At 65.9% G+C, this 230,686-nt stretch carries 200 protein-coding genes, 9 pseudogenes and 2 riboswitches; of the genes and pseudogenes, 80 read left to right on the top strand and 129 right to left on the bottom strand.

Going from position 1 to position 230,686, the window contains the following annotated elements:
* Positions 1-125: 125 nt before the first annotated feature.
* Entirely contained in the window at positions 126-509 is a 384-nt protein-coding gene (locus WT97_RS20565; RefSeq protein ID WP_060354257.1) for a hypothetical protein, read from the bottom strand.
* A gap of 309 nt (positions 510-818) precedes the next feature.
* Here WT97_RS20565 and WT97_RS20560 point away from each other — a divergent pair, with 309 nt between their 5' ends.
* From WT97_RS20560 to WT97_RS20550, 3 genes are all read left to right on the top strand, one after another.
* Entirely contained in the window at positions 819-1,562 is a 744-nt protein-coding gene (locus WT97_RS20560; RefSeq protein ID WP_060354256.1) for an SDR family oxidoreductase, read from the top strand.
* Positions 1,563-1,631: 69 nt separating this feature from the next.
* Positions 1,632-2,153: a GNAT family N-acetyltransferase gene (locus WT97_RS20555; RefSeq protein ID WP_059504235.1), complete on the top strand. Its 522-nt coding sequence runs from the start codon at positions 1,632-1,634 to the stop codon at positions 2,151-2,153.
* 160 nt (positions 2,154-2,313) lie between these two features.
* Positions 2,314-3,261, top strand: coding sequence for a GlxA family transcriptional regulator (locus WT97_RS20550; protein WP_060354255.1), 948 nt, complete (start codon positions 2,314-2,316; stop codon positions 3,259-3,261).
* Between the two features lie 101 nt (positions 3,262-3,362).
* On the opposite strand, the gene WT97_RS20545 is transcribed toward WT97_RS20550, so the two are convergent.
* From WT97_RS20545 to WT97_RS20525, 5 genes are all read right to left on the bottom strand, one after another.
* Positions 3,363-3,836, bottom strand: a complete 474-nt coding sequence (locus tag WT97_RS20545) for an SgcJ/EcaC family oxidoreductase (RefSeq protein WP_060354254.1) — start codon at positions 3,834-3,836, stop codon at positions 3,363-3,365.
* 65 nt (positions 3,837-3,901) lie between these two features.
* On the bottom strand, positions 3,902-4,756 hold the full coding sequence (locus tag WT97_RS20540) for a DJ-1/PfpI family protein (protein ID WP_060354253.1): 855 nt from the start codon (positions 4,754-4,756) through the stop codon (positions 3,902-3,904).
* Between the two features lie 152 nt (positions 4,757-4,908).
* Entirely contained in the window at positions 4,909-5,655 is a 747-nt protein-coding gene (locus tag WT97_RS20535; RefSeq protein WP_059794657.1) for an SDR family oxidoreductase, read from the bottom strand.
* A gap of 236 nt (positions 5,656-5,891) precedes the next feature.
* Positions 5,892-7,142 carry a YbfB/YjiJ family MFS transporter gene (locus tag WT97_RS20530; protein WP_060354252.1) on the bottom strand — a complete coding sequence of 417 codons (1,251 nt, stop codon included), beginning with the start codon at positions 7,140-7,142 and terminating at the stop codon, positions 5,892-5,894.
* A 122-nt stretch (positions 7,143-7,264) separates the two neighbouring features.
* Complete coding sequence (locus WT97_RS20525) at positions 7,265-7,810, bottom strand: alpha/beta hydrolase (RefSeq protein ID WP_059504246.1); 546 nt, start codon at positions 7,808-7,810, stop codon at positions 7,265-7,267.
* Positions 7,811-7,925: 115 nt separating this feature from the next.
* Here WT97_RS20525 and WT97_RS20520 point away from each other — a divergent pair, with 115 nt between their 5' ends.
* The 3 genes from WT97_RS20520 (at position 7,926) to WT97_RS20510 (ending at position 9,915) form a co-directional block, all read left to right on the top strand.
* Positions 7,926-8,381, top strand: coding sequence for an Lrp/AsnC family transcriptional regulator (locus tag WT97_RS20520; RefSeq protein WP_059504248.1), 456 nt, complete (start codon positions 7,926-7,928; stop codon positions 8,379-8,381).
* A gap of 399 nt (positions 8,382-8,780) precedes the next feature.
* Positions 8,781-8,903 carry a hypothetical protein gene (locus WT97_RS34980; RefSeq protein ID WP_006479692.1) on the top strand — a complete coding sequence of 41 codons (123 nt, stop codon included), beginning with the start codon at positions 8,781-8,783 and terminating at the stop codon, positions 8,901-8,903.
* 58 nt (positions 8,904-8,961) lie between these two features.
* Positions 8,962-9,915, top strand: a complete 954-nt coding sequence (locus WT97_RS20510) for a hypothetical protein (protein ID WP_060354251.1) — start codon at positions 8,962-8,964, stop codon at positions 9,913-9,915.
* A gap of 16 nt (positions 9,916-9,931) precedes the next feature.
* Here WT97_RS20510 and WT97_RS20505 read toward each other — a convergent pair whose 3' ends face one another.
* A complete protein-coding gene (locus WT97_RS20505) occupies positions 9,932-10,441 on the bottom strand; it encodes a GNAT family N-acetyltransferase (RefSeq protein WP_060354250.1) in 510 nt (169 codons plus the stop codon).
* Between the two features lie 393 nt (positions 10,442-10,834).
* On the opposite strand from WT97_RS20505, the gene WT97_RS20500 reads away from it, so the two are divergent.
* Both WT97_RS20500 and WT97_RS20495 read left to right on the top strand, forming a co-directional pair.
* Entirely contained in the window at positions 10,835-11,167 is a 333-nt protein-coding gene (locus WT97_RS20500; protein ID WP_060354249.1) for a type II toxin-antitoxin system RelE/ParE family toxin, read from the top strand.
* Positions 11,164-11,493: a DNA-binding protein gene (locus tag WT97_RS20495; RefSeq protein WP_034205450.1), complete on the top strand. Its 330-nt coding sequence runs from the start codon at positions 11,164-11,166 to the stop codon at positions 11,491-11,493. The genes WT97_RS20500 and WT97_RS20495 overlap by 4 nt, the downstream gene beginning before the upstream one ends.
* A gap of 25 nt (positions 11,494-11,518) precedes the next feature.
* Here the strand turns inward: WT97_RS20495 and WT97_RS20490 are convergent, their stop codons facing one another.
* Entirely contained in the window at positions 11,519-13,537 is a 2,019-nt protein-coding gene (locus WT97_RS20490; protein ID WP_060354248.1) for a VTT domain-containing protein, read from the bottom strand.
* Between the two features lie 108 nt (positions 13,538-13,645).
* On the bottom strand, positions 13,646-14,098 hold the full coding sequence (locus tag WT97_RS20485) for a hypothetical protein (protein ID WP_059794718.1): 453 nt from the start codon (positions 14,096-14,098) through the stop codon (positions 13,646-13,648).
* A gap of 335 nt (positions 14,099-14,433) precedes the next feature.
* On the opposite strand from WT97_RS20485, the pseudogene WT97_RS20480 reads away from it, so the two are divergent.
* Positions 14,434-14,738 (top strand): annotated as a pseudogene (locus tag WT97_RS20480) (histidine kinase); the annotation flags it as partial.
* Here WT97_RS20480 and WT97_RS20475 read toward each other — a convergent pair.
* Positions 14,728-16,038, bottom strand: a complete 1,311-nt coding sequence (locus WT97_RS20475) for an MFS transporter (protein WP_059504257.1) — start codon at positions 16,036-16,038, stop codon at positions 14,728-14,730. The pseudogene WT97_RS20480 and the gene WT97_RS20475 sit on opposite strands and share 11 nt — an antisense overlap.
* A 123-nt stretch (positions 16,039-16,161) precedes the next feature.
* Complete coding sequence (locus WT97_RS20470; protein WP_059504368.1) at positions 16,162-17,178, bottom strand: ABC transporter substrate-binding protein; 1,017 nt, start codon at positions 17,176-17,178, stop codon at positions 16,162-16,164.
* A gap of 237 nt (positions 17,179-17,415) precedes the next feature.
* Between WT97_RS20470 and WT97_RS20465 the strand changes: the two genes are divergently transcribed.
* Both WT97_RS20465 and WT97_RS20460 read left to right on the top strand, forming a co-directional pair.
* Positions 17,416-18,081, top strand: coding sequence for a response regulator transcription factor (locus WT97_RS20465; protein ID WP_027782307.1), 666 nt, complete (start codon positions 17,416-17,418; stop codon positions 18,079-18,081).
* On the top strand, positions 18,068-19,519 hold the full coding sequence (locus WT97_RS20460; RefSeq protein ID WP_060354246.1) for a sensor histidine kinase: 1,452 nt from the start codon (positions 18,068-18,070) through the stop codon (positions 19,517-19,519). Before WT97_RS20465 ends, WT97_RS20460 begins: the two co-directional genes overlap by 14 nt.
* A gap of 18 nt (positions 19,520-19,537) precedes the next feature.
* Here the strand turns inward: WT97_RS20460 and WT97_RS20455 are convergent, their stop codons facing one another.
* The 5 genes from WT97_RS20455 to WT97_RS20435 form a co-directional block, all read right to left on the bottom strand.
* Positions 19,538-19,909 (bottom strand): Lrp/AsnC family transcriptional regulator, encoded by a 372-nt coding sequence (locus WT97_RS20455; RefSeq protein ID WP_257128538.1) that lies wholly within the window; start codon positions 19,907-19,909, stop codon positions 19,538-19,540.
* Between the two features lie 102 nt (positions 19,910-20,011).
* Entirely contained in the window at positions 20,012-22,792 is a 2,781-nt protein-coding gene (locus WT97_RS20450; protein ID WP_060354245.1) for an Hsp70 family protein, read from the bottom strand.
* Positions 22,793-22,797: 5 nt separating this feature from the next.
* Positions 22,798-24,639, bottom strand: coding sequence for an Hsp70 family protein (locus WT97_RS20445; RefSeq protein ID WP_060354244.1), 1,842 nt, complete (start codon positions 24,637-24,639; stop codon positions 22,798-22,800).
* Complete coding sequence (locus WT97_RS20440; protein ID WP_060354243.1) at positions 24,636-25,235, bottom strand: DUF2760 domain-containing protein; 600 nt, start codon at positions 25,233-25,235, stop codon at positions 24,636-24,638. Before WT97_RS20440 ends, WT97_RS20445 begins: the two co-directional genes overlap by 4 nt.
* Before the next feature lie 250 nt (positions 25,236-25,485).
* The gene (locus tag WT97_RS20435) at positions 25,486-25,926 is read right to left on the bottom strand and encodes an Rrf2 family transcriptional regulator (protein WP_059504286.1); all 441 of its coding nucleotides are present in this window, start codon (positions 25,924-25,926) and stop codon (positions 25,486-25,488) included.
* Between the two features lie 139 nt (positions 25,927-26,065).
* Here WT97_RS20435 and WT97_RS20430 point away from each other — a divergent pair, with 139 nt between their 5' ends.
* From WT97_RS20430 to WT97_RS20410, 5 genes are all read left to right on the top strand, one after another.
* Positions 26,066-26,980 (top strand): NAD(P)/FAD-dependent oxidoreductase, encoded by a 915-nt coding sequence (locus WT97_RS20430; RefSeq protein WP_060354242.1) that lies wholly within the window; start codon positions 26,066-26,068, stop codon positions 26,978-26,980.
* Between the two features lie 197 nt (positions 26,981-27,177).
* Positions 27,178-28,137 carry a LysR substrate-binding domain-containing protein gene (locus WT97_RS20425; RefSeq protein WP_060036480.1) on the top strand — a complete coding sequence of 320 codons (960 nt, stop codon included), beginning with the start codon at positions 27,178-27,180 and terminating at the stop codon, positions 28,135-28,137.
* A 129-nt stretch (positions 28,138-28,266) separates the two neighbouring features.
* Entirely contained in the window at positions 28,267-29,397 is a 1,131-nt protein-coding gene (locus WT97_RS20420; RefSeq protein WP_060354241.1) for a DSD1 family PLP-dependent enzyme, read from the top strand.
* Positions 29,398-29,504: 107 nt separating this feature from the next.
* Positions 29,505-30,476, top strand: coding sequence for an ornithine cyclodeaminase family protein (locus tag WT97_RS20415; protein ID WP_060276966.1), 972 nt, complete (start codon positions 29,505-29,507; stop codon positions 30,474-30,476).
* A 24-nt stretch (positions 30,477-30,500) separates the two neighbouring features.
* Entirely contained in the window at positions 30,501-31,229 is a 729-nt protein-coding gene (locus WT97_RS20410) for an HAD family hydrolase (RefSeq protein ID WP_060354240.1), read from the top strand.
* 48 nt (positions 31,230-31,277) lie between these two features.
* Here WT97_RS20410 and WT97_RS20405 read toward each other — a convergent pair whose 3' ends face one another.
* Positions 31,278-31,895, bottom strand: coding sequence for a glutathione S-transferase family protein (locus WT97_RS20405; RefSeq protein ID WP_059504298.1), 618 nt, complete (start codon positions 31,893-31,895; stop codon positions 31,278-31,280).
* 93 nt (positions 31,896-31,988) lie between these two features.
* Positions 31,989-32,357: a YciI family protein gene (locus WT97_RS20400; protein ID WP_060354239.1), complete on the bottom strand. Its 369-nt coding sequence runs from the start codon at positions 32,355-32,357 to the stop codon at positions 31,989-31,991.
* 81 nt (positions 32,358-32,438) lie between these two features.
* Here WT97_RS20400 and WT97_RS20395 point away from each other — a divergent pair, with 81 nt between their 5' ends.
* From WT97_RS20395 to WT97_RS33205, 3 genes and pseudogenes are all read left to right on the top strand, one after another.
* Entirely contained in the window at positions 32,439-32,906 is a 468-nt protein-coding gene (locus WT97_RS20395; RefSeq protein WP_059504302.1) for a MarR family winged helix-turn-helix transcriptional regulator, read from the top strand.
* Between the two features lie 144 nt (positions 32,907-33,050).
* Positions 33,051-33,812: an isocitrate lyase/phosphoenolpyruvate mutase family protein gene (locus tag WT97_RS20390; RefSeq protein ID WP_059504303.1), complete on the top strand. Its 762-nt coding sequence runs from the start codon at positions 33,051-33,053 to the stop codon at positions 33,810-33,812.
* 126 nt (positions 33,813-33,938) lie between these two features.
* A pseudogene (locus WT97_RS33205) lies at positions 33,939-34,198 on the top strand (transcriptional regulator); the annotation flags it as partial.
* Between the two features lie 6 nt (positions 34,199-34,204).
* Here the strand turns inward: WT97_RS33205 and WT97_RS20385 are convergent.
* Positions 34,205-35,104, bottom strand: coding sequence for a LysR family transcriptional regulator (locus WT97_RS20385; protein WP_059794768.1), 900 nt, complete (start codon positions 35,102-35,104; stop codon positions 34,205-34,207).
* Positions 35,105-35,205: 101 nt separating this feature from the next.
* Between WT97_RS20385 and WT97_RS20380 the strand changes: the two genes are divergently transcribed.
* Entirely contained in the window at positions 35,206-36,084 is an 879-nt protein-coding gene (locus WT97_RS20380) for an aldo/keto reductase family oxidoreductase (RefSeq protein ID WP_059794771.1), read from the top strand.
* A gap of 87 nt (positions 36,085-36,171) precedes the next feature.
* Here WT97_RS20380 and WT97_RS20375 read toward each other — a convergent pair whose 3' ends face one another.
* The gene (locus WT97_RS20375) at positions 36,172-37,374 is read right to left on the bottom strand and encodes an MFS transporter (RefSeq protein ID WP_059504308.1); all 1,203 of its coding nucleotides are present in this window, start codon (positions 37,372-37,374) and stop codon (positions 36,172-36,174) included.
* A 70-nt stretch (positions 37,375-37,444) separates the two neighbouring features.
* Between WT97_RS20375 and WT97_RS20370 the strand changes: the two genes are divergently transcribed.
* Positions 37,445-38,494 carry an AraC family transcriptional regulator gene (locus WT97_RS20370; protein WP_059504310.1) on the top strand — a complete coding sequence of 350 codons (1,050 nt, stop codon included), beginning with the start codon at positions 37,445-37,447 and terminating at the stop codon, positions 38,492-38,494.
* Between the two features lie 43 nt (positions 38,495-38,537).
* Here the strand turns inward: WT97_RS20370 and WT97_RS34630 are convergent, their stop codons facing one another.
* The 4 genes from WT97_RS34630 to WT97_RS20355 all read right to left on the bottom strand — a co-directional run bounded on the left by WT97_RS34630 (position 38,538) and on the right by WT97_RS20355 (position 42,357).
* Positions 38,538-38,702, bottom strand: coding sequence for a hypothetical protein (locus WT97_RS34630; protein WP_179949402.1), 165 nt, complete (start codon positions 38,700-38,702; stop codon positions 38,538-38,540).
* A 68-nt stretch (positions 38,703-38,770) separates the two neighbouring features.
* The gene (locus WT97_RS20365) at positions 38,771-40,678 is read right to left on the bottom strand and encodes a DUF3857 and transglutaminase domain-containing protein (RefSeq protein WP_059794775.1); all 1,908 of its coding nucleotides are present in this window, start codon (positions 40,676-40,678) and stop codon (positions 38,771-38,773) included.
* A 182-nt stretch (positions 40,679-40,860) separates the two neighbouring features.
* Positions 40,861-41,292, bottom strand: coding sequence for a DUF3617 family protein (locus WT97_RS20360; protein WP_059504313.1), 432 nt, complete (start codon positions 41,290-41,292; stop codon positions 40,861-40,863).
* A 63-nt stretch (positions 41,293-41,355) separates the two neighbouring features.
* Positions 41,356-42,357, bottom strand: coding sequence for an OmpA family protein (locus WT97_RS20355; RefSeq protein ID WP_059504315.1), 1,002 nt, complete (start codon positions 42,355-42,357; stop codon positions 41,356-41,358).
* Between the two features lie 422 nt (positions 42,358-42,779).
* Between WT97_RS20355 and WT97_RS20350 the strand changes: the two genes are divergently transcribed.
* Complete coding sequence (locus WT97_RS20350; RefSeq protein ID WP_059504317.1) at positions 42,780-43,643, top strand: crotonase/enoyl-CoA hydratase family protein; 864 nt, start codon at positions 42,780-42,782, stop codon at positions 43,641-43,643.
* 49 nt (positions 43,644-43,692) lie between these two features.
* Here the strand turns inward: WT97_RS20350 and pdeR are convergent, their stop codons facing one another.
* The 4 genes from pdeR to WT97_RS20330 all read right to left on the bottom strand — a co-directional run bounded on the left by pdeR (position 43,693) and on the right by WT97_RS20330 (position 52,184).
* Positions 43,693-45,696 (bottom strand): cyclic di-GMP phosphodiesterase, encoded by a 2,004-nt coding sequence (gene pdeR, locus WT97_RS20345; protein ID WP_059504319.1) that lies wholly within the window; start codon positions 45,694-45,696, stop codon positions 43,693-43,695.
* Between the two features lie 572 nt (positions 45,697-46,268).
* Positions 46,269-49,907 carry a hydantoinase B/oxoprolinase family protein gene (locus WT97_RS20340; RefSeq protein WP_060354238.1) on the bottom strand — a complete coding sequence of 1,213 codons (3,639 nt, stop codon included), beginning with the start codon at positions 49,905-49,907 and terminating at the stop codon, positions 46,269-46,271.
* A gap of 125 nt (positions 49,908-50,032) precedes the next feature.
* Positions 50,033-51,331, bottom strand: coding sequence for an MFS transporter (locus WT97_RS20335; RefSeq protein ID WP_059504322.1), 1,299 nt, complete (start codon positions 51,329-51,331; stop codon positions 50,033-50,035).
* 79 nt (positions 51,332-51,410) lie between these two features.
* Positions 51,411-52,184, bottom strand: coding sequence for a putative hydro-lyase (locus WT97_RS20330; RefSeq protein WP_059794782.1), 774 nt, complete (start codon positions 52,182-52,184; stop codon positions 51,411-51,413).
* Positions 52,185-52,390: 206 nt separating this feature from the next.
* Between WT97_RS20330 and WT97_RS20325 the strand changes: the two genes are divergently transcribed.
* The gene (locus tag WT97_RS20325) at positions 52,391-53,323 is read left to right on the top strand and encodes a LysR family transcriptional regulator (protein WP_034205491.1); all 933 of its coding nucleotides are present in this window, start codon (positions 52,391-52,393) and stop codon (positions 53,321-53,323) included.
* A gap of 155 nt (positions 53,324-53,478) precedes the next feature.
* A complete protein-coding gene (locus tag WT97_RS20320; RefSeq protein ID WP_059794785.1) occupies positions 53,479-54,387 on the top strand; it encodes a hypothetical protein in 909 nt (302 codons plus the stop codon).
* Positions 54,388-54,398: 11 nt separating this feature from the next.
* Here WT97_RS20320 and WT97_RS20315 read toward each other — a convergent pair whose 3' ends face one another.
* From WT97_RS20315 to WT97_RS20285, 8 genes and pseudogenes are all read right to left on the bottom strand, one after another.
* A complete protein-coding gene (locus tag WT97_RS20315; protein WP_059504328.1) occupies positions 54,399-54,725 on the bottom strand; it encodes an antibiotic biosynthesis monooxygenase in 327 nt (108 codons plus the stop codon).
* Positions 54,726-54,790: 65 nt separating this feature from the next.
* Entirely contained in the window at positions 54,791-55,774 is a 984-nt protein-coding gene (locus WT97_RS20310) for a YkgJ family cysteine cluster protein (RefSeq protein ID WP_059794787.1), read from the bottom strand.
* Complete coding sequence (locus WT97_RS20305) at positions 55,768-56,580, bottom strand: MetQ/NlpA family lipoprotein (protein ID WP_059794790.1); 813 nt, start codon at positions 56,578-56,580, stop codon at positions 55,768-55,770. Before WT97_RS20305 ends, WT97_RS20310 begins: the two co-directional genes overlap by 7 nt.
* Entirely contained in the window at positions 56,577-57,626 is a 1,050-nt protein-coding gene (locus WT97_RS20300; protein ID WP_059794793.1) for a formylglycine-generating enzyme family protein, read from the bottom strand. Before WT97_RS20300 ends, WT97_RS20305 begins: the two co-directional genes overlap by 4 nt.
* 17 nt (positions 57,627-57,643) lie before the next feature.
* The gene (locus WT97_RS20295; RefSeq protein ID WP_060354237.1) at positions 57,644-59,590 is read right to left on the bottom strand and encodes an arylsulfatase; all 1,947 of its coding nucleotides are present in this window, start codon (positions 59,588-59,590) and stop codon (positions 57,644-57,646) included.
* Positions 59,591-59,937: 347 nt separating this feature from the next.
* Complete coding sequence (locus tag WT97_RS20290) at positions 59,938-61,245, bottom strand: MFS transporter (protein WP_059794797.1); 1,308 nt, start codon at positions 61,243-61,245, stop codon at positions 59,938-59,940.
* A 235-nt stretch (positions 61,246-61,480) separates the two neighbouring features.
* Positions 61,481-61,663, bottom strand: a pseudogene (locus tag WT97_RS33200) (EamA family transporter); the annotation flags it as partial.
* Entirely contained in the window at positions 61,639-62,592 is a 954-nt protein-coding gene (locus WT97_RS20285; RefSeq protein ID WP_059794800.1) for a LysR substrate-binding domain-containing protein, read from the bottom strand. The gene WT97_RS20285 and the pseudogene WT97_RS33200, both read right to left, overlap by 25 nt.
* Positions 62,593-62,720: 128 nt before the next feature.
* On the opposite strand from WT97_RS20285, the gene WT97_RS20280 reads away from it, so the two are divergent.
* Positions 62,721-63,740 (top strand): NAD(P)-dependent alcohol dehydrogenase, encoded by a 1,020-nt coding sequence (locus tag WT97_RS20280; RefSeq protein WP_059794803.1) that lies wholly within the window; start codon positions 62,721-62,723, stop codon positions 63,738-63,740.
* Positions 63,741-63,837: 97 nt separating this feature from the next.
* Here WT97_RS20280 and WT97_RS20275 read toward each other — a convergent pair whose 3' ends face one another.
* The 3 genes from WT97_RS20275 to WT97_RS20265 all read right to left on the bottom strand — a co-directional run bounded on the left by WT97_RS20275 (position 63,838) and on the right by WT97_RS20265 (position 67,181).
* Complete coding sequence (locus tag WT97_RS20275) at positions 63,838-65,022, bottom strand: porin (protein WP_059794806.1); 1,185 nt, start codon at positions 65,020-65,022, stop codon at positions 63,838-63,840.
* A 148-nt stretch (positions 65,023-65,170) separates the two neighbouring features.
* Positions 65,171-65,953: an ABC transporter substrate-binding protein gene (locus WT97_RS20270; protein ID WP_059794808.1), complete on the bottom strand. Its 783-nt coding sequence runs from the start codon at positions 65,951-65,953 to the stop codon at positions 65,171-65,173.
* A gap of 73 nt (positions 65,954-66,026) precedes the next feature.
* Positions 66,027-67,181, bottom strand: coding sequence for a M20 aminoacylase family protein (locus tag WT97_RS20265; RefSeq protein ID WP_373558397.1), 1,155 nt, complete (start codon positions 67,179-67,181; stop codon positions 66,027-66,029).
* Positions 67,182-67,344: 163 nt separating this feature from the next.
* Between WT97_RS20265 and WT97_RS20260 the strand changes: the two genes are divergently transcribed.
* The 3 genes from WT97_RS20260 to groL all read left to right on the top strand — a co-directional run bounded on the left by WT97_RS20260 (position 67,345) and on the right by groL (position 70,432).
* Positions 67,345-68,295 carry a LysR substrate-binding domain-containing protein gene (locus WT97_RS20260; RefSeq protein ID WP_060354236.1) on the top strand — a complete coding sequence of 317 codons (951 nt, stop codon included), beginning with the start codon at positions 67,345-67,347 and terminating at the stop codon, positions 68,293-68,295.
* 193 nt (positions 68,296-68,488) lie between these two features.
* Positions 68,489-68,779, top strand: a complete 291-nt coding sequence (locus WT97_RS20255) for a co-chaperone GroES (protein ID WP_011694564.1) — start codon at positions 68,489-68,491, stop codon at positions 68,777-68,779.
* A 12-nt stretch (positions 68,780-68,791) separates the two neighbouring features.
* Positions 68,792-70,432 (top strand): chaperonin GroEL, encoded by a 1,641-nt coding sequence (gene groL, locus WT97_RS20250; RefSeq protein WP_059794813.1) that lies wholly within the window; start codon positions 68,792-68,794, stop codon positions 70,430-70,432.
* A 622-nt stretch (positions 70,433-71,054) separates the two neighbouring features.
* Here groL and WT97_RS20245 read toward each other — a convergent pair.
* The 4 genes from WT97_RS20245 to WT97_RS20230 all read right to left on the bottom strand — a co-directional run bounded on the left by WT97_RS20245 (position 71,055) and on the right by WT97_RS20230 (position 83,127).
* Positions 71,055-71,357 carry a hypothetical protein gene (locus tag WT97_RS20245; RefSeq protein ID WP_082741981.1) on the bottom strand — a complete coding sequence of 101 codons (303 nt, stop codon included), beginning with the start codon at positions 71,355-71,357 and terminating at the stop codon, positions 71,055-71,057.
* A gap of 138 nt (positions 71,358-71,495) precedes the next feature.
* Complete coding sequence (locus WT97_RS20240) at positions 71,496-73,256, bottom strand: ShlB/FhaC/HecB family hemolysin secretion/activation protein (RefSeq protein ID WP_059794817.1); 1,761 nt, start codon at positions 73,254-73,256, stop codon at positions 71,496-71,498.
* 105 nt (positions 73,257-73,361) lie between these two features.
* A complete protein-coding gene (cdiI, locus tag WT97_RS35120; protein ID WP_269434743.1) occupies positions 73,362-73,691 on the bottom strand; it encodes a toxin-immunity protein system imunity protein CdiI in 330 nt (109 codons plus the stop codon).
* A 7-nt stretch (positions 73,692-73,698) separates the two neighbouring features.
* The gene (locus WT97_RS20230) at positions 73,699-83,127 is read right to left on the bottom strand and encodes a hemagglutinin repeat-containing protein (protein ID WP_060354235.1); all 9,429 of its coding nucleotides are present in this window, start codon (positions 83,125-83,127) and stop codon (positions 73,699-73,701) included.
* A gap of 709 nt (positions 83,128-83,836) precedes the next feature.
* Between WT97_RS20230 and WT97_RS20225 the strand changes: the two genes are divergently transcribed.
* Positions 83,837-84,169: a hypothetical protein gene (locus tag WT97_RS20225; RefSeq protein ID WP_156440293.1), complete on the top strand. Its 333-nt coding sequence runs from the start codon at positions 83,837-83,839 to the stop codon at positions 84,167-84,169.
* 92 nt (positions 84,170-84,261) lie between these two features.
* Here the strand turns inward: WT97_RS20225 and WT97_RS20220 are convergent, their stop codons facing one another.
* From WT97_RS20220 to WT97_RS20190, 7 genes are all read right to left on the bottom strand, one after another.
* Positions 84,262-85,662: an amidase family protein gene (locus WT97_RS20220; RefSeq protein ID WP_059794825.1), complete on the bottom strand. Its 1,401-nt coding sequence runs from the start codon at positions 85,660-85,662 to the stop codon at positions 84,262-84,264.
* A 76-nt stretch (positions 85,663-85,738) separates the two neighbouring features.
* Positions 85,739-86,530, bottom strand: coding sequence for an alpha/beta fold hydrolase (locus tag WT97_RS20215; RefSeq protein WP_059795091.1), 792 nt, complete (start codon positions 86,528-86,530; stop codon positions 85,739-85,741).
* Between the two features lie 84 nt (positions 86,531-86,614).
* Entirely contained in the window at positions 86,615-86,962 is a 348-nt protein-coding gene (locus tag WT97_RS20210; protein WP_059794828.1) for a DUF4148 domain-containing protein, read from the bottom strand.
* A 278-nt stretch (positions 86,963-87,240) separates the two neighbouring features.
* Positions 87,241-87,783 carry a cytochrome P460 family protein gene (locus tag WT97_RS20205; RefSeq protein WP_059794829.1) on the bottom strand — a complete coding sequence of 181 codons (543 nt, stop codon included), beginning with the start codon at positions 87,781-87,783 and terminating at the stop codon, positions 87,241-87,243.
* The gene (locus tag WT97_RS20200) at positions 87,783-88,826 is read right to left on the bottom strand and encodes an alpha/beta fold hydrolase (RefSeq protein ID WP_059794832.1); all 1,044 of its coding nucleotides are present in this window, start codon (positions 88,824-88,826) and stop codon (positions 87,783-87,785) included. The genes WT97_RS20205 and WT97_RS20200 overlap by 1 nt, the downstream gene beginning before the upstream one ends.
* 280 nt (positions 88,827-89,106) lie before the next feature.
* Complete coding sequence (locus WT97_RS20195) at positions 89,107-90,384, bottom strand: epoxide hydrolase family protein (protein WP_059794835.1); 1,278 nt, start codon at positions 90,382-90,384, stop codon at positions 89,107-89,109.
* A 203-nt stretch (positions 90,385-90,587) separates the two neighbouring features.
* Positions 90,588-91,292, bottom strand: coding sequence for an SDR family oxidoreductase (locus WT97_RS20190; protein ID WP_059795095.1), 705 nt, complete (start codon positions 91,290-91,292; stop codon positions 90,588-90,590).
* A gap of 134 nt (positions 91,293-91,426) precedes the next feature.
* On the opposite strand from WT97_RS20190, the gene gcvA reads away from it, so the two are divergent.
* Positions 91,427-92,317: a transcriptional regulator GcvA gene (gcvA, locus tag WT97_RS20185; RefSeq protein ID WP_060354234.1), complete on the top strand. Its 891-nt coding sequence runs from the start codon at positions 91,427-91,429 to the stop codon at positions 92,315-92,317.
* Positions 92,318-92,342: 25 nt separating this feature from the next.
* Here the strand turns inward: gcvA and WT97_RS20180 are convergent, their stop codons facing one another.
* The 7 genes from WT97_RS20180 to WT97_RS20150 form a co-directional block, all read right to left on the bottom strand.
* Entirely contained in the window at positions 92,343-92,930 is a 588-nt protein-coding gene (locus WT97_RS20180) for a pyridoxamine 5'-phosphate oxidase family protein (protein ID WP_059795097.1), read from the bottom strand.
* Between the two features lie 94 nt (positions 92,931-93,024).
* Positions 93,025-93,216: a hypothetical protein gene (locus tag WT97_RS20175; protein ID WP_059794840.1), complete on the bottom strand. Its 192-nt coding sequence runs from the start codon at positions 93,214-93,216 to the stop codon at positions 93,025-93,027.
* Positions 93,217-93,228: 12 nt separating this feature from the next.
* A complete protein-coding gene (locus tag WT97_RS20170) occupies positions 93,229-94,428 on the bottom strand; it encodes a PLP-dependent aminotransferase family protein (RefSeq protein ID WP_060354233.1) in 1,200 nt (399 codons plus the stop codon).
* A 228-nt stretch (positions 94,429-94,656) separates the two neighbouring features.
* Complete coding sequence (locus tag WT97_RS20165; RefSeq protein WP_059794846.1) at positions 94,657-96,132, bottom strand: NAD(P)/FAD-dependent oxidoreductase; 1,476 nt, start codon at positions 96,130-96,132, stop codon at positions 94,657-94,659.
* Complete coding sequence (locus tag WT97_RS20160; RefSeq protein ID WP_059794849.1) at positions 96,119-96,646, bottom strand: pyridoxamine 5'-phosphate oxidase family protein; 528 nt, start codon at positions 96,644-96,646, stop codon at positions 96,119-96,121. Before WT97_RS20160 ends, WT97_RS20165 begins: the two co-directional genes overlap by 14 nt.
* 84 nt (positions 96,647-96,730) lie before the next feature.
* A complete protein-coding gene (locus WT97_RS20155) occupies positions 96,731-97,138 on the bottom strand; it encodes a hypothetical protein (RefSeq protein ID WP_059794851.1) in 408 nt (135 codons plus the stop codon).
* 500 nt (positions 97,139-97,638) lie between these two features.
* On the bottom strand, positions 97,639-99,939 hold the full coding sequence (locus WT97_RS20150) for an NADP-dependent malic enzyme (RefSeq protein ID WP_060354232.1): 2,301 nt from the start codon (positions 99,937-99,939) through the stop codon (positions 97,639-97,641).
* A gap of 134 nt (positions 99,940-100,073) precedes the next feature.
* Between WT97_RS20150 and WT97_RS20145 the strand changes: the two genes are divergently transcribed.
* Complete coding sequence (locus WT97_RS20145; RefSeq protein WP_060354231.1) at positions 100,074-101,045, top strand: LysR substrate-binding domain-containing protein; 972 nt, start codon at positions 100,074-100,076, stop codon at positions 101,043-101,045.
* A gap of 5 nt (positions 101,046-101,050) precedes the next feature.
* Here WT97_RS20145 and WT97_RS20140 read toward each other — a convergent pair whose 3' ends face one another.
* From WT97_RS20140 to WT97_RS20130, 3 genes and pseudogenes are all read right to left on the bottom strand, one after another.
* Positions 101,051-101,728 (bottom strand): hypothetical protein, encoded by a 678-nt coding sequence (locus tag WT97_RS20140; RefSeq protein ID WP_059794860.1) that lies wholly within the window; start codon positions 101,726-101,728, stop codon positions 101,051-101,053.
* The gene (locus WT97_RS20135) at positions 101,728-102,102 is read right to left on the bottom strand and encodes a VOC family protein (RefSeq protein WP_060354230.1); all 375 of its coding nucleotides are present in this window, start codon (positions 102,100-102,102) and stop codon (positions 101,728-101,730) included. Before WT97_RS20135 ends, WT97_RS20140 begins: the two co-directional genes overlap by 1 nt.
* Positions 102,103-102,262: 160 nt before the next feature.
* A pseudogene (locus WT97_RS20130) lies at positions 102,263-102,605 on the bottom strand (DHCW motif cupin fold protein).
* A 189-nt stretch (positions 102,606-102,794) separates the two neighbouring features.
* Here WT97_RS20130 and WT97_RS34975 point away from each other — a divergent pair.
* Positions 102,795-102,965 (top strand): annotated as a pseudogene (locus WT97_RS34975) (TetR/AcrR family transcriptional regulator); the annotation flags it as partial.
* A 102-nt stretch (positions 102,966-103,067) separates the two neighbouring features.
* Here WT97_RS34975 and WT97_RS20125 read toward each other — a convergent pair.
* From WT97_RS20125 to WT97_RS20105, 5 genes are all read right to left on the bottom strand, one after another.
* Entirely contained in the window at positions 103,068-103,574 is a 507-nt protein-coding gene (locus tag WT97_RS20125; RefSeq protein ID WP_060354229.1) for a GNAT family N-acetyltransferase, read from the bottom strand.
* Positions 103,575-103,670: 96 nt separating this feature from the next.
* Positions 103,671-105,695 (bottom strand): SMI1/KNR4 family protein, encoded by a 2,025-nt coding sequence (locus tag WT97_RS20120; RefSeq protein ID WP_059794868.1) that lies wholly within the window; start codon positions 105,693-105,695, stop codon positions 103,671-103,673.
* Positions 105,696-105,774: 79 nt separating this feature from the next.
* Positions 105,775-106,872: a NucA/NucB deoxyribonuclease domain-containing protein gene (locus WT97_RS20115; RefSeq protein ID WP_257128536.1), complete on the bottom strand. Its 1,098-nt coding sequence runs from the start codon at positions 106,870-106,872 to the stop codon at positions 105,775-105,777.
* Between the two features lie 372 nt (positions 106,873-107,244).
* Complete coding sequence (locus WT97_RS20110; protein ID WP_059794871.1) at positions 107,245-107,814, bottom strand: YdeI family protein; 570 nt, start codon at positions 107,812-107,814, stop codon at positions 107,245-107,247.
* Between the two features lie 96 nt (positions 107,815-107,910).
* The gene (locus tag WT97_RS20105) at positions 107,911-109,038 is read right to left on the bottom strand and encodes an aminotransferase class V-fold PLP-dependent enzyme (protein ID WP_060354227.1); all 1,128 of its coding nucleotides are present in this window, start codon (positions 109,036-109,038) and stop codon (positions 107,911-107,913) included.
* Between the two features lie 277 nt (positions 109,039-109,315).
* On the opposite strand from WT97_RS20105, the gene WT97_RS20100 reads away from it, so the two are divergent.
* Positions 109,316-110,497 carry a serine hydrolase gene (locus tag WT97_RS20100; protein WP_060354265.1) on the top strand — a complete coding sequence of 394 codons (1,182 nt, stop codon included), beginning with the start codon at positions 109,316-109,318 and terminating at the stop codon, positions 110,495-110,497.
* Positions 110,498-110,594: 97 nt separating this feature from the next.
* On the opposite strand, the gene WT97_RS20095 is transcribed toward WT97_RS20100, so the two are convergent.
* The 4 genes from WT97_RS20095 to WT97_RS20080 all read right to left on the bottom strand — a co-directional run bounded on the left by WT97_RS20095 (position 110,595) and on the right by WT97_RS20080 (position 115,405).
* Complete coding sequence (locus tag WT97_RS20095; protein WP_059503912.1) at positions 110,595-111,767, bottom strand: FAD-binding oxidoreductase; 1,173 nt, start codon at positions 111,765-111,767, stop codon at positions 110,595-110,597.
* A gap of 203 nt (positions 111,768-111,970) precedes the next feature.
* Entirely contained in the window at positions 111,971-113,122 is a 1,152-nt protein-coding gene (locus WT97_RS20090; RefSeq protein WP_060354226.1) for a branched-chain amino acid ABC transporter substrate-binding protein, read from the bottom strand.
* Between the two features lie 417 nt (positions 113,123-113,539).
* Entirely contained in the window at positions 113,540-113,731 is a 192-nt protein-coding gene (locus tag WT97_RS20085) for a CsbD family protein (protein WP_027782241.1), read from the bottom strand.
* Between the two features lie 141 nt (positions 113,732-113,872).
* Positions 113,873-115,405, bottom strand: coding sequence for a helix-turn-helix transcriptional regulator (locus tag WT97_RS20080; protein WP_034205537.1), 1,533 nt, complete (start codon positions 115,403-115,405; stop codon positions 113,873-113,875).
* A gap of 383 nt (positions 115,406-115,788) precedes the next feature.
* Between WT97_RS20080 and WT97_RS34625 the strand changes: the two genes are divergently transcribed.
* The 3 genes from WT97_RS34625 to WT97_RS20070 all read left to right on the top strand — a co-directional run bounded on the left by WT97_RS34625 (position 115,789) and on the right by WT97_RS20070 (position 116,624).
* Positions 115,789-115,953, top strand: a complete 165-nt coding sequence (locus tag WT97_RS34625; protein ID WP_179949403.1) for a hypothetical protein — start codon at positions 115,789-115,791, stop codon at positions 115,951-115,953.
* A 69-nt stretch (positions 115,954-116,022) separates the two neighbouring features.
* Positions 116,023-116,373: a BON domain-containing protein gene (locus WT97_RS20075; RefSeq protein ID WP_059794883.1), complete on the top strand. Its 351-nt coding sequence runs from the start codon at positions 116,023-116,025 to the stop codon at positions 116,371-116,373.
* A gap of 53 nt (positions 116,374-116,426) precedes the next feature.
* Positions 116,427-116,624 (top strand): CsbD family protein, encoded by a 198-nt coding sequence (locus tag WT97_RS20070; protein ID WP_034205539.1) that lies wholly within the window; start codon positions 116,427-116,429, stop codon positions 116,622-116,624.
* A gap of 244 nt (positions 116,625-116,868) precedes the next feature.
* Here WT97_RS20070 and WT97_RS20065 read toward each other — a convergent pair whose 3' ends face one another.
* Positions 116,869-117,897 carry a DUF1338 domain-containing protein gene (locus tag WT97_RS20065; protein WP_060354225.1) on the bottom strand — a complete coding sequence of 343 codons (1,029 nt, stop codon included), beginning with the start codon at positions 117,895-117,897 and terminating at the stop codon, positions 116,869-116,871.
* Between the two features lie 289 nt (positions 117,898-118,186).
* On the opposite strand from WT97_RS20065, the gene WT97_RS20060 reads away from it, so the two are divergent.
* Complete coding sequence (locus WT97_RS20060) at positions 118,187-119,134, top strand: LysR family transcriptional regulator (protein WP_059503920.1); 948 nt, start codon at positions 118,187-118,189, stop codon at positions 119,132-119,134.
* 85 nt (positions 119,135-119,219) lie between these two features.
* Here WT97_RS20060 and WT97_RS20055 read toward each other — a convergent pair whose 3' ends face one another.
* Positions 119,220-121,349, bottom strand: coding sequence for a TonB-dependent siderophore receptor (locus WT97_RS20055; RefSeq protein WP_060354224.1), 2,130 nt, complete (start codon positions 121,347-121,349; stop codon positions 119,220-119,222).
* 933 nt (positions 121,350-122,282) lie between these two features.
* Between WT97_RS20055 and WT97_RS20050 the strand changes: the two genes are divergently transcribed.
* Positions 122,283-123,911, top strand: coding sequence for an NADP-dependent glyceraldehyde-3-phosphate dehydrogenase (locus tag WT97_RS20050; protein WP_059794895.1), 1,629 nt, complete (start codon positions 122,283-122,285; stop codon positions 123,909-123,911).
* A 72-nt stretch (positions 123,912-123,983) separates the two neighbouring features.
* Here the strand turns inward: WT97_RS20050 and WT97_RS20045 are convergent, their stop codons facing one another.
* Both WT97_RS20045 and WT97_RS34620 read right to left on the bottom strand, forming a co-directional pair.
* Positions 123,984-124,616 (bottom strand): LysE family translocator, encoded by a 633-nt coding sequence (locus WT97_RS20045; protein WP_060354223.1) that lies wholly within the window; start codon positions 124,614-124,616, stop codon positions 123,984-123,986.
* A gap of 295 nt (positions 124,617-124,911) precedes the next feature.
* Positions 124,912-125,061, bottom strand: a complete 150-nt coding sequence (locus WT97_RS34620; protein WP_179949798.1) for a hypothetical protein — start codon at positions 125,059-125,061, stop codon at positions 124,912-124,914.
* Positions 125,062-125,204: 143 nt separating this feature from the next.
* On the opposite strand from WT97_RS34620, the gene WT97_RS20040 reads away from it, so the two are divergent.
* The 4 genes from WT97_RS20040 to WT97_RS20025 all read left to right on the top strand — a co-directional run bounded on the left by WT97_RS20040 (position 125,205) and on the right by WT97_RS20025 (position 130,000).
* Positions 125,205-125,528, top strand: coding sequence for a hypothetical protein (locus WT97_RS20040; protein ID WP_060354222.1), 324 nt, complete (start codon positions 125,205-125,207; stop codon positions 125,526-125,528).
* Between the two features lie 110 nt (positions 125,529-125,638).
* A complete protein-coding gene (locus WT97_RS20035; protein WP_060354221.1) occupies positions 125,639-126,124 on the top strand; it encodes a hypothetical protein in 486 nt (161 codons plus the stop codon).
* Between the two features lie 242 nt (positions 126,125-126,366).
* The gene (locus tag WT97_RS20030; RefSeq protein ID WP_060354220.1) at positions 126,367-127,836 is read left to right on the top strand and encodes a PepSY domain-containing protein; all 1,470 of its coding nucleotides are present in this window, start codon (positions 126,367-126,369) and stop codon (positions 127,834-127,836) included.
* Between the two features lie 40 nt (positions 127,837-127,876).
* Positions 127,877-130,000, top strand: coding sequence for a TonB-dependent siderophore receptor (locus tag WT97_RS20025; RefSeq protein WP_060354219.1), 2,124 nt, complete (start codon positions 127,877-127,879; stop codon positions 129,998-130,000).
* Between the two features lie 75 nt (positions 130,001-130,075).
* On the opposite strand, the gene WT97_RS20020 is transcribed toward WT97_RS20025, so the two are convergent.
* Complete coding sequence (locus tag WT97_RS20020; RefSeq protein WP_059503933.1) at positions 130,076-131,308, bottom strand: NADH:flavin oxidoreductase/NADH oxidase family protein; 1,233 nt, start codon at positions 131,306-131,308, stop codon at positions 130,076-130,078.
* Positions 131,309-131,386: 78 nt separating this feature from the next.
* Here WT97_RS20020 and WT97_RS20015 point away from each other — a divergent pair, with 78 nt between their 5' ends.
* Positions 131,387-131,845 carry a MerR family transcriptional regulator gene (locus WT97_RS20015; RefSeq protein ID WP_059794914.1) on the top strand — a complete coding sequence of 153 codons (459 nt, stop codon included), beginning with the start codon at positions 131,387-131,389 and terminating at the stop codon, positions 131,843-131,845.
* 177 nt (positions 131,846-132,022) lie between these two features.
* A complete protein-coding gene (locus WT97_RS20010; RefSeq protein ID WP_059503937.1) occupies positions 132,023-132,343 on the top strand; it encodes a DUF1330 domain-containing protein in 321 nt (106 codons plus the stop codon).
* 19 nt (positions 132,344-132,362) lie between these two features.
* On the opposite strand, the gene WT97_RS20005 is transcribed toward WT97_RS20010, so the two are convergent.
* Positions 132,363-133,199, bottom strand: coding sequence for an NAD(P)-dependent oxidoreductase (locus tag WT97_RS20005; RefSeq protein ID WP_059503938.1), 837 nt, complete (start codon positions 133,197-133,199; stop codon positions 132,363-132,365).
* A gap of 108 nt (positions 133,200-133,307) precedes the next feature.
* Here WT97_RS20005 and WT97_RS20000 point away from each other — a divergent pair, with 108 nt between their 5' ends.
* Positions 133,308-134,372, top strand: coding sequence for a LacI family DNA-binding transcriptional regulator (locus tag WT97_RS20000; RefSeq protein ID WP_082751454.1), 1,065 nt, complete (start codon positions 133,308-133,310; stop codon positions 134,370-134,372).
* Positions 134,373-134,450: 78 nt separating this feature from the next.
* On the opposite strand, the gene WT97_RS19995 is transcribed toward WT97_RS20000, so the two are convergent.
* Entirely contained in the window at positions 134,451-135,743 is a 1,293-nt protein-coding gene (locus tag WT97_RS19995) for an MFS transporter (protein ID WP_060354264.1), read from the bottom strand.
* A 361-nt stretch (positions 135,744-136,104) separates the two neighbouring features.
* Here WT97_RS19995 and WT97_RS19990 point away from each other — a divergent pair, with 361 nt between their 5' ends.
* Both WT97_RS19990 and WT97_RS19985 read left to right on the top strand, forming a co-directional pair.
* Positions 136,105-137,574: a DNA-3-methyladenine glycosylase 2 family protein gene (locus tag WT97_RS19990; protein ID WP_060354218.1), complete on the top strand. Its 1,470-nt coding sequence runs from the start codon at positions 136,105-136,107 to the stop codon at positions 137,572-137,574.
* Positions 137,571-138,104, top strand: a complete 534-nt coding sequence (locus WT97_RS19985; protein WP_060354217.1) for a methylated-DNA--[protein]-cysteine S-methyltransferase — start codon at positions 137,571-137,573, stop codon at positions 138,102-138,104. Before WT97_RS19990 ends, WT97_RS19985 begins: the two co-directional genes overlap by 4 nt.
* Positions 138,105-138,117: 13 nt before the next feature.
* On the opposite strand, the pseudogene WT97_RS19980 reads toward WT97_RS19985, so the two are convergent.
* A pseudogene (locus WT97_RS19980) lies at positions 138,118-139,842 on the bottom strand (ShlB/FhaC/HecB family hemolysin secretion/activation protein).
* Positions 139,843-140,023: 181 nt separating this feature from the next.
* On the opposite strand from WT97_RS19980, the pseudogene WT97_RS19975 reads away from it, so the two are divergent.
* Positions 140,024-140,251, top strand: a pseudogene (locus tag WT97_RS19975) (SDR family oxidoreductase); the annotation flags it as partial.
* Positions 140,252-140,310: 59 nt separating this feature from the next.
* Here the strand turns inward: WT97_RS19975 and WT97_RS33185 are convergent.
* The 3 genes from WT97_RS33185 to WT97_RS19965 all read right to left on the bottom strand — a co-directional run bounded on the left by WT97_RS33185 (position 140,311) and on the right by WT97_RS19965 (position 142,283).
* Positions 140,311-140,658 (bottom strand): immunity 8 family protein, encoded by a 348-nt coding sequence (locus WT97_RS33185; protein ID WP_082751453.1) that lies wholly within the window; start codon positions 140,656-140,658, stop codon positions 140,311-140,313.
* 370 nt (positions 140,659-141,028) lie between these two features.
* A complete protein-coding gene (locus WT97_RS19970) occupies positions 141,029-141,316 on the bottom strand; it encodes a hypothetical protein (RefSeq protein WP_257128535.1) in 288 nt (95 codons plus the stop codon).
* 472 nt (positions 141,317-141,788) lie between these two features.
* On the bottom strand, positions 141,789-142,283 hold the full coding sequence (locus WT97_RS19965) for an Lrp/AsnC family transcriptional regulator (protein WP_060354215.1): 495 nt from the start codon (positions 142,281-142,283) through the stop codon (positions 141,789-141,791).
* A 156-nt stretch (positions 142,284-142,439) separates the two neighbouring features.
* Here WT97_RS19965 and glmS point away from each other — a divergent pair, with 156 nt between their 5' ends.
* The 7 genes and pseudogenes from glmS (at position 142,440) to WT97_RS33170 (ending at position 152,461) form a co-directional block, all read left to right on the top strand.
* Positions 142,440-144,269, top strand: a complete 1,830-nt coding sequence (gene glmS / locus WT97_RS19960) for a glutamine--fructose-6-phosphate transaminase (isomerizing) (RefSeq protein WP_060354214.1) — start codon at positions 142,440-142,442, stop codon at positions 144,267-144,269.
* A gap of 1,419 nt (positions 144,270-145,688) precedes the next feature.
* On the top strand, positions 145,689-147,089 hold the full coding sequence (locus tag WT97_RS19955; RefSeq protein ID WP_082751452.1) for a 3'-5' exonuclease: 1,401 nt from the start codon (positions 145,689-145,691) through the stop codon (positions 147,087-147,089).
* On the top strand, positions 147,086-147,778 hold the full coding sequence (locus tag WT97_RS35215) for a DarT ssDNA thymidine ADP-ribosyltransferase family protein (protein WP_082751451.1): 693 nt from the start codon (positions 147,086-147,088) through the stop codon (positions 147,776-147,778). The genes WT97_RS19955 and WT97_RS35215 overlap by 4 nt, the downstream gene beginning before the upstream one ends.
* Positions 147,775-149,571: an ADP-ribosylglycohydrolase family protein gene (locus tag WT97_RS33175; protein ID WP_179949797.1), complete on the top strand. Its 1,797-nt coding sequence runs from the start codon at positions 147,775-147,777 to the stop codon at positions 149,569-149,571. Before WT97_RS35215 ends, WT97_RS33175 begins: the two co-directional genes overlap by 4 nt.
* Before the next feature lie 823 nt (positions 149,572-150,394).
* Positions 150,395-150,784: pseudogene (locus WT97_RS19950) on the top strand (transposase); the annotation flags it as partial.
* Positions 150,785-150,798: 14 nt separating this feature from the next.
* A pseudogene (locus WT97_RS19945) lies at positions 150,799-151,838 on the top strand (lytic transglycosylase domain-containing protein); the annotation flags it as partial.
* 119 nt (positions 151,839-151,957) lie between these two features.
* On the top strand, positions 151,958-152,461 hold the full coding sequence (locus tag WT97_RS33170; protein ID WP_257128534.1) for a hypothetical protein: 504 nt from the start codon (positions 151,958-151,960) through the stop codon (positions 152,459-152,461).
* A gap of 13 nt (positions 152,462-152,474) precedes the next feature.
* Here the strand turns inward: WT97_RS33170 and WT97_RS19935 are convergent.
* Positions 152,475-153,601, bottom strand: a protein-coding gene (locus WT97_RS19935; RefSeq protein ID WP_156440291.1) for an IS3 family transposase whose coding sequence is annotated in 2 segments (ribosomal slippage) — positions 152,475-153,343 and positions 153,343-153,601 — 1,128 coding nt in all. Because the reading frame shifts where the segments join, the coding sequence is not laid out codon by codon here.
* 264 nt (positions 153,602-153,865) lie between these two features.
* Between WT97_RS19935 and WT97_RS33165 the strand changes: the two genes are divergently transcribed.
* Entirely contained in the window at positions 153,866-154,117 is a 252-nt protein-coding gene (locus WT97_RS33165) for a PAAR domain-containing protein (RefSeq protein WP_082742310.1), read from the top strand.
* A 267-nt stretch (positions 154,118-154,384) separates the two neighbouring features.
* Here WT97_RS33165 and WT97_RS19925 read toward each other — a convergent pair whose 3' ends face one another.
* The 5 genes from WT97_RS19925 to WT97_RS19905 form a co-directional block, all read right to left on the bottom strand.
* Positions 154,385-154,612: an H-NS family nucleoid-associated regulatory protein gene (locus tag WT97_RS19925; protein ID WP_060354210.1), complete on the bottom strand. Its 228-nt coding sequence runs from the start codon at positions 154,610-154,612 to the stop codon at positions 154,385-154,387.
* Positions 154,613-154,838: 226 nt separating this feature from the next.
* Entirely contained in the window at positions 154,839-155,171 is a 333-nt protein-coding gene (locus WT97_RS34190; protein ID WP_156440290.1) for a hypothetical protein, read from the bottom strand.
* Positions 155,172-155,213: 42 nt separating this feature from the next.
* Positions 155,214-155,317, bottom strand: a riboswitch (SAM-I-IV-variant riboswitch).
* 173 nt (positions 155,318-155,490) lie between these two features.
* Entirely contained in the window at positions 155,491-156,843 is a 1,353-nt protein-coding gene (locus tag WT97_RS19915) for a cell wall metabolism sensor histidine kinase WalK (RefSeq protein ID WP_060354263.1), read from the bottom strand.
* 50 nt (positions 156,844-156,893) lie between these two features.
* Positions 156,894-157,568: a response regulator transcription factor gene (locus tag WT97_RS19910; RefSeq protein WP_059505539.1), complete on the bottom strand. Its 675-nt coding sequence runs from the start codon at positions 157,566-157,568 to the stop codon at positions 156,894-156,896.
* An 8-nt stretch (positions 157,569-157,576) separates the two neighbouring features.
* Entirely contained in the window at positions 157,577-158,392 is an 816-nt protein-coding gene (locus WT97_RS19905) for a MipA/OmpV family protein (protein WP_060354208.1), read from the bottom strand.
* Positions 158,393-158,721: 329 nt separating this feature from the next.
* On the opposite strand from WT97_RS19905, the gene WT97_RS19900 reads away from it, so the two are divergent.
* A complete protein-coding gene (locus WT97_RS19900; protein ID WP_060354207.1) occupies positions 158,722-160,200 on the top strand; it encodes an aminotransferase class V-fold PLP-dependent enzyme in 1,479 nt (492 codons plus the stop codon).
* Positions 160,201-160,291: 91 nt separating this feature from the next.
* On the opposite strand, the gene WT97_RS19895 is transcribed toward WT97_RS19900, so the two are convergent.
* Complete coding sequence (locus WT97_RS19895; protein WP_060354206.1) at positions 160,292-161,083, bottom strand: helix-turn-helix transcriptional regulator; 792 nt, start codon at positions 161,081-161,083, stop codon at positions 160,292-160,294.
* A gap of 109 nt (positions 161,084-161,192) precedes the next feature.
* Here WT97_RS19895 and WT97_RS19890 point away from each other — a divergent pair, with 109 nt between their 5' ends.
* The gene (locus WT97_RS19890) at positions 161,193-162,272 is read left to right on the top strand and encodes a zinc-binding alcohol dehydrogenase family protein (RefSeq protein ID WP_060354205.1); all 1,080 of its coding nucleotides are present in this window, start codon (positions 161,193-161,195) and stop codon (positions 162,270-162,272) included.
* A 71-nt stretch (positions 162,273-162,343) separates the two neighbouring features.
* Here the strand turns inward: WT97_RS19890 and WT97_RS19885 are convergent, their stop codons facing one another.
* From WT97_RS19885 to WT97_RS19840, 10 genes are all read right to left on the bottom strand, one after another.
* Positions 162,344-162,736 (bottom strand): 2-oxoglutarate dehydrogenase, encoded by a 393-nt coding sequence (locus WT97_RS19885; protein WP_227789689.1) that lies wholly within the window; start codon positions 162,734-162,736, stop codon positions 162,344-162,346.
* 82 nt (positions 162,737-162,818) lie between these two features.
* Positions 162,819-164,666 (bottom strand): peptidase S10, encoded by a 1,848-nt coding sequence (locus WT97_RS19880; RefSeq protein ID WP_060354204.1) that lies wholly within the window; start codon positions 164,664-164,666, stop codon positions 162,819-162,821.
* Between the two features lie 697 nt (positions 164,667-165,363).
* Positions 165,364-167,169 (bottom strand): ExeM/NucH family extracellular endonuclease, encoded by a 1,806-nt coding sequence (locus WT97_RS19875; RefSeq protein ID WP_060354203.1) that lies wholly within the window; start codon positions 167,167-167,169, stop codon positions 165,364-165,366.
* A 168-nt stretch (positions 167,170-167,337) separates the two neighbouring features.
* Positions 167,338-168,279, bottom strand: coding sequence for a CopD family protein (locus WT97_RS19870; RefSeq protein WP_060354202.1), 942 nt, complete (start codon positions 168,277-168,279; stop codon positions 167,338-167,340).
* Positions 168,276-168,656, bottom strand: a complete 381-nt coding sequence (gene copC, locus WT97_RS19865; protein WP_060354262.1) for a copper homeostasis periplasmic binding protein CopC — start codon at positions 168,654-168,656, stop codon at positions 168,276-168,278. The genes WT97_RS19870 and copC overlap by 4 nt, the downstream gene beginning before the upstream one ends.
* A 14-nt stretch (positions 168,657-168,670) precedes the next feature.
* The gene (locus WT97_RS19860; protein ID WP_059794957.1) at positions 168,671-169,018 is read right to left on the bottom strand and encodes a copper-binding protein; all 348 of its coding nucleotides are present in this window, start codon (positions 169,016-169,018) and stop codon (positions 168,671-168,673) included.
* Between the two features lie 66 nt (positions 169,019-169,084).
* Positions 169,085-170,380, bottom strand: coding sequence for a copper oxidase (locus WT97_RS19855; protein ID WP_060036598.1), 1,296 nt, complete (start codon positions 170,378-170,380; stop codon positions 169,085-169,087).
* Position 170,381: 1 nt separating this feature from the next.
* On the bottom strand, positions 170,382-171,872 hold the full coding sequence (locus WT97_RS19850) for a TolC family protein (protein WP_060354201.1): 1,491 nt from the start codon (positions 171,870-171,872) through the stop codon (positions 170,382-170,384).
* Positions 171,869-172,150, bottom strand: coding sequence for a hypothetical protein (locus tag WT97_RS19845; protein ID WP_059505586.1), 282 nt, complete (start codon positions 172,148-172,150; stop codon positions 171,869-171,871). The genes WT97_RS19850 and WT97_RS19845 overlap by 4 nt, the downstream gene beginning before the upstream one ends.
* Positions 172,151-172,238: 88 nt before the next feature.
* Positions 172,239-172,595, bottom strand: coding sequence for a hypothetical protein (locus WT97_RS19840; protein ID WP_059794968.1), 357 nt, complete (start codon positions 172,593-172,595; stop codon positions 172,239-172,241).
* Positions 172,596-172,827: 232 nt separating this feature from the next.
* On the opposite strand from WT97_RS19840, the gene WT97_RS19835 reads away from it, so the two are divergent.
* Both WT97_RS19835 and WT97_RS19830 read left to right on the top strand, forming a co-directional pair.
* Positions 172,828-173,499, top strand: a complete 672-nt coding sequence (locus WT97_RS19835) for a heavy metal response regulator transcription factor (RefSeq protein ID WP_059505561.1) — start codon at positions 172,828-172,830, stop codon at positions 173,497-173,499.
* On the top strand, positions 173,496-174,905 hold the full coding sequence (locus WT97_RS19830; protein ID WP_060354200.1) for a heavy metal sensor histidine kinase: 1,410 nt from the start codon (positions 173,496-173,498) through the stop codon (positions 174,903-174,905). The genes WT97_RS19835 and WT97_RS19830 overlap by 4 nt, the downstream gene beginning before the upstream one ends.
* A 23-nt stretch (positions 174,906-174,928) precedes the next feature.
* Here WT97_RS19830 and WT97_RS19825 read toward each other — a convergent pair whose 3' ends face one another.
* The 4 genes from WT97_RS19825 to WT97_RS19810 form a co-directional block, all read right to left on the bottom strand.
* Positions 174,929-176,137, bottom strand: coding sequence for an MFS transporter (locus WT97_RS19825; protein WP_060354199.1), 1,209 nt, complete (start codon positions 176,135-176,137; stop codon positions 174,929-174,931).
* Positions 176,138-176,235: 98 nt separating this feature from the next.
* On the bottom strand, positions 176,236-176,421 hold the full coding sequence (locus WT97_RS19820; protein WP_027782197.1) for a DUF1289 domain-containing protein: 186 nt from the start codon (positions 176,419-176,421) through the stop codon (positions 176,236-176,238).
* Positions 176,422-176,423: 2 nt separating this feature from the next.
* The gene (gene dmeF, locus WT97_RS19815) at positions 176,424-177,443 is read right to left on the bottom strand and encodes a CDF family Co(II)/Ni(II) efflux transporter DmeF (protein WP_060354198.1); all 1,020 of its coding nucleotides are present in this window, start codon (positions 177,441-177,443) and stop codon (positions 176,424-176,426) included.
* 12 nt (positions 177,444-177,455) lie between these two features.
* Positions 177,456-177,731 (bottom strand): metal/formaldehyde-sensitive transcriptional repressor, encoded by a 276-nt coding sequence (locus tag WT97_RS19810; RefSeq protein WP_012338822.1) that lies wholly within the window; start codon positions 177,729-177,731, stop codon positions 177,456-177,458.
* A 115-nt stretch (positions 177,732-177,846) separates the two neighbouring features.
* Positions 177,847-177,983: riboswitch (yybP-ykoY riboswitch) on the top strand.
* Between the two features lie 100 nt (positions 177,984-178,083).
* Between WT97_RS19810 and WT97_RS19805 the strand changes: the two genes are divergently transcribed.
* Positions 178,084-179,094 carry a sodium:calcium antiporter gene (locus tag WT97_RS19805; protein WP_059794982.1) on the top strand — a complete coding sequence of 337 codons (1,011 nt, stop codon included), beginning with the start codon at positions 178,084-178,086 and terminating at the stop codon, positions 179,092-179,094.
* 5 nt (positions 179,095-179,099) lie between these two features.
* On the opposite strand, the gene gstA is transcribed toward WT97_RS19805, so the two are convergent.
* Positions 179,100-179,738, bottom strand: coding sequence for a glutathione transferase GstA (gene gstA, locus WT97_RS19800; protein ID WP_059794985.1), 639 nt, complete (start codon positions 179,736-179,738; stop codon positions 179,100-179,102).
* A 136-nt stretch (positions 179,739-179,874) separates the two neighbouring features.
* Between gstA and WT97_RS19795 the strand changes: the two genes are divergently transcribed.
* The 4 genes from WT97_RS19795 to WT97_RS19780 all read left to right on the top strand — a co-directional run bounded on the left by WT97_RS19795 (position 179,875) and on the right by WT97_RS19780 (position 183,714).
* On the top strand, positions 179,875-180,261 hold the full coding sequence (locus WT97_RS19795) for a helix-turn-helix domain-containing protein (protein ID WP_060354197.1): 387 nt from the start codon (positions 179,875-179,877) through the stop codon (positions 180,259-180,261).
* A 22-nt stretch (positions 180,262-180,283) separates the two neighbouring features.
* A complete protein-coding gene (locus tag WT97_RS19790) occupies positions 180,284-180,652 on the top strand; it encodes a hypothetical protein (RefSeq protein ID WP_059505583.1) in 369 nt (122 codons plus the stop codon).
* Between the two features lie 213 nt (positions 180,653-180,865).
* The gene (locus WT97_RS19785; protein ID WP_060354196.1) at positions 180,866-182,257 is read left to right on the top strand and encodes an MFS transporter; all 1,392 of its coding nucleotides are present in this window, start codon (positions 180,866-180,868) and stop codon (positions 182,255-182,257) included.
* A gap of 551 nt (positions 182,258-182,808) precedes the next feature.
* On the top strand, positions 182,809-183,714 hold the full coding sequence (locus tag WT97_RS19780; protein ID WP_059794990.1) for a helix-turn-helix transcriptional regulator: 906 nt from the start codon (positions 182,809-182,811) through the stop codon (positions 183,712-183,714).
* On the opposite strand, the gene WT97_RS19775 is transcribed toward WT97_RS19780, so the two are convergent.
* The 3 genes from WT97_RS19775 to WT97_RS19765 form a co-directional block, all read right to left on the bottom strand.
* Positions 183,701-184,135, bottom strand: a complete 435-nt coding sequence (locus tag WT97_RS19775; RefSeq protein WP_060354195.1) for a GNAT family N-acetyltransferase — start codon at positions 184,133-184,135, stop codon at positions 183,701-183,703. The two genes, WT97_RS19780 and WT97_RS19775, sit on opposite strands and share 14 nt — an antisense overlap.
* A gap of 195 nt (positions 184,136-184,330) precedes the next feature.
* The gene (locus WT97_RS19770; RefSeq protein ID WP_059501798.1) at positions 184,331-184,531 is read right to left on the bottom strand and encodes a hypothetical protein; all 201 of its coding nucleotides are present in this window, start codon (positions 184,529-184,531) and stop codon (positions 184,331-184,333) included.
* A 32-nt stretch (positions 184,532-184,563) separates the two neighbouring features.
* Positions 184,564-185,883, bottom strand: coding sequence for a DUF3422 family protein (locus WT97_RS19765; protein ID WP_059501797.1), 1,320 nt, complete (start codon positions 185,881-185,883; stop codon positions 184,564-184,566).
* 161 nt (positions 185,884-186,044) lie between these two features.
* Here WT97_RS19765 and WT97_RS19760 point away from each other — a divergent pair, with 161 nt between their 5' ends.
* Positions 186,045-186,920 carry a LysR family transcriptional regulator gene (locus WT97_RS19760; RefSeq protein ID WP_034205597.1) on the top strand — a complete coding sequence of 292 codons (876 nt, stop codon included), beginning with the start codon at positions 186,045-186,047 and terminating at the stop codon, positions 186,918-186,920.
* A 27-nt stretch (positions 186,921-186,947) separates the two neighbouring features.
* Here WT97_RS19760 and WT97_RS19755 read toward each other — a convergent pair whose 3' ends face one another.
* The gene (locus tag WT97_RS19755; protein ID WP_034205598.1) at positions 186,948-187,514 is read right to left on the bottom strand and encodes a hypothetical protein; all 567 of its coding nucleotides are present in this window, start codon (positions 187,512-187,514) and stop codon (positions 186,948-186,950) included.
* Between the two features lie 378 nt (positions 187,515-187,892).
* Positions 187,893-188,906, bottom strand: a complete 1,014-nt coding sequence (locus tag WT97_RS19750) for a LysR family transcriptional regulator (protein WP_257127283.1) — start codon at positions 188,904-188,906, stop codon at positions 187,893-187,895.
* Positions 188,907-189,232: 326 nt separating this feature from the next.
* Here WT97_RS19750 and fae point away from each other — a divergent pair, with 326 nt between their 5' ends.
* From fae to WT97_RS19730, 4 genes are all read left to right on the top strand, one after another.
* Positions 189,233-189,757 (top strand): formaldehyde-activating enzyme, encoded by a 525-nt coding sequence (gene fae / locus WT97_RS19745; protein ID WP_059501795.1) that lies wholly within the window; start codon positions 189,233-189,235, stop codon positions 189,755-189,757.
* A gap of 51 nt (positions 189,758-189,808) precedes the next feature.
* Positions 189,809-190,831 carry an aldo/keto reductase gene (locus tag WT97_RS19740; protein ID WP_059828187.1) on the top strand — a complete coding sequence of 341 codons (1,023 nt, stop codon included), beginning with the start codon at positions 189,809-189,811 and terminating at the stop codon, positions 190,829-190,831.
* Positions 190,832-190,853: 22 nt separating this feature from the next.
* A complete protein-coding gene (locus WT97_RS19735) occupies positions 190,854-192,305 on the top strand; it encodes an NAD-dependent succinate-semialdehyde dehydrogenase (RefSeq protein WP_060354194.1) in 1,452 nt (483 codons plus the stop codon).
* 109 nt (positions 192,306-192,414) lie between these two features.
* Entirely contained in the window at positions 192,415-193,788 is a 1,374-nt protein-coding gene (locus tag WT97_RS19730; protein ID WP_060354193.1) for an MFS transporter, read from the top strand.
* A 128-nt stretch (positions 193,789-193,916) separates the two neighbouring features.
* Here WT97_RS19730 and WT97_RS34965 read toward each other — a convergent pair whose 3' ends face one another.
* Positions 193,917-194,123, bottom strand: a complete 207-nt coding sequence (locus WT97_RS34965; protein ID WP_257128532.1) for a hypothetical protein — start codon at positions 194,121-194,123, stop codon at positions 193,917-193,919.
* Positions 194,124-194,179: 56 nt separating this feature from the next.
* The gene (locus WT97_RS19720; RefSeq protein ID WP_060354192.1) at positions 194,180-195,085 is read right to left on the bottom strand and encodes a LysR substrate-binding domain-containing protein; all 906 of its coding nucleotides are present in this window, start codon (positions 195,083-195,085) and stop codon (positions 194,180-194,182) included.
* Between the two features lie 229 nt (positions 195,086-195,314).
* On the opposite strand from WT97_RS19720, the gene WT97_RS19715 reads away from it, so the two are divergent.
* The 6 genes from WT97_RS19715 (at position 195,315) to WT97_RS19690 (ending at position 203,022) form a co-directional block, all read left to right on the top strand.
* Positions 195,315-196,253 (top strand): LysR substrate-binding domain-containing protein, encoded by a 939-nt coding sequence (locus WT97_RS19715; RefSeq protein ID WP_059501785.1) that lies wholly within the window; start codon positions 195,315-195,317, stop codon positions 196,251-196,253.
* A 317-nt stretch (positions 196,254-196,570) separates the two neighbouring features.
* Positions 196,571-197,995, top strand: a complete 1,425-nt coding sequence (gene aldA, locus WT97_RS19710) for an aldehyde dehydrogenase (protein WP_060354191.1) — start codon at positions 196,571-196,573, stop codon at positions 197,993-197,995.
* A 111-nt stretch (positions 197,996-198,106) separates the two neighbouring features.
* Positions 198,107-199,432, top strand: coding sequence for an MFS transporter (locus WT97_RS19705; protein WP_179949796.1), 1,326 nt, complete (start codon positions 198,107-198,109; stop codon positions 199,430-199,432).
* Positions 199,429-200,646, top strand: coding sequence for a mandelate racemase/muconate lactonizing enzyme family protein (locus WT97_RS19700; RefSeq protein ID WP_059501781.1), 1,218 nt, complete (start codon positions 199,429-199,431; stop codon positions 200,644-200,646). Before WT97_RS19705 ends, WT97_RS19700 begins: the two co-directional genes overlap by 4 nt.
* A gap of 16 nt (positions 200,647-200,662) precedes the next feature.
* Entirely contained in the window at positions 200,663-202,330 is a 1,668-nt protein-coding gene (locus WT97_RS19695) for a GMC family oxidoreductase (protein ID WP_060354190.1), read from the top strand.
* 104 nt (positions 202,331-202,434) lie between these two features.
* Complete coding sequence (locus WT97_RS19690) at positions 202,435-203,022, top strand: class I SAM-dependent methyltransferase (protein ID WP_060354189.1); 588 nt, start codon at positions 202,435-202,437, stop codon at positions 203,020-203,022.
* 159 nt (positions 203,023-203,181) lie between these two features.
* Here the strand turns inward: WT97_RS19690 and WT97_RS19685 are convergent, their stop codons facing one another.
* From WT97_RS19685 to WT97_RS19675, 3 genes are all read right to left on the bottom strand, one after another.
* Entirely contained in the window at positions 203,182-204,003 is an 822-nt protein-coding gene (locus WT97_RS19685; RefSeq protein WP_060354188.1) for a glycine betaine/L-proline ABC transporter ATP-binding protein, read from the bottom strand.
* Between the two features lie 14 nt (positions 204,004-204,017).
* On the bottom strand, positions 204,018-204,983 hold the full coding sequence (locus WT97_RS19680) for a proline/glycine betaine ABC transporter permease (protein ID WP_059795012.1): 966 nt from the start codon (positions 204,981-204,983) through the stop codon (positions 204,018-204,020).
* A 70-nt stretch (positions 204,984-205,053) separates the two neighbouring features.
* Positions 205,054-206,091 (bottom strand): ABC transporter substrate-binding protein, encoded by a 1,038-nt coding sequence (locus WT97_RS19675; RefSeq protein ID WP_060354187.1) that lies wholly within the window; start codon positions 206,089-206,091, stop codon positions 205,054-205,056.
* Between the two features lie 571 nt (positions 206,092-206,662).
* Here WT97_RS19675 and WT97_RS19670 point away from each other — a divergent pair.
* From WT97_RS19670 to WT97_RS19660, 3 genes are all read left to right on the top strand, one after another.
* Positions 206,663-207,814 carry a porin gene (locus tag WT97_RS19670; RefSeq protein ID WP_059501768.1) on the top strand — a complete coding sequence of 384 codons (1,152 nt, stop codon included), beginning with the start codon at positions 206,663-206,665 and terminating at the stop codon, positions 207,812-207,814.
* A 333-nt stretch (positions 207,815-208,147) separates the two neighbouring features.
* Positions 208,148-208,954 carry an OXA-1043 family class D beta-lactamase gene (gene blaOXA, locus WT97_RS19665; RefSeq protein ID WP_179949795.1) on the top strand — a complete coding sequence of 269 codons (807 nt, stop codon included), beginning with the start codon at positions 208,148-208,150 and terminating at the stop codon, positions 208,952-208,954.
* Positions 208,951-210,090 (top strand): acyltransferase, encoded by a 1,140-nt coding sequence (locus WT97_RS19660; RefSeq protein ID WP_060354186.1) that lies wholly within the window; start codon positions 208,951-208,953, stop codon positions 210,088-210,090. The genes blaOXA and WT97_RS19660 overlap by 4 nt, the downstream gene beginning before the upstream one ends.
* A gap of 302 nt (positions 210,091-210,392) precedes the next feature.
* On the opposite strand, the gene WT97_RS35210 is transcribed toward WT97_RS19660, so the two are convergent.
* The 16 genes from WT97_RS35210 to WT97_RS19575 all read right to left on the bottom strand — a co-directional run bounded on the left by WT97_RS35210 (position 210,393) and on the right by WT97_RS19575 (position 228,231).
* The gene (locus WT97_RS35210) at positions 210,393-212,246 is read right to left on the bottom strand and encodes a hypothetical protein (protein ID WP_082751449.1); all 1,854 of its coding nucleotides are present in this window, start codon (positions 212,244-212,246) and stop codon (positions 210,393-210,395) included.
* Positions 212,247-212,422: 176 nt separating this feature from the next.
* Positions 212,423-212,833: a hypothetical protein gene (locus tag WT97_RS19650; RefSeq protein WP_156440288.1), complete on the bottom strand. Its 411-nt coding sequence runs from the start codon at positions 212,831-212,833 to the stop codon at positions 212,423-212,425.
* Between the two features lie 60 nt (positions 212,834-212,893).
* Positions 212,894-213,523 (bottom strand): hypothetical protein, encoded by a 630-nt coding sequence (locus tag WT97_RS19645; protein WP_059501762.1) that lies wholly within the window; start codon positions 213,521-213,523, stop codon positions 212,894-212,896.
* Between the two features lie 150 nt (positions 213,524-213,673).
* Positions 213,674-214,348 (bottom strand): hypothetical protein, encoded by a 675-nt coding sequence (locus tag WT97_RS19640; RefSeq protein ID WP_060354184.1) that lies wholly within the window; start codon positions 214,346-214,348, stop codon positions 213,674-213,676.
* A gap of 60 nt (positions 214,349-214,408) precedes the next feature.
* The gene (locus WT97_RS19635; protein ID WP_060354183.1) at positions 214,409-216,808 is read right to left on the bottom strand and encodes a fimbria/pilus outer membrane usher protein; all 2,400 of its coding nucleotides are present in this window, start codon (positions 216,806-216,808) and stop codon (positions 214,409-214,411) included.
* Positions 216,809-216,831: 23 nt separating this feature from the next.
* Complete coding sequence (locus WT97_RS19630) at positions 216,832-217,593, bottom strand: fimbria/pilus chaperone family protein (RefSeq protein ID WP_082751448.1); 762 nt, start codon at positions 217,591-217,593, stop codon at positions 216,832-216,834.
* Positions 217,594-217,654: 61 nt separating this feature from the next.
* Positions 217,655-218,374 carry a DUF1120 domain-containing protein gene (locus WT97_RS19625; RefSeq protein WP_060354181.1) on the bottom strand — a complete coding sequence of 240 codons (720 nt, stop codon included), beginning with the start codon at positions 218,372-218,374 and terminating at the stop codon, positions 217,655-217,657.
* 33 nt (positions 218,375-218,407) lie between these two features.
* Complete coding sequence (locus WT97_RS19620; protein ID WP_059501752.1) at positions 218,408-219,178, bottom strand: DUF1120 domain-containing protein; 771 nt, start codon at positions 219,176-219,178, stop codon at positions 218,408-218,410.
* A gap of 89 nt (positions 219,179-219,267) precedes the next feature.
* Entirely contained in the window at positions 219,268-219,498 is a 231-nt protein-coding gene (locus WT97_RS19615; protein WP_060354180.1) for a hypothetical protein, read from the bottom strand.
* Between the two features lie 196 nt (positions 219,499-219,694).
* A complete protein-coding gene (locus WT97_RS19610; RefSeq protein WP_060354179.1) occupies positions 219,695-219,976 on the bottom strand; it encodes an H-NS histone family protein in 282 nt (93 codons plus the stop codon).
* Positions 219,977-220,479: 503 nt separating this feature from the next.
* A complete protein-coding gene (locus tag WT97_RS19605; protein ID WP_082751447.1) occupies positions 220,480-222,774 on the bottom strand; it encodes a TonB-dependent receptor in 2,295 nt (764 codons plus the stop codon).
* Positions 222,775-222,964: 190 nt separating this feature from the next.
* Positions 222,965-223,975: a FecR family protein gene (locus WT97_RS19600; RefSeq protein ID WP_082751446.1), complete on the bottom strand. Its 1,011-nt coding sequence runs from the start codon at positions 223,973-223,975 to the stop codon at positions 222,965-222,967.
* A gap of 45 nt (positions 223,976-224,020) precedes the next feature.
* On the bottom strand, positions 224,021-224,515 hold the full coding sequence (locus WT97_RS19590; RefSeq protein ID WP_059501742.1) for an RNA polymerase sigma factor: 495 nt from the start codon (positions 224,513-224,515) through the stop codon (positions 224,021-224,023).
* A gap of 500 nt (positions 224,516-225,015) precedes the next feature.
* The gene (locus WT97_RS19585; RefSeq protein WP_060354176.1) at positions 225,016-225,618 is read right to left on the bottom strand and encodes a class I SAM-dependent methyltransferase; all 603 of its coding nucleotides are present in this window, start codon (positions 225,616-225,618) and stop codon (positions 225,016-225,018) included.
* Positions 225,619-225,861: 243 nt separating this feature from the next.
* On the bottom strand, positions 225,862-227,583 hold the full coding sequence (poxB, locus tag WT97_RS19580) for a ubiquinone-dependent pyruvate dehydrogenase (RefSeq protein ID WP_059795058.1): 1,722 nt from the start codon (positions 227,581-227,583) through the stop codon (positions 225,862-225,864).
* A 147-nt stretch (positions 227,584-227,730) separates the two neighbouring features.
* Positions 227,731-228,231, bottom strand: coding sequence for an Lrp/AsnC family transcriptional regulator (locus tag WT97_RS19575; protein WP_059501736.1), 501 nt, complete (start codon positions 228,229-228,231; stop codon positions 227,731-227,733).
* A gap of 197 nt (positions 228,232-228,428) precedes the next feature.
* Here WT97_RS19575 and WT97_RS19570 point away from each other — a divergent pair, with 197 nt between their 5' ends.
* A complete protein-coding gene (locus tag WT97_RS19570) occupies positions 228,429-229,445 on the top strand; it encodes a 1-aminocyclopropane-1-carboxylate deaminase (protein ID WP_060354175.1) in 1,017 nt (338 codons plus the stop codon).
* A 197-nt stretch (positions 229,446-229,642) separates the two neighbouring features.
* On the opposite strand, the gene WT97_RS19565 is transcribed toward WT97_RS19570, so the two are convergent.
* Entirely contained in the window at positions 229,643-230,659 is a 1,017-nt protein-coding gene (locus tag WT97_RS19565; protein ID WP_060354174.1) for a hypothetical protein, read from the bottom strand.
* Between the last annotated feature and the right edge of the window lie 27 nt (positions 230,660-230,686).

Here is a 230,686-nt window from a genome sequence, read left to right as displayed (position 1 = left end):
ATCGACGGATCGCGAAGCAGTATGTGCCGTTCGATATCGACCACTGACGAACGCGCGCGGAAAACGCAAAGGGGCGTCGCGCGCGGATGCGCGACGCCCCTGGTTCATTCACGGAAAAGTACCGACTATGCCGCGCGCTGCAGCAGGTCCGTGGCGAAAGACTTCGCATGCGCGACGGCTTCCTGCGCGTCGCCGAATACGCCGAGCTGATCCCAGTGCTCTTCGGCCGCGTAGGTGCCTTTCACGGCGAGCGCCCGCTGGACGCTCAATTGCGCCGCGTACCGGCCATCATCCAGCGGCCGGGCCTTCGCGACGACCTTGTGCGGCGGGCTGGCCCGCTCCGGCTGAACCAGCTCGACAGGGCCGCTGGCCGTGCCGATATTCATCAACTCGTTCCTGGCGTTGCAGTCGGGGCAGTAGAAGCACCAGCCCGTGTCCTCCTGATGGTGCCTGACCTGCCCGCGAGCCAGCACGGCACGACATTCGACGTTTTCGCAGATGAACGGCATCGCAGTCTCCGGAGTTGTTTGTCGGAAATCCTAGCATGTCCGCGGGCGGTCAACCATCGGCATCCGCATGATTGCCGCGCCGGGGTTTCGGCGGGTTACGGAGGCCCGGCCGCGGGAGCGTCGCCGCCTTCCGCTGCACTGCAAAATCGGCGCATTTCCCGGATCGGGAAGTAGCAGGCGCGACCGCGCGCCGGATCGTGCCCCACGCATTCTCGGAGAATCGTGCAAGAAATGCGGACTTGCGGAATAACGGTCACGCATGCTTCCGCGCGATGCTGTCGGTTCTTCATCTCCCACCGAGGAACGGACATGACCCGCCACGACATCGAACAGAAAGTAATCCTGATCACCGGCGCGAGCAGCGGCATCGGCGAGGCCACCGCCCGCTATCTGGGCGCGCGCGGCGCGCGCCTGATGCTCGGTGCGCGCCGCACCGAACGCCTGGCCGCGCTCGCCGACGACATTCGCGCCGACGGCGGCACCGCGGCCTGGCGCGCGCTCGACGTCACGCAGCGCGACGACAGCGTCGCCTTCGTCGACGCCGCGCTCGCCGAGTACGGGCAGATCGACGTCATCGTCAACAACGCGGGCGTCATGCCGCTGTCTCCGATGGCGTCGCTGAAGGTCGACGAGTGGGACCGCATGGTCGACGTGAACATCAAGGGTGTGCTGTACGGCATCGCGGCCGCCCTGCCGGTGATGAATCGGCAGGGCTTCGGCCAGATCGTCAACGTGTCGTCGATCGGCGGATTGCGGGTATCGCCGACGGCCGCCGTCTATTGCGCGACGAAATACGCGGTACGCGCGATCTCCGAAGGCTTGCGGCAGGAGAACGACAAGCTGCGCGTCACGTGCATCTGCCCGGGTGTCGTCACGTCCGAGCTGGCCGACACGATTACCGACCCGGTCGCCGCCGAAGCGATGACACGATACCGCAGCATCGCGCTCGAACCCGAAGCGATCGCGGCGGCCATCGCGTATGCGATCGCGCAGCCAGCCGATGTCGACGTGAACGAGATCGTCGTGCGTCCGACCGCGACGGTCGCGGGCTAGCGGACGACGCGTCTGCCCGAGGTCGCCCGGGATAAACTGTCGGCCCGACACCGAACCTGGAGATGCTCGATGTTGATCCGCGTTGCGACACTGGCCGATGCCGTCCCGCTCGCCGAACTGAAGCGCGATACGTTTCGCGAGACCTTTCTGCAGGACGGGTTCGGCATCGACTATCCGCCGGACGATCTGGCCGAGTACGAAGCCCGGACGTACTCGGTTGCGGCGATCGCCGAGCAGCTCGGCGACCCGCAGTGCCGGACGTGGGTCGCGGAAGGCGACGACGGCTCGCTGGTCGGATACGCGCATGCCGGGCCGTGCAAGCTTCCCCACCCGGACGTGGCGGACGGTGCGGGCGAGATCCATCAAATCTATCTGCGCCGCAGCACGCAGGGAACCGGCGCCGGACGGGCGTTGTTCGACGCGGCGCTCCAGTATCTCGCCGCGACGCGCCCCGGCCCGGTATGGCTGGGCGTGTGGTCGGGCAACGCGAAGGCCATCGCGTTCTACGAAAAGGCAGGCTTCAAGCGTGTCGGCACGTACGATTTCAAGGTCGGCGAATCGACCGATCTCGAGTTCATCTATCGTCGCTGACCGGCGCTTCCTGTCGGCATCGCGTGAACGCGGCGCAAACCGATACAGTCGATCGACGACGGCGTAAGCGACGCCCTGTCGTCGTTTCGAGCCAAATGGCACGATTCGAGGGTTCCCGGTAAAATCCGCCACTCCGGCGCTATCGACTCATTGCTTCGTCATGCATCGAATTGGATTCTTCGTTTGCCGCGGCTACGACGCGCTCGATCTCGGCGGGCCGCTGTCGGCCTTCAATCAGGTGGCCACGGCCGCCGGCCACACGCCCTACGATCTTCACGTCGTCTCGCCCTCCGGCGGCCCGATTCCCGGCAATACCGGCCTTTCGATCGACACGAAACCGATCGGCAGGCGCGCGTTCGACACCGTCGTGTTCGTCGGCGGCGATATCGCCCCGATGCAAACACCGGAAAATATCGCCGCCGCCAGCAAGCTGGCCGCCAACGCGTCGCGGGTGGCCAGCGTGTGCACGGGCGCATTTCTGCTGGCGGAAACCGGTTCGCTGGACGGCCTGAGAGCGGCGACGCACTGGCGCTACGCCGCGCAATTGCAGGCACGCTTCCCGCGCACGCGGGTGGACGGCGACAGTATCTACGTCGTCGATGGTCATGTCTGGACGTCGGCGGGCATCGCGTCCGGCATCGACCTCGCGCTCGGCATGATCGAACGGGATATGAGCGCGGAAATCGCGCGCGAGGTCTCGCGGCTGCTGGTCGTTCCGTATCGGCGGCCCGGCGGGCAGTCGCAATTCTCCGCGATGTCGCGGATGGAGCCGGAATCGGATCGCATCCGCATCGCGCTGAATTTCGCCCGGGAACATCTGGCCGAAGCGTTGCCGGTCGAGCGGCTCGCCGATGCCGCCAGCTTGAGTGTGCGACAGTTCGGGCGTGCGTTTCGCCGGGAAACCGGCGAAACGCCGGCGAGGGCCGTCGAGCGTTTGCGCGTCGAAGCAGCGAGGCTGCGCCTTCAGGGCGGCAGCGAACCGATCGAACAGATTGCGCTGGCGGTGGGATTCACCGATCCGGAACGGATGCGCCGAGCGTTCGTCAAGCTGCTTGGACACCCGCCGCAAGCGGTTCGTCGCGAGAGCAGGTCGAACGCAGCGCGCTGATCGGTCGCCTGCCGATCGGCGCGCTGCATGGCCCACTTCCCGCTAACCGGCTATGGGCGCGTGAGCACGTAGCGCGCCAATTCGCCGGCCGTCAGCGATAGTCAGTCCTTGACCGGCGGGTAAGCGTTCCACATGTCGCGATGCAGCTTCCACGTGCCGCCCTGCTTCAGGAAGACGAGCGTCTGCTTGGCGCGGATCTTGAGCTTTCCCTCACCGTCTCGAACCTCCACGTCCGATACCTCCGTCACGACCCGGTCGTCACCGTAGAACTCGACGTTGCTGAACGATACGGTGCCGGGTTTCGATCCGGCATACCCGTTGGTGAAGTACTCGGCGATCGCGCGGCGGCCCGCGACTTTGTCGCCTCCCGGCGGCAAGAGCGTACCGTCGTCGGTATAGAGGCGGCTTATCGCGTCGTAGTCCCCACGTGCAAAGGCATCCGCCCAGCGCGTGTTCTCGGCCTTGATGGCCGCTTCGGGCGGGCGTTGCGCGCCACCGGCGATAGCCGGCGCCGTGAATGCAAAGAAGGACATGCACGCTGCAAACGCAGCAGTACGAAGATGAATCTGTCGCATCGAGTGAGTTCCGAATCGGTTTGAATTGAAGAGGCGGTGATCCGCACGCGTGGCCCGCAAGCGCGTCAACGAACGCCGGGAACGCGTGCGAGTCCCTTCGATGCGCCGGGCAGCTTCTTGTCGACCATCGCGACGAGTTCGGGCCGCGCATCTCTCGGATGACCGGAGTGGAACGGCGGATCGGGATCGTATTCGACGACGAGTTGCGTGTATTCGGCCGCCTGCCGGCCGCGCAGCTTCGCCGCCACGCGCAGCGCGAAATCGATGCCCGCCGTCACGCCGCCGCCGCTCATGAAGCGGCCGTCGTCGTCCTCGACGAAGCGATCGGGCACGGGAATCGCGCCATACTCGGACAGCTTGTTGAGAAAGGCCCAGTGGCAGGCGCTGCGCTTGCCGTCGAGCACGCCCGTCGCGGCGAGCACGAGCGAGCCGTTGCACACCGACGTCACGTGTCTGGCACTTTCCGCCAGGCGCCGGATCTGCGCCTGATACGCCGGCCGCATCGGCGCCGACAAATTGGACCCGCCGGGCACGAGAATCATGTCGGTCTTGTCGATGTCGGCCAGCCGTTCGGTCTTGCCGTACACGACGCCGAATTCGAGCGTCACGTCGCCGCCATCGAGGCTCGCATAGCGCACGTTCGTATTCGGTAACCGGTGGAAAATCTCGCTGGGGCCCGCGAAGTCGAGCAGCGTGCCGCCGTCATAATTGACGATCAGGATATCGAACGGCTCGTTCGGCGCGAGCAGCCCTGCGCTGCCCGTCCGTGCCAGCGCAGGCGTGGCGTGCCCGAGCAACGCGCCGCCGCCCAGCACGGCGCCAAGCGTGGCGGCGCTGCCGAACTTCAGGACATCGCGGCGCGAGCGGCCTGCCCGCGTAAGTTGCCTGGCAGAGGCCTGGTTATCGCTACTGTCGGTCAAGATGATTGCTCCTTGCACTTCGGCCCATCGGCGAGCGCAACCTCGCCGGGCCGGATGAAATAACCGCCACGGCGAACGGCGCGGCGAACGTGAAATCGGGATGGGGATGAGCCGGGATGGCGTGCCGGGCCCGGGAAGCGCGAAGCGCAAACTCAAAGCTGCGACGCGCCGCCATCGACGACCAGCTCCGTGCCGACGACGTACGACGATTCGTCGCTGGCGAGATAGAGCGCCGCGTATGCGATATCGTCGGCCTTGCCCATTCGGCCCGCCGGATTCGCTTCCGCGAATTCGGTCTTGCGGTCGCGCACCCATTCGTCAGGCTTGCCCCACTTCGAGAGCAGCGGCGTATCGATCGGGCCGGGCGCGATTGCGTTGAAACGGATTTTCCGGTCGAGAAATTCGTACGACCAACTGCGAGCCAACGATCGCACGGCGGCCTTCGCCGCCGCGGTCAGCGAGATGCCATGCTTGCCGGTCTGCGCGACGAACGAGGTATTGAGGATGACTGACGACCCTTCGCGCAGGTACGGCAGCGCTGCTCGAAGCGTGTACACCACGCCCTTGACGTTGACGTCCATGATGTCGTCATAGAGCGTGTCGTCGATGTCGTCGACTGCGGACGGGAAGGCCCAGCCGGCATTGGCGAACACGACATCGAGACCGCCGAACGTCTCGTTGGCCTCGGCAGCAATCGCGCGCATGTCGTCGAGCGACCGCACGTCGCCCTTGAGCACGACCGCATGCTTGCCGAGCTCCGCCTTCACGCGTTCGAATACGGTCTCGTCGCGCCCCGTCACCGCGACGCGCGCACCTTCCGCAATGAACAGCTTCGCGGTGGCGAGACCGATGCCGCTGGTGCCACCGGTGATCAACGCCGACTTGTTCTCGAGCCTCATCTTCCGTTCCTTTTCATGTCCGTGATCGATCGGGCCGAATACGCGACGCGCGATGGCGTTTGCAGGTTGGTTCCGGCTTGATCGTCCACGTGAAGTATGGAACGGGAGGTCGATGGCACAAAGGTCGTATAACCCTCAAAAAACGCCATTCGGTGCGAACGGGCACGACACACCGGACGACATCGTTCGCGGTACGTCGATGGCGGCACGCGGCACGGCATGCGCGTTCGAGCGGACTACGCGGACGCCCGCAGCGCGCGCTGCCCTGCCGCGAATGCAGCGCCCGCGAATAGCGTCAGCGCGGAATACACGAGCCCGCGTGCGAGCCCCGCACTGTCCGACACCCAACCGATCGCGACCGGCCCCGCGATCTGCCCGAACGCGAAGACCGTCGTGAATGCGCTGATGCCCTTCGCCCAGCCGTCGGGCGGCAGGTTGTGCCGCACGAAGGCCGTCGTGGAGGCAACCGCCGACAGGAACGTCGCGCCGAACAGCAAGCCCGACGCGAATGCGGCCGCCGGATGCACGAACAGCGCGGGCATCAGCGTCGCGACGCCGAGCAGCGCGTTGAGCACGGCGAGCGCCTGGCCGCCGCGCATCCGGTCGAGCAGCCCCGACCACAGCCGCGCCGACACGACGGTCGCGACGCCGAGCATCACGTAGAACGCGGCGACGACCGTGCCGCTCATCCCCGCACCACGCAGCAGCGCGACGATGAACGTCATGTAGCCGATATAGCCGACGCCGAACAGGCCGTAGCCGGCCAGCGCGAGTGAGAAGCGGGCGGGGCTCGCGGTCGCTGCCGGTTTCGCGCCGTCGCCCTGCCCGCCCGGCGCCGCATGTCCATGCTCGATGCGGCGCGCGGCCGACACGGCCACCGCCGAGAACAGCACGCACGCGACCGCGAGTGCGAACCACGCCGGCTGCCAGCCGTGTACACGGTGCACGAGCGTCGCCGGCACGAGCAGCGACGACGCGACGATGCCCCATCCGGTGCCGCCGTAATAGAGGCCGAGCAGCAGCCCTGCGTCGCGCGGCGCTGCGGATGCGAGCCGCGCGGCCAGCACGCCGCCGCTGATGAAGATCGACGCGCTGCCGATACCCGTCGCCAGCCGCTGCGCGAGCAGCGCGTACATGTCCGACGTGAGCCCGCCCGCGGCCATCAGCACGGCGGTCAACACACAGCCGGCCGCGAGCAGCGTGCCCGCGCGCCAGCGGCGCGACAGCAGCGGAAAGGCAAGCGCACCGATCAGGTAGCCGGCCGCGTTCGCCGTGTTCAGCGCGCCGGCCTGCGCGAACGTCCAGCCGAGATCGGCCTTCATCGGCGGCAGCAGCAGCGCATACGAAAAGCGCGCGAGGCCGAGCGCGATCGCGCTGCCGAGCGACAGACGGATTGCGAGCCGCCACGCGGCCATGCGGCCGGGATCGGTTGCGCCGGCGTCCGGCCGCGAGCGGCCGGCACGCTCCGGTTGCGGCACTGCGCGCATCGGGAGTGTCTCCATCGTTGTTCGATTCCGGGGCTTTCGCCGCCGTCGGTCGATCATACTTGAGCCGCCGTGAAACCGGCATGCGCTGCCGGCAAAAACCCGCCAGCCGACGCTGGCACGCACTACCGCCCGAGTCCGGCCACGAATGCCTCGAACAGCGCGCGCCCTTCGGGCCATCCGCCCAACCCCGACGCCGCGTTCAGATGGCCGCGTGCGCCAAGCAGAAGCGGCGTCGCGCCCCGTTCCGCGACCCATTCCAGCGCGCGCCCCGACGGATCGTACGGATCGTCCGTGCTCGCGATCGCCAGCACCGGCATGCGCCCGAACCGACCGCTCGGCAGGTTCGCGAACGCGGCGGCGGCAACCGGAAAGCGCGGCCCTGCCGGATCGGGCACGGCCACGAGAAACGCGCCGCGCACCGGGCGCGCCGAAACCGCATGCCAATACGCGAACAACAAGCAGCCCAGCGAATGACCAATCACGAGCGGGGGCGCCGCCGCGCTCGCCACGGCCGCGTCCAGCGCCGCTGTCCAGTCGGCCAGGTCGGGCGCATCCCACGAAGCCGGCGCGATACGCGCGGCGCCGGGAAACATCGTCTCCCAATGACTCTGCCAATGATCCGCTCCCGAATTGCCGATACCCGGCACGATCACGATCGCCTGATCCATCACACCCTCCGTCAACGAAAAGCCAGAGTGTGACCACGCGCCGGCCGGCACGGAATGGCAAGTCATCGGTTATTGAGACAAAATGCCGATGAATCAACGGTACCGGAGGACCGTCATGCCGGATGAAGTACTGGATCGCCTGGATCTTGCGATCCTCGAAGCGCTGCAGGAGAACGCGCGAACGCCGCTATCGGAGGTGGGCAGGCGCATCGGGCTGTCGCAGCCCGCGACCTCGGAGCGCGTCAAGCGGCTGGAAGAACGCGGCATCATCGCCGGCTACGGCGCACGGATCGATCCGGCGGCGCTGGGGTTGGGCATGATGGCCATCATCCGGCTCAAAACGACTCACGAGCACATCAAACCGGCGCTGCGCACGTTCGCCGAGATGCCGCATGTCATCGAAGTCCACCGCATGACCGGCGACGACTGCTTTCTGCTGAAGGTGCTGGTGCCGACACCGGGCCAGCTCGAAACCCTCATCGACGCGATTGCCCGCTTCGGCGCGGTCACGACTTCGCTGGTGCTGCGCTCCGAACCGACCAAAGCGATCGGAAAGGCGTTGCTGGGATGACGTGCGGATCGGCTGCGTGACACATGAATCGGCGGACCGGTTCGAGCGTCAGGCGATCGCGCACGCGATTTTCGCGAATGACATAAAGCGCAGCAATCCGGGCAATTGAATTCAAATTAAAAATAACCGAATTGATTTCGTCGATCCGAATTTCTTCAAATAAAAAAATGATGCGCGATCTGTCGCTCGTTTTATCCGGTTTTTCCAATATTTGAACCGCAAATGACTCATGTTTAGCACGTCACGGCTAAAAACATTGCAACGCATTGCATTCGAAAAATCATCAGACTAATATCGACGCCACTCGTCCGGCATTCACGAAATCCCGAACGAGGAGCGGCAATATTTTTTGCCGCGCTTTCATGTTGAATCACTCATGTTCACCACAGGAGAATTGACATGCAGGAAACTCAGCAGATCGAATTGCTTGACTGGATGCAGGAAGACACGCACCCCGAGGCCGTCGACATGATGGTCGAGGACGCCGTGGTGCCGTTCGGCACCGCGCTCTGGCCGGTCTGAGCGGGCCACCCGTTCTCGCGGAAGGGCCGCGGCCCTTCCGCCGCTTCCGGAGATACGCATGCTGAACCTGCACCGCGCGCTCGGCTTTCACCCGGCGCTGCGCGACAAGCTGGCACGCGGCGAATCGGGAAAACTGCTGGTCGGCTACGACACCCGCAATCGCGACGTCGCGTTGCGCGCCTTTTCCGCCCTGCCCGACTCACTCGCCGCGACCACCCTCTGCCTCGAAAGCACCCCGCCCGCCGACATCGCCGCCGCGCTCGTCGACGCCGACCTGTTCGTGCTGCTGTACGACTCGTCGTGCCTGCCGACGCCGTCGCCGAGCGGGCCGCCGTTCCTCGCCGCGATCCGCCCCGCGATCGTCGAGCACTGGAGCAAGTCGGTTTTGTTCAAGGATTACGGCCCGCATCTCGACGAGGCGTTCGCCGAATCGCTCGACGACATCGCCGCACGCAACGGCCGGCTGATCGAGGCCGCCGCGCGCGCATCGCGGATCCGCTTCGTCGACGAAGCCGGCAACGCGCTGACGGGCTCGCTCGCGCCCGACCAGAAATGGACGAGCGTGGACGGCATGGGCAACCTCGACGTCGTGCCCGGCGAGATCGCGACGCACGTGACCGACCTCAACGGCTCGGTCGTATTCAGCGGCACGTTTCTCGGCACCGTGCCGTTCGCGATCAAGTACAAGGTGGCCGAGCGGCTCGCCACGCTGCATGTCGAACACAGCATGATCGTCGATTTCGACACCGACGATGCGGGCTTCCGGCGTGATTTCTCGACCTATCTCGATCGGCACGCGAATCACCGGCGGATCGAGGAATTCGGCATCGGCACGAACCTCGGCATACGCGGCCTGTACGGCCGCAACGCGGGGTTCGAGGAACGCCACCCGGGGCTGCATCTGGGGCTTGGCGGCGGCGAAAACGGCAGCCACCATCTCGACCTGATCTTCGCACGCGGCACGCTCGCGTTCGACGAACGGATCGTGTTCGACGGCACGTTCGCCGTCTGACGCAGCGGCGGATTGCTCAGGCTTCGGCGGCCGCCGCGTCGCCGAGCCACTTGAACATCACGAAGCAGTCGACGAAGCCGAGCCGCGCGTGACGATATGCGCGCGGCAACCGGCCGACGATCTCGAATCCCAGCTTCTGCCACAGCGCGACCGCGACCTCGTTCGTCGCAACCACCGAATTGAACTGCATCGCGAGAAAACCACGCTCGCGCGCCACCTGCTGCGAGTGCTCGCACATCAGGCGCGCGACGCCGCGTCCGCGCGCGGCCTCGCTCACCATGTAGCCGCAGTTGCTCACGTGCTTGCCGGGGCCGGCCGCGTTCGCCTTCAGGTAATACGAGCCGAGCACCACGCCGTCCTCCTCGGCGATCCACGTGCAGAGCGGCGCTTCGAGCCACAATGCGCGTGCCGCTTCCGGTGTCGGGTCGGGATCGAATGCGTAGGTTTCCTGAGCAGCGACGATGGCGCGGTAGGTCGGCCAGAAACGCGCGAAATCGTCGTCGGTCATCGGGCGGATCGTGATCATGCGGGGGCTCTCTTGAAGGTGATGTCGACAGGCAAGTCAGGCAAACGAGCGATCGTACCGCGATTCATCGCGGGTCGCGTGCTCTCAGCGCCGCACCGCGATACGCGCCCGGCGGCACGCCGTGTCAGCGCGTGGACGCCTGCGAAAAGCTGGACGGATCGCCGAAGCCAAGCCGCTCGGCCGCGGCGCGCGCCCCTTCATCGCACCATCGATACCGGCCGTTTGGCCGAATCGTCACGCGCCACACCGGATGAAAAAAATGATCGTCGGCCGGGAAGCGAGCGCCATGCCCTGACATCCCGAGCCATGGAGACGCCGCATGCGCGTCGGCCACCCAGCCATTGCGATGCGAACGTCTCGCTCCATTTACTTATTTGTAGTTTATAAGTTACAATGCCTTCCAGGTTCGAACTGCTTCGCTATCAGCGCGACGACGGTCGCGAGCCTTTCACCGAATGGCTGAACGCCGTGCGTGACAAGCTCGCGCAGGCACGAATCCGCGAACGCCTGCTCCGTGTGCAGGCCGGCAATTTCGGCGACTGCGAGCCGGTCGGCGAAGGCGTGATCGAACTGCGCGTCCATGTCGGCGCCGGCTACCGCGTGTATTTCGGTCGGCACGGCAGCGCCTTGGTGTTGCTGCTGTCCGGCGGCGACAAGGCCTGTCAGTCCGACGACATCAGGCGCGCCAAGGAACACTGGTCGAACTGGAAACGGAGGCAAACATGAACAAGCTCAAAGGCGCGGTATCGCACCACGACGCGGAAGTCGCCGAACTCGGCGCCGATCGCGAGCTCGCGGTCGCCTATCTGCGCGTCGCGATGGAATCGCTCGACGATCCGGAGAACCGCGCGGCCGGGTTGCTCGCGCTGCGCACGGTCGCGGAAGCGTATGGCGGGCTCGGCGCCGTCGCGGCCGAGGCCGGCATCAGCCGCGAATCGCTGTATCGCACGCTGTCCCCGAGCGGCAACCCGACGCTGAAAACCCTGCTCGCGGTGCTCAAGACCGTCGGCCTGCGCCTGTCCGTCGTTCCCGCGCAGCCGTCGCACGCTTGAGGGCCGCACGTCACGCCCTGCCCATTCACGGCTTCACCATCCAGACCAGCAACATCTCCTCCGGCCCGGCCGTCGTCCCCGCCGGCGGATGCTCGATCCTCGGCTCGACCGCCAACGCGTGCGCAATCGCCGCCGCATCGTCGATCGTCGTCGTGTGCACGAGCGTCATCAGCCGCGCCGGCCGGCGCAGCGTTTCGCGATACAGCGCGCCGTACCACAGCGGCCGCATGCCGAGCGCATCCTGCAACACGTACGGATAACGCCACAACCGCAGCACGAAGCGGCTTTCCGGGTGGGCCGGATCGACGCGGACGAAGACGCGCCGCGTGCTTTCGCCATGGGTATAGCGCGGCAGTACGGGCAGCGTGTCGACGGGCGCCTGCGGCGCCAGCCAGCGCAGTGCGGTGGCCGGCGACCACGGCGTCGCGCGCTGCCAGCCGGCCTGCGCGAGATGACGGACGAGCGTGTCCGACGTCGCGCTCCATTGCAGCGGCAGATATTCCTCGCGGTCGCCGCCGATCTCGGTGCGCCGCGTCGGCACGCGCTGCCACCCGCCGCGCAGCCACTGGTCGACGGTCATCGCGACCACATCGCCGACATGCGGACGCGCCGCGCGATCGCGCTGCCATTGCGCGGGCACCGTCCATACGCCGGCCGTCGCGAGCACGACGACGACTGCGACGAGCGCGCCTCGCGGCTGCACGTGCTCGCGCACGCGCCAGTACGCATGGGCGCCGGCGAGCAACGCGAACCACGCGAGCCCGAGGCTCCATCCACCCAGCAGGCCCGACAGCCAGGTATCGCCGACATACAGCCGCGCGAAGCCGCCGAGCACGATCCACAACACGACCGCCGTCACGACCGGAATGCGCCACAGCGCGGGCCGGTCGCGCGTGATCAGCCAGCCGAGGCCGCTGCTCGAGAGGATCGCGAAGGCGGCGTCGGCATCGGGCAGCGGCACGTGCAGCGCACCGGGCGGCAGGCTCGCGGGCGTCGCGCCGGGCACGCCCGCGCCGAACACCGGCACGAGCGCGACGGCGACGCCGACCGTCGCGAGCCACCATGCGGCCGTCAGCCAGCAGCGATGGATCATCAGCCAGACGAGCAACGCGGCCGCGACGATCAGCCCCGTGTCGTGCCCATGCAGGATGGCGAGCGCACTCATCGCGGCGTCCGCGGGCGGCGTGCGCAGGTTCTGCAGGAATGCATACAGCGCGATGTCCGCATGCATCAGCGGATCGTTCGCGACGACGTCCTGCACGATCCCCGCGAACAGCCACACGCAGCCGATGAACAACAGCGCAAGCACGGGCACCGCGCCCGGCAACCCGCGCAGGTACGCGATGCCGTCGTGCAGCCGCGCGCCGAACCGCGGCCAGCGGCGCGCGCATGCATGCACGGCGTCGGCGAGCGCGCGGCACAACAACGGCCATCCGCGCCGCAGCGCGACGCGCACGCCGATCCACACGAGCGCGACCAGCGCGGCCACGACCAGCAGGATCGCGGCGACCCGCACGCTGATCGCCGCGGCGAGCGCGGCCGACGCGCCGAACAGGATGCCGGGTGCGATGTGGACAGGCGCCCACACGAGCGCCGAGATCACGTTGACCGGATAGAACGACCGACGCGGCAGCGTCGCGCAGCCGACGACGACCGGCACGACCGCACGCACCGGCGCGAGAAAGCGCGCGAGCACGATGCTCTTCGTCCCGTGACGCAGCACGAACTCCTCGCCGCGCGCGTAGGCGCTCGCGTAGCCGAAGCGCGCCCACGCGTTGCGGATCATCCCGCGGTAACGTCGCCCGAGTTCGTAGCTGATCCCGTCGCCGATCACCGCGCCGACGGCCGCGACGCCGATCGTCGCCCATGCGTCGAGCGCGCCCGCGCCGATCAACGCACCGGCCGCGAACATCACGGCGCCGGCCGGCACGATCGTGCCGATCAGCGCGATCGCCTCGGCACAGGCAGCCACGAACACGATCGCCAGCACGAGCAGCGGATGCGCGCCGATCGCGCCGATCCACGCGTGGATCGTGTCGCTCATCGCACACTCCCGGACGGGGCGGCCCGGTGCGCGAACGGCGGGCCGGCAGGGGGATTGGAGACGTTCATCGCGACATGCGCACGCTCGCGCCGGTGGCGGGGTCAGGGATCAATCGAACTCGTGTTGCCGCGCGTCGGCCTCGAGCGGTGCGTCGTGGTAGCCGACCGTCGCGATCTCGTGCAGATAGCGCGCAAGAAACGCGCCGATCGAGCCGGCGGCCTCGTATTGATGCACGTGCCGGAATTCGTGCGTCAGCAGGCGGCGCGTGTCGTGCCCGCGCAGCACGTACACCGCGTGACCGAGCGTGAGGCCGATCGTCCCGGGCGACAGCAGCCCCGTGTCGCGGGCGATCGCAGCGAGCGTCGGCGTGTCGGGAAACGGCATGCGATCGACCGCCACCACGCGGATCCGGTCCGGTTGCACGACGCCCACCGTGCGCGCGTCGTCAGCTTGGGCCGGCGTCAGCGGCGCACCCAGCGCGAGCCCGCGCGCCGCCTCCGCTTCGGCCCATGCGACGGCGGCGGGCAGTGCGGACGGCAGGATATCGGCAAGGTCGATCATTGCAGGGGCTCCTCGGTTCGCGCGGGTGGCATCGGGCACCAGTTTAGTCCCGAATCGGAACGGGTCGGGGGACGGCTCCCGTGATGCCGCGCCGGCCGCGATCTGGTACAGCGATCACCACGGAATACCCTGTTCGGATGCGCGTCGCACCGTACCCTTTCCCGGGGATTTCGCGAACGCGTACCGTTTTCGGGTTCGGAGGCACATATTGGTCAGAAGAACGGCCGCGGCGACAACCGGACGGCAACGCGCGTCATCCCGAAGAGGGTCGCTGGAAGATGATCAAGGTAATTCTGGCTGACGATCACGTGGTCATGCGGGACGGACTGCGTCACATCCAGAAAAGCGCGCAGTTGAACGATGCGTACGAACGGCTCGAACAGCGCGTCGCCGCGTGCACTGCGCAACTGGGCGCGTCGAACCGCGACCTGCGGCGTGAAGTCGAGGAGCGCGTGCGCGCGGAGCGGGCGCTGCAGGTGTCGCGCGACGAGCTGCTCGGGATCGCCGCGATCAGCGCCAGCGCGCGCGAAGCCGAGCAGCGCCCATCGCGCGCGAACTGCACGACGAACTGGCGCAGACGCTCGCGACGCTGAAGAACGATCTCGAATGGCTGATCGACCCGGCCCCCATCAAGCCTGCGCCGCCACCATCCCGCGCTCCGACCGCGTCCACGCGACCAGCGCGCCGATGCCGAGCAGTGCGAGGCACACGATCGGCACGATCATCGGCCCGAACGCGGTGCCCGTCATCTTGCCCGCGAACGGCATCAGGTTCTGGCTGAAGAAGCCGCCGAGGTTGCCGATCGAGTTGATCGCCGCGACGCTCGCAGCCGCCCGCGCGCCGGTGAAATAGCGCGGCGGCATCGACCAGAAGCACGGGTACAACAGCGGAATGCACGCGCCGCCGAGCACGAGCGCGATGAAGCGCAGCGGCGTCGACGGCAGCACGAGGCTCAACAGGAAGCCGAGCGCGCCCAGCGCCGCGACGATCGCGATCGTACGCAGGATGCTCTTCGCGCGACGCAGCTTCGCCGGCAGCCACAGCAGCAGCAACACCGCGAGCGCCCACGGCAGCATGCTCAGGAATCCGTTCGTCGTGCTCGACACGCCGAACGATTTCACGAGCGTCGGCAGCCAGTACGTGACGCCGTACAGCGACGTCGACATCAGCATGTAGGTCGCCGCGAACAGCATCACGCGCGGATCGAGCAGCGCCTTCCACGGCTGACCGTGCTCGGCCTGTGCCGGCTTCTCGCGCTCCAGCGCGGCCGCGACGATCTGCTTCTCGCGCTCGTCGAGGAACGGCGCTTCGCGGAACGACGCGGGCAGCACGCGAAACACGACGATCGCGACGATCACCGCCGGAATGCCCGTCGCGACGAACACCCACTGCCAGCCCGCCAGCCCCCACACGCCGTTCAGGCTCAGCAGCGCGCCGCCGACCAGCGAGCCGAGCATGTTCGCGAGCGCGCTGCCGAGCGTGAAGATGCCGAGCACCTTCGCGCGGTAGCTCTGCGGGAACCACAGCGTCAGGTAATAGATCACGCCCGGATAGAAGCCGGCCTCGGCGATGCCGAGCAGGAAGCGCAGCGAGCAGAACACGGGCATCGACGTCGTGAAGCCCATCAGCACCGTGATGAGCCCCCACGTCAGCATGATCCGCGCGAGCCACACGCGTGCGCCGTAGCGATGCAGCGCGAGCGTGCTCGGTACCTCGAACAGCAGGTAGCCGATGAAGAACAGCGACGACGCGAGCCCGAACGCGGCTTCCGTCATGCCGAGGCTGTGCACCATCTGCAGTTTCGCGAACCCGACGTTCTGCCGGTCGATGAACGCGATCAGGAACATCACGACGAGGATAGGCATCAGGCGCCGCGCCATCTTCGACATGATGCGCCGTTCTTCGGCGGACGCGGGGTCCAGGGTATCGGTAGCGTTCACTTCAGGCTCCTTGCGTGAATCGGTTGCGTATCGGTTGTATATCGGTTGAAACGGCGTCGCGCGCGACGAACGCGCTGGCGTCGGGTGGTTCGATGCATGGCATCGGATCGCGGCAAACGCGGCTCAACCCGACCGGTAGTCGTCGAGCATCGGCGCGAACATCTCGTGCCACGCGCGCGGCTTCGCCTTGATCGTACCGGCCAGGTACAGGAATTCGACGTAGTCCATCAGCTGGTTCGGCAGCACCGAGAAACGCGTGTCGGGCGCGGCGAGCATTCGCATCACGTCGTCGTGCGACACGCCGACGCCCGACGACGCCGCGTAGAGCGCGGCCGCCGCGCGCGGGTCCTGCGCGATCAGGCGGTTCGCTTCGTCGAGCGCGCCGAGAAACGCGACGGCCAGCGCAGGCTGCGCATCGACGAGCCGCTTCGGCGCGAACACGACGTCGAGCGTCAGCGGGCCGAGCACGTCGACCGAACTCACGACGCGATGGATGCCCGGCTGCCGCAATTCGAGCGTCGAGAACGGCGGCGACGTGAAATGCGCGGTCACGCCGTTCTCGCGGCGGATCAGCGCCTGCATCGCCTGCGGATGCGGCAGGTTCACGGTGATCGAATCGAGCTGCGCGAAATGCCTGGCGCCGAGCTGCCGGCTCGCGACCATCTGCAGCACGACCGCCGACAGCGACGTGCGGATGCCCGGCACCGCGATCCGGTCGGACGGCGTGAAGTCGCGAAGCGACACGAGGCCCGGCCGGTTCGCGTTCAGCGACAGCGACGTGGTCGACAGCCCGCTGATGCCGATCACCTCGACGTTCGGAATGCCGCGCGCCCGCGCCCACAGTTCGATGAACCCCGGCGCGCCGGCGCCCGCGAAATCGAGCGTGCCGGCCATCATTGCGTCGTTGACGGAATTGCCGCCGTCGAGCAGCACCCATTCGACCGCGACGTCGCGCACGCCGTGGCGCGCCGCATGCCGCTCGAACAGCCGCTGCTTTTCCATCACGAGCAGCGGCAGGTACAGCACGCCATAGCCTTTCGAGATCCGCACCGTGCGCGGCTTCGCGCGCACCAGCGCCGGCGCGGCGAGCACGCCGAACCCGGCGGCGATCAGTGCGCGGCGGCGCGGCGACGCCGTCATGCGTGCGCCGCCGTGCGGCGGGCGGCCAGCGGCCACGCGCAGGCCGGCGTGGCGCCGCGGCGCGCGTTCGTCGTGCCCGTGACATGCTGCATGTTGCCGTCTCCTTGAATATTTCTGGTATTAATGCCGTCCTTGCATCCTGCTTCCGGCTCGACACAGGTTATCGACCGAGTCTGAGAAAATGCTGACATCCCGGCCCCGGGAAAACCCCTAATCCACCTACCTGCAAACGGCACCATGCGCATTCTCGTCGTGGAGGACGATGCCGAAATCGGCGCGGCGATCCGCAGCCGCCTGGCCCGGCTCGGCCACGCCGTCGATCTCGAAACCGACGGCGCGACCGCGAACGGGCTGTTGCGCGTCGAGCGCTTCGATCTCGTCGTGCTCGATGCGAACCTGCCCGGCATGGATGGCTTCACCGTGCTGCGCAACCTGCGCGCGTCGGGCAGCACGACGCCCGTGCTGCTCGTCACCGCCCGCTCGGCGATCGACGACCGCGTGAGCGGCCTCGGCCTCGGCGCCGACGACTACCTCGTGAAGCCGTTCGACTATCGCGAACTCGACGCGCGCGTGCAAGCGCTCCTGCGCCGCAACAGCGGTCACGCGAACGACGTGCTGACGCTCGGCGGCCTCGTGATCGACCGCAGCAGCCGCCTCGCGGAACTCGACGGCCAGCCGCTGTCGCTGTCGCGCCAGGAATTCGCGCTGCTCGAAATCCTCGCGAGCCGACCGCAACGCATCTTCTCGAAGGAAGAACTGCTGAATCAGTTGTTCAGCTTCGGCAACGAACCGACCGCGAACGCGGTCGAGCAATACGTGACGCGCGTGCGCCGGAAGCTGCAGGGCAGCTCCGTCGAGATCCGCACCGCGCGCGGGATGGGGTATCAGATTGCCGCGCATTGACTGGTTCCCGAAGACGCTGTTCGGGCGCACGCTGCTGTTCATCGCGCTCGTCGTCGCGACCGGCGCGCTCGCGCTCGCGGCGATCGCGCGCTACTACGCGGGCGTCGCGGCCGAACGCGCGTACGACCAGTTGCTGGCGGGCGCGTCGATCCAGGTCGCGGAAAACCTCTATGTACAAGGCGGCGTGCTCGCGCTGAATCCGCCGGTCGCCGCGCTGTCGACGCTGTCGCGCTACGACCTCGTCTACTACAAGGTCGTCGATTCGCGCGGCGTGGTCGTGGCCGGCTACAACGATCTCGCGAGCGCCGCGACGCTCGCCGCCGCGAAGCAGGGCCCCGCGTTCGCGAATGCCGTCTACCAGGGGCACCCGATCCGCACCGCGACGATCGCCCGCTACATGCCCGAGGAAAGCACGCCGGGCTGGGCGCTCGTGACGGTTGCGCAGACAACCAACGCACGCCAGCAGTTGACGAACGACATGAGCATCAAGGTGTGGACGCTGATCCTGCTGATGAGCGTGCTCGCGATCGGCGCGAGCGGCCTCGCGATCCGGCGCGGCCTGCGCCCGCTCGCGCGGATCGGCACGATCATCGCCGCGCGCGACCCGGCCGACCTGCGGCCCGTGGCCGTCGATACGCCGAGCGAGATCGACGCGATCATCGGGTCGATCAACGGGCTGATGCGACGGCTCGCGGAGCGGATCAACGCGATGCAGCGCTTCATCGCCGACGCCGCCCACCAGATGCGCACGCCGCTCGCGCGGCTCGACGCGCAGATCGAACTGCTCGACGGCGAAACCGATCCCGCGCGCCGTGCGGCGCGCCTCGATGCGCTGCGCGCGACTTGTTCGGACGTCGGCCGGCTCACCGGTCAGTTGCTCAATCATGCGATGGTGATTCATCGCACCGAGGCCGTGCCGCTGCAACCCGTCGAACTCGTCGCGCTCGCGAAAGAGGTGCTGGGCCGTACGATTCCGCTCGCCGGTGAGCGCGACGTGGCCGTTGCGTTCGCGAGCGATGCGCCGCATGCATGGATCGACGGCGATGCGATCAGTCTTCAGGAAGCGCTGTCGAACGTGCTGCACAACGCGCTGCTGCACGGCCATGCGGACGACATCGTCGTGTCGGTCGCGACCATCGGCAACGCGGATCGGGCGGTGACGCTGACCGTCACCGACAACGGGCGCGGGATGCCGCGCGAGCACTGGGACGCGGCCCTGCAACCGTTCGTGCGGATCGCGCCGGACGGCAGCGAGCGTCGCACGGGGTCGGGACTCGGGCTCGCGATCGTGCAGGAAGTGATGAAGGCGCACGGCGGGCGCGTGGGGTTCGCGTTTCCCGATACGGGCGGGTTCGCGGTGGTGTTGACGTTTCCGTGCGCGGCAGGAACCGCCGCAGAAACGCGCCATGGACCGTCAGCACCTGAGCGCGCGGCGTGACGCAGCCCCCTGCCCGCGTCACGCCTTGTGCGTCGACAACAAAATGCTCGTCTCGGTATTCGCGATCCCGTCGATCAACCGGATCGCGCCGAGCACGCGATCGAAGTGCTCGAGCGAATCGGCATGCAGCTCGGCGACGAGATCCCAGCGGCCGTTGGTGCTGTGGTTCGACGCGACGTTCGGATGCCCGCGCAGCACCTTCACCACTTCCGCGCCGCGATTGCCCTGCACCGCGATCGACATCAGCGCGCGGATCCGGTGCCGTTCGGCCGCCGGCTTGAGCCGCACCGTGTAGCCGACGATCACGCCGTTCTTCTCCAGCCGCGTCAGCCGGTTCTGCACGGTCGCACGCGCCACGCGCAATGCCTTCGCCAACGCGACGACGGGCAGTCACGCGTTGTCGCGCAGCAGCGCGATGAGCTCGCGGTCGACGCTCGACGCTCGGCAGGATACTTCGATCTCCAAACGAGATCGAAGCATCCTGTCCTGTTTTCAATCGGCCAGCAGCTTCAACCCCGCCGGCAGCGTCTCGCCGAACACGCGCACCGTATCGGCTTCGTCGAACGCGATCGCTTCACGAACCATGTCGATCCACGCCGCCGACGCATTCGCGGCCGACAGGCGCTTGATGACGGCTTCGCGCGTGTCGTCCGGCAGGTCGCGCGAGCGGTCGCCCGTCATCCGCGCAATCTGTGCCGCTGCGAACGCCGCGGGCTCGACCTGCTTCCAGTCGAGCGCGAACAGCGCATCGAGCCAGCCGATGACGGTTTCCGGCGGCACGACGCCGTGCGCGCTGCCGTAGAACGGCCGACGCGCACCGATCCGCCCGAGCGCCCACGCACACAACGCCCGTTCGGCCGGCTTCTGCAATTGCGCGATCAGGCGCTCGGCGAGCTCGACCTTGCGCTCGACGGGCAGCCGTTCGAGCGACGCGGACAGCCGCGTCATGTCGGCCGGCCCGACCTTGGCCGGATCGAACGGCAGCTTGCGCCGCTTGTCGTCGGACGGTTCGAGGAACGCGATCGCGTCGCGCACCTGCGCTTGCGCATCGTCGTCGAGGCCGCCAGCCACGCGCCGCCACAGCGTCCACCACTCGGACCACACCTGGGCGTCGGTCACGTATTGAATGCCGTCGTCGAACAACGGCCACAGCTGCTCGATGCGCCACGCATCGAGCGGATGGCCGAAACCCGGACGCAGGCAATACCCGGCAAGATTCAGCCAGGCGCGCTCGTGATCGGCCGAGCGACGACGCCGCCGCGCCCGCGCAAGCAAAGCGTCGAACAGTTCGCGTGCGAGCGCGACGTCCCAGTCTTCGCGCGCGCCGAGCACCTGTTCGAGTTGCGTGCGCAACCGGCGCGTGTCCTTCGGCGTCACGCCCGCGGCCTTGCTGCCGAACGAGCGCTCGATCAGCGCGATCGCCTGGTCGAGACGCGGATGCCGCGTGGCCGCGGCATCGTCGCCGTGAACCGGCGCATCGCCGCGCAACTGGAATTCGAGCCGCCAGCGGCGCGCCGCGTCGTCAGTCGCGATGCAATGCATTTCGAGCGTGCCGACCTCGGTCAGCGACGCGGTGAGCTTCACCGGCGTCTCGCGCGCGTCGCTGCCCGCCTTCGCATCGACGACCGTCGCGATCGGCGGCAGCCGCACGAAATCGCCGCCGTCGAGATCGACGAGATCGCCGGGTCGATATTGCGTGTCGGCCACCGTCGACACGAGGTGAAAACGCACCGGCTGCCCGAGTTGCAGCGCGAACGTGCGATCGTCGAGCCGGATCTCGCGGCCCTCCTCCGCGCCGCGCGGCAACAGGCAGACGCCGCGTGCGGCCGAATCGTCCGCACCATCGTCGAGCACGAGGAAATAGCTGCGCGCGGAGCCGCCGCCGATACGCGGCGCATGGCCGGCACGCGCGAGTCCGTAGGCCACCGCGCCGCGCGCGACGGCCACATCGGGATGCGCGTTGTGCAGTACGTCGAGCGGCGCGCCGCGCCACGCGCCGAGTGTCTGCGCGAGACGGCCGGCGAGCGCGCGCGCACGGAACACACCGCCATTGAGCAGCAGCGTGTCCGGCAGCGGGCCTTGCGCATGACGCTTCAGGAACGCGGCGACGTGGCGCGTGACGGCCGCGTCGCTCGCATACGGCAAGCCGAATTCGACGATCGCCGCGCGCGCACGGCGCGGCAATTCGCCGGCATCGACCTGCGGAAAGAACCCGTCGACGACGATCTGCTCGACTTCCTGCCGTGTCAGCTCGGCCGAGCGCGCGCCGCCGACGAGCTTGCTGCCCGCGCCGAGCAGCGTGACGGTGACGGACGCAGGCGCGTCGTCGCCGAGTAGCCGCTCCTTGGCCGCGCGGCAGCGCTCGACGAGTTGCGACAGGCTCGCGGCCGACAGCCGCGTACCGGGCTCGGTCAGCCGCGTCTCGACCAGGCGCGCGAGCGCGAGGTCCATGTTGTCGCCGCCGAGCATCAGATGGTTGCCGACGCCGACGCGCGTGAAGGTCGGCTCTCCGTCGTCGCCCGGCGCGACGTCGACGAGCGTGAGGTCGGTCGTGCCGCCGCCGACGTCACAGATCAGCACGCGCCGCGCGGCGGCGAACGTCTCGCGCAACGTGCCGCGCTGACCGTACAGCCAGTCGTAGAACGCGGCCTGCGGCTCTTCCAGCAATCGCAGCGCCGGCAGCTTCGCGCGTCGCGCGGCCTCGACGGTCAACGCGCGCGCGCCGTCGTCGAACGACGCGGGCACCGTCAGGATCACGTCCTGCTCCGCGAGCGGCGCATCGGGAAAGTGCGCGTCCCACGCGTCGCGCACATGCGCGAGATAGCTCGCGCCCGCATCGACCGGCGATACCTTGTCGACGCCGTCGGCCGCGCCCCACGGCAGGATCGTCGCGAGCCGGTCGACCGCCGCGTGCGACAGCCAGCTCTTCGCGCTCGACACGAGCCGGCCCGGCACCTGCGCGCCGAGCGTGCGCGCGTAGCGGCCGATCACGGCCGGCGGCGCGTCGTCCGCCCCGCCGTCACGGCCGCCGCCCGAATGGGCGAGCGCGCCGCGCACGCCAGCCGCCTGCCACGGCAAGCGCAGCGCGTCCGGCGGCAACTCGCCCGCCGCCGGGTGATAGCGCACCGACGGCAACAGCGGCTGCGCGGCCACCGCGCCCGGCCCGACCAGTTGCTCGACGTCGAACACGCGGATCGCGTCGGAACCGGCCTCGACGTATGCGACGACGGTGTTGCTCGTGCCGAGGTCGATGCCGACCGTATAACGCTTCATCGCGCTCAGGCGGCGCCGCGCACGTCGAACTCGACCTTCCAGCGCTCGTTCGTGCCGCTCGGGATCGCCTCGAGTTCGAGCGTGCCGGCTTCGGTCACGCGCGCATGCAGCTTCACCGGCACGACTTCGCCGACCGTACGCCCTTCGGCGGGCAGCGTCGCCTGGATTTCTTCCAGTTCCTGCAGCTCTTCCGGCGACCAGTAGTCGAGCAGCGTGCCGACCTGATCCTGGCGGCGCACCGACGAACCGAAGAAGCGGAACTGCACCGGTTCGCCGACGACGAGGCCGAACTCCTGCGGCGGCAGCGCCGCGTCCGAGCCTTCCTCCATCCCGAACGGCGCGACGCACAGCGCCTGCACCGGCGGTTCGAGCCCCGGCACCGCGGGCATCGCCGATTCGATCGCGACGTAGTATGCGCGCGCCGTGCCGCCGCGAATGCGCACGCCACGGCCGCGCTTCACGTAGCCGTAATACGCCGCGCCGCGCGCAACCGCGAGATCGAGATCGGCGCCTTCGAGCAGGCGCGCGGGCGGCGCGCCTTCGGCGGCGAGCCAGCCGTTGAGCGTGTCGAGCACGCGCTGCGTGAGCAGCGTCGACTTGAACACGCCGCCGTTGAACAGCACGGCGGTCGGATGCAGGAACGTCGCGCCGGGCGGCAGCGTGCGCTGCACGCCTTCGAGCGTGTCGAGCGCCGCAACCTGGCGGCCGAGGAACGCCGCGAGATGGCGCGTGATGCCGGCGTCCTGCGCATACGGCAGGCCGAGCTGCGTCAGGCCGACGCGCGCGCGGCTCACCGGGCGCGCGGCGGCATCGACTTGCGGAAAGAAGCCTTCGAGGACCGTCTGCGTGAGTTCCGCGCGCGTCAGCTCGGTGCGGATCGAGCCGCCGATCAGCTTCGAGCCGCGGCTCGGCACGACGAGCGGCACCGCATCGGTGGTCGGGTCGGACAGCAGCGTTTCCTTGGCCGAGCGGCACGCGTAGGTCAGCGCGCGCAGTTGCCACGGATCGGCCTGCGTGCCCTGCTGCGCGAGCTTGCGCGCGACCACGTGCGCGAGCGCGAGGTCCATGTTGTCGCCGCCGAGCAGGATGTGCTCGCCGACGGCCACGCGATGCAGTTCGAGATTGCCGTCGCGCTCGACCACCGCGATCAGCGACAGGTCGGTCGTGCCGCCGCCGACGTCGACGCACAGGATCAGGTCGCCGACCTGCACCTGCTTGCGCCAGCCGCCCTCGCTCTTCTGGATCCAGCTGTAGAGCGCCGCTTGCGGCTCTTCCAGCAGCGTCATCCGCGAATAGCCGGCGGCCCGCGCGGCTTCCGCCGTCAGTTCGCGCGCGGCCGGATCGAACGATGCGGGAATCGTGACCGTCACGTCCTGGTCGGCGAACGGCGCGTCGGGGTGTGCATGGTCCCACGCTTCGCGCAGGTGCGTCAGGTAGCGGATCGAGCTTTCCAGCGGCGATACGCGCGCCACTTCCGGCGGCGCATCGCTCGGCAGGATCGCCGCGCGGCGGTCGACGCCCGGGTGGCACAGCCAGCTCTTCGCGCTCGACACGAGGCGGATCGGCGTGCCGGCGCCGCGCGTGCGCGCCATTTCGCCGACCGCGAAGCCGCGCGAGGCCGTCCACGGCAGCGTCAGGTCGCCCTGCGTCAGTTCGCTTTCATGCGGCAGGTAGAGGAACGACGGCAGCAGGTCGCGCGATTCCAGCGCGCCGGGCGCGGTGAGCTGCGCGATCGGCAGCACCTGCTGCACGATCTTTTCGCCGTCGCTCGTGCTGCTGTCGACGTACGACAGCGCGCAATGGGTCGTCCCGAGGTCGATACCGATCGAATAGCGCGGATCGCTCACAGTTCCACCTCCGCCGGTGCGATCACCGATGCGTCGTGGCTGCCCGTCAGCTTCGGCAGGCGCACGTCAGACACGCGCCAGCCGCGATGGCTGACGGTGCCGGTGAACGGCGCGGAGCCGACCACGTTGCCGGTCACGCGTACGGCCGTCGCGTCGAAGCCGGCCGGCAGCGTCACACGGCTGCCTTCGGCTTCGTCGCGCACCGGCACGATCGTGAAGTGTTCGCGCAGTGCGGCGCGGCAGCCGTCGTGCACGAGGCGCGCGGCGGCGCCGATGTCGGCGTCCGCGTAGCCGGCGATGTCTTCCTCGACGAAATCGATGAAGCGTGCATCGCGTTGCAGCAGGCCGAGCAGTTGCAGGGCAGCCTGCGGGCTCGATTCGCGCAGCTCGGGGGCCGGCGCCTTCACGGGCGCCGCGGCCGGTGCCGGCGCAGCAGCGGGTGCCGGTGCTGCCGGGGCCTGGGCAACCGGCGCCGCCGGGACGCCGTCGCGCACGCGCAGCACTTCGGCCGCGAACTCGCGGTTGCCGAGCACGGAGAAGAACGTGCCGACGGCCAGCGACAGCCGGCCGAAGAAGGACAGGTTGGATTCGGGCATGGGGTCTGGACTCCTGTGGGCTCGCAGCACGGCGAGCGATCTTGCCTGGGCGCCCGGCCGCAGCGTGCGGAATGCGCACTGCCGCCGCCCGGCGCGTGATTCGAACGCGCCCTCGCGGGTGCGGAAAACCCGTATTTTGCCCTGTGGCGGGCGAACCGGGCAGAAGTCGGGGGACAGAACACCGCAGCGCGGCGGTTTCGGCCGCGCCGGATCGCAAGTCGGGTGCGCCCGAGCGCGATGCTGCGACGCGTCAGCGCGGCTTGCGCCGCCGGGCCGCCTTCGCTTCGAAATCGCGCGACAGCATGCCGAGCGTGACTTCGCCGAAGCGCGCGAGCAGCGAGGCTTCGGCCTCCTTCAGCGTCGCCGACAGATGCGCGTTGACGGCCTGCTCGACCAGGCACTCGGGCGCATCCTCGGACACCAGGTCGGAAAACAGCGGCGGTTCGCCCACCGCGCGATAGACGTCGAGCAGCGTGATGTCGTCGAGCGCGACGCTCAGCGCCCAGCCGCCGCCGTGCCCCTTCTCCGACTGCACGTACCCGCAATCGCGCAGCCCGCCGAGCAGCCGCCGCACGACGACCGGGTTCGTGCACAGCATCGTCGCGATCGTCTCCGACGTCAGCGGACCGTCGGCCTGGTCCATGTGGATCAGCGCATGCAGCATGCGCGACAAACGACTGTCGGTTCTCACGGGCGGGACTCCCTTTTCTCGAAACTTCTGAAGTTGCATGAATGATACCATCGCCCTATCATGCAACTTCTCGTGTTTCATGAGTTGTCCGCCAGCGAAGCACGTGGTCATTCAAGCAGGTTCAGAAAGGAGTCGATGCATGCATTCCCATCATGAAGTGATCGTGATCGGCGGCAGCTTTGCCGGGTTGTCGGCCGCGATGCAACTGGCGCGGGCACGCCGCCGCGTGCTCGTGATCGACGCCGGCCGGCCGCGCAACCGCTTTGCCGAACACGCGCATGGCTTCTTCGGGCAGGACGGCAAGCCGCCCGCGCAGATCGTCGCCGAAGCGAGCGCGCAACTCGCCGCGTATCCAACCGTGCAGCGTATCGACGGCGAGGTCCGCACCGCCGAACGCAACACGGATGGGCGCTTCGACGTGACGCTGGCCGATGGCCGCCACGCGAGCGCCGACCGGCTGATTCTCGCGACCGGCATCCGCGACGAACTGCCGGCGCTGCCCGGGCTCGCCGAACGCTGGGGCATCAGCGTGCTGCACTGTCCGTACTGCCACGGGTACGAGGTCGGCGGCCAGCGGCTCGGCGTGCTCGCCTCGCATCCGCTGTCGGTCCATCAGGCGATCCTGATTCCGGACTGGGGCCCGACGACATGGTTCACGCAGGGCGTGGTCGAAGCGAATGAAGCAGAAGCCGCGTTGCTCGCCGCGCGCGGCGTGCGCATCGAGCGCTCGCCGGTCGTCGAGATCCTCGGCGATGCGCCGCGTATCGACGCGCTGCGGCTCGCCGACGGGCAGGTCGTGCCGATCGACGCGCTGTTCATCGGCGCGCGCACAACCATGGCGAGCGACCTCGCACAGCAGCTCGGCTGCGCGTTCGACGAAGGGCCGCTCGGCCTCGCGATCCGCGTCGATACGTGGAAGCAGACGAGCGTCGCCGGTGTGTATGCGGCCGGCGACGCGTCGAGCCTGATGACCAACGCGACCTTCGCATCGGCATCCGGCGTGGCGGCCGGCGTGGGCGCACACCGGTCGCTGATTTTCGGGCTGGACGCATAGGCGGGGGCAGCAGGCGTCACGACGCGCGCGGCGCGGCGTCCACCGCCGGCTGCGCGTCCGCTCCACACTCCTCCAGCGAGATCAGACGCGTTTCGTGCCCGTTGAGCCACCACGGGCCGGCCGTGACGCGTTCCCGCCATCCCCGTCGGCGCCGCCCGGCGCCACGTCGATGGCTTCGCCGCGCGATGTGCGGTTTAATGCTCGCCATCATCCGCATTAAGAGCCATGAAATGCTCGACCTCGACGACCTTCGACTCGTCCGCGCGATCGGCATGTCGCGCTCCCTCGCCGCCGCCGCCCGGTTGCTCGATCTCACGCCGCCCGCGGTCACGATTCGCCTGCAGCGGATGGAGGCACGCCTGTCCGCCAGGCTCGCCGTGCGGCAGCCGAAAGGCATCGCACTGACCGACGAAGGGCAGCGGCTGTATCAGGAAGCCGTCGGCATTCTCGAGCGCGTGGAGGCGCTGCCGGTCAGTATCGCGGGCGACCACGGCGACGTGCAGGGCACGCTGCGCGTCGTCGCCCCGCTCGGCTTCGGCCGCAAGTACGTCGCCCGGATCGTGCGCGACCTGCACCGTGCGCATCCGAAACTCGACATCTCGCTCCACCTGTCGGAAAGCCCGTTGACCAGCGCGGCGGGGGCCGACGTGGTCGTTCATGTCGGCAGCCTCAAGTCGTCGTCGTGGATCGGCTATCCGCTCGCGCCCAACGAGCGCTTTCTGTGTGCGAGCCCCGCGTACGCGCGCCGCATCGAGGATCTGAACCATCCGTCCGACCTGGCACGATACGACTGCCTGTGCCTGCGCGAGAACGACGAAGACATCCCGCGCTGGCGCTTCTCGCCCGGCAGCAGCGTCAAGGGCGAATCGCGACGCTCCGCCGTCATCCGCGTCACCGGCGCGCTGTCGTCGAACGACGGCACCGTCATCACCGAATGGGCGCTCGCCGGGCTCGGCATCGTCGAACGCTCCGAGTGGGACGTCGCGCCGCTGCTCGCGAACGGCAAGCTCGTCCGGTTGCTGCCCGGCTGGCGCTTGCCGCCCGCGCCGGTGACGGCGCTGTTGCCGTCGCGCACCGGCCGTTCCGCGCGGCAGCGGGTGTTTCTCGACGCCGCGCGACGGTTTCTCGATCCGCCGCCGTGGCGCGGCAAGGCGTGAGCCGGGGGCGCGATCCGCGAGATTCGATCCATTAAATCCGGCTTAATGACGGATTAGTCCTGCATTAAGCACGATGCGAGCCAACTGCCCTACAGTGTCCGCTTCGGCAACCTCGCAATCGGACCCACCGTGGACCTTCACACGCTCAATACCCCGGCCGCATTGATCGATGTCGGCCGCATGCGTCGCAACATCGCGCGCATGCAGGCGCATCTGGACGCACTCGGCGTCCGGTTCCGGCCGCACGTCAAAACCACCAAATGCCGGCACGTCGTCGACGCGCAGATCGCGGCGGGCGCGCAAGGCATCACGGTGTCGACGCTCAAGGAAGCCGAGCAGTTCTTCGCCGACGGCATCCGCGACATCGTCTATGCGGTCGGCATGGTGCCCGCCAGGCTCGGCCAGGCGCTTGCGCTGCGCCGGCAGGGCTGCGACCTGAAGATCGTCGCCGACAGCCTGCCGGCCGCGCATGCGATCGCCGCCTTCGGGCGCGAGCACGGCGAACGTTTCGACGTGTGGATCGAGGTCGACGTCGACGGCCACCGCTCGGGCATCCCGCCCGAAGCCGACCTGCTGATCGACGTCGGCCGCGCGCTGACCGACGGCGGCATGCTGCTCGGCGGCGTGCTCGCGCACGCCGGCTCCAGCTACGAATACGACACGCACGATGCGCTGGTCGCGATCGCCGAGCAGGAGCGCAGCCGCACCGTGCGGGCCGCGGAGCGCCTGAGGGCGGCCGGCTTGCCGTGCCCGGTCGTGAGTATCGGATCGACGCCCACCGCGCTGGCGGCGCAACGGCTCGACGGCGTGACCGAAATGCGCGCCGGCGTGTACGTGATGTTCGACCTCGTGATGCACAACATCGGCGTGTGCGAACTGTCGGACATCGCGCTGTCGGTGCTGACCACCGTCATCGGCCACCAGGAAGAGAAAGGCTGGGCGATCGTCGACGCGGGCTGGATGGCGATGAGCCGCGACCGAGGCACGCAACGCCAGGCGCGCGATTTCGGCTACGGGCAGATCTGCACCGAAGCCGGCGAAGTGCTCGGCGACTACCTGATGAGCGCCGCCAACCAGGAACACGGGATCGTGTCGCGCGCGGGCACGCCGGATACCGGTATCGCGCAGCGGTTTCCGATCGGCACGCGCCTGCGCATCCTGCCGAATCACGCGTGCGCCACCGGCGCGCAACATCCCGAATACCAGGCCATCGGCGACGACGGCGACGCGCAGACGTGGCCGCGCTTCTACGGCTGGTGAGCGAAGTCCGGCGTCCATGCCGCGTCATCCACGCATTGACTATTCGTCCAACTCTGGACAGAATTTAAACATTCTCGATTCGTCTCGTGCCGAACAGCTCCGCGACCATGCCGACCGACGCCCGCCTCCTCCTCCTCGACCGCGACGCCGTCGAGCCCGCCCTGCAGGCCGGGCAAGTGCTGGCGGCCGTCCGCGAAGCCTTCGTGCTGCACAGTCAAAGGGCCGGACGCGTATTCCCGGTGGTGCGCGAGAAGCTGCATACCGGCGGCGTGTTCGGCATCAAGTCGGGCGACGTCGCCGGTCAGGATCTGCTCGGCTTCAAGGCCGCCGGGTTCTGGCCGGGCAACCGGGCACGGGGGGGGGAGCCGCATCAGGCCACCGTCGCGCTGTTCGATCCCGCGACGGGCAGGCCGCTGTGCATCATGGACGGCAACGCGATCACCACCGCGCGGACCGGCGCCGCGGGCGGCCTCGGGCTGCAGTTGCTCGCGCGCCGCGACAGCACGCGGATCTGCGTGTTCGGCACCGGCGTGCAGGCGCGCGTGCAGCTCGACTACGCGCTCAGGCTGCTGCCGCAGCGGTGCACGGTGCAGTACGTGAACGTCAGTGGCGAGCCGGACCCGGCGTTCGAATCGCACTTCGTCGAACGGTGCGAGATCGGCGTCGCTGGCGACCGGAACGAGGCGGTCGCCAATAGCGACGTGGTAATCACGGCCACGCCCGGCGGCGGCGCGTTGTTCGACGCGGATGCGCTTCAGCCGGGCACCCACCTGACCTGCGTGGGCGCCGATACCGCGGGCAAGCGCGAACTTCCCGCAGGCGTGCTGGAACGCGCGCGCATCGTCGTGGACGATCACGACCAGGCGCGCAGCATCGGCGAGTGCCAGTGGGCGCCCGATTTGCCGCGTACGGAGATCGGTGACATCCTCGCGGGTGCGACATCGGTCGACCGTGCCGCGCACGAGATCACCGTCTTCGACATGACCGGGCTCGCGCTTCAGGACCTGACCGTCGCGCGCCTCCTGTACCGGTACGCCCTCGACAACGGCACCGGAACCTCCGTTCCGTGGCCCTGGTAAAACGACTTCCCGCTTTCCGCCGCCATGCGTCTCGCCAAAGTTTCCGCCCTCTCGTTCGACCTCGACGACACCCTGTGGCCGTTCGGGCCGTCCGTCGTCCGGGCCGAGGCGACGCTTCGCGCATGGCTGATCGAGCACGCGCCCAATACCGCGAGCGTGCTGCCGACGCAACAGGCACTCAGTGCGCTACGTGAGGAATACGAACGTTCATGTCCGGAGCTCGCCAGCGACTATCGTGCGATGAGAATCGGGTCGATCCGGCTCGCGCTGGAACGCGCGAACGAAGACGTCTCGCTGACCGACCGTGCTTACGACGTCTTCTACGCGGCGCGCAACCGCGTCGAATTCTACGAAGACGCGCTGCCGGCGTTGGCATGGTTGAGCGCCCGCTTTCCGTTGATCGCGGTCACCAACGGCAACGCGGATCTCCGGCTGACCGGCGGCGGCGAGTTCTTCCGCACGACGCTCAGCGCGCGTGCCTTCGGCTTCGCCAAGCCGGCACCCGAGATCTTCCATGCGGCGGCGGACGCACTCGACGTACGTCCGGCCGAATTGCTGCATGTCGGCGACGACTTCCACCTCGATATCGTCGGCGCGTTGAATGCGGGGCTTCAAGCCGCATGGATCGTGCGCGAGCCTCGGGCCGAAGGAGAACGGGCGCCTCGGCATCGGGCGACGCCGCATCTCACGCTGCGCGACCTTGCGATGCTGTGCCGTGCGCTTGGCGGGCCAGATACGGTGTCGCGATCGTAGGCGAACGCGGCAGGTCATGCCGATACGGCGCATGACCCGCCACCCGTTTCACGCCGCCTTCCTCGCCTCCGCGATCCGCTGCGGCGCCTTCGGCCGCGCATACAGCCGTTCGAGATACGCGCGCAATTGCGGGAACGGTTCGATCAGGTGGCATTCGTTCGCCCAGTCGATCAGGTAGGCCGTCACGCAATCGGCCACCGTCAGCGCATCGCCGACGATGAACTCGCGCCCTTCGAGATGCTTGTCGAGAATGACGGCCATCGTGGCGAAATCCTCGCGCGCCAGTTCGATATCGGCCGGCGAGCGCTTCTCCGGCGGATAGAGGAACGTGTGCCGCGTGATCCGCCACAGCGGCTGCTCGAGCTCCGTCACCGCGAACATGATCCACCGATAGGCCTGCGCCCGCAGCACCGGATCGACGGGCAGCAGCGCCTTCTCCGGGTATTTGTCCGCGAGATACAGCACGATCGCGGCCGATTCGGGAATCACGAGGTCGCCGTCCACCAGCACGGGCACCTTGCCGGCCGGATTGAGGCGCAGGAATTCGGGCCGCTTGTGCTCGCCCTCGAGCAGGTTGACCGACACGAATTCGAAATCCGCATCCAGTTCCTTCAGCCCCCACAGCGCCCGTTGCGAGCGGGTGCCGGCAAATCCGTAAAGCTTCATCGCCAATCTCCATCCAGAACGTCGGAAAAAAGCCCGTATCCGGGCCACGCGCATCGAACCGGGCGACACGCAGCGCCCGGCATCACGCGTCGCTCACGCGCCGGGAATCGCCAGCACCGGCATCACGTCGACCGACACGCCCGGGAACAGCGTGAAATGCGGATGACCTTCGAACAGCGCGGCGGCCGCGTCGTGCGACGACGCCCGCACGACGGTAAAGCCGGTCAGCGCATTGGCCGTGTCGCGGATGCCGCCTGCGTCGATGGTCTTGGTCTTGCCGAGCGGCCCGCCCAGCTCGACGATCGCGTCGCGATGGCGCTCGACCCACGCATGCCATGCGGCGATGCCGTCGCGCTCGCGCGTGCGCCGCTCTTCCTCGGGCAGCGCGAGCCATGCCTTCATCGCCGGGCTATCCTGGCTCCCGAGAAATACGGCGAGATACACCTGCTGTTGCGCACTCATGCCTTCTCCTCCGATGACGGACGCAGCGGGTTGCCGCGCCTCGACCTTGACAAGATAGGTTGATATCAACACAATTGCAACATGGCACGAAAAGAAAAGCTTCCCTTCGAAACGACGCTGATGGTGCGCGATTGCTGCCTGTGCCTGCACATGCAGCGCGCGGCGCGCAATCTGGCGCGCATCTTCGACGATGTGCTGCGCCCGCTGGATCTCACCAACGGCCAGTTTTCGCTGCTGATGTCGTTGAATCGGCCGCAACCGGCCCCGATGAAATCGGTCGCGTCGCTGCTCGCGATGGATCGCACCACGCTCACCGCGGCGCTCAAGCCGCTCGAGCGGCGCGGCCTCGTCGCGATCGCGCAGGATCCGGACGACCGGCGCAGCCGCCTGCTCGAACTGACGCCGGCCGGGCACGGCCTGCTGGCCGAAGCGTTTCCGCTGTGGCAGCGCACGCATGCCGAGATCGAGCGGGCGTTCGCGCCGGGCGAAGTCGACCAGTTGCGCGGCCAGTTGCGCACGCTGTCGATCGATCCGGGTTCGCGCGACTGAGCCGGCACACGGAGCGGGCCGCGGCGGTCGCGCGCACTTCCTGCCACGCGCTGTCAGCAGACATTGCCGGCCCCCGTCGCACCGCCCGATTCGGTGGCAATATCGCTCGGCACGACAACCGATCCGTTATCCAAGGAGACGAGCATGAGCAACAACGAGAAAGGCGCGACTTTCCGGTCGCTTCACCGTGCGGGCCAACCGCTGGCGCTGTTCAACGTATGGGACGCCGGCAGTGCGCGCGCGGTGGCCGACGCCGGCGCCGCCGCGCTGGCCACCGGTAGCTGGTCCGTCGCAGCCGCCAACGGTTTCGGCGACGGCGAACAGATGCCGCGCGCACTGATGATGGAGGTGCTGGAGCGGATCGTGCGCGCGACGGACCTGCCCGTCACCGTCGATCTCGAAAGCGGCTACGGCGAGCGGCCGGAGGAAGTCGGCGAGACGATCGCGCTGAGCATCCGGGCCGGCGCAATCGGCTGCAATCTCGAAGACAGCGTGCCGTCGACGGGCGAACTGCGCGACGTCGACGCCGCGGCGGCCCGTCTCGCGGCAGCGCGGCAGGCGGCCGATCGCGCGGGCGCCGACTACTTCATCAACGCGCGCACCGACGTGTTCTTCCTGGCGGCGGCCGATACGCACGACGAACGGTTGCTCGAGGCGACGCTGGCGCGCGCCCGCGCTTATGCGGCGGCCGGCGCCGACGGCCTGTTCGTGCCGGGCCTGCGCGCGCCGGCGCTCATTCGTGCGCTGACGGCCGCGTCGCCGCTGCCGGTGAACGTGATGCGCGTCGCGGAAACGCCGACGCTCGCCGAACTCGCCGAGTACGGCGTGGCGCGCATCAGCCACGGGCCGTATCCGTATCTGCAGGCGATGAAGGCGCTGGCGGCGCTGGTCAGGCAGGGCGGCTGACGGATTCGCGAAACGGCGGGCGCCACCGCGCGTCGAACGATGACATCGCATGTCATTGGCGCACGACACGCCCGCTTCTACGCTTCGGGGAGCGCGCCGCCATTCCGGCGGCGCCCGTCGCCCGCAGACATCATGTGCGCCCATCCGCTTCCGCGCGACTGGAACACGCCGCCGGCGCCGGCCGCTGCGCCGCCGCTGCCGGTCATCCCGATCGGCTTCATCCACGAAGGCGTCGTGCTGCGTTACTTCTCGCCGATCACGACGGTCGGCACGCCGCAAAGCGCGGCCGCGCAGGAATTACGCATGGAATGCATGTTTCCCGCCGACGATGCGACCGACACGCGCGGCACCGGCAGTTGCTCGACGCGCACGCGCCGGCGCGCTGACGACGCTCAGGAGGCCTTGATGAAATCGATGAACGCACGTAGCGCCGGCGGCACGAGACGCCGCCCGGGATAATACAAGAAGGGGCCGGAGAACGGCCGCCACCACGGTTCGAGCACGGGTTCGAGCGCGCCGCTGTCGAAATGCGGGCGCACCCAGTCTTCGAACAGATACAGGATGCCGGTACCGGCGATCGCCGCATCGACCAGCAGGTCCGTCGCGCCGCCGATCTGCACCAGCAGCGGGCCGACGGCCGGCTCGACCCGCACGACCTCGCCGTCGCGCTCGTACTCCCACGGCGGCATCGCGCCGCTGGCGAAGCGCCCGCGCAGGCACCGATGGTCGAGCAGATCGCGCGGATGCCGCGGCCGGCCGTGCCGGGCGAGATAGCCGGGCGCCGCCGCGGTCGCGAAGCGCTGGATGCGCGGGCCGATCGGCACCGCGATCATGTCCTGTTCGAGCCGTTCGTCGTAGCGGATACCCGCGTCGCATCCGGCCGCCAGCACGTCGACGAAATTTTCTTCGGCGATCACTTCCAGCCGGATATCCGGATACGCATCGAGAAAGCGCGGCACGATCGCAGGCAGCACGAGCCGCGATGCGCTGACCGGCACGTTGAGCTTCAGCGTGCCGGCCGGCCGGTTCCGGAATTCGTCGATATCGTCGAGCGCCGCCGCCACTTCGGTCAGTGCGGGCCCGAGGCGCGCAAGCAGGCGCTCGCCGGCTTCGGTAGGCACGACGCTGCGCGTCGTGCGGTGCAGCAGCCGCACGCCGAGCTGCGCTTCCAGCCGGCGCACGGCTTCGCTCAGCCCCGACGCGCTGAGGCCCGTCATGCGTGCGGCGTCGCGGAATCCGCTGGCGCGTGCCACGGCCATGAACGCGTTCAGATCGCCCAGATCGGTTTGCATTGTTCGCCTTTTCGTACAACCCGTGCGAATTATGACGTCTTATCGCGCAGACGACTCGTCCCTATGCTGAACGCATTCATCCCATCGACAGGAGCACGGTCATGCCCGACATTCGTCCCACCGCCACCTTCAAGCTCGGCGATCGCCACGTCAAACGAATCGGCTACGGCGCGATGCAGCTTGCAGGCCCCGGCGTATTCGGCCCGCCGAAAGATCGCGATGCTGCATTGCGCGTCTTGCGCGAAGCCGTCGAGTCCGGCGTCGACCATCTCGACACCAGCGACTTCTACGGCCCGCACGTCACGAACCAACTGATTCGCGACGCGTTGCATCCGTATCGCGACGATCTCGTGATCGTCACCAAGATCGGCGCGCGACGCGGCGACGATGCGTCGTGGCTGCCCGCGTTCGCGCCCGACGAACTCGAACGGGCCGTGCACGACAACCTGCGCAACCTGCGGCTCGACGTGCTCGAGATCGTCAACCTGCGCATCATGTTCGACACGCACGGGCCGGCAGAAGGATCGATCGAAGCGCCGCTGGCCACGCTCGCCGAACTGCAGCGGCGCGGGCTCGTCCGGCATATCGGCCTGAGCAACGTCACGCCCGCGCAGGTCGCGGAAGGCCGGCGGATCTGCGACATCGTCTGCGTGCAGAACCACTACAACATCGCGCATCGCGGCGACGATGCGCTGATCGACGCGCTTGCTCGCGACGGCATCGCATACGTGCCGTACTTTCCGCTCGGCGGCTTCTCGCCGCTGCAGTCGTCGACGCTGTCCGGCGTCGCCGCCCGTACCGGCGCGACGCCGATGCAGGTCGCCCTTGCGTGGCTGCTGCACCGCGCGCCGAATGTCCTGCTGATTCCCGGCACGTCGTCGGTCGCGCATCTGCACGAGAATCTCGCGTCAGCCGACGTCGATCTGCCGGCAGACGCGCTCGCGGAACTCGATCGCATCGCGGGCGCCGACGCCGCCTGACGCGCGGACGATCGCCCGGCAGCCCGTGCAACGCGGGCCGCCGGGCCACCGGGCCACCGGGCCGCCGGCCGCCGGATCGCCGGCCGGTCAGGACGCGGCCACGCCAACCCGCTTCGGCACGCCGGTCACGATCGTCGCGACCGCCACCGCCAGCACGATGGCCGCGCCGACGAACACGCCCGCCGCGCCGTTCGCGTCGAATACGACGCCGCCGGCGGCTGCACCCGTCGCGATCGCGAGCTGGATCGCCGCGACGATCAGCCCGCCCGCGCTCTCGGCCTCGTCGGGCACGGTGCGGGTGACCCACGTCGACCACGCGACCGGCACGCCGCCGAATGCCATCCCCCACAACGCGACGAGCACCGCGTCGATCATCGGCGCGCGGCCGAGCACGACGAGCGCGATGCCGAGCACGACCATCAGCGCGGGCATGCCGATCAGCATCGGCCGCAGCCGGTGTTCGAGCACGCGGCCCGCGAGCGACGTGCCGACGAAGTTCGCGATGCCGTAGCCGAGCAGGATCGCCGACAGCCCGTTCACGCCGACGCCCGCCACCTGTTCGAGGAACGGCCGCAGATACGTGAAGAACGCGAAATGCCCGGTGAACACGAGGATCGTCGCGAACATCCCGAGGCCGACGGTCGGCCGGCGCAGCACGTCGATCAGCGTGCGCAGCCGCGTGGTGCCGCTCGGCGGCATCGATGGCAGCGTGACCATCTGCGACACGAACGCGATGCCGCCCAGCACGGCCGCGATCAGGAACACGTTGCGCCAGCCGATCAGGTGACCGAAATAGCTGCCCATCGGTGCGGACGCGATGGTCGCGACCGCCACGCCGCTGAAGATGATCGACAGCGCGCGCGGCACCATCGCCGTCGGGACGAGCCGCATCGCGGTGGCCGTCGCCATCGTCCAGAAACCGCCGAGCGCGACGCCGAGCACGACGCGGCCGAACAGCAGCATCGCAAGGTTCGGCGCGAACGCCACGGCGAGGTTCGATGCGACGAGCAGCACCGAGAACACGAGCAGCACGCGGCGCCGGTCGATCGTGCGCGTGAGCGCCGAGATCAGCAGGCTCGTGACGAGCGCGACCGTGGCAGTGGCCGTGACGGCCTGCCCGGCCACGCCTTCGGTCACACCGAGGCTCTCGGCCATCGGCGTGAGCAGGCTCGCCGGCAGGAATTCGGCCGTGACGAGCCCGAACACGCCGAGCGCCATCGCGAATACCGCGCCCCAGGCCGGTTCGCGGGGAGCCGCCGTCGAGGCGGCCGAGGAGATTCCGGGATTCATGCGTGGTTCCGTGTCGGTTAGGGAAAGTACTGATGAGGGCGTATCGTAAGGAACAGCGGCAGGACGGTCTATGACATACAATCCGTTCTTGTTGATCGAACGTCCGTATCTCGATATGCCCGAACCCCTTCTGCCCCCGATTCCCGATGTGCACGACCTCGTCAGCGAGCTGCTGCTGGGGATGCGCCTGAGCGGCGTCCAGTACCGCCGCATCCAGGTCGCGCGACCGTTCGGGCTGAACTTCGGCCATGCGCCGGGCCGCGCGCAGTTCCATTTCGTCGTGCGCGGGCCCGTGCTGCTGCGCGACGCGTCGGGCGACACGATGCGGCTCGAGGCCGGCGACGCGATCCTGTTGCCGCACGGCGGCATGCACGCGCTGGTGTCCGATCCGGATGTGCCGTGCCGCGAGATCAACGGCTTCGAGATCGCGAAGATCTGCGATACGGTCGCGTCGGTGGCGTCGGCCGGCGTCTCGCCGGCGACCTGCGCGACGACGGAACCCGGCGCCGGCGACGCGCTGATCTTCAGCGCGTGCATGGAGCTCGACCTCGGCGGCATGCAGCCGCTCGTCGGCACGATGCCGAAGTTCATGCACGTGGGCACGCTGCTCGCGCGCTACCCGGAGATCCGCCCGATGCTCGATGCGATGGAGCGCGAAGCGTGCACCGCGCGCGCGGGCTTCGCGGGCATCCTCGCGCGGCTCGCGGACGTGGTCGCGGCGTTCATCGTGCGCGGCTGGGTCGAGTGCGGATGCGGCGACGCGACGGGCTGGGTGCAGGCGCTGCGCGAGCCGAAGCTCGGCCGCGCGATCGTCGCGCTGCATCGCGACCCGGGCCGCAACTGGAGCGTCGCGGAACTCGCGACCGAAGCGGGCGTGTCGCGCTCGGTGTTCGCCGAGCGCTTCCTCGCGGCCACCGGGATGACGCCCGTGCGTTACCTGACCGAGCTGCGGATGCGGCTCGCCGCGCAGTGGATCGCGCGCGACCGCGAGACGATCGAAGCCGTCGCGTACCGGCTCGGCTACGGTTCGCTCGCCGCGTTCAGCCGTGCGTTCAAACGCGTGGTCGGCAAGCCGCCGGGCGCCGTGCGCGCGGACAGCGACGTGCACGCCGAAGCGTAACGCCCGCCGCGCGGCGCCGGCGCGGGCGGCGGCCCGCCGGGCGTCACTTCAGCGCGTCGAGCCGGTCGATCAGTGCCGTCGCGCATTGCACGGCGAGCGCCGCGCACTGCTGCGCATCGACTGCCGCACCGGTCGCGACCGTACCCTGCACGATCCGCCCCAGTAATTCCTTCGCGAGTTCGGCGATCTCGCGGTCCCGCTCCGTCATGATGTCCCTCCTGCGCGTCGGCGATTGCGTCATTCGCCCGTCCGGAGCGAACGCCGTGCCCGCGCCGCTCAACGCTGCTGCGCCCGCACGACGATCTGCGCCTGCGTGTCGCGCTCGATGCGCTCGAGCGACGCGCGCAGCGCGGCAAACTCGTCCGGCGAGCACACCTGCCGGCCGAAATCCGCCTTCATCCGCCGCGTGACCTGCACGACCCGCGCGACCGCATCGAACACGTAATGCGACGTGAAGTCGACGAAACGGTCGTGCACGGCCGCATCGGCCGGCAGGTCGGTCACGGCGACGCCCGCCGGCAACGCGATCTGGCCCGTCTCGTCGAACGTGCCGCCGAGGCAGCCCCACGGCTGCGTGCGCACGGGCTCGGCCAGCCAGGTCTCGACCTGCGTCGCGATGCCGCCCGTCAGACTCGACAGCGCGGGCAACGCGGTCGTGCCGTCCGGCCATACGAAATGATCGAGCGTGCCGGTAACGGTCACGTCGAACGGCCCGTCGGTCGCGCGCCGGTCGCCGGTCGACAGTTGCACGCGGCCGCGCAGGCCGCTTTGCCGCAGGCGCTCGTTCGCGAGTTGCGCGATGCGGTCGCGCGACGCGCGGCGAAACAGGTTGCGTTCGAGTTCGGCCGTCCAGCCGTCGTCCTCGACATACGCCTGAAAACGCGCGGCGCCGGGCCGCGCGGCATCGATCGCGATGCGCGCGGTGCGGGCGCGCGGCTGCGTGGCCGGCGTGCGCGACAGCACGCCCGTATCGACCAGCAGCGCGGGGCGATCCATCACGATCGGCGGCAGGTAGCCGAACGCGATGCCGGCCGTCGTCGTATCCGCGTAGCGCCCGAGATCGGGCAGCCACGTGATCGCATGATTGATCGCGCCGCCGCCGTAGCCGGGCACCGACGGCAGCGTGTACACGGCGCCGAGATTGATCAACACCGGTTCGCTGCGAATGCCGACCGCCGCCAGCAACGCGCCGAACAGCGCGACATGATCCTTGCAATCGCCGTAGCGGTTGCGCAGGATGTCGGTCACGCGATGCGGCGCGGCGGCCGTTTCGCCGAGAAACAACCCGACGTAGCGCACGTTCGCCTGCACCCAGTCGTACAGCAGGCGCGCCTTGTCGCGCGGATCGGCGGCATCCGCCGTGAGCGCTCGCGCCAGTTGCACGACGGCCGGATCGTTCGCGCTCGGGTCGACGGCTGCGTCGCGGTATCGCGCGGCGAACGCCGCGTAGTCGGGCAGCGTCGACACGACGAGCCGGTCGCCGTAGGTCGGGTACCCGACCGCGCCGCGCTCGATGCGATCGTACGTGCCGTGCCGGTAGTCGAATTCGTAACGCGTGCGGCCGTTCGCCGTGACGGGCGGCAGCGCGACGTAGCCGCGCGCATCCGCATAGAGCGGCATGTCGGCCGGCACGTCGAAGATCAGCCGCTGGCGGTCGACCGGCTCGCGCGACGGCTCGACGTAGTAGCCGAAGTAGCCGCGATTGACCGGCTTCGTGCGGGTCTTGCGGAACGCGACGCGCGTGCTCGACCCGGCTTCGACGCCGGGGAACACGACGGTGCGCAGCAGCCCGTCCTGAAACGTCGGCGCGCCGGCCGAGCGCGGCTCCTGCACGTCGCGGATGCCGTCCGCGCCGACCGGATGCGCGACGCCGTCGCGGTCGATCGTCTCGGCCGCGAGCAGCTCGACCTTCTCGAGATTCTTGTCGAACCAGACGTAGCGCTGCGCGACCGCGTCGATGCCGTTCGCGTCGTTCGCGCGCAGCGTCGAATCGTCGTGCTCGTCGAGCGAACCGTCGTGCTGGATCACGAATTCGTGGACGTCGCTGACGAGCGTGACGGGCGCCGTATCGCCCGCATCGGGCGAATCGCCGGTGCCGCGCGTCTCGGCGGCGGTCGTACCCGCGCCGAGCGCCACCGCGCATGCGAACAGGCAGCCGGTCCATCGGGAAGGAAAACGCACCACGTCGAAGCTCTCCGCGCGTTCGTTGCCGGGCGTCGGCGTCGCGCGCGAGGGCGGAAGTCGTACCGCATGGCGCGCGGATGACAAGCCACCCGCGTACCCGCCGCGGCGCCGTCGTGCGGCCCAGTGTGGGTGACGTACCGGCGAGCGTCAAGCCGCGGCGCGCAAGGCCGGCGCGCGGCGCGTTACTTGCAGTCGCCGACGCGCTTGCCGCGCCACGTCCACGCGAGCGTGTACGCACCGGCCTGCACGTGCTGCCCGCGCAATTGCCCCTTCAGGTCGTAGCTCGTCGGCGTGACGACCCCCGTCACGGTGCCGTTGCCACGCCCCTGCTCGTTCGCACAGGAAAGCGCAACCTTCAGTGTCGTGCCCGCGTAATCCCAGTTCGTGATCGTGCAGCGGATGTCGTCGCGCTGCAGGCGCGCCGTCATCGTCTTGCGCAGGTTCTTCGCATCCGCGTCGGTCAGGCACTGGTCCGGCATCGGATCCGTGCCCTGCGGCAGCGGCTTGCCGTTCAGCGTGTAGGCCGTGTCGTCATGCCAGAGCCCGGGCGATACGGTCTGCGCGAAAGAAGAGACGGCGAAGCCGGCGAGCACGGCGGCAGTCAGCAGTTTCATGATGTCTGTGTTCGATTGAGCGATGCCCGCGCGGCCGCACGGGCATCCGGCGGGCGTCGGGAATTACTGCTGCACGAGTTCGACGCGACGGTTCTGCGCGCGGCCCGCGTCGTCGGCGTTGGAGGCAACCGGCGACAGCGATGCGACACCCTTCGCGGCCAGCCGTGCCGGCGCGATCCGGTACGTCGTCGCGAGCGCCTGCGCAACGGCCTCCGCGCGCTTCTGCGACAAGTCGACGTTGTGCGCGAGCTGCCCCTGGTTGTCGGTATGCCCGACGATGTAGACCTTCAGCGCCGGATTCGCCGACAAAAGCTTCGCCATCTCGTCGAGCTGCGCCTTCGACTCGGGCTTGACCTGCGCCTTGTCGGTATCGAAGTAGATGCCGTACAGCGCGACCTTGCCGGTCGCGGCCAGCCCCTTTTGCAGCGCGCCGGAATCGATCACCTTCACTTGCCCCGTCTGCATCGGCTTCACCTCGACCACTTCCTCGTAGACGACCGTGCGCTTGTTCGACGCCGAATCGTCCATCACGTGCACGAACACGTATGCATCGCCGGCTGCGCGCGGCAGCTTCGCGAGGATCGTCCGGTGCTTGCCGCCGAAGTTCGCTTCGCCGCCGCCCGCCTTGCGCATCCGCCCGGAATTGATCACGACGCTCTGGAACTCGCCGCCGCCGCTCTTGCCGCACTGCTCCGCCGTGCAACGGAACAGGATCTGGAAGCCGCCCTTTTGCAGCGCATCGAGGTAGTTGCGCTCGACTTCGAGCGTCGACTTGTCCGCGCCGATCGTATAGCTGATACGCGTGACCTTGCCTTCCAGGTTCAACCCCTTCGCGGTCCTCTCGTCGTCGATCGGCTGGTTCGGCAGGAATGCCTCGTCGAACGCGGTCTGCGAATACGCGTTGATCGTCGCGCCGGCAAAGCGCGAAATCAGCGGATGGTCCTTCGAGCCGGGCACGTCGCCGGCGGCGCCGGCGAGCGTGGAAAGCGACAGCAGCGCGGCGGCCGGCAATGCGTAGCGGCCGGCTCGCGTGAACCGGGTGAACAGCGTGACTGCATTCGTCATGGGAGTCTCTCGGAAAAGATTTTTAGTTCGATTGATTGCGGCAATGCGCCGCGCATCTTAGCAAAACTTTTCCGGCCGTCCGGACGGCCGGATACGACCCGGTAGCCGGCCGCCGAACTGTCCGGCCTGCAGCCCCGGCGGCCGGGGCGACGCTTTCGACATGCAAGCGAACGGCGCCGGCAACCGCGCGCCGGACCGGCTGCCGGCCCACGCCGGCAGCGCCTCGCCCCCGCCCGGCCCGCCGGCCGCCGCCTTCCGATCGACCTCACCCCGTCCGTCACCCGCCCCGCCCGAACGCGATTCGCATCGGCGTCCCGGTCGTGCGTTTTTCCCCGCAATTCGACATTTGTGCGCGCGCAACAATGGCGATGCCTCGCGCCTGGCGCGGCGGTCTTTAAAACCACATCTCACGAGGACATACCATGCAACTCCAATCCCATCCGGCATGCCGCCCGTTTTACGAAGCCGGTGAACTCTCGCAACTGACCGCCTTCTACGAAGAAGGCCGTAACGTCATGTGGATGATGCTCCGATCGGAGCCGCGGCCGTGCTTCAACCAACAACTCGTCACCGACATCATTCATCTCGCGCGCGTCGCCCGCGACTCGGGCCTCAAGTTCGACTTCTGGGTGACGGGCTCGCTCGTCCCCGAGCTGTTCAACGTCGGCGGCGACCTGAGCTTCTTCGTCGACGCGATCCGCAGCGGCCGGCGCGACCAGCTGATGGCCTACGCGCGCTCGTGCATCGACGGCGTGTACGAGATCTACACGGGCTTCGGCACCGGCGCGATCTCGATCGCGATGGTCGAGGGCAGCGCGCTCGGCGGCGGCTTCGAGGCCGCGCTCGCGCATCACTACGTGCTCGCGCAGAAGGGCGTGAAACTCGGGTTCCCGGAGATCGCGTTCAACCTGTTCCCGGGCATGGGCGGCTATTCGCTGGTCGCGCGCAAGGCGAACCGCGGTCTCGCGGAATCGTTGATCGCGACCGGCGAAGCGCACGCGGCCGAGTGGTACGAAGATCGCGGCCTGATCGACGAGACGTTCGACGCCGGTGACGCGTACCTCGCGACGCGCACCTTCATCGACGTGACGAAGCCCAAGCTGAACGGCATCCGTGCGATGCTGCGCGCCCGCGAACGCGTGTTCCAGTTGTCGCGCTCGGAGCTGATGGATATCACGGAAGCGTGGGTGCATGCGGCGTTCACGATCGAGCCGAAGGACCTCGCGTACATGGAACGCCTGGTGATGCTGCAGAACCGGCGCGTGTCGAAACTGCGCACGGTGTAATGCGACGGGCGCCGCCGACGGCCGGCGGCGCCCGTTTCCGGAACGACGCTCAGGCGATCAGCCTGAGCTTTCTCGTCTCCGCGAGCCACCCCTCGAACGCCTGCGCCGGCATCGGCCGCGCGTAGTAGTAGCCCTGCGCGTGATCGACGTCGAGCTGCTTCAGGAATTCGGCTTCCGCATGCGTTTCGACGCCTTCGGCGACCACCGCGAAATTCAGCGCCTTCGCGAGCGACACGACCGAGCGCACCAGCGCCTGCGAGCGCGGATTGCGGTCGATGGCCGTGATGAAGGTGCGGTCGAGCTTGATCACGTCGAGCGGCAGGCGCGACAACTGCGACAGCGACGAATAGCCGGTGCCGAAATCGTCGAGATGGATCTCCGCGCCCAGTTGGCGGAACTGCCGCATCAGCCCGATGGCCGCCTCCTCGTCCTCGATGAAGCAGCTTTCGGTCAGCTCGATGTCGAGCAGGCCCGGTTTCAGCCCCGCGGCGTCGAGAATCGACGCGAACTGGTGGACGATGTTCATGTCCTGCAACTGCCGCGCGGACACGTTCACCGCGATCCGGACGCCGAGCCCCTTCGCCTTCCATGCGGCGGCCTGCGCGGCCGCGGTACGCATCACCCAGCGTCCGAGCGGCGCGATCAGCCCCGACTCTTCCGCGAAACGGATGAACTCGACCGGCGCGACGAGCCCGCGATCGGGCGACTGCCAGCGGATCAGCGCCTCGACGCCGTGCACGTCGCCCGTCGCGATATCGACGACCGGCTGGTAGTGGAGCACGAACTGCTCTTCCTCGAGCGCCTTGCGCAGGTTCGTGTCGAGCCACATGTACTTCGCGACCTTCTGGTTCATCTCCAGCGAGAACACGCGATACGTATGCTTGCCCGCTTCCTTCGCGACGTACATCGCGGTGTCGGCGCTGCGGATCAGCGTCTCGAGCGAATCGCCGTGCTGCGGATACATCGCGATACCGATCGAGCAGCTCGTGTAGACCTCCATCAGCCCGAGATGGATCGGCGTGCGCAGCCGCTCGAGAATGATCTGCGCGGTCGCTTCGAGCAGCGGGCGCGTGCCGTGTTCGAACAGTACGAGGAATTCGTCGCCGCCGAGCCGCGCGAGCGTCGCACCGGACGGCAGGCAGCCGCTGATGATCGCCGATACGTCCTGCAACAGGCGGTCGCCGGTGATGTGGCCGTAGTGATCGTTGACGCGCTTGAAGTTGTCGAGATCGAGAAACAGGATGCCGACCTGGCCGCGCGTCAGCTCGCTCTCCTCGGCGATTGCCGTCCGGATGCGCTCGCTGATCGCATGGCGGTTCGGCAGCCCGGTGAGCACGTCGGTGTTCGCGAGCTCGGAGAGCCGCTGCTGCGCGTTGCGCTCCTCGGTGATGTCGATGCCCGAGCAGATCAGGAACTGTTCGTCCACGCCGCTGCCGCTCCGCACGAACTTGTTGCGGAACTGGAACAGGCGCGGCCCGTTGACCGTGTTGATGTAGCGCTCGACCGCGAACGACTGGTTGCTCGCGAAGAAGCCCGTGATGTTGCTGCGCGACTGCGCGCCCTGTTCGGGGCTCATGAACAGCTCGAACGCGCTGCGGCCGATCACGTCGACCTCGCGCTTGCCCGTCACTTCCTCGCACAAACGGTTGAAGCGCTGCACCATCCCGTTGCGGTCGAGGATCACGACGAGCGAATTCACTTCGGACACGACCTGCTCGGCGAACGCGAGCCCGTGCGACAGGTCGCCGGCGACGGATTCGGTATCGGAATAGGCGGACGCCGTGCCGGCCCAGTCGACCGTATTGACCTTCCTGCCGACGAGATGGAGGCTGACCGGGTTGCCGAACAGCACGATGTCCAGCACGAGGTGCGACGTGACGCCGGTCAGCGCGCGGATGCGCGCGGCCTGTTCGGCCGTCAGCGCGATCGCGACGTTGGTCAGGCCGCGGACCGCGGCCAGCTCGAGCGCGTTGCTGTCGCTGCCGAGACGCCAGCAGGGGCTGCGCGTACCGACATGCGCCTCGAGCACCGCGCTATCGTTTTCGTCATCCATGGACACGCCCCGATCCAAAAAAAACGCACAGTGTAGACGGAGGCGAGCGGGCCGACCGCCTTCCCGGGCACGCGCAGCGCGCATGCCCGGCAGGGCAGCCGTGATCGCCGTGACAGCGGGCCTCGTCCCGTACTTGTTTGCAGCTGATGCGGCCGGCGTTCGCGCGTGATGCGCGCAGGTTCTGCCTTACGAATGATGAGAGCCATCTTATCAAATGACGATGAAGATTGGCACTCACATTTAGAGAAAAGTGTCAAGGAACCGGGACTCGATTGGCAAGCCGGATTTTTCATGATCGGCCGCTTGAGAACGGGTGGGCGACGCGCCGCGCGTCGAGGGTGGATTGCCGGGCCGGAACCCGCGCCGGACGGGCGTTTGAGGTCGATCCGCGGTGACGGGGCCAGATCTTTGGGGAGACCGTGGCGGCAGGGGTCGAATCGCATGCCGCGATCCGTGTTTCCGCCATTTTGATTCCGCTCGCGCGTGAATGCGCCGCTTTATTCCACAGTTCTTTGCAATATTCTTCACCCGCCCGCGCACCCGGCGCGGAGTGCCCGCGCCGGGTGCGCCGCTCATTCCGGCGCGCCGTAGCCGCCGCCGCCCGGCGTTTCGACGACGAACACGTCGCCCGGCGCCATCTGCGCGCGGCCGATGTGGTCGAGCGCCTCGACCGTGCCGTCCGCCCGCTCGATCGTGTTGCGGCCGAGCGCACCGGCTTCGCCGCCCGCCGCGCCGAACGGCGCGTGGATCCGGTTGTTCGACAGGATCGACGCGGTCATCGGCTCGAGGAAGCGGATCCGCCGCACCGCGCCGTCGCCGCCGCGCCAGCGCCCGGCGCCGCCCGAGCCGGCGCGGATCCGGTGCGAATCGAGCCGCACCGGATAGCGCCATTCGAGCACCTCCGGATCGGTGAGCCGCGAGTTCGTCATGTGCGTCTGCACCGCGGCGACGCCCGCGAAGCCGTCGCCCGCGCCGCTGCCGCCCGCGATCGTCTCGTAGTACTGGTACCGATCGTTGCCGAATGTGAAGTTGTTCATCGTTCCCTGGCTCGACGCGACGCAGCCGAGCGCGCCGTACAGCGCGTTGGTGATCGCCGACGACGTCTCGACGTTGCCCGACACGACGGCCGCCGGGTATTCGGGGTTCAGCATCGAGCAGGCCGGCACGATCACGGTCAGCGGCTTCAGGCAGCCGGCGTTCAGCGGGATGTCGTCGCCGACCAGCGTGCGGAACACGTACAGCACCGCGGCCATGCAGACGGCCTTCGGCGCGTTGAAGTTGTTGTCGAGCTGCGCGGACGTGCCGGTGAAGTCGATCTCCGCGCACCGCGCCGCGCGGTCGACGCGAATCGCGACGCGAATCTCCGCACCGTTGTCGAGCGGGTACCGGTATGCGCCGTCCTGCAGCGCGCCGATCACGCGCCGCACCGCTTCTTCCGCGTTGTCCTGCACGTGCCCCATGAACGCGAGCACGACGTCGCGGCCGAACTGCGCGACCATCCGGCGCAATTCGTCGACGCCCTTCCGGTTCGCGGCGACCTGGGCCCGCAGGTCGGCCATGTTCTGCTCGACGTTGCGCGCCGGGTAGCGGCCCGACGCCAGCAACGCGCGCGTCTCGGTGTCGCGCAGCACGCCGGCCGACACGAGCTGCCAGTTGTCGATCAGCACGCCTTCCTCGTCGATATGGGTCGAATCGGGCGGCATCGAGCCCGGCGTCGTGCCGCCGATGTCCGCGTGGTGGCCGCGCGAGCCGACGTAGAACAGCGGCGCGTCCGAGCCGTCCGCGAACACCGGCGTGATGACCGTCACGTCCGGCAGGTGCGTGCCGCCGTGGTACGGGTCGTTCAGCATGAACACGTCGCCGTCGCGCATGCGGCCGCGGTTGCGCTCGATCACCGTGCGGATGCTTTCACCCATCGAGCCGAGGTGCACGGGCATGTGCGGCGCGTTCGCGATCAGGTTGCCGTCGCCGTCGAAGATCGCGCACGAGAAGTCGAGCCGCTCCTTGATGTTCACCGAGTACGCGGTGTTCTGCAGCCGCAGCCCCATCTGCTCGGCGATCGACATGAACAGGTTGTTGAAGATCTCGAGCCGCACCGGATCGGCGTCGGTGCCGAGCGAGCGGCGCGTCGGCAGCGGCGTCGTGCGCGTCAGCACGAGGTTGCCCTGGGCGGTCATCGCGGCGCGCCAGCCGGGCTCGACGACGGTCGTGCCGTTCTGTTCCGCGACGATCGCCGGGCCGTCGATCACATCGCCGGCGCGCAGCGTGTCGCGCACGACCAGCGCCGCGTCGTGCCACCGGCCGCCGGAATAAAAGCGCACGGCCGTGTGCGCTCGAGGCGCCGCGTCTTCCGCGCGCGGCGCGAGCGGCGCGAGGTCGACCGGCGCGTCCGAGCGGCCGATCGCCTCGACCGACGCGAGCTCGGCGACGAGCGGCGTGCCCGGCATCAGGAACGCGTAGCGCTGCCGGTACGCGGCCTCGAACGCCTGCTGCATCGCGGCGACGCTGCCGGCCGGTACGTCGAGCGCCGAATCGGTGCCCTGGTAGCGCAGATGCACGCGCCGCTCGGTCGCGATCCGCTGCGGCGGCACGCCCTGTTCGAGCAGCGCGCCGATGGCCTCGTCGGCCAGCCGGTCGAGCGCCGCGTTCAGCGCCGGCAGCGACGCGTCGGTCAGCACGGCCTCGACCGCGCGCTCGCGCATCGCGGTCTGGTCGGCCAGCCCCATCCCGTACGCGGACAGCACGCCCGCGAGCGGATGCGCGAACACCTGCGTCATCCCGAGCGCATCGGCCACGCCGCACGCGTGCTGGCCGCCCGCGCCGCCGAACGTCGTCAGCACGTAGCGCGACACGTCGTGGCCGCGCTGCACGGAAATCTTCTTGATCGCGTTCGCCATGCTGCCGATCGCGATCTCCAGGAAACCTTCGGCAAGCGCCTCGGGCGTCTCGCGCCGCCCGGTCGCCGCGTGAATCTCGTCGGCGAGCGCCGCGAACTTCGCGACCACGCCGTCGCGGTCGAGCGGCTGGTCCGCATGCGGGCCGAACACCCGCGGAAAATGGTCGGGCTGGATCTTGCCGAGCATCACGTTGCAGTCGGTCACCGTCAGCGGGCCGCCGCGCCGGTACGCGGCCGGCCCCGGATTCGCGCCGGCCGATTCGGGCCCCACGCGCAGCCGCGCACCGTCGAAGCCGAGCACCGAGCCGCCGCCCGCGGCGACCGTATGGATGCTCATCATCGGTGCGCGCATCCGCACGCCGGCCACCTGCGTCTCGAACACGCGCTCGAATTCGCCGTTGTAGTGCGACACGTCGGTCGACGTGCCGCCCATGTCGAAGCCGATCACGCGCTCGAAGCCGGCCGCGCGCGCCGCGCGCACCATCCCGACGATGCCGCCGGCCGGGCCGGACAGGATCGCGTCCTTGCCCTGGAACGCATCGGCGCGTGTCAGCCCGCCGCTGCTCTGCATGAACTGCAGGTTCACGCCCGGCATCTCGTGCGCGACCTGTTCGACGTAGCGACGCAGGATCGGCGACAGGTACGCGTCGACCACGGTCGTGTCGCCGCGCGACACCATCTTCATCAGCGGCGACACCTCGTGCGACACCGACACCTGCGTGAAGCCGATGCGGCGCGCGAGTTCGGCCAGCATCCGTTCGTGCGCGGTGTAGCGGTAGCCGTGGATCAGCACGATCGCGAGGGCGCGCACGCCGCCGTCGAACACGCGGCGCAACGACGCTTCGGCACCCTGAACATCGAGCGGCACGACCACGTCGCCATGCGCGCCGACGCGCTCGTCGATCTCGACGACCGTCTCGTACAGCGCGTCGGGCAGCACGATGTCGAGATCGAACAGGCGCGGCCGGTTCTGGTATGCGATGCGCAGCACGTCGCGAAAGCCGCGCGTCGTCGCGAGCGCGGTGCGTTCGCCCTTGCGTTCGAGCAACGCGTTGGTCGCGACCGTCGTCCCCATCTTCACCATGTCGACCCGCTCGGGCGTGATCGGCTCGCCAGCCGCGAGGCCGAGCAGGTGACGGATGCCGGCCACGGCCGCGTCGCGGTACTGCTCGGGGTTCTCCGACAGCAGCTTGTGCGTGACGAGCGAGCCGTCGGGCCGCCGCGCGACGATGTCGGTGAACGTGCCGCCGCGGTCGATCCAGAATTGCCAGCGCGCGGCGTCGGAGGAAACGGGAGAAAGGTGTCGGTCGGTCATGATGTCGGGGCGATGCGTCGTTGAATCGAGGGGCGAGCGCCGCCGCACGGCGCGCGTCGCGCGCCGCGTGGCGGTACCGGTAAAAAAGGGGAAAAGGGAGAAAGCGGCGCGCGGGCCGCTGCCGCTTACGCGGCGTCGAGTTCGCGGCCGCGGGTCTCGGGCAGCGTCAGCGCGGCGACGATCACCACGCCGTACGCGGCGACCGCGAAGATGCCGATGCTCGTGCCGAGCCCGTATTGCTTCGACAGCGCGCCGATCAGGAACGGAAACAGTGCACCGATCGCACGGCCCACGTTGTAGCAGAAGCCCTGGCCGGACCCGCGCACGCGGGTCGGGAACAGCTCGGTGAGGAACGCACCCATCCCCGAGAAAATGCCCGACGCGAAGAAGCCGAGCGGGAAGCCGAGCCACAGCATCGAAGCATTGGTCAGGTTCAGCGACGTGTACGAGAACGCGATCACCATCGAGCCGACCGCGAACAGGATGAAGTTCGGCTTGCGGCCGAGGCGGTCGGTCAGGTACGCGCTCGTCAGGTAGCCAACCCACGAGCCGAGGATGATCATCGCGAGATAGCCGCCAGTGCCCATCACCGTGAGGTGCCGCTCGGTCTTCAGGAAGGTCGGCAGCCACGTCGTGATCGCGTAGTAACCGCCCTGCGCGCCGGTCGTCAGGAGCGCCGCGCGCAGCGTCGTCGTGATCAGCTTCGGCGCGAAGATCTCGGTGAGGCGCGGTGCGTCGGCCACTTTCGCCTGCGCGGCCTTCTCCTTCTCGTAGACGTCCGGCTCCTTCACGTAACGGCGGATCGCGACGACCAGCAGCGCGGGCGCGAGCCCGACGAGGAACAGCGCGCGCCACGCCTGCTCGGCCGGCAGCACCGAAAACAGCAGCGCATACAGCAGCGCGCACAGCCCCCAGCCGATCGCCCAGCCCGACTGCACGAGGCCGACCGCCCTGCCGCGGTCGCGCGCGCGAATCACCTCGCCGATCAGCACCGCGCCGGCCGTCCATTCGCCGCCGAAGCCGAAGCCCATCAGCGCGCGCGCCGCGACCAGTTGCGGGTAGTTCTGCGCGAGCCCGCACAGCGCGGTGAACACCGCGAACCACAGCACCGTGAGCTGCAGCGTGCGCACACGGCCGATCCGGTCGGACAGGATGCCGGCGATCCAGCCGCCGAGCGCCGACGCGAGCAGCGTGATGGTGCCGATGAAGCCTGCGTCGGCAAGCGAGATGCCCCAGGTCGCGACGAGTGTCGGGATCACGAACGACAGCATCTGCGTGTCCATTCCGTCGAGCATGTAGCCGACCTTGCAGCTCCAGAACGCGCGGCGTTCGCGCGGCTGCGCATCCGCGTACCACGAGAACAGGCCGCTGCGCGCGCGGCTCGCGGGCTCGGCGGCGGGCGCCGCGAGGGTCTTGCTTTCCATGGTGGTGCTCCTGTCGTGATGCGCCGTCGAATGGCGTGTGGTGTGTCGCGGGTACGTGGCGTAAGGGGTGTGCGGCCGGTCAAAACACGGCCAGCGACGCGTTCGTGATGTCGGTCATCAGCATGTGGCCGGGCGTATGCGCGATCGCGATCGGCAGCTTCGCGTCCATCAGCGCGGTTTGCGGCGTCACGCCGCACGCCCAGAACACCGGCAGTTCGCCGTCGCGGATCGTCACCGCGTCGCCGAATTCGGGCGCGTTCAAATCCTCGATGCCCAGTTCCCGCGGATGACCGATATGGATCGGTGCGCCATGCACGCCCGGGAACCGGCTCGTGATCTGCACCGCGCGGATCGCGTCGGCGCCGCGCAGCGGCCGCATCGACACGACCAGTTGGCCGCCGAAGATTCCCGCGCGGCGGTTCGCGATCGACGTGCGGTACATCGGCACGTTGCGCCCTTCCTCGACGTGGCGCAGCCCGATCCCTTCGCGGGCGAGCATGTCCTCGAACGAAAACGAGCAGCCGATCGCAAATACGACGAAATCGTCGCGCCACAGCGCTTCCAGCGATTCGACCTGCTCGGTCAGGCGGCCGTCGCGGTAGACGTTGTAGCTCGGTACGTCGGTGCGGATGTCGAGATCCTCGCCGAGCGCGTCGAGCCGGAACGCGCCCGATTCGCCAACGCCCAGCAGCGGGCAAGCCTTCGGGTTGGCCTGGCAGAAGCGCAGGAAATCGTGCGCGTACGCGTCGGGCAGGATCGCCAGGTTCGCCTGGGCAAACGGGCCGCAATGGCCGGCGGTCGGGCCGCGGAACGCGCCGCGGCGCACGGACTGGCGGAATTCGGAAGGCGTCATGATGGTCGGTCGCAGAATCGGGATGGCATGGCGATGACGGTGGCGTGTCATCGGATACGGCGAAGAATAGAAAAGAAAAAAATTTGTCGCCAACGAGTTTTTTTGCGTCCGTTGTATAGAATTTCTTAACGGATCCGCGGGTTTTCCCCGGTCCCGTTCATTTTTCGTCGCCGGCAAGCTGCGCATCCACTGCTCGCCCGACCGCCATGAACACGCGTTTTCTCGAAACCTTCGTCACGCTCGCGAAGCTGCGCAACTTCCGCACGACCGCGGCCGCGCTGCATGCGACGCCGGCCGCGATCTCGCAGCGCCTGAAAGCGCTCGAGGACGAACTGCATACGGTACTCGTCGATCGCGACAGCCGCGCGTTCCGGCTCACGCCGAACGGCGAATACCTGCTCGGCTATGCGAAAGCCGTGGTCGAGGCGACGCAGGAACTGCAGGCCGCCGCGTCCGGCGAGCGCGCGCTGCGCGGCAAGCTGCGGCTCGGCGTGATCGAGACGGTCGTGCACAGCTGGCTGCCGCACTATATGCGGCGGCTCGCGGCCGACTATCCGCAGCTCGAGATCGATCTGACCGTCGACGTCAGCGTCGTGCTGCAACGCCGGCTGATGGCCGGCGAGCTCGACCTGATCATCCGCGTGGAAGGCAGCGACGAGGCGTCGGTCGTATGCGACGCGCTCGCGAACTACCCGGTGCGCTGGATCGCGCGCGCGGGGCTGCTGCCGAACCTGCGCACAGGCCTCGCGCGGCAGGTGCTGCGCCAGCCGATCCTCACCTACGGGCGCGGCACCGCGCCCCATCGTGCGCTGGAAGACATCGTCCGCACGCTCGCGCATGCGCACGGCGTGCCGCTGTCGGAGACGCGCATCACCGGGTCGCCGTCGATCTCGGTGATCGTGCAACTGGTGCGCGACGGCTTCGGCGTTGCCGCGATTCCGGTGCTGTTCGTCGATGCGCTGATCGCGAGCGGCGAAGTCGTCGAGCTGCCGCTGCAGCCGTCGCCGCCGTCGATCGTCGTGTCGATGTCGCGGCGGGCGGACGCGCCGCGGTTCGTGCACGGCGCGTCGATCGCCGCGCGCGCGGCGTGTCACGAGTATTGCGAGAAGAGCACGCGGTTGCTGGTCGAAGCGCTTTGACCTGGCAGCGGCAGACGACGCGCGTTCGACATCGCCGCGCGAATCGCCCACAATCGCGTTCGGCGCGCCGCCACGTCGGCGCCGCGCGTCGCGAATGAGGGCCGGGCCGTCCGGCATTCGTCGCCTCGCATGACCGTGCACGACAGGAAGGCAACATGCAGATTCGCTCCGCTTCGCCCCGCCTGAACCTCGCGCGCGTCGTGATCGTCGCGCTGTATGTCGCGTCGCTGCTGCTGCCCGTCGCGGCCGAACCGCCGAATGCGGCCGGCGCGGTGAGCTGGTTGCACGGCTACACGGTGCTCGCGCTCGGCGGGCTCGCGATCCTCGACCTGCAATTCGCCTGGCTCGGCAACCCGCTGCTCGTCGTCGCGCTGCTCAGGCCGAGCCGTACCGTGTCGGCGCTGCTGGCCGTGGTCGTGGTTTTTGCGCTCGGGTGGCATACGATCCCGACCGACGCGAACTACGAAACGATCCGCACGTTCGGGGCCGGGTACTACTTATGGATCGCGGCGATGGCGGGCGCCGCCGCGCTGCCGTGGATCGACGGGCGCGCGCGGCAGGATGGCGGTGCGCCGAGCCGTGCGGTCGGTGCCGCGGGCGGGATCGTGCCGACCGGCGCAGGCCCAGGCGCAGGGACAAACGCAGCCGCCGGCAGCCCGGCCCGACCGAATGCCGCGCCGTCGTCGACCCGCCCGTCTACCCGGCAAAGCGGCTGGACCGTGACCGCAACCGATACGCGCATCGCGTCGACCGACCAGACCGGGACGACGCGCGGCATCGCGCTGTCCGACCTCGGCGCGATCCTGATCGAAACCAACGATCACGGGCCGTTCGTGTCGGACATCTGGTGGGTCCTGTTCGATACGAACAAGCAGTTCGCGTGCGGCTTTCCGCAGGACGCCCAGGGCGCGAAGGCGGCCGTCGACCGGCTGCTCGACCTGCCCGGCATCGACCACCGCAAGGTCATCGACGCGCAGACGTCGATCCAGAACGCGACCTTCCCGATCTGGGAGCGCGCGGCGGGCAAGCCGGGCGGCCCGGGAAAAGCCGGGGCGGCCGCCTGACCCGGCACCCCTTACGCGGATGGCGCCGCATGCGGCGGCGTCAGCTTGCCGTCGCCATACTCGCGAAGCACCTGCGAAATCACGACACGATACCCGTCCAGCCAGCGCGCCTGCTTCGCCTTGGCTTCGAGATGCGCGGGATGCTGGATCAACTGCCGCAGCGCCGCCTCGGATTCCCAGTAATAGACGTTCTGGATCAAGCCGGCTTGCGCGTTCTCCCACGTTTCCTCGCCGAGATAGCCGGGCGTCGCGCGCGCCATGTCGGCGATCTGCCGGTCGAGCCGGTGGAATTCGTCGTCGTACTGGCCGGCGCGAAAAATGAAAGTCGACGCGTACATGCCCGCTCGCTCTGCAACGATTGAAAGAGCGCCAAGTGTAAGGCACGCGCGGCGTGCCGCGATCGTCAGGCGGCGAGCGAAGCGGCGTCGACGCGATCGTCGAGCCACGCTTCGATGCGTGACGCATCGTCGCGCGTGGCGGCGGCGGATGCCGGCGTCGCCGCGAGCGCTCGTCGCGCCCGCTCCAGCGCCTGCGCGAAGCCACGCAATTCGCGCGTCGCGGGCCGGTCGTCGGCATGTCGGCGCGCGAGCGCCGCTTCGATGTTCGCGCCGATCAAGGTCAGTTGGGCGTCGACGAAGTCGATGCACAGCGCGCGGCAATGCGCGGAAACCTGAGCGACGGCCAGCAGGGCCGGCACGATCGACACGGTCAGGTAGCCGCCGGGCGCCAGCCGCGACAGCGCATCGCTCACGCCCGGCCCGCCGTCGGCCAGCGACGCGAACACGGCGTCGCGCCACACCGCGCGCTCGAACACGAGCGCATCGCGATGCGCGTCGAGCATCGCACGATCCTCGACCTGCCCGGCCGTCACCAGCGGAATCGGGAACGCCGATACCTCGGCAGACTGCACGCTCGCGGCATCGACGATGCAATTCGCGCCGAGCCACGCCGCATCGCCGCGCCGCGTCGCGAGCACGCGTGCCTGCAACCGGTCGGGCAGCATCGGATCGAGCGGCACCGCGCGGCAGATCGACGGCTTGTTCGCGTGCACGCCGCAGCGGCCGTCGTCGGCCAGCGCCGCGCAACGGCCCAGCGACGGATAGTCGTAGCCTTGCAGCGTCAGCGCGAGCCATTCGCCATGCACGCGGCCGCGATGGAACAATCGGTCCGCCAGCGCATCGGCCGCCGCGACGTCATCCGCATCGAGCGAATGCTCGCGGCCGCCCGCTTGCCAGCGTTCGCCGATGCGCCGCTTCGGCACGCGGCGGATCGTCAACGCGCCGACGAAGCGGTGCCGATGCCGGAACAGTTCGCGCAACGACAGCGTCGGCGCACTGTTGCAGCAGCGTCCGCACGCGTTGCACGCGAGCAGGTAGGTGTCTACCACGGCCGCCGCACCGAATCCTGGTAGCGCGTGAGGATGAAGCGCGCGACCTCGTCCGAGTGATACGCGGCGACGAGCTGCGCGACCCACGGCTTCGCGCGATCGGCATCGCGCACCGTGAGCACGTTCGCATACGGCGAGCGCGCATCCTCCAGGCTGATGCTGTCGCGCGCGGGCTGCAGCCCGGCGCGGGCCGCCTCGTCGCTGTCGATCGCGACGAACGCGGCCGTGTCGAGGGCCGCGTAAAGCCGGTCGCGGCGCAGCGCGACGAATTTCAGCCCGAGCCGGTTGCCCGTCACGTCGCGCAGCGTCGCATGCAGGCCGGCCTTCTCGCGCAGCGTCACCAGCGTGTCGTTCTGCAGCAGCACGAGCGCGCGCGCCATCCCGCGCGGATCGGCGGGAAGCGCGACCGTCGCGCCGGGTTGCAGTTCGTTCAGACTCCTCAGCTTGCGCGAATACAACGCCATCGGCAACGTGACGGTCGGCGCGACTTCGGTCAGCGCGTAGCGCATCCGGGCGCGGGTCGCGGCAAGCTGTTGCGCATCCTCGAAGCTGGCCGCGTCGATTCGCCCGTCGGCCAGCGCCGTATCGATGCGCGATGCATCGTCGAATTCGACGACGTCGATGCCGAGCCCGCGCGCGGCGGCCACCCGCTTCACTTCGTCGAGAATCTGCGCATGCACGCCGCGCGTGACGCCGACGCGCACGGCCGGCGCCGCGGCTTCGGCAGCCATCGCCGCCCCCTGCTGCATCGCCGCGCACGCAATCAGCAACCATGCAGAAACGAATCGCCCGATGCCGACCGTCATGACGCGTCCCTCAGGATCGTGCGAAACCCGATATGCGACGCGCCGAGATCGGCCTCCTGTTGTTCGCGAGACGATGCGCGATAGCGCACGCAGTAATCGCGCGAGCACAGGAACGAGCCGCCCTTGATGACCATCGGCGTATCGTGCCGGCGCGTCGGCGGCGCGACGGCCGCCGTGTCGCCGTTCGTGTGGGATTGATGCGGGCCCGTGTACGCGTCCTTCGTCCATTCCCACGCGTTGCCGATCATGTCGTAAAGACGAAAGCCGTTCGCCGCATAGCAGCCGACGGGGGCCAGCCCCGCGTGGCCGTCCTCCGCCGAGTCGAGCACCGGAAACGCGCCCTGCCAATAGTTCGCGGCCGGCTTGCCCTGCGCGTCGCGCGGCGCCGCATCGAGCGATGCGTCGTCGCGGCCGGCCTTGCCCGCGTACTCCCATTCGGCCTCGGTCGGCAAGTCGCGGCCGAGCCAGTGCGCATACGCGAGCGCATCGCGCTGCGTGACGAGCGTCACCGGCAGGTTGCCGAGCCCGTCCACGTCGCTGCCGGGCCCGCGCGGATGCCGCCACGACGCGCCCTTCACCCACGACCACCAAGCGAGGTCGCGCGCGTTCATCTCGTCGCGCGTCGGCACATGGAACACCGCCGCGCCGCCCTGCTGCTCGGCCTCGGTCACGTAGCCGGTCGCCTGCACGAATGCCGCGAATTGCGCGATCGTCACGTCGGTCTGGTCGATCCAGAAGCCGCCGACGCGCGTGCGGCCGTCGCCGACCGGACGCTCGTCCGCGTAGCCGCGCGTGCTGCCGAACACGAACGCGCCGCCGCGCAGGTGCACCATTCCGGCCTTCGGATCGTCGCGCCACTTCGACGGCAGCCCCGAATAGCGTTCGCACTGGCGTTCCGAACCGAGCGGCGCGAGCGCGCGGCCGCGATTCAGGTCGTCGAACGCGCCGCCGGCCGGCGTCGCCGGATTCGCATAGCCTGCCGCGAACGCGGCGGCGAACAGCGTGGCGGCCAGCGCCGCGCCGATCGTCCAGAAGCGGAACCGCATCGTGTCGCCCCTCGCGCTCAGTAGTAGCCGCGCGGCCGCAGCGGCTCGACGCCGCCGACGCTGCTCATGTAGGCCTTCCACTGGTCGACGAGCGTGCCGATCACCGACGGGTTCTGCGCGGACACGTCCGTCGTCTCGCCGCGATCCGACGCGAGGTCGTACAACTGCCAGTGACCGTCGAGCGGCCCGAGCGGCGGCTCGGTCCACAGCGCCTTCCAGCGGCCGTCGGCGCTGCGCAGGTACGCGCGGCCGTACGCTTCGTCGCCGAACGCCGTCGTGTGCACTTCGCCCGTCACCGAGCCCGTGAGCACCGGCAGCAGCGACTGGCCCGTGACCGGATACACGTAGCGGTTGTTGTAGACGACCTTGCCCTTGTTCTGGTCGACGCCCGTCAGCGTGTTGACGAGCGGCGGCGCCGGCTGCGACGGCGGCGTGACGCCCGCGACCGCGAGGAACGTGGCCGTGTTGTCGGTCACGTGCGTGAACGCGCGCAGCGGCGGCAATGGCTGCGACTGGCCCGGCAGGTGCACGATGGTCGGCGTCGATACGCCGCCTTCGCCCGAATAGCCCTTCGTGAGCCGGAACGGCGCCGCGCTCACTTCGGCCCAGCGCAGCCCGTACTGCAGGCGCTGCGCATTCTGCTTGCCGTTGTCGGTGCCGAGCGCCGAATAGGTCGGCTCCTGCGCGTTCGCGGTATCGGTCGCGGTCGGGTCGGCGCCGGAATCGATCGGCCAGCCTTCCGCGCCGTTGTCCGACTGGAACATGATGAACGTGTTGTCGTATTCGCCGATGTCCTTCAGATGCTGGATCAGGAGTCCGATGTTGTAGTCGAGGTTCTCGACCATCCCCGCGTAGATTTCCATGTAGCGCGCCTGCGCCCGGCGCTCGGCCGGCGACAGGCTCGACCACAGCTTGTCGACCTTGCCGGCGCCGTAGTCGACGTAGCCGTCCGCGGCCGAATGCACTGCGCTGACGTACTTCGCGCCGGCCTTGCCGTCGTTCGCGGTCGCGGGCGATGCGGCCGTCGTCTCCGGCAGTCCGTCGAACGGTTTGAAATCGGCGGGTATCAGGCCGAGCGCCTTCTGTCGGGCAATCCGCGCGTTGCGGATCGCATCGTAGCCGGCGTCGTACACGCCCGCGTACTTGTGCAGCCACGGATCGGGCACCTGCAGCGGCCAGTGCGGCGACGTATAGGCGGCGTATGCGAAGAACGGCTTGCCGTCCTGCTTGTTCGCATCGATGTACGAGATCAGCTTCTGCGTATAGAAATCGGTCGAATAGAACACGGCCGGGCTGCCGCCCGCGCCCGGTTGCCCGGGCTGGCCAGGCTGCACGTAGCGGCCGTCTTCCGTGTAGTTCGACGAGCCGGCCGGCTCGTGCGCGAAGTGGTTCGTCGCCGCGCCGCCGAGCAGCACGTAGCTGCGCTCGAAACCCCACTGGTCGGGCGTCTGCCCGCTGCCCGTCGTACTGCCGACGATCCCCGAGCCGATGTGCCACTTGCCCGCGATATACGTGTGATAGCCGGCGTCCTTCAGCAATTGCGCGAACGACAGCGCGCGGTCGTTCAGATAGCCCTCGTAGCCGGGCAGCCCGCGCCGCTCGTCGGTCGGCACGCCCATCGTGCCTTCGCCGACGAGATGATGATCGGTGCCGGACACCAGCATCGCGCGCGTGATCGCGCAGACGGCGCCCGTGTGGTGGTTCGACAGGATGCGGCCCGACGCGACGAGCGCGTCGAGGTTCGGCGTGTTGATTTCGCCGCCGAACGCATGGACGTCGGAATAGCCGAGATCGTCGGCCATGATGTACAGGATGTTCGGGCGCTTGGCCGACGGCGCCGCGCTGGCCTGCGGCGGCGGATCGCCGTCGACGCCGCCGCACGACGCGAGCGACACCGCGCCGGCGATCGCGGCGCAGACGACACGGAAACGGAAAGCATGCAACGGCGACGCGGACTTTTTCATTGTTGTGGAACGCTCGATCTACGGGATCGGCGATCTTAGCGTCGCGCGCGCGGCGCCCAAAGTCGGATTCGTCACATGCTAACGGGGTGGGGGAATATGCGTCCTCGATCGGATAATGAATATCGGCGCCAGCACATGCACGCATCGATCGACGAATGCTGAAATCGCGGAAATACTGAAAATTCTCTCGACCTGCGAAGGGTCTGTCGATGGAGCGAACAAAGAAACTGGCATGGCTCTTCCTGGCGTCAGGCGGTGCTTGCTTCCTGTTATCGAACAAAAACGACGAACATCGATAACGCCGCGAAGTGCCTCATCCGGAAGCGGGGTAACGCGTTCACATACGTTCACCCCGCCCGCTCCGCCACCACCGGCATCGCACGTCGCGACGCGATCCGCAGCGCGAGCACGCCGCCCGCCAGCAACGCGACTGCGACGAGCAGCAGCGCGAGGTCGTACGAATGCGTGACGTCCTTGATCCGCCCCATTACGGGCGGCAGCGCGAGGCCGGCAATATTCGCGACCGCATTGATCAGCGCGATCGAAGCGGCGGCCGTGAGGCCCGACACATACTCGGTCGTCACGGCCCAGAACACGGGCGTCGCGGCCCAGTTGAAGCCGACCGCGAGCACCAGCAGCGCATACGCGACAGGCAGCACCGGCGTATAGATCGCCGCGACCAGCAATGCGCCGGCCACCAGCATCGGCACGCCGAGATGTAACGCGCGTTCGCCGCCGAGATCCGAATGCCGGCCGTTCAGATACATCGCGACACACGCGAACAGGAACGGCAGCGCGGACAGACTGCCGACCGCGAAGCTCGATTGCCCCGACAGGCTCTTCACGAGCAGTGGCAGGAACAGCGTGAGGCCGATCGTGCCGAACGCCTGCAGCAGCCAGAACGCGGCGAGTGCCCATACCTTGCCATCGCCGAACGCGCGCCGCAGCGCGACGCCGTGCGACAGGTGCTCGCGCGGCGCGCTGTCGCGCAGCGTCGCTTCGAGCCACGCGCGCTCGTCGGCCGGCAGCCAACGCGCGTGCGCGGGCGTGTCGGGCAGGCGGCGCAGCACGACGAAGCCGAGCAGCAGCGCGGGCACACCCTCGAGCAGGAACAGCCAGCGCCAGCCTTCGACGCCGAGCATGCCGTTCAGGTTCAGCAGCGCGCCGGACAACGGCAACCCGATCACCGAAGCGAGCGTCGCGCCGATATAGAAGAACGACATCGCGCGCGCACGATCGCTCTGCGGATACCACGCCGACAAGTAGTAGATGATGCCCGGCGTGAAGCCCGCCTCGGCCGCGCCGAGCAGCAGGCGCATCGCGTAGAGTTGCCCCGGCGTATGGACGGCGCTCATCGCGGCCGCGACGAGGCCCCACGTGATCATGATCCGAGCGATCCAGCGGCGCGCGCCGACACGCGCGAGGAACAGGTTGCTCGGCACCTCGAACAGGATGTAGGTCACGTAGAACAATCCCGCGCCGAGTCCGTACATTTCGGCGCTGAGGCCGAGGTCGGCGTTCATCTGCAGCGCCGCGACCGAGATGTTCGAGCGGTCGATATACGCGACGAGGTACAGCAGCATCAGGAACGGAATCAGGCGCAGGTTCAGGCGCCGCATCGTGACGGCGTGCAACTGCGGGGCGGCGGCGGTCATCGGCTTGTCTCCTGGATCGTCTCGCGGGACGGTATGGCCGCCGCGCGCACGGCGGCGGCATCGTCGCGCCGAGTGAAGCGCGGCGTCATGCAAGCCAGTCTAGGAGCCGCGCGAAATTCGCGTCAATTACCGGGACGTCGTCTCGATATGTGAGATGCCAGCGAAAGCCCGTCAGCCTGTGCGTTCAGTAACGCATCACGAGAAACAGCCATGCCGCCGCCAGCGCCATGCAGGGTCATGCGAGCATGCCATTCGTCTCGCCGAGCGCCACCAGCGCAATCGGCACGGGCACGGTCGCGGGCGAAATCGGGAAGAACGGCGCCGACACGCGAGACGCTTCGCCGTATCGCACCATCATGAACAACAGCGAGATCGCGATCGGCGAATTGCAGATCACGAGGTATGCGAGCGTCGATGCGGCGCCCCCTGCCTGTCTCCGTCATCCGACGCCAGCACCCGCGGGATCTCGTCGACCAGCGCATCGACGACGACGCGCACCTTCGACGGCACGTGCCGCGACTTCGGCCGCACCGCGAACACCTCCGCGCCCGACACGCTGTTGCTGTCCATCACCAGCGCGAGCCGGCCGTCGCGCAGGTACGGCGCCATCAGCCAGCACGGCAGCCATGCGAGGCCCGCGCCGGCGGCGGCGGCCTCGGCGATCGCCTGCAGGTCGTCGAACCGCAGGCGCCCGGCCACGCGGTGGTCGTGCGCCTGGCCGTCCGCGCCGATGATCCGCCACGGCACCGGCTGCCCGCCACGCGAATACGCGATGCCGACGTGCGACGCGAGTTCGTCGAGCCCCGACGGCCGGCCATGACGTTCGAGATACGCGGGCGATGCGCAGATGCCCATGCGCTGCACGCCCAGCCGCCGGCCGACGAGCGCGCTCGTATCGGCCAGCTCGCCGATGCGCACCGCGATGTCGAAGCCGTCGTCGATCAGGTCGGCCACGCGGTCGCTGAACGACACGTCGATTTCGAGCCGCGGATGGCGCTCGACGAGACGCCGCATGACCGGGGCCACGCATTGCCGCCCGAACAGCACGGGCACGCTGATGCGCAGCCGCCCGGACGGCTCGCGCCGGCCCGCGTCGAGCGCGGCCTCCGTTTCGCCGAGTTCGGCCAGCAACCGCCGGCACTGCTCGTAATAGACGCTCCCTTCGTCGGTCAGGTTGAGTTGGCGGGTCGTGCGCTGCAGCAGCCGCACGCCGAGACGGTGCTCGAGCCGCGCGACGACCTTCGCGACCGCCGAACGCGTGACGCCGACGCGCAGCGCCGCCGCCGCGAAGCTGCCCGACTCCACGACCTCAACGAATTCCGCGACGCCTCTCAGCCGCTCGTCCATGTGATTCCGCTCCGGTTCGTTCGCAGGTTTGTGTCCCGCATGGAAACAGTTCGTGGCCAAACTCTCGCCAATGCGTCCCCACACGCAACACTATGATAGTCCCGTCCCCATCGAACCAGGAGTCGAACATGCATGCATGGCAACTGAAACCGGGCGACGGCGTCGCCGGGCTCCGGCGCATCGACGCCGCCCGTCGGCCGGTCGGGCCGACCGACGTCGTCGTGAAGATCCACTCGGCCGGGCTGAACTATCGCGACCTGATGTTCGCGCGCGGCGATTATCTCGGCATCGGCGACGCGCCGCTGATTCCCGTGGCCGACGGCGCGGGCGAAGTCGTCGAAACCGGCCGCGACGTCACGCGCTTCAAGCCCGGCGATCGCGTGATCAACACGTATTTCCCGCGCTGGATCGACGGGCCGCCCACGCCGGCGAAAGTCTCGGGTTCGCCGGGCGCGCAATTCGACGGCGTGCTGGCCGAACACTTCGTGTCCGACGAAACCGCGCTGGTCGCGATTCCCGCGCATCTCGACTACGACGAGGCGGCGACGCTGTCGTGCGCGGGCGTGACCGCTTGGAATGCGCTGTTCGCCGACGGCGGCGCAGGCCCCGGCTCGACCGTCGTGCTGCTCGGCACGGGCGGCGTATCGATCGTCGCGCTGCAGCTCGCGCATGCGGCGGGGCTGCGGACGATCGTCACATCGTCGAGCGACGCGAAGCTCGAACGCGCGCGTGCACTCGGTGCGGATGCAACGATCAACTATCGCGCGACGCCCGAATGGCAGCATGAAGTGCTGCGGCTCACCGACGGCGCGGGTGCGGATCTCGTCGTCGAGGTCGGCGGACGCGACACGCTGCCGCGCTCGGTCGCCGCGACGAAGCTGGGCGGCATCGTGTCGGTGATCGGCGGCCTCAGCAGTTTCGGCGGCCCCGAACTCGGGCTGCTGTCGCTGATCGGCGGCATCCGGCGGCTTCACGGGATCATGGTCGGCAGCCGCGCGATGCTCGACGACGTCGTCCGTCTCGTCGACGCGAAGCGGATCCGGCCCGTCGTCGATCGCGTGTTCGGCTTCGACGAAGCGCCGGAAGCTTATGCATACCTGCAGTCGGGCCAGCATTTCGGCAAGGTCGTGATTCGCGTCGCGGCGTGACGGGAGAAAGCGGCGCGATGCGCGGTCACGCACGCGCATCGGCGGCGACGGGCGACGAGTCTTCCTTCGTCCGTTACCGCCGCTTGACCGCACGCCGTCAGAACCGGTGACGAATCCCCGCATGCACCATCAGTTGCTTGGACGTCGACGACAGGTCCGCCGCGCCGGGGATGAGCGCCCGATCGAGCGACGAACCCGTCGCGTCGCCCGCAACCCGCTGATACGCGCCCATCAGGTACACGTCCGTTCGCTTCGACAGGTCGTAGTCGGCCATCAGCCCGATCGAATGGATCTTCGGCTTCGCGCTGCCCGTCGTCGCGTCGTAGCGCACCGTCGTGTACACGTACTGCGCGCCGACGAAGCACGCGGGCGTGAACTGGTATTTGCCGTTCAGCTCGAAGTTCTGGTACTTGATCGCCGTCACCGTGCCGCCGGCGAGCAGCCCCGTCATGGGCGCGATCGTCTCGTCGCCGAACAGGTAGCCGACGTTCGCGGTCGGACGCGTGACGTTGCTGTTCGTGTACGCGAAGCCGACCGTCGCGAGCCCGGCCGTGTAGTTGATCCCCGCCCCGAAGATTCGCAGCCGCGCCGACGCAAAGTTCGCATCGGCGCCGACCGAACCCGAACCCGCGACCGCGCCGCCGGACGTCGCGCCGGGGTCGTTCGCGTTCAGGAACGCAGCGCCGACCAGCAGCCCGCCGTGCTCGTACCGCGCGCCGGCGCTCCACACCCGGTTGTTCGCGAAGCCCGTGTCGTTGCTGAAGCTGTAGGTGCCGCCGAACGAGAAACCAGAGAAATCCAGGCTCGCGTACTTGACCGTGTTGTCGACGCGGAACGTGTTGCCCGTGTTGTCGTTATCGAGCGGATGCGAGAACGGATAGACGCCCCAGCTCCCGTTCGCGGTCGTCGGCGCGAGATAGTCGACCACAGAATCGTATTGCCGGCCGAGCGTCAGCGTGCCGTAGCGCGTGCTGCCGAGCCCGACATAAGCCTGCCGCCCGAACATGCGCCCGCCCTGCGCGAGCGTGCCGGCGTTCACGTTGAAGCCGCTCTCGATCTGGAACAGCGCGCTATAGCCGCCGCCGAGATCCTCGGCGCCTTTCAGCCCCCAGCGGCTGCCCTGCGCGAAGCCGCTCGCCATCTGCCACGCACCGTGGCCGCCGACGTCGTTCGTATAGTCGATACCCGCGTCGACCAGACCGTAGAGCGTGATGCTACCCTGCGCGAACGCAGGCGCTGCGCACAGCGCCGGAATCGCGACGAAAAAAATTCTCCAGTTCATTCGTTATCCTTATTCGTTTTTCCGGGCCTGCACGTGAATGCCCGCGCGATTCGCAGGCCGTGCAGGCGGTCATTCCCGGTATCCGGCGCGCGGTCGATCGCGCGCGGGGTCTCCTCACGTGCGACGCGCCGACAGCACGCCGCGCGGCTCACTTCGCGCCGTAGATGTCGAAATCGAAATACTTCCGGTTGATCCGCCGATACGTGCCGTTTGCGAGAATCGTCGCGAGCGCGCGATTGAACGCGTCGCGCAAGTCGGTGTCCTGCTTGCGCAGACCGAGCCCGTCGCCCTGCCCGAAGTACTTCGTGTCGTCGATCGCTTCACCGGCGAATGCAAAGTCCTTGCCCTGCGGCTTCTTCAGGAAACCGTCGCTGGCCGCGATCGACGCCTGGAACGCCGCGTCGAGCCGCCCCGTCACGAGATCCGCGTAGACCTGGTCCTGGTTCGGGTAGGACACGATCTGCACGCCGGCCCGCTGCCAGTTCGCGATCGCATAGTCGGCCTGCGCGGAGCCCTGCTCGACACCGATCCGCTTGCCCTTCAGCGATTCGGCCGTCGGCAGCAACGGCGAACCCTTGCGCGCGATCAGCCGCGCAGGCGCGTTCGAGATCCGGTTCGTGAACGCGATCTGCTGCATCCGCTTCGGCGTGATCGTCATCGACGACGCGATCACGTCGAACTTGCGCGCGAGCAGCCCCGGGATCATCCCGTCGAAACTCGACTCGACCCACACGCAGCGCGCCTTCAGTTCCGCGCACAGCGCATTCGTGATGTCGATCCCGAACCCGGTCAGCGTGCCGTCCGGCAGCTTGTACTCGAGCGGCGGGTAGGTCGGATCGACCGCGAGCCGGATATCCTTGCCCGCCCAGTCGCCTGCATGTGCGGCCCCTGCCGCCAGCGCCATCGAGAGCGCCGCCATCCACTGCTTCATTGCCGTCTCCTCGTGTAGATCGTGAATCGAATTCGTCCGGCGCATCGGGCGCCGGTTCGCCGCGTGCGCCGCGTCACGCGAGATATCGCTCCGCCAGCGCGACCCAATAGCTCGCGCCCGTCGCGAGACATGCATCGTTGAAGTCGTAGCCGGGGTGGTGCAGCCCGCATCCGGTCGCGCCATCACCGTTGCCGTCGCCGTTGCCGATCGACAGGTAGCTGCCCGGGCACGCGTTCAGCATGAACGCGAAGTCCTCGCTCGCCGCGATCGGCCGCAGCTGCGGAATCAGCGCGCCGTCGCCACCCCATTCGCGCGCGACTTCGCGGGCGAATGCCGTTTCCGCCGCGTGATTGACGAGCACCGGATAGGTGTGCCGGTAGTCGATCTCGGCCGTCGCGCCATAACTCGCGGCCTGCCCGTGCACGACCTCGCGGATGCGCCGCTCGAGCAGCGTGCGTACGTCCGGCGACAGCGCGCGCACGCTCAGTTCGAGCTCCGCGTGCGGCGGAATCACGTTCGACGCGGCGCCCGCATGGATCGCGCCCGCCGTGACGATCGCCAGCTCCTGCGGATTCACGTTGCGCGACACGATCGTCTGCAGCGCCATCACGATCGATGCGCAGACCACCACCGGATCGACCGTCGTGTGCGGCGCGGCGCCGTGCCCGCCGCGGCCCGCCACGCGCACGCGCACCTCGTCGGCCGACGCCATCGCCGGGCCGTCGCAGAAGCCGAGCACGCCGGCCGGCAACCCCGGCACGTTGTGCATCGCGAACACCGCGTCGCACGGGAACCGCGTGAACAGCCCGTCGTCGAGCATGCGCTTCGCGCCGCCGAGCCCTTCCTCCGCCGGCTGGAAGATCAGGTTCAGCGTGCCCGTGAAACGCGCGCGCACCGCGATGCAGCACGCGGCGGCGAGCAGCATCGCCGTATGGCCATCGTGGCCGCACGCGTGCATCACGCCGTCGTGCCGGCTCGCATGCGGCAGCCCGGTCGTCTCGCGGATCGGCAACGCGTCCATGTCCGCGCGCAACCCGAGCCGCTTGCCGGCGCCGCGCGCCAGCGTGCCGACCACGCCGGTGCCGCCGAGGCCGCGCTCCACCCGATAACCCCATGTTGTCAGGTGCTCGGCGACGAGATCGCCGGTCGCGCGTTCCTCGAAGCCGAGCTCGGGATGCGCGTGCAGCCGGCGGCGCAGCGCGATCATCTCGGCTTCGATCGCTGCCATTTCGGGAAAAATTCGTGTCTGGCCCAACCCCGATACTCCTTCGCTACGTTCCGGTTGCCGATCGCCGGAGGGCGGATCGTGACGGGATCGTATGCAGCGAAAATCCGGGCGAACAGCCGCGGTTTCGTTATGATGACAACCTTTCGTTGTCGGGTATCGCACCATGAAGCTGCATCAGTTGCAGGCGCTCGTCGCGAGCGCGGAGGCCGGCAGCATCCGGGGCGCGGCGCGCACCCTCGGGCTGTCGCAGGCGGCCGTCACGCGCGCGTTGCGCGAGCTGGAGGCAAGCGAGCGCCTGCCTCTGCTCGTGCGCGCGCCGGAAGGCATCGGTTTTACCGAATACGGGAAAACCCTTCTCACGCATGCGAAGCTCGTGCTGAAGCAACTGGAGCACGCGCAGAGCGATCTCGAACGGATGCGCGGGCGCGTCGAGGGGCGGCTGAGCGTCGGCGTCACGCCGTGGCTCACCATGACGTTCCTGGCGGAAGCGGTGCTGCGTTTTCGAGAACGGACGCCCGACGTGCGTCTCGAACTCTACGAAGCGTTGATCGCCGTCGCACAGCCGCTACTGCGCGACGGCACCATGGATTTCGCGCTCGGGCACGTGCAGCCGGGCAGCGCGCAGGAATTCGCGTTCGAGCCGATGCTGCGTTACGAGACCTCGGTGATGGTGCGCGCCGGCCACCCGCGCGAACGCGCGCGATCGATCCACGACCTGCTCGACAACGATTGGGTGCTGAATTTCGCGGCGGATGGCCAGGCGGCGCTCGTCGACTACCTGTTCACGCGCCACGGCGCGCAGATCGACGAGCGACGCATCGTGCGCGCGCAATCGGTCGCGATGCTGCAGACGATGCTCGAGCAGGCCGACATGTGCACGTGGTGCCCGTCGATCCTCGCCGCCGTGCCGCCGTTCGGCGAGCGAATGCGCGCGCTGTCGCTGAAGGAGAGCTTCGAGCCGCGCGAGCTCGGCATCGTCACGCGCCGCAGCAGCACGCTGAGCGAGGCCGCACGCTGCTTCATCGATTGCCTGCTGCAGGTCATCCGGCGGCACGCGCGCTCCGCGCGCAAGGACGATCTCGCGTTGTTCAGGACGGTGTCGCTGCTGATCTGACGCGCCCGCGTCGCGCGTCGTGTCCGGCGACGGCCTCCGTGCGCCCGAGCCGGCGCCGCTCCCAAAGCGCATTCGCGCAAATGCTTTTCCGAATCCGTTATTGGATCGCGTCGCCGCGCATTTCTATACTCGTCAGCACTCTCTGTTAAAGAGTGCCAGCCAATTTCGACAGAACAGCACAGGACGAAAAAAAATGAGCCTACGCCCCTTGCACGATCGCGTGATCGTGAAGCGACTCGATCAGGAAACCACCACCGCATCGGGCATCGTGATTCCCGACAGCGCAGCCGAAAAACCCGACCAGGGCGAAGTGATCGCCGTCGGCCCCGGCCGCAAGGACACGGACGGCCAGCGCATCGTGCCCGACCTGCAGGTCGGCGAGCGCGTGCTGTTCGGCAAGTACGCGGGGCAAGCCGTCAAGGTGGACGGCAACGAGTTTCTCGTGCTGCGCGAGGAAGACATCGTCGCGGTCGTCAATCAATAACGGAGCGCAATCATGGCAGCCAAGGAAATCATTTTCAGCGACGTCGCCCGTGCGAAGCTCACCGAAGGCGTCAACATTCTCGCGAACGCGGTGAAGGTCACGCTCGGGCCGAAGGGTCGCAACGTCGTGCTCGAACGCAGCTTCGGCGCGCCCGTCGTCACGAAGGACGGCGTGTCGGTCGCGAAGGAAATCGAACTCGCGGACAAGCTGCAGAACATCGGCGCGCAGCTCGTGAAGGAAGTCGCGTCGCGCACCAGCGACGCGGCCGGCGACGGCACGACGACAGCCACCGTGCTCGCACAGGCGATCGTCCGCGAAGGCCAGAAATACGTTGCGGCCGGGCTCAATCCGCTCGACCTGAAGCGCGGCATCGACAAGGCCGTCGCATCGGCCGTCGACGAATTGAAGAAGATCAGCAAGCCGACCACCACCAGCAAGGAAATCGCGCAGGTCGCGACGATTTCCGCGAACGGCGAGGAGTCGATCGGACAGCGCATTGCCGAAGCGATCGACCGCGTCGGCAAGGAAGGCGTGATTACCGTCGAGGACGGCAAGTCGCTCGCCGACGAGCTCGACGTCGTCGAGGGGCTGCAATTCGACCGCGGTTACCTGTCGCCGTATTTCATCAACAATCCGGACAAGCAGATCGCCGAGATCGAAAACCCGTACATCCTCCTGCACGACAAGAAGATCTCGAATATCCGCGATCTGCTGCCGGTGCTCGAACAGGTCGCCAAGTCGGGCCGGCCGCTGCTGATCATCGCGGAAGACGTCGAAGGCGAAGCCCTCGCGACGCTCGTCGTGAACAACATCCGCGGCATCCTGAAGACGGTCGCGGTCAAGGCGCCGGGCTTCGGCGATCGCCGCAAGGCGCTGCTCGAGGACATCGCGATCCTCACCGGCGGCCAGGTGATCGCCGAGGAAACCGGCCTGACGCTCGAGAAGGCCGCGCTCGCTGATCTGGGCCAGGCGAAGCGCATCGAGGTCGGCAAGGAAAACACCACCGTGATCGACGGCGCGGGCGATGCGAAGAACATCGAAGCGCGCGTGAAGCAGATCCGCGTGCAGATCGACGAGGCGACGTCCGACTACGACCGCGAGAAGCTGCAGGAACGCGTCGCGAAGCTCGCGGGCGGCGTGGCGGTGATCAAGGTCGGCGGCGCGACCGAAATCGAGGTGAAGGAGAAGAAGGATCGCGTCGACGACGCGCTGCATGCGACGCGCGCGGCAGTGGAAGAAGGCATCGTGCCGGGCGGCGGCGTCGCACTGATCCGTGTGCGGCAGGCGATTCGCGAGCTGAAAGGCGCGAACGCCGATCAGGACGCGGGCATCAAGATCGTGCTGCGCGCGCTGGAGGAACCGCTGCGCCAGATCGTCACGAATGCGGGCGAGGAAGCGAGCGTCGTCGTCGCGAAAGTCGCCGAAGGCACGGGCAACTTCGGGTACAACGCGCAGACGGGCGAGTACGGCGACCTCGTCGAATCGGGCGTGCTCGATCCGACCAAGGTCACGCGCACCGCGCTGCAGAACGCGGCGTCGGTGGCCGGACTGCTGCTGACGACCGATGCGACCGTGTTCGAAGCACCGAAGGATGCGGCGCCGGCTGCCGCCCCGGGCGGCCCGGGCGCGGGCGGGCCGGGATTCGATTTCTGACGACGTGGCAGCGTGCGCGCCGGTTCGCCGGCGTGCGCGCGGCCAGGCAGGACCCTGCCACGATCGATGAACTGTCGACGGAGGAAGGCTCGGGCGTAGTGTGCTGCCGGCGCCGATCCGGCGTGCGTGCCGCGCTACGGTTTCAGCGTCGAGAAGAAGCCGGTCGCTGCGTGTCTGACCGGGCAGCATGAAAACGCTTGCGGCGGCCCGCGAAGGCCGCCGCAAGCGGGCGAACATCGAAGCACCACTATGCGAGTGCAGTCGGGGAAGCAGAACCAACAATAATTTATTGCCTGATCAGCGCCGCAGGAAATGCAACGACGGCCGCGCGCTATCACAGCGCGGTCGGCGGCAGGTTGGAAATGGAAGGCGATGACCGTTCGATGTCGTGCATCGAACAGTTTTAAAAGGCCGGATGAACCAATCCGTCATCTCGTGTTCGAGGCAATGGAATGGGCAGCTCACGCCCCGCGAGTTGCGGCGGTGACAGGGCTGAGGATGGGTTCGATAGAAGGCGAACGTTCACGTGCCGACGGCGTCAAGCTGTCCGACAGCGATCTCGATTCCAGATAAATCAAGCCGGACCGACCAGCTTTGTAACACCGCGCAGAACCGCGGGTGCTCACCCGTGCCGCAACGTTTGCTGAACCAGTGAAAGCAGCCAGAGTACAAGCCAGATTCGCGCAAGATACATCCACAGACCATGCCTCACGTTCGGAGCACAAATCCAGGCAGTGCGTACCCATGCGGCGATCAATACGAGTTGCAAGCAGAGCAGCGGTACCAGGTAGATCTTCGGCGTCGACAGATCAACCATGTGCCGGACACAGACGTTGATCAAAAACATGGCCACTCCGGTGGGAATACCGAGTCCCCACCAGACTTTCCAGAGAGGCTCATTTCCGGCCCATGCATTTTTCAGCATTGATATCTCCACGATCGGCAACGGATGGCTTACCCCCAGGTTGCCTCTTGCATCGCACCGGCTAACGAATTGCGACCAATTGCTCCAGATGCCCGACAGGGGCTTCCGCAAATGGCTCTTTGCTTTTACGTGTCTCGATCAGAATTGCGCCGTAAGCTGAAACCCAAGTGTTATGCGCGCGGTCTCGAATCCGGAAGGCTTGTACACCGGGGTGCCTGCAAAGAGATCGTAGGCATATGCGCCGAAGCGCGTCGCGACGCTACCCTTCACGCCGATCACTGCTCCGGCGAGTTGCGTGCCGACCAAGGCGACCGGTTCCGGTCCCCATACGCGGCCGTAGTCGAGCCCGGCATAGGCCGCGAGCCCGGTCTGCGCGATCGGGACCTGCAACTCATTGCGCCAGTAGAACCCGCGTGATGCTGCCAGCAGCGTTTCGCCGTCGAATCCCCGCACGGTATAACGGCTGCCGATCGTGACGCTGTCGAGGTACGACACCGTGTTGCCTGTGTACTGACCATGAAAGGTCGTCACGTATTTGAACGGCTGCGTACCGATGACGAACGGTGTCGACAAATTCGCATCGAGCACGACCATCTTGAATCTGTAAGTCTGGCCACCCTCCGCCGCGAACATGCTGTCGGTCGAGCCAAGCCATCCGAGCCCTTGGCGATAGGCAAGCGAACCGTCGAACTGCGACGAGCCGAAATAGTGTCGGTCGTTCAGCCCGAATTCGAGAAAGGTCGCATTCTGGTGCGACGACGGTATCGTCGTGCCTTCGATGTAGCTGTCGCCGAAACGGCGCGTCAGGCGAACCTGTGCACCGAACACATCGTTCCGGCTGCGGCTCAGTACGCGGTTGAGCTTGAAGTCGACCGTCTTCATGTTGCCGCTGGCAACGAACGTCTGGTTCACGGCCGCGAGCGGTTGAAAGTACGTGCTGGTATAGGCCGATAGCGTGCCGGTCCAGTAACCCCAAGGAACCGAGTAGAACGCGTTCCAGCCGTGCGAACCGAAACGCTTGTCGCCAAATTCCAGGTCCTGGTTGAAACCGACGTTGAAAATGTCGTTCAAGCCCAGCGGGTTATCGATGCCAAGCGATACGTTGCCTTGCAGTTTGCCGGTTGCGCGCGTGCCCGAGTTGTCGATGGACGCCACGACGGTCCATGGTTTGCCGCGCTTCACGTCGAGGACGACGTCGCTTTCGCCAGGCATGTCGCCCGGTGCAATCCGCATTGACACATCCTGACTTGAGACACGCTTCATCTGCTCGAGCCCTTGTTCGATGTCGCGCAGGTTCAACACGTCGCCGTCGCGAGTCGGGAATGCGGTCTTCCACGTTCCGCGCAACTTTTCGTCCTCGAAACGCACGTGGCGGATCACGCCCGGAATCAGGGCAAGCTTCAATGTGCCGGTGGACAAATCCTGCTCTGGAACGAGTACGCGGGTAGTGATGTAGCCGCGTGCGAGGATGGCTTGTGATAGTCCTTTTACGATCAGGTCGACGCCTTGCTTACCAACGCATTGGCCGGCGTAGTGCGCGAGCCAGTCGCGCGCAAAGGCGAAGCGATCCATCGGCAAGGCTGATGCGCCTTGCGCCTTTGACGCGGCCGATAGCGAGTCGGGCACGTCGAGCCCGAAATGATCAATTCGAAAGCACGGTGTTTCGGTCGGCAATACCGGATAGGCTTCCGGGCGCGGCACGTCCGAGCGCACGCCCGGCGCTTGCACGGTGGCTTCTCGCTGCAGCGCATCACGGCGCTGCTGAGCTTGCTGATTCTGCTCGGCGTTCGCGCGGGCAGCGGCGGCCTGGTCACTGGGAGACGGCGCCTGTTGTGCTTGCGCAGCAAGCGTGATCAGAGTAGTGATTGGTAAAACCGCCAGCCGTCTGGTCGTTTTCATTTAGTTATGTTTTGAATTGATGGGAATAGACAACAAACATCTCCGTTATCGATACAACACTGATCATCAATCCGCATCAGCGCCTCACCATGACTGAGGTTTAAATCAATTCCCCGAAACTCCGAGCCGCGCATCCTGCCGCAACTTCTCAACCAATTGATTCCATACATTCTCGTATAGGGGAAACGATTCCTCAGCCTGAGAAGCGGCTCTAGCCCGCATCACAGTCGCCAGAAAAATTGACAGCCCGTTAGAGTTCAACGATTCCGTTGAGATAAAGCTCATCCCCCCCTCTTCCATAGGAAGGTAAACCTCATCCTTAATCCACATGTCGGACGAGTGAAATTGATCACCGATTCGACTGACCAAATAATCGAACTGACTCGTACTCACAGGGACGCGCACTTCTTTAGAAATAACTATCGATCCCGCCATTTTCGCCTCACTTGATCAGAATAATCTTCGCCTGCAGTTTTTGCGGGAGATTGCCAATAGCCTTGACAAGCAATGCTTTGTTTGCCTCACTCAGAAATCTAGAATCCAACGGCACAAAATCCGCAGCAGCCGCATGATCCGAAAGAGTGTTCATGAAATTATTAAGATTTTTATCAAAAAACTGATTTATCTTTGCCGCCTGCGCGACCGTATCCGGCGTAAGCATAAAATCCACGGTCTTACCGTTGTTCGGCCCGGAGCTGAATACAAAATCAACCGAGGAGCCCTGAGGCGCACGTTGGAGCGTGCCACCCAGATAATTTTCAAGCTCTGCCGCTGCTCCGGCTTCACCTGGTCTAAATTTACCTACTGCCGGATCAACAACGTTCAATCGATCGAAAGCATTCAGATCAACTGGATTGCTCGCAACAATTGTCGTGGGACTCGATGAACCGTTTGATGCTGAGATATTACTACCTGAGCTTGCCCCCTGGGTTCCCGGAGACTGACTGGCGCTTGCTCCCTGACCATACGGCTGATTTCTCGCCGAATTGGCTGCCGCGGAGAGATCACCACTCGCATTCTTCAGCGCACCGTTTCTAACCGTAGCAACATCAGTTGATGTTGCTGCCGCGTCAGTTCCGACTGCCGCTTTGCCACCGAGGCCCAACGTCGCCAGAACAGGCGTCCAGAATTCCATCTCAGGGCCAACCGACGTTCCCGACTTATACGGTTTCTTCAGCCCATCCAGCGAAATGTAGCCCGGATCACCCGGCGTAGCAAACGGCCCGCCGTTCGGAATATTGACGATCGCACCCGCAACGTTGACCATCCCGTTCCAGACACCGACCTTGGCATCTCCCGTCATGACGATGGCTTGCGCGACCTTCTTCGACAACGCTGCGAAAATGTCGTTTGACTGTTGGTTCCCCGAGTCGTTACCCGCATTGTAAAGCTGCACATTCGACGCCATCGCCGCGCCCGCGCTACCGCCAACCAGTGCGCCACCGACCGTCGCTGCGACGTTCGCGGCAATATTGCCGACCAGCGACGAGCCGGTCGTATCGCCCACCGATTTACTGATCTTCTCGGCTTGGTTCGCCAGCAGTGACGACATGCCCGCTCCCGCTGCGCCGCCGAACGCCGTGAGCGCGCTGCCGCCGCCGAGCCCGCCGATCAGCGCGCCGCCACCCATCTGCAGTTCCGCGCGCGACGCACCGCCTTCCATCCAGCCCTTGGCCTCGTTCAACGCCGCCTGCGCGCCCGCCAAATCGCCAGCCTTGTAGGCTTTGTCTGCCGCTTCCAATGCTGCGTCGCGCTTGTGGTCGGCATACAGACCAATCGCCTGCGACACCGTCTGTCCCGCCGCCTGCGCCGCATTCATCGTATCGGCCTGCTGCGACAGCATCTTTTGTACATCGGGCGTCTTCGAAACGGTCCCGTTCAGATTCGTCGCATCGCGGTTCAGGTTCGCGAGATCCTGCGTCTGCTCGCCCGGCTTCGTGAGGTTGATCGTACCTGCGCTCACCGCGCTCTTCGTCGTCGCGCTCTGGTCGCCGCTGTCGTTCTGGAACACCATCGGCGTGACGCCGCCCGAGCCCGATACCGACGACGGGCCAACTGCCTTGTTGCTCGGCCCGACCGATGCACCAGCGCTGAAACCCGCACTGTTCGCGCTGTAGTGCGAGTGGTTTTCGATGTCGCTCGTCGTGAGCGTGCCGGTCGTCAGGCTATTCTTCGACGGATCGGCCGTGCTGCCGATATACGCCCCCTTCAGATCGGTGTTGCCCTTCACGGTCACGTCGAACCCGCCCGAACCGGCCTGGATGCCGGCCTGCTCGTTCACGCCGGCATAGTTGCCATCCGCGTGACCGTTCTGCGCACTGAAACTCCCACCGACACCGCCGGCCTGACTGATCGAGAAGCCACCGCCCGCGCTCGACTGATGCGCGGCGCTCACGGTCGTATCCTGGACGCTCGCCACGTTCAGGTTGCCGACCACGTCCGCCACGACCTTGTTCGCGTTCACGTTCGCGCCGATCACGTTCGTGTCGCCGCCGCTCACAATGGTCGCGGTCTGGCTAGCATTGATGTGCGTGTTGTTCTGGATCGCGGCGTCCGAATTGCCGTCTCCATGCGCACGCTGCATCGACGCGGACACGCCGATGCCGTTCGTGCCGATCGACACGCCGACGCTCGATCCCGACGACGAGTTCGAGCTTTGCGTCCTGTCCGTATCGGTCGTGTTGACGAGATTGACCTGGTTGTTCGCGATCAGCGCAACATTGGCGGCGTTCACGTTCGAGCCGGCGATCGTGATGTTGCCGTCCTTCGGCGTGCCGTTGCCCGTTGCGATCAACTTTGCATTCCCGCCCGCATTGATGCTGGAACCGCGCTGAATCGTCTGGTCTTCCGACGACTGCATCGAACTATGACTCGAACCGACGCTAACCTGCACGCCGATGCTCGGGGCCTGCGGCCCCTTCGCGCCGTTCAGCAGCGCTGCTCCGCCCATGCCGCCGAATGCCACGTCGCCGGCCGCCGCGATGCTATGCAGCGCCGACGCACGCCCGTTGGTGTCCTTCGCCGACTCGCGCGCGGCCTGCGTCTCGCTGATCGCATTGTTGATTGCATCGCCCACCGAGCCCGACAGGCCGACAGTCAGCCCGCTCTTGCTCGTCTGTTGCTGTTGTGCCTGGTGCGAGGTATCGGTTGCCGAATCAACGAGGATGTTCGCCGCCGTTCCGGTGACATCCTTTCTTGCCACCAGATCGCTGCCCTTCACGTGCAGCGTGTTACCCGCGTTGATGGACAGATTACCGTCGACCGAGCCGACCGTGCTGGCATTGTTCGTGATGCTCGACGATTGATTCTGCTGTGCGAGCTTGCTGTTACCGACCGAGAACGACAGGCCGCCGCCCGACATCAAGCCCGAATGCTGTTCCTGATAGGTAGTCGATGATTGGCTGGTGTCCTGCGACGTCGTGATGTTCACGTCGTGCGCCGCGTTCAGCGCCACATCTTTCGTCCCGACGACCGTACTACCCTGAACATTGATGTCTTTGCCGCTGCCGATCGACACGCCGTCCGCCGAAATCAGGCTGCCGTTCGCGATCGTCGAGGTTGCATCCTGCGAGCTGGCGATTTTCGTGCCGCTCACGACGCCACTATGGCTGTGCGTCTCACGTGAGTTGTACTCATGCGTTTCGGTGGCCACCCCGACATTCACGTCGCCGGCCGCCAGCAGGTTCGCATCGCCTTTCTTCAGGTCGATCGTGCTGCCGATGACGTTGATGTCCTTGCCCGACACCACATTGAGCGTATCGCCGCCCTTGACGGTCGTGCCCGTCAGCGCCTGGTCCGACCCATGCCGGGTTTCCGCATAGCTGCGATTCCCTTGGTCACCCGAGCTGTTGGCGTTGATCGTCGACGTAACACTCGCCGCACCGAAGGTCACGTTGCCCTTCGCGGCGATCGTGCCGCCCTGGCCGAAGTCGAGCTGCGCACCTTGCGCCGTCAAGTCACCGCCCACACCGATAGCCGACTTGCCGCCGACGTTCACGGTACTGCCGGTCGCGCCGTTGAGGTCCGTATCCGACACGCCGTTCGCACGCTGCACGACCTTGTGCTCGCCGGTCTGCTGTGCACCGAGATTCCAGTTCCCGCCGATATTGGCGTTCAGATTCCCGCCGACGTTCAGATTGCCCGCGTTCTGCTGGAAGTCGCCGCCGGTCTTGATCGACGCGTCGCCGGCCACGTTCAGGTTCGCGGCCGGCCCGAGCGTCGTCTTGTCGCTCGTCGCGCCGTCGCGGCTGACCTGGTGCGTCGTCTGCGTCGCGGTATCCAGAATCAGCTTGTTACCCGCGTTCAGGTCGAGGCTTCCGGCCTTCACGTTGGCCGACGTGAGGTCCACGTTGCCCGTCGTATCGAGCGACATCAGCCCACCGCTTTGCAGCGCACCGAACGCGTTGTCGATCTGCTTGCCCTGAAGCGCGAGCGTCGTGTCCGCCTTCACGGTCCCGCTGTTCGTGAAGACCTGCGTGTTCTTCAAATCGATATTGCCGGCCGTGATCAACGGACCGTTCGCGTTCTGCCGATCGGCCTTGGCCAGATAGACGACCGGTACCAATACCTGCTGGCCGCCGACCGTCTCGGTCTGCATGATGATCACGTTGGTCGTGAGCGCGGCCACCTGCTGCGCCGAAAGGCTCATGCCGAGCGGCAGGTTCAGCGACTTCGACAATTCTGCGCCCGCGAGCATCAGCGACTGATACATGCCCTGGAGGTCCGTATACGGCCCCAACACCGCCTTACCCGTCAGTTGCGTGACCTGGTTGCGCACGAGCTGCTGCTCGTAGAACCCGTCACCGAGACGCTTTTCGGTCGTCAGCGGATTCACGCCGATCTGATTCAGGTAATAGTCGCTCGACAGGAAATTGTTCATCCGCGTGAACGCGGGGTTCGTCTCGATCAGGTACGTCGGGTTCGGTGCCGGATTCGGACGATACAGGCCGCCTTGCGGAATCGTCAGGTTGTTCAGCACGTTCACGGCCGTCGCGCTCGCGATGACCGGGTCGACCCAGGTCGGCGTACCGCCCTTGATCGCGGCGGCTCCCGACTGCGTGCCGCTTGCATTGCCGCTCACCGTGCCGATCGTCAGTCCCGGCACGGCCTGACCGGGCAGCAGGCCAAGCGACGGAATGGTCGCATTGGCCGCCGTGTTGTTCACGCTCACGCCGTTGCCCGAGATCGTGCCGTTTGCGCCCCACGTCGAACGATAGTCGGGCAAGCTGTATTGCCGCACGTCGGCCGGCGCGGCCTGCGTATAGCCGCCCGGCCCGCCGACGAACGGCTTGTCGCCGAACGGCAAGGTCCAGTTGTGTTCGGTGTTGTCGTAGTTGTTGTAGTGGTAGTACCCGGAATACGTGACCGTCACGCCCGGCGCCTGCTGGCCCGTTGCGCCCCAGCCGTCCATGTCGAGGCTCGCGGGCTGCTTGATGTTGCCGGCCGCCGTCACGCTGCTCCAGTAGTTCTGGAACGTCTTGACCGTCGACGCGTCGAGATCGCCGCCCGACGCGATCTGCGCGCCCGGGCTCAGCTTCGTCACGGTGTTGGCGACCGCCTTGCCCTCGTAGGTCGTGTACTGATAACCGCTGTTCCACTGGCCGCCGTTCGGCGGTACCGTGAAGACGCCACCCGGCTGCGCCTTGAGCGCGGCGATGATCGGCGCGGGATCGTAACTGGGATCGTTCGGGTCGTGAAAGATGTTGACCCAGTGAACGTCTTGACCGCTACAGGCTGCCATGAAGTAAGCGGCGCACCCCGACATGCTGATGCCGAGCTGTTGCAGCAGTGCGGGATCGACCTGACTCGTGTTGCCCGAAGTCTGCATCACGCGCCGCGTGTTCGTGACCTTGTCGGCGTGCAGTTCCATCGCAGCACCCGATTGGATCGCCGCCGACGCATTGTTGATCAACGCCGCGTTCGTATAGTTGCCGCTCGCATCCTTGCCGCCAGCCAAAGCCACTTTGCCGAGCCCGAAGATCGTCGTGGTCGGCATCGAGTCGCCCAGCGTCGTGTCGTCGCGGTTCTCGATGTCGTGCGCAAGAATTTCGAGCAGGCCCGCCGTGTCCGATGCGCCGATCAACGCGACCGGGCCGAGGTTTGACGCCGTGCCGCTGGCCTGGATGGCGACGCTGCCGCCGACCATCGCGCCATAGTTCGTCAGGTCGCCCGAATGCGTACTGAGCAGGCTGCCGGCCGTGATCGCGCCCGTGTTGACGATGTTGCCGGCGTTGACTGTCAGGTTGCGGACCGATTGCAGGTTCGCGCTGTTGGCGAACGTGCCCGGCAACGTAAACGTCAGGTCGCGACCAATGTTGAACAGCGTTTGCGGCGTCGTCGTGAAGTCGCCTTGCAGATTGATCGCCGCGTCGCGCGCCGCACTGTACGTGCCGTCGCCGAGCAGCGTGGAAGCCGCTACCGACAGGTCGCGCGTCGAGGTGAGCGACCCGTTGGCATTCGTCACCGCGCCCGACATCGCGACGCTCACGTCGCCCGTGGCATTCGCTACGTTGCCGACCTGCCCCCCTGAGTTGTCGAGACTATCGCCTTGAACGCGAAGGTTCGCGCCCATCAACTGGCCGCCTTGCGTGTTCGAGATCGAAGCCGCGCCGATCGTCACGTCGCCCTGGCCGGTCATCTGCCCCATGCCGTCGACACCGCCAGCGTGGCTGTTCACGATCTGGCTGCCGCCTTGCACGTTCATCGCGCCGCTGCCGAAGTCGTGCACCGCGCCGTCGGTGTTGTCGATCGACGCGGCCTGAATTGACAGCGTGCTCGTGTCGCCGGCCGTGCCCGCCTCGATGTGCCCTTGCTGGTTCGACAGCGCGCCGTTGCTGATGATCGACAGCGCCGCGTTCGAGCGCATCAGACCCTGAGCGTTGTTCATCGCCCCAGCGGTCGTGGCGGACAGACCCAATTTCGCTGCAATGACGCCGCTACCATTGTCCAGGCTGCCGGCCTTCACGATGGCCTGCCCGTTGGTGCCGATCGTGCCGCCGATATTTTGCAAGGCCCCCGCGCCATTACCCGGTGCGAGCGTCAGCGTGCCGGTGCCACCATGCGTGATGGTGCCTTTCGAGTTGTCTAGTGCGGCCGGCGCGAGCGTCAGGTCAGTGCTGTTGGTCTGGATGACACCGCCATTCGAATTGTCGAGCGTGCCGGAAATGGCGAGCGTGGTCGGCCCGTTCTGCCATTGCGAAATGCGGCCACCCTGGTTTTTCAGATTCGCGGCAGTTAACGAAAGCCGATTGGCTTCGATGTCGCCGTTCTGGCTGTTGTCGATCAGGCCGGCGACAGTGGCCGTCAGCGTGGGCGAGACGACCTTGCCGCCGAGGTTCGACAGCGAGCCGCTATGAATCGTCGTCGCGGCCGTTTTCGAACCGAGTTCGCCGCCGTCGTTAATCACGGCACCGCCCGCGGTCAGGTCCACGTTGGCGTTCGACGTGAGCTTGCCGCTCGCATTCGTGATCGAGTCGGCCGCGTTGACGCTCAAGCCCGTCTGGCCGGACGCCGAACCAGCCGAGTTGTCGATCGTCGTGCCTTGCAGGACGGTTCGGCCGTTGCTGGCGATGGCGCCCGCTTTGTTGCTGACCGTGCCCGAACCGTTGCCGACCGTCAGCGTGCCCGTGCCGACATGTGTAATCGTGCCGCCGTTGTCGTTGATCAGGGTAGCGGGCGTGAGCGACAGGTCCGTGCTGCGCGTCTGGATCAGGCCATTGTCCGAGTTGTCCAGCGTGTCGGTGATCGCGACCGTCATCGGGCCGGTGCCGGTCTGCGTGACCGTACCGCCGTGGTTCAGCAGCGTCGAACCGTTCAGCGAAACCATCGCCGCATTGATCGTGCCTTGGGAGTTGTCCAGCGTCGCGCCGTTCAACACGGCGCTTTGGCCCTCAACCCGGCCGCCGGCATTCGCAAAATGATTGCCGGCGTCGACGGTGGTGGTCTGTCCGGCGTGCAGAATACCGTTACCGTTGTCGATGCTCTGGCCGATCACGTGCAGGTTCGCGTCGGCCGATACCGAACTGCTGTTCGCGACCGTGTTCCCCTGTACGGTGACGTCGCCCTTGCCACCGATGACGCCGCCCAGGCCGCCGCTCACGTTCGTGCCGGCAGCGTTCGTGATCGCACCGGTTGCGGTCACCGACAAGCCGTCAGCATTCAGGGAAATCAGCTGACCCGCGCTATTGTCGACCGATGCGCCAGCAATCGTTTGCTTGCCTGCGCTTTGAATCAGCCCTGCATTGTTCTGGATCGCACTCCCGCGAACCTCGGCCGTGCTTTGGGAGTTCAGCATGCCGTTCTGGTTCGACACGGTGCCGGCCATCTGCACTGACAGCGGGCCTTGCGAACTGGCGCGGCCGCCCTGGTTCGACAGGTTGCCGCCGCCGAGCGTCATGCCCGCGCCACTCGACAGATTGCCCCGGTCGTTGATGACCGTGCCGCTCGCCTGCGCGTTCACGGCGCCCTTGGCGCTGGCGGTCGAGCCAGTCAGATTCACATCGCCCCCCGTCGCGGTCAGCGCGAGGTTGCCGTTGGCGGCCGTCGCGCTGTTCGACAGATCGACGCCGCTACCGGTGAAGGTCGCGTTGCCGGCAGCGCTGTTGGTACCCGTCGCGGTCAACTGGCCGCTGCCCGTAACGCTCAGATCGCCACTCGTGCCGACCGTGCTGTCGGCGTTGATGCCCGCGCCAAGGGTGCCCGTCGAGTTGAGACTGCCGACGTTGGCGGTCAGGTTCTGCTGGGCGGTCAACGCGCCGCTGTTGGTCAGATCGGCAGCGCCGGTGTTGACCGTAACCGACTGTTTGCCATACGTAACGCCGCTGTTCTGGATACCACCCGATGCCGACAAAGACATATTGCCGGCCGCATTGGTCTGGCCCGACAGCACGAGGCGACCGTTCGCTTGCAGCGTCAGGTCGCCCGCTTGAGCCGCAATGTCGCCCGCGTTCGCAACACCGACGCCATTCTCGGAACTCACGAGAAACACCCTGTTCGCGTACATACCACCGAGCTGGCTGACATCGATCGCGATGGTGGGCGCGGGGCCGTTGCCCGCAATCGGCGTAGCGTTCAGGGTGGTGTAGTCGACCTGGTTCGAACCAGCCACCACGTTCAGGGTCTTCGCGTAAGCCTTCGCGTTGATCTGTACGGCTCGGGCCAACAAATCCACCTGATCGACATTGGCCGTGTCGAGCCCCGCGCCGACAACCGAAATCAAGCCCTGGTTGACGTTGAAACCCGTGAGCGCTCCGTCAGGCCCGAAGTTCGGATTGCCGGTTGTCAGCGTGGCTCTGTTCGTATTGATGAAGCCGCCGCCATCGACGACCAAGCCGGCCTGATTCGCGATCACGAGTTGCGCGGCTGCGCCTCCGATCTCGACTTTGCCGCGAATAAAGCTCGGGTTGTTGCTGTTGACCTGATTGACGATCAGACGCGCCGCGTCGCCGGCCTGGAAATTCGGGTTGCCGCCGATAATGCCGCCCAGTTGAGTCTGGACGTTGATCGGGGAGTTATTGAGAATAATCCCGGGCTTGGGTACGTCGAACTGGTTGTACGTGTTCATCGACACGCCCGACGAGCCGGGGCGGTTGATGTTCACCTGTTGAAGTCCGTTCTGAGTCTGGATTACGGACGGGGCGTGCGCGCCGCCCGCGACAACCTGGGCATGGGCCCATATCGGCATCACGCCGGCCGCAACCAGTACGGCGAGTGCCACATGACGAAGCGTGAAGCTTGCGAATGCGTGCGGCGAACGAACGGCGAAACCGACTTCGCCCCGCCCTGCGTTACCTGATGCACTGGCGGTTTCTTCAACCGCAACCAACATACCGCGCACACGGCTGAATACCAGCCGATAATGTTTTTTATTCATGATCCTGGTCTACTCGCGATTCACCCGATCCGCTCTCACGGACATCGAACATCGCACGAAACCAGATCGATCAGCGTCAACAATTGTTAAGCGTCGTCGATATATGACCAGTATTAGTTTTCCAGCAACCTCTTTCGTATCCGTACCAGCGATCAGTACGCCGCCCGGCAATCCCGATCCGCAGCCCAGGCGGCCTATTCAGTCAGCCGCAAAGGCGATTGGTATGGGTTACAACAATCCGTTTACTGCTGGTCACTAAACCTCTAAAAACTTCCTGTCAGAATTACGAGGATTCGATATACCGACCCATATTCGGGATACTTGGTGTGCCAACCAACTCGATGGAACAGAGCCAAAACGTAAACCTACGTCCATTGCGCGACCGGGTCATCGTGAAACGGCTCGACCAGGAAACCACCACCGGCACCGACACACACACGCGCCGTGCCCGCCACCGAATCGGACCGTCACCTTGCTTTCACGAATGCGATTTAGCGTGATGAAGCGCGTCGGCCACACACTCCGGCTCGCCGCGCTTATTAAAGCCGTTGCCAGGTTTTCAACCGCATGGGAGCCGTCTTCATCCACTCACGCGTAACGTGACCACTTCCGGCGCGGCTTCGGTACGATGTCTGCATCGCGTTTTTCGCCGTATCGAATTGCGCGATCCTCTCCATTTGACGGACAAACAAGAATTTTCGTAAAAACGATGACCAAACATTCGCGAAATATTTACTTGCCCATGCTTCTGTCGATTCCCCTGCTGCTGACCACGTCGCCAGCGCATGCGCAGACGTCCCTGAGCATTTCATGCACGTCGACCACCGGTAACGGGACGTGCACGGCGTCGGTCGGTGCACCGTGGACGAACACGCCGCTCCATTGGCAAGCAACCGATGTCTCGATGACGATTCTCAACAACACGAGCGTCAGCTTCTCGTGCGTCGCCAACTTTCACCCGGGCCATATTTCCGTCATGCCGAGTATTTCGGACGGGAATACCAATATCCCGACGGTTGCCACGATTCAGCTGAGCTGTTGACGACCGACGGCGCGCCGTCGCGCGATATTGAATAGGTAACGATGCATCGGCGATGCCCCTGCGGTATCGCCAATGCACCCGCCGTCTGCACGTCACACCACCGGATCGACCACCGTAACCGGCACCCCACGCGCCTCGATATCGCGCCCGGCAAGCAGACACAGATCCTCGCGATGATGCGTGGCCACCACCTGCACGCCCACCGGCACGCCGTTCGCGAGCGACGTCGTGATGGCCAGCCCCGGCAGCCCCATCGCGGGCAGCGCGCGCAACGTGAGCTGCGCTTCCCACACGCGGTCGAAGCCGTCCGGCCCTTGCCGGTCGAGATCGTCGGGAAACGGCAGTTCCGACGAAACAGGGAGCAGCAACACCGCATATTCGTCGAGAAACAGCCGCCACTGTCGCGTCAGCGTCGTGCGCCGGACCAGCGCGCGGCTGATCACGTCGGCCGGCAGATCGCGCACCTTGCCGCGCACGGCGGCGATCACCGCAGCCGCGCCCGGATCGCCATCTTGCTCGACCGCATTCGCCAGCGCGCCGAACCCGTCGCCGAGCCACAGCTGTTCCTGCAACAGCGCAGCCTCGCGCATCGGCGGCGTATCGTCGATCTCGTCGACGGCCCAGCCCGCATCGACGAGCCGGCGCGCGGCATCGCGCAACGTGGCCTCGACTTCGGGCACGACGTCCAGGCCGCGCGGACGCACGCACAGTGCCGCGCGCTTCGGCACCTCGCGCCCGTCGAACGGCACCGCGACGTGCCACGGATCGCGTGGGTCCGGCGCGGAGAAAGCACGCAGCGCGAGCGAGAGATCGTCGATCGTGCGCGCGATCGGCCCGGCCGTCGACATCAGTTGCGCGCCGATCGCCCGCTCCGGCGAAGACGCATTGAACGCCGGCACGCGGCCGAGCGACGGCCGGATTCCGTGTACGCCGCACGCATAGGCCGGGTAGCGCACCGAGCCGCCGATGTCGGTACCGACCGCGAGCGGGCCGATGCCGGCGGCCACGGCCGCCGCCGCGCCGCCGCTCGATCCGCCCGGCGTCAGCGACGGATTGCGCGGATTGCGCGTGCGGCCGTGCACGAGATTCGACGTGAACCAGCGCAATGCGAACGTCGGCGAGTTGGTGCGGCCGAGCAGCACCCCGCCGGCCTTCCGAATGTTGGCGACCACCGGGCTGTCGTCGGGCGCGATCAGGTTTTCCTGCAGGCGCGTGCCGTTGGTCGTCGCAAAGCCGGCCTGATCGACGTTGATCTTCACGGTGACGGGTACGCCCGCGAGCGGCCCCGGATCGTCGCCGCGCGCGATTGCGCGATCGACTTCGTCTGCCTGCCGCCGCACGTCGTCGGGGCGGTGTTCGACCACCGCGTTGATGGCAGGATTCACTGCATCGAGACGGTCGAGCACGGCGTCCGCCACTTCGCGCGCGGATACGTCGCGCTGCCGCACGCGTTTCGCGAGTTCGGTTGCCGACAGTTGCCAGAGTTGCGTCATGACTTCTCCTTGGTGGAAAGACATCGCCATCACTCACGCGCCGCGCCTCCTCACGAAAGCGCGGCGCCGCATTCGCTCACTGCGTATCCTGCTTCGCGCGCTCGGCGGCGGCGATGATCGCATTGGCCACGGCCTTCGGCTGGCTCAGCATCGCGACGTGGCTGGCGTTTACGCGCGCGACCGTCGCGCCGATCCGCTTCGCCATCGCTTCCTGCAGCGTCGGGTCGATCATCCGGTCCTGCGTCGCGACGACGAACGTCGACGGCTTCGCATGCCACGCGGCCTGCGCGACCTTCTCCGAGATGCACCCGCTATACCACGGCCCCTGGGTCGCCGCAACGACGCGCTGCTGCGCGGGCGGCAGATCCGGCGCGAAATCCTGTGCGATCGCCTTGTCCGACAGCCGTGCGAAACCGCCCGCGTCCTTGCGCAGTTCGCCGGCCCATGACGGTGCCGGCAGCCCTTGCGTGACGTCAGCGATCGACTGGCCGTTGTCGGGCGCGAACGCGGCGACGTACACGAGCGACTTCACCTTGTCGTCGTTGCCCGCGTCGCTGATCACGACGCCGGCCCACGAATGGCCGACCAGCACGACCGGCCCCTTCTGTTCGTCGATCGTGCGCTTCGCCGCGGCCGCATCGTCGGCGAGCGAGCTCAGCGGATTCTGCACCGACACCACGTGCAGCCCGCGCGCCTCGAGGAGCGGAATCACGCGGTTCCAGCTCGACCCGTCGGCGAACGCGCCGTGCACGAGCACGACGTTGGTGCCCTTCAGGTCTTCCTTCGGCGCGGCCTGCGCCGCGACCGCACCGAACAGTCCGCCGATCATCGCGGCGGATACCAGAACGCGTTTCATCAAACCGGCCATCGTCATGCTCCTTTCCTTGTCGTGTCGTTGAAGTGAAGTACTGCCTGAGCGGCCGCGCCCGCATGCGGCAGGCGCGGAGCGGAATCACGAATGCGCGTACAGGTCGTCGGCCGCGTTGCGTGCGGTACGCGACTGCGCGGCATCGCGATGGCCGGCCGGCGTCGACGCGTCGGCCACGTTGTCGTCTTGCGACTTCGACGGGCCGTTCTGGTCCGAACGCGCGACTTGCTCGGCAGCCGCGATGGCGTTCTGTGCGGCGGCGATATCGTCCGGGTAATGCGCTTCGCTGCCGGCCGGGTTGTAGCCGGCCTTCTCGAGACGGACGAGGTCCGCGCGCACTTCGGCACGCGTGAGGCCGTGGCCGGTATCGGCGAACGACAGGGCGGGCGCGACGGCGAGGATGGCAACAGCGAGGATTCGAGCGGCTTTCATGAGATTTCTCCTTGAAGGAAGTTGGGGTTGTCGATCACCTGGCATCCGGTGCGAACGTCTGGCACCGAACGTTTGCTGCATGTCGACAGTAGAACCCGCGCACGTATCCGGCATGTTTCCGAAACGGGGCTTTCTGCATGCCAGTTTTTCAGGGGCGGCTGCAGATACAGTGCGATACAAACCCGCTTGCCGATGCGCGCCAGCGTTCCCCGCGCACCACGAAAAAAGGCGTGCCTCGCCGGCACGCCTTTCCGTCACCTTCATACCGCCGTGTCACGTCACGGCGCGAGCCGCGTGAACACGTAATCATGGTTCTTGACCCGCGCCTGATGGCACGCAAAGCACGTCTGATGCTGGCCGATGTCGGCCGGCACGCCGTTGATGAAGCGTCCGAACCCCCAGCCGCCCGTCGCGGCGTAGCGGCGCGAGTCCTTCACCATCACCTGCACGGTCGTCGCCTGGCCGGGTACCGTCGCGGGCGCGAACTCGTCGGACTGCTTGCGCTTGTACGCAAGCTTCACGAGGATCGTGCCGTCCGGGAATGGCAGCGTCGCCTGTTCGAGCGCGCGGATCGCGACCGGGTTGCCGAGCACCACGCGCAGCTCGTCGAGCGGTGCGGCCTCTTCGGCCGGCGCGACCATCTCCCACTTCCGGTAGCCGGGCGGAATCGTCACGCCGTAGATCGGCGACGCGGCCGCGGCCGGCTTCGGCTGTTCCGCGAACGCGGCCGGGCCGCCCGCCGACCACGCACCGGTCAGCAGCGCGCCCGCGACGAGCACACGGCGCGCGCCGCGCCGCCACACCCCCATGCCGGCCCGCATCACAGATGCTCCACTTGCAGGATCGCATCGGCGAACGCCTGCGGCGCTTCCTGCGGCAGGTTGTGGCCGATGCCGCCGGTAATGGTCCGGTGCTGGTACTTGCCGGTGAACTTCTTCGCGTACGCGGCCGGCTCCGGATGCGGCGCGCCGTTCGCATCGCCTTCCATCGTGATCGTCGGCACGGTGATCGCGGGGCCGGCCGCGAGACGCCGCTCGATGTCGTCGTATTGTGCTTCGCCCTTGGCGAGCCCGAGTCGCCAGCGATAGTTGTGGATCACCACGGCCACATGATCGGGATTCCGGAACGATGCGGCCGAGCGCGCATAAGTCTCGTCGGAGAACTGCCACTTCGGCGACGCGAGCTGCCAGATCAGCTTGTTGAACGCATCACGGTTCTGCGCGTAGCCGAGTTCGCCGCGCTCGGTCGTGAAGTAGAACTGATACCACCACTGGAATTCGGCCTGCGGCGGCAGCGGCTTGGCATTCGCCGCCTGGCTGCCGATCAGGTAGCCGCTCACCGATACCAGCGCCTTCACGCGCTGCGGCCACAGCGCCGCGATGATGTCGGCCGTGCGCGCGCCCCAGTCGTAGCCGCCGAACACCGCGCGGTCGATCTTCAGCGCATCCATCAGCGCGACGATGTCGACGGCCGTCACGGCCTGCTGGCCGTTGCGCACCGTGTCGGCCGAGCGGAACGTCGTCGAGCCGTAGCCACGCAGGTACGGCACGATCACGCGATAGCCGGCCGCGACGAGCAGCGGCGCAACTTCCGCGTAGCTGTAGATGTCGTACGGCCAGCCATGCAGCAGGAACACGACCGGACCTTGCTTCGGACCGAGATCCGCATAACCGACGTTGAGCACGCCCGCGTCGATCTGGTGGATCGTGCCCAGCGACGCGGCGCCGGGCGGGCGCTTCGCCGCGGGCGAATCGGGCGCCGACTGCGCTTGCGCCAGCGCGCTAAAGCCGAGGTCGGCCAGGCTCAGGCTCGCCAGCGTCGTGCCCAGGATCAGGCGGCGGCGGGTGTTCACGGTATCAGGCATGACTCGTTCTCCATTGTCGATCGCTAAGGAAAGGGCCCGCGGCACGTGCGGGCAATCGGGGGCGCCGTTCGCAGCAGCGGCGCATGGCACCGCGCCGCCGTGTGAATCGCTTCACCGGTTTTATATCCGAACCATCCGGAGGCTTTGTATCCCAACGTATCCGTGTGCGAATCCGACACACAGCGATTCAAAAAACCACGCGCTGGCATTGCAGGCGGTTGCGTAGAAACGAACACGGGCCGCGCAGCAGGCCGGCCCGTGTTCGTCGTGTACCCTCCGCTTACACGCGCCGCAACGGCCGGAACCCGGCACGCACTTCACGCGCGAACAATTCCGGCTCCTCCCATGCCGCGAAGTGCCCGCCCTTGTCGACTTCGTTGAAATAGATCAGGTTGTGATAGCTGCGCTCGGCCCAACTGCGCGGCGCCTGGTAGATCTCGCCCGGAAACACCGTGATCGCCGCCGGCAGCGAAATGTCCACCGCGTTGAAGTTGTTCGAGTGATCCTCCCAGTAGATCTGTGCAGCCGACGTCGCGGTGTTCGTCAGCCAGTACAACGAAATGTCGTCGAGAATCTCGTCGCGCGGAATCGACCGTTCGGGCACGCCGCCGCTGTACGTCCACTGCGAGATCTTGTCGTACATCCACGCAGCCTGCCCGGACGGCGAATCCGCAAGCGCATAGCCGACAGTCTGCGGCCGCGTGACCATCATCGCCGAGTAGCCGCAGTTGTCGCGATAGAACGTCGCGAGCTTCTCGTACGCGGCCTTTTCCTTCGGCGACAGCGAAGCCGGCGCGGGCGCATCGGTCGCGAGCAGCGTCGCGATGTCCGGCGGCACCGTCGCCGGCATGTTGACGTGAATCCCGGCCAGGCCCTGCACGCGCTGCATCGCCATTCGATGCGAGATCACCGAGCCGCAGTCGCCACCCTGCGACACGAAGCGCGTATAGCCAAGCCGCGCCATCAGCTCGCCCCACGCACGCGCGATGTGGTCGGAACCCCAGCCGGTCTTCGTCGGCCGGCCCGAAAAGCCGAAACCCGGCAGCGACGGCACGACGACGTGGAACGCGTCGTCCGCGCTCGCGCCATGCGCGGTCGGGTCGGTCAGCGGGCCGATCGCCTTCAGCAGCTCGAAGACCGAACCGGGCCAGCCGTGCGTCATGATCATCGGCATCGCGTTCTCGTGCCGCGACCGCACGTGAATGAAATGAATGTCGAGCCCGTCGATTTCCGTGATGAACATCGGGAATCCGTTCAGGCGCGCCTCGCCCTTGCGCCAGTCGTAGTCGGTGCCCCAGTAGCGCAGCAGCGCCTGCATGCGCGCGAGCCGCACGCCCTGCGATTCGTCGGCGACGGTCTCGGGGCCCGGCCAGCGCGTCGCGGCGATACGGCGGCGCAGGTCGGCCACGGCTTCGTCGGGAATGTGCGCGGTGAACGGGCGTATGCCGCTCGCGCCGGTGGCGGCATGCAGCGCGGTGGGCAGCATCGCCGAGACCCCGGCGGCCACGGAAGTGGCCAGCAGGTGGCGACGCATCGGGGAAAACGGTGTGGAAGACATCGTTCGGCATCTCCTTTCGTGAAGTGGAAAGTGAACATGCCGCGCGCGGGATCGCGCCCTGGCTTTCAATCCGGCGCGCCCTGGTCACGCGGCGTCGCCCATTTGAAAGGTCCGATGTATCCCGGATTTGTCTGATTTGTACGCGTTTGTAGCTGCTGCGCGGAGAGCGGACACGCTTTCGCGGCCGCTCGCCCGTGCGACGCTCAGAGCGCCTTGACGATCGCGCCGTCGACGCGAATGTTCTGCCCGGTGATGTAGCCCGCGCCGTCCGACAGCAGGAACGCGACGGTCTTCGCGATTTCGCCGGTCTTGCCGAAGCGGCCGGCGGGAATGCGCGCGACGATCTCCGGCGTTTCCGGCCAGCTGTCGATGAAGCCCGGCAGCACCGCGTTCATCCGGATGTTCTCGGCCGCATAGCGCTCCGCGTACAGGCGCGTCCATGCACTCAGCGCCGCGCGCAACGCCGACGACACCGGCATCGGCTGCTCGGGCGCGTCCGCCGCGAAGCTCGAGATGTTGACCACCGCGCCGCCGCCTTGCTTCTGGAAGATCGGCGTCACGCGGCGCATCACGCGCACCACGTTCAGCAGGATCAGGTCGAGCCCCGCGTGCCAGTTGTCGTCGGTGATCGCCAGCAGTTCGCCCTTCGGCGGATGGCCGGTGTTGTTCACGACCGCGTCGATTCGGCCGTAGCGCGCGACCGTTTCCTGCACGAGCCGATCGATATCGGCCTCTTCCGTCACCGAGCCCTCGATGCCGAAGCCGCCCAGTTCCTCGCCGAGCGCCACCGCGCTGCCCGACGGCGACATCAGCGCGACGCGATAGCCCGTCGCCGCCAGTTCCCGCGCGATGGCCGCGCCCATGCCCTTGCCAGCCGCCGTGATCACCGCCACTTTTTCTACAGTCACGATCCGCTCCTTGCTTCCGCTCCGCCGCCGCGCAGCCGCCATTCGGCGCGCCATGGTGGTAATGTAGGCGCATCGATTCCGACTGTCGAACCAGTATTTCTGCCGCCAGTCGATAGTTTTTCTACAGCCTGACGATGCCTCCACGCTCCTCCCGCCTGCCGCCGCTGAATGCGCTTCGTGCGTTCGAAGTGTCCGCGCGGCACCTCAATTTCCGCGCCGCCGCCGACGAGATCGGCGTCACGCAGGGCGCCGTCGCGCAGCAGGTGCGCCACCTCGAGGACGTGCTCGGCCTGAAGCTGTTCGAGCGCCTGCCGCGCGGCCTCGCGCTCACGCACGACGGCACCGCGTATTTCTCCGACGTGCAGCGCGCGCTGCACGCGATCGCCGACGCGACCGACAAGCTCGTGAAACGGCGCGCCGCGCTGACGATCAGCACGACGCCGTCGTTCGCGTCGAAGTGGCTGATCCCGCGGCTCGCGCAGTTCACCGACGCGCATCCCGACTACGACGTGCGCGTGATCGCCGCCCCGCAGATCGCGACGTTTCGCCACGACGGCGTCGATCTCGCGATCCGCTACGGCAAGCCGCCGTTCGGCAAGCATCTCGCCACCCATGCGCTGTTCCCGCTCGACGTGTATGCGGTCTGCAGCCCTTCGGTGCTGACCGCGCCGGCTTCGCCGCACGCGCTCGCCGGCCAGGTACTGCTGCACGACGCGCACGATCTGTGGCCCGAGTTCCTCGCCGCGATGCCCGAACCGGTCGACGTCGATCCGCACAAGGGGCTGCGCTTCAACCAGACGTCGCTCGCGATCGATGCGGCCGTCGCCGGCCAGGGCATCGCGCTCGCGACCGAGCCGCTCGTCGAGCGCGACATCGCCGCCGGACGGCTGTGCAAGCCGTTCGACTTCGCGTTTCCGCTGTCGATGGGGTTCTATCTCGTGTATCCGGCCGAACGCCGCGACGACGACGCGATCGCGGTGATGCGCGAGTGGATGATCCGGGCCGCGTCGGACGGGCGGCCTTGAACGGCTCGAGCGCGCGGAGTTCGCGTCAGGGCGCGATCCAGCGGGCGTCGTAGCCGCTTTCGTTCAGGTCGAATACCGCCCGACGATGGCCGGTGCGCGCGAGTTCGAGCCAGTCGATGCGCGTGACCGTCATGTGGATCAGGCAGAAATTTTCGTAGCCGTCGCCGGTGGGTGCGATGGCGTCGATATGCGCGGCTTCGGGCGACGCGACCGGCGTACCGGGCGGCAACGGCGCGCGATACAGCAGCAACGTATGCGGCCGGCTCGCTCGCCAGATCGCACGCCGTTGCGCTTCGTCGTCGCAGATCGACGCAACGCCTTCCGCGCGAATCTGCACGAGGGCATCGAGATCGCCGGCGACGATCGAGATACGCGGATCGCGAAGCAACTCCGCCACCTTCGCCGAACGCACGTCGGTATGAAACGACAGCACGCGCTCGGTGCGATTCACCTGACGCAATACGACCGTCCGGACCTTCGGTGCGCCATCGAGGCCGAGCGTCGCCGCCTGCAACATCGTGAACGGCGAGCGCTGCACACGTACGCCCGATTCGAGGCAGGACCACAGGCGGTCATAGGTTTGCGCGAGCGATTCGGAGGTCGAGTCGGACATGAGGCGGCGGCGATCGTCGGTGTTTCGATCGCGCAAGCTTAACCGTTTGCGTCGGCGACGCCTCGCATGCGATGCGCCGCCGCGCGTGCGCCGCTCAGTTGTAGCCGAGCACGACCGGCACCGCATCGCCGCCATCGGTCGCCGGCTCCGCGCCGAAGCGGCCGAGTACGTCGGCCACATATTGCGGCCCCGCGCCGATCTGCGACGAGCGATGCTTGGCCGGCCGCTTGTCGCCGGCGCCCGATGCTGCGCCCGTCGATGTCGTTTCGTTGATGGTGATCGTCATGTCGATGTCTCCTCACGCGGCCAGCGCCGCACCATACGCGCGCACGAGGCGCGCGACGCCTTCCCGGATCGCGTCGACGTCCGGCGCGGCGAACGACAGGCGCAGCGACGCTGCGTCGACGTTGTCCGCGAAGAACGCCTTGCCGGGCACGAACACGATCTTGTTGGCGATCGCCTGCTGCAGCAGCACGTCCGACGGCACCGCGCCGAGCCGCGCCCACACGAACATCCCGCCTTCGGGACGATGGAATTCGATTGCATCGCCGAAACCGTCGCGCAATGCGTCGCACATCGCGTCGCATTTGCGCCGGTACGCGGCCGTGATGCGCGGCAGATGGCGTTCGAGCGCGCCGTCGGCCAGGTATTCGGCGGCGCTCGCCTGCGTCCACGGCGTACTGCACAGATCGACCGTCTGCTTCGCGATCACGCAGCGCCGCGCGATTTCGGCCGGCGCGATCGTCCAGCCCACGCGCAACCCCGGCGCGACGATCTTCGACAGGCTCGCGAAATGCACGATCCAGTCGCGCGCGCCGTCCACTTCGCCGGCCAGCGCGAGCATCGACGGCACGGCTTCGCCGGCGAACCGCAGGTCGCCGTACGGATCGTCCTCGACGATCAGGAAGCGGTATTGCACCGCGAGGCGCAACAGCTTCAGCCGGCGTTCGCGCGTGAGCGTCGCACCCGTCGGATTCGCGAAGGTCGGAACCGTGTAGAGCAGCTTCGGCTGCGCGATCGCGCCGGACGCGAGTTGTTCGCCGAGACGATCGACGTCGAGCCCTTCGCCGTCGACGGGGATCGTCACGATGCGCGCCTGTTGCAAACGCGTCGCCTGCAGCGTGGCCGGGTATGCCGGTTGTTCGGTCAGCACGACGTCGCCGGGCGACACCATCACGCGCAGCAGCAGGTCGAGGCCTTGCTGCGAACCGGTCGTGACGAGCAGTTCGGCCGACGTGCAGCCGACGCCGCGACGCGCCATCAGCGCGATCAGTTGCTGCTTCAGTTCGGCGAGGCCGTCGGTCGGGCCGTATTGCAGGCAGCGAACGGGCTGCGCGTATGCGCGTTCGGCGGCCGCATTCAGGCCGTCGACGTCGAACAGGTCGCTGGCCGGGTAACCGCCCGCGAACGAAATCATGCCCGGTTCGGACAGGTACTTGAACAACTCGCGGATCGGCGAGCCGGCGGGGTTTTGGAATGAGGGCGTGAACGCGTACATGTCGTCGTGAGCGGGTGGGCACGGCCGGCCGGGATAGCCGTCGCGTGCCGGCCGCCAAGGCGCTTCTGGCGCCGCGGCGGTGAATTCGAGCCACGATTGTCGATAGTCATTAAGGGCTCGGCAAACGATATCTATGCACTACGTCTTGCGGTTTGGTCATCAAATGGGGGAACGGGCGTGAGCGCGATGCGGGGGTCGGACATTGCCGACGGTCACGCAACGCGCCGATCACGCATTCCCGCGCATGTCCTGCATCGCGGCTTCCGCCGCCTGGATGCCGGAAAACATGGCCGTGGGTACGCCATACCCCGGGAACGTCGTCTGTCCTCCGAGATAGAGGCCACGCAGGCCTGCCCGATGCGGAAAGAACTTGTCGGGCGCCGTACCCGGGGCCATGCCGTACAGCGCGCCTTCGTACAAATGCCGTTCGCTCGCGAAATCCCGCGGATCCGCCACGCGGACGCTTTCGATGCACAGGCCGGGAAGATGCGCCTGTATCGCGCTGAGATAGTCGTCGACCGCCGCCTGCGTCATCGCGCGCGTCCATTCCGATACGGAGTGGATACCTGTCGCCGGCGCATACAGTTCCAGCACCGCCTTGCCGTTTGGCGCAAGCTCCGGCAACACCAGCGACGGACAGGTATAGGCGAGCCAATGCGGTACGCCCGGAGTCGATACATGCAGCGCCGCTTGTTGCCGCATCGAGGGCACACGATTGGTCATGAACGCGCGTGGCAGCATGGCGCCCGAGCAACCGACCTGAATCGAAATCGCCCGATGCGACAGTGGCGCCGTGCGAGCCTTGTGCGCGAGCCGCCTTGGCACCGCGCCGTCGGGCAACAAGTGCCGAACCACGTCGAAACCCGAACAGGTCGCCACGACGCAATCGGTCGCAATGCGCTCGCCGTCAGCCAGCACGATGCCGCGGACCGCCCCCTTCTCCACGACGATTTCGCGTACAGGGGCGCCGAACCGGATCGGCACCGAGCGCCTGGACAACTCGCGCGTCATCGCGGAGTTGATGACGCCCATGCCTGCACGCGGCAGATGGAATCCCTCCTCCAGCATGGCAATCAGGCCGACGATCTGCGTCGCCGGAAGGCGGTCGGGGCCTTGCCCGGTGTAGAGCAGGGTCGAGGCAACCGCCGACTGCAGGTCTGCATCGGCAAAGTGCGCTTCGATCAGACGGCTCGCATGCCCGCTCGTGCGGGGCAGGTAACGCCATAGTTTGCTCAACGTCCGTAGTAGCGAAGGCTCGTGCGGCAACACTTCATCGACCAGCGTGCGGTAAGCGGGCCCCCACTGTTGCCGGAGCCTGCCGAGGCCGTCACGCAGTTGCCGTGTCCTCGAATCCGCGCGATCGCCTTCCACATACGACGTGCCCGCACCGGACAGATGAATGGTCGTTCCATTGTCCAGGTGCGTGACGTGCGGGCGCTCGATGGCCACCATCGGCACCTCGCGATCGAAGTCGAGACCGAGGCGCCGGAAAGACGCGCGAATCAGCGACGGCACCGCGACATACATCGCGCCGTTGTTGAAGGTGAAGCCGTTCTTCGTCGTGGTGGAACAGCAGCCGCCTGCTTCGTCCGATGCTTCCACGATGACGACAGGCTTGTCACCGCGCGCCAGCATCAGCGCAGCGGCCAGGCCGGCCAGCCCTGCACCGATGACGACGACCGGCTGCTTGTCATTGCCCGTCATACGATCCCTCACGCAACGATTCGCGCATGGCTGGAAACGTGTGATTGACGTGCCAGTTGCCGTCCTTCTGGATCAGCCGAACCGAATTGAGGCCCAGCGGATCGGGTGCAATCCCCCGCATGCGTGACCACATCTCGACCCAGACCGGCGTGCAGGTGACGGCGATCACGTAAGGATCGTCCGGCCCGTCGGGAAACCACGTGAACAGCGACTCTTTCCAGATACGTTGTTTCAACGCCGTGTCGGCGGAAACCACCGGAACGGTTCCGAGCGTCACGTATCCACGGTCAGCCATGCTGAGGAAGGACAGGCTGATCGCGCTTCCCCGGCAAATCTCCAACGCTTTACGCGTTCTCGAATCGGTCATGAAACGAATCGTGAGGTCGCTTTCGATTTCCAGGATCTCGACGACTCTGGAGTTGATCTGACCGGAGGCGTCGTTCGAAGACACGAAACAGAGCGCGCAATGACTGACGATTTCATGGGCTTGTTGAAAGAGCTGGTCGGCATTCATGGTGATGTTGGACAGCGTTTCGTTTCGAGGAAACTTCTCTAAAACCGTGAAAATCCGGCAATCGGAAGTGCGCCGATGCTGCTTTCACGAAAGCGGTTTAGCGAATGACCATGCCTCGACGCCCACTTTCGCGGAATCAACGTATGTGACCGCATGCAGGCCCGCGCCAAGGGCGAACACAGCCACGAAAATCCAGCTCAAGCGCGTTCCGGCAAACAGCACGGGTTGCGCAATCGCCCTCAGCAACCAGAATCCGCTTCCCGCCAGCGCAAGCGGACCTCGGGTTCGCGTTTCAGCCAGGACGAGCGACACCGCATAGACAATGAACACGTAACTCAACATCACGTTGAGGGTCTGGGTGATGCCCCGATTGAGTCTCCCGCTTTTTTCGAGAGACCTTGGCCAGTCGAACCAGCGCCAGAAGGTCAAATGGAACAACGCGAAGCCAAAGTCATACATCGCGCTGAGCAAGGGCGATAGCGTGTGATGCATCAACGTCGCTCCAATGGCGGGTGTTGAACGTCGAAGGTTCCGCGTGACGTAGGCCTGTCATGGCTATCGACCGGCTATGCAGGAAACTTTCAATGCACTATGAGCAACTGTATACGTCGTGCATTATTTTGGCAACATGCGTCGGCGATGTTCTCTCGCGTTTCCATGCACGCCGTTTTGCCGGATGTGGCGCGGCCTCACGGTTCTTGCGGCCGTGACAGTGGTTGAAGAGGCCTATGGGTATGAGTTGCGGCACGCGGGCAGTGGCCGCGCGCGAATCCAGGATGGGGGCAGCCCCGCATCAACGCGATGACTGGCCCGGCAATGGGAATGTGCTCAGCGAAGCCAAATCGGAATCATGATCCCGCGAAAGCCGATCAGGTGTCCATGACCTGTTACAGCCTCTAGCAGCCGCCCGGATTTTATTTTTCAACGGCATTTCATGGCCAAATGCCGACAAACCGAGGGGCGGCCGCGGCCGCCCCGCAAGCGCCGATCACTCAGCCCGCCACACCCCGATTAGCCTCGATCACCGTCAAAGCAGCCATATTCACGATCCGCCGCACGGTCGCACTGGAAGTAAGAATGTTCACCGGCGCATTGACGCCGAGCAAGAACGGCCCCACCGCGACATTGCTCCCCGCTTCCGTCTTGAGCAGGTTGTACGCGATGTTGCCGGCATCCACATTCGGACAAACCAGCAAATTCGCCGCCCCCTTCAACGGCGACATCGGCAGCAGCTTCGCCCGCAGCCCTTCGTCGAGCGCACAGTCGCCATGCATCTCGCCATCCGCCTCGATATCCGGCGCCTGTTCCCGCACGATCTCCAGCGCCCGGCGCATCTTCACGCCCGAAGCCGCACTCCCCGACCCGAAATTCGACCGCGACAGCAGCGCCACCTTCGGCGTCAGATTCAGCCATTCCATCTGCCGCGCCGCCGCAATCGTGAATTCCGCGATCTGCTCCGCATCGGGGTTGTCGTTCACGTGCGTATCCACCAGCGCGACCGTCCGCTGATCGAGCAACAGGATGTTCATCGCCGCGTACGTCGACGCCCCCGGCTTCTTGCCGATCACTTCGTCCACGAACCGCAGGTGATTGTGATACTCGCCCACCGTCCCGCAGATCATCCCGTCCGCGTCGCCGAGCTGCACCATCATCGCGCCGATCAGCGTCAGGCGGCGGCGCATTTCCACGCGCGCCATTTCCTTCGAAATACCGTCGCGGCACCGCAGTTCCCAATACTTCGTCCAGTACTGCGGGAAGCGCTCGTCGTATTCCGGATTGGTCACTTCGACGTCCTGACCAAGCCGCAAGCGCAGGCCGAACCGCTCGATGCGCGCGAGCAGCACCTCCGGACGCCCGACCAGAATCGGCCGCGCAAGCTTCTCGTCGACGATGACCTGCACCGCACGCAGCACACGCTCGTCTTCGCCTTCGGTGAACACGATCCGCGCCTTGCCGCCGTCGCGCACGAGCTGACGCGCGGTCGCGAACAGCGGCTTCATGAACGCGCCCGAGTGATAGACGAATTGCTGCAACTGCTCGACATACGCATCGAGATTCGCGAGCGGACGCGTCGCCACGCCGCCTTCCATCGCCGCCTTCGCCACGGCCGGTGCGATCCGCACGATCAGGCGCGGGTCGAACGGCTTCGGAATCAGGTATTGCGCGCCGAACGATACGTCGTATGCACCGTAGGCCGCCGCGACGACTTCGTTCTGCTCTTCCTCGGCCAGCCCCGCGATCGCGTGCACCGCGGCGATCTCCATCTCGCGCGTGATCGTCGTCGCACCCACGTCCAGCGCGCCGCGGAAAATGTACGGGAAACACAGGACGTTGTTGACCTGGTTCGGGTAGTCCGAGCGGCCCGTCGCGATGACGACGTCGTCGCGCGTCTCATGTGCCAGTTCCGGGAAAATTTCCGGTGTCGGGTTGGCCAGTGCGAGAATCAGCGGGCGCGCCGCCATTTCCTTCAGCATCTCCGCCGTGAGAATGCCGCCCACCGACAGCCCCAGGAACACATCCGCGCCGCCGATCACGTCGGCGAGCTTGCGCGCATCGGTTTCCTGCGCGAAGCGCGACTTGGCCGGGTCCATCAGCGTGGTACGGCCGCGATAGACGACGCCTTCGATGTCGGTCACCCAGACGTTTTCCACCGGCAGCCCGAGGTCGACCAGCAGATCCAGGCACGCCAGCGCGGCCGCGCCGGCGCCCGACGTCACGACCTTCACTTCCTTGATCGACTTCCCGACGACCTTCAGCCCGTTGATGAACGCGGCGGAAACGGTAATGGCCGTGCCGTGCTGATCGTCATGGAAGACCGGAATCTTCATGCGTTCGCGCAGCTTCTGCTCGACGGTGAAGCATTCCGGCGCCTTGATGTCCTCGAGGTTGATGCCGCCGAACGTGGGCTCGAGGCCGGCAATGATGTCGACCAGCTTGTCCGGATCGGTCTCGTTGATCTCGATGTCGAACACGTCGATCCCGGCGAACTTCTTGAACAGGACGGCCTTGCCCTCCATCACCGGCTTCGACGCGAGCGGGCCGATGTTGCCGAGACCAAGCACGGCGGTGCCGTTCGTGATCACGCCGACGAGGTTGCCGCGGCTCGTGAAGCGGTGCGCCTGCAGCGGATCGGCGGCGATCGACTCGCACACGCTCGCCACGCCGGGCGTATAGGCCAGCGCCAGATCGCGCTGGGTCACCAGCGGCTTGCTCGCCACGACCGAGATTTTCCCGGCGGTCGGAAACTCGTGATAGTCGAACGCGGCCTGCTGCTGTGTCTCTGTCTGTTTCATGTTTGGGTCCCGGCGTGGGCGCCAGGCCAGTCCCGGCGCGATCCATGAAGGTGATTCTAGGGATCCGCCATAACGTGATGATTCTGTTTTAATATCGGTCCATCACTTTTTCCTGATGAATGCATGACCAGTCAATGAATTTTGATGCAAACGACGTGGTCAGGCGGCTCGGCGCTCGTCTGAAGATTCGGCATCTGGTGCTGTTGTTGCAGATCCAGCAGCACGGATCGCTGACGCGCGTCGCCGAGCACATGGCGAGCAGCCAGCCGGCCGTGACGAACGCGCTGTCCGAACTGGAGAGCATGTTCGGCACGCCGCTGTTCGAGCGCTCGTCGCGCGGCATGCGGCCCACCGCGCTCGGCGCGGTCGTGCTCGAACGGGCGAAGGCGATGATCAAGGATCTCGACCACCTCGCCCGCGAGATGGAGGCCGTCGCCGCCGGGCATGCGGCCCATCTGCACATCGGTGTGATTCCGTTCATCTCCGGCCAGATGCTGTCGGCCGCGCTGAAGCGGCTGCAGGCGCGCATGGAGCGGCGCCTGACCGTCACGATTCACGAAGGCACCAGCGATCAGTTGCTGCTGCAACTCCGGGATCACAGCGTCGACATCGTGATCGGGCGCGCGTCGTCGGCGATCGATCTCGGGCAGGTTTCGTTCGAAGTGCTGTATCAGCAGCAGCCGCGCATGATCGCGAGCCGGCGGCTGGCGGCGAAGCTCGCCCGCACGCCGCTGGACTGGCACAAGCTGCATGCGCTCGACTGGATTCTCGGCGCGCCGCATACGCCGATGCGCGAACAGGTGACCGACCTGTTCCTGTCGGCCGGCATCGCGCCGCCCGTGCCGATCGTCGAAAGCTACTCGTCGAAGCTGATCGGCGAAATGATCGCGTCGAGCGACGAGGCCGTGTCGATCGTGCCGGCCGACATCGCGGAAGAACTCGTGCGAATCGCCGGCGTGGCGATCGTGCCTTATTCGCTGGTATGGACGCTGCCGCCCATCGCGCTGTTCACGCGCGCCGCCGATTCGCAGTCGCCTGCGCGCGATCTGCTCGTCGACGCGCTGCGCGGGGTGTGCAAGGAGACGTACGGAGACGCGCAGCGATAGCCGCGTTACTTGCCCGCTGAAAGGCGACGCAGGATTTCCGCGCGCTCGGCGGCCAGCACGTGGTCCGAACCCTCGCCTCTGTCGTAGCGCTTGCTCGTGCGGTAAGAAAAGCGCTTCGCGTATTGATTGGCGGCAGGGTCGAACACCCATGCGTCGACTTCGAAGAAGTGCTTGTCGAAATGCACTTCGCCCTCTTGCCACTCGGCGTCCGCGCGGACAAACAGTGGATACGGCGACACCTCCGGCAAGTTCCACATCGCGCGATCGGCCATTTCCGTCTGCGTGACCTTCGGCATCAGGTTCTCGATCTTGCCGTCCGCGCCGACACGCAGCACGGCGACGCGCTCCAGCATCCCGCTGCCGCCGCCCGAGAACATCCCCGAGAAGAACACCCACGAGCCGCCGGACGCGATCGGCAACCGCTCGGACCGTGGATTCAGGCCGAACTGGTACAGCTCCTTCGAGGAATGGGGAAGCGGCGCCGGCGGCATCTCGAAGCACGGCGCACGGTCGGGCAGCACGCAGAGCTTCACGCCCGAGAGCGGAAGCCCGTCGCCGTTGAGCTTGCCTTCCGTCTGAGTGAAGCGCGGGAATGCAGTTTCGCGGGGCGCGGCTTGAACGCAGGCAATGCCGACGAGCGCAAGGCTTGCGATCGCCGCGAGCGTTTTACCGATCCCGCGCATCACCCCTCCGCCCGATGGCACACCGCCTCGATATTGTGTCCATCCGGACCGATGACGAACGCCGCGTAATAGTTCGCGTGATAATGCGGCCGCAGCCCGGGCGCGCCATTGTCTTTCCCGCCGGCCTCCAGCGCCGCGCGATGAAACGCATCGACTTGCTGCCGCGTGTCGGCCACGAACGCGATGTGGAGATGCGCCGGTTTCTCGTCGGTCGGGAACAAACACAGCGAAGACTTGCTGGGCAGTCCGATCTCGATCCCGTACGACGGCTCGCGTTCCCCGACGATTTCGGCACCCAGCGGTTCGAGCGCCTTGAGAAAAAACGCCTTGCTGGCGGCGTAGTCGCTGACGCCGAATTTGACGTGGTCAAACATGAGTTCTCCCCGATGGATGGATCAGTCGGCATGTTGATGCGATGTCGCGATGACCGCAACGGTGTCACATGCGGTGGTGGTCCGTTACCCGCTCAATCGACCCGTATGAGACGTTCTGAGCATCTGAAAGCGGACTGACAAAATTACTCCGACACCCGGATCAGTCGACAATGAAAAGTTTCGCCCCCGTCCGGGTGTAGGACTGATGTGGTTCCGCGTTGTCGCCAACCTGGTAGCTCATGCCCGCCGTCAAAACGAACTTCCGCCCGTCCTTGAGCGTCGTTTCCAGTTCGCCTTCCATACAGAAAAGAACATGCCCTTTCTGGCACCAGTGATCGGCGAGGTAGCCGGGCGTGTATTCCACCATCCGCACACGGATCCGATTCGGCTCTTCACCAAAGAACCGCGTGCGCCAATAAGCGACGCCGGTTTCTCCTCGATGTTCCGTTCGCTCGATTTCGGCCCCAGTTGGTCGTGCCAAAGGCAAACGCATCCATTTTCATACTGTCGCTTCCTGTATAGGTCGGGCTTTCGTGCCGGGGCCAATCCGCCGTCGCGATCATGCAATCCATTCGCATCCGATCGCCTTGGACATCAAACACTATTCCACAATTGCAAGTCGAGCATTCCGTGACGAATTCGGAGTGACCGATACATGCCCCTGATCTTGCGTCGTGACGCGGTAGCGCGGCAAGGTTCTGTCCGCGGCGGCAGTGGTCGGTGCCCGGGAGCGCAAACAGCGGGCACGGGCGATCTTCGCCGCCATCGCCGGCGCCCAGCTCATCGCGCGGAGCCGCGCCGATCTCTCGCTCTATGACGCGCTGATTGACAGTTATCGTAAAGCGGGCCTTTTGCCGGCGTAGCAGGGTAACGGGGGCGCGGCTTCAGATGAACGCGTGGTGTTCGATCGTGCGCCCCGACTGACGTGGATTCCGCCGCCGATGTTTGCTGCAGGACCGCCGCGATCACCGGCGGCCCGAATTGACAGGTTTTTCGTAAAGAGACCAGACAATACCGTCCGCTTTCAATCCGACGCGGACAAAGCCCAGCGACTCGTAGTAAGCGCAGAGCGTGATGTTTTCAGCGCCGCAGTCGAGTCGAAGCAAACGCCGGTTCAAGCGGCTCACCTCATGAGCGCACCAGTCGAGCATGAAGCTGCCGAGCCCGAGGCCGTTGAAACCCTGCCGCACACAGAGGCCGTGCACGTAGCCTGGAATCGGCGCTTGGGGCCCCCAGTGTCTGTCATCGTCGAAGTCGAGCGAGAACGTTCCGACCAGCGCGCCATCCTGTTCGACGACGTATACGGCTTTCTCGGCGACGTGGTTTCGTACCCACCCTTCGGAGAATCCGTCGCCCTCCTTGCCCCATACGTAGTCGCGGTGCGCGACCTTCTTGGCATGTGCATCGTTCCGGATCCGTGTCAGCACCGGAACATCGTCGACCGTCGCCTTGCGGACGCTTTTCGACACCATCGTTCGTTTCTCCGTCGGGTCTGGGCCGCCATCCCGCCACATCGCGCCACGCGTCGGTTATCGACGAGGCGGCACGACTGCACGCTCCATGAGTACTCAGCTTGATTGTCGCGCCGACGCGATGCCGGCAAGCCACTCGGGAAAACTCCCCGCGATACGCTCGCGCCGCGCATCATCATGCCAGACCCGAATCACTTGACCAGCGACGCCGCCTTCAGCGGGATCGAGGTCGACACACAAATGATTGCCGCTGCCGTCATGGGTGAACGGAATCCACTTCAGGTTGTACCAGTCGCCGGCGATGCCGGGATCCGGCTCCGATGTCATGCCGTCAAAATCGCCGCCGTCCACGAGACCTTTCCAGACGCGCCATTGCGCGAGGATCTCGTGCACGCTCAGCAGCGCATCGCTTCCGGAAAACGCATCGCCCAACGCTGCTTGGCCATTGTGAATGCGAAGACTGTCGATGAGAACGCCGGGCAGCTTCGTACCCAGCGCGACCTGCAAGGCATCGATATCATCCTCGGACGCCGGTCCGTTGAGTCCGCCCGGCAAGCGTGACGCATCGGCGGCGAATGCTGCGTCGATCCGCTGCCATGTTTCGCGAAGGTCGACGGTGCGTGCGCCGTCGGTAGCGCGGGCCGCCATGCGGGTGTCGGCCGTCGGCAACGCTTGTACGGCTCGCTCGGCGGATGTCGCCGTGACGTGGCGCGGCGGCTCGCTGGAAAGATCGCGATCGAGACGCAGGAACAGCACGGACGAACCTGTCGCCATCGGATAGTCCGCCGCCGGGATCGCGACGAGCACATCGGCACGGACGACACCACCGATCAATCCATCATCTTCGGACGGCAGCAGGCGAACGACCGGATTACCATCGACGTCGCGGTGCAGATTGCCCCATCGCATCGCGTTCAGTCGAGCATCGCGCTCGACGCTGTGGTCAATGATGCCGGCTTCCCAATGGGGCCCCGGTGTTGCGGCGTGCTCGAGCAAATCGAGCACGCGCGGCATGATCGCGTGCATCAGCATAGCGACCGCATTAGTGTGGCCCGGCAGGTTGATCAGCGTGGCCTGATCGTAGCTGGTCATGACCGTCATCCCGCTCTGCGTACCGTCCGGCCGCGTGAACGTGAGCGTGGTTTTCTTCGGCGGCGAGCGATCGTCGCTGCGTCCGAAGTTGAAACGATCCGCCGGTGTTTGCTGGATCTCGACGGTCGCGTCGTCGCGCGAATACACCGGTTGCGCATTCAGTCCGACATCCCGGAAGGGCGGCTTGGCAGGCAATCCGGCTCCGACGATCAGGTCATAACGTTGCGCGAGCTCGGCGAGCTTCTTCCTGAATGCGTACTCGTTCTGTTGCACCTCGAGCGGCGACAGCGCCATGTCCGGAGGCTCGATGTATTCGACCGAGTGGACTTCGTATCCCCAGCGCTGCAGTACCGCACGGATATACGGTCCGCTCGTGTCGGGCCGCTGCCAGCGTTCGCGAGCGATGCCGGGCGCGCGCTGTTCATATCCGACGATCACCACGCCGATGCGCGGCCGTTTGGTGACCTCGATATCGCGAACACCTGCCGCTATCAGCGCGATCTGCCGTTCGGCCGTTATCCGGCTGCCCTTGGGCAGGAGCAGGCTGCCTTGTCGATATTCGCTGCCGGGAGCGATGACGTGTTGTCCAGCCGATAGCGGCGCGTGCAGCAGCAGGAAAGACCGGGCGCCGCGATACGTAATTTCAAGGTCGCCTTTCGGGACGACGGTGTCGGCGTTTTCCGGCAGTGCGAAATACGGAGGAACATCGACCGCACACCGCGCGCCGATTGCGCGAGCCGCCGGACTGCCCGCTGGCGAAGCCAGTGCGCGTCGGCTGAACTCGAAATCGAGTTCGGCGGGCGCACTATGCGTCGCGTGTACGGTATCGGATGCGCGCACTGCATAGCCTTCGATCGCAGCGAGCGGAACGGGCGGGACATTCTCCCGTGCGAAAACATCGGCCGCCGTCACGCGCGTCAGCGCATCCTCCACCGCCACCGTCTCGGATTGCATCGCGCCCGGCACGACGCGTCGACAGCGTTCATAGGGCTGGTTGAGCCAGAAAGGGAAATTCTCGTGATCGCTCATGTGGTGAATGTTTTCATGCCGCGGTTTGGGGTCACCCGCGAACCGCGGCAACGGTATGGTTTTCCTTTTCCCCAGCGGCTCAACGTTTTGCGGCAGGCTGCTGAGATCCGACGTCGACGTAGAAATTCTCTTGGTCGAGCACGCGCTGGTTCAAATAGAAATTGCCGAGAAAAGCGCCCGCGCGCCGATTATCGCTGGCATCGATACGCTTGACCGATACTTCCGGGTCACTCGATGCACCCTGCTCGGTCGACGCAAACGGATACTCGTCGCAATCGCAATCGGTCGGCGTTTCGTCCGGATCGCCGGTGAACGTGCACTGACCGTTAACCGAGCCGTATTTCGCAACGCATTGCTTCTTGGATGCATCCCGATTATCGCGCCGAAGCGTTGCGTCGCGCGTGCGTGTCAGCGGCCGGGACTCCCAAGTATCGGGAAAAATCGTGCCGTCTCCCTTCGGCACGAACTTGCCGGGCCGCCCGGCCGCTTGCGCTTCGCGAATATGGATCGCCGATTCATCGACGTCGGGATTCGTGGCGACGATGGTACGGAGAACCGCCGGTGCGTCCGCGTAGACACATCCTTGCGAGTTGCTCTTGACGAGCGCGACGTCGCATCGAATGTCGGGAATATAACCCACACCCGCGTACGGACTCACGCTTGCTCCGTTCTCGAACGAGTCCCCCGACTTCGCGACCCGATACTCGAGGGTCGGACTGAACCTGAGCGGGTTATTAGCTCCCATGTTCGGCGTAACCATCACCGATATCTCGTTGGACAATCCGCCGAGGGCAAGCGGCACGCCGGCATTGGGCGCAACCGTGCAATCCGATCCGCATTCGACGACGGGCTTGATCATCAGACCGCCCGGATTGCCGGAAATGACGCGGGCGCGAAATCGGAACTTCAATGGCCACGCAAGCTGATTCGACGGATTGTCGGAATACGCGTAGGCCTCGATAGCCACTCGCCCGATTTCATTGTTTTGATTGTCCTTCGCGACATATTCGAGCGGGACCGTTTTCTGGCAATAACTGCTTCGACTCAATAGCGAGTCCCTGGTCGGTTCGGTCCGGACTGTCGTGCAAATGGGAGAAACATCCGTCGCACTTTCCGCATGAGCCGGCATCGCCGTCGCAAGCACAATCGCACCGGCAAAAAGCATTCGATGAATCACATCCCCTCCTGATTATTTCATTAATCGAAATGACCGATTTCACTGCAAGTCAATTTAAATTAACATTTAAACGAAATGCAACTGTCAATTTCGTCAGGAGGGTGTAAATTATCGACGCGACTAGATATTCATTGTTTTACTTTTATAAATATAATTACCCATAAAATCAAAAAAAACGAATTTTTCATGTCACGCCGACTAAATCGATCCCGTCCGCGAAGCCCATGTCGCATAGTCGAATCCGTACGCGACGCAACCGACCTCGGCATGCCGAATAATTGAACGCTACCGCCGTCAAGTGGCGGTAGCTGTCCGCCTCCGACAGTTCTCGGCCCGTCACGCTTCATCTGGTATGCCGCGGGCGCCACAGCCCTACGGATGCAAAGTCTCGCCCCGCTCGAGCATGTCGATGAATTCCGCGATTTTGCGCGCCCGTGTTTCCGGCTTTTTCGCGTTCTGTATCCGAAACAGGATCGCATAGCGATTACGGCTGTTCAGCGTCGCAAAAAACTTCCCGGCTTTCGGATTGGCGTCCAAAGCCGCCAGCAGATCGTCCGGCACGATCGAGTTGCTGGCCGACGTATAAGCAGCCTCCCAGCGGCCGTCCTTCCTCGCCTTCTCGATTTCGCTCATGCCGGCCGCGTGCATTCTGCCTGCGGCGATCAACGCTTCGGCCTTGTCCTTGTTGAGTTTGGACCAGATGCTTTTTGCCGAGCGCGGGGTGAAGCGCTGCAACCAGTATTGCTCGCTCTCGGCCTTCTTCTGGCCATCGATCCAGCCGTGGCAGAGGGCGCTTTCCACCGCCTCTTCATAGGTGACGGTTCGCTGCCCCGCACCTTTTTTCGCGAGCCGCAGCCATGCTTCGGCCGACGTGCCACCGTTTTTCCCCAACCAGCTTTCCCATTCGGCTTGACTGGCAAATGTCAGAGGGCCTTCGGTCATGTCACGCCTCTGAATGGTTGAGTATTCAACGACTCGGAAGCCGCCGCTCGACGAACGCGCGGCGGCCACCGGCGCAACCCGTTGCGCACGACCGCCTCAAAGAATCCGGTTCAACGCATCGGCAAACCGCTTCACCGCGCCATCGACATCATGCAGCTTGTCGAGACCGAACAACCCGAGCCGGAAAGTCTTGAAATCCTCCGGCTCGTCGCATTGCAACGGCACGCCCGCCGCGATCTGCAAACCGACATCGGCGAATTTCTTCCCGGTGCGAATACCGTCATCGTCCGTGTAGCTCACCACGACACCCGGCGCCTCGAACCCGGCCGCGGCCACGCTCCTGAACCCCTTCTCCGTCAGCAGCGCACGAATGCGCTCGCCGAGCTCGAGCTGTTCCGCCTTCACCTTGTCGAAACCGTATGCGTCGGTTTCCTTCATCACGTCGCGCAGCGTCGTGAGGCTGTCCGTGGGCATCGTCGCGTGATACGCGAACCCGCCGCCCTCGTACGCTTCCATGATCTGCAGCCACTTGCGCAGATCGCACGCGAAGCTGGTGCTGGTCGTCGCATCGATGCGCTCGCGCGCGAGCGCACTCAACATGACCATCGCGCAACACGGCGATGCACTCCAGCCCTTTTGCGGCGCGCTGATCAGGATATCGACGCCGCTCGCCTGCATGTCGACCCACACGGTGCCCGACGCGATGCAATCCAGCACGAACATGCCGCCGACCGCATGCACGGCATCGGCCACCGCGCGCAGGTACGCATCGGGCAGCATCATGCCGGACGCCGTTTCGACGTGCGGCGCGAACACGAGATCGGGTTTGTTTTCCCTGATCGCGGCGACCACTTCGTCGATCGGGGCCGGCGCATAGGCGGCCTGCCTGCCGGCTTCGACCGGGCGCGCCTTCAGCACCGTCGTTTCGGACGGAATGCTGCCCATGTCGAAAATCTGCGACCAGCGGAAGCTGAACCAGCCGTTGCGGATGACGAGGCACCTCTTGTTCGTCGCGAACTGTCGCGCCACGGCTTCCATGCCGAACGTCCCGCTGCCCGGCACGATCGCGACCGACTGCGCGTTGTAGACTTTTTTCAGCGTGGCGGAGATGTCGCGCATGACGCCCTGGAAGCGCTGCGACATATGATTGACCGAGCGATCGGTGTACACCACCGAATATTCGAGGAGCCCCTCGCGGTCAACATCGGGAAGTAAACCTGGCATGCTCGCCTCCGGTGAAAGATGAACGATGGAATCGGGACAAGCCGCGTCTTCGATTCGATACTGCTCTGCACCAATGCAAATGCGTCATTTCCTCGACGAAAGCAGATTCTAACGAACGCCGCCGGCCGATTGGCGCATATTTTGTCTGCTGCCGGGCCCGGTGTTCGTCGCCGCCGGCCTGCGCCGCCCACATCGCCCCGCTCCGCGTACGGGTTAACGACGCGTGCGCCAGGCATCCCATAACATGTCGAACGGCCCCTTCACGACGGAAATTTCGATGACCTCCTCTCCCGCATCGTCACTGCAGTCGTCAACCGATCCCGCGCTCGCCGAGCGCATCGACGCGGTCCTGTCCCGCCAGCTCGACACGCAGCGCCTCGTCGGCGCGGTCGTCCTCGTCGCCCGCGACGGCGAACTCGTCTATCGCCGCGCGGCCGGGTTCGCGGACCGCGAATCGCGTACGCCGATGCGCGAGGACACGCTGTTCCGGCTCGCGTCGGTGACGAAGCCGATCGTCTCGGCGGCCGCGATGGCGCTCGTCGCACAACGCAAGCTGTCGCTCGACGAAGACGTCACGCGCTGGCTGCCCGCGTTCCGTCCGGCACTGCCCGACGGCCGCGTGCCGACGATCACGGTGCGCCAGTTGCTCGTGCATACCGCCGGTCTCGACTATCGCTTCAACGAAACCGACGCAAACGGCCCCTATGCGCGCGCCGGTGTCTCCGACGGGCTCGACGGCGCATCGATCACGCTCGCCGAAAACCTGCGCCGGATCGCGAGCGTGCCGCTGCTGTTCGCACCCGGCACCAACTGGAACTATTCGCTGTCGATCGACGTCGTCGGCGCGCTGATCGAGGCCGTCTGCGGCGTGCCGCTCGCCGACGCGGTCGATGCGCTCGTGCTGCGCCCGCTCGGCGCACGCGACACGGCCTTCGTCGCACGCGATCCCGCGCGGCTCGCCACGCCGTACGTCAACGACACGCCGCAGCCGCACCGGCTCGCCGAGAACGAGACGGTGCCCATCGTCGAAGGGTTCGTCGGCGTCACGTACTCGCCGTCGCGCGCGCTGAATGCACAAGCGTTCCCGTCGGGCGGCGCCGGAATGGTCGGCACCGCCGGCGACGTGCTGACGGTGCTAGACACGCTGCGCGCGGGCGGCGGCGCGATCCTGCCCGCCGAGCTCGTCGACGAGATGGGCCGCGTGCAGACCGGCGATTTCGAATTGCCGGACCTGCCGGGCGCGGGTTTCGGAATCGGCTTCTCGGTGCTGCACGATCCGCAGGCAGCCGCGTCGCCGGAATCCGTCGGCACCTGGCGATGGGGCGGCGTCTACGGTCATTCGTGGTTCGTCGACCGCGCACGCGGACTCACCGTCGTGTCGCTGTCGAACACGCTCTACGAAGGCATGAACGGGCAGTACACGCTCGATCTGCGGGATGCCGTCTACGGCGCGGGGTAACCGGCCGCGCGGCAAAAAAAGGCCCGACGGAGTCGGGCCAACGGGTTTGAGACACAAGGAGAATCCCGCCCACCCCATACCGGGCCGTCACGCCGTGCTACACGACGTTCTTCTCGACGATCGGCCGGTTTTCGAGCACGCGCGCCCAGCCGAGCGACGACAGGTCGAGCGTGTCGTAACGCCCGCCCAGAATGAGTTCACTGACGCCACGCCCCGTCGCCGGCCCTTGCTGCAGCCCGTGGCCGCTGTAGCCGTTCGCGAACACGACGTTGTCGAGTTCGGGGTGGTAGCCGATGATCGCGTTGTGATCGAACACGTTGTACTCGTAGTAACCGGACCAGCAATTCTCGACGCGCAGCGCCTCGAATTCCGGCACGCGGTGCGCGAGCGTCGGCCAGATCACGTCGTCGAACAGCGCGTGATCGACTTCGTCGAGCGGCAGGTCGTCCGGGTCGCGATCCGGGCTCGGCGACGTGCCGCAGATATACGTCCGCCCTTCCGGCCGGAAATACACGCCGGTCGGGTCGATCAGCAGCGGGCAATCGGCGAGCTTCGCCGGCGACGATACGTTGAAGATGCTGCGCCGCCGCGCATACACGGGAATGTCGATGCCCATCATCGACGACAGCGTGCGCGTCCACGCGCCGGCCGCGTTGACCAGCGTGTCGCATGCGTAGCGCTCGCCGTCGCCCGTCACGACGTGCGTGATCCTGCGGCCGTCGCGCACGACGTCCTTCACGTCGGCGGCCACGTAGCGCGCGCCGAGCGCCTGCGCCTTCTTGCGCAGCGCCTGCACGAGCCCGTAGCCGTCGAACCAGCCTTCGCCGCTCACGCCGTACGCGCCCGACACGAGATCGTCGACGTTGAGCCACGGAAACTTCGCGCGCAGCGCGGCGCCGTCCATCAGCCGGATATCGGCGCCGAGGCGCGTCTGCAGCGCATGATTCTCGCGCAGCGTCGCGTCGCCGGCCGGCGTCGCGAGGAACAGGTAACCGCCTTCGTGCAGATCGATCGACGGCCGGTTGCCGTCCACTTCGAGCCGTTCGCCGATCGTGCGCAGGAAGTCGATGCCGAACAGCGACATCTCGATCGACAGCGGCGTGGAGAACTGCTGGCGAATCGACGCGGCCGACAGCGCCGACGACGATCTCGCATAGGTGGGATCGCGTTCGATGACGGTCACGGCGACCGTGGGATCGGTGGCGCGCAGGAAATACGCGATCGAGCTGCCGATCACACCACCGCCGACGATGACGACTTGAGAACTCACGACTGACTCCGGTTGCACGTAATAGGCTTGGGGCCGCTCACGCCGATGACGGGCTTGGCGCCGCCCTTCGCCAGCCGGCCGCGCCCGTGGGTGGTTCGTGCCGCGACTCGCGCGGCGTCGCGCGGGCAGGCTTCCTCGACGATCGCTTCGGCTATTTCAGCACGTCCGGCATCGCCGCGAAAGCCCGCTCGCCCGTGTTGCGTTCAGTCCGCCGATTTCGTCGTGACGGGCTGCCACGCGGCGTTCTTCACTTCATACAGCGTCGAGCTCGGGTTCTTCAGGTCGCCCGTGTTCGTGAATGCGATCGTGCCCGTGATGCCGTCGTAGCGCGTGCCCTTGAGCGCGCCGTTGAAATCGGCCGGCTTCGTCGAGTTCGCCTTCTGCATCGCATTGATCGCGATCCACGTCGCGTCGTATGCGAACGGCGCATACGCGAGCATGTCGACGCCGTACTTCTGCTTGAATTTCGTTTCGAACAGCTTGCCCTTCGCGAGCCGCGACAGCGGCTGCCCGTACTCCCACACCGACGCGCCTTCGGCCGCGTTGCCGGCCAGCCTGATGAAGTTCGCGTTCATCACGCCGCCGCCCGCGAGGAACTGCGCGCGGATGCCGAGCTGGCGCATCCGCTTCACGAGCATCGCGGCCTGTGCGTCGAGGCCGCCGAAGAACACGAGGTCGGCATTCGTGCTCTTGATCTTCGTGAGCTGCGCGCTGAAGTCGACGGCCTTGTCGTTCGTGAATTCCCGCGCGACGATCGTGCCGCCGTTCGCCTTCACGGCCTTCTCGAACTCGTCGGCCTCGCCCTGGCCGAACGCGGTGCGATCGTCGATGATCGCGATGCGCTTCGCCTTCGTCACGCTCGCCGCATACGCACCGGCATTGCCGGCGTTCTGCGTGTCGGTCGCGATCACGCGGTACACGGTATCGAGCCCGGCGCGCGTGATGTCGGGATTGGTCGCCGACGGCGTGATCATCGGAATGCCGGCCTTCGCGTAGATCTTCGACGCGGGCAGCGTCGTGCCCGAATTGAAGTGGCCGATCACGACGGCGACCTGCGCGTCGGCAAGCTGCTGCGCGGCCTGCACGCCGGTGCGCGGATCGCTCTGGTCGTCCTGCGACGCGATGACGAATTTCACCGGCTTGCCGCCGACGGTCGTGCGCGCGGCATTCGCTTCGTCGACCGCCATGCGCACGCCGTTCTCGATGTCCTTGCCGTATGCGGCGCCGCCGCCCGTCAGCGGGCCGGCCACGCCGACCTTGACGATCGTCTCCTGCGCCCGGGCCGCGCCCGTCTGGAACGCGAGAAGCGCGGCGGTCAGTGCAACGCCGGAAAGCGAACGAATGCGGAACGTCATGGCAGTCCTTCTTCTGAGGGTCGGGATGCAACGCGCGAGGGTCGCGCGTCGGCAACCTCCTGCGCGCCGGTGATGCCTTTCCGTGCCGCGGCGCGTGCGACGCGCCGATCCGGCCGGACGATTACCGCGGCTCCGTCTCCGAAGAACCTTTCATCGCGAAAGAGGTGAATGGATTGTGGGTAGCCAATACCCGTGCAGCAAACGAAATATCGGAACTACGTTGTGAGGATTTGTCATCAAGTTCCGTGGTCATGGCCGATCCACGGCCCGTCCGTCCGTGGACCGTGGATGGAAGTCTTCAGCGGGGGAATGGCGGCCGCGCCGCTGGATAAAGGCCGGCCATGGTCATGCCGGCAACGCATCATCGTTGCAACGCCGGCTGGCCTTCGCGACGCCTGCGAGGCGCCGCGTCATCGATTAGTGCCGATCGGTGCCCTTGTGGTTGCGCACCGCGTCGGCGGCCTCGCCGGCCTTCTCCTGAAGCTTGCCGGCCTGCTGTTCAGCCACGCCTTCCGCTTCGGTCTCGCGGTCGCCCGTCACCTTGCCGAGTGCTTCCTTGACCGAACCCTTGACCTGCTTGAGCTTGCCCTCGATGCGATTCCTGTCCATGGTCGTCTCCTGCGATGGTTGAGGAAAGCCGGCGATGCCGCGCCCCTGCACGGCGCCGCCGAGTGGACAGGATCGCAAGCACGCGCCGCGGGCGGCAGATGCGGATGCACCAGTGCGCCTGGTGCATTCGTACCGCCGCGGTCAGTCCTTGCCCTTCGCACCGCCCTTGTCGCCGCGCGCGCCGTTCGCCTCGGCCGCGCCGACGATCCCGCGCTCGCGCGCCCAGACGATCGCCTCGCCGCGGCTGTGCACGTCGAGCTTCGCGTAGATCGTCGCGACGTGGTTGCGCACGGTGTTCGGCGCCAGCCCGAGGCGGCCGGCGATCTCCTTGTCGGCCAGGCCGTGGCACAGCAGGTCGAATACGTCGCGCTCGCGCGCGGTCAGGTCGGACAGCTGCGCACCCGCATCCGGCGCATTCGCGCGCCGCACGTTCGCGAGCTTCTCGATCAGCGTGCGGCTGAACCACGACGCATCCTGCATCGCGGTCTCGATCGCATAGACGAGCTCCATCTCGGTACGCTTGCGGTCGCTGATGTCGAGCAGCGCGACGAGCAGGCAGTCGCGCCCGTGGATCGCGACGGGGTCGGCCGACACGACGCAATCGCGTACGTCGCCGTCGCGCGTGCGGATCTGCACGTCCGCATTGCGCACGTTGCCGTCGCGCGCGAGCCGGCCTTCGACGCGCGACCACACGCCGCGCTCGGCCCACAGCCCGATCTCGTCGGCGGATTTGCCGAGCAGGTCGCCTTGCGCGTGGCCCGTCAGCGCGGCAAACGCGTCGTTCACGTCGAGCAGCTCGAAACGGTCGGCCGTGACGATCGCGGTCGCGACCGGCGCCATCCGGAATGCCGTCGCGAAGCGCTCCTCGCTTTGCATCAGCGCGCGCTCGGCCTGCTTGCGCGGCTCGAGATCCATGAACGTGAACAGCATGCACGCCTCGCCGTTCATGTCGATCGGCTGCCCGGCGACGACCACCGCCTTGGTGTTGCCGTCGGCAAGCTTCAGCACGGCTTCCATCTGCGGGATCGTCGCGCCTTCGCCGAGCCGCTCGATCGCAAGCTCGCGCCGCTCGGCCTGTTCGAGCACGTCGATCTCGTACACCGAACGGCCGAGCACGTCGTCGCGCGCGTACCCCGTCATGTCGAGAAAGCCCTGGTTGACCTTCACGTAGCGCAAGTCGTCGAGCCGGCAGATCACGGCCGGCGCCGGATTCGCGTTGAAGGTGCGCTCGAAGCGCTCCTCGGCGCTCGCCCATTCGGTCGCGTCGTGCAGCACGAGCGCGAGGCAATCGGGTGCGCCGGCCGCGTTCGTCAGCACCAGGCTGCGGATGCGGTGAACCCAGCTCACCGACTCGTCGGCCGCCGATTCGACCTCGACCGTCACGTCGCTGAACTCTTCGCCGGCGATCACGCGATCCATCGGATAGTGGCCGTCGCGCACCGGATGGTTGTTCCGGTAGCGCAGCCGGAATCGCTCGCGGTATTCGGTGACGTCCGCGCCGAGCGCCTTCAGCTCGGTCACGCCGTGCATCGCGAGCGCGGCCTCGTTCGCCCAGACGATCCGCTGGTCGGGTTCGATCAGGATCACGCCCTCGGTGAGCCCGGCGATGATCTGGTGCAGTTGACGCCGGTCGGTATGCGACTTGAGCGCCTGTTCGTCTACTTGTTCGTTCATCGAATCGTTGTCCCTGTCGTCGACATGAGCGCCGGCCGAGCGCCCGTTGCAGTGGCACGCCCCGGCCGGCGCGTGCGGCGATGATCGCGTGCCGCGCAACGGCCCGACAGGCGCGGATGCACTATCTCGAATAGTACATTCGCACGCCGCTCGCGATCGTGCGGTGCCCCGCCGAACGGCACAATGCGGCCCGCGCGCCCGTCGTGCGGCGTTGCCCGGATCATGGTGCACGTCGCGAGTTCGCCCGTTCATTCCGTCCCCGGTGCAAACGCACTAGCCGATCAGGTGAATTTGCGCGATGTCCGCTCGCGTTCGCGTCGGTACGCTGGTACTGCATCGGCGCTCATGCGCTGCCCTTTCATACCGCAGAGGAGGACACCCGGATGAAACAGCATCAGACACCCGATCCGACGCGGCCCGAACCGCCCCCGGACAATCCGCCCGAACCGGCGCCGGGCACCGACCCGCCGGTGCCGCTGCCGCCCGACGTGCCGCGGCCGGACATGCCGCCGCGCGAGCCCGGCTACGACACGCCGATCGCCCGCTAAGGCCCGGGAACGCACGGGAACGATCCGTGCTCGCCCATTGATTCACCCGCCAATCGAAGGAGAACATCAATGAACAAGACCTCGCACCTTTCGACACTGCTCGCCGTCAGCGCGGCCTTCCTGCTTTCCGCTGCCCCGCTCACGAACGCGCACGCCCAGGCCTCGTCGACCGACAGCGGCATGGCGACCGAATCGAGCCAGCCGGTGACAGACACATGGATCACGACCAAGGTGAAGAGTGAGCTCGCGACCACCGACGGCGTGAAAAGCACCGACATCAGCGTGAAGACGGTGGACGGCGTCGTCACGCTCACGGGCGTGCTGCCGACGAAGACCGCCGTGAAGAAGGCCGTCGCCGTGACGCGCGCCATCAAGGGCGTGAAGCACGTCGACGCGTCCGGCCTGAAGGCGAAGGCCTGAACCATCACGCGGCCGCGTGCCGCACTTTTCTCCCCTTACGAAAGGAGCACACCATGAACGAAGACAAGATCAAGGGCCAGTGGAAGCAGCTCACCGGCAAGCTGAAGGCCAAATGGGGCAAACTGACCGACGACGATCTCGCGGTCGCGGAAGGCAATCGCGATTATCTGGCCGGCAAGATCCAGGAGCGTTACGGCATTGCCCGCGACGAAGCCGAGAAGCAGTTGAAGGAATTCGACCGCGAGCTGTAACGCGCCAGTCGTCTCACCCCGCCGCGACGCGCACCGCGTCGCGGCCACGAGGAGGACAACGACATGGGCAAGTATCTGATCGCATGGCTGCTCGGCGTACCGATCGGGCTGCTGGTGCTGTTTTATCTGGTCACGCACCTCTTCTGACGCACGCGACGCCCCGTCGACGAACGAAAACGGGCCGGCGGCTGAAACCCAGCCGCCGGCCCGTCTGCTTTTGCATGCGGTACGTGACGCGTCGCGCTTACTTCGCCGCGTTCGCCGTCATCTTGAAGATGCCCTGTGCGTTGCCCGCGTCGAAGCGCAGGTCGGTCACCCAGCGGCGCGCCGTCTGGTCGAACGTGCGCTTGCGCGTGATGAACTCGTAGAACGAACCCGGCACGTTGCGCTTCACCGTGCCGCCGTCGCGGGTGCGGAACTCGCGCTCGACGGTATCCGCGCGATAGGCGGTCTGGAACACGCGGCCCGAGCGCGAGCGTTCGACTTCCGGCTTCATCGGCCGGCCCTTCGCCTTCTCGTCTTCGGCCAGCTTGAACACGTCGGCGACGCGGTCGGTCGCGTGGTTGAATGCATTGCCTTCGGTCGCGATCCACGCCATTTCCGCCGATTCCATCAGCAGCGTTTCATAGTCGAGCTCGTTCGGCAGATCGTGCTGGCGCGCGAACGCGCCGACGATTTCCGGCAGCAACGCGTGCGCGTCTTCCAGCGACAGCCAGCCTTCGCGCTCGACTTCCCACAGCAGCGCGACGGCCGCCGGCGACAACGGGTCGCGCGACGAGCTGACGACATTCGTCACGGCCTGCTGGAATTCCTTCGAGAAGCGCTCCGGATGCAGTTCGCTGACGAAGAACTGCGCGATTTCGTCCGGCGCGTCCTCATGCGCGTACGCCCGGCCGGTCATGCCGAGCTTGTCGAGCGGGTAACGGCCGTTCAGGCGGAAGCCGAGCGGACGCAGGATGCGCGTGAACGCGGCCTCGCCCGGCGGCAGCGCGCCCGTGTGCGGCCAGCGCACCGTGCGCAGCGCGCCGTGGTCGAAATAGACCGAACCGCCGCTTTCGATCGTGTCGGCCGTGTACGCGCGGCCGTTCGCCGAACGCTCGAGCAGTCCTTCGAACAGCGCCATGTTCATCGCCTGCGCGATTTCCGCGCGCGTCACGACGCCGTCTTCCCATTCTTCGAGGATGGCCGGCATGTTCAGGGTCGAGAACAGGGCGTCGGTCTTCGCCTGTCCCAGCAGCTTCGTCAGCAAGCTGTCGATATTCGGATTGCGCATCAGGATTCTCGTCTCGGAAGGCCCGCCGGCAAACGTGCCGGCCATTCGTCGGCCGGCCGCCCAGCGGGCGCCTAGCCTTGCACGGGAAGCATTATTCAAAGGGTTGCAGCGGGGCGTAAAGCGAGATTAAATTGATATGTGATGAGTTTTTGGAATTATCGGCCGGTTCTTCGCAGGCGTTTCACCCCGACGCCGCAAGGATCCCTTCTCGTCAGACAAATCAAGGGCCCGTTTAGAGATGGAATACCCCGTTCCCATGACGTTCCATCTCTAAACGGCCCCCGACATCATGCGCAAATTCAAGATCCCCAACATGGGCGCGCTCGTGGCTTTCGAAGCCGCCGCCCGCCACGAGAGCTTCACGCACGCGGCCAAGGAACTGTTCCTGACCGAAAGCGCGGTGTCGCGGCAGATCGCGACGCTGGAGGCGAGCCTCGGCGTGCGGCTGTTCGCGCGCGTGAAGCAGCGCGTCGTGCTGACGCGGGCCGGCAAGCTGTACGGCACGCAAGTGCGGCGCGCGCTGGAAACGCTCGACCGCGACACGCTGTCGATCATCGCGCACGGCAGCGGCGGCGGTTACCTCGAGCTCGCGGTGCTGCCGACCTTCGCGTCGCACTGGCTGATCCCGCGCATCAAGAGCTTCTACGACCGCACGCCCGACGTGCGCGTGAACATGGGCAGCCGCACCGACCTGTTCTCGTTCGAGGACACGCACTTCGAAGCCGCGATCCACTACGGCAAGCCGACCTGGCCCGGCACGTCGTCCGACTACCTGTTCGGCGAGGAAGTCGTGCCGATCTGCTCGCCGGCGCTGCTGGACGGGCCGGTCGAGCGCGTCGAGGATCTGCTCGCGTATCCGCTGCTGCACTCGACGACGCGCCCCGGCGCGTGGGCGCAGTGGTTCGAGACGCACGGCGTCGAGGACATCCGCACGATGCAGGGCGTGCGCTACGAACTGCACACGATGCTGATCAGCGCGGCCGCGGCCGGGCTCGGCGTCGCGCTCGTGCCGAAGTTCTTCGTCGAGGAACAGTTGCAGCAGCTCGGCCTCGTCGTGCCGTGCGATGCGGCAACCGTCGGCGATTCGGCGTACTACCTCGTGTATCCGACCGAGCTCAGCCACAGCAAGCCGCTGGAATCGTTCCGCAGCTGGCTGCTTGAACAGGCGAGCGCGTATGCGGCGCCGGAGCGCGACGCGCACGACGCCGCAGAGGAAGACGACGAGGACGTCGAGTAACGGCGCCGTCGCGCCGGCGCGCCGGCGTCATCGCGCGGCTGCGCGGCTGCGCGGCGGGCAACCGCATTGTCACGCACCGCGTGCGTTACATGTGCCACTTCACCGTGGCGGTCAGCGTACGCGGATCGCCGGGCATGTTGTACAGGTCCGCGTTGCCGTGCGCGGCGATGAAGTAGCGGCGATTGAACAGGTTGTCGAGCGTGAGCGTCACGTCGACCTTCTTGCTCCGATAGCCGGCGCCCAGGTTGAACACCGTAAACGACGGCAGCGTGACGAGATCGCTCGCCGACGTGTAGCGCGCCGACTGGAACTGCATGCCGGCCGCCGCATAGAAGCCGTACGGCAGCTCGCGCTTGAGCCACAGGTTCGCGCTGTGGCGCGGCATCAGCCCCGGCGTGTTGCTCGACACCGCGAGGCCGGCCGCCGTCGACTGCGCGGATCCGTCCACCGTGCCGTTCAGGTACGCGTAACCCGCATACACCGACCACTTCGGCGCGATCTCGCCGGTGAAGCCGAGCTCCATCCCGCGCACGTGCTGCGTGCCGATCGGCAGCGCATAGCCGGGATTCGCCGGATCGCCGATCTGCTGGTTGGTCTGGCGCATGTCGAACAGCGCGACGCTGGCCGTCGCCTTGCCGCCGAGGTCGAAGCGCGAGCCAACCTCATACGCGGTGGTCTTCTGCGGCGCGAGCGCGGCGCCGTTCGAGAACGCGCCGGAGCTGATCAGCGTGTCGGCCAGCGGCGAGAACGACTGGCTGAACGACCCGTACAGCGTGAGCCAGTCGAGCGGTTCGTAGATCAGGCCGACGCGCGGGCTCCACGCATGATCGGTGCGCTCGAGATTGACGTTCGACGACGTGTAGTCGTGGCGGGTCTGGTTCAGGTAGTCGAAGCGCAGGCCCGCGAGCACCTTCCAGTGTTCGGTCAGCGAGATCAGATCCTGCGCGTAGACGCCCGCGAGCCCGACGACGGTCGACGCGTTCGTCTTCGCGCGCGCGCCGGTCGGCACGCCGGGCAGCACGACCGGCTGCGGATTGAAGAGATCGTAGGTCGCGACCTTCGTCACGCTGTAGATCGTGTCGAACTTCTGCTGCTGCGACAGCTCGAGCCCGTACAGCAGCTCGTGACGCATGCCGAACAGCGACGTCTTCTGCGTGAGCTCGAACAGTCCGTCGATGCCGTGATCGGTGCGCTGGCGCGTCGACTGGTCGAGCGTGACGACCGGGTGCGCGGCCGTCTTGATCGGCTCGTACGTCACGTAGTTTTTCCGCTCGAGCGAGAAGTCGTACGCGCGGATCGCGCCGTGGAACGACAGCGAATCGTCGAAGCGGTGATCGAGCGACACCGTCGCGCTCTTCGCGGAGACGTCGTTGTAAGAACTGTTCCCCCCGTCGGCCGACCCGTAGTACGTGTTGATCGGCACGTCGACAGGCCGGCCGCGATACGCGGGCAGGCCCTGATCGGACGTGCGGCGGTCGTGCAGATAGTCGAATTCGACGTTCAGCACCGTGTCGCGGTCGAGCTTGAACTGCGCGGACGGCGCGATCGCCTGCCGGTTGAGCTGGAACCGGTCGCGGAAGCTGTTCGAATTCTCGGCCGCGCCGGTCATCCGAAAGCGCGCGGCGTCGTTCGGGTTCCAGCCGAGGTCGAATTCGCCGCGCCGCTCGCCTCGCGTGCCGAGCGTCACGCCCACGTCGTTCACCGGGGTCGCCTGCGGCCGCTTCAGCACGCGATTCACGATGCCGCCCGCCGAGCCGCGCCCGTACAGCACCGCCGCCGGCCCCTTCAGCACCTCGACACGCTCGACGTTCGACAGGTCGCGGTAGTACAACGCATCGTCGCGAATGCCGTCGACGTACTGGTCCGTGATGCTGTTGAAGCCGCGGATCGTGATCTGGTCGCGCTGGCCGTCGCCGACCGAGAAGCCGACGCCCGGCACGTTGCGCAATGCGTCCTGCAGCGACGTCGCGTTCTGATCCTCGATCACCGCGTGCGGCACGACGTTCACGGTCTGCGGCACGTCCATCAGCGACATGTCGGTCTTGGTCGCCGCGCGCGAATGGCCGCCGTCGTACGACGCATGCTCGGCGGCCGCGTTGACGGAAATCGCGGGCAGGGTCGCCGCGGCGTCGGCCGCCTGCGCAAACGAAGTGCGGGCGCCGGCCAGCGACGTGGCAATCAGAAGCGCATGGCACGCGCTCGTGTTGAGTTTCATCGTGAACGTAGAAGGTGGTGAAGAAAACGGCGAACGAGAACGCGCCGGCCCGCGCGCACGTCGCGCGTCGAATCGGCCGGCGACGCCCTTTTCGCGAAAACGACGATGCGCGTGGAGGATTGCCCCGTCGCGCAGTCCGTGCGGCGAGCGGCCGGTACGAATCGCTGCCGGGCGGCTCAGCCGGCACGAAAAAAGCCGTGACGCCCCGTCACGGCTCGTAATGCGGCGAAATAATAAACGAGAATGATTCGTGTTTTTAGTTAATTTTCAACGTGTCGCCTGGCCGCAACGTGAGCGCGCATCGCGCTCTGCATTCCTGACGAATGCCTTTCCGTTTCGGGCCCTTGAGCGGCTTGTTTCGTAATAGAAACGAAAGATTCGAATCGGCCGCCTCATGCGGCAACGATCGGTAACGCGCGGGAATCGGGATACGACGACGGGGAAACTGGAGAGGATCGCGAAGGACCGGATCGAGCAGACGGAACGGACTCAACGGTCCGGTGTGCGCCGGACCGGGCAACCCCGACCCGGCGCTCCGGGCAGCCGACCTCGTATCGGCAACGCGGCGGATCTTCTTCTGTTCTTCACTACGTCTGCTCTCAGGCTCGCTGCATTTTTTTCCTCGCCGCGCTGCGCCATTATCCACGCAATTCGGCAGAAGTAAAACGTTTGCGTCTGCACCACGGCCGTTATATCCGGGATTCGGACACATTCTTTCGGAATGCTTTCTGTCATTGCGGCACGTATCGACCCATGTTGCATTCGTTGCGGCGTTCCTTTTAAATGGAACTGGTTCCATTCGCTGAATCGACGCTATTTGCGCGTGACGCGCCGTCGCGTGCGCGTCATGATGCGGATTCAGGATCGAGGACCGTTCAGCTCAGGATTCGCTTCGCCCGTCCCTTCCCGGACACCCCGTCAAACGAGACCGTCATGCCCGATTCCGCCTCCCTGCAGCACCTGTTTCCCGCCTTACAGGACATCCCCGCCGAATTCCGGCTGGCTTCGCCGATTCACCAGCGCGTGTCGCTCGTCGACGGCGAATTGCGGCCGTGGGACGGCGCAACCAAGACCGTGCTGTCGCCCGTGTGCGTGCGACAGGCGGACGGCAGCGTCGAGCAGGTCGAGATCGGCAGCTACCCGGTGATGGGCGAAACGGAAAGCGACGCGGCGCTCGACGCCGCGGTGCGCGCGTACGACGCCGGCCGCGGCGAATGGCCGACGATGAAGGTCGAGCAGCGCATCGCGTGCATGCAGGACTTCATCAAGCGGATGGTCGCGCAGCGCGAACTCGTCGTGAACCTGATCATGTGGGAGATCGGCAAGAGCCTCGCCGATTCGCAGAAGGAATTCGACCGCACCGTCACCTACATGACGCAGACGATCGACGCGCTGAAGGAGCTCGACAACACGAACTCGCGCTTCGTGATCGCGGAAGGCACGATCGGCCAGATCCGCCGCACGCCGCTGGGCGTCGTGCTCTGCATGGGCCCGTACAACTATCCGTTGAACGAGACGTTCGCGACGCTGATTCCGGCGCTGCTGATGGGCAACACCGTGGTGTTCAAGCCACCGCAGTACGGCACGCTGCTGTTCGAGCCGCTGCTCGAGGCGTTCCGCGACGCATTCCCGAAGGGCGTGATCAACACGATCTACGCGCCGGGCGCGGTGGTCGTGCCGCACATGCTCGCGTCGGGCAAGATCAACGTGCTCGCGCTGATCGGGTCGAGCAAGGTGGCCGATCACCTGAAGAAGCAGCACCCGAAGTCGCACCGGCTGCGCGCGATCCTCGGCCTCGACGCAAAGAACGCGGCGATCGTGCTGCCCGACGCCGATCTCGACCTCACCGTGAAGGAGTGCCTGCTCGGCGCGCTGTCGTTCAACGGCCAGCGCTGCACCGCACTGAAGATGCTGCTCGTGCATCGCTCGATCGTCGACGAATTCCTGAAGCGCTTCACCGCCGCACTCGAACAGCTGAAAATCGGCATGCCGTGGGAAAAAGGCGTCAGCATCACGCCGCTGCCCGGCATGCATCGCACCGCGTACATGACCGACGCGATCGACGACGCGAAGGCGAAGGGCGCGCAGGTCGTCAATCGTTCGGGCGGGGAATTCAGCAAGACGCTGTTCTACCCGGCCGTCGTGTATCCGGTGTCCGAGGGGATGAAGCTGTACCGCGAGGAGCAGTTCGGGCCGATCATTCCGGTCGCGCCGTTCGACGACGTGGAAACCGCGCTCGACTACGTGACGACGTCGGATCACGGCCAGCAGGTCAGCATCTTCGGTTCCGATCCGGCGCAGATCGGCGCGCTCGTCGATCCGCTCGTGAACCAGGTGTGCCGCGTGAACATCAACTGCCAGTGCCAGCGCGGGCCCGACGTGTTCCCGTTCGCGGGGCGCAAGGATTCGGCCGAGGGCACGCTGTCGGTGAGCGATGCGCTGCGCGCGTTCTCGATCCGCTCGATGGTCGCGGCGAAGCAGACCGACGCCAGCAAGCAGCTGCTCGACTCGATCGTGTCGGATCACCACTCGAAGTTCATCAATACGGGCTTCATTTTCTGAAGCCGTCCTGATCGATGCCGGGCCCCCGTCGCACGCCGGTGCAGCGGGGCGCTTCCGGCATGCGTCGCCCTGCTAGACGTTCGTCACCAGCAGCCGGACGCCCGCCACGCCGAACACGACGGCCAGGCATGCTTCCATCGCGCGACGGCCGCGCACGTAAAGCCGCCGCGCACCGTCCATCGAGAACACCAGCGCATAGCCGCCGAACACCATGCAGCCGATCGCGAGGCAGCCCGGGACGACGGCGCCGTGCGCCCCGCCCGCGCCGTTCGACGACAGCGCGACGATCGACACCCACACGAGAATCGCCTTCGGATTGGTCAGATGCAGCATCGCGCCGCGCACGTAGAAGCGCGACAGCCGCTGCTCGCGCGCCGCATTCGCCGATGCCGACGGCGGGCCCGACAGCGCCGTGCGCGCCGACTTGAACGCGAGCCACAGCAGGTACAGCCCGCCGAAGACCTTGATCGCGACCAGCAGCTTCGACCACGCGAGCAGCGCGGCCGATATGCCGAGCGCCGCGACCGTCGCCCAGAACATCGACCCTGAAATCACGCCGAGCGCGAACGCGAGCGCCGCCTTGCGGCCCTGGTTCGCGGCGACCGACATGATCGCGAGATTGCTCGGCCCGGGGCTGGCCGTGCCGATGAAATAGGCCGTGTAGGCAAGCAGCAGGTTGGCCGAGACGAAGGTATGGGCGCTCATGTCGAATCTCGCGGGGACGATCCGGAGATTGTTGGCAAACCTGCGCCTTCTGCCCATGGACAATTGTGCGTCCGATCGGTGGGCCAGTTGGATGGCCACGCAACCGATCGCCCGCCGCCGGACCGTCTCTGTTTTGAAACAACCGGCGTGCTCGCCGCCGTTCGCGCGATGCGACAGCACACGTTCCGCGCAGCGGTTTACCGTCGGCGGACGCACGGCGGGCGCGGCGGAACCGCACGGCACGCGTCGTTCCGGCCGTTCGCAGGGGAAACGCGCGACGCGCCCGAGGCCCGCGTTACGTTACATCCGTGAAGCATTTCGCGTCGGCGCGCCGTTTCGGGCGCCCGACGCAGTCCACCTCGCGCCCGTAGATATCCTCCTCGATCGCCTGCGCAATCCAGTCCCGACGGGACTCGCCGACCGACGGCGGATCGCGGCTCAACATTGCTCAACAATCGTCTGGCGGCGCTGGTACGGAATCTGCATTCCGTTCGGGCAGAAGCCGCGCGCGGGACTGCGCGGACATGATTCACCCTCGGGCGCGTCCGCGGATACGCCCGTACGTATGCACACGCAACGAGGCTCTTCATGGATGCGCAGCCCAACTCGTCCGATTCGTCGTTCCAGGTCTTCCTCGCGAAGGTGCTCGAACAGCCGCTGCCCGACTGGACCGAAAAACAGCAGATGGAACTCGAGATGGCGCGCACGCTGTCGACGCAAATGGTCACGCTCGCCGAAGACATGCGCGGCCGCGCGCCCGATCTCGCGCGCTGCCTCGTGCTGCTCCGCTACGCGAAGGTGCTCGACTTCATGCTGACGTCGCTCGCCGCGCACCGCGACATTCATCCGCAGACGCTGCGCACGCTGTTCCGGCTCGCGAACCTGAAGGTCGACGACGCCTATCCGGTGTGAGCCGGCGCAACGGATCGCGTGTCGCGCACGGCCGTTTCGGCAACCCGACCCACCCCGCACACGCGCGGCGCGCCTGCCCCTCCCCGTAAACGGAGGTACAATCGCGCGCCATGAACGCACTTCGCCGCTTCCTGCTCCGGCCAGGCGTCGCGCGACGGTTGCTGTGGGGGTTCCTCCTCGTGACGCTGCTGTCCCGCGCGCTGATGTCGGGCGCCGTGATGCTCGATCCGGACGGTCCGGATGCGGGCTCGGTGGTGCTGTGCTCGGGCCGCGGCCCGCTGATCGTCACCGGCGCCGCGCTGGCCGCCCGCTTCGACGCGAGCGCGCCGATCACGCCGGCCAACGATGCGCTCGCGCTCGTCGATGCACTGAAGCATGACGCGCATGCCGACAAGGCGGCCTCCTCTGACAACGGCGACAGCCTGTGCGCATTCGGCGCCGCGCTGTTCACCGCGCTCGCATCGTTCGTGCTGCTGGTGCTGCTGTTTCCCGCGGCGCCGCCGCGGCGCTTCCGGATTCACTTCGACAGTCTTCCTTTCGTGCGATCGATATTCGACGATCGCCCGCCCTCCCGCGCTCCTCCTCTGTTCTGCTGAACGTTCCGCCCCGTGGCGCATGCACGTCGACGTGCATGCGCGTTCACGCCGTTCGTTTCGCCCGACCTGATTCACGCGTTCACCCGAATGCCCGCATCGCGCGGGCGACGCCGCCCTGCGCACCGTTTGCGCAGCGTGCCGCGCCGCCTGTTGCGGCGATGCACGCACGCGGGTGCGACGCACGTTGACGGCAGCCGGCCCGCGCCGGTCCCGCCGCTCGACGAACCCGAGGAGTTCACACCATGTCGACCACCGTCGATCGGGCCATCTCGCCCGCCCGTTCCGCCAGCGCCGGTTACCGGACGCTCTGGCGCTGGCATTTCTATGCCGGCCTGTTCGTGATGCCGTTCCTCGTGATCCTCGCGATCACGGGCACGCTCTACTGCTTCCAGCCGCAGATCGAACCGCTGCTGTATCCGCACCGGCTGGTCGTCGAACCGCGCGCGACGCCGCGGCTCGATGCCGACACGCTGCTCGCCCGCGCACGCACCGCGATGCCGGCCGGCGCCACGCCGGTGTCCGTGCAGGTCGCCACCGCGCCGGACCGCAGCGCCGAGTACGTATTCCGGCTGCGCGACGGCAGCCGCGAGAGCGTATACGTGAACCCGTACGACGGCAGCGTGCTCGGCACGCTGAGCGTCGAGAACCGCTTCATGCAGGTCGACCGGATGCTGCATCGCAAGCTGCTGCTCGGCAAGACCGGCGAGTTGCTGATGGAGCTCGCCGCCTGCTGGACCTTCGTGATGATCGGCACCGGCGTCGCGCTGTGGTGGCCGCGCGGTACGGCCCGCGTCGGGCGCGCGCTGCGGCCCGACCTGTCGCTGCGCGGCCGGCCGCTGTGGAAGAGCATTCACGCGTCGGCCGGCATCTGGCTCGCGGCCGGCACGGTCGCGTTCATCCTGACGGGGCTGCCGTGGTCGGGCTCGTGGGGCAAGAATTTCAAGGCGCTCGCCGCGACCGTGAACCTCGGCGCGCCGGAAGGCGCGTGGGGCGGCGGGTCGATCCGCTCGACGCGCCCGGGTGCCGCCGTGACGGCCGGGCAGGCGCCTGCGCAGGCGGTCATGCCGTCCGGCCATCACCACGATTCCGGCGAATCGATGCCGGGAATGGTGATGGACGACCTGCCGTTGCCGCAAACGCCGTGGGCGGTCGGCAACGTGCCCGTGCCGCATTCGCCGTCGGCGTCGGCCCCTGCGCCGCTGCCGCTGGCCCGCGCGATCGCGATCGTCGCCGGGCTCGGCGTAACGAGCGGCTACACGCTCGCGTTGCCGGCCGGCGCGGATGGCGTGTTCACCGCGTCGTACTTTCCGGCCGACCCGAAGGCCGAACGCACGATCTATGTCGACCAGTACAGCGGCGCCATCCTGAAGGACATCCGCTACGACGACTACGGCGCGGTATCGAAAGCCGTGTCGTACGGCACGTCGCTGCACATGGGCCGTTATTTCGGGCTCGCGAACCAGATCCTTTGCGCGGTGTTGTCGCTCGGGCTGGCCGCGATGGCCGTCACGGGCACCGTGATGTGGTGGAAACGCCGCCCGGCCGGGAAGCTGGGCGCACCGTCGCGCGAACGCGGTACGCCGCCGATGCGCGGCTGGGTCGCCGGGCTCGTGCTGCTCGGCATCGTTTTCCCGTTGATGGGGCTGACGCTCGTCGCGGTCTGGCTGCTCGACCGGCTGCTGTTCGGCCGCGCGGCCCCGGCCGCAGCGTGATCGACGCAAGCGCCTCCCCCATTCGAAGGAAACCGAAACGATGAAGTTCAGATCGATGCTGCCCGCTGCCGTTCTCGCGGCGCTCTCGCCGGTCGGGCACGCACAAGCACAGGAAAGCGGCGGCGACGGCACCGGCGCCACGCTCGCACCGATTCGCGTCGACGCGCAGAAGGCACCCGCGCTGACGCAACCGCTCGACACCGGCAGCCATCTCGGGCTGTCGCCGCTCGAAACGCCCGCGAGCGTCGAGCAGATCGGCCGCGCGACCCTCGACACGCGCGGCGACAGTTCGATCGTCGACGCAGTAAGCCGCGCCGCCGGCATCAGCGCGTCGCCGCATCCCGGCAACGGCGATTCGGAGCTCGCCGCGCGCGGCTTCGTCGGCGCGTCGTCGGTCACGCAGCTCTACGACGGCGTGCGCCCGTACGGCGCGATCGGCGTCACGTTCCCGTTCGACACGTGGTCGGTCGACCATATCGACGTGCTGCGCGGCCCCACTTCGGTAATCTACGGCGAAGGCGCGATCGGCGGCGTGGTCAACATCGTGCCGAAGAAGCCGACGCGCACGCCGATCCGCAACGAGTTGCAAGTCGGCGGCGGCACCGAAGGCACGGCGCGCGCCGCGTTCGGCAGCGGCGGCGCGATCGACGACAAGCTGTCGTACCGCTTCGACATCAGCGGCAACCGCTCGTCGAACTGGGTCGATCGCGGCGACTCGCGCAACCTGTCGGTGTCGGGCGCGCTGCGCTACGACGTGACGCCCGACCTGTACGTGACGGCGTCGTACGCGCAGGGCTTCCAGCATCCGATGCGGTATTTCGGCGCGCCGCTCGTCGGCGGCGCGCACGATCGCGCGCTCGACGAGAAGAACTACAACGTCGGCGACGCCGACATCGCGTTCCGCGACAGCTGGGCCACCGTGTCGGCGAACTGGCGGCCGAGCGACGGCCTGAACGTGACGAGCACGCTGTACCGGATGAAGAGCAATCGTCACTGGAAGGATGCGGAGTACTACACGTACGTGCCGTCGAGCGCGCAGGTGCGGCGCAGCAGCTACACCGAGATCTTTCACGATCAGGAACAGTACGGCAACGTGACGACGGCCACCGTCGACAGCGCGCCGTTCGGGATGCGCAACACGTTTTCGGCGGGCATCGAGTTCAACCACACGACGTTCCAGCACGACAACAACTCGCCGTATTCGGGCACGTCGACGGTCGATCCGTTCGACTTCGATCCGGGCGGTTTCATCAATACGGCCGGTACGTTTCCGAAGTACCGCAGCCAGTCGAACCAGTACGCGCTGTTCGCGGAGAACCGGCTCGCGATCACGCCGCGCTGGTCGGTGATCGGCGGGCTGCGCTACGACCATGCGAGCGTGAACCGCGACGATCTCGTGAACGGCGGCGCATTCACGAAGGTGTTCGCGAACACGGGCTGGCGCGTCGGCACCGTATACGACGTGCGGCCCGGCCTCGCCGTGTACGGCCAGTATTCGGTCGCGGCCGATCCGGTCAGCTCGCTGCTGTCGCTGAATGCGTCGAAGGCGAACTTCACGCTCGCGACCGGCCGGCAGATCGAGATCGGCGTGAAGCAGTCGTTCCTCGACGGCAACGCGGAATGGACGCTGGCCGCGTACCGGATCGTGAAGAGCAATCTCCTGACGGCCGACCCGGCAAACCCGAACCAGTCGATCCAGGTCGGCCGGCAGTCGTCGCGCGGGCTGGAGGCGACGGTCGGTGCGGAGATCGCGAAGGACTGGCGCGTCGATGCGAACGTGTCGATCCTGCGCGCGAAATACGACGATTTCCAGCAGTCGGCCGGCGGCGCGACCGTATCGCGCGCGGGCAACGTGCCGGTGTCGGTGCCGCAGCGTCTGGCGAACCTGTGGGTGAGCTGGCGCTTCGCGCCGGACTGGACGGGCATCGCGGGCGTCAAGTACGTCGGCAAGCGGTTCGCCGATACCGCGAACCAGCTCGCGATGCCGTCGTACACGACCGTCGACCTCGGCCTCGCGTGGAAGCCGCGCAAGGACACGACGATCACCGCCCGCGCGTACAACGTGTTCAACCGTCGCTACGTGCAGTCCGCGTACTACAACGAGACGCAATATCTGCTCGGCAACGACCGGCGGTTCGAGGTGCTCGCGAACTACCGGTTCTGATGCAGCGCGCCGCCGCGTGCGCGGCGGCGGGTCGGTCAGCCTCCGGTATCGCTGCGGCCGACCCGGACGCATCGATCAAGTACGCGGCCCCGCCATCCACTTCCGGTAGCGTCGCGTCTGGCACTGCGCGGCCAGTTGCTGCTTCACCAGCGCGCGCAGCGGCGACACCCGCGGGTGCGTGCGACGCCCTTCGCTTAGCCGCGTGAGCTGGAACTTGACGACGGCCATGTTCGCCAGCGCGCCCAGCGCCTTGTTCTTCCACCGGATCGGCGCCAGCACCGGCGCGCTGTCCTTGCCGGCGCGCCAGTCGCGCGGCAGGTTCGGGTCGATCGACAGCGCGGTCGCGATGCCGACCATCGCCACGCCGCTGTTCACGACCTGCTCGGCCACCGCACGACGCCGGATCCCGCCCGTGACCATCAGCGGCATGCGCGCGACGGCCGTGATGTCGCGCGCGAATTCGAGGAAATACGCTTCGCGCGCGAGCGTGCGCCCGTCGCGCGCCTCGCCCTGCATCGCCGGCACTTCATAGCTCCCGCCCGACAGTTCGACGAGATCGACGCCGAGCGGATTCAGCAATTCGACCACGCGCTTCGCGTCGTCCGCGCTGAAACCGCCGCGCTGGAAATCGGCCGAATTCAGCTTCACCGCGACGGCGAAGGCCGGCGATACCGTCGCGCGCACCGCCTTCACGATATCGAGCAGCAGGCGTGCGCGATTCTCGATGCTGCCGCCCCATCGATCCTGCCGGCGGTTCGTCAGCGGCGACAGAAACTGGCTCAGCAGATAGCCGTGCGCCGCATGCACCTGCACGCCGGTGAAACCGCTTTGCTCCGCGAGCTGCGCGGCACGCACGAAGCGCTGCTGCACGTCGGCGATATCGGCCGCCGTCATTTCCTTCGGCACCGGAAACTGCTTCGACAACGCGCCGAGCGCGAGCGGCACGGCCGACGGCGCGAGCGTCGTCTGGCCGAGCGCCGCCTGCATCTGGCGCCCCGGGTGATTGATCTGCATCCACACGTGCCCGCCGCCCGAGCGGGCGATCCGCGCCCAGCGGCGGAAACGGTCGAGATGCGCGTCGCTTTCGAGCACGACGCCGTTCGGCCCCGTCATCGCGCGGCCGTCCACCATCACGTTGCCGGTCAGGATCAGGCCGGCCTGACCGTCGGCCCACGCCTGGTACAGGCGCAGCAACGCATCGGACGGCGCGTGGTCCGCATCGGCCATGTTTTCTTCCATCGCGGCCTTGGCCAGACGGTTCGGAATCACCGCCCCGTTGGGCAGTGTGAGCGGCGCAAACAGATTCATGGTGGCAGATCCTCGATTGACGATGGCCCACGATAACTTTAAAGTCAACTTTAAGGTCAAGCCTTTTTGGAGCCCCCCATGAAAATCGGCGAACTGGCGAAGGCGAGCGGCCTCGCGGCGTCGCGCATCCGCTTCTACGAAGCGAGCGGCCTGCTCGAACCGGCCCGCCGGCAGGCGAACGGCTATCGGGAATACGGGCCGGAAGCGTTGACGCGGCTCGCGATCATCGACCGCGCGCAGCGCGCGGGCTTCGCGCTCGACGAGATCCGCGCGGTGCTGCCGCCCGATCTCGGCGCATGGCCGCGCGACGAACTGCTGGTCGCGCTGCGGCACAAGGTCGGCGAAATCGCGCTGCTCGAACGGCGGCTCGCGCAGAACCGGCAGCATCTGGAAACGCTGATCGACGCGATCGAGAACAAGCCGGCGGGCGAGGATTGCGCGGGCGCCGCGCAACGGATGCTCGACCGGCTGTGCGAGCAGGCCAGCGAGCCGCTGGAGCCGGCGCCCGTGGCGCGGCCGGCGCGCAAGCGGGCGTGATGGATTGTGCCGTGGGATTACGCTGCGTCATCCATCGATCGATGCGCGCCGCGGCCTGAAACACGATGTGACGCGGTTGCCGCGCTTTGCTTACGTCGCAGGTAATCGACGCGCGCCGCCCGCGCCACGATCATGGCTCCAACGACTCTCGAACCGCATCCCGCCAAGGAGCCTGCCATGACCGCCTACGCCATCGCCCACCTGCACGACGTCGACATGTGCGACGACATCGTCGAATACCTCGAACGCATCGACGGCACGCTTGCGCCGTACGACGGCCATTTCGTGATTCACGGCGCACGGCCCGAAGTACGCGAAGGTGTATGGCGCGGCGATCTGATCGCGATCGCGTTTCCCGACCTCGACACGGCGCGCGAATGGTACGAATCGGAGGCGTACCGGCAGATCCAGCCGCTACGCGCACGGCACGCGAGCGGCCCGCTGATCCTGATCGACGGCGTCGACGAGCGGCACAAGGCGACCGACATTCTGCGTTGATGCCTGACGCAGGCGACGCTTACGACGCCTTCCGCTCCATCGGCTCGCCCACGACGAAGCCGCCGCCCTGGAACCGCTGCGCGGGATCGTCGTACTCGGCGGTCGGCGCCGTCACCGGAAACAGCCCGGCGAACTGCTCGGAGCTGTCGCGCGGGCGGAAGCCGAGGAAGCCGGCCTTCGTGTTGTCCCACCACTTCACCGGGTTGTCCGACGCGCCGTACACGATCGCGTGCCCGACGCGATTCGTCAGCAGCGAGCAGCGCACGAGCTCGATGAAATCGCGATAGCTGAGGAACGTGACGAGCATGCGCGGGTTCTTCGGCACCTCGAACGACGAGCCGATCCGCAGGCAGACGGTTTCGATCCCGAAGCGATCGAAGTAGTAGCGCGACAGCGATTCGCCGAAGCACTTCGTCACCCCGTACAGGCTGTCGGGGCGCAGCGGCGAATCGGCATCGAGCACTTCGGTGACCGGATGAAAACCGATCGCATGATTCGAGCTCGCGAACACGACGCGCTTCACGCCGTGCTTGCGCGCGGCTTCGTACAGGTTGTACGTGCCGGTGATGTTCGCGCCGACCAGATCGTCGAACGGCGCATCGACCGAAATGCCGCCGAGGTGAACGATCGCGTCCACGCCGTCGACGAGCTGCATCACGGCCGGCCGGTCGGCCAGGTCGACCACGCGGATTTCTTCATGCGCGGCCGCGTCGCCCAGCGCCGCGATATCGCTGACACGCACGACGTCGGCCCAGTCGGCGAGCGCGCCGCGCAACTGGCGGCCGAGGTTGCCGGCCGCGCCCGTCAGCAGCAGGCGGCCGAACGGTTTGCGCGCGGCGGTGGATGAGGCGTTCATCGAATCTCCTTGAATCGATCTCAATCGGAAAACGTTTTCCAACTATACGCGGCCGGGGCGCCGAACGTCAATGGCCGAACCGCTCGCAGCCATCCGCACTTTCCCGATATCGACCGCTGGCCGCGCGCCGGATTTTTCTGCCACAATCCGGCGTTATCGAACGAAAACGTTACCCTGCGGATGAAAAAAGTTTCCCCGACGATCCGCGACGTGGCCGCGGAAGCCGGCGTGTCGGTCGCGACGGTATCGAAGTACGTGAACGGCACGCAGCGCTTCTCGCCGACCGTCGAGGCACGGCTGAAGGAGGCCATCGAGCGGCTCGGCTACCGTTCGAACCCGCTCGCGCGCTCGATGATCACCGGCCGCACGCGCACCATCGGCCTCGTGATCCTCGACATCAGCAACCCGCACTTCACGAACGTGGTGAAAGGCGCGAACCGCGTCGCGCTGCAGCACGACTACACGCTGCTGCTCGTCGATACCGAGGAGAGCCAGGCGCGCGAACGTTCGCTGATCGAGGCGCTCGCGCAGCGCGTCGACGGGCTGATCGTCAGCACGCGGATGCCCGACGAGGAAGCCGGCTGGATGCTCGACCTCAACAAGCCGCTCGTGCTGCTGCGTCGCAGCCCCGGCCTGCCGATTCCGAGCGTCGGCATCGACAACCGGCTGTCGACCTACATGCTCGCGCGCCACCTGCTCAACCTCGGCCATACGCGCATCGCGTATCTCGGCTTCGGCACCGCGCGCGTGAACGACGAACGGATCCAGGGCGCGCGCGACTGCCTCGCCGAAGCCGGGCTCACGCTCGACGTGCACGACGCGCATGCGCCGACCGCCGAGGCCGGCGAGCGCGCGTGCTCGCGCGTGATGCTCGGGCCGCAGCGCCCGCAGGCCGTGATCTGCTACAACGACCTGATCGCGCTCGGCTTCATGAAGGAAGCCGCGTCGCTCGGCTTCCGGCTGCCGCAGGACGTATCCGTCGCCGGCATCGACAACGTGCCGTACGGCGCATACGCGGCGCCCGCGCTGACGACCGTCGACATCCAGAGCGAGAACATGGGCGAGCTCGCGATGCAGAAGCTGATCGACGCGCTCGCCGGGCGCACCGACGCGAGCTATTCGACGTTCGAGCCGCGGCTGATCATGCGCGCGTCGACGGCCGCGGCCGGCTGACGCGGTCGCAGCGCGTCACCGTCCCGAACGCAAAAAACGCGCCGTCCAGGAAGGCGCGTTCGTTTGCAACGACGCGATTCATGCGTCGAGTTTCGCGGGCTTCATCTTCGGCACGAGCACGTGCATCACGGCCAGCGCGATCAGGTAGGCCGACGCGCCGATCGCGAACAGCACCCAATAGTGGCCGGTGCGCTGCAGCACCTGGCCGATCACTTCCGAGAACAGCACGCCGCCGATCGAGCCGGCCATCCCGCCGATGCCGACCACCGACGCGACCGCGCGGCGCGGAAACAGGTCGGACGCGGTCGTGAACAGGTTCGCCGACCAGCCCTGGTGCGCGGCGGCGGCGAGGCCGACGATCAGGACTGCGATCCACAGGCTCTGCACCTGCGACACGAACGCGATCGGCAGCACGCAGCAGGCGCAGATCAGCATCGCCGTCTTGCGCGCACGGTTCACGCTCCAGCCCGCGCGCAGCAGCATCGACGACAGCCAGCCGCCGCCGATGCTGCCGACCGTCGTCAGCGCATAGATGCAGACGAGCGGCAAACCGATGTGCTGCATGTCCATCCCGCGCGACTCGTTGAGCCACTTCGGCAGCCAGAACAGGTAGAACCACCACACCGGGTCGGTCAGGAACTTGCCGACCAGGAATGCCCACGTCTCGCGCTTGCGGATGAGTTCTCCCCAGCGCGGCGCGCCGGCGTTCGCATTCGCCACATCGAGCGCTTCGGCTTCGTCGCGCGGCTCGTCGTACTCCGCCGCGAGCGCGCGCGTGTCGGCCGTGCGATACATCACCAGCCACACCGCGAGCCACACGATGCCGATCGCGCCGATGATCACGAACGCCGCGCGCCAGCCGTAGGCCACGGCGATCGCCGGAATGATCGCCGGCGCGAACACCGCGCCGATGTTCGCGCCCGAGTTGAAGATGCCGGTGGCGAGCGCGCGTTCGCGGCGCGGGAACCATTCGGCCGTCGTCTTGATCGCGGCCGGAAAGTTGCCGCCCTCGCCGATGCCGAGCAGCGCGCGCACGAACGCGAACCCCGTCACCGAGCCGACCGCCGCGTGCAGCATCGCGGCGATGCTCCACACCAGCATCGCCACCGCGTACGACACGCGCGTGCCGAGCCAGTCGACGATGCGCCCGAAACCGAGCAGGCCCAGCGCATAGAACGCCGAAAACGCCATCACGATGCGGCCGTACTGCACCTGGCTCCAGCCGATGTCGTGCTGGAGCATCGGCGCGAGCAGGCCGAGGATCTGCCGATCCATGTAGTTGATGACGGTCGCGAAAAACAGCAGTGCACAGACGGTCCAGCGGTAACGGCTGGCAACCGCGCACACGGCGCCAACGACGGCAGTGGGCATGAATGTCTCCGATGCGCGGTCGCGCCCGTCGCGCCGCACGAAGTTCGTTGACCGGCGACCGGCGCCGGGGCGAACGGCGGCGCGCGGCTGCGCACGGCTGCGCACGGCTGCGCACGGCTGCGCACGGCTGCGCACGGCACGTTTCGCCGATCCGTCTGGAAAACGTTTTTCAAATAATAAGTGTGTGCCGGGGCCGTGTCAGTCGGGGATTTCGATGAGTCATCTCAAATTGGCCGCGGTAAAAGAGACGACTGTTCCGCAGATTGGCATTAACCGTTTTTCCCCTGATTTTCCCGCAGGGCCCGGCGGCCGCGCGGCGGCGGAGACACATGTCCGATTCCAGCCAGAATCGACGGCGCGGATGGTTTACAGTCGTCCCATGCGCCTCGATCCCGACACCTGCTACGACGCCCTGCTTTCGCGCAACCGCCGCTTCGACGGCTGGTTCTTCGTCGGCGTGGCGACGACCGGTGTGTACTGCCGCCCCGTCTGCCCGGTGAAGCCGCCGAAGGCGCGCAACTGCAGCTACTACCCGAGCGCCGCGGCCGCCGAGAAAGCCGGCTTCCGGCCCTGCATGCGCTGCCGCCCCGAGCTCGCGCCCGGCCACGGGCTGCTCGACCTGTCCGGCAATCTCGCCGATGCGGCCGCGACGCTGATCGACGACGGTTTCCTGAACGCGCATTCCGTCGATGCGCTCGCACGGCGCGTCGGCGTGACCGAACGCCATCTGCGCCGCATCTTCGGTGTGCAGTTCGGCGTGTCGCCGGTCGAGTTCGCGCAGACGCAGCGGCTGCTGATGGCCAAGCGGCTGCTGACCGATACCGCGCTGCCGGTGGCCATCGTCGCGTCGACGGCCGGGTTCGGCAGCGTGCGGCGCTTCAACGACCTGTTCCGCCAGCGCTACGGCCTCAATCCGCTGCGACTGCGTAAAGGGGCCGGTGCATCGGCCGACGGCGACATGGCCTTCCCGCTGCCGTACCGGCCGCCGTTCGCATGGGCCGACCTGATGCGTTTTCTCGCGCAGCGGCAGATCGATGGCGTCGAGCGGATCGACGCGCAGCGTTATGCGCGCGTCGTCGACCTGCCGGCCCGGAACGGCGGCCGCCGCGTGGCCGGCTGGCTGTCCGTCGCGCACGTGCCGCAGCGCTTCGCGCTGGCCGTCACCGTGTCGCCCGCGCTCACGCCGGTCGTGCCGGCCGTGCTCGCACGCGTGCGCCGGCTGTTCGATCTCGACAGCCGCCCCGACGTGATCGATGCGCATCTCGGCGATCTCGCGAGCGGGGCGCCGGGTCTGCGCGCGCCCGGCGCGTTCGACGGCCTCGAGATTGCGATTCGTGCCATCGCGGGCGAACAGCTTGCGGCCGCGCAGGTCGATACGCCGTTGCTCGCACGCGTCGCGAAACGCTTCGGCACGCCGGTCGACGGCGCGCCGCCGGGCCTTACGCACGCTCTGCCCTGCGCCGCGACGCTGGCCATGCTGCCGCCTTCGGCCCTCGAGACGATCGGCATCGAGCGCGACACGGCACGCGCGCTCGTGTCGCTCGCCCGCGCCGTCGATGACGGCACGCTCGTGCTCGAGCCGATGGCGCCGCTCGACGCGACGCTCGCCGCGCTGCGCGCGCTGCCCGGTTTCGACGAACGCGCGGTGCAGTACGTCGCGATGCGTGCGATGGCGTGGCCGAACGCATTCCCCGCCGACGACGCGTGGCTGCCCGCGCGCACCGAATCGGCGGGCCCGCCGTCCTCCACGCCGCATGCGGCGCGCTGGGCGCCGTGGCGCGCGTATGCCGCATTGCATGCATGGCGCCTTCATGGAGAGATGTCGCGATGACTCCCGCTCACCTGATTCCGAGCCCGCTGGGCGACATCGCCGTGCGCATCGAGGACGATGTGCTGACCGGCCTGTACTTCGTCGGGCAGAAATACTTCCCGTCGCTGGCGATCGTGCGCGAAGCGGACGCGCTCGCCAGGTCGCCGGTCGCGCGCCGGGTCGCGGAAGAAATCGCCGAGTACTTCACCGGCGCGCGCGACACGTTCTCGGTGCCGATCCACCTGCGCGGCACCGCGTTTCAGCGACGGGTATGGCAGGAACTGCTTGCCATTCCGTTCGGCGAACTCGTGTCGTACGGCGACATCACCGAGCGCGTCGGGCTGCCGATGAGCGGCGCGCGTGCCGTGGGCGGCGCGGTCGGCCGCAATCCGGTGTCGATCATCGTGCCGTGCCATCGCGTGGTCGGCGCATCGGGCAGCCTGACCGGTTATGCGGGCGGCATCGACCGCAAGCGCGCGCTGCTGTCGCTCGAAGGCGCCGGGTTTCGGCGCGGGGCGCGGCATCCAGCGCAGCAGGCGTTGGCGTTCTGAGGCGCCGGCGATTTCAGAATTGCGCGGTGAGCTGGAAACCCACGGTCACACGCGCGGTCGGAAATCCGGACGGCTTGTAGACGGGTGTACCCGCGAACAGGTCGTATCCGTAAGCGCCGTAGCGCGTTGCTACGCTGCCCTTGACGCGGATCACCGCACCGGCGAGTTGCGTGCCGACGAGCGCGACCGGCTGCGGGCCCCATACGCGGCCGTAATCCAGCCCGGCGTAAACGGCTTGGCCTGTCTGCCCGATCGGCATTTGCAGTTCATTGCGCCAGTAAAGGCCGCGCGCTGCGGCCAGCATCGTTTCGCCGTCGAAGCCTCGCACCGTGTAGCGGCTGCCGATCGTCAGATCATCGATGTAGTAGAGCGTGTTGCCCGTGTACTGGCCATGGAGCGTCGTGACGTAGCGGAACGGCTGCTGCGCGATCGCGAACGGCATCGACAGGTTCGCGTCGAGCACTGCCATTTTGAAGCGATAGGTCTGGTCTCCATTCAGCTCGGGGATATCGTCCTGCGCGCCGAGCCCGCCGACGCCTTGCCGGTAAGCGAGCGTGCCGTCGAATTGAGCACCGCCGAAATAGTGTCGATCGGTCAGGCCGAGTTCGATGAACGTGTTGTTGCGGCGTTGTTGCGGAATTTCCGTATCTTCGATGAAGCTCTGGCCGAAGCGGCGCGACAGGCGCACGTAGCCGCCGAATACGTCGTTCTGGCTGCGCGCGAGCACGCGGGCGAGTTTGAAATCGACTGTCTTCGAATTGCCGCTCGCGACGAAGGTTTGATTAACGCCTGCGATCTGCTGGTAGTAGGTGTTCGTGTACGCGGAAAGCGTCGCCGTCCAATAGCCCCATGGGATTGAATAGAAACCGTTCCAGCCATGCGAACCGAGACGCTTGTCCCCGAGTTCGAGGTCTTGACTCACGCCGACGTTGAAAATGTCGTTCAGGCCGAGCGGATTGTCGATGCCGACCGACAGGTTCCCTTGTAGTCTCCCCGTCGCGCGCGTGCCCGAATTGTCGATCGATGCGACGACTGTCCAAGGCTTGCCACGCTTCACGTCGAGCACAACATCGCTTTCACCCGGGACATCGGCCGGAACGATCTGCATCGACACGTCCTGACTCGTGACCCGCTTCATCTGCTCGAGACCCTGTTCGAGGTCGCGCAGGTTCAGCAATTCGCCGTCGCGTGTCGGAAATGCGGTTTTCCATGTGCCGCGGAGTTTTTCATCGACGAAGCGCAGATGCCGAATGACACCGGGTATCAATGCGACTTTCAACGTGCCGGTTGTCAAATCCTGTTCCGGCAGCAACACACGCGTGGTGATGTACCCGCGGGAAAGAATATCTTGCGACAACGCCTTGACGAGAACGTCAAGCCCTTGCTTGCCAACGCACTACCCCGTGTAGTGCTCAAGCCATTCATGCGCGAACGCGAAGCGATCCATGGGCAGCGCGGATACACCCTGCGCTTTGACTGCGGGCGGCAACGTGTGGGGCGCATCGAGCACGAAACGGTCAATGCGAAAGCACGGTGTCTCAGTGGGAAGAACGGGATAGCCGCCGACGCGGGGAATTTCGGACCGCACGCCGGGTGCGGAAACGGTTCGTGCACGCTCCGCACTTTCCCGTTGCTGTTGAGTCTGTCGATCCTGCTGCGCGGCTGCGCGCGCTGCCTGTTCAGCGGGATTTTGTTGCGCTTGCGCAGCGAGTGGAACCACGACCGCCAACGCGACAATTTTTTGGTTTGAGCTTCATTGTTTTTGCAGGCGAGACGGTCGCACGTACGGGCGCGGAATGTAGGGCGCAGCATATCGGCCAGGCGACTAAATATCAACGCATCATCCACTCTCTTACTCAATTCAATTGCGACGTATGCGACAGTCGGCTTCGCCTGACAATTTTTAACTTGACGCGTCGCTCGCCAAAGAACTTGGCCCGCGCAAAATCCGCGTGAATCCGATCACGGAAGGCTCGCGAGCGCGCGGCGTCATCGGCAGCGATTTCGCAGGCGCGATGGTCGCGCAAACGCCGCTCGGTCGCATCGGTCAGCCGGACGACATTGCGGACATGGTGACGTTCCTCGCGTCCGATGACGCACGTTGGGTGACGGGCGAAACGATCATCGCGAGCGGCGGGATGCGTTAAGCAATCGATTTGCCTAACATGAAAGTACAAAACACAGTCTTGAGCCGGGTCTTCATTCGTCATCGCTTGTAGTCTTCGAACTCCCACGTAAACATTCGCCCGAGCCTTTCGCCAATAGCGTTCCATTTATCGCCTTGACAGGTGGCAACGTAATCGCCGATGAATTTCTCAATCACCGGTAAGTTGTATTCTCGAACGATAAGCATATGTCGACCCCATGTTGGTTGCCAGATGTTTTTGGCAAGCCATTCGGGAGTGCAGATGTTGAGATAAAAATCATCTGCCCCTACCGTATCAGTTCGACCGATGCAAATGCGAACAAGCAAATCAAAACAATGCGGATCATCCGGCACAAATTTTTTCAAATCGAAGAAGTCATTCGAAATGTCTTTCACTATTGCTTGCATCAGTCAACTCTCCAATCCTACGGATACCCGAACGTCGCATTGCCAATTTTAATTGATCCGGGCGCGTTCGATGCAAATAGTTGCGTCGCTTCTGCCTGGTCGAATGATACTGAGGCGCTTGCACATGCAAGCGCCTCAGAACAATCATTCTTCACCCGACTCCAACCTGTCCGCAGTGATGACTGTCAACGCTTTAGTGGTTCCATCCGGCCTTGAAAATTCGACTTCGCAATTACCGTTGCCATAATCTTCAATGATGTGCCGATATCGCCGGGATGATCGATTCCTTGGTATTCACCGGACCAATGTAACGAACGTGATTATAGATCGAAAGCTTCATTGATGACCCCGTGCAAAACCAGAAAATGGCCTATGCACACTGCGCCAACTCAGTCTTTGCCGTCTCCAATATTTTGAGAAATTCATCGAGATTGAATTTCATTTTTACGCTGTCCGGCAGCACGTATAGATCAACCAAGAATTCGATCTTCATTTTATCGCTCCCAGCTTCTTTATCGATGACGCACAACCTCTGCCCTTCGAAGCTGACTTCGGCCATAAGGTGTTCGTGTTCCATGTCACTAACGAAATCAATACTAAATGCTGTCATCTTGCCCGCCTTATTTCCTCGGGTCCAACAACCCAGAGAATGATCCATCTGCATTAAACCGTATTCCTTGCCCATTCGGAAGGTAGCAGGAACCCGACAAGCCACAGTGTCAGGAATAATCAAATCGATCGTCGACTTTGCGTAGTGCGTCTCAAAATAGAGCGTGCTATTTTAAAGACAAGAAAATTAACAATTTTAAGTATTTGAGTAACGTTGATTTGCGATTTTTGGTTCAGCGTGCGTCGAGCAATGGCCGTTGATGCGGACATCAATCAAAGGAGCGACCATGATTTCGATAAAAACTCAACGCACGACTCCATCACGGGTCCGAAATCGTGAGCGTTGAATGCGTAAAGTCCGTCAATGTATCCAGAACGAGAAACGTGAAAAAACGTTACATGATCATGATCGACATCGAGTGCGCCGACTGTGGAGGCTCTGCAGACAGGTGATCTACGTTCGGCTCGATGTCGATTTGCGACACTTTTCGTCACAATGCCGGCCCGTCCCCCGCTACCCTCTAGCCACCGCGCTTGCGCATCGCATGCGCGACCCGCGCGTTTGCTTCGAATTTCGCGCGATGCGTCGAGAAAAACGTACGCACGTTGCGGACGTTCGACGCGCCGGTGAACAGCCGCCGCGCGAATTCGTCGTATTCGGCGACATCGGCCAGATCCGCGATCACGACGAAATCGGGCCCCGGCGACACGCGATAACACTGCGTGACGGCCGGCTCCGCGCACACGTACGCTTCGAACGCGTCGTAGTCCTCGGCCGTCTGCCGGTCGAGGCTGATCTCGATCAACGCGGTGACGGCCGTGCCGATCGCGACCGGGTCGAGCACCGCGACCTGCCGACGGATCACGCCGGCCTCCGTCAGCCGCCGCACGCGACGCATGCAGGTGGGCGGCGACGACAGCGCGCGCTCGGCAAGTTGAAGGTTCGAGACCGACGCGTCGTCCTGCAGGATCGCGAGGATGCGAAGGTCGAGCTCGTCGAGGGTGATGCCGGCCATTGGCCACTCCTTCCGGTCAGCGGGTGAAATTTAATTTCAGCATGATAGCCGATCCTCTATTCATTTCATTTACCTTCTATTTTTGAAATGAAATTCCATTCAGTTACTTCTACCATCGCTCTCACTGATCCAGACGGGACATTTACGGAGCGCGATATGTGTGGAATTGTCGGGGCGGTTGCCCAGCGGGACATCCTGCCGAACCTGGTCGACGGCCTGAAGCGGCTCGAATACCGCGGCTACGATTCGTGCGGCGTCGTGGTCTACCGCGACCGCGCGCTGGCGCGCGCCCGCAGCGTCGATCGTGTCGCGAACCTGCAGCGCGAGATCGCCACGCAGGGATTGTCCGGTTACACGGGCATCGCGCATACGCGCTGGGCCACGCATGGCGCGCCCGTCACGCTCAACGCGCATCCGCATTTCTCGCCAAGCGACGCCAACGCGCGCATCGCGCTGTCGCACAACGGGATCATCGAAAACTGCGACCAGTTGCGTGCGGAACTGCAGGCGCACGGCTATGTGTTCGCGAGCCAGACCGACAGCGAGGCGATCGCGCACCTGATCGATCACCTGTACGACGGCGACCTGTTCGACGCGGTCCGGCGTGCGGTCGCGCGACTGCGCGGCAGCTATGCGATCGCGGTGATGTGCCGCGACGAACCGCACCGGATCGTCGGCGCGCGCGACGGGATGCCGCTCGTGGTCGGAGTCGGCGAAGGCGAGAATTTTCTGGCGTCCGATGCGATTGCGCTGTCCGGCATCACCGATCGCATTGCGTACCTGGAGAACGGCGACGTCGCCGATATTCAACTGCATCGCTACTGGATCGTCGACGCGGCCGGCCAGCGCGTCGAGCGCGCGGTTCAACGCGTCGCCGCGCATAGCGGTGCGGCCGATCTCGGATCGTATCGCTACTACATGCAGAAGGAGATCTTCGAGCAGCCGCAGGCCGTGGCCGATACGCTGCTCGACGTCTCGTCGATCATGCCGGAGCTGTTCGGCGACGGCGCGTGGCGTATGTTCAATGACGTCGATTCGGTGCTGCTGCTCGCGTGCGGCGGCAGCTATCACGCGGCATTGACCGCGAAGTACTGGATCGAGAGCATCGCGAAACTGCCGGCCAGCGTCGAGATTGCCAGCGAGTTTCGTTATCGTGACGGCGTGCCGAATCCGCGCACGCTCGTCGTCGCCGTGTCGCAAAGTGGTGAGACGGCCGATGTGCTCGGGGCCGTGCATGTAGCGAAACGCAGCGGAATGATGCATACGCTCGCGATCTGCAACGTCGCGACGAGTGCGCTGATGCGCGAATGTGCGCTGCAGTTCGTGACGCGTGCGGGGATCGAGATTGGCGTGGCTTCGACGAAGGCGTTTACGACTCAGCTCGTTGCGCTGTTCCTGCTGACGTTGTCACTGGCGCAGGTGCGCGGGCGATTGAGTGACGATGAAGAAAAGGAACATCTGCGCGCGCTGCGGCATCTGCCCGATGCGATGTCGAAGGTGCTCGCGCTGGAACCGCAGATCATGGCGTGGTCGGAGTTGCTCGCGCGACGCGACAACATGCTGTTTCTCGGGCGCGGGATGCATTATCCGATCGCGCTCGAAGGGGCGCTGAAGATGAAGGAGATTTCCTACATTCATGCGGAGGCTTATCCGGCGGGGGAGTTGAAGCATGGGCCGCTGGCGCTCGTCAGCAATGAAATGCCGGTGATCGCGGTCGCGCCGAACGACATGCTGCTCGAGAAGCTCCGGTCGAACATGCATGAAGTCAGTGCGCGGAATGGGCGGCTGTTCGTGTTCGCGGATGTGGACTGCGGGATCGTGCCGAGCGAAGGGATCGAGGTGATTCGGCTCAACGAGTATTACGGACCGTTGTCGCCGATCTTGCATACGGTGCCGATGCAACTGCTCGCGTATCACGCGGCGCTGGCGCGGGGGACGGATATCGATAAGCCGAGGAATTTGGCTAAGTCGGTGACGGTGGAGTGAGGGGGGCGTTTTCGCCTTGTCAGGTGCTGAGGTGCATTAATTCCAGTTACAGACACCCGATTCAGGTTTGGTTACGAGGGTCTTTTGTGCTACCAAGCCTTGCCTAACAAGGCGTAACTGAAACTGTTGTCAAAGTGACGCCTGAGCTTTTTGTGGCGCCACTTTTTTGCGATTGCCTTGTAGATGGAATCGCCCAGGAGCAACGCCCCCCCCCGTTCTCGGCCTTTGTCAGTCCGAGCTGCCCCTCCGGCCTTTCAGCCCCAACGCCCGTCACCGACCTGTCAGAGGGCGACGACCTTTTGCCCCAGCTGGGCCCGCTCCGCCAATTTCTCGTAAAACGGCTCGTAGATTTTCAAAGAGACGCGCTGGCAGTTCGGGGCCCAGATACGGCTTCTCGTTCAAGAGTCCCGAAAGCAACAAAGGGCGTCTTTTGGGCTCGCGTCGCCTCCGCGAGTAGTCTTCGAAGAAGGATGCAAATCGGCACTGCCCCGACGCACTGCTTCAATGAGACGGTCAAGGTGGTCGACGCTGAGGATGTACACGGGATTAACGTCCTATAAAATTTCAAAAAATGGCCGCCAGGCGGGGCTTAAGCGAAACTATTCCAACAGTAATAGCGTGTGACCGAAGGAGAGAAGGTCGTGGAAAATCGGTGCCCTGCCGCACGACCGACGGGCCGTCTGCGGGCCGCTGTGGTTCGTGCACAAGGTTAGTCGGCGAGAATTGAGATGCGTCTCGCGCTTGTTAACAGCAGCCATTCAACACGCATCCACGAAGGCGCTTCATGACCACGGCGGTCGCCCCCGCGTCGCGCTAAAATAGGGACAACGACACCCACTCTACTATATCAGCCGGATAGTCCTTCCCCGAGCCTTGCGAGCAGCTCTACCGCTCCACGCTCGCTGGCACACATCGCCTACCCGCCGAGGCTCCCCGCGCCCAAATATGGCAACATGGCATTCAGCTTTCAATGTGGCCACGGATGGAAGGAGTACCCGTTATTGTAAGCGGGTGCCTGTGTCCGCGTTTTATGGAGCTGCTCCAGGTGCTTCGAATGCATGCCATGGACTGAACGCGGGCAAGTGTCCCTCGCAGTGTGTAGACGGGGTGCTGAGTCGAATCACAATAGGTACTTCCTGCGTGAGTTTTACGGCTCAATTATTTCCTCCGACCGTGTTGTTGGTGGTTGTGGTATTTTAGTAAATCCAAAACAACTACCAAGTATAATCTGTGGCACGCGTCGCCGATACCATGCCGGAGACATTGTCACGATAGAAGCATCATCTGACGGTCGGTGAAAGGCGTGAAAAGTATCCACGAGCCGTGTCTACTGTCCAGCATAAATCCAGGGCGGGGGCAAACACCGCATACGCAACTGAAACGAAAACGGAGAACGCTGAAAGCGGCGGTTGCATCTATATGGCATTACCAAGACCAATCGGAAAACAGCTGGAAGTTGTTTGTCTGCCAGCGAATGGACAGCATGTAGTACTTGGCACCGCTGGCAGCGGCAAGACCACTATGGCTGTAGCTCGGGCTAGGTATTTGACGAACAATCTACTTCCGGACTCGGGCAGAACGTTGATAGTTACGTATAACAAAGCGCTGATGAACTACATCAAGAGCTTCGGGAGCGAGATTCCTAAAAACGTAGACGTTCGAAACTATCATCTCTTCGCCCGTGGCTATCTCAAGTCGTGCGGCAAGCTGCCCGACCGGTGTATCGCAATACCACGGCAACGTGAACAGCTCGTCGGGCAGGCGCTTAACGATATCAAGGACACCTACGAAGACCACGCCTTCTTTCATCGACCGTTGAAGTTCTTCCTTGACGAGATACAGTGGTTAAACGGACGGAATATCAAATCGGTCGACCACTACAACGAAGTAACGCGGACAGGTCGAGCCTCGGCACAGATGAACCGCGTGTTACGCCCCATCATGTGGGAAATACTTGAGCGCTACCGTGAATTGAGAGCGAAATCTGGAAAGCTCTACGACTTGGATGACATTGCAGCTGCGGTATCGGTTTCACTTGACCGAGATGAGCGCCCGAGGATGTACAAGCATGTCATCATCGATGAAGGACAAGACTTGTCAATCGAGATGATTCGATCCCTGACGAAGGCTATTCCAGCGGATGGCTCCATTACATTTTTCGGGGATGTAGCACAACGAATCTATGGTCACGGCCGTGGAATGAGTTGGCGGGAGGTGGGGTTTCAAACACGGCAGGTTTGGCGCTTCGAGAAAAATTACCGAAACACGCGTAGCATTGCTAATCTGGCGGTTGCTGTCTCGGATATGCCGTATTTTCTGGGTGGCCAGGACATGATTGCGCCGATTGTATCTGCCGCTGACGGGCCAAAGCCCGCCCTCGTTCGCTTCGTCGACCCGGATGCAGAGCGCGACCTAGTGGGGAAATGGGTAGAAACGCACTATCGCACTAAAAGCGTGGCAGTTTTGCTACGCACTCACGAAAAAATTCGAGAAATCCGTCCGTATTTACCGTATGAGGCGGTGCAACTCAAAGAAGAAAACGCGAATTGGATGGCCGGACATGGTGCCTATTTTGGCACCTACCATTCTGCCAAGGGCCTTGAGTTCGACCTGGTAATCCTCCCGTTCCTATCCGACACCGAGATACCGAATCTGAAGGATGTCGAGCCGGACGAAGTGGACGAGATATTCGCCGAAGACGGCAGGCTTCTCTATGTCGGCATCACGCGAGCGAAGTCCTCGCTGGTGCTCACCTACACGGGAAATGTCACTGAGTTGCTGCCGCCGGATGATTCACTTTACGACCGGAGTTCACGATGACCGTGAACGCGAACATTCTAGATGATTGCACAAGGCGGGGCATTACACGCCTGTGCCACTTCACACCGTCAAGAAATCTCATCCACGTCCTAGCCTCCGGATACCTGAAGGACCGCCTGACACTGGACACGGAGTTGCTCGACGAAGTCAATCCGACCGACGAATATCGACTAGATGGGCACCGCGACAAGATATGCTGTTCGGTCGAGTATCCCAACAGCTACTACCTTGATATCGTGACCAAGAAGGAGCTGATTTTCCTGGACTGGGTAATACTGTTCATTGACCCCGTAGTGTTGTGGTCACCCGGTACGCTCTTTTGTCCGCGGAATGCAGCTGCTGAGAACGGCGCGTTGATAGCCGGTGGGTGGCCGGGATATGAATCCATGTTCCTGCCACGAGTCCAAGGGACGGGAGGGCGGTCTTTCAAGCGTCAAGCCTCACACTTGTCCTGTTCACCGACAGACATGCAAGCAGAGGTTCTCGTACCTGGCCCCATCCCAATAGATGCTATTCGAGGTATGGCTATGCGCACGGAGAAGCAGGTCAAAACCGAGAGAGCGCGTTGGGACACACTGGGTCTGTCAGCGCCGACTGTACCAACTGTCGTTGCCCCGGTCTTGTTCGATAAAATTGAACTGAGACAACACATATGGACGGGGCGCCGTCCCGCCGAGACCGCAGTATGAGCGAAAGCATCATGAACCGTCCCGAAGAGCAAAAGACCACGGCCAGCCCCGAGCGCGCCATTGCCGCGTTTGTCGGTGCTGCCGTCGGGGACGCACTCGGCTGGCCATTCGAGGGCAGAGCGGCCAGCAAACTCGACGTTCGGAAATGGGACGGCAAGTTCGTCGACTGGAAAAAGCGAAGCGGCAGCAGATTCGCGCCTCGTTGGGACCGAATAGAGGCAGGCGCTTATAGCGACGATACCCAGCTTATTCTGGCCATTTCGCGCTCGCGCGCGACTGAGCAGCACTGGTGGGAACATTTTGCTCGCGTCGAATTGCCGTTTTGGACATGCTACGAACGTGGTGGCGGTGGAGCCACGAAGCGCGCGGCCAACTCATGGCTGGCAGGAGTCGCTCCGTGGGAGTCAAAGGCCAAAGACGTTCCCAAGCGATACTTTGAGGCGGGTGGGAATGGCGTCGCGATGCGTGTATTGCCGCATTGCGTATCTCATGCGAGAGACGTCAACTTTTCCGCGCTGGCAGAAGCCATTCTCGCTGACGGCGTAACGACACATGGTCATCCACGGGCACTCGTAGGTGCTCTCGCCTTTGGATACATACTCTGGCGTACCTTCAAGAGAGTCGGCACACTCGATTATGGATCTTTGCTTCGTCGATGCGTCGAGGAGGCAAGTGTCTGGGGAACACTGCCCGACATTTCTCACCAGTGGCTGTCGTGGCGTCCAGCCGCGACAAAGCACGTAGAGAATTTCGACGAACTTTGGCGTGTCACGGTAGGTGAGTTAGTTGACCTTTGTCACCATGCCATCGGTGGTCTGGAGAATGGGGTACTTTCGGATGACCGGGAGGTCATGAAGGCACTCGGGGGCCTAAGTCCGAAGACAAATGGTGCCGGTACGACCACTGCAGTTGCCGCACTGTATTACGCGTCCCGGTATGCCGCTTCTCCATTAGAAGGCATGCGTTGCGCCGCCGCCTCTGAGGGCGCCGACACAGACACTCTCGCGTCAATGACGGCTAGTCTTTTGGGAGTAGTAAATGGTACGTCGTGGCTGCAGGACTATGAAAACAAACTTCAGGATATCGACTACATTCGGCAGGTCGCGAAGCATCTGGTTTTCATGCACAAGACCGATGCGACTTGCAACCAGGTAATCAAACGGGACCTTGTTGAACTCAAAAATCAACTTGGGCGCAAAGAGGTTCCATTGGGGACGCTGTTGCCTATTGGGCTACGAGTAACGTCTGTTGAGAGTCGTCTCGAGCGAGTTGGCGAACGCGTCTTTGAAACGCATGTAGTCGCGACAGACGCTGGGTTGACGCTATTTATTCCAGGCGTCGGGGCGACCAAGAACATGAGCACTCCGCAAGGCGACTCACTGAACGCGAAGTGTCACGGAACCGGGGAGCCAATGACGGACGCCCATCCTCACTCTGACGTCGGTTTCGAGCCAGTGGTGGGTATGTCACTGCTCGTCAGGGACCTTGGCGAATCGCGCGTATTCTATGAGAATTTTCTGGGACTGAAAGTCACCGGTGTATCGCGAAAGGTTGTCCGCTTTTCCTCAACACTAGCGCTACGGGAGGATACAAGCGCCCTCCTACCTTGCGTAGGCGTCAAACTCTTCGTCAACGTGTCCGACGTAGACTCATGTTTGGCAAGAATGACCGCAGCGGGCGTTGACTCTTCGGAAATCGTCTTGCGAGGGAATACACGCTCTTTTGAATGTCGCGACCCCGCCGGGTATCTCATCGAAGTATTCGAGCGACTGAAGATTCACGCAACGAATTAAGAAAATCGTGACGCATGGTACCGTGCCAATTTCGAAGGCTTGGCTAACTCGATGCGTGGAGTCGCCGCGCCGTAGAACCGTGAGCTTCCCCGTCCCAAGCACACGAATATGGCGCCAAGCTGGATTTCATCCGTCTAGGCAAGACGAAGGGCAGCGCTGAGTGCTACCCCAAGCGGGAGAAGATGGCTGGACTTCTATCGGCGGGCAGGGCCCGGATGAGGTTATTGTCTTTCGGGATGACGAATCTCAACCAGACGATGCGCGTTGGGACGACTGGCGGGACCAGGAAAGCGTACGGTGCGGAGGGATGGTCTGCTTGTGACTAGAGACATAGCGCACATGAGGGCAATTCGCCAGCACGTTGGTGCAAGCTTGGCGCCCAGCCCGCCACGCGACCGCGCCACGCGAAGGGAACTTAAGGCTGCGGATAAGCTCATGCTTGGCAAGCGAGAAGCGCAGACTGGTCGGCACGACCTTCCTGCTTTGGCCGCCGAAAAAGCCCCCTCTTTAGGCATGACAAAGCGGCACACTGTTCGAGGCCCCGCACCTAGGTCTGCCATAACTAAAAGTATTGGAAATGCAAGGATTTTGATGTCCAAGGTGTTCGCGCAAACACCTGCCCGATTTGGCATGCTTGGGCGAGAACGCAAAGTCCTTGTTTCCCAGTAAAAATCTACGAGTAACCGGAACTGTCGATGGCGTGCAGTCGAAACTATTGCAATTCAGCACAGGCTAGCAAGTTCGAGCCTGTCCGAATCTTTGTGTGTGCGGCATAAACTGACGGCCAAGGAGCCACTTTATGCCACGCAAACGCAAGGAAGAAGTGAAGATTGAACCGGGCAAGGGCTTGAACCTGGACCCGGAACTGATCAAGCAACTGGTACCCGGCACGCTGGATCGGGCGACGATCAACGAGCAGCTCGCGGCGCTCAAGAAGGCAATCTTCGAACGCGCGCTGGGCGGCGAACTGACCCACCACCTGGGCTACGAGAAGGGCGAAGCCAAGCCGGTAGACCGCACGAACCATCGCAACGGCACCAGCCGCAAGCGCATCACGACCGACGACGGCCTGCTCGACGTCGAGATTCCGCGCGATCACGAAGGCACCTTCGATCCGGTGCTGATTGCCAAGGACGAGCGGCGCTTCACCGGCTTCGACGACAAGATCATCGCGACGTACGCACGCGGCATGAGCGTGCGGGAGATTCAGGGTTCCACTTCCGAAAATTCCCATACGTATTTGAGAAGGAGCTTGACGTGATCGTCGATCCGAAGCCGCTGGATACGATCGTCTCGTGCTCAAAGAATCCAAGTGGGTGAACGCCGGCGATGTGATCGGCCAGATCGGTCACTATCTGCGTTACCCAGACGCGAAGCTGTTGCCGGCGAAGCCAACGCGGCCGCTGCTGCACCTGGAGGTATTCGCGGGTCCTGAACTCGAGGCATTCATCGATAAAAGCCGCGAACGCGCCAAGCAGTTGCCCAAGTCAAAAGCGTTTCTGGAGATCTCGCCGGGCGCTAGACTGATCGCAGACCTCCCCGATGCGGACCAAAAACTGCAGCCCGGCGTAAAGCTTGTCCCTCTCTCCCGCGACGCGAGGGGCAAATGGATCAAGGTGCAGCCTAAAATAGCCGCCCCCGTTCATAGTGGACGCCATACGAAACCCGTATACAACGACGCCGGTGCCCCCGTGTGGGTCGAAAGTAATTTCGCCAACACGACGGCTACGGCAATCGTGCCAGGTTGGAAGGATTTCCCACTGAGCTTCTCAAATGCCAAAGGGCCCGGCGCGGACTTTCGCGATGTGTTCCGCGTGAGCGAGCTGGACAAGAGCGGTGCAACCAACTTCGCGAAAGACGACCAGGATCGCCGTTGGTACTACGTGAAGATAGGGACGAAGGACGGCAGCATTCGCGAAGGATGGGTATGTGAACAGGACCACCCGCTCGTGCAAATGTGCGGGCCGTGGGACTGGCCCGGCTTCGAACGTGTCGACAACAGCAGTATCAAGCCCGTGGACATGTTTAAACGTTATATCCACGTCGCAGAGCAATTTCTTGCCAATGAGAGCAAGACGGAATTCGAAACAAGCGCGGCAACGGTCAACGCAAGTCCACTTATCGCAAAGCTTGAGAAGGCGCTCGATGCAAACCATGACGGCAAGGTGGCTGCACAAGAATTGAAACATGCGCAAGAAGTAGATTGGTCGGCGGAAGCGCTTTCCCACCTCATCATACGTTGTGAAAGTGAATGGGGCGGTACATTGTTCACTATAATGGGAATTACGCTCGGTGGTTCTCAACTGATGCAAACGCGCAGGCAATTTACCGAAAAACACTCGAATCAATAACGCCTCGAATTGTAAATTCATTTCAGTGATCCGATATGAAAATATTTGAGAAAATCGCAGCAGCCACCTTTTTAATGGCGATTTCGTGCGGCGCATACGCCTCCGCCGAAGTATGTAAGAACGAATTAAAGGAGTTGGTTGTACCCCCGCTTGAGCATGTTGCAATGAACAAGAAGGACATCCAAGCTGATATCGAGGATGTATCTGATGGAGTCTATAGCGTCAGACTGTATGTCGCTGCGGACAGCCCCGACAACCTCGATAAACAAGTGGCCATCGGTTGGGTGAATTTGGATACAAATTCGATGAAGGCGCTGGACGTGACGCGAGACCCAGATCATCCGGACGCGCTAAAGGTAAATGAAGAAAAATACCGAAAATTCATTTCTGACTGTATTCGAAAACCATCGAAGGCGACTTCGAACTGCGAAGAACTCAATAAGAATGCGTCGCAGACTGCTACTGCCATACCTCATTCGGAAGGTGGGATGGTAGTCATAGGAGGCGGTAGGCTTCAGTTTTACTCAGCGCCAGATTGACCTGCCCCCGGTTTTAGTCCGAACTACAGTTAGAGTCCGAGGTTAAAAACTGCTGCTTCGCGTCGTGCGCGCGGGCGAACTGCGCAGGCGTCAGATAGCCGAGCGAACTATGAGGCCGCTCGGTGTTGTACTCGATACGCCATTCCTCAATCAGCTGCTTGGCGTGGCGCATCGAGACGAACCAGTGCTCGTTCAGGCATTCGTCGCGGAAGCGCCCGTTGAAGCTCTCGATATAGGCATTTTCCACCGGCTTGCCAGGCCGAATGAACGACAGCGTGACGCCGGCTTCGTAGGCCCATGCATCCAGCACCTTACCAGCGAACTCCGGCCCGTTGTCGACCGTGATGGATGCGGGCAAGCCTCGCATCTCCTTGAGCCGCTCGAGCACTTGCTGCACTCGTAGGCCCGGCAGCGAAGTATCGACCTCGATGGCCAAGCACTCGCGCGTGTAGTCGTCGACCACGTTCAGGCATCGAAACCGCCGACCATAGGCCAACCCGTCAGAAACGAAGTCCATCGACCAGCTCTGATTCGGGCCTGTTGGCAACGGCAGCGGCGTGCGCTCGACAGCCGCAATACGCTTGCGTCGCCGCTTGCGCACGCTCAGTCCCGCCTTGCTGTACAGGCGCCAGATGCGCTTGTGGTTGGCGAAGCAGCCATCCCGCTGCAACAACACGTGAATCCGGCGATAGCCGTAACGACGCTTCTGCGCGGCGATGGCCATCATCCGGCCAGTCAGCGCTTCGTCGTCAACTCGGCGGCGTGATTCGTAATAGAACAGCGAGCGCGAAATCCCTACCAGCCCGCAGGCCCCGGTAACACCCATGGCGCGTTCGGTCATCAAGATTCGGACCGCTTCGCGCTTGGCCTGCGGGCTTGCTACTTTCGGGCCAACAGGTCCTTCAGCGCGGCATTGTCGAGCATTGATTCGGCCAACAGACGCTTGAGCTTGCTGTTCTCCTGCTCCAGTTCCTTCAGGCGCTGCGCTTCGGAGACCGTCATCCCGCCGAACTTCGCTTTCCAGTTGTAGTAGGTCGCTTCCGAGATGCCGTACTTGCGACAAAGCTCCGCCGGCTTCAGGCCAGCCTCGGCTTCCTTCAAGATGCCGATGATCTGTTCTTCGGTGAATCGCTTTTTCATTGCCGTTCCTCTCTGGAACGGACTCTACACCGTCACCGTACTAAACGCCGGGAGCAGGTCAAGATTACTCGTGCAAATTGCCAGGAGTCTTTATTTTGACTGGACAGTCCGTCGATGCGTACACCAGCTATCACGGATTCACGTCGGTCGCTTATCAGAATTCAAAGAAGGCCCCCCCGTTCGAGGTTGGGTAAGCAGTAACCGACTGCGGGGCAACGGCCTTGGCGTTGGTCTGCGGCAATCCGCTGCTAGCGAGCCCGCGAAATGATGAATCTCATCCGCGTCGGTGACGCCACCGATCACGGCGGCAAGGTTGAAACGGGGTCTAGCACAATGCGCTTCGACGGCCGCTTTGTCGCACGCAAAGGCGATCGCGTGTCGTGCCCCCAACATCCCGACGTGTCGCCAAACCTCATCGAGGAAGGCGACTCGTCGATGACCGATGATAGTGTTCCGATCGCACGGCACGGCCATTGCGCCACGTGTGGCTGCCACCTGATTTCGAGCCTAGTCTGAGCCTTGACCTTGCGACCTCATCTCCTAGATCGACTGAGTGTTGAAGTGGGCAGCGGCGTAGCGCGCACTGCAGTTCCACACTTCGACACCGTCGCGGGTAAAGGTAGCCTATCCAGCCGTGACGATCATCGCCGCGTGCGGGAACGCGTCGCCGTGCCCGTTTGCCCTAGCGGCAAAGACCGTCCGCTCACGACAAATCGCCAGGTAGTTTCCATCCGATAACGTCGGCTTCGTCGTGCTCAATGATTAACGCCGCTCATTGCTCGATCAAAACCGATCGCGATTCTTCGCGCTTGCAATCCATTGCGGAGCCTTGCCACGCCCGCTCCAGATCTTGCCGCCTTTCGGATCGCGATACTTCGGCGCGACCGGCGCACGCTCGCCTGATGCCACGGCACGACGTCGTCCGAAAAGTTGCTCGGCCGTGATGCCGTATTCGGCAAGAACCTCGCTAATTGCATGCAGAACGCGTTGCTGGGGATTTGGAAGCCGCATATTCACGAAGAACCAGCCCTATTACTAGGGTGAACGTAGACGGAAGGCAGAGAAACGCAAGCGCATCAGGCGCGGAGCGCGACCACGGCGAGAAAACACACGATGCGTGGTCATGCTGAGGATGTACACTTTTCCCGAGAAGCCTTGCCTGGCGTGCGTGACGACTGCTGATGCATATTTCCACGACGACGCGAAAGCACCGTCTAACGATCGCTCCCCGCACATATCAGGTCGCCGCTGATCGGCTCCGAACGAAATGATGCTCCACCCGCGCCCGGAGCACCCCCTCCAGCGCGGCAAGCCGCTCACGCAGCCGCACCGCTTGCCCCTCCGTCATCTCACCGAGCACGATCTTTTGTTCGAGAACGTCGCCACAGCGGGTGATGGCCCAACGATCGACCGTAGCCGTTTCACCTTCGAGCACGGCCTCCGCGGTCGAAACGATGCCCGGAAGCCGTCTCGAAACGAGATGAACCGTATGCGTCAACGTGAAACCGGGAAGGAAGTGCGACCAGTCTTCACAGACGGGCGGGCGGGAAGCGGAGGAAACTTGGCTCATGGTTGCTCCGGATGAATGGTGATCGAACCGGTGCCAGCCATGCTGCTCCCGCTTCGTTGCCGTCAATCGGCCGCATCGCCTCGAGGGCGTCCACCTTGCCCGGGAGGGCAGGTTGGCGTCGGATAACCCGACTCTGGATGCTTGAATTCTCACGTTCGTCATTCCGAACGTGGGTTCATTATATCGAAAAATCAACGTCGGACAAGGGGGCGGTGAAAAGCGACACGTCAGCATGACAGGCGCACTCCTCCGCACCCGTCACCAGGTAGCCCACGGACCCGCGCGGCTTGCATGAGGGGTCGAAATCCCTTCATGCCAACTAAAACCAGACACTGAACCGCGTCCCCGTTGCCAGCACATCGACCGTCAACTTCCATCGATGGGCCTCGGCGATCTCCTTGCAGATCGCCAGCCCGAGCCCAGCGCCGTCATACCGCGAATCCGGTGCTCGCCAGTATCGGTCGAAAAGCAGCGGAAGATGCTCCCGCCGAATGCCCGGCCCTTCATCGTCGACATGAATCGCCGTCTCGAGAACGGTCAGCACGACGACGCCATCCAACGGCGACGCATTGATCGCATTCTCGACAAGGTTCTTGAGCAGGATGAAAAGCGCCCCGCCGTCCGCCCGTATGCGTGACGCGGAATCGCGCGCTTCGATATGGAGCTTTACCTGCTTCGCATCGGCCTTGCCGGCCAGCAAGCTCACGACCTCCCGCGCGACCTCGTCGCCGTTCACGTCGTCGAAGCTGAAGTTCTGCGCTTCGCTGACTTCGGCCAGATGCAGCAGTTGCTTGACCTGCCGGGCCATCAAGTCGATCTCGCGAAGCAGCAGCGCTTTCTGGCTGATGTCGGGCTGCAGCTCGATCTGCCCTCTGACCAGCGTGAGCGGTGTCTGCAACTCGTGCGCGGCGTCGGCCAGAAACTGCTGCTGAACGGCGAAGCCATTCTCGAGCCGGCTCAGCGCGTCGTTGAACGCATCGATCAGCGGCTTGATCTCGCTGGGAATACCGGCCGAAGACAGCCGCGTTTTCAGATTGCGCGGCTCGATTTCCCGCGCGGCACGCGATACTTCCCGCAACGGCTTCAGCACGTGACTGATCGTCAACGGCAGCGTCAGTCCGAAAATGACGGTCGCGATGGCGAGCACATACGCGACGGTCTTCGGTATCGGATCGATCCTCGTCATGACGAGCGCATCGACGAGTTGCCTGCTTTGCGCCATCTGCACGTAATGGACGACGCTACCGTTCGATGCGCGCTGCGTCGCGACCGCGTACGCCTTGCCGTCGATCGTGACGGGCAATACCTTGCCGGCCGCCGTCGCGAGATCCTCCGTCAGCCACGGCCGATCGCCGTTCGACGGCGTCGACGCCAGCAACACCTTGCCCGTCGCATCGAGCACGCGGTACATCGCGTCGGTTGGCAAGAGCCGGAACATCGCCGCCGGATGCTCGCCCAATCGCACCGATACCGGCCGCCCGGCCGCGTCGAAGCGCATTCCGGCCTCGATATGACGGATGCTCTCCATCTGCTGGCGCCGCCCGAGAAATTCCGGATATCGAGCGAGAAAATACATGGAAAGCGCGGACAGCAGCGCCAGGCTGACGGCGAACGCGACGACGTTGGTCACCCATAGGCGCGTCGACAGGCGCAGGATCCAATGACGGAACATCGCGGTTTTCCTGCGGGAGACGGCAATCAGGGACACGCGGCGAAGCATCGTCACGCGTCGCGCAGCGCGAAGCCGGCGCCGCGGATATTGGTGAGCCGCGTCGTTGCGCCGATCGCCGTCAGTTTCTTGCGCAAGCGGTGCACGGTCACCTCGAGCGCGTTCGGCGTGACCGCCTCCGCGAACCCCCATGCGGCATGCTCGAGGTTCGAATGCCGGACGGTCCGGCCCGCGGCTTCGATCAGGCAGAGCATGATCTGCAGTTCGGCCGGCGCCAGCAGTACCGTCCGATCGCCACAGCGCATCGCGCGCTGGGGCGGGTCCACGGTCACGTCCGCGAACGACGCGACGAGGGCCGTGAGCAGCGCCGGGCGCCGCATCAGCGTGCGGACGCGGGCGACGAGCTCGCTCATTTCGAACGGCTTGGTCACATAGTCGTCGGCCCCGCTTTCGAGTCCGTCGATGCGGTCATGCAACGCGTCACGCGCCGTCAGCATCAGGCAAGGCATCATGCGCCCCGCCGCGCGCAGCGTCCGCAAGAACGCCAGACCGTCCCCGTCGGGCAATCCTCGATCGACGATCAGCAGCGCGTAATCGGCCCGGTCGATACCGTAAGCGGCTTCGCGAGCATTGCCGAACCGGTCGGATTCGATCCCCGCCGCCGCCAGCGCCTGAGCCAGCAGGCCGGCCAAGCGCTCGTGATCCTCGACAATCGCCACCCTTGGCATACTCGCACTCACTTGAACCGATACATGTAGCCGATTCTGGCCTCGGGAACGAACCGTCTTCCGACGAGCGGACTGTCGGTGATGCCGTCGCCGAGTCGCGACACACCCACGTCCACGAAAACCGTCTGCTGCTTCGTCAGCCGGTAGTCGATACGGGTGCCGGCCGACACGTTCACGGCCGAACCCGCGCTGTATGCGGCGCGCCACGCACGTGCCTCGGATGGTCGCACGCCGTAATAGTAGTCGACGTATTTGTTGCTCAACCATTCCGCGCCGACATGTGGCGCGATCGAAAACGCGCCGAGCGCGAACGCCTTCTCGAAGCCGATCTTCGCGCGCTCGCCCTTGTTTCCGCCGAGCAGGAAACTGCCCGACAACGTGCCGAAGCGCGTGTTCCATGACAGTGCAGGGCCGTACCACAACGCGCCCTTGCGATTGTCCATGCCGTTCAGGATCGGTGCGTCCGAGCCCTTGTATCCGTCGAACAGCGAGAACTGGCCACGCAGCGCGAGATGGACGCCGCTCCAGTTGCCGATTTTCAGATCGACCGTGGTGCCGATGGCCTGCACCCATTTGTTGTCGAAGTAGACCAGCGGAAAAGGCAATACGCGGGTGCCGTCGCCGCTGTAGACCGACGGTTCGACGCCGACGCCGGCGCCCAATCCCCAATGCGTGACGTTCGTCGCGTGGTCGAGGATGGTCAGCCCCGAACGATCGGGATCGGGCGGGCTCATGGCGTCGTCCGCCCATGCGGAAGCGGATGACAGTGCGAATGAAGCGGCAATCAGCCATAACGGACGTGCGCGGCGGGCGGCAATTTTCACAATCGTTTTCCTGGAGTCGGCGGTCGAAACGGGGGCTACTGTAGGACCAGTCGACTTACCGCTCACTTACCGAAAAAATCGTCACGGGCGGAGCTTGCGAGGAATTCGGATGGTGAGAAATATCGATGCAAGGCGAGAGGCTCGATACGCGCGAGCCGGCATGCCGGCGCCACCGCACTCGGCTGGCCCAAAAAGAAACGAATTTCCCCATTCCACATATAGAGAAAACGTTATTCCACATCGAGCGGAATTCCCAGCCAACTTTGGATCCTTTTTCCCTTCTGTCCCCCGTATCATTTCCGTCACTACGCAATGAGAAAGAGACGGACATGAGCGAACCCACCCCGCTGCACTACCTCGACTACGCAGCCACGACCCCCGCCGATCCCGCCGTAATCGACGCGATGACGGCCTGCCTCGGCTTCGACGGCATCTTCGGCAATCCCGCCTCCAGCTCGCACGCCGCCGGCCGGCAGGCGAAGCACAAGGTCGAGCACGCTCGTGCGCAGGTCGCCGCGCTGATCGGCGCGGACGCCGACGAGATCGTCTGGACGTCGGGCGCCACCGAATCGAACAACCTCGCGCTGAAGGGTTATGCGGAAAACGCGACCGGCAAGCGCCACCTGATCACGAGCCGCCTCGAGCACAAGGCTGTGCTCGACACGATGGCGAACCTGTCGAAGCGCGGCATGCAGGTCACTTTCCTGACGCCCGACGCCCACGGCGAAATCACCGCCGACGCGGTGGCGGCCGCGCTCGGCCCCGACACCGGCCTCGTGTCGCTGATGCTCGTGAACAACGAGATCGGCACGCTGACCGACATCGGTGCGATCGCCCGCATCGTGCACGCCGCCGGCGCGCTGCTCCACGTCGACGCCGCGCAGGCGCTCGGCAAGACACCGATCGACGTGCGCGCGCTCGGCATCGACATGATGTCGATGTCCGCCCACAAGGTGTACGGCCCCAAGGGGATCGGCGCGCTGTTCGTCCGCCGCGAGATCGCGAGCCGGATCGCGCCGCAGATTCACGGCGGCGGCCACGAGCGCGGGCTGCGTTCGGGCACACTCGCGACGCATCAGATCGTCGGCATGGGCGTCGCATGCGAACTCGCCGCCGAAAAACTCGACGGCGAAGCCGCGCGGATCGCTGCGCTCGGCGCGCGGCTCACCGACGCGTTGTTCGCGCTCGGCGACGTCACGCAGAACGCGGCCGCCGCCCGCCGCATCCCGCACACGCTGAGCCTGACGGTCGATGCGCCGGGCTTCTTCCCGTTCATGCTCGGCGAAGCGCTCGCCGTGTCGTCCACCTCCGCATGCAATTCGACCAGCGGCGCACCGTCCCACGTGCTGACCGCGATCGGCCTCGATGCGGAAACGGCCGGGCGTACCGTGCGCATCAGCTTCGGGCGCTTCACGACGGAGCAGGACGTCGACTTCGCGATCGGCTGTTTCGCGCGGGCGATCGAGCAATGCCGGGCGGCCGCGGCGACCGGCTTCACCGCGTCGCGGCAGATCACGCCGGCCGACCTGAAGGCGATTCGCAATGCGGGCTTTCGTGCGGTGATCTGCAACCGGCCGGATGGCGAAGGCGTGGATCAGCCGTCGTTCGAGGAGATCGCCGCGGCCGCGCGCGAACTGGGAATGGACGCGCGCTACCTGCCGGTCGAGCGCGACCGCATCGGCGACGCGGAAGTCGACGCGTTCGGCGCACTGGTCGACACGCTGCCGAAGCCGGTGCTCGCGTATTGCCGCAGCGGCAGCCGCTCCGGCATGCTGTGGAATCGGCTGTCCGCTCGACGGGCGGCGTGAGCCACCCCACCCTTACGCCTGACCGCCTGCGGTCGCGCATGAAGCCGATGCTTCACTGCGTGGCCGCCTGGCGGTGCCGGTCACGACCGCATCAGGTCCGTTCATCGCCGTTCACCGGCGTATAGATCGCCAGCTTCAGCGCGGGATCGTCGTTCGCCTGGAACGTCGCGTACTCGTAGCGCTGCGTGCCGCGTTGCGCATGCACGAGCACCTTCTCGCCCGACACGCCGCTGCGCACGTCATGCGCATCCCACCATTGCGCGAATTCGCTGCTGCCGGCGCGCAATCGCGCAACCAGTGCGACGAACGCCGGATCGCTCGCGTAGAGATCGTGGCTCGTGCGAAACAGCGCGATCATCCGCCGCGCCTCGTCGGCCCAGCTCGCGGCGAACAGCGCACGCGCGTGCGGCGTCTCGAACATGTAGACGAGGATGTTGCGATCGGCTTGCGCCAGCCGGTCGAAGCCGAGCACCTCGGCCGCGGCGGCATTCCACGCGAGGATGTCCCAGCGCCGGCCGGTCACGTAGGCAGGCTGCTGAAGGTGCGCGACGAGCCGCGCGAGGGCCGGCGGCACGCGTTCCGGCACGAACGCACGAGGGCCGTCGCGGCGTGCGAGCGTGCGCAGATGGAGGGCCTCGGCCTTGTCGAGCCGCAACGCGCGCGCCAGCGCGTCGAGCGTCGCCTCCGACGGGTTGACGTCGCGCCCCTGCTCGAGCCGTACGTACCAGTCGACGCCGATGCCGGCCAGTTCCGCAACTTCCTCGCGCCTCAGGCCGGGCGTGCGCCGGCGCGGGCCGCCGTGCAGGCCGACGGCCTCCGGTCGCAGCTTCTTGCGCCGCGAGCGCAGGAAATCGCCGAACGGGGTTCGCGTGGTGACGGTCATCGGGTTCGCTCCGGGCAGGGTGGTATCGGCCCATCCTGGGCTCGCGCCGGGCCTTGTTGCAGATTCTAAGCCTGCCAGAATCGATGCATCCCCACCGTCAGGAAGCGTCATGAAAGCTGCGATTCTGAAGTCGTTCGGCAGGCCGCTCGCGATCGAAACGATGCCGGACCCCGTGCTCGGCACCGGCGAAGTCGTCGTGGACGTCGTCGCGACACCGGTTCTGCCCTATGCGCGGGAAGTGTTCAGCGGCGAGCGCCGCTATCCGCTCGAGCTGCCGATCGTGCCCGGCTGCGGCGCGATCGGCCGAGTCCGGCAAACCGGCCCCGACGCGACGCAATTGCAGCCGGGCGACTGGGTATTCTGCGACCCGACCGTCCGCTCGCGCGACGACGCGCGAATGCCCGACATCGTGCTGCAGGGCTGGAGCACGCGCGGCGAAGGCGGCAAGCAGTTGCAGCGCTACTTTCACGACGGTCCGTTCGCCGAACGGCTACGCGTACCGACCGAGAACGCGGTGCGCATCGGCGCGATCGCGTCGGCCGACGCCGCACGCTGGTGCGCGCTCAATACCCTGCTCGTGCCTTACGGCGGGCTGCTGGCATCCGACCTGCGTGCCGGCGAAATCGTGCTCGTCAGCGGCGCAACCGGCCATTTCGGCAGCGCCTGCGTCGCGGTGGCGCTGGCGATGGGCGCGCGCTGCGTGGTCGCGCCCGGCCGCAACGTGCGCGTGCTCGCGGATCTCGAACGCCGCTTCGGCGACCGCGTGCGCACGGTCGAGCTGACCGGCGACGAAACCGGAGACCGCATCCGCATGCAGCAGGCTGCGCCGGGGCCGATCGACTGCGTGATCGACCTGATGCCGCCGTCGGTGCCGGCGACGACGGTGCGGGCGGCCGTGATGGCGGTTCACCCGTACGGGCGCGTGGTGCTGATGGGCGGCGTCGGCATGCTCGGCGGGGCCGGGCTCGAGCTGCCGTATCCGTGGATCATGCGCAACGACATCACGCTGCGTGGCAAATGGATGTACCCGACGCAAGCCGTGACGCTGATGACCGGGCTCGTTCGCGGCGGGCTGCTCGATATCGGACAGTTCGACGTGACGGCCTTCGCGCTCGACGACGCGAACGACGCGGTCGCGCATGCGGCGGAGCATGGCGGGCCGTTCAGGATGACGGTGATCGCGCCTTAGCCCGCGCCCGCCTATGATTCGGCGACCGGTGCGCCCGCAAAGCCGCACCGGCCGCCGCCCTGCCTGCTACGTCACTCGTCCTGCTGTTCCTGCTGCGCCTGCACCTGCCGCTGCCGGATGAACTGGCGTACGTCGCTCATCGTCACGCGGCCGGTGTGCTTCGCATCGATCTCGTCGAAGTGCTTCGACACGAAGCCGAGCCCGCTGCTCTGCGCCTGCGCCTTCGTCACGGCTGCGCCGTTGCTCAGCACGGTATTGCCGCCGAGCCTCGCGTCGACGCGCTGCTGCGCCTGCTGCTGCAAGGCCGCGCCGGTCGACGGCAGCACCGGCGCCGCCCGCGTGGCAGGAAAGAACGGACCGTCGACACCGCGCCCGCCGTGCGGCAGCTTCACCGGCGCCACCGCCTGCGGCGGCAACGCGTAGGCACTGCTCATCACGGCACCGAGCACGATCAACGGGGACATACGCCGCATCAATTGGATTAGGGACATGATCGCTCGCATTCAATGGATGAATAGAGGGTTCCGCCGACAAGGCGTGCGTCGCTCAGGGGGCGGCCGCCAGCGTCGTCGCGGCCGTCGCGCCCGGGACGCTGCCGGTCGGCACGCTGGGCGGGTTTTCGTCCGGCCACGGCGGCGGCAGCATGCGCAGCGTCAGTGCCGTCGGAATCCGCGCGCCCTTGTAGAACGTCTGCAGATCCCGCTTCATCAGCGGACGGGCGACGTCGTCCAGGTAAGTCATGTGGCCGCCCTGGAAGAAGTTCACCTGCAGCTTCGGATTCAGGCCCTTGACCGTCTGCAGCCGCGCGAGCTGCTTCTCCGTGTTGAAGAACGGCGTCGCGAGATCATGGTAGCCGTTCTCCGCGAGCACGCGAAGCTTCGGGTTGAGCTGCAGCGCACCGAGCAGATCGGGGATCGTGTCGGGCATCGGCTGGCCGTCGTGCGAGAAGTCCCAGACGCCGATGATGTTGTCGTTCAGCGGCAGGTACGTCGCGTTCGGAGCCGTGTAGCCGAGATAGTCCGGCATCTGCGTCGCCAGCGCGTTCGTGAACGGCTGCGAGATCAGGATGTCGGACGGATCGCCGTCGGTCTGCAGCCGCGGGTCGGAGTTCGGCAACGACACGCGCCCGTCGTACCGGCCGATCGTCGTGCCGGGCAACAGGCTCGTGCCGAACGGATTCGCGTTGAAGTAGCCGCGCAGTGCCTGCTGCGTGAGGCTCGACGGGATCGACCACAGCCTGAGCGTCGCATCGCTCGGGAACACCGGCGTGCCGAGCGCATCCGGAATGCCGAGCTGGCTCAACACCCACGACTGCGAGTACTTCTGCAGCTGGCTGTAGATCAGCGTCGTGAACAATTCCATCTGCAGTGCGTACAGATCCTGGTTCACCGGCGCCGGCGAGACCTGGTTGAAGTACGCCGCGACCGCCGCGTAGCCGGGCAGATAGCCGGCCACCGTGTCGGTGTCGAGCAGCAGCCCTTCGGTCGACTGCGTGATCGCCACCGCTTCCACCGCATCCGCGAAGTAGTTCAGGATCGACGACTGCAGCACGATGCCCGTCAGGTGAACGCCGGCCGATTCGAGCGCGAGCGCGAGCATGTCGGTGCGCGGCGTGCCGTACGATTCGCCGTACAGGTAGATCGGCGACGTGCCGCGGCCGTTGACGTTCAGGTAGCGCTGGATGAAGTCGCGCATGATGTTCACGTCCGCGTCGGAACCCCAGTACTTCTGGTTGGTGTTCGGCAACACGGCTTCCGACAGCCCGGTGCCGGGTGGGTCGATGAACACGAGGTCGGTGGTGTCGATCAGGCTCTCCGCATTGTCGACGAGCGGATAGTTCGGCCAGTTGTTGCCGAACAGCGGATCGGGCGTGGCCACGCGGGTCGGCGCGAACGAGCCGAGCCGCAGCCAGATCGACGACGAGCCGGGCCCGCCGTTATAGACGAACGTGACCGGGCGCGGCTTGCCGTTCGTGCTGGGCGCCGTGTACGCGACATACGACATCGACGCTTCCGCGTTGCCGTTCGCGTCCTGCGCGGTCAGGTGGCCGGTGGTCGTCGTGTAGTCGATCGTCTTGCCGCCGCCCTTCCACTGGTAATGCATGACGGCCGCTTTCTCGGCCACCTGCGACGGCGCGAGGCCGTCGGTCGCGTTCATCGAATACGCGACCGGGTCGACGTACGGCTGGTTGGCCGCCGGCGCCTGGGTGCCGGCCGCCTGCGCGCTGGCCTGCTGGCTCGCGGTGGCCTGTGCGAGGCTCGACGCGCCGACGGACGACGAATCGTCGCCGCCGCATGCCGCGAGCGCCAGTGTCATGGCGGTCAATGCGCCTAGCCCGCCCAGCCGGCCGCGACGAACGCGGCGGCTACCGGTACTGCTCCTGTCTGGTTTCATCTCTGCCCTTTGATTTCGGATACCGCGTCACAAAGGCCGCCGACGCCCGCGAAACGCGCAGGCTTGCCCGCCACTCGCGTTGCACGGTCGGCAATCGGCGGTTGGATGGGACTTCTAAGAGACTGAACTTGATACAGACACAGCAAACTGCCGGCGAGAATGATGCCAGGACACGCCCCCTGCAGTTTGGACCACTTTTGTATTACTGAAATTTACGACATGACAAAAATAGGCGGTGCTGCGCCGCGTTGTCAAAGATCATTCGGATATTAAAAATCCCGCAATGATGCGAAGGGCGGACAGTGTCTGGAATTTGAAAGAAAACGGGATTATTCATGCAAGGTGCGCTTCATCGGCAATGCCGCGCCGAATATTTTACTTTTCCCGCACAACGTAGAAGCCTTTCCCGTATTGGCGCAGCGCATTCAAAGCCTTCGGATCGACAGGACCATTCTTTCATTTTTATTATCACCGGATCGATCGGGACGGTGCAGCGACATGCGCACGTCATTCGATAATTCGATTCGCTTCAATCGCGCTTCAATTGCAGAAACGATGTGCACTGCGTCATCCATAAAATACCGGTTCGATTGATTTTTCGCGGCATTATTTACCCGGTATTCGAACGGCTTTCCCGGACAGGCGCGGCGCACGGCATTGCCGCGCGTCGCGCCTGTCGCAGGAACTCAAACCACCATTACTTCCCGCCGCCCGGCAACGCGATATCGATCAGCACCGGATCGTGATCCGACGAGCGATATGCATCCGGCGCGTAGAACGTCTTCTGCTGCTCGGCCGACTTGTACGCGAGCGTGTACTGCAGCGCGACCGGCTCGTCCGCGTTGATGTGCCATTCGTGCACGGCCTTCACGTGCGACGCGAGCGGCAGCGTCGCGAGCGCGTGGTCGAGATAGCCGGCTTCGCCGTTATACACGTAGCTGTACGCGTTCGCGCCGATCCAGCGCGCGACGAGGTTGCGGTAACCGCGCGATTCGAGCGTGCGGATCGGATCTTCGTACGTGTAGCTGTTGAAGTCGCCGATCAGCAGCACGCCCTGGCTCTGGACGCCCGTCGGGTTGCCGGCCAGCCAGTCGGCGACTTTCGCCGCCGCGCGCGTGCGCGTCGGGTTCCAGCAGCCCTGGCCATCGCCCTGGTCGAGATCGTCGTTCGCGGCGTCCGGGCAGTTCTTCGACTTCAGGTGGTTCACGGCCACCGTCAGCGCCTGCTTGTTGCCGCTGATCAGCCGGAACGACTGCGCGAGCGGCTGACGGTTCTTGTCGTCGATCGCGAGCGTCGCCGCGCGGCCGACCGGTTCGACCTTGCGGCTGTCGTAGATCATCGCGACCGCGATCGCGTCGCCGCCGAGCCGCGACGTGCCCGGATCGACCACGCGCCAGTGGTTGCCGAGCTTCGCCGCGAGCTGGCGCACCGCGCTCAGTTCGCCGTAACCGTTGTTCTGGATTTCCATCAGGCCGATCACGTCGGCGTCAATCGCCTTCAGCGCGCTGACGATCTTCGCTTCCTGGCGCTGGAACTCCTGGAAGGTCTTCGCGCCGCGATTGTTCGGATCGTCGAAGCCGCCGCCGAGACCGTTGCCGTTGAAGTAGTTCAGCACGTTGAACGACGCGACGCGCAGGTTCGATTTCGGATCGCGCGCCGGCGCGTTCGTGCGCGGGTTCGCACGTGCGTCGAACGCCGGCACGGCCGCGCCGGGCAGCGGCTGCACGCGCCATGCGCCGTAACGCACCTCGAGCACGCCTTCGACGTCGCGCACGGTGTAGCCCGCGCGCAGCGTGTTCGCGGCCGACAGGCCCGGCGCCGGGTACGGCACGGTCGCGGGATTCTGCTTGTTCGAGCCGTCGTCGAGGATCAGGCGGTTGCGCGCGTTCGCGTCGATCTGCGTCTGCGCCTGCGCGGGCGGCACGACGCTCGTCGGCGTGCGCAGGCGGCCGTTGCTGAGCATCACGCTGCCGTAACGGCCGAGTTCGTAGTTGTCGGTGACGCTCAGCGTCTGCGGCAGGCGCACGAGCATTCCTTCGTACGCGGCGAACGCGTTCGGGCTGTCGACCGGCAGCGTAAGCGTCGCAGGCGTGACCGTCTGGCCGTTCGCGCACACCGCGATCGGGCCCGACAGCGTGAGCTGCGTCTGCCCGTACTTCTCCTCGATCTTGCCCGTCACGTGCACGAGATCGCCGGCCTTCGCGCGCGCTTTCGGCGCATAGACGAACAGGCCTTCGGACACACCCGGCTGGTTACGGCGCTGCGCATCGGCCTGCTGGACGAAGAAGCCGCCGAAGCCGTCCGTGCCGCCAAAATCGGCGGTGACGACGGCTTCGATCGACGCGTTCTGACCGGCGAGCGGCGACGGTGCGCCCAGCCCCTGGATCTCCGCGATCGGCGTCGTGCTGCCGCCGCAGTTCGGGCTGACGGGCGCGGCGAATACCGGCGCGGCGAGCGTCGGGAGCAGCAATAGCGGGGCAAACAGGCGGATTGTCGAGCGCATGGCGGGAATCCCGGTTGTGAGGGTGACGAAAGCTTAGCGGCGCTCAATGACAGTTTCCGGTAATCGGAAGACAGGCCGATGTAATCGCCGTCATCACGCCGCTTTCGCCCTGCGTCGCCCGGTCGAGTCCCGACAAGGCAGCCGATCTTCCGACGAAAACCCGCCGCGCTAGACCGTCCCCGGCAGCGCGCTCGACACGAGCACGGCCGCCGCCATCAGCACGCCGCCGAGCACGACCGCCTCGATCCGCAGCACCGCGCCGAACTGCTTCGACGCGCGTGCCGGCATCGCGGCGGCCGGGTCCTTCAACGCGTCCAGCAGCTTCGGCATCCCGAAGAAGCGGTTGTGCCCGCCGAGCATCGCGGCAAGCAGCACGAGCGCGAGCTTCAGCAGCAGGATCTGCCCGTACGTCGATGCGAGCAGGTTGGCGGGCGTGGCGACGCCGCGCCAGCCGTTGTATGCGCCGGTCGCGAACAGCACGATCAACGCGCGGGTCGACGCATGGGACAGCGACTGCACGAACGCCGCGCCCGTCATGCGCTCGCTCGCCGGCATGCGGGCGAGCCGCGGCATCAGGCCGAACGCCGTCACGAGCACGAGCCCGACCCACGCGCTGATCGCCAGCAGATGCAGCCAGTCGACCCACACCGGCACGCTGAACAGCCCGGCGTCCACCGGATGGCCGCCGTTGCTGCGCGCCAGCGCGACAGCGGCAAGCGCGGCCATCATCGCGAACGGAAACCGCGTGTCGTTCGCGCGCCCGACGAACGACAGCAGCACGACGACGAGCATGAACACCGTGCCGGCCAGCCACGCATGACCGAACCCGGTGCGCGCAAGCATCGAACACACCGCCGGCCCCGCGTCGAGCAGCGGCACTTCGCTCATCAGCGCGCAGTGCGCCCAGAACGCGGTGACGCTCGCGAGCAGCGATACGACGGATGCGATGCGCAGCGTCGCGACGAGCCGCCGGCCGACGTCGTGCTGCCATGCGGACGCGCCGCGCGCGAGCCAGCGGCGACCGAGCACCGCACCGACGGCCACCGCGAACCCGGCGTTCTGGATCGCCACCGCCACGAGCCGCAACAGGCCGACGATGCCGTCGTTCATTCCTTCACCCGGAACGTATAGGTGCCCTTCGTGCGATGCGCATCGGCCGTCATCGCCGCCCACTGCACGGTGTACATGCCTGCTGCCAGCTTCGGCATCGCGACGGTCATCACGCGCGGGTTCGATGCATCGACCTTCGCCTTGTCCTGCGTGACGGCGTTGCCGCTCGCATCCGACACCTTCACCGAGCTGAACGCCGGTTCGAGGTCTTCGTTGAACGTGAGCCGCACCGTATCGGGCGCCGCGTCGACCGTGCCGCCGGCCGCCGGTGCGGCGCTTTCCAGCTTGCCGTGCGCCGACGCCGCGACCGGTGCGACCGCAAGGATGGCGGCAGCCGCGGTGAAACCGGCCAGCCGCTTGCATGTCGAGATCGTCATGTTCGCGCTCCGCGTCACGGCTTCTTCAGTTCGACGACGGTCAGCGCGCCGTCCACGTCCTCGGCGACGAAGTCGACCGTATCGCCCGCCTTCACTTGCGACAGCATCGCCGGGTCCTTCACCTTGAATACCATCGTCATCGCGTCCATCCCGAGGTTCTCCAGCGGGCCGTGCTTGATCGTCAGCTTGCCGGCCGCCGTGTCGACCTTGCGGATCTCGCCGTGCGACATGCGCGACGCCGCCGCAACGCCCTGCTTCGCGCCGTCGCTCATGTCCATGCCGGCCATGTCGCCGGCGGCGTACGACGCAGCGGAGAACGCCAGCGCGCAACCCGTCGCCATCAAAACCAGTCCCTTCTTCATCGTGTCGACTCCCGTGTGAGTGAATGGAAACCGGCGGCCGCATCGGCGTGGCCGCCGCGTGCTGCTTCAACCGTCCGGCATTTCGCCGGTGTATTCGTATGCGACGGTGCCCTTCGGATGCCGGAACCAGCCCGGATCGCGATAGTCGTTGCGGCCGAGCCCGTGCCGCACCTTGAGCACCGTGAACATGCCGCCCATTTCCAGCGGCCCGAACGGGCCCGTGCCGGTCATCATCGGCAGCGTGTTGTCGGGCAGCGGCATCTCCATGCCGCCCATCGCGCCGCCCGTGCTGCCCATCGCCATGTAGTCGGGCACGAGCTTGCCGATCCGCTTCGCGAGATCCTTCTGCGGTACGCCGATCAGGTTCGGCACCTGGTGGCCCATCGCATTCATCGTGTGGTGCGACTTGTGGCAATGGAACGCCCAGTCGCCCGGGCGATCGGCGGTGAACTCGATCGCGCGCATCTGGCCCACCGCGACATCGGCCGTCACTTCCGGCCAGCGCGCGGCCGGCGGAATCCAGCCGCCGTCGGTGCCCGCGACCTCGAAGCTGTAGCCGTGCAGGTGGATCGGGTGATTCGTCATCGTCAGGTTGCCGAAACGAATCCGCACGCGGTCGCCGGCGCGCACCGGCAGCGGGTCGATGCCCGGGAACACGCGCGAGTTGAAGGTCCACATGTTGAAGTCGGTCATCTCGTTCACGCGTGGCGTGTAGCTGCCCGGATCGATGTCGTACGCGGCGAGCAGGAACACGAAATCGCGATCGACCGGCATCGTGCCGCGGTCCTTCGGATGCACGATGAACATGCCCATCATCCCCATTGCCATCTGCACCATCTCGTCGGCGTGCGGGTGATACATGAACGTGCCGTGCGCTTCGAGCTGGAACTCGTAGACGAAGGTCTTGCCGGGCGGGATATGCGGCTGCGTCAGGCCGCCCACGCCGTCCATCCCGTTCGGCAGCCGCAGCCCGTGCCAGTGGATCGTCGTGTGCTCGGGCAGCCGGTTGGTCACGAAGATGCGGACCTTGTCGCCTTCGACGGCCTCGATCGTCGGGCCCGGCGACTGCCCGTTGTAACCCCACAGGTTCGCGTTCATGCCGGGCGCCATCTCGCGCACGACGGGCTCGGCCGTCAGGTGGAATTCCTTCCAGCCGTTCTTCATCCGCCACGGCAGCGACCAGCCGTTCAGCGTCGCGACGGGCGTATACGGGCGGCCGTTGGGCGGCACGAGCGGCGGCTGCGTGCCGGTCTTCGCCATCGTCGGCGCTTCGGGCAGGGATGCGGCGCCGGCCTTGCCGACCATCGCCGCACCGAGCAGCGCGGCGCCCGAGCCGCTGAGAAATTGTCGACGGGACACCATGTCAATGACCTTCCGGATGCGGTTGCGTCGCGGGCGCCGACGGCGCCGCGGGCGTGGATGCCGGCTGCGGCGCAGCGTCGGCGGCTGGGGTGGATTCAGATGCCGAATGGGCGGAATGCGTCGCGCCCGGCGACGGCAACCGGCCGCCGACGGCCATCTGCAGATCGGTTTCGGCGAGCCAGTAGTCCTTCAGCGCGTCGATGTAGCCGTTGACCGCGCCGACCTGTTCGCGCGCATCGGCCAGCAGCTCGAATACGCTCGCGAGCATCCCGTTGTAGCGCAGCAGCAGTTCGTCGGAGATCGTCTTGCGCAGCGGCACGACTTCGTCGCGATAGTGCGTCGCGACGTCGTAACTCGTCACGTACGCCGCGTACGATTCGCGTACTTCGGAGCGCGCATCGATGGCCGTTTTCGCGAGCCGGTTCGCCGACTGCATGTAGATGGCCTCGGCGCGCGCGACCTTGGCGCCGCCCCAGTCGAACAGCGGAATCTCGACGCCGATCTCGTAGCCGTGCTCGTGGCCCTTGCCGGTTTCGTAGTCGTTCACGTAGCCGAGCTCGACCACATTGACGAAGCGCGTGGCCTTGCTCAGGCCGAGCGACGACGCGACACCCTGCGTCTGCAGCTTCGCCGCCTGGATGTCGAGGCGGTTGCTCATCGCGAAACGTTCGAGATCGTGCAGGTCCGGGCGCGCCTTCGGCACATCCGGCAAGCGCTCGGGCAGCGCGTACCGCGTGCGCTCGCCCCACAGCCCCATCGCACGCGTGAGCTTCTCGCGTGCGGCGACGGCCCGCTGGCGCGCCTTCGCGTGCTGCGCGACCGCATCGGCATGAAACGCCTGTTCGCGGGCGTAGTCGAGCCGGCTGAAGTTGCCGGCCTGCCGCATGCGCAACGCCAGTTCGGCGGCCGCGCTCGCGGCGTCGCGCACCTGCTGCGCATAGTTCGCGGCCTGCTCGGCGGCGACGGCCTCGACATACGCGCGGCGCGCCTCGGCCGCGACCTTCAGCATCGCATCGGCCGTTTCCAGCTTGGTCTGCTCGAAACGGCGGCGCTCGATCTTCGTTGCAAGCGGCATCGTCAGCAGCGCGAACACGTTCGCCGAGAACGTGCGGCCGAGCGTCAGCTCGCCGTCGCCGGCACGCGTGCGGCTGAATGCGAAGCGCGGGTTCGGCAGCCGGCCCGCCTGGACGAGATCGGCCTCCGACAGCCCAAGCTCCGCGTACGACGCTTGCAAGCCTCGGTTGTTCAGCAGCGCGACCTGCACCGCGTCGTCGATCGACAGCGGCTTGCCGAGCAGTTCCTTCGTCCGCCGGTCGACGGCTTCGCGGTCGGCGTCGGTCCTGACCACCACCGCGTCCTTGCCGATGCGTTCCGATGCGGCGGACGACACGGCGTCGAACCCGCCGTCCTTCGAAAACGTCGTGCAGCCCGCGAGGAACGCCAGCGCGACTGCGGCCACACCGATCCTCGGCGATATCGCGAACGTCGTCATCGCGCGGCCCCTCCGTGCGTCGAATGGGCGGCGCCGTGGCCGGCCGCGCCGCCGGTCGTGCGTGCTTTCGCGGGCCGCTCCGTCACGTCCCGGTTCAGTTGCTGCCAGCCCGGGCCTGCGTCGTCCCGATACGGCCGGTAGCCGTCGAACGCGGACGTCACGGTGACGTCCGGCACCGACGCGGCGGCGTCCGCCGGATCGGGCAACGGGGTTTGCGCGGGCGCGAGCGTCGGCACGAGGGCCGCCGCGCCCAATAGCGCCGCAATGATCAATCGCATGAACATGTCTCGTCGTAAGTCGTCCGGCGCGCCCGATACGGCGCCCGGTGCAAATGGCGGATCGCGGCGCGTCGGCCGCGGGCAGGGACTAGGCGGGCATCCGGCGCGGCGGCCGGTCGATGCCGCCGGTCAGGAACGACACGCCCCCGGCCGAAGGCGGCGGCGCGACGATCGTGACGCCGACGCTCGCCGGGGCGGGCACCGCGAGCGCCCCCGACATGCCCGTGCCGAAGCAGCAGGACACGCACGCGGCACACGACGGCGCGTGCCGCGCGTGCTCGTCGCGATCGCGATGACCGTCCTGCGCGGCCGGCATCGCGTGCGACGCGTTGTCCCCATGCCGCGCAGCGGCGCCCGAGCACGGCATCGAAACAGCCGCGAACGACTGGATCGGCAGGCTCAGCGCGAGCAATACGACGACGAGGAAGGTGCGCCAGTACGACATGGAGCGAAATCGGGCAGACAGCGATCGTTCGGGCCGTCGCGGCGCCGTGACGGCGCGCGCCGGGGACAAGACGACCGCAGCTTATCGCCGCCGCGGTGACGACGACATGGCCGAAACATGACCGGCTTTTCATGACAATTCCGTCATCCGCCGGTCATCCTGCGCGCACGCGCGATGCCGTACGCTCCGGCGTTACACTGACCGGCTGGAATCACGGACAGCCTGCCCGACCATGCGGATACTGATAGTCGAAGACGAACCCAAGATGGCGTCATACCTCCGGAAGGGGTTGACGGAGGCGAGCTACACGGTCGACGTCGCGGAAAACGGCAAGGACGGGCTGTTTCTCGCCTTGCACGAGGATTTCGACCTCGTCGTGCTCGACGTGATGCTGCCGGAGCTGGACGGCTTCGAGGTGCTCAGGCGGCTGCGCGCGCAGAAGCAGACCCCCGTGCTGCTGCTCACGGCCCGCGAGGCGATCGAGGACAAGGTCGCCGGGCTCGAACTCGGCGCCGACGATTACCTGCTCAAGCCGTTCGCGTATGCCGAATTCCTGGCGCGCATCCGCTCGCTGCTGCGGCGCGCGCCGCGCAACGTGCGCGACGTCCTGCACGTCGCCGATCTCGAGATCGACCTGCTCAAGCGCCGCGTGCGGCGCGCCGACACCCGCATCGACCTGACCGCGCAGGAATTCGCGCTACTGCAACTGCTCGCGGAACGCGAAGGCGAGGTGCTGACGCGCACCTTCATCACGTCGCAGATCTGGGACATGAATTTCGACAGCGACACGAACGTCGTCGATGCGGCAATCAAGCGCCTGCGCGCGAAGGTCGACAACGCGTACGAGAAGAAACTGATCCACACGATTCGCGGCATGGGCTACGTGCTCGAGGATCGTTCGTGACCGCGCGCCCCGCGCCGTATTCGCTGCTGCGACGCCTGACGCTCGCGTTCGCCGCCGTCGCGGCGCTCGTGTTCGCGCTGACCGGCGCGTATCTCTATCGTTCGCTGTCCGCCGAACTGACGCGGCGCGACGACATCGAGATCGCCGCCAAGCTCAACCAGTTCCTGCAACTCGCACGCACCAGCGGCTCGACGGCCGCGCTGCGCGCCGATCCCGCCGTGTTCCATGACGTGCTGCTGTCGCATCCGGGCGTCTATCTCGGCATCTACGACGCGCAACGTCATCCGCTCGTCGAGCATTCCGACGAAGCCGGCAATACGCTCGCGTCGGTGATCGCTGCGCCGCATCCGGCTGGCAGCGCCGGCAGCCCGTTCACGTGCGCGCCGCCCGGCATCGGCACGTCGCGCTGCGTGCATGCACGCGAAACGCTGCCGTCCGGCGAAGCGATCCAGGTCGCGCTCGCGCGCACCGCAACCGATCGCCAGTCGCTACTCGAAAGCTATCGCGTCGACATCTGGCTCGCGGCGGCCGTCGGCGCGCTGCTGGTCGGCGCGCTCGGCTACGCGGTCGCGTCGCGCGGCCTGCGCCCGGTCGAAAGCCTCGGCCGGCAGACGTCGCGCATCGAAGCGCACAACCTGAACGCACGCCTCGACGCGCGCGGCGGCCCGGTCGAACTGCGCGAGCTCGCCACGTCGGTGAACCGGATGCTCGACCGCCTCGAACGCGCGTTCGTGCGACTGTCGCAATTCTCGTCCGATCTCGCGCACGACATGCGCACGCCGCTCGCGAACGTGATCAGCTCGTCGCAGATCACGCTATCGCGCGCCCGCACCGCCGACGAATACGAAGCGCTGATCGGATCGAACATCGAGGAATGCGAACGACTGCAGCGGATGATCGAGAACATGCTGTTTCTCGCCCGTACCGACAATGCGCGGCAGCACCTGAAGACCGCCGAACTCGACGCGGGCGGCGAACTGCGCCGGCTCGCGTCGTACTTCCAGGCGTTGGCCGACGAGGCCGGCGTGCGCATCGACGTGCATGGCGAAGCGCCGGTCGTCGCGGACGCCACGCTGTTCCGGCGCGCGGTGAGCAACCTCGCGTCGAATGCGCTCGAACACGCGGAAGCTGCGTCGACGATCGAGCTGGCCGTGTCCGTACAAGGCGGTTACGCGGTCGTCGAAGTCACGAATCGCGGCGCCGCGATTCCGCCCGAACAGGTCGAGCGGATCTTCGAGCGCTTCTACCGGATCGATTCGTCGCGGCACGGCGCGGCGCGCAACGCGGGGCTCGGGCTCGCGATCGTGAAATCGATCATGGAACTGCATCGCGGCAAGGTGGAGGTCGCGAGCCGCGACGGTCACACGACGTTCGCGCTCTACTTTCCGCGCGGCACGGACGGTTAGCCCGCGCCTCTCCGCGTTCGGCGCTAACGATCCTGCACCGCGCCGAACGACGTGCGAACACGCACGAGCAGCACGATGGTCGCCGCGCTGAACGCGGCGCCCGCGTAGAACGTGGCAGCGGCGCCGACCCGGTCCCACAGGACACCCGCGACGACGCTCGATACGAGCGTCACGATGCCGTTGATCAGGTTGAATACGCCGAACGCCGTCCCTCTCAATTCGGCCGGCGCGGCATGCGCGACCATCGTCGCGAGCAGCCCTTGCGTCATCCCCATGTGGAGGCCCCATAGCGCGACGCCGACGAGCACGGTCGGCCAGTACGCGCCGTGTGCCAACACGATATCGGCGGCAATCAGCAGGACGAGCCCGACCACCATCAGTTTCGTGTGGCTCGTCGTATCGGCGAGCTTGCCGAACGGGTAAGCGGACAACGCGTATACGACGTTCATCGCGACCATCACGAGCGGCACGAGTGCGACGGGCACGCCGCTGCCCATCGCGCGCAGCACCAGAAACGCCTCGCTGAAACGCGCCAGCGCGAACACGCCGCCGACGGCCGCCACCCACCAGTAGCGGGCGCCGAGTCGAGCGACGATCTCGCGGCGGATCGGGTTCACGCGCCGCTCGCCCGGCGCATGCGCCGGCTCGTCGATGCCGAACGCGAGCAGCGCCACGGCCAGCACGCCGGGAATCACGGCCAGCCAGAATGCGAGGCGGAAATCGTCGCGCCACGCCAGCATGATGACGACGGCCAGCAGCGGCCCGAGGAACGCCCCCACCGTGTCGAGCGACTGGCGCAACCCGTACGCGGCGCCGCGCAGGTGAACGGGCGTGACGTCGGCGACGAGCGCATCGCGCGGCGCGCCGCGAATCCCCTTGCCGACGCGGTCGACGATCCGCGCGGTCACGACGACGCCGATCGTCGGCGCGATCGCGAACAGCGGCTTGCTGAGCGCGCCGAGCGCGTAGCCGGTCACCGCGAGCCATTTGCGATTGCGCAGGTAGTCGCTCAGCGTGCCGGAGAACACCTTGACGACCGGCGACGTCGCCTCGGCGATCCCCTCGATCAGGCCGATCGCCGTCGCGCTCGCGCCAAGCCCCGTCATCAGGAACATCGGCAACAGGCTGTGGATGATTTCGGACGACACGTCCATCAGCAGGCTGACACAGCCGAGCACCCACACGCTGCGCGGAATCTGGCGAAGAATGCCGGTCGACGAGTCGGTCTGCATGGGTCGCTCCCGGTTCAGGAATCCCGATACTGGATGCCAGCGATACTACCGCAGGCCGGTGACGCCGATCGCCGGCTTCGGCAGCGCGTGCGCCCTCGCTATTGCGCGTCGTCGCGCCGGAGTTTCGCCTGCCGGCGCGTACGGTCGTTGAGTATCTGGTGGCGGCGATGGTCGGTCAGCTTCTTCCAGTCGCGCGCCTCGTCGCGCGTGCGCAGGCAGCCGACACAAAAACCCGTGCGGCCGTCGAATGCGCACAGGTCGATACACGGCGATTTCACGGCCACGATCAGGCCGCCTTCGCAGGCGTCGTCACTTCGACGGTCACGTGCGACACGCCGTCGAAGCGCGCGACCAACGCATGGTAGAAACGTGCATCGCGTGCGGCGTCGCCCGATTCGACCGACACGATCGCGCTCATGTGCCCGGGGCCGACGCGCCACACGTGGAGATCGTTGACCTTGTCGCCAAGCGCCTCGATCGCGCGGCGGACGTTGTCCGTCAGCTTGCGATCGACGTTGACGTCGAGCAGGACACCGCCCGTATCGCGTATCAGCCCGTACGCCCAGTTGGCGATCACCAGCGCGCCGACGATGCCTGCAAGCGGGTCCATCCAGACCCATCCGAACGCGCGCGCAAGCAGCAGGCCGACGATCGCCAGCACCGACACGGCCGCGTCGGCGATCACGTGAACGTAGGCCGACCGGATGTTGTGGTCACGATGCGCAGCCGGGTGCGAAGCGTGACCATGATGCGCGTGGTGCGCGTCGTCATGGTCATGGTCGTGGTCGTGGTCGTGGTCGTGGTCGTGCGGATGATCGTGACCATGACGATGCCCGTGATGGTGATCGCCGCTCAGCAGCCACACGCTGGCGAGGTTCACGGCGAGCCCCAGCACGGCGATCGGAATCGCTTCGTCGAAGCGAATCGGCACCGGCGCCAGCAGCCGCGCGATCGCCTCATAGCCGATCAGCAACGCAATCATCGCCAGCACGATCGCGCTCGTGAAACCGGCCAGGTCGCCGAGCTTGCCGGTGCCGAACACGAAGCGCGGATCGTCGGCGTACCGGCGCGCATAGGTATAGGCCAGCGCCGCGATCAGCATCGCGCCCGCGTGCGTCGACATGTGCAGCCCGTCGGCGACGAGCGCGAGCGAACCGAACAGCGTGCCGCCGACGATCTCGGCGATCATCATCGCCGAGCACAGGCCGATGACCATCCACGTCTTCCGCTCGTTCTGCGCATGGGCGGTGCCCAGAAACGCGTGACTGTGCACGCCGCCGGTCGCCGGGCTCTTGAATTCGTTCATGTTCCGATCCGCTTACTTGAAATAGCTGTGCACGACATCGATGAGCTGCTCGGTCGCGCTGCCTTCGTGTGCGTCGGGCGTGTCCGCATCGACGAGATGCGACCGGATGTGGTCCTCCAGCACGACGGCCAGCAGGCCGTTCATCGCGCCGCGGCAGCTCGTGATCAGTTGCAGCACGTCGTTGCAGCCGCGCTCGTCTTCCAGCGCCCGCTCGATCGCTTCGACCTGTCCCTTGATACGGCGCACGCGGTTCAGCAGCTTCTGTTTTTCGCGAACGGTATGACTCATCGATGGCTCCTGTATAGGGTAGGGGAGTATATCTCCTAAAGGCAGCCCCTATAAGATGGAGGGGTATCTTTTTCGAGACGAAGGCTTGTCGAAAGAAAACCGCTCGGCTAGACTGCTTTCCGTCTTTGGGGAGTAGCCTGCTTTCCGTCCCCCGGAAAGCGAACGCGTCAACACACTCGGCCTGCGGCCGTGGCGCGTTCGGCCGATCGGCTTGGCGAGACCATCGGCACATCGCGTCGTTCCTGGTCGGACGGCGGCGGATGTGCCATGGTTCGTCAGCGTCCGACCACGGAGTCCCCATGTTCCTCCCCGTTCGCTTCCCTCACGCCACCGCTGCCTGCGGAGGTGCCGCATGACCTTCATGTTTGTCGAACTGGCGTTCATGCTGGTCGTCATCCTTGTCGCGGCCGAGGTCTTCACCAATGCGCTCGAACATCTCGGCGAACGCCTGAAGATTTCCGAAGGCGTGACCGGCTCGCTGTTCGCGGCCGTCGGCACCGCGCTGCCCGAAACGATGGTGCCGCTGCTCGCGCTGGCCGGCGGCACGTCGAACCAGGCCGTGAACGAGGAGATCGGCGTCGGCGCGATTCTCGGCGCGCCGCTGATGCTGGTGACGCTCACCACGTTCCTGATGACGCTCGCCGTGATCCGCTCGCGCGGGCTGCGCGGCACGATCGCACCCGAACGCACGGGCTTCGTGCGCGACATGAACACCTTCCTCGCCGCGTTCTCGCTGGCAACCGTCGCGATGTTCGTTCCGCATCACAACTGGGCCGTGCGCGCGCTGCTCGCCGCGATGCTGGTCGGCCTCTACGCGATGTACGTCGCGATGACGTTCCGCGCGTCGACCGGGCTCGTCGATGCCGGGCACGGCACCGAGGCGCCGCACGCGATGTTCCTGTCGCGCGTCGGCCTGCCGACCAACCTGGCGACGATCGTGCTGCAACTGCTGATCGGCGTCGCGCTGCTGGTCGGCGGGGCGAAGGGCTTCATTCACGGCGTGGAAGGCGTATCGCACGTGCTCGGCGTGTCGGCGCTGCTGCTGTCGCTGATCATCGTGCCGATCGCGACGGAACTGCCCGAGAAGGTCAATAGCGTGCTGTGGATCCGCCGCGGGAAGGACACGCTCGCGTTCGGCAACATCACCGGCGCGATGGTGTTCCAGGGCACGCTGCTGCCGGCGATCGGCATCATGCTGACGCCGTGGGAGCCGCGCCCCGAAGTGCTGACCGGCGTGATCATCACGCTCGCGGCCGCGGCCTGGCTGCGCGTCAACGCGCACACGCGCGGGCTCGCGACCTGGGCGTTGCTCGCGAACGGCGCCGGTTATGCCGGGTATCTGGCGTTGACGCTGGCGCGCTGAACGCGTCAGGCCGCGTTCGGCCGTGCATCGGCCTGCAACGCCTGCTGCACGGCCGGCCGCTCGCGCACCCGCTCGTACCATGCGCGCAGATGCGCATGCCGGCTCAGGTCGATATCCGCGTGGTACACCGAGCGCATCCAGTCCGCCTTGCCCCAACCGGTCAGCGCGAACAGGTACGCATCGGCGACCGTGAACGTGTCGCCGGTAACGAACGTCCTGCCGTCGAGCTGGCGGTCGATCCATGCGAAGCGGCCGTCGAGCTTCTGCCGCACGGGCTCCACGTACTTCCCCGCCTGCACCGCATACAGCAGCGGGATGAAGCCCTTGTGGATCTCGGTGGCGAGAAAGTTGAGCCATTCCATCAGCCGGTAGCGCGCGAGCGTGCCGTAAGCGGGCGCAAGCGCGGCTTCCGGGCGCTGGTCGGCGAGATACTGGGCGATCACCGGCCCTTCGCGCAGCATCGTGCCGTCGTCGAGTTCGAGCAGCGGCACGTAGCCGAGTTCGGTCACGTCGTAGTAGTTGCGGCCGTCTTCGACGACATGCTTGCGCGCGTCGACCTTGACGATCTCGGCGTCGAATCCGCCTTCGCGCAGCACGATGCAGATCGCCTGCGAACAGCTGCCGGGAGCGTGATAGAGCTTCATGCGGTTCCTTGGTGAGTGGTCCATGTATCGATTCGCCGCGACGCGGGCGCTAATATCTCGCATCGGCGCAGCGCCGGGAAGACGGCAGTCGTTTGTGCCGTAGTCACAAAAAATTTACCGACCAGGATTCGGCACGATGAAAACGAGTGCGACAGGATGTTCCGTTGAAGAAGCGATGCGCCTGCTCGGCGGCCGCTGGCGGCTGCTGCTGGTGTCGTATCTGCTCGACGGGCCGCGCCGCTTCAGCGACCTGCGGCGCAACATGCCGGGCATCTCGCAGCGCATGCTGACGCTCGACCTGCGCGCGCTGGAAGACGCGGGGCTCGTGCGGCGGACCGTCTATCCGGAAGTGCCGGTGCGCGTCGAGTACGATCTCACCGCGGACGGCGACCGGCTGCGGCCGGTGGTCGACGTCATGCGCGAATTCGGGCTGTGGCTGAAGGCGCGCGACGCGCACGCCGATGCGATGCCCGGCGGCGCGGCTGCGGTCGACACGACGACGCACGCTCGCACTCATACCTAACCCTTCGGCAGGAACTTCGTTCATGGAACTTCACGCTACCGTCGGCGCGGCCACGTCCGACCTCGACGACGACGAAAGCTTCGCCAACATCTACTGCCACGATGCGGAGCAGGACTATTGCTTCGCGCTGTCGCGCTTTCCGGACGACACGCTGATCGAAGTGATGGTGCGCGACCAGTTGAACCTGCGCGTCAAGGATCTGTCGGTCCGGCTGACGGACGACACGATCGACGTCGAGATCGAGCCGGGCATCGCCGCACGTCTCGACGGCCACACGCGTTACGTGATTCATCTCGCGCCAGGCCAATACGATCCGGTTACGCTGCGCGCCGCGTTGAAGGAAATCTTCGTCGGCAAGAACGGCTATCGCGACGACGGCACGCGCGGCTGAACGGTCGCCTGGCCGCTCTCGTTCGTGACGACGCCGACACACGCCTGCCGGCGTCCGTTCCCACATATTGAGCGTCAAACGTCCCATTAATAGGGATGCCTGCCCAAATGTTGACGCACGCCGCACCACGGTTCTAACGTTCGCCCCAACGCCATTCGATTCGGCCGCCTCGTTCGCGAGCGCCGGCCGGCGCATAGAACACAGGAGACGACCGTGGCCCAATCCGCGTCACGCACCCATGCCACCCCGAACGCGCGGCCGTCCGCGCACACCGGCGCCTCATCCGAATCCGCCGCCCGCGCAACCGTGGGCGCGGCTCCCACCGCGCCGCCGAGCCGCAAGCGGCTGCTGATCCTCGCGCTGCTGTTCGTCACCGTCGTGATCAACTATCTCGACCGCAGCAACCTGTCGATCGCGGCGCCCGAGCTGTTCAAGGCGCTGAACATCGATCCGGTCCGCGCGGGCCTCGTGTTCTCCGCGTTCGGCTGGACCTATGCGCTGATGCAGATTCCGGGCGGCTGGCTCGTCGACAAGGTGTCGCCGCGCGTACTGTATGCGGGTGCGCTCGCGCTGTGGTCCGCCGCGACGCTGCTGCTCGGTTTCGCCGGTTCGTTCGTCGGGCTGATCGTGCTGCGTCTTGCGGTCGGCGCGCTGGAAGCGCCGGCCTACCCGATCAACAACCGCGTGGTGACGACGTGGTTCCCGACCCGCGAGCGCGCAAGCGCGATCGGCGGCTACACGTCGGGGCAATTCGTCGGCCTCGCGTTCCTCACACCGGTGCTCGCGTGGCTGCAAGCGCGTCTCGGCTGGCACATGGTGTTCGTCGCGACCGGCCTCGCCGGCATCGCGTGGGCCGCGATCTGGTACGCGGTGTATCGCGAGCCGCGCGCGTTTCGCGGCGTCAATGCGGCCGAAATCGCGCTGATCCGCGACGGCGGCGGGCTCGTCGATCTCGAGGACCGCGTCGCGGCGCGCAGCGAACGCACGCCGTCGACGTGGCGCGACCTCGGCGTCGTGCTCGGCCGGCGCAAGCTGTGGGGCATCTACGTCGGCCAGTTCGCGCTGAATTCGACGCTGTGGTTCTTCCTCACGTGGTTTCCGACCTATCTCGTCAAGTATCGCGGGATGGACTTCATCAAGTCGGGCTTCCTCGCGTCGCTGCCGTTCCTCGCCGCGTTCGTCGGCGTGCTCTGCTCGGGCGTGCTGTCGGACTGGCTGATGCGGCGTGGCGCCTCGCAAGGCTTCGCGCGCAAGCTGCCGATCATCTCGGGGCTGCTGATCTCGACCTGCATCATCGGCGCGAACTACGTGAGCTCCACCGGCTGGGTGATCGCGTTCATGACGATCGCCTTTTTCGGCAACGGCTTCGCGTCGATCACGTGGTCGCTCGTGTCGGGGCTCGCGCCCGCGCGGCTGCTCGGCCTCACGGGCGGCGTATTCAACCTGATCGGCAACCTGTCCGCGATCGCGACGCCGATCGTGATCGGGCTGCTGGTCGACGGCGCTGACTTCTCGCGCGCGATCACCTACATCGCCGCGATGGCGCTCGCGGGCAGCCTGTCGTACGGGCTGCTCGTCGGCAAGGTGGAGCGCATCGACGCATGAACGCACGAGGGCGGCGCATGTGCGCCGCCCTGCTCGATCGCTGCTTCCGTGCGGCGCTGCAACCGCCGAAACCCATCGCGTGCGATGGTCGTGAGGATAGCCGACTGCACAGTCGGCGACGCGCATGTATCGGTATCGATGCCGACGATCCGCCCGTTGCCCGCCGGCCGCTTGCGCTCCTCCGAAGTCGCGCGTCTTGACTTGGCCCATGCATGCGCGCGGCGGCAGGTCGTCCGTGCTCGGGGCAGTCGTCGGAACCGTATGTCGCTCGATTGAAAACGGCAGGGGCACGGTTCCTCGCTTACACTGCTCCCGCATGCCCGCTTCGGAATGACCCGCGACGTCTTACGGGGCGAACGGATCGGCAGACGCCTGCCGGTATTTCCCCCTGATGACGTCCGTCGCGGCAAGCGCTAGAATCCAGCCGCTTCAAGGCCCTGCTTCCGCCAACGACGGGCTTGCGGGCGGCCGTTCCGATGCCCGGCCCCACACAGGCTTTTTTCGTATCGGCGGAACGTGCATCATGGGCGGAACAGGCCCTCGGTAACCGCATGCTGCTCAACGTGAACGCCTCCCACCGCGACGACGATCGCTTCAACGTATCGTTCAAGACATTGGGCGAGCTGATCGAGACGGTCGGCACGCCGCATTTCGTGCCGCGCCTCACGCAACTGCTGAACGACATCGTGCCGCTCGACGTCGCGCACGTCGAACGTTCGCGCGTCGACGGCACGATGCCCACCGGCTACCGTTGCGAATGGATCGGCAGCAGCGGCATCGGCGCCGCGTCCGCCGACATCTCCGACGTGATGACGCTCTACTACGAGCGCTTTCTCGACAGCGACCCGCTGTTCGCGGGGCTGCGCGGCAAGACGGGCACGATGCTCGTCGTGCGCGACATCGCGGCGATTCCGCCCGGCGAATTCCGCCAGCGGCTGTTCGACGACGTGCATATCGGGCATGAATGCGTGCTCGCGCGCGGCACGCGTTATTCGCAGCATTCGATCGCACTGGAGCGCGGCCGCGATCGTCCGCCGTTCACGCTCGCCGAGATGAACCGCTTCCGCAGCATCAGCGACATGCTGTTTCCGCTGCTCGAACTGCATGCGTCGACCACCGCCGCGCGGCGCATCGCGCACGCGACGCCCGACGTCCATCCGCTCGCGCAATTCGATGCGCGGCTCGCGGCCGACGGCGTGAAGCTGTCGAAACGCGAATACGAAACCTGCAAGCACCTGCTCTCCGGCAAGACCGTGCCGGAAACCGCCGGGATTCTCGGCGTGCGCGTCGCGTCGGCCGAGTCGTACGTGAAGCGCGCATTCGCAAAGCTCGGCGTGCGCACGAAGCGCGAACTCGCCGCGTGGGGCTCGGCTACCGCCGTACTCCCCGTCGCCGGCGCGCGTACCGGGTCGCATAGCGATCGGGCGGGCTGCCCGCTGCCGCTCAAAGCACCTTGACCATGAACACGCGCGCCGCGCCTTCCGGCTCGCACGGCACTTCGCCGAACGTCTCGTAACCGTGCTTCCGGTAGAAATCCGGCGCCTGGAACGAGATCGTGTACAGCACCGCACGCGCGCAACCGCGCCGCTTCGCTTCCGCTTCCGCCTCGCGCAGCAGCCGGCTGCCGAAGCCGCCGCCGCGCAGCGAGTCGGGCAGATAGAACAGGTCGATGAAGAACAGGCCAAGCGACGTCCGGCCGGTGAGGCCGCCCAATACCTCGCCGGTCGCGGAGTCGATCACGTAGATGTCGAGCGCGGATGTATCGGCGCGCCCCGTCATCGCATGGTTGAATTCGCCGAGCTTGCGGCTGATGAAGTCTCGGGCGGCCGGTTGACCGGTATCGGTCAATTGCAGGGTGACGTCGGGATGGGGTGTCATCGGGCGAACGCGTGAGTGAATGGATCGCCGGGCGTGCGGCACCCGCGGCGGGCATCGCACGACTATAGCGCGACGTCGTGCGCTCACGCCACCGCGAACGCCATCGCCAGCGCCGTCGTCAGGCCGGGACGACCACACCGTTTCACTCGAACGCAACGCCCGCGCTACGTCGATACGACGCGCAGGAAACGCGCGTCAGTTGTACCCGAGGATCGCCACCGCCGCGACCTCCGGCCGATCGATCGTCCCGCCGACGAGCGACGTCGTCGGCTCCTGCAGCACGGCCTGATACGAGCTCACGCGCACGTCTTCCGGTGCGCCGGTTTCATCCTGGGCCGGTTCGTCGAAGGCATCGATACCGCTGAAGCATGCGTGTTGCGTTTGCACGAAAGTCATCTCCACTCCTTTGCTTTGATATGTCGTCTGTTCTAGCCGGCCCGCTTCAACGCGACCGCATGCACGGGCTCCCCACCATGCGCCGCCTCGGACCGCGCAAGCTGCGCACGCGTGCGCCGCGTGATGTGGATCACCGCGAACACGACCGGCGCGATCAGCAGCCCTTCCGCCAGCTCCGGATCGACCGGCAGGTTCATCACGTGCAGTGCCTTGAACGCCGCCGTCGCGAGCGACAGCACGTAGTACGAAATGGCGGCCACCGACAGCCCTTCGACCGCGTGCTGCAAATGAAGCTGGTTGCGCGCGGTGCGCTCCATGCCGGCCAGCAGCCGCGTGACGTCCTTTTCCTGCGCGAGATTCACGCGGGTGCGTAGCAGGTCGACCGCACGCGCGATCCGCGCGGCGATCTGTTCGTGGCGCGCCCATACGCTGCGGCACGTTTCCATTGCCGGCGCGAAGCGCCGTTCCATGAATTCGGCGATCGTCGGCATCCCTTCGATACGCTCCTCGCGCAACTCCTGGATGCGCGCCAGCACGAGCTTTTCGTATGCGCGCGACGCGCTGAAGCGCGCCCCCGATCCCGACAACGATTCGACCCGCACCGCGAGATGCGTGAGCTTGACCAGCAGCGCCGCGTCGTCGCCGTCGGCGCCGCTCGCGTCCATCCGCTGCATCAACGCATGCAGCGCCGCGTGAATCTCGTCGAGCTCGCGGCTCATCCGGCGCGCGACCGGCAGCGCAAGCAGCGCCATCATCCGGTACGTCTCGATTTCGTACAGACGCTGCAACAGCCTGCCGCCCTGCTCCTCGCGGAAATCCTCGTCGACGACGAGAAAGCGCATGAAGCCGTCGTCGCGCACGTGCCAGTCGCAGAACACCTTGCCGCCGCCGAGCACGCGGCTGCCGACGAGCACAGGCCCGTCGATCCAGCGCCGCAGATCGCCGCACGCGAGCCGCGCGGCGTCGCCCGACAGCAGTTCCATCCGCACCGCGACGAAGCGGATGCCGGCCAGCCGCGCGAACCACGCGGCCGGGATGCCGGCGATCGCGACATCGTCGAAATAGCCGGTGTCGCGACGCGGCGCGACGAACGTGAAGGTCGAGAATTCGGTATGGCGCTCCCACTTCAGGTGCCAGCCGCACGGCGAGCGCACCGCGTAGTGCGTCGCGCCTTCATGCGGCGCGTCGATGCCCGTGTCGCGGCACAGCGCGTGCAGCAGCGTTTCGTGGATGTCGGGCTGGCCGTCCGCATAGATCGCGTAATGCGTGAGCGACACCGCTTCGGCGAGCCGCAGGAACGGCCGGGCATGCAATTCCGCGGCCAGTGCGGCGCGCAACGGATGGTCCATCATCGATTCACCACGCTTTCCTGTTCAGTCCCGCACGCCGGATCGTCCGGCCCGAGCGCCGCGCCATGCTCGGGCGATGCGCAAACGTGATGGCACTATGGCAGACACGCAGCAACAATAAAAACGCATAATGCTGATCGTTACGTTCAGTTTTCCTGATACCCATGAAGATGCTCGATCACGACGTACTGGCCACCGTCGTCGCCGTCGCGGAAACCGGCAACATGACCCGCGCGGCCGAGGCCGTAAACCGCTCGCAGTCGGCGGTGAGCATGCAGATCAAGAGCCTGGAAGATGCAATCGGCCGGCCGCTGTTCGTGCGCAAGCCGCGCAGCATCGTGCTGACGCGCGAGGGCGAGGTGCTGCTGGGATTCGCCAGACGAATGCTGGCGCTGCGCGACGAGGCATGGGCGGCCGTGGTGCGGCCGGAGGTGACCGGCAAGGTCGTGATCGGCGTGCCGGACGACTATGCCTCGTCGCTGCTGCCGTCGGTGCTGAAGAAATTCTCCGCGACCTATCCGAAGGTCGAGATCCAGGTGATGGGGCTGCCGAGCAGCGCGCTTGCGCCGCTGATCAAGGAGGGCACCGTCGATCTCGTATGCGGGACGCGCATCAAGGGGCTCACCGGCGACTTCATCCGCCACGAGCCGATGGCATGGGCGGCGATGACGAACGGGCCGCGCGTCTGGGAGGAACGGCCGTTGCCGATCGCGGTGTTCATGCCGGGCAGCGTCGCGCGCGAGAACGCGATCCGCAGCCTCGAACGCGCGAAAGTGCCGTACCGCACGTCGTATGAAAGCCCGAGCCTGCTCGGGCTGCTCAGCATGGTCGAAGCCGGCCTCGCGGTCGCGCCGCTCGCCCGCTGCGCGATTCCCGCGCAACTGTCGATGCTCGGCCGCTCGCACGGGTTGCCCGACCTGCCGCCGCTCGAGCTGATCCTCGCGCGCAGCACCAAGTCGAAACGGCCGCCGTGCGACTTCCTCGCGGAACAATTGATGGAAGACCTGCAACGGCAGACCGGACAGGCCGGCGACGCCTGAGCCTGGCGGCGCCCGCTCGCCGCGGCGTCACCCGTGGGCACTCGCGCCATGCGCGGCCACGCCCAGCGCCGCATTGACGATGCCGGCCACCGTATCGACGAGCGCTTCCAGCGTGTCGCCGTGCACGTGCCGCCCTGCCGGCGGAACGCGCTCGCTGCGCCGGCCACCCCACTGCGAACCGGCCGTGACCGACAGCGTCGCGCTGAAGCGTTGGCCGTGCCGCCGGCCGAAGATGCCGATGCGCCGCTCGGCGACGTAAGCCTGTTCGGGAAGAAACAATCGGATTTCGACCGCCACTTGATCGGGGTCGGCCGCGCACGCGTGCGCATCGAGCGCCGGCGCGAATACTTTGACGATGCGGAACGTCACGTGGGAATCCCACGCGGCGAGCGGCCCGCCGGCCGCATCGACGCGCTCGGCGTCGACCGACCATTGATGGCGATCGGGCACGCGAATCGCTTGGCGCAGCAGCACGTCCGCCGCGCGAACCGTCACCATCAACTGCCGGGCAAGCTGCCTGCCCGACGGCAACGCCGCGGCATGCGCGCGACGGGCAGCCGGGCGCGCAATACGCACTTCTTCCGTAAGGTACATGGGCCCTCCCTGTTCGGGGTAGCGCCGCGTTCGACGCAGCGCACAAACGGCCGCCGTCGCCGGCCGGGGGACAGCACGGCGGCCGGCAAATCGGCGGCGGATTAGCCGAGCAATCGCCGTTCCCGGCTCGGCGAGCGCGAGCCGCGACCCGCAACCGGCGCGCGAACGGCCATCGGCGACATCGGGCGGGGAAAGGGATAAACGAAGGTCATCGGCACCGACGGAAGCCGTCCCCGCTGTTCGACACGTCCCCAGCTTAGAAAAGACCGTATCAACGCCGTGCAAAAAAACGGGGTAGCCGTGCAAAAAACGGCATGCGCGCCGGGATGGCGCCCCGCGCACCATGCCGGCGGCATCGCCCGCGTCGCGGGCGCCGCGTTACGCGAACGCCGCGAGCGACGCGCGCCGCCGCTCGTCGACCATCGATTCGATCAGCGAGACGAGATCGTCGGTCAGCGGATCGCAGATGCCGGGCGAGCGATGCAGTTCGAGATCGGCCGCCGGCAGCGGCGGCAGCCCGTCCGCCTCGTCGAGCACGCGCCAGTTCTCGGGCAGCGTGCAGCGATCGATCATCGTCACGGCCGCGCCGTGGTTCACCGCGATCTTGATGCCGGTCGGGCTCTGGCTCGTATAGACGACGTGATACGTCCGCTCGGCCGTCGCGAGCGCCTGCAGCCCGTGTTGCCGGTAGCAGCACGTCTCGGGAAACAGCGCGAGCGGCACTGACGCATCCGGCTCGAGCGCGAAATCGCGATGCGCGGCCCACACGACGTCGTGACGGCCGAGCAGCCGCCCACCGGCGTTCGGTCCGTGCCGCACGACGAGCGCGACGTCGAGCTCGCCGGCCTGCAGCCGCTCGATCAGTTCGAGCGACGTGCGGCAATGCACGTGCATGCGTGCGCCCGGCCGCAGCGCATAGAACGACTTCAGCAGGTCGGGCAGCCACAGCTCCGCGTAGTCCTCCGGCAGCCCGAAGCGCACGATGCCGCGATCGCTGCTCGCCTGCTTCAGCGCACGGATCGCGTCGTTCTGCACCTGGATGATCCGCCGCGCGTGGATCAGGAAATTCTCGCCGTCGCGCGACAGCTCGAGCCGCCGGCTGTTGCGCATGAACAGGTGCGTGTCGAGCCGCTCCTCCAGCGTGCGGATGCGCAGGCTGATCGTCGACTGCGTGCGATGCAGTTGCCGGGCCGCCGAGGTGAAGCCGCCGCTTTCGACGACCGCGACGAACGCGCGGATCAGCTCCGGGTCGAGCGACGTCAGTTTCGACCAGTCGGGCTTCGAGAAAACGCCGGGCCGCCCCGGGCTCTCCACTCCGGACGAGGCGCCCAGGAGCGCAGGCTCCACCCGGGGGGGCTGGCGCAGCGCGCCAGATTTCTCAATGGCAGCCATCGGAATTACTCGCTTTCGAAAATGGAAGGGAACACGAAAGATAGGGCTCGGAGTACGCCGATTGTTGTCCGGATGCACGCGGCCCTCCAACCCCTGCCCGGGTATGACAAACCCGGAGCCGGTACGCGGGCGCCCGTTCGCCGCCGGTGCGCCGCCGCTCGTCGCGACGGCCGCCGCGGGCCGCCCGGCGGGCGGCCGCGTGCCGGGCTCGGGGCTTTCCCGGAGACGACGAAAACTCATACCTCGATCAGGAAACATCGATTCACCGGCCGCATCGCGGCCCACCACAATCGCCTCACACCCAACCTCATGGACGAGACATTGCAATGACCGCATCCCAATCCAGGCAGCTTTACATCGGCGAAGGCTTCGAAGGCCCCGGCGTCAACCTCGCGCACATCAACGTGCTGGTCGGCCCGCGCAACGGCCCGGCGGGCCAGGCGTTCGCGACCGCGCTCGCGACGCCGTCGGCCGGCCATGCGCCGTTCGTCGTGATCGCGCAGCCGGGCGTGCCGACCAAGCCGCTCACGCTGTACGTGAACAAGGCGCAGATCGCCGGCGACTTCCACGGCAATGCGACGTGGGGCGCGTCGCAGGCCGGCATCGCGAAGGCCGTGGCCGAAGCGCTCGAGAACGGCACGCTGCCGCCCGAAGCGGAGAACGACTGGGTCGTCGTGTCGGCGAACTGGGTGAACCCGCAGACCGACGATCTCGATGCCGTGTTCGAGAACAACTACCGCGCATGCCGCAACGCGATCGTCGCGGCGATGGAAGGACTGCCGCATCGCGACGCGGTGTTCGCCGCCGCACGCGACGTGTCGAACCCGTTCTACACGCCGAAAAAGAACTGACGGAACCGACAACGACAACGCGCGGCCGGCCAGGCCGCATCAGGAGGAAGCATGGAATACGTCCGCCTCGGCCAGTCCGGCCTGAAGGTGTCCCGCCTGTGTCTGGGCACGATGAACATGGGCACGCCCGAGTGGAAGCCGTGGATCTTCGACGAAGCGCAGAGCGAGCCGATCGTGCGCCGCGCGCTCGATGCCGGCGTCAACTTCATCGATCTCGCGGATTTCTATTCGACGGGCGTCGGCGAGGAAGTGGTGGGCCGCATCCTGAAGCGCAACGCGCGCCGCGAGGAGCTCGTCGTGACGACCAAGGTCGGCTACGACATGGGTAGCGACCCGAATGCCGGCGGCCATTCGCGCAAGCACGTGCTCGACGGCATCGACGGGTCGCTCAAGCGTCTCGGGATGGATTACGTCGACATCTTCATGCTGCATTTCTTCGACGTGAACACGCCCGTCGAGGAAACGATGAGCACGCTGCACGACATCGTGCGCGCGGGCAAGGCACGCTACATCGGCGTGTCGACGATGTACACGTGGCAGTTCGCGAAGATCATGCAGGCCTGCGAACGAAACGGCTGGGACAAGCCGATCAACATGCAGCTGCAGCTCAATCTCGCGTATCGCGAGGAAGAGCGCGAGATGGTGCCGTACTGCATCGACCAGGGTGTCGGCGTCTCGGTTTTCAGCCCGCTTGCGCGCGGCCTGCTGACCTGCGAGCCGCAATCGACGCGCAACCAGACCGACTTCTTCACCGCGCAGATGTACGGCGACACGTCGTCGCTCGCGATCGCCGCGTCGGTCGCGAAGGTCGCGAAGCGGCGCGGCGTGCCGCCCGCGCAGATCGCGCAGGCGTGGGTGCTGAGCCGTCCCGGCGTCGCGAGCATGCTGGTCGGCGCGGATTCCGTCGCGCAGTTCGACAGCGCGCTCGGTGCGCTCGAAACACGGCTCACCGAAGAGGAACTGCACGAACTGGAACGCAACTACACGCCGTGCGACCTGATCAACGACTACACGGCCGGCAAGCGCATCGCGCGCGAGCCGCGCCCGGCGCAGGGCAGCTTCGCGGCAGACTGAAGCACTGAAGGAACGACATACGATGAACGAATTTCTGAGGACCGGCCATTACATCGGCGGCGAATGGCACGAATCGCATGGCGCGAGCGATGCGACCTATCCGGTGCTGAACCCGGCGACCGGCGAGACGATCGCGAAGGTCGCGAAAGGCGGCGCCGACGACACGCAGCGCGCGATCGACGCGGCCGCCCGCGCGTTTCCCGCATGGCGCGCACTGACCGCGAAGGAGCGCGGCGCACGCGTGAAGCGCTGGGGCGAGCTGATGCTCGAACACCGCGATGCGCTCGCCGAGCTGCTGACGCGCGAACAGGGCAAGCCGCTCGCGGAAGCGCGCGGCGAAGTGGCCTACGCGGCCAGCTTTCTCGAATGGTTCGCGGAAGAAGCGAAGCGCATGTACGGCGACGTGATCCCGAGCCCGAAGCCGAATGCGCAGATCGTCGTCACGCGCGAGCCGGTCGGCGTCGTCGCGGCGATCACGCCGTGGAATTTCCCGCTCGCGATGATCACGCGCAAGGCCGGCCCGGCGCTCGCGGCCGGCTGCACGATGGTGCTCAAGCCGTCCGAGGAAACGCCGCTGTCGGCGTTCGCGCTCGCGGTGCTCGCCGAGCGGGCGGGCGTGCCGGCCGGCGTGTTCAACGTGGTGTCGGGCGACGCGGTCGCGATCGGCGAGACGCTGACGAGTTCACCCCTCGTACGCAAGCTGTCGTTCACGGGCTCGACGCGGGTCGGCAAGCTGCTCGCGAAGCAGTCGGCCGACACGCTAAAGAAGCTGTCGCTCGAACTCGGCGGCAACGCGCCGTTCATCGTGTTCGACGACGCCGATCTCGATGCGGCGGTCGACGGCGCGATCGCGTCGAAGTTCCGCAACACCGGCCAGACCTGCGTGTGCGTGAACCGCTTCCTCGTGCAGGACGGCGTGTACGACGCGTTCACGCGCAAGCTCGCGGACGCCGTGCGCAAGCTGCGGGTCGGCAACGCGCTCGCGGGCGAAGTCGACCAGGGCCCGCTGATCAACGAAGCGGCGCTCGGCAAGGTCGAGCGGCACGTCGCCGACGCCACCGCGAAAGGCGCGAACGTGCTCACCGGCGGCAAGCGCCACGCGCTCGGCGGCACTTTCTACGAGCCCACCGTGCTGACCGGCATGACGCCCGACATGCTGATCGCCGAAGAGGAAACCTTCGGCCCCGTCGCCGGCTGCTTCCGCTTCACGACCGAGGATGAAGCCGTCGCCGCGGCCAACGACACGCCGTTCGGGCTGTCCGCGTATTTCTACACGCGCGACCTCGGCCGTGCATGGCGTGTGGCGGGCGCGCTGGAAAGCGGGATGGTCGGCGTCAACGACGGGATCATCTCGACCGAAGTCGCGCCGTTCGGCGGCGTCAAGCAATCGGGGCTCGGTCGCGAAGGCTCGAAGTACGGCCTCGACGAATACGTGGAGCTCAAGTACACGCTGATGGCCGGCCTCGGCCGCTGAGCGCTGCCCGGCCGCCGCCCGGCGGACGGCTCGCGCCGCACGGTCGCGCGACGACGTCGGTTCGTCGCGCACCGCTTGCGACGACACACATAACAATCCAGGAGGCTGCTTGAATCAAGCCAACGTTCAATCCGGCACCGCACGCGCGCTGCCACTGTCGCGCGGCGCCGATGTGCCGCACCGCCCCATCGCGCTCGACGACGTGCCGCTCAACCGCTTCCACGTGAAGATCGCCGGCCTGACGTTCGGCGCGCATTTCACCGAGGGCTACACGCTCGGCACGATCGGCTATGCGCTCGCCGCGCTCGGCAAGCAGATGCCGATCGACGCGTTCTGGATGGGGATGATCGGCAGCTCCGCACTGATCGGCATCTTCTTCGGCAGCCTCGTATTCGGCTGGCTGTCCGACCGGATGGGCCGGCAGAAGATCTTCCTGACGAGCTTCGTGATCATCACCGCGGCTGCGTTTGCGCAGTTCTTCGTGAGCTCGCCGCTCGAACTGTGCGTGCTGCGCGTGCTGATCGGCTTCGGGATGGGCGGCGACTTCACGGTCGGCCACGCGATTCTCGCCGAATTTTCGCCGCGCAAGCATCGCGGCGCGTTGCTCGGTTCGTTCAGCGTGATCTGGACGATCGGCTATGTCGCCGCGAACGTGCTCGGCCTCGCGTACAGCGATGCCGCGCCCGATGCATGGCGCTGGCTGCTCGCGTCGGCCGCGCTGCCTGCGCTGGTCGTGCTGGTGCTGCGCATCGGCACGCCGGAATCGCCGCGCTGGCTGCTCGGCAAGGGCCGCGAGCGCGAGGCGCGCGCGATCGTCGCGAAGCATTTCGGGCCGCACGTGATGCTCGGCGGCTCGGCCGAACCGCATGCGAATACGGGCTTTGCGCGCTTGTTCCGGCGCGACCTGATCCGCCGGACGGTCTTCAACTGCGCGTTCTTCGTGTGTCTCGTGATTCCGTACTTCGCGATCTACACGTTCCTGCCGACGATCCTGAAGACGATCGGTCTCGCCGAAGGTTTCGGCGCCGATCTCCTGCTGAACGGCTTCCTCGTGCTCGGCGCGCTGATCGGGATCTGGCTGACGATCCGGTTGTCGCGCCGCGGCTTCCTGATCGGCTCGTTCGCGGTGACGTGCGCGTCGCTCGTCGCGCTGGCGGTGCTGCCGTCGTCGGCGGCCGTCGCGATGATCGTCGCGTTCGCGATCTTCACGCTGACGATGTCGGCGTTCAGCAATCTCGTCGGTGTGTTTCCGCCCGAGTGCTTCCCGACCGAGGTGCGTGCGAGCGGCGTGGGCCTCGCGATCGCATGCAGCCGGCTCGGTTCGGCGATCGGCACGTTCCTGCTGCCGGTCGGCATCGCGACGCTCGGCTTTCACGCGACGATGTTCGCGCTGGCCGGTGTGCTGCTGGTCGGGATGATCGTGTCGATCGCGTGGGCGCCGGAGACCAAGCATCTGACGCTGGAGGAGGCGGCGGGGCATTGAGGCGAGCGACACGCCGACGGCAGGAGGCGCGGCATCGCGCATGCAACGAAGAACCCGGCCATGGCCGGGTTCTTCGTTTGTAACGCGTACTTTGCCACTGACGAAAAAGCTGGAAACCGCCGCTCGGCTCAGAACAGAATGCTCGTGCAGTCCCGCGCGCCGTGCAGCACGTGAAGCGCGTCGATCTGCACGGGGGGATCGCCTTTGACCCGATAGACGATCTGAAAATTGCCGTATCCGCGATGCCGCACGCCGTGGGCTGTGGCGCACCGGCCGATTCGGATGTTCAGGCTTATCTCGATAGTTCGGGCAGGCTGACCTTCGCCGTCACTCATCCGAGGTTGATTCGATCCGAAAACCGGATATCCGTCGTCAACCTTTCACCCGCCCGTCAGCTGCGTCTCAACGGCGACGTCGTCCCCTCCCCCTTCCTTGCCGCCTGCTCCCGCAGCCACGCGGCAAACGCGATCACCGGCTCGACCGCGACGCTCTCCGGCGCGATATCGAGCCAATAGCCGAACGGCCCGATCGGCTGCACCGGCGACAGCCGCACGAGGCTGCCTTCGGCGATCTCCTCCTCGATCATCGTGAGATCGACCACGGCAAGCCCAGCGCCCTTGCGCGCCGCCCGGATCGCCTGTTCGAGCGTCGAGAACTCGATGCCGTCGCCGATTCGTTCGGGCGCGATGCCGGCCTGCTCGCACCAGTCGGCCCACAGCGTCAGGCGCCGGCCCTCGTGCAGCACGTGCAGCGACGGCAGCCGGCCGAGCAGCGCATCGAGCGCGTCGCCTCGGTAGCGCGGCGCGCCGACCAGCGCATGCCGCTCCATCATCAGCAGCTCCGAATGCATGCCCGACCGCGCCGCACGCCCGAAGCGGACATGACAATCGCAATCGTCGGCCGGCTCGGTGCGAATCGACAGCTCGACGTCGGGCAGCGCCTCCGCGAGCGTGCCGAGCCGCGGCGAGAACCACTGCGTGGCGAACGTCGGCGGCAGCGATATCGTCAGGCGCCGCTTCGCGCCCGGCCGCGTCGCGACGATTTCGCCGACGCCGCGCTCGATCGTGTCGAACGCCTGCCCGATGAACGGCAGCAACCGCTGGCCGGCATCGGTCAAGCGCACGCCCTTGTGATCGCGCTCGAACAGGCGTGCGCCGAGCGCTTCCTCGAGCAGCCGGATCTGCCGGCTCACCGCGCCTTGCGTCACGCACAGCGACACCGCCGCGCGATTGAAGCTCAGGTGACGCGCGGTCTCCTCGAAAAATCGCAGCGCGATCAACGATGGCAGGCGTCGCATGATGTGTGTCCCCTTCGTTCGTATCGTTTGTATCGTTCGTATGGTTGCCGGCCGGCGCCGCCGGCCATTCCGCGGGCAGCTTTATCGCAGAAAAGCGCGCCGGCCGTCATGCCGTGAAAACCCCGAGGCCCGGCGCCTTTCACCCCGTCATTCATCGCCCCGCCGTGCCGGGCTCCCGCCTACAATAAGCATCCCGCACCAAACACGACATTGCCCCGTGAGACGCAAGATGCCGGCGCTGAATGCGCTGAAAGCCTTCGAGATGGCCGGCCGCACCGGCAGCTTCACGCGCGCGGCCGAACTGCTCAACGTGACGCAGAGCGCGGTGAGCCGGCAGGTCCGCCAGCTCGAAGGCCAGCTCGGCGAAACCCTGCTCGAGCGCCGCCATCACCAGCTCGAACTGACGGCGGCCGGCCGCGTGCTGCTGCGCGCGCTGCAGCAATCGTTCGACAAGATCGAGTTGACGGTGCGCAGCCTGCAGGAAAAAACCCACCTGAACCGTCTGCGCGCGAACGTGCCGCCCACCTTCGCCGCGCGCTGGCTGATGCCGCGCCTCGGCCGGCTGCGCGATGCGCATCCCGAGTTCGAGCTGAGCCTCACGACGCGCATCCACGACAGCCTCGGCGAATCCCGCGTGCTCGACTGCGCGATCCGGTTCGGCGACGGCGAATGGGACGGCTTCGACAACGCACTGCTGATGCAGGAGCAGCATATCGCCGTCTGTGCGCCCGCGCTGTATGCGCGGCTGCGGCAGGAAGGCGCGCCGATCGACCTGAATCGCTTCACGCTGCTGCACGTGCTCGCGACCGACGACCAGCGCTACCTGACCTGGCAGCACTGGCTGAAGGCCGCCGGCATCGCCGACGTCGACACGCGCGGCGGCTACGAATTCGACCTGCTCGACCATGCGATCCGCGCGGCGATCGACGGCCTCGGGATCACCATCGCCGACCGTCACATGGTCGCGCGCGAACTCGCGGCCGGGCAGTTGATGCAGGTGCTCAACGTGCACGTCGACGGCCACCAGTCGTACTGGTTCGTCACGCGACCCGAGCAGACGAATCTGCCGCACATCGTGCAGTTCCGCGACTGGCTGCAGCAGGAAGTGTGGCTCGCGAAACGCCACCTCGAACCGTCGTCGCCGCTGCCGCAAGTGCCGCTGGCCTGAGATCGGCCCGAGCCGCGGTCCGCCCTCCGCCTCCGCCTCCGCGGGCGACACCTTACCGGCTCCCGAGCCCGTCCGCATTCGGACCAGTCGGAAAATACCCGAAGGCCCACGCCCGCGCCACGCATCGCGCCAGCCGTCATCGCCTTGCCCGACGGGCGATTCCGGCCGATTCGCCGAGTAACGTGCGTTTTTCTCATGGTCGACGCAAAAATAAGTCGTTTGTCGTGCGCTAAACGCATGAACAGAATGACTCCGTCCCGTGCCACGCGTGTCGCCACCCGAAGCGATCCGCCGGCATCCATCGGAGGAGTCACTTCATGCGCACCGAACGCAACTACGTGAACGGCCGTTTCGTCGCCCCGGAAAGCGACACGTTCATCGTCGTCCACAATCCCGCCACCGAAGCGCCGTTCGCGCGCGTGCCGGCCGCGACGCCGGCCGACGCGCTCGCCGCCGTCGACGCCGCAGCCGCCGCGCAAAGGGCGTGGCGCACGCTGCCGAGCGCCGAGCGCGCCGCGTACCTGCACCGCTTCGCCGACGCGCTGACCGCGCGCGCGCCCGAAATCGGCGCGGCGCTCGCACAGGAATCCGGCAAGAGCGTCGAGGACGCATCGAACGAAGCCGTCTACGCCGGGCAGATCACGCGTTACCACGCCGAGTGGGCACGCCGGATCGAGGGCGAGATCATTCCGAGCGATACGCCCGACGAGAACCTGTTCCTGCAGCGCGAGCCGATCGGCGTCGTCGCGTGCCTGATTCCGTTCAACTATCCCGTGTACACGCTGCTGCGCAAGGTCGCGCCCGCGCTGATCGCCGGCAACACCGTGGTCGTGCGGCCGAGCAATCACACGCCGGTGTCGGCGTTCGAGATCGCGAAGGCCGTCGACGAGGCCGGCTTCCCGCCGGGCGTCGTCAACATCCTGACGATGGACCATGCGACGGCCGAAGCGCTGTGCACGCATCCGGCGGTCGGGATGATCACGCTGACCGGCAGCGTGAACGCGGGCCGCAAGGTGCTCGACTACTGCAAGGCGAACATCGCGAAGCCGTCGCTCGAACTCGGCGGCAAGACGCCCGCGATCATCGAGCCCGATGCCGATCTCGAACGCGCGGCCGCCGCGCTCGTCGCATCGAAGACGACGCATTGCGGCCAGCTGTGCACGGCGATCGAACGCGTGTACGTGCACGACAGCGTGCACGACCGCTTCGTCGCGTTGCTGAAGGAGAAGATGGCCGCCGTGCGCAGCGGCGACCGCGCGCAAGACGCCACGCGGATGGGCCCGCTCGTCAGTGCGGCAGCGCGCGCGCACATCCACGGGATGGTCGAACGCGCGGTCGCGGCAGGTGCGACGCTCGAAACCGGCGGCACGATCCCCGACGGGCCCGGTTTCTTCTACCCGGCCACGCTGCTGACGAACTGCCGGCAGGACATGGAGATCGTGCAGGAGGAAACCTTCGGCCCGGTCATGCCGGTGCTGCGCTACACGACGCTCGACGAGGCCATCGGCTTCGCGAACGATCACCAGTTCGGCCTGTCGTCGGTGCTCTACACCGAGCGCTATCGCACCGCGATGACCGTCGCGAACGCGATCGAGGCGGGCGAGCTGTACGTGAACCGCACGCCGGCCGATCCGTATCAGGGCTTCCATGCCGGCTGGAAGCGCTCGGGCCTCGGCGGCGACGACGGCAAGCACGGCATGCTCGAATTCACGCAGACGCGCCTCGTCGTCATGAAGTATTGACGCCGCCGCGCCGGCGCACCGTCGCCGGCGCGCGCACCGCCCCTGATCCGATCCGACACAAAACAAATCTGCAGACCTCCGAACCGCGGAAGTCTGATGGAGGAAGACATCATGCCGACCCAACCGTCGACGCCTGCCGCGTCGCTCGCGTTGCACGACGACGCCCACGCGTCACAACATTCGCGCTCGCAACGCTACCTGCAACTGCTGCTGCTCGTGATTGCCGCGGGCGCGATCTATCCAATGCTGTATCTGCGGCAGGTGTATCAGCCGACGATGCTGCAGTTCTTCCGGATCGACGACGTGCAGCTCGGCTACCTGTACTCGTCGCTCGGCACGATCTTTCTCGTCAGCTACCTGCCGAGCGGCTGGCTCGCCGACCGGCTGTCGCCGCGCTGGCTGATCTGCTTCTCGCTGCTCGCGACGGGCGCGCTCGGGCTGATCTACGCGACCGGGCCGTCGTTCAATACGCTCGTGGCGATCTTCGCGGGCTGGGGGCTGACGACCGGCCTCACGTTCTGGGCGGCCGTGATCAAGCGCGTGAACATGATCGCGGGCCGCGACGAACAGGGCCGCTTCTTCGGGTTGCTCGACGGCGGCCGCGGGCTCGTCGAGGCGCTGCTCGCGACGATCGCGATCACGCTGTTCGCCTACGTGACGCACACGCACGGCGGCACCGATGCGGCCGGCCTCAAGCTCGTGGTGCACCTGTACGCGTTCTGCTGCATCGGGCTCGGCGTGGTGCTCGCGCTGGTGAAGGATCCGGCGCGCACCGACGACCGTGCGGCCGCCATCAAGCGCGCCGCCAAGGGCAACGTCCTGAGCGACCTGAAAACGCTCGCGGCGATCCCCGAGCTGTGGCTCGTCGCCGCGATCGTGTTCTGCGGCTACCAGGTGTTCTGGGCGACCTACAGCTTCTCGGCGTACCTGCACGAAGGCAATTTCGGGCTCAGCGCGACGGCGGCCGGCTTCATCACGACGCTCAAGCTGTGGATGCGCCCCGTCGGCGGCATCGGCGGCGGCTTCCTCGGCGACCGCGTGTCGAAAGTGTCCGTGCTGTTCTGGGCGCTCGTGCTCGCCGCGCTGTCGCTGGTCGGGCTGATCGCGGCGCCCGCGCACAGCCCGCAGGCGATGCTCGTCGTGCTCGTGCTGTTCATCGGCATCCTCACTTACGCGATCCGAGGCCTGTACTGGTCGCTGCTCGACGACTGCAAGGTGCCGACGCACTGCGCGGGCCTCGCGATCGGCCTGATCTCGGTACTCGGCTATTCGCCCGACGTGTTCGTGCCGCTGATCAACGGCTACGTGACGCAGACCTGGCCGGGCGCGCACGGCTACCAGCTCTATTTCGGCTATATCGCGGCCGTGGCGCTCTGCGGAGCGAGCGCCGCCGCGTTCCTCAAAATCCGCCTCAACCGCATTCAGGAGTCCGCATGAAGATCGTCTCGCTCGAAACCCATATCGTCGCCGTGCCGCCGCCGCACATCGGCGGCATGTACTGGATCTTCGTGAAACTGAAGACCGACGACGGCATCGAAGGCGTCGGCGAGATCTATTCGGCGACGTTCCACCCGAAGGCGATGGGCCCGATCATCGACGACGTGTTCGACCGCTACCTGCTGAACCACGACCCGCACCACGTCGAGCGGCTGTTCCGCCACGCGTATTCGAGCGGCTTCACGCAGCGGCCGGACCTGACGATGATGGGCGTGGTCAGCGGCCTCGAAATGGCGTGCTGGGACATCGTCGGCAAGGCAGCCGGCAAGCCCGTGTACGAACTGCTCGGCGGCAGGATCCACGAACGGCTGCGCTCGTACACGTATCTGTATCCGAAGAACGCGCGCGGCGAATACGACTACGACGATCCCGACCTTGCCGCCGAATGCGCCGCCGAGAACGTGAAGCACGGCTTCACGGCCGTCAAGTTCGATCCGGCCGGCCCGTACACCGCCTATTCCGGCCACCAGCTGTCGCTCGAAGTCCTCGACCGCTGCGAACTGTTCTGCCGGCGCGTACGCGAAGCCGTCGGCAGCAAGGCCGACCTGCTGTTCGGCACGCATGGGCAGATGGTGCCGTCGTCGGCGATCCGGCTCGCGAAGCGGCTCGAAAAGTACGACCCGTTGTGGTTCGAGGAGCCCGTGCCGCCCGGGCAGGAAGAAGCGATCGCCGAAGTCGCGAAGCACACGTCGATTCCGATCGCGACCGGCGAGCGCCTGACGACCAAGTACGAATTCCACAAGCTGCTGCAGGCGGGCGGCGCATCGATCCTGCAACTGAACGTCGCGCGCGTGGGCGGCCTGCTCGAAGCGAAGAAGATCGCGACGCTCGCGGAAGTGCACTACGCGCAGATCGCGCCGCACCTGTACAACGGGCCGGTGGGGGCGGCCGCAAGCATCCAGCTCGCGACCTGCACGCCGAACTTCCTGATCCAGGAAAGCATCATGACGTGGGGCGGTTTCCATTCGGAAGTCGTGAAGACGCCGATCCGCTGGGAAGACGGCTACATCGTTCCGTCGAACGAGCCGGGCCTCGGCATCGAACTGAACATGGACGTCGTGAAGCGCCACACGCCGTACACGGGCGAGCGACTGCACCTGCAGATGGGGGAGAAGCCCGTCGACGTGAAGGACCTCGCCCCGGCGAAGGGCTGAGCGCAGAGGAAACGACATGACCTACGACTACATCATCGTCGGCGCGGGCTCGGCCGGCTGCATCCTCGCGAATCGCCTGAGCGAATCGGGCCGGCACTCGGTGCTGCTGCTCGAAGCGGGCGAGCGCGACGCGTCGTTCTGGTTCAAGGTACCGGTCGGCTTCACGAAGACCTACTACAACCGCCGCTACAACTGGATGTACTACAGCGAGCCCGAAGCGCAGCTCGCCGACCGCAAGCTGTACTGCCCGCGCGGCAAGGTGGTCGGCGGATCGGGCTCGATCAACGCGATGGTCTACGTGCGCGGCCAGCGCAGCGACTACGACGACTGGGCGAGGGCCGGCAATCCGGGCTGGGCGTACGACGACGTGCTGCCGTACTTCCGCAAGCTCGAAACCCACGCGGCCGGCACGACCGATCCGCAACATCACGGCGCGACGGGGCCGATCCACATCACGTCGATGAAGGCCGACGTGCATCCGATCGTCCACGAGTTCCTGAAGGGCTGCGGGCAGCTGAACCTGCCGCGCACCGACGATTTCAACGGCGCGCAGTTCGAAGGCGCGGGCATCTACGACCTCAACACGAAGCACGGCGAACGCTGTTCGAGCAGCTTCGCGTACCTGCGGCCCGCGCTGGGCCGTGCGAATCTCACGCTGCGTGCCGGCGTGCTCGTGCGGCGCGTGACGTTCGACGGCACGCGTGCAACCGGCGTGGTCGTCGCGGGCGAGCACGGCGACGAAACGCTCGTCGCCGCGCGCGAGGTGATTCTCGCCGCCGGCGCGGTCGATACGCCGAAGCTGTTGCAACTGTCGGGCGTTGGCGATCCGGCGCTGCTCGCGCGCCGGCGCGTGCCGCTCGTGCATGCGCTGCCGGCCGTCGGCCGCAACCTGCAGGATCACCTGTGCGTGAGCTTCTACTTCAAGGCGAACCGGCCGACGCTGAACGACGAGATGGGCACGCTGCTCGGCAAGATGAAGATCGGGCTGCGCTACCTGCTGACGAAGCGCGGCCCGCTCGCGATGAGCGTGAACCAGGCCGGCGGCTTCTTCCGCGGGTCGGACGACGCGCACGAACCGAACCTGCAGCTCTACTTCAACCCGCTGTCGTACCGGATCCCGAAGAGCGAGCGCGCGAGCATCAAGCCCGAGCCGTATTCGGGCTTCCTGATCGCGTTCAACCCGTGCCGGCCGACGAGCCGCGGCACGATCGAGATCGCGTCGAACCGCGCGGAGGATGCCGCGAGGATCCACATCAACGCGCTGACCACGCAGAAGGATCTCGACGAAGCCGTGCAGGGCAGCAAGCTGATCCGTGCGCTGATGCGCGCGCCGGCGTTGAAATCGATGACCGTCGAGGAAATCTCGCCGGGCCCGCAAGTCGATTCCGATGAAGCGATGCTGCAATACTTCCGCGAGCAGTCGGGCTCGATCTACCACCTGTGCGGCTCGTGCGCGATGGGTCCCGATGCGGCGACATCCGTCGTCGATGCGTCGCTGCGCGTGCACGGGCTGCAGGCGCTGCGGATCGTCGATGCGTCGGTGTTTCCGAACATCACGTCGGGCAACATCAACGCGCCGACGATGATGGTCGCGGAGAAAGCGGCCGACCTGATTCTGGCCGACGCGCGGCGCGGCGAGACGACCGGCGCGCGCGAAGGCGAACGGGAAACCGTCGCGCCCTGATCCCGCGAACGAGGCCCGCGCGGCTCCCTGCTCTCCCCGGCTGCCGCGGCGGCCCTGCCGGCGGCACGCCGCTTGCTCGCCCGGGCCGGAAAGGAGAGCACATCATGGCGACTCATCTCGGGCAACCCGGTCGGCCGCGCGGCCTCGCCGGGCGCATCGCCGGCCGCATCATGCGCCGGCACAACCGGCTGGACAACGTGTGGACCCTGTCGCTGCTGGCGATCGGCGACAGCGACCGGGTACTCGAAGTCGGGTTCGGCCCCGGCGACGCGATCCGGCTCGCGACCGAAGCGGCGCCGTCCTGCCACGTGGCCGGCGTCGATCACTCGCTGACCATGCTGGCCGCCGCGAAGCGCTTGAACCGCGCACCCATCGATCAAGGGCGCGTGAGCCTCTCGCTTGGCTCCGTCGACGCGCTGCCGTTCCCGGACGACGCGTTCGACAAGGCGTTCTCGATCAACTGCATCTACTTCTGGCCCGCGCCTGCACACGGCCTGGGCGAATTGCGGCGCGTCGTCCGCCGCGGCGGGATCGTCGCGATCACCGTCCGCGACATCGACCGCGCGCCCTACGATGCCCATCGGCCCGACAAGCTCGCGCGGCTGATGAGCGACGCGGGCTTCGTGTCGGTCGTCGTGCAGCGCAACGGCACGGCGTCGCATCCGCTTGCCTGTGTGCTTGGCACCAAGTAGGGGTGCGCGACGTGAAGACACGTGCCGACGACTCCGCTGCATCGGCAACTGACCGGAAGCGCCCGCTCGTCGCACGAATTCCGTCGGCGGAACCCTGTAAAAAACGGCGCACCGCTCATCGCGATACGCCGTTTTTCATTCACGCTGCGATCCGGCCGCTCAAGCCATGCTCGTGCGCTTCTCCACGAACCGTCTCACATACTCGTCCGCCGGCCGCGACAGGATGTCGTCCGGCGTCCCGACCTGCACGAGCGTGCCGTCGCGCAGGATCGCGATCCGGTCGCCGATGCGCAACGCCTCGTCGAGATCGTGCGTGATGAACACGATGGTCTTCGCGAGCGTCGCCTGCAGTTCGAGCAACTGATCCTGCATCTCGGTGCGGATCAGCGGATCGAGCGCGGAAAACGCCTCGTCCATCAGCAGCACGTCGGTGTCGGCCGCCAGCGCGCGCGCCAGCCCGACGCGCTGGCGCATTCCGCCCGACAGCTCGTCCGGATAATGGTCGCCGTAGCCGTCCAGCCCGACCTTCGTCAGCCAGTTGCGCGCCGCGTCGGCCGCGTCGTGCCGCTTCTCGCCGCGCGTGCGCAACGCATACGCGGCGTTGTCGAGCACCGTCTGGTGCGGCAGCAGCCCGAAATTCTGGAACACCATGCTGACCTTGTAGCGGCGCAACTCGCGCAGCCCGTGCGCGTCGAGCTTGATCACGTCGCGGCCGTCGATGACGATCTCGCCGGCGGTCGGCTCGATCAGCCGGTTGAAGTGCCGCACGAGCGTCGACTTCCCGGAACCCGACAACCCCATGATCACGAAGATCTCGCCCGACTCGATACCGAGGCTCACGTCGTTGAGCCCGACGTTGCAGCCCGTTTCGGCCAGCACCTCGGCCTTGCGCTTGCCGGCCCGCAGCAGGTCGAGCACGCGCGCGTGCGCGGCCGGCGGCCCGAACAGCTTGTACACGTGTTTGACGTCGATGGTCGCCATGTTCGCCTCCGTTCCTATGCGCGCGACGATTGCGCCGCCTGATTCGAATCGACGCCGGCGGCCGGCGCCTTGCCCGGCAGCCGGTACGGCACGCGCGACGCGCCCCGCTGCCGGCGCTGCTGCGCGAGCCGCCGCCGGGCGCGACGCTCCTGGCCGAAGCCCTGGCTGATCCGGTCGATCACGATCGCGAGAATCACGATCGCGAGGCCGGCCTGCGTACCCTTGCCGACGTCGAGCGTCTGGATGCCGGCGAGCACGTCCTCGCCGAGCCCGCGCGAGCCGATCATCGATGCGATCACGACCATCGACAGCGCCATCATCGTCGTCTGGTTGATGCCGGCCATGATGCTCGGCCGCGCCAGCGGCAACTGCACGTTCACGAGCAGTTGCCAGCGCGTGGTGCCGAACGCGCGCGCGGCTTCCGTCACGTCCGAATCGACTTGGCGGATGCCGAGATCGGTCAGGCGAATCAGCGGCGGCAGCGCGTAGATGATCGTCGCGAGGATCGCGGGCACCTTGCCGAGACCGAACAGCATCAGCACCGGAATCAAGTACACGAAGCTCGGCAGCGTCTGCATCACGTCGAGCACCGGCAGCAGCATCCGGCGCAGCCACGCGCTGCGCGACGCGACGATGCCGACCGGCACGCCGACCGCGACCGACAGCACCGTCGCGACGAGCATCAGCGCGAGCGTCTGCATCAGCTTGTCCCACAGGCCGAAGCAGCCGATCGCATAGAGCAGCAGCATGAAGAGTGCGCCGAGCCCGATGCGGCGCGTGGCGTTCCACGCGATCGCGCCGACGACCAGCAGCACGAGCCACGGCGGCGCCGCGCGCAACGCGCCTTCGAGCGGCACGAGCAGGTAGCGCAGGACCAGCGCGCTGAAACGATGGAAGCCGTCGCCGTATTGCGCGACGAACGTCTCGAGCGCGCTGTTGACCCAGTCGGCGATCGACAGGTGCAGAAAGAAACCGTCCATGTTGATTCTCCGTCGCGCCGCGAAGGCGCGTGACGGCGGCGGCAAGCGCGAGCCCGTCGCCGCGCGCAGGTTACGCGCCCTTCAGGCTGCCGGCGATCTTCTGCGCGACGTCGGCCGGCACCCACTGCTTCCACATGTCCGGGCGGGTCTTCAGGAACTGCGTGGCCATCGCCGCGCCGTCGATCTTCTTCGTCGTCATCTCGAGGATCGTCTGGTTCAGGAAGTCCATCGGAAAACGCACCTTGCCGAATACGCCGACGAGATCGGGGTTCGCATCGGCGAACGGCTTCGACACGCCGACCGTCAGCCGCGACACCATGTACGACGACGCGCACTGGTGCGTGCTGCTCTCGTCGCGCAACGTCTTCCAGCATGCTTCGTTATAGGCCGGCATCTTCAGCGCGGTGAACTTGTACTTCGCCATCAGCGCGGCCGGGCCCCAGTAATAGAACACGATCGGCGCGCCGCGCTGGTACGCGGACGCGATCGCCGCATCCAGCGCCGCACCCGTGCCCGGATGGAAGTTCGTATAGGACTGGTCGAGCTTCAGCACACGCAGCAGGCGCGTGTTCACGCGCTCGCAATCCCAGCCGGTCGGGCAATTCAGGAAGCGGCCCTTGTCCGGCTCCTCCTCGTCGGCGAATACCTGCTTGTACTTCGGCAGATCGTCGACCGACACGAGCCCCGGCGCGACCGCCTTGATGTGGCGCGCCGGATCGCCCTTCACCACGTAGTCGGGCACGAACCAGCCTTCCGTCGTGCCGCCTGGCAGCGTGTCGCCGATCAGCTTCACGGCGCCCGACGCGACCGCCTTCGCGGTAATCTCGCTGCGGCCCGTCCACTGCTCGGCCCAGATCTGCAGGTCGTTGCGTGCGAGCGCCGTTTCGGTGGCGGCCGTGCTGCCCGGCACGACGTCCGTCTTGCAGCCGTATCCCTTCTCCATGATCTGCCGCAGCACCTCGGTCGCGAACGATCCGCTCTCCCACGTGATGCCCGCGAAATGGACCGTCTTGCCGTCGGTGCACGCGCCGCCGGCCGCATGGGCCGCGGGCGCGGACAGGATCGCCGCGGCGGCGAGAAGGGCCGTTTTCAGTCGTCGAATCTGCATGGTGGGTCGTCTCCAAATCTGATCTGATTGTTTGTGCGTCGCGGCAGGCGCGGCGACCGGCGCATCGCGAACGCATCCACGCCCGGTCAGCCTGCATGTTTGAGCCGCCAATTTGTTTAGGGAAACGAGTAATTCCGATCATTGCAATCGGCAGCGCCAATCGATCGCCCGACACGCTGCGAGGCCCGTGCGGCGGGCCTCCCAACGTTTTCCGGTGGTGCGGCCACGGCCCGGCTCGGGCGGCATTGCGCGCCGCTCGCCGTTGCCCGGCCGACATCGAATCGTGACGCCGCGCCGCCCGTTTCCACGGTCGAAACCGCCCGTCGCGCCCCCATTGGCGAACCCGATCCCATCCATCGAAATTACTCGCTTTCGATTCCGTTTCGGCTTCGGAAGAATGCGCGGTGTCATCGGAGGAGACACGACCCGACGTTGCCGGGTGCCGCGCCGCCGCGCGTTGCGCGATCCGGCGCCGCACGCGCTGCGCCGGATCGCCCCGGATGACGGGGCGCGCCTTGCCGGACGCGCTCACGACAACCGATACAAGCTGGATATCCCGGAGATCTCATCAATGAAAAAGACCCTGACGGCGCTCGCCGTAACGGCAACCTTCGCCGTGCCCGCGTTCGCGCAAAGCAGCGTCACGCTGTACGGCGTGATCGACGAAGGCCTGAACTACACGAACAACGTCGGCACCGGCCACGTCTACGAAATGGCCAGCGGCTACGCGCAGGGCAGCCGCTGGGGCCTGAAGGGCAGCGAGGATCTCGGCGGCGGCATGAAGGCGATCTTCCAGCTCGAAAACGGCTTCGACGTGAACAGCGGCCGGCTCGGCCAGGGCGGCCGCATGTTCGGCCGCCAGGCGTACGTCGGCCTGAGCCAGGCGCAGTACGGCACGCTGACGTTCGGCCGCCAGTACGACTCCGTCGTCGACTATCTCGCGCCGACCACCGCCAACGGCAACTGGGGCGGCTACCTGCTCGCGCACCCGTTCGACAACGACAACACCGACAACTCGTTCCGCCTCGACAACACGGTGAAATACGCGAGCCCGAATTTTGGCGGCTTCCAGTTCGGCGGCGCATACAGCTTCAGCAACAGCACCGGTTTCTCCGACAACCGCGCGTACAGCTTCGGCGCGCAGTACCAGAACAGCGGGCTGCTGATCGGCGCCGCGTACCTGCAGGCGAACCATCCGGGCAACGGCTCGGCCGGCGCGATCACCGCGAACGACGCGAGCTACATCGCCGAGCGCATGCGCGTGTTCGGCGCGGGCATCAACTACACGTTCGGGCCGGCGACGGTCGGCTTCGCGTACACGAACTCGAACTACAAGAACCCGACCGGTAACGGCTACCTGGGCACGCCGGGCGCGATCATCGCGCCGGGGGCGACGGTCAGCGCGATCAAGTACCAGAACTTCGAGGTAAACGGTTCGTACCAGATCACACCGGCGTTCATGGTCGGCGCGCAGTACGTGCTGTCGCTCGAGAAGTACGACGCATCGAGCGGCGACGCGAAGCCGAAGATCCATTCGGTCGGACTGATGGCCGACTACAACCTGTCGAAGCGCACCGACGTGTACGTGCAGGCCGCGTACCAGCACATCGCCGGCGACCGGACGAACTCGATCCTCGACAACGCATTCATCCCCGGCACGGACGCGCCGTCGTCGACGTCGAACCAGGTGGCCGTACGGCTCGCGCTGCGCCACAAGTTCTGACGCAAGCCCGTTCTCCGTTCTTCACGCGATACCCGCGCCCGTCTGCGCGAGGTGTCTTCGCCCGCCCGCAGGCACAGGTCTGCCGGCGGGCTTTTTCATCGGCCCGGCAATGGGTGCGTGAACGACATGAACCGCCGGAACCGGTGAAAGCCGCACACGTGCCCCCGTCAACCATGACAGGTCGACAGCCGGCGATCCCCCGATACACTGTGAGCCACCCCGACGGCGGCGATCGACCTCGTCATCGAATGCCGACCGTCGCTTCGATTGGGCACGGCCTTCCGCTTCCCGACCGCCCCGTACCCCTTCCGCACGCTTTCCAAGGAGCTGCACTTGAAGCATTGGCGTCATGCGCTGTTCGCCTTCGCCGGCCTCGTGGCCGCCGCGTCCTCTCGCGCCCATCCCGTTTGCACCGTCGTCGCCGACGCCGCCACCGGCAACGTGCTCGTGCAGCAGGGCGATTGCACGACCCGCGTGACGCCCGCATCGACGTTCAAGGTCGCAATCGGCCTGATGGGCTTCGACGCCGGCGTGCTGAAGGACGAGCACACGCCCACGCTCGACTTCCACGCCGGCTACCCCGACTGGGGCGGTGCGCCGTGGCGCGAGCCGACCGATCCGGCGCGCTGGATGAAGCTGTCGATCTTCTGGTATTCGGAGCAGGTCACGCAGGCACTCGGGCAGGCACGCTTCCAGCAGTACACGAGCGCGTTCGGCTACGGCAATGCCGACGTCACCAGCAAGCAGGGCGAACTTCCCGGCGTGATGGGCGCGTGGGTCAACTCGTCGCTGCGGATCTCGCCGCTCGAACAGGTCGCGTTCATGCGCAAGATCGTCCGCCGCACGCTGCCCGTCAGCGCGCTCGCGTACGACATGACCGAACGCATCACGCTGCTCGACGTGCAGCCGGGCGGCTGGACCGTGCACGGCAAGACGGGCACCGGATCGCCGGGCCTCGAGTACGACGCCGCGCACGCGTACGGCTGGTTCGTCGGCTGGGCGACGAAGGGGTCGCGCACGCTGGTGTTCGCGAACCTGATCCAGGATGAGCAGGCGCTCACGCCGAATGCCGGCCTGCGCTCGCGCGACACGTTTCTCGCGACACTGCCGGCGCTCGCCGAACTGGCCCGGCCACAATGAGCGCCGCCCCGCGCAACGCCCGCATCGACCTGCTGCGCGGCGTATCGATCCTGCTCGTCCTGCTGCATCACTTCAACATCGCGTATCCGCTGCGCGACACCGCGCTCGCACGCGTGCTCGGCTGGGACACGGCCCATGCGATCGTGCGCAACGGCAATTACGGCGTGACGATGTTCTTCGCGATCTCGGGCTACCTGATCACGTCGAACGCGCGCCACCGCTGGGGCAGCCTCGGCACGCTCGACGTGCGCGCGTTCTACGTGTCGCGCATCGCGCGCATCGTCCCGTGCCTGCTTCTGCTGCTCGCGCTCGTCAACGGGCTGGCCGCGGCCGGCGTGCCGATCTTCGCGAACCATGCGCCGCGGGGCGTCGCCGTGTCGTACTGGCTCGTGAACCTGGCGTCGCTCACGTTCTGGATGAACGTGCTGATCGGCGCGTACGGATGGGTCAACTACGCGCTCGGCGTACTGTGGTCGCTGTCGGTCGAAGAAGTGTTCTACCTGTCGTTCCCGTTGCTGTGCATCGCACTGCGCCGCGACACGTTGCTGTTCGCGTTCTGGCTGCTGGTTGCCGCGATCGGCCCCGTGTACCGCTATACGCATCCGGGCGACGAAGGCGGCTTCCTGTACGCGTACTTCGCCTGCTTCGACGGCATCGCAATCGGCTGCTGCACCGCGCTGCTGGCCGAACGCGCGCGCTGGCAGGTGCTCGCGGCCACGCCCGTGCAATGGCTCACGGCAACGGCGATGACGGCGCTCTATCTCGCATGGCCGATCGCCGAAAGCCATGTGTTCGGCGTGTCCGCGATGGCACTCGGCACGGCCGTGTTGCTGATCGGCGCGCATGCGCAACGCACGCCCGCTCACGGCCATATGCTCGCGCCGCTGCGCTGGAGCGGCCGGCTCAGCTACGAGCTGTACCTGTTCCATCTGATCGTGCTCGGCACGCTGCGCACGTTCTGGGCGCCGTCTGCCACGCATGGCGACGGCAAGCTGGCGCTGCTCGTCGCGTATCTCGTGCTTTCAGCAGGACTCAGTGCAGTCATCGCGCGAGCCTATGCGACGCCGCTCGATCGCTTCATCAAGCGCATCGCGTCGCGGCCTGCGGTGCAGATGGCGAACAGCACGCGAGTCTAGCTTTCCGCGTGCGTCGCCGGGCACCGAGGAACCCGGCCGCGGCTCTGCCGTATCGCCAATACGATACCGGCCGAACGGACCGCAAGCGCCGCTTACGAAGCGTCGATCATGCCAGATAGTCGACGCGTTCCTTGCGCGAATCGCCGCGGTTTCATCGCGATTTCCCGGCGATCCGTTCGTGACGACGCGTCGCGGGACTAGCCGACGCAACGATCCGGAAGCGCCTCGAAGGGCACTGCGCAGTTTGCCGGCCCGCGATCACACGACAGGCCTCGTCGTGCCGACGTCCGTCCCGACGCGCGTCAGGTCCCGCGACCTGCCTTCTGCAACCGCAGGATCCGCGTCATCGCCGCCCGATCAGAACCGACCGCCTGGAAGAACTTCAGCAGGTCGCTGCGCAACGCGGTGCGCGATTCGGGATCGAGATAAATCATGTGCCCGGACGGATATTCGTTGATCTGCAGATTCTTGCGCAGTGCAGGGTCGATCTGCATGTTCTGCAAGTCGATCCGGGTCTGGTACCACGGCGTCACGTCATCGAAATAGCCGCTCGCCTGGAACACCTTCAGGTCCGGATTGATCCCCATGATCGCGGCCAGATCGGTGACCGTGTTCAGATTGCCGCGGCCGCGCGACGTCTTGCCGGTCGGGTCCTTGTGCGTCCAGTCCCACGACACGTTGGTGATACCGGTGAACGCGGAGTTCGACGTGTATTTCAGCTCCTGATTCAAATAGACGTTCCAGGCAGCGATGTATACGCCGTTCGTTGCGCGATCGAATGCGTCGTTGTTGATCAGGCTGACGTCGGCCGCCACCCCCAGGTTGGTCGTCGTCACGCGGCCATCATATGCGCCGACGCTGCGTCCCGGCACGAGGTTGCGCTGGAACGTGTCGGTATCGACGAGCAGTTTTGCCTTCCGCACCAGCGTCTCGTCGATGCCGATGTACTGCGCAACGCGTTGCACGGCCGCATCGCTCGGCGCCGGGAGATTGGACGCCGCGTCGGCAGCATCGAAATACGCCAGCGTTTTCTGTAGCAGCACGCTTGCGTTGGGTTGCGTCTCGAAGTACGCGATGATGTCCGTCCATTTCATCGACGACGGGCTGCCTGCCGCCGCGAAAGCCGCATCGACACCGGCAGACAGGATCGGGTCGTAGCGTGTTGCCGTCACCGCCGCATTCGCGGCGATCGCGTCTTTCGCCAGCGTCGCGAAGTCACCCGACGCGAACTGCGCGGCCTCCGACATCACACCGGCAAGCGTCGTCGCCTGGGTCGGCGCGGTGAACTTCTTGTGATACCACGCATCGGCGACGTAAGTCGGTAGCAGGCCAACCGGATCGTCGCCATGGCGGAAATCGAGAATCGACGATTGCAGCACGATCCCGTTCAGATCGACGCCGTCGCTGTGCAGTGCATTCGCAAGTACGGCGGTACGCGGTGTACCGTACGACTCGCCGTAAAGAAATTTCGGCGAGTTCCAGCGCTGGTTCGCGGTCAGGTAGCGCTTGATGAACTGCTTCAGCGAAGACGCATCCTGGTCGACACCCCAGAAGTTCCTGTTTTTCGCCGGTGCGATCGCCGTCGAATAACCGGTCCCCACCGGATTGATGAACACGAGATCGGTCTTGTCGAGCAGGCTGTCGGGATTTGTCTCGATCGTGTATGGCGCCGGCGGCGTGTAGTCGGGCATCGAGGTCTTGATTCGCTTCGGCGCATATGAGCCGAGCAACAGCCAGACCGCAGCGGAACCCGGCCCGCCGTTGTAGAAGAACGTGACTGGACGCGTGTTCGCATCCTTGCCATCGGCGGTGTATGCGACGTAGAAGATTTTCGCGTTTGGCTGCGAGCTATCGGGATCGGTCGTCACGAGATGGCCCGCCGTCGCAGTGTATTGGATTGGCGTCCCGTTGAGTGTCACGACGTGATGGGTTATCGCGCCGTCTTCGTTGGTATCGTCGATCGAATCGTCGGCTCGGTTGCCGTAGGCGATCGGATCGAAGTACGGCTTGTCGGCCGCGAGCGTAGGCGTGCTGGTCGGCGTTTCGACCGGCGCGGCCGACGAGGCCGACGGACCGTCGTCGCCACCGCATGCGCTCGACAGCACAGCGCTCAACACGAGCGCGGCCGGCAAACGCCACGCGCGACCGTTCGACATTAAATCATCCGATCGCGATTTGATTTGCGCATATTTTTTCATAGCCATCCTGATCTTCATGTTTAAAAAACAACGAACATCAAACACACAACTACAAAATAAGCATTGCGAAACACATCAACGACCGCCAACACCAGAAAATGCCTCTCCCGGCGGAATTCGCTCTGGCCCGCCAGCTACCCGGAAGCCTGCGCACCGGCTTCGCGCCCATTCTCGTGGCGCGCAAGTGCCTGTTTTATCTGCGGGACCGTGAACGTCAGAACCGGATCAAGATATATCGAGATTTCATCTGCACCATAAATCCCGGCCGCAAATGCGTCGAAAACCGCCCAGCAAAATGGAGACAAGTGCGTATTCGAAACAACGATCAGATTTCCCATCGCACGAAGCCCGGCGTCACAGGTGACCTCGCCCTTGAGAAACGCGACGGCCAGCCGGCTGGCCAGCATGTCGCACATCAGGCTTCGTTCGTTGGCCGTACTTCCACCCGCTTTCTCGATATCGCCGTTGAAGAGCCCCGCAGCGATCCAGCGATTGAACAGATGCTCGCCCATACGTCTTCCGTGGCGCTGTTGAATTCGGCTCATTCGTTTCCTCGCGACACGCGTGCTCACATGAACGATTACATTCGTCTCTCGACGAACCGGCTACGATCGACCACGGTTCGCCGTGCAGATGTCGCGCAGCGATCGCAGCGCGCGGGCATATTCGGCGTCGTACGCAGGTTGACTGGACAACGGTGCCGTCGCGTGCGTATGTGCCGGTGCAGGCGTTGCCGCGACCCGCGTGACGGAATCGGGCTCGGTGCCCGCGACGTAGTACAGGTCGTACCGGCGGTGAGTTCCGCCCCCCGTTTTCCTGATCACCCGCCCATCCCGGAGCAACAGGGAGAGCAGCGCCGTCGCCCGGTGTAGCGGCAGCACGTGCCGCGTCGCGATTTCCCGGACACGATGGCCGACACCCGGCTTCATCGCCTCGAGTACGTCATGCGCACGCACCTCGACCACACGCCGGGCTTCGTCGTGAGCGCACAACGGCGTGTTGCCCGAAGGAAGAAAGAAACACACCCTGCGGCCGCCGTCGGCGTTCTGAAACATGCCTTGTTCAAGCTTGCCGGCAGCGACCCAGTGTTCCAGCCACGCCCGAACCGCCGAGGTTCTCAAGCCGAGTTGACTGGCCAATCTGGCCGGCTCGTAGGCTCGGCCCGGCTCGATGACGTCGAGAATGCGTTGTCCGTCCGACATGATCGCCGCCGAATAGTGCTGCGTATTGGTCACCGATTTTCTCCTCGATTCCGATCGATCATTACCTCGGGGATGCCGTTCCAGTACGGCTGACAGGCATCGACACATGGCTTCATACCCGTTCTTCCAATACGCTCGATGCATCCGTTGCCGTCCGTCGAAACCTGCGTCGCCGTCGCGTCGCTACTTTTCCCAGCGGAACAGACTGAACTGAAGCGAATTCGTCAGCGACAACGCACCGGTCGGATGCGCCTTGGTCGAGTCGAGATTCGCTTCGACGGTCAGCTGAACGCTCGCCTGGCTGAACGGCGTAACGTTCGGCTCGCCCAGCACCAGCGTCTTCCCCGGCAGCCACTTCACTTCGTCCTGCCAGATCTGCGGAACCTGTCCGGGCGTGTCGACCAGCCCGACGCGAATCGTCCGCCCGTCGGCTTGTGCCGAACGTGCGGTAACGGTCACGTCACCCGACTGCCCGAACGCATATCGAGCCCCGTCCGGACGCGTCTGCCCATGCAACGTGATCGCGACATACCCGGGCTGCGGGCAGGCAACCTGCAGATTCGTCCCCCGGGTGCCGATCGGGATCTGCGTGCCGGGTGCCGCATTTGCCGCCGCTCCGCTGTTGTAGCGCCCGAAATCGATCTTCGCGCTGCTCAGCGTCAGCACACATTCGGACGATGCGTTCCCCGGCGTGCCGATCGCTTGCCCGATACGCCCGAACGGCCCCTTGTTGAATGACGCGATATTCCTGCCCGGCGCCACAACCTGGCCTGGCGAGAGTGCCTGACCCGGCGCGACGGGCATACCCTGATTGAACGGCTGGCCCGGCAACGGCAAACCGGCGTGCGCCGGCGTCATGCAACACGCGATGACTGTCGCGACCAGCGTTCGACTCGTACTCGATAGATTCGACATGAATCAGTTCCCCGCGCACACGGTCGACGCGGTCTCGTAGATCGCGTTGTCATCCGGATGCGCATTCGGCTTGAAGTGAATGAAGCACGCCGGCCCGGACTCGGGCTTGAGCTGAAGCGCGCCGTTTGCGAACTGCTCGGCGTCGACGAACAATTTGCTTTCGGGGCCGACGATCGTCAGGAACCGGCCGTCCGGCGCCAGCACGCTCGCCCCTTCGAGCGACTTGCCTTGGGCATCGTGCACCGTCAGCAGAAGGCGACGGATGCGTACCGCCTTGAACGCCACACGACCGACCGAACCGCGCCCCGCGTCGAGCACGTTGACGGCATCCTTCACCTCCACGTTTCGCGGCAGCCCGTCGACGCCAAGCTCGAGACGGCTGTTGCGATACGGCGTCAGGTTGGGCGCGACGGCGCGGCCCGAATAGTCCGTCCATACCGGGCCCGCCGGCGTGACGATGCGCGCACCCGACAGGTCGCCCGCCTGCATGACCGCATAGGTATCGCCGATCGCATACGGCGAGAACAGCGGATGCACGCCGTCGAACGCAACGCCGCCGGTCAGGCTTGCCGAATAGGACTGCGCGCTGTCGCTCGTCGCAGTGGCCGTTGCGCCGAACTGCGTGTACTTGGGCAGCACGCGAACGCTTGCGCTGTAGTTCTGATGCCCGCCGGGCGCCTGCGTCGCCGCGGCCACGTTGTAGCCGAAGTAGTCGTTGACCTGCTGGTCGTAGGTGACGCCAGCCTGGGTCTGGTCGCCGGTGCGGAATACGTTGGCCGACACGTATCCGGCGTTGTCGCCGATCGGGAAGCTGATGTTCGCGTAGTACAGGTTCGACATGCCGCGCCCGGAACCGATATCCGCGCTCACCGACACCGATACCTTCTTGAAATTCTTGTTCCAGCTCAGCAGCGCGCGGTTGCTGTTCGAACCGTCGAAACTGGCAATGCGCGTGTAGCCGGCACTGAAGCCACCGAAATTCCGTGTCGAATAGGACACCGTGGTATTGAACGTGTCTTTCGTGTTCGCGTAGTACAGGTCGAGATAGCTCGGCGAGTCGGCCAGCTCGCGGTAACCGCGAGTCTGATGCGTCACCGATGCGCTGAGCGCCATCGCTTCGGTCAGGATCGCACTGATCCCCGACTGTCCCTTGAAGCCCTTGTGGTCGATGCGCGCGTCGTCTGCGAATACCGAGCGCACATACGCGCGAACGCGCCGCGTCGGCGAACCGTCCACCGCCAGCCCGATCGACCGATAGTCTTGCCCCACCAGCAGCCCCGTGGTCAGGTTCGCGTGGAGGTGCGGCAGCGGCATCACGTCCGTCGCGGTCACGAACCAGTTGCTCCGCAGATACGAGACGTCGCCGCCGATCGTTCGCGGCTTGCCCATCGCGAACGACACGCCCTTCTCCGGCGAGACGAAATTGTTGGCGAACGACGCGGCAGGCACCATGAACCCGTGCCGAGAGCCGTTGGCCTCGATCACGGTGACCTGCAGGTCCGAACTGCCGTTGATCAGCGGCAGCCGGTTCAGCGTAAACGGCCCGGACGGAACCAGCGTCGAATAGATCAGCACGCCGGCTTGCCTCACCTCGACTCGGGAAGGTGTCTGCGCGATTCCCGAGACGCTCGTGCTGCTGTCTTCGCCGAGCTGCATTTCCGGGAAAATCTGCACACCGGTAAACAGCGGCGCGGAAAACAGATTGCTGCGCAGACTCAGTTGGCCTGCCTGAAACGTCGACTTGTATTGCGTGAACGTGCGCTGGATATAGGCTTCCTGATGCTGGAACTGACTTTTGCCGTCCTGCCCCGAGTAGATTTCGTGGCTTCGAAACAGCCAGTCGCCCGCGTTGAAGCCGAACGTCGTGTCTGCGTAATACGTGTTGCTATGCGAGCCGGGCGCCTGCGTGCGAACCGTGAACAGGTTGTAGTTCAGCATCGCGCCCCGGCCGCCTTGCCCGTAGACGGGCGCGGGATCCCGCGAGCGCACCGCTTCCGGCGGCACGAGCAATTCGAGCGTGTTCTGCGACGGCTTCGGCGTCGTGACCGCATCCGGATAAACCGATTTGAGGTTCACGCAAGCCGTCGCCGCTTCGCGCCCCGGCCATTCGACGTTGGCACGATCGAGCACGTCGTGCGTCAGGCACGGTGCGCCGTTCCGATCGAACTGCACCGTTGTCGTCGCCATCCGCGTCCCGTTGACGATCAGCGTCACCGCGTTCGCGCCGGACGGAAACCGCGGCTCGGCGCTGTAGTAATCCGCCACCGCCGGCGAGATACCCATCGACTTGAGCGTCTCCACGTCGAATTTCGTGTCGGCCGCATGCGCTGCCGATACGGCGCCGAGACCAAGCAGGATGCAGTGCGTCAGCGTCCGCGTCGGGAAGCATTCTGGGTATTGCATGTAGGTGATGGGCCGCCGATTTGTTATTGAGGATTGCTCGTGGCCATGGCGGAGGCCGCGCCGGTCGACGCGGTTGCCGCGTCAGCGGTGGACGAGCCGATCTTCGCGGGATACTTGCCGACGATGTAGCCGTACAGCGAAGCCGGACTGATTTCGATGTCCGTATCCGACGCGCTCGGGGCTTTCGTCTTGATATCGAGCGTCTCTCCCGGCAGGATGTAGGTCCGGGGCAATGCAACCGCGGTCTTGCTTGGCAGAAGCGTCGCCGCTTGCGCCATGCGCACGACGTACGGGCCGGGATTCTTCACCGAGAATCCGGACGCGTTGCGAGCCCATGTCAGCAGCTTCCACGGCTCGTCGTTCCGGGCCAGATTCTTCGGCCGGATGATCACGGGAATGTTCTGCCTGATCGAGATGTGAACGGAGTTGTCGTCTTTCGGCGGGACGCCTTCGAAACTGACGCGCTCCAGATGCTCGACCTTGATGTCGTCCTTGCTGACCAGGAAGAATCGTACGACCTGCGTATCGCCCGGCTCGACCCGTGCGACCGGCGGGGTGACGGTCAGACGCTGCACCGGTTCTTCCGGGATCTTCTCCAGGCGCGTCACCATCAGCAACGGGCCTTTGTCGTTGTTGAGTACGCCAAGCGACGCCTCCCCCTTTCCTGCATCGACCAGTACCACCGAGGACTCGAGCTTGAGGTTGTCTGCATGGCTTGTCGTGCTTAACAGCGCGAGGCTGGCGATAATCGGCACGCCATATTTATTAGCAATCCTGTTTTTCATGATAAGCACGAGAGAAAACGTCTTGAAGACGAGGCGCCGGCGAGACGGCGCCTCGAGGCCCTTACAGGTAATACACCGTGAACGTCGCGTTGCCGTCGAACGTGATGTTGCCGCTCGTCGGCAGTGCGCTCGACTGATTCACCGTCGGCGTCACGACAATGTTGGCGGTGAAGGTCTGGCCGATCGATGCGGCCGTCGACGACGAGCTGTCCGCCCACGTGATCAGGTTGGTGGCGTCGCTGGGGTTCACGGCCAGGCCTGCCGACGTCGACGCCGCGGGCGCCAGCGTCTCATTCGACAACGTGATCGTGGCCGGGGTCTTGGCCGTGCCACCCACCGCGAACGTGTTGGCCGTCAGCGTGTAAGCCCCGATGTTCTTCGAGCTCGCCTGGCCGAGGCCGAACGCATTCGTCGCGCTCGTCGTCCCTGCTGCGATACCCGACGCCCAGTTGGCCGTCAGCCCGCTCACCACGCTGGCTGCGCGGTTGTCCTTGACGCCGAATGCCACCTGCGTATTGCCGGTGCAGGTGATCGTCAACGGGACCGTCTGCGGATTCGTCAGCACGGTGCCGGTCGCATTGTTGGAAATGCTGCTCAGCGGCGTCGTGCCGAATGCTGCATTACCGTTTGCGCCGAGCGACAGCGTGCACGACGGCGGCGTGATCGTGCCCGTCACCGTCAGCGTCGCGGTCGGGCCGGGAACGGGCGGGCCAGCAAACGATGCGCCGGCCAGACTCAGTGCGGCGCCAGCAAGCGCCGCTTCGATGATTCGTTTTTTCATGTCGTCCTCAAGCTAATGTGTCACGCTCGAACATCAGATATAGAAAATCGTGACGGTCGCGTTGCCGTCGAGCTTGATATTCGTGTTCAACGGAAGCGCGCTGGTGTTGTTGATCGTCGGTGTGACATACAGATTCGTCGTAAACACCTGACCCATTACCGGTGCGGTGGCGGTGACGCTCGAAACCCAGGTCCAGTACCCACTCGGTTGCGAATACGCCTGAACTGCGGTCGCGTGCGAGTAAGGACCGAAGCTGCCCTTGCTGTCCGCGCCGTAGGTCGCGGCAGCCGCACCCGCGGTTCCATCGACCGCAAACGTGTCCGCGGTGATCGAATAAACGCCCACGGCAGTGTTGTTCGTGCTGCTGACCGTACCGAGACCGTAGGCCAGATAGCCCGGGCACGAGGACGCGCATTTCGCAACGGTGCCGCTGTTCAGTTGCAACGTCACATTGCTGCCGGACTTGATGCTTGTCAGGCTGGCAGCGCGATTGTCCAGAATCCGGAAGGCGATCTGCGTGGGAGCCGAACAGGACACGGTCATCGGAATCGGCGCCGAGGTAGGCAGTGCGGTACCGGTCGTCGACGAAGCATTCAGCGATGCGCTGCTGATGGTGCCGTAATCGGCTTTGCCGCCACCTTGCAACGTGACGTTGCAGGTGCCGGGAACGAGCGCCCCGGTCACGGCGAGCGTGCCCGTTGCCGACGATGCAACCGGCGTCCCCGAAGATGCGGCGAAAGCCGTCGATGCGCTTGCGAGCAGCGAAATGGCCGCAAGCAGGGTGAATTTCTTGTTGAGTTTCATTTCAACCTTCCACATGTCGATCAAATTTGTTCATCCAGAAAAAACCATCAATGAAATCCGTCCACCTCCTTGAAATAATCAGTTTCATGTCACGACGACGAGTTCGACGCGTCGCCATTTAGATCAAGCCGATTCTGCAATTCATCTCTCTCCGTGGATGCCGATCTCCGATTGACAATCGATATCCTTGCAGCCAGCGTCACGTTGTCGAGTTTGGCGATCACGCTTTCCGCCACTTCGTTGTCGATCCAAAATCCACGCGCTTCGTCCATCAACGCCTGCTGCAACGCCTGGATTCTGACTTCCCGAAATGTACTCACGTCTCATTCCTCAATAGCGTCCGCCACCAATCTCCGTCTTTCAGAATAAAAAGTGCGCATGAGGGGTGATGATGCGCAAAGTGTCCGGTTACGAGGATTACCGGACACGGCCAAAGCTGTATGAACCTCGACGTCTCGATGCACCGGGAACTGCGGCGGCATTATTCGCAGCCGCCTCCTGCTACGCCGTTTCGCGTCACTCCGTCGACTCGAGTTCGAAATCTCGCCTATTCTTGCCTTTCAACCAGAGCGGCTCACGCCCTCTTCCACTCCACACCGCCCCGCTTTGCGGATCAAAGTATTTCGGCTTGATTTTTCGCTTCTTTCCGCCAGGAAAAAGCTCGCTCGAATCAAAGTTGAATTCTTCGATCGCAAGCATGATTTCAATGAGGATTTCGTCACGGACCAGCTCACGGTCCCTGGCGATCTGCGCCTCCAGCTCACATTTCCTTTGTACATATCTGGTGAATTTATCCATCGCACGCCCGACCCTATTCCTCTGCTCCGGACTTCAGTGCTTGACCAAATCCTTAACAGAATGACGATCCGCATCACCGACATGTCATCGCCGCCCCCATACAATCAGGAATCCATATCGATTGCCATGGAGTTTCACGCTTCGAATCGATGCCAACACCACCTCACTGCCTTGTCGAGTTCGTCGACGGGGACGCTCCGCTCTCGATCGGCCATACGCTGATGCCGTACGAACGCCCAGCCGGCGTGACGAGCCAACTGTCGATTGCCAGACGAAGTCGTTTCGACGTCTCTATATGCAAAGGCGAATGACGCAGGAAAACGGACCAGCCGATTTTTTGCAAAAATCTCTATCGGGCCTCCGACATTGATTATGCTTTTATATTTCAATGACTGCCGTCTGCCTCGGTCCGAGCCGGGACTGCTGCTCCCGGCGGCATTCGGCATCGATGCCGCGCGGCACGATACCGTTGCGGCCGGTTGCCGGTACGGAAGGCGCCGAGGCTAGATGTCGCGGCGTGCCGTCAGATAGACCAGCCTGCCGGGCTGCAGAAACGCTTGATTGTTGGTTGCACCAGACTGGTAGAGCACACGATCAAATACGTTCTTGACGCTGAGCGTGGTGGACCAGTGCTTCGCCCGATACCAGATGCCGAAGTCGGTTTGGGCCTGCCCCGGCAAGCGATTGCTGCCTTCCCCGACGAATGTTTCGGTACGCGCCAGCACGCCGATGCCGCCGCCCCAGCCCTTCAACCGTTCGCCCTGAAGATCGTAGGTCAGCCACAACGAACCCGCGTGACGCGGCAGACCCGGGCCGCTTTGCACGGCATTGTAGGCGTAGCTCGCATTGAGGTTGAGGCCGGGCAACAACCGCCCGGTTGCGCTGGCCTCGACACCGCGGGTCACCTGTCCACCTTGCAGATCGACGAGGCCGGTACCCGGGATTGGCTGAACGACAGTTGCCGACTCGGTTCGAAACACGTCCGCGGTCAACGCCAGGCGATCGTCGAGCAGATTCAGCTTCACGCCTGCCTCGACGGAACGTCCCGAATACGGCGGCGGCGTCCCGCCTGTCGTCAACGTATAACCGTGTCGCGGATAGAAGCTGCGCATCGAGCTCGCGTAGACGGACAAGGTGTCCGTCAGCTCGTAAAGCACGCCGAAATTGGGCAACCACGCATGCTGGGATGCCGCGCCGGGCGACTGCGACTTCCCATAGGCGACGCTCGCCGTCACATGCAGCCGCCCCCAGGACAATTGATCTTGCAGATACGTGTTGCTGAAGTAATTTTTCCCGGGATCGTTGTAGACGAACGACCCGTTATAGGGAGGCAATACAGGGCTCGGGAATGGCGCCGCCAGCAAACTGTCGCCACCGGCCGGGAGACTTGAACTTTCCCAGCTCACCGAATACTGGAACCCGGCGAGTACCACGTGCTTGACGGGGCCGGTCGAGAATCGGGCATTCAGGTTGTTGTCGGTCAATACGTTGAGTACATGATGATCACCGGCCAGTGCATTGAAGTAGGCCGAGTCGGGAGTCGAAGCAAAAGATACCGGCCAGTATCCGGTATTCGAATATTTCTCGATATAGCGCGAATAAACGGTGCGACTTTCGATCGAGAAGATCTCGTTGAATCGATGCTTGAAATCGACGTCGACGTCGTCCGACTGGACGAGGGTCCCGCCAGGCTGGGCCGTCGGCAAGGACACTTTCGCCGGCGACCCGTCAGGGCCGAACAGCGTCGTCGCATTGAGCGGCACGTCCTGCACCTGATGACGGTAGCCGACGACGATCGATGTGCCGGCCGATTTCCAGCTCACCGACGGTGCGACGTAGAGGGATTTGGAACCGTCGTATCCATACGTGCTCTCGCCGGTTCTCTCGGCCGACAGGACAAAACGATAAGTCAGGCGCTTGTCGCCGCCGAACGGGCCACCCAGGTCGATCGCCTGTTTCCAGTCCCCGAACGAGCCGACCTGCATCGCCACCTCGCGCACCGGCTTCTCGGTCGGCTGCTTGGTGACGACGTTGACGATCCCGCCCGGATCCATTGCGCCGGCCAGAATGGAGTCCGCCCCCCTGAGCACCTCGACCTTCTCGATGCCGTCGATCGGGATGCTCAACGCGCCGGCGACCTGCGAACTCAGCCCGAGCGCCGTCGGCAGACCGTTGACCGTCACCGGCGCATTGAATCCGCGGACGGTCGCCTGGGCCTGGACGCCGCCGTAATTGCTCGTCGTCACGCCGCCGAGATAAGCGAGCGCATCGGATACCGACTGCGTACCCTGACTCTCGAGCAACTTCCGGTTCAGAATCTGAATCGACTGCGGGAGTAGCACGATGGGTGTGTCGGTGCGAGTCGCCGCGCTCGACGATTCGCTCACGAAGCCCTGCGCGTCGGAAATCGCGCTCGCGTTGACCTCGATCGTCGGCAACACGGATTCAGCCGACTCCGGCAGCGCCGATTGCGGCGCCGAAGACGACGCCTCGATCACATAAGTCTTGTCGCCGCGTGCCACGGCTTTCAGTCCGGTGCCGGCCAACAGGCGATCGAGCGCGTCGCGCAACGACATGTGCCCCGATACGGCCGGCGCTTGCCGGCCCGCAACGAGCTTGTCGGGCGCGAGAATGTTGACGCCCATGGCGCTCGCCAGACGTACCAGTGCACTGCCCAGCGGCTGGGCGGGCAACTCGACGGCCGATTGAGCATGGAGCGGCGAACTGAACAGTATCCACAGGGCGGCAGCGGCGCGCGCCAGCCCCTTCATCCTGTTGCCCGCCCGTGCTTTTCCCATGCTCGCCCGCCCCACTTCGTCCCTTTGCACCTGATCGACGCGACACACGCGCCACGCACCTCTTTGTCAACGAGGCGAACGAGACGCAGGAAGGGACCAGTCGGCAGCCTGCAATTATTTTTACCGACAGCCGCCTTCGATAGCGGCAGTCCGCACCCAGACGGTCAGGCGACGCATGCCGTCGAGCGTATCAACGACGCGGCGCAATCACGGCCGTACCCGCCGGCTGAATGTCGACGGTCACCGGCACGACGCTCGATAACGTCTTCAACAGCAAGTCGGGGTCCGCACTGGAAAACCCGCCCGTCACGCGATAGTCGCCCACCCGTGCATCGGCGAGCACGATCGGCTGCTTGCGATAGCGCTGCACTTCGTGGACGACGTCCCGCAACGGCGTCCCGTTGAATTGCAGGCGGTTATCCTTCCAGCCGACCATCGCATCGAACTGCTGTTGGTCCTGCAGTTCGACGTTCCCCACGCGATCGGCGCGCGCGGCCTGGCCGGCCTGCAACGGTACCGGCGCAGCGCCTGCGGACGCAGTCAGCTCGACCCGGCCTTCCAGCACGGCAACGTCCACGCCATCGGTCATTTTCCGCACCGTGAAGCGCGTGCCGATATCCCGGACGTTGGCCGTGCCCACCGACACGTCGAACGACCGCACCAGGCTATGGGCAACCGAGAACAGCGCCTCGCCCCGTTGAATCGTCGCATCGCGCGAGCGGAGCCGGTTCACGAAGATCACTTCCGTATCGGTATTGAGCGTAACGTGACTGCCATCGGCGAGTGCGACATCGACGTGCTCGCCGATCGAGGTTCGCAGGTGCTGGCTCGTCAGGATCGGGTTGACGATCCAGAGCGTCGAAATTGCGCCGAACAATGCGAGCGCGGCGCCATAGGTCGCTACGCGAACACCCGTACGCCGGCCGCTCGGCACAGGCTGGGAAATTCGCTCTTCGGTACGAGCTGGAGGGTGAACGGCGGGACCTACGTGCCGCTTGTACCGTCGGCCGAGGTCGTCGCTCAGTGCATCGACGACGCGCTCCGCCGCATGATGATCAGCCAGGTACTGGCGCCGCTCCGGAATATTGCCCGCCCACGATTCAAGCTCGATTTGCGCGCGCGACTTCTCCGCGTCGCTACCGAACATCAGCGAAACGAGCAAGTCATCGGCTTTGTCTATCTCGGCCTGGGTAAGTGGCATGTCGACTGTCAACGGCGGCCCCGTGCAATGCGCGCGGTTGCGCAGTTATAGCACAGCGTCCCGACACGCTTTCATTGCCTGAACCAGGTACTTCTTGATGACGGTCGGACTGATGTCCATTTCCTGCGCTGCCTCTTCGTACGAAAGGCCATGCAACTTGCAAAGCACGAATGCTTCACGGCACCGGGGCGGCAACCCGTCCAGCGCCCGCGTCACCTGATCGAGAGACTCGCGCGCGATGCATTCGCGCTCCGGCGTCACATCGGAACGCACGAGCCGGTCAATGCCTTCGTCGCCGACGTCTTCGCACAATTGCTGGGGGAAAAATCGGCGGCGTCGCGCCGCATCGATCTGCAAGTTATTCGAAACATGGAACATCAGCGCAGCCGGCGACCGCACTTCGTTCTGCTGAGCATAGCGAAGCGCCACCTCGAACGAAGCCTGCGCAAGATCGGCAGCGTCGTCGCTGCTCAGCCGCCTGGAAAGATAGCGGCGCAGGTCGCTGTAGCCTCGCAGAAGCTCGTCCAGCACGCCAGACATTTATCGCCCCGTTCGTCAGTCGAATGTCATGGGGCGCCGAAAATCCCCAGCGACCCCGCCCCTTTTTAACCGCGCGTCCATCGCTCCGTTCACGGTGCCTGTACCTGAACGCGTCGATCAGCGCACGCCAACAGAATCGTCCCTGCACGGAAATCGACGATCCGATGTCTCGTATGGAGAATATCGCGTCAAAACCTTACGCCATGCATACTGAATTCTCGCACAAGACTCATCCATCACTGTCAACAATTGAAAATTGACTTTGACGATTCGTGTCGAGGCAGTCCGGTCAATTCAGAGAACATTTAAATCGACATCGGATCTGGCCGTGCACAATCGAACGCACGACATCGCAATATTGAAAACTGGAGCTGTCGGCACCGCCGCGGAACGCATCGTACGCACTCGAAATCCAGGCCGACGGAGCCGTGGACGTAGAAACGCATGCCGCAATCGCTGCGCAACGCGTCGTCAGCGCGTTCCAGCACGGAAGCATGATGTCAATACTCGACGAGTCGCGGCGTTTCTGCAGCAGCATTGCGCACGGTCACGATGCGCGCAGGTGGAAAATTTGCCCAGACGATCCGGCTACTGCAGGCAGTAAATGCCGAATCACCTAGCGGATGGCGGCCAGGCGGCCGCAAATCGTACGTAAACTGAATCATCACACCGTCGGCCCCCAGCACGCGACGACATTGACCGACGATCGCCGCCACGTCGTCACGCGGCAGCGTGCGCAGCGGCAGGCACGAGACGATCGCGTCGACCGTGGCCCCCGGCGGCAGCAGCCGCTCGAGTTGCCGCGCGTCGCCCGACACGATCGAGATCCCGGGAAAGCGTCGCCGCAGATGCCGCACGAACGCCGGCGAGCGTTCGACCACCACGAGACGCCGGGGCGCGACGCCGCGTTCGAGCAGCGCCGCGGTGATCGCGCCGGTGCCGCCGCCGAGTTCGACGACCAGCCCGTCGCCGTCCGGCACCGCATCGGCCATCTCGCGCGCCAGATGCCGCGAACTCGGGCACAACGCGCCCACCGCGGCCGGCCGGCCGACCCACTCGCGCACGAACAGTGCCGAGACACGCCACGCGTTCGGCCACGTCATAGGCGGGTCTCCGGCGCTTGCGCGGTCGGCGGCGGGGTGCCGATGACCGCGCGGGACAGGGCTACGGCGACACGGGCAAGGTTCATGCGCATCCTCCTGGGCGAATCGGTCCGCCGCGGAACACGCGACGATCAATCGATTCTAGGAAACGCAAACTTAAGGTGACGTGAAGATTGTCCCTGATTTACCCGATCAATTCGTGCCGGATCAGCGGCCGGTGCCCGTCCCGCTTGCGCCGCCCTCTCACCGCAAATTCGTTCTCGCCAGCTCGACGATCTCGTCGCCGCGCCCACTGAGGATCGCGCGTAGCATGAACAGGCTGAAGCCCTTCGCATGCGCAAGCTCGATCTTCGGCGGCATCGCGAGCTCGTACTTCGACGTGACGACGTCGACCACGGCCGGCCCGTCATGCTCGAACGCCGTGCGCAACGCGTGCTCGACGTTCTCCGAATGCTCGACGCGCACGCTGAAAATACCCGCGCCCTTCGCGATCGCCGCGAAGTCGGTCGGGCTCAGGTCGACGTTCGTGTCGAGATAGCCGGCCGCCTTCAGCTCCATCGACACGAAGCCGAGCAGGCTGTTGTTGTACACGACGATCTTGATCGGCAGCTTCAACTGGCGTGCGCTCAACAGATCGCCGAGCAGCATCGACAGGCCGCCGTCGCCCGACAGCGACACGACCTGCCGGCCCGGATGCGCGCCCTGCGCGCCGAGCGCCTGCGGCATCGCATTCGCCATCGACCCGTGGTTGAACGAGCCGTGCAGTTGCCGCTTGCCGTTCATCGTCAGGTAGCGCGCGGCCCAGAGTGTCGGCGTGCCGACGTCGGCCGTGAAGATCGCGTCGTCGGCCGCGACTTCGTCGACGATCTTCGTCAGGTACTGCGGATGAATCGCGCGGCCCGGCGGCTCGGCCACCGCGAGATCGTCGAGCCCCTTGCGCGCGGCCGCGTAGTGCTTCAGCGCATTCTCGAGGAAGCGCCGCTGCGTCTTGCGCGTGAGCCGCGGCAGCAACGCCGCGATAGTTTCCTTCACGGTGCCGACGAGCCCGAGCGCGAGCGGCGCGCGATGGCCGAGTTGCGAGCCCTTCCAGTCGATCTGCGCGACCTTCGCATGGGTCGGATAAAACGGCCGATACGGGAAATCGGTGCCGAGCATCAGCAGCGTGTCGCACGATTCCATCGCGTGATAGCCGGAGCTGAAACCGATCAGCCCGGTCATTCCGACGTCGAACGGGTTGTCCCATTCGACGAACTGCTTGCCGCGCAGCGCGTGCACGACCGGCGCGCCGAGCGTGTCGGCCAGCGCGACCACTTCGTCGTGCGCGCCCTGCGTGCCGCTGCCGCACAGCAGCGTGACCGCGTCGGACCCGTTGAGCAGCGCCGCGAGCCGGTCGAGATCGGCATCGGCCGGCAGGATCGACGGCGGCGCCGCTTCGCTCCACGCCGGCGCCTCGTCCGGACCGTCGCCGAGCGCGATATCGCCCGGCAGCACGATCACCGCCACGCCGCGCTCGTCGATCGCGGTGCGCATCGCGCGCGCCAGCACGCGCGGGAACTGCGATGCGTTCGTCACGAGTTCGGCGAAGTGGCTGCACTCGCGGAACAGCTCCTGCGGATGGGTTTCCTGGAAGTAACCGAGGCCGATCTCCGTGGACGGAATGTGCGCGGCGATCGCGAGCACCGGCTGGTGGTTGCGGTGGCAGTCGTACAACCCGTTGATCAGGTGCAGGTTGCCGGGGCCGCAACTGCCCGCGCACACCGCGAGCCGCCCGGTAGACGCCGCATCGGCGCCGGCCGCGAACGCCGCGCTTTCCTCGTGCCGCGTGTGCATCCAGCGAATCGAGCCGATCTGGCTCAAGCTGAACGACAGGCCGTTCAGGCTGTCGCCCGTCACGCCCCAGATGCGCTCGACGCCCGCTGCTGCAAGCGTCTTCGCCAGATATTCCGCCATCGTCTGTCTTGCCATGATGCCCTCACAGTTGGGTTGTCGCGACATGCAGCATCTGCCCTGCATCGGCGCATGATAGTCAAGGACGCGAATCGGCGTATGAACGGTGCAATCGCGATTCGTTCCGCGCGGACGCCCGACGCGAAAACCCGCCGCCCTGCCGCGCTACAGCGGCAGCGCATGCGTCGACAGGATTTCCTTGAGGACCATGAACGAGCGCACTTGCCGCACGCCCGGCAAGTAAAGCAACTGCTCGGCATGCAGCCGGTTGAAGCTGTCGTTGTCGCGCGTGCGCACGAGCATGAAGTAGTCGAACTCTCCCGTCACGACGTGGCATTCGACACACCCCGACACTTTCTGCGCCGCCTTCTCGAACGCGGCGAACGCTTCCGGCGTCGAGCGATCGAGTACGAAGCCGATCACGACCAACATCCCGGCGCCGAGCGGCTTCGGTTCGAGCAACGCGACGATGCCGCGGATCAGCCCCATTTCCTTGAGCCGCTCGACGCGCCGCAGGCACGCCGGCGCGCTCAGCTTCACTTTCGCCGCGAGGCTCACGTTCGAGATCGACGCATCCTGCTGCAGTTGCCGCAGGATCGCGCGGTCGATGCGGTCGAGCGTCGGTGCGGCGTCGGCTCGCGATGTACTGCCGCCATCTAATTTCATTGCGTCAACTCCCATTTCAACGAATTGAAATTGCTTAACCTGCATTCATATCGTCGATAACGTAGGTCTACACAATTCATTTCGCAAGCTCATTTCCCGCGCTTCTGCCTATCATCTTTTGCATCGGAGCCCAGCCTGCCGGCAGCGCCCGAACGATCCGCTTTCCCGTCTTGTTCCCCTTTCCGGAGCCCCCGCCGATGAACCTGCAACGCTTCCCCCGCTATCCGCTGACGTTCGGCCCGACACCCATCCAGCCACTCAAGCGCCTGAGCGCGCATCTCGGCGGCAAGGTCGAGCTGTATGCGAAGCGCGAGGACTGCAACAGCGGCCTCGCATTCGGCGGCAACAAGACCCGCAAGCTCGAATATCTCGTTCCGGACGCGCTCGCGCAGGGCGCCGATACGCTCGTGTCGATCGGCGGCGTGCAGTCGAACCAGACGCGCCAGGTGGCGGCCGTCGCCGCGCATCTCGGGATGAGGTGCGTGCTCGTGCAGGAACACTGGGTCAACTATGAAGATCCGGTGTACGACCGGGTCGGCAACATTCAGTTGTCCCGGATGATGGGCGCCGACGTGCGGCTCGTCTCCGACGGCTTCGACATCGGCATTCGCCGCAGTTGGGAAGAAGCGATGGAGAGCGTGCGGCAGGCGGGCGGCAAGCCGTATCCGATTCCGGCAGGGTGTTCCGAGCATCCACTCGGCGGGCTCGGATTCGTCGGCTTCGCGGAGGAGGTGCGTGCGCAAGAAGCGGCACTCGGGTTCAAGTTCGATTACGTCGTCGTCTGCTCGGTGACGGGCAGCACGCAGGCCGGCATGGTCGTCGGCTTCGCGGCCGACGGGCGCGCGGATCGCGTGATCGGGATCGATGCGTCGGCGAAGCCCGAGCAGACGCGCGAACAGATCACGCGGATCGCGCGGCATACGGCCGAGCTGGTCGGGCTCGGCCGCGATATCGTCGAACAGGATGTCGTGCTCGATACGCGGTACGGCGGCCCCGAGTATGGCTTGCCGAGCGACGGCACGCTGGAAGCGATTCGCCTGTGCGCCCGGCTGGAAGGCATGTTGACCGATCCCGTCTATGAAGGGAAATCGATGCACGCGATGATCGACAAGGTACGGCTCGGGGAATTCGAGCCGGGATCGAAGGTGCTGTACGCGCATCTTGGCGGGGCGCCGGCGTTGAGCGCGTACAACGAGATCTTTCGCAACGGCTGACGGCGCCGGTCGAGACAGTGCGCGCTCGGCGTTTCCGGCGCGCCCGATCGACACACGTACAAAGTGAAATGTCGCCGGCAAGCCGGCGACAAAAGATGCGGCCACGGATGTAGCGCACCTGAGGCACTCGATTCAATGCGCGCGGGGCATGTTCGACGGAACGCGCCGTGCGATGCAGCCGCCCCGGACGCGCCCGCTCAGTTCTGCGTGAGCGGATTCAGCGTCGTGCACAGGAAGCCCGTGCAGTTGGTCGGTTTGAAATAGAACGACGCGCTGCCGCCTCCCGTCACGATGTCGCTGAGATACGCGTATCCCTGAGCCGCCAGGTTATTCGACTGCTGAACAAAGGCGGCGCCGGCCGTCTGGATTGCGGTCGACTGATAAGCGAAAGTGGGCGACTGCGTCTGGTCCTTCACATAGACCCATGCGACATCGCTCCCGAACATGTTCGCCCCCTTCGCACGAAAGCCCTTCGCCCCCTCGCTGTTGGCCTGCGCAACCAGATCAGCCACATTCGACGCTTGCGGCAGCGCTTCGTAGGTGTAGGTCGCGCTCGACGCGTTGTCCTTCATGTACAGATTGCCGGATCCCGATGCCACCATCATCGGACTGACGAACCAGTAACCCGACTGCCCCTGACCATTTGCCTGCGCAAGAAATGCGGCTTGGCTGGTCGGCAGCGCCGCACTCACGTACGAATAGGTGGACGACGAGCCGCCGTCCTTCCGATAGAGATAGCCGTACGATAGCGGGCCGTCGTAACGGTAACCGCTCGCGCCCTGCGCGTTGGCTTGAGCAACGAAGCTCGCGACATCGGCCGGTGCGTCCTGAAGCTGATATGTATAGGTCGGCGCCGTCCCGTCGTTCACGAATATCGAAACCGTCGCATTGTCGGCCGAGTAAAAGTAGTCGCCCAGATAGCGATAGCCCTTTGCACCTTCGCCGTTGACGAGCGTCACGAAACTCGCCTTGTCCGATGCGATAGGCTTCGTCTCGTAGCGCAGCGTCACCGTGCTGCCGCCTGACCCGCCGCTGCCGCCGCTTCCCGTGCCGCCCGAACCCGTCCCGCCTGAACCCGTGCCGCCTGCACCCGTCCCGCCGCCACCGTTGTTGCTCGTCCCCGATCCGCCGGACGCCACAGGCGAGGAATTGTCGTCGCCGCCACAAGCGGTCAGCGCGAGGCAGGTCAATGCAATCAGTACAGCGGCTTTCATCGGGGTCCCCTTTCAAACGAACTGGAC

Origin of the sequence: Burkholderia sp. MSMB1459WGS, from assembly GCF_001534535.1 — a bacterium.
GTDB lineage: Bacteria > Pseudomonadota > Gammaproteobacteria > Burkholderiales > Burkholderiaceae > Burkholderia.
The sequence above is the reverse complement of the archived record's forward strand: the minus strand, read 5'-3'. Positions and strand labels throughout refer to the sequence as shown.

Excerpts from the sequence above, each read along its gene's own strand:
- WT97_RS20565 (WP_060354257.1), bottom strand. The coding sequence starts at position 509 with ATGCCGTTCATCTGCGAAAACGTCGAATGTCGTGCCGTGCTGGCTCGC.
- WT97_RS20560 (WP_060354256.1), top strand. The coding sequence starts at position 819 with ATGACCCGCCACGACATCGAACAGAAAGTAATCCTGATCACCGGCGCG.
- WT97_RS20555 (WP_059504235.1), top strand. The coding sequence starts at position 1,632 with ATGTTGATCCGCGTTGCGACACTGGCCGATGCCGTCCCGCTCGCCGAA.
- WT97_RS20550 (WP_060354255.1), top strand. The coding sequence starts at position 2,314 with ATGCATCGAATTGGATTCTTCGTTTGCCGCGGCTACGACGCGCTCGAT.
- WT97_RS20545 (WP_060354254.1), bottom strand. The coding sequence starts at position 3,836 with ATGCGACAGATTCATCTTCGTACTGCTGCGTTTGCAGCGTGCATGTCC.
- WT97_RS20535 (WP_059794657.1), bottom strand. The coding sequence starts at position 5,655 with ATGAGGCTCGAGAACAAGTCGGCGTTGATCACCGGTGGCACCAGCGGC.
- WT97_RS20530 (WP_060354252.1), bottom strand. The coding sequence starts at position 7,142 with ATGCGCGCAGTGCCGCAACCGGAGCGTGCCGGCCGCTCGCGGCCGGAC.
- WT97_RS20525 (WP_059504246.1), bottom strand. The coding sequence starts at position 7,810 with ATGGATCAGGCGATCGTGATCGTGCCGGGTATCGGCAATTCGGGAGCG.
- WT97_RS20520 (WP_059504248.1), top strand. The coding sequence starts at position 7,926 with ATGCCGGATGAAGTACTGGATCGCCTGGATCTTGCGATCCTCGAAGCG.
- WT97_RS34980 (WP_006479692.1), top strand. The coding sequence starts at position 8,781 with ATGCAGGAAACTCAGCAGATCGAATTGCTTGACTGGATGCAGGAAGAC.
- WT97_RS20510 (WP_060354251.1), top strand. The coding sequence starts at position 8,962 with ATGCTGAACCTGCACCGCGCGCTCGGCTTTCACCCGGCGCTGCGCGAC.
- WT97_RS20505 (WP_060354250.1), bottom strand. The coding sequence starts at position 10,441 with ATGATCACGATCCGCCCGATGACCGACGACGATTTCGCGCGTTTCTGG.
- WT97_RS20500 (WP_060354249.1), top strand. The coding sequence starts at position 10,835 with ATGCCTTCCAGGTTCGAACTGCTTCGCTATCAGCGCGACGACGGTCGC.
- WT97_RS20495 (WP_034205450.1), top strand. The coding sequence starts at position 11,164 with ATGAACAAGCTCAAAGGCGCGGTATCGCACCACGACGCGGAAGTCGCC.
- WT97_RS20490 (WP_060354248.1), bottom strand. The coding sequence starts at position 13,537 with ATGAGCGACACGATCCACGCGTGGATCGGCGCGATCGGCGCGCATCCG.
- WT97_RS20485 (WP_059794718.1), bottom strand. The coding sequence starts at position 14,098 with ATGATCGACCTTGCCGATATCCTGCCGTCCGCACTGCCCGCCGCCGTC.
- WT97_RS20470 (WP_059504368.1), bottom strand. The coding sequence starts at position 17,178 with ATGACGGCGTCGCCGCGCCGCCGCGCACTGATCGCCGCCGGGTTCGGC.
- WT97_RS20465 (WP_027782307.1), top strand. The coding sequence starts at position 17,416 with ATGCGCATTCTCGTCGTGGAGGACGATGCCGAAATCGGCGCGGCGATC.
- WT97_RS20450 (WP_060354245.1), bottom strand. The coding sequence starts at position 22,792 with ATGAAGCGTTATACGGTCGGCATCGACCTCGGCACGAGCAACACCGTC.
- WT97_RS20440 (WP_060354243.1), bottom strand. The coding sequence starts at position 25,235 with ATGCCCGAATCCAACCTGTCCTTCTTCGGCCGGCTGTCGCTGGCCGTC.
- WT97_RS20430 (WP_060354242.1), top strand. The coding sequence starts at position 26,066 with ATGCATTCCCATCATGAAGTGATCGTGATCGGCGGCAGCTTTGCCGGG.
- WT97_RS20425 (WP_060036480.1), top strand. The coding sequence starts at position 27,178 with ATGCTCGCCATCATCCGCATTAAGAGCCATGAAATGCTCGACCTCGAC.
- WT97_RS20415 (WP_060276966.1), top strand. The coding sequence starts at position 29,505 with ATGCCGACCGACGCCCGCCTCCTCCTCCTCGACCGCGACGCCGTCGAG.
- WT97_RS20410 (WP_060354240.1), top strand. The coding sequence starts at position 30,501 with ATGCGTCTCGCCAAAGTTTCCGCCCTCTCGTTCGACCTCGACGACACC.
- WT97_RS20405 (WP_059504298.1), bottom strand. The coding sequence starts at position 31,895 with ATGAAGCTTTACGGATTTGCCGGCACCCGCTCGCAACGGGCGCTGTGG.
- WT97_RS20400 (WP_060354239.1), bottom strand. The coding sequence starts at position 32,357 with ATGAGTGCGCAACAGCAGGTGTATCTCGCCGTATTTCTCGGGAGCCAG.
- WT97_RS20395 (WP_059504302.1), top strand. The coding sequence starts at position 32,439 with ATGGCACGAAAAGAAAAGCTTCCCTTCGAAACGACGCTGATGGTGCGC.
- WT97_RS20390 (WP_059504303.1), top strand. The coding sequence starts at position 33,051 with ATGAGCAACAACGAGAAAGGCGCGACTTTCCGGTCGCTTCACCGTGCG.
- WT97_RS20385 (WP_059794768.1), bottom strand. The coding sequence starts at position 35,104 with ATGCAAACCGATCTGGGCGATCTGAACGCGTTCATGGCCGTGGCACGC.
- WT97_RS20380 (WP_059794771.1), top strand. The coding sequence starts at position 35,206 with ATGCCCGACATTCGTCCCACCGCCACCTTCAAGCTCGGCGATCGCCAC.
- WT97_RS20375 (WP_059504308.1), bottom strand. The coding sequence starts at position 37,374 with ATGAATCCCGGAATCTCCTCGGCCGCCTCGACGGCGGCTCCCCGCGAA.
- WT97_RS20370 (WP_059504310.1), top strand. The coding sequence starts at position 37,445 with ATGACATACAATCCGTTCTTGTTGATCGAACGTCCGTATCTCGATATG.
- WT97_RS34630 (WP_179949402.1), bottom strand. The coding sequence starts at position 38,702 with ATGACGGAGCGGGACCGCGAGATCGCCGAACTCGCGAAGGAATTACTG.
- WT97_RS20360 (WP_059504313.1), bottom strand. The coding sequence starts at position 41,292 with ATGAAACTGCTGACTGCCGCCGTGCTCGCCGGCTTCGCCGTCTCTTCT.
- WT97_RS20355 (WP_059504315.1), bottom strand. The coding sequence starts at position 42,357 with ATGACGAATGCAGTCACGCTGTTCACCCGGTTCACGCGAGCCGGCCGC.
- WT97_RS20350 (WP_059504317.1), top strand. The coding sequence starts at position 42,780 with ATGCAACTCCAATCCCATCCGGCATGCCGCCCGTTTTACGAAGCCGGT.
- pdeR (WP_059504319.1), bottom strand. The coding sequence starts at position 45,696 with ATGGATGACGAAAACGATAGCGCGGTGCTCGAGGCGCATGTCGGTACG.
- WT97_RS20340 (WP_060354238.1), bottom strand. The coding sequence starts at position 49,907 with ATGACCGACCGACACCTTTCTCCCGTTTCCTCCGACGCCGCGCGCTGG.
- WT97_RS20335 (WP_059504322.1), bottom strand. The coding sequence starts at position 51,331 with ATGGAAAGCAAGACCCTCGCGGCGCCCGCCGCCGAGCCCGCGAGCCGC.
- WT97_RS20330 (WP_059794782.1), bottom strand. The coding sequence starts at position 52,184 with ATGACGCCTTCCGAATTCCGCCAGTCCGTGCGCCGCGGCGCGTTCCGC.
- WT97_RS20325 (WP_034205491.1), top strand. The coding sequence starts at position 52,391 with ATGAACACGCGTTTTCTCGAAACCTTCGTCACGCTCGCGAAGCTGCGC.
- WT97_RS20320 (WP_059794785.1), top strand. The coding sequence starts at position 53,479 with ATGCAGATTCGCTCCGCTTCGCCCCGCCTGAACCTCGCGCGCGTCGTG.
- WT97_RS20315 (WP_059504328.1), bottom strand. The coding sequence starts at position 54,725 with ATGTACGCGTCGACTTTCATTTTTCGCGCCGGCCAGTACGACGACGAA.
- WT97_RS20305 (WP_059794790.1), bottom strand. The coding sequence starts at position 56,580 with ATGACGGTCGGCATCGGGCGATTCGTTTCTGCATGGTTGCTGATTGCG.
- WT97_RS20300 (WP_059794793.1), bottom strand. The coding sequence starts at position 57,626 with ATGCGGTTCCGCTTCTGGACGATCGGCGCGGCGCTGGCCGCCACGCTG.
- WT97_RS20295 (WP_060354237.1), bottom strand. The coding sequence starts at position 59,590 with ATGAAAAAGTCCGCGTCGCCGTTGCATGCTTTCCGTTTCCGTGTCGTC.
- WT97_RS20290 (WP_059794797.1), bottom strand. The coding sequence starts at position 61,245 with ATGACCGCCGCCGCCCCGCAGTTGCACGCCGTCACGATGCGGCGCCTG.
- WT97_RS20285 (WP_059794800.1), bottom strand. The coding sequence starts at position 62,592 with ATGGACGAGCGGCTGAGAGGCGTCGCGGAATTCGTTGAGGTCGTGGAG.
- WT97_RS20280 (WP_059794803.1), top strand. The coding sequence starts at position 62,721 with ATGCATGCATGGCAACTGAAACCGGGCGACGGCGTCGCCGGGCTCCGG.
- WT97_RS20275 (WP_059794806.1), bottom strand. The coding sequence starts at position 65,022 with ATGAACTGGAGAATTTTTTTCGTCGCGATTCCGGCGCTGTGCGCAGCG.
- WT97_RS20270 (WP_059794808.1), bottom strand. The coding sequence starts at position 65,953 with ATGAAGCAGTGGATGGCGGCGCTCTCGATGGCGCTGGCGGCAGGGGCC.
- WT97_RS20265 (WP_373558397.1), bottom strand. The coding sequence starts at position 67,181 with ATGGCAGCGATCGAAGCCGAGATGATCGCGCTGCGCCGCCGGCTGCAC.
- WT97_RS20260 (WP_060354236.1), top strand. The coding sequence starts at position 67,345 with ATGAAGCTGCATCAGTTGCAGGCGCTCGTCGCGAGCGCGGAGGCCGGC.
- WT97_RS20255 (WP_011694564.1), top strand. The coding sequence starts at position 68,489 with ATGAGCCTACGCCCCTTGCACGATCGCGTGATCGTGAAGCGACTCGAT.
- groL (WP_059794813.1), top strand. The coding sequence starts at position 68,792 with ATGGCAGCCAAGGAAATCATTTTCAGCGACGTCGCCCGTGCGAAGCTC.
- WT97_RS20245 (WP_082741981.1), bottom strand. The coding sequence starts at position 71,357 with ATGCTGAAAAATGCATGGGCCGGAAATGAGCCTCTCTGGAAAGTCTGG.
- WT97_RS20240 (WP_059794817.1), bottom strand. The coding sequence starts at position 73,256 with ATGAAAACGACCAGACGGCTGGCGGTTTTACCAATCACTACTCTGATC.
- cdiI (WP_269434743.1), bottom strand. The coding sequence starts at position 73,691 with ATGGCGGGATCGATAGTTATTTCTAAAGAAGTGCGCGTCCCTGTGAGT.
- WT97_RS20230 (WP_060354235.1), bottom strand. The coding sequence starts at position 83,127 with ATGAATAAAAAACATTATCGGCTGGTATTCAGCCGTGTGCGCGGTATG.
- WT97_RS20225 (WP_156440293.1), top strand. The coding sequence starts at position 83,837 with ATGACCAAACATTCGCGAAATATTTACTTGCCCATGCTTCTGTCGATT.
- WT97_RS20220 (WP_059794825.1), bottom strand. The coding sequence starts at position 85,662 with ATGACGCAACTCTGGCAACTGTCGGCAACCGAACTCGCGAAACGCGTG.
- WT97_RS20215 (WP_059795091.1), bottom strand. The coding sequence starts at position 86,530 with ATGGCCGGTTTGATGAAACGCGTTCTGGTATCCGCCGCGATGATCGGC.
- WT97_RS20210 (WP_059794828.1), bottom strand. The coding sequence starts at position 86,962 with ATGAAAGCCGCTCGAATCCTCGCTGTTGCCATCCTCGCCGTCGCGCCC.
- WT97_RS20205 (WP_059794829.1), bottom strand. The coding sequence starts at position 87,783 with ATGCGGGCCGGCATGGGGGTGTGGCGGCGCGGCGCGCGCCGTGTGCTC.
- WT97_RS20200 (WP_059794832.1), bottom strand. The coding sequence starts at position 88,826 with ATGCCTGATACCGTGAACACCCGCCGCCGCCTGATCCTGGGCACGACG.
- WT97_RS20195 (WP_059794835.1), bottom strand. The coding sequence starts at position 90,384 with ATGTCTTCCACACCGTTTTCCCCGATGCGTCGCCACCTGCTGGCCACT.
- gcvA (WP_060354234.1), top strand. The coding sequence starts at position 91,427 with ATGCCTCCACGCTCCTCCCGCCTGCCGCCGCTGAATGCGCTTCGTGCG.
- WT97_RS20180 (WP_059795097.1), bottom strand. The coding sequence starts at position 92,930 with ATGTCCGACTCGACCTCCGAATCGCTCGCGCAAACCTATGACCGCCTG.
- WT97_RS20175 (WP_059794840.1), bottom strand. The coding sequence starts at position 93,216 with ATGACGATCACCATCAACGAAACGACATCGACGGGCGCAGCATCGGGC.
- WT97_RS20170 (WP_060354233.1), bottom strand. The coding sequence starts at position 94,428 with ATGTACGCGTTCACGCCCTCATTCCAAAACCCCGCCGGCTCGCCGATC.
- WT97_RS20165 (WP_059794846.1), bottom strand. The coding sequence starts at position 96,132 with ATGACGGGCAATGACAAGCAGCCGGTCGTCGTCATCGGTGCAGGGCTG.
- WT97_RS20160 (WP_059794849.1), bottom strand. The coding sequence starts at position 96,646 with ATGAATGCCGACCAGCTCTTTCAACAAGCCCATGAAATCGTCAGTCAT.
- WT97_RS20155 (WP_059794851.1), bottom strand. The coding sequence starts at position 97,138 with ATGCATCACACGCTATCGCCCTTGCTCAGCGCGATGTATGACTTTGGC.
- WT97_RS20150 (WP_060354232.1), bottom strand. The coding sequence starts at position 99,939 with ATGAAACAGACAGAGACACAGCAGCAGGCCGCGTTCGACTATCACGAG.
- WT97_RS20145 (WP_060354231.1), top strand. The coding sequence starts at position 100,074 with ATGAATTTTGATGCAAACGACGTGGTCAGGCGGCTCGGCGCTCGTCTG.
- WT97_RS20140 (WP_059794860.1), bottom strand. The coding sequence starts at position 101,728 with ATGCGCGGGATCGGTAAAACGCTCGCGGCGATCGCAAGCCTTGCGCTC.
- WT97_RS20135 (WP_060354230.1), bottom strand. The coding sequence starts at position 102,102 with ATGTTTGACCACGTCAAATTCGGCGTCAGCGACTACGCCGCCAGCAAG.
- WT97_RS20125 (WP_060354229.1), bottom strand. The coding sequence starts at position 103,574 with ATGGTGTCGAAAAGCGTCCGCAAGGCGACGGTCGACGATGTTCCGGTG.
- WT97_RS20120 (WP_059794868.1), bottom strand. The coding sequence starts at position 105,695 with ATGAGCGATCACGAGAATTTCCCTTTCTGGCTCAACCAGCCCTATGAA.
- WT97_RS20110 (WP_059794871.1), bottom strand. The coding sequence starts at position 107,814 with ATGACCGAAGGCCCTCTGACATTTGCCAGTCAAGCCGAATGGGAAAGC.
- WT97_RS20105 (WP_060354227.1), bottom strand. The coding sequence starts at position 109,038 with ATGCCAGGTTTACTTCCCGATGTTGACCGCGAGGGGCTCCTCGAATAT.
- WT97_RS20100 (WP_060354265.1), top strand. The coding sequence starts at position 109,316 with ATGACCTCCTCTCCCGCATCGTCACTGCAGTCGTCAACCGATCCCGCG.
- WT97_RS20090 (WP_060354226.1), bottom strand. The coding sequence starts at position 113,122 with ATGACGTTCCGCATTCGTTCGCTTTCCGGCGTTGCACTGACCGCCGCG.
- WT97_RS20085 (WP_027782241.1), bottom strand. The coding sequence starts at position 113,731 with ATGGACAGGAATCGCATCGAGGGCAAGCTCAAGCAGGTCAAGGGTTCG.
- WT97_RS20080 (WP_034205537.1), bottom strand. The coding sequence starts at position 115,405 with ATGAACGAACAAGTAGACGAACAGGCGCTCAAGTCGCATACCGACCGG.
- WT97_RS34625 (WP_179949403.1), top strand. The coding sequence starts at position 115,789 with ATGAAACAGCATCAGACACCCGATCCGACGCGGCCCGAACCGCCCCCG.
- WT97_RS20075 (WP_059794883.1), top strand. The coding sequence starts at position 116,023 with ATGAACAAGACCTCGCACCTTTCGACACTGCTCGCCGTCAGCGCGGCC.
- WT97_RS20070 (WP_034205539.1), top strand. The coding sequence starts at position 116,427 with ATGAACGAAGACAAGATCAAGGGCCAGTGGAAGCAGCTCACCGGCAAG.
- WT97_RS20065 (WP_060354225.1), bottom strand. The coding sequence starts at position 117,897 with ATGCGCAATCCGAATATCGACAGCTTGCTGACGAAGCTGCTGGGACAG.
- WT97_RS20060 (WP_059503920.1), top strand. The coding sequence starts at position 118,187 with ATGCGCAAATTCAAGATCCCCAACATGGGCGCGCTCGTGGCTTTCGAA.
- WT97_RS20055 (WP_060354224.1), bottom strand. The coding sequence starts at position 121,349 with ATGAAACTCAACACGAGCGCGTGCCATGCGCTTCTGATTGCCACGTCG.
- WT97_RS20050 (WP_059794895.1), top strand. The coding sequence starts at position 122,283 with ATGCCCGATTCCGCCTCCCTGCAGCACCTGTTTCCCGCCTTACAGGAC.
- WT97_RS20045 (WP_060354223.1), bottom strand. The coding sequence starts at position 124,616 with ATGAGCGCCCATACCTTCGTCTCGGCCAACCTGCTGCTTGCCTACACG.
- WT97_RS34620 (WP_179949798.1), bottom strand. The coding sequence starts at position 125,061 with ATGTTGAGCCGCGATCCGCCGTCGGTCGGCGAGTCCCGTCGGGACTGG.
- WT97_RS20040 (WP_060354222.1), top strand. The coding sequence starts at position 125,205 with ATGGATGCGCAGCCCAACTCGTCCGATTCGTCGTTCCAGGTCTTCCTC.
- WT97_RS20035 (WP_060354221.1), top strand. The coding sequence starts at position 125,639 with ATGAACGCACTTCGCCGCTTCCTGCTCCGGCCAGGCGTCGCGCGACGG.
- WT97_RS20030 (WP_060354220.1), top strand. The coding sequence starts at position 126,367 with ATGTCGACCACCGTCGATCGGGCCATCTCGCCCGCCCGTTCCGCCAGC.
- WT97_RS20025 (WP_060354219.1), top strand. The coding sequence starts at position 127,877 with ATGAAGTTCAGATCGATGCTGCCCGCTGCCGTTCTCGCGGCGCTCTCG.
- WT97_RS20020 (WP_059503933.1), bottom strand. The coding sequence starts at position 131,308 with ATGAATCTGTTTGCGCCGCTCACACTGCCCAACGGGGCGGTGATTCCG.
- WT97_RS20015 (WP_059794914.1), top strand. The coding sequence starts at position 131,387 with ATGAAAATCGGCGAACTGGCGAAGGCGAGCGGCCTCGCGGCGTCGCGC.
- WT97_RS20010 (WP_059503937.1), top strand. The coding sequence starts at position 132,023 with ATGACCGCCTACGCCATCGCCCACCTGCACGACGTCGACATGTGCGAC.
- WT97_RS20005 (WP_059503938.1), bottom strand. The coding sequence starts at position 133,199 with ATGAACGCCTCATCCACCGCCGCGCGCAAACCGTTCGGCCGCCTGCTG.
- WT97_RS19995 (WP_060354264.1), bottom strand. The coding sequence starts at position 135,743 with ATGCCCACTGCCGTCGTTGGCGCCGTGTGCGCGGTTGCCAGCCGTTAC.
- WT97_RS19990 (WP_060354218.1), top strand. The coding sequence starts at position 136,105 with ATGGTTTACAGTCGTCCCATGCGCCTCGATCCCGACACCTGCTACGAC.
- WT97_RS19985 (WP_060354217.1), top strand. The coding sequence starts at position 137,571 with ATGACTCCCGCTCACCTGATTCCGAGCCCGCTGGGCGACATCGCCGTG.
- WT97_RS33185 (WP_082751453.1), bottom strand. The coding sequence starts at position 140,658 with ATGCAAGCAATAGTGAAAGACATTTCGAATGACTTCTTCGATTTGAAA.
- WT97_RS19970 (WP_257128535.1), bottom strand. The coding sequence starts at position 141,316 with ATGGATCATTCTCTGGGTTGTTGGACCCGAGGAAATAAGGCGGGCAAG.
- WT97_RS19965 (WP_060354215.1), bottom strand. The coding sequence starts at position 142,283 with ATGGCCGGCATCACCCTCGACGAGCTCGACCTTCGCATCCTCGCGATC.
- glmS (WP_060354214.1), top strand. The coding sequence starts at position 142,440 with ATGTGTGGAATTGTCGGGGCGGTTGCCCAGCGGGACATCCTGCCGAAC.
- WT97_RS19955 (WP_082751452.1), top strand. The coding sequence starts at position 145,689 with ATGGCATTACCAAGACCAATCGGAAAACAGCTGGAAGTTGTTTGTCTG.
- WT97_RS35215 (WP_082751451.1), top strand. The coding sequence starts at position 147,086 with ATGACCGTGAACGCGAACATTCTAGATGATTGCACAAGGCGGGGCATT.
- WT97_RS33175 (WP_179949797.1), top strand. The coding sequence starts at position 147,775 with ATGAGCGAAAGCATCATGAACCGTCCCGAAGAGCAAAAGACCACGGCC.
- WT97_RS33170 (WP_257128534.1), top strand. The coding sequence starts at position 151,958 with ATGAAAATATTTGAGAAAATCGCAGCAGCCACCTTTTTAATGGCGATT.
- WT97_RS33165 (WP_082742310.1), top strand. The coding sequence starts at position 153,866 with ATGATGAATCTCATCCGCGTCGGTGACGCCACCGATCACGGCGGCAAG.
- WT97_RS19925 (WP_060354210.1), bottom strand. The coding sequence starts at position 154,612 with ATGCGGCTTCCAAATCCCCAGCAACGCGTTCTGCATGCAATTAGCGAG.
- WT97_RS34190 (WP_156440290.1), bottom strand. The coding sequence starts at position 155,171 with ATGAGCCAAGTTTCCTCCGCTTCCCGCCCGCCCGTCTGTGAAGACTGG.
- WT97_RS19915 (WP_060354263.1), bottom strand. The coding sequence starts at position 156,843 with ATGTTCCGTCATTGGATCCTGCGCCTGTCGACGCGCCTATGGGTGACC.
- WT97_RS19910 (WP_059505539.1), bottom strand. The coding sequence starts at position 157,568 with ATGCCAAGGGTGGCGATTGTCGAGGATCACGAGCGCTTGGCCGGCCTG.
- WT97_RS19900 (WP_060354207.1), top strand. The coding sequence starts at position 158,722 with ATGAGCGAACCCACCCCGCTGCACTACCTCGACTACGCAGCCACGACC.
- WT97_RS19895 (WP_060354206.1), bottom strand. The coding sequence starts at position 161,083 with ATGACCGTCACCACGCGAACCCCGTTCGGCGATTTCCTGCGCTCGCGG.
- WT97_RS19890 (WP_060354205.1), top strand. The coding sequence starts at position 161,193 with ATGAAAGCTGCGATTCTGAAGTCGTTCGGCAGGCCGCTCGCGATCGAA.
- WT97_RS19885 (WP_227789689.1), bottom strand. The coding sequence starts at position 162,736 with ATGTCCCCGTTGATCGTGCTCGGTGCCGTGATGAGCAGTGCCTACGCG.
- WT97_RS19880 (WP_060354204.1), bottom strand. The coding sequence starts at position 164,666 with ATGAAACCAGACAGGAGCAGTACCGGTAGCCGCCGCGTTCGTCGCGGC.
- WT97_RS19875 (WP_060354203.1), bottom strand. The coding sequence starts at position 167,169 with ATGCGCTCGACAATCCGCCTGTTTGCCCCGCTATTGCTGCTCCCGACG.
- WT97_RS19870 (WP_060354202.1), bottom strand. The coding sequence starts at position 168,279 with ATGAACGACGGCATCGTCGGCCTGTTGCGGCTCGTGGCGGTGGCGATC.
- copC (WP_060354262.1), bottom strand. The coding sequence starts at position 168,656 with ATGACGATCTCGACATGCAAGCGGCTGGCCGGTTTCACCGCGGCTGCC.
- WT97_RS19860 (WP_059794957.1), bottom strand. The coding sequence starts at position 169,018 with ATGAAGAAGGGACTGGTTTTGATGGCGACGGGTTGCGCGCTGGCGTTC.
- WT97_RS19855 (WP_060036598.1), bottom strand. The coding sequence starts at position 170,380 with ATGGTGTCCCGTCGACAATTTCTCAGCGGCTCGGGCGCCGCGCTGCTC.
- WT97_RS19850 (WP_060354201.1), bottom strand. The coding sequence starts at position 171,872 with ATGACGACGTTCGCGATATCGCCGAGGATCGGTGTGGCCGCAGTCGCG.
- WT97_RS19845 (WP_059505586.1), bottom strand. The coding sequence starts at position 172,150 with ATGCGATTGATCATTGCGGCGCTATTGGGCGCGGCGGCCCTCGTGCCG.
- WT97_RS19840 (WP_059794968.1), bottom strand. The coding sequence starts at position 172,595 with ATGTCGTACTGGCGCACCTTCCTCGTCGTCGTATTGCTCGCGCTGAGC.
- WT97_RS19835 (WP_059505561.1), top strand. The coding sequence starts at position 172,828 with ATGCGGATACTGATAGTCGAAGACGAACCCAAGATGGCGTCATACCTC.
- WT97_RS19825 (WP_060354199.1), bottom strand. The coding sequence starts at position 176,137 with ATGCAGACCGACTCGTCGACCGGCATTCTTCGCCAGATTCCGCGCAGC.
- dmeF (WP_060354198.1), bottom strand. The coding sequence starts at position 177,443 with ATGAACGAATTCAAGAGCCCGGCGACCGGCGGCGTGCACAGTCACGCG.
- WT97_RS19810 (WP_012338822.1), bottom strand. The coding sequence starts at position 177,731 with ATGAGTCATACCGTTCGCGAAAAACAGAAGCTGCTGAACCGCGTGCGC.
- WT97_RS19805 (WP_059794982.1), top strand. The coding sequence starts at position 178,084 with ATGACCTTCATGTTTGTCGAACTGGCGTTCATGCTGGTCGTCATCCTT.
- gstA (WP_059794985.1), bottom strand. The coding sequence starts at position 179,738 with ATGAAGCTCTATCACGCTCCCGGCAGCTGTTCGCAGGCGATCTGCATC.
- WT97_RS19795 (WP_060354197.1), top strand. The coding sequence starts at position 179,875 with ATGAAAACGAGTGCGACAGGATGTTCCGTTGAAGAAGCGATGCGCCTG.
- WT97_RS19790 (WP_059505583.1), top strand. The coding sequence starts at position 180,284 with ATGGAACTTCACGCTACCGTCGGCGCGGCCACGTCCGACCTCGACGAC.
- WT97_RS19780 (WP_059794990.1), top strand. The coding sequence starts at position 182,809 with ATGCTGCTCAACGTGAACGCCTCCCACCGCGACGACGATCGCTTCAAC.
- WT97_RS19775 (WP_060354195.1), bottom strand. The coding sequence starts at position 184,135 with ATGACACCCCATCCCGACGTCACCCTGCAATTGACCGATACCGGTCAA.
- WT97_RS19770 (WP_059501798.1), bottom strand. The coding sequence starts at position 184,531 with ATGACTTTCGTGCAAACGCAACACGCATGCTTCAGCGGTATCGATGCC.
- WT97_RS19765 (WP_059501797.1), bottom strand. The coding sequence starts at position 185,883 with ATGATGGACCATCCGTTGCGCGCCGCACTGGCCGCGGAATTGCATGCC.
- WT97_RS19760 (WP_034205597.1), top strand. The coding sequence starts at position 186,045 with ATGAAGATGCTCGATCACGACGTACTGGCCACCGTCGTCGCCGTCGCG.
- WT97_RS19755 (WP_034205598.1), bottom strand. The coding sequence starts at position 187,514 with ATGTACCTTACGGAAGAAGTGCGTATTGCGCGCCCGGCTGCCCGTCGC.
- WT97_RS19750 (WP_257127283.1), bottom strand. The coding sequence starts at position 188,906 with ATGGCTGCCATTGAGAAATCTGGCGCGCTGCGCCAGCCCCCCCGGGTG.
- fae (WP_059501795.1), top strand. The coding sequence starts at position 189,233 with ATGACCGCATCCCAATCCAGGCAGCTTTACATCGGCGAAGGCTTCGAA.
- WT97_RS19740 (WP_059828187.1), top strand. The coding sequence starts at position 189,809 with ATGGAATACGTCCGCCTCGGCCAGTCCGGCCTGAAGGTGTCCCGCCTG.
- WT97_RS19735 (WP_060354194.1), top strand. The coding sequence starts at position 190,854 with ATGAACGAATTTCTGAGGACCGGCCATTACATCGGCGGCGAATGGCAC.
- WT97_RS34965 (WP_257128532.1), bottom strand. The coding sequence starts at position 194,123 with ATGAGTGACGGCGAAGGTCAGCCTGCCCGAACTATCGAGATAAGCCTG.
- WT97_RS19720 (WP_060354192.1), bottom strand. The coding sequence starts at position 195,085 with ATGCGACGCCTGCCATCGTTGATCGCGCTGCGATTTTTCGAGGAGACC.
- WT97_RS19715 (WP_059501785.1), top strand. The coding sequence starts at position 195,315 with ATGCCGGCGCTGAATGCGCTGAAAGCCTTCGAGATGGCCGGCCGCACC.
- aldA (WP_060354191.1), top strand. The coding sequence starts at position 196,571 with ATGCGCACCGAACGCAACTACGTGAACGGCCGTTTCGTCGCCCCGGAA.
- WT97_RS19705 (WP_179949796.1), top strand. The coding sequence starts at position 198,107 with ATGCCGACCCAACCGTCGACGCCTGCCGCGTCGCTCGCGTTGCACGAC.
- WT97_RS19700 (WP_059501781.1), top strand. The coding sequence starts at position 199,429 with ATGAAGATCGTCTCGCTCGAAACCCATATCGTCGCCGTGCCGCCGCCG.
- WT97_RS19695 (WP_060354190.1), top strand. The coding sequence starts at position 200,663 with ATGACCTACGACTACATCATCGTCGGCGCGGGCTCGGCCGGCTGCATC.
- WT97_RS19690 (WP_060354189.1), top strand. The coding sequence starts at position 202,435 with ATGGCGACTCATCTCGGGCAACCCGGTCGGCCGCGCGGCCTCGCCGGG.
- WT97_RS19685 (WP_060354188.1), bottom strand. The coding sequence starts at position 204,003 with ATGGCGACCATCGACGTCAAACACGTGTACAAGCTGTTCGGGCCGCCG.
- WT97_RS19680 (WP_059795012.1), bottom strand. The coding sequence starts at position 204,983 with ATGGACGGTTTCTTTCTGCACCTGTCGATCGCCGACTGGGTCAACAGC.
- WT97_RS19675 (WP_060354187.1), bottom strand. The coding sequence starts at position 206,091 with ATGCAGATTCGACGACTGAAAACGGCCCTTCTCGCCGCCGCGGCGATC.
- WT97_RS19670 (WP_059501768.1), top strand. The coding sequence starts at position 206,663 with ATGAAAAAGACCCTGACGGCGCTCGCCGTAACGGCAACCTTCGCCGTG.
- WT97_RS19660 (WP_060354186.1), top strand. The coding sequence starts at position 208,951 with ATGAGCGCCGCCCCGCGCAACGCCCGCATCGACCTGCTGCGCGGCGTA.
- WT97_RS35210 (WP_082751449.1), bottom strand. The coding sequence starts at position 212,246 with ATGTCGAACGGTCGCGCGTGGCGTTTGCCGGCCGCGCTCGTGTTGAGC.
- WT97_RS19650 (WP_156440288.1), bottom strand. The coding sequence starts at position 212,833 with ATGAGCCGAATTCAACAGCGCCACGGAAGACGTATGGGCGAGCATCTG.
- WT97_RS19640 (WP_060354184.1), bottom strand. The coding sequence starts at position 214,348 with ATGACGCCGGCGCACGCCGGTTTGCCGTTGCCGGGCCAGCCGTTCAAT.
- WT97_RS19635 (WP_060354183.1), bottom strand. The coding sequence starts at position 216,808 with ATGCAATACCCAGAATGCTTCCCGACGCGGACGCTGACGCACTGCATC.
- WT97_RS19630 (WP_082751448.1), bottom strand. The coding sequence starts at position 217,593 with ATGAAAAACAGGATTGCTAATAAATATGGCGTGCCGATTATCGCCAGC.
- WT97_RS19625 (WP_060354181.1), bottom strand. The coding sequence starts at position 218,374 with ATGAAAAAACGAATCATCGAAGCGGCGCTTGCTGGCGCCGCACTGAGT.
- WT97_RS19620 (WP_059501752.1), bottom strand. The coding sequence starts at position 219,178 with ATGAAACTCAACAAGAAATTCACCCTGCTTGCGGCCATTTCGCTGCTC.
- WT97_RS19610 (WP_060354179.1), bottom strand. The coding sequence starts at position 219,976 with ATGGATAAATTCACCAGATATGTACAAAGGAAATGTGAGCTGGAGGCG.
- WT97_RS19605 (WP_082751447.1), bottom strand. The coding sequence starts at position 222,774 with ATGGGAAAAGCACGGGCGGGCAACAGGATGAAGGGGCTGGCGCGCGCC.
- WT97_RS19600 (WP_082751446.1), bottom strand. The coding sequence starts at position 223,975 with ATGCCACTTACCCAGGCCGAGATAGACAAAGCCGATGACTTGCTCGTT.
- WT97_RS19590 (WP_059501742.1), bottom strand. The coding sequence starts at position 224,515 with ATGTCTGGCGTGCTGGACGAGCTTCTGCGAGGCTACAGCGACCTGCGC.
- WT97_RS19585 (WP_060354176.1), bottom strand. The coding sequence starts at position 225,618 with ATGACGTGGCCGAACGCGTGGCGTGTCTCGGCACTGTTCGTGCGCGAG.
- poxB (WP_059795058.1), bottom strand. The coding sequence starts at position 227,583 with ATGGCAAGACAGACGATGGCGGAATATCTGGCGAAGACGCTTGCAGCA.
- WT97_RS19575 (WP_059501736.1), bottom strand. The coding sequence starts at position 228,231 with ATGAAATTAGATGGCGGCAGTACATCGCGAGCCGACGCCGCACCGACG.
- WT97_RS19570 (WP_060354175.1), top strand. The coding sequence starts at position 228,429 with ATGAACCTGCAACGCTTCCCCCGCTATCCGCTGACGTTCGGCCCGACA.
- WT97_RS19565 (WP_060354174.1), bottom strand. The coding sequence starts at position 230,659 with ATGAAAGCCGCTGTACTGATTGCATTGACCTGCCTCGCGCTGACCGCT.